The organism is Georgenia sp. TF02-10 (assembly GCF_022759505.1).
GTDB lineage: Bacteria > Actinomycetota > Actinomycetes > Actinomycetales > Actinomycetaceae > TF02-10.
In genome coordinates, this window is record NZ_CP094289.1 from 2,569,841 (window position 1) to 2,795,217 (window position 225,377).

Genomic DNA, 225,377 nt, shown 5'->3' on the forward strand with positions numbered 1-225,377 from the left:
CATCGTGAGGTCGAACTCGGCGAGGACGTGCCGGACGACGTCGCGGGCACCGGTCCAGCCGCGCAGGGCGAGCCCGTACGCGTAGGGCCGGCCCAGCCCGACCGCGCGGGCGCCCAGCGCCAGCGCCTTGAGCACGTCCGCGCCGCCACGGATGCCGCCCTCGAAGAGCACCGGGACCTCCGGCGCGGCGGCGGCGACGTCGGGCAGGGCGTCCAGCGCGGCGAGCTCGCCGTCGATCTGCCGGCCGCCGTGGTTGGACACGACGATCCCGTCGATGCCGAGGTCCTGGGCGCGGCGGGCGTCGTCGGGATGCATGACGCCCTTGAGGATGACCGGCATCGTGGTCAGCTCGCGGAGCGTGGCGAGGTCCGCCCAGGCGAGGGTGGGGCGGGCGAAGACGTCGAGGAAGGTCTGCACGGCGGCGCGGGGCCGCGGCGAGCGGAGGTTGTCCAGGGTTCGGCCGGGGTAGGCGCGCGCCATGCTCAGCAGGGTCGCGAGCGCCCCGGGACCGGGCCGGACGGCGGGGCCGCCCGGCGTCCCGGCCCGGAGGCGGTCGCGGACGAGCTGGCCGAAGACCGGGTCGGAGGTGTACTGGGCCATGCCGAGCCCGTGGGCGAAGGGCAGGAAGCCGAGGTCGAGGTCGCGCGGCCGCCAGCCCAGCAGGTGGGTGTCCAGGGTGACGGCGATGGCCGAGTAGCCCGCCGCCTCGGCGCGCCGGACCAGGGACGCGACCAGGTCGTCGTTGCTGCTCCAATACAGCTGGTACCAGCGCGGGTGGTCCCCCATCGTCGCGGCGATCTCCTCCATCGTGCGCGAGGCCTGGGTGGAGACCATCATCGGCACGCCGGTGGCCTGCGCCGCCCGGGCGACGCCGACGTCGGCCTCGCGGTGGGCCAGCTCCAGCACTCCCAGGGGCGCAAGGTAGAGCGGGGCGTTCATGGCGGCGCCGAAGAGGCTGGTGCTGGTATCCCGGGCGCCGACGTCGACCAGCCGCCGGGGCACGATCTTCACCCGGTCCAGGGCCTGCCGGTTGGCGCGGGCGGTGGACTCCATGCCGGCCGAGCCGGCCATGTAGGAGTAGGCGCGGGGGCTGAGCCGACGGCGGGCGGCGGCCGCCAGGCGGTCCGGGGCAACCGGCACGGCCGGCCGGCGTCCCATCGCCCCGTTGAGGTAGATGAGGGACTGCACCCAGCGCCCCACCCCGCTGGCCGGCTGGGCTAGCGGGTCCGTGGCGGTCTGCCCGCGGAGGTTCTCAGCCCCGGCGGGGGCCGTGTCCCCGGTGCCCACGGAGGCCTGGCCCTGGGCCGGCCGCCCGGTGCTCGACGTCGTCATCGCGCTGCTCCCCTTGCTCGACGGCGGTCCCGTACCGCCGCGGGCCGGCCGACCGCCGCGCGCCCGCGCCGCCAGAACTGCCGCCGACCCTACCGGCGGCCCGTGCGGCCGCACCCGCGCGTCGGGGCACCGGGCTCGGCAGGCGCGCCCACCTCGCCCGACCTAGGGTGAAGGAAACGCCACCACGTCGCCCCGGACCGGGGCCGGAAGGAGCACAACCATGCCCGAACCCATCGTGGAGACCAGCCTCCAGGAGGCCCTCGTCGACCTGCTCGACCTCTCCCTCCAGGGCAAGCAGGCCCACTGGAACATCCACGGACCGTTCTTCCGTTCGCTGCACCTCCAGCTCGACGACATCGTCTCCCTCGTGCGGTCGGCCTCCGACGACGTCGCCGAGCGGCTGGTGGCCGTGGGCGGCACCCCGGACGGCCGGGCCAGCACGGTCTCGGACACCTCCGGCATCGGGCAGATCGACGGCGGCCGGCTGCCCACCGACAAGGTGATCCGGATGTTCGAGGAGAAGCTCCAGGGCGCGGCCGACCGCATCAAGGGCCACCTCGACGAGCTGGACGAGGTCGATCACCAGAGCACCGACCTGCTGACCTCCATCGCGACCGGCCTGGAGAAGCAGGCCTGGATGCTGCGCGCCAGCGCCGAGGACGCCTGAGCATCCCCGCCACCCGCTGTCCTCGCAATCAGGGCCCCCGGCCACCGGCCGGGGGCCCTGGCCCGGTGTGGCCGCCGGCGCCGGGAGGTCCGGTGCCGAGACCACCTCGACCTCGCCACCTCGCCATGGCCGGCATCCTCGGCTGAAGCCGGTCAGCGACGCCAGAGACGGGATGCCGCCGCTCCCGACGGAACGCCACCGGTGCCGCGGCCGTGAACTGGCGCATGGGGCTGCAGGCGGAACCCGCACTCGCCGGAGCGCTCCATAGAGGATCCTTTAGCTATAGCGGCCATAAGACAAGAACTGATTCCTGACCCGCACCCGCCGAGACCTGCGAACGACTACGGCACACCGCCCGTGCGCTGACATCTGGGAAATGTTTGCGGGTGTGTCGCGGCGCGCCTCCCCAGGATTGGACGTCTGATTACTACTATTGGTGCATGACGTTGATCGAGCTGGACGGTACCGAGTGGTCCATCCTGATGAAGTACAAGGAGCAAGCGCCGTACAAGCTGATGCGGCTCAAGGCAGAAGCGCTGATGCTGCTGCACGAGAACGTCGACATCGGCACGGTCGCCAGGTTTGTCGACCGCAGGCCTTCGACGGTACGGGCCTGGGTGAGGGACTGGCAGAAGATGCGTCTGGCGTCGGTGCACACCGGTCACGCCGAGAACCTGAACGCCTCCAAGCTCACCGCCGACCAGCGCGCCCAGGTAGCCCAGATCCTGGCCTCCCCACCCTCGGAGCAGGGACTGCCCGCGCAGTTCTGGGACGTACCGAACCTGGCGTCCTGGCTGCACAACCACTTCGAGGTGGTCTACGAGTCCGACAGCTCCTACCACTTCCTCCTGCACATGGCCGGGATGACCTTCCACAAGCCCGAAGCGGTGGACAAGCGACGCGGCGACGAGGCCACCATCGCCAAGCGGATGGCCGAGATCCACCAGGAGATCGCCCCGCACCTGGCCGACCCGGACACCATCGTGGTGGCCGCGGACGAGGTCCGCATCGAGCACGAGGCCATCCTGCGCCGGGCCTGGCAGATGGCCGGAACCACCACCCGCATCGAGGTCGACCGCCAGCGCCAGGCCCAGAGCTACATCGGGTTCCTCCACCAGGACGACGGGAAGGTGGACCTGCGGCGCCTGGACTGGCAGAACAGCGACACCATCATCGAGGCCCTCACCGCGTTCACGGCCGCCCACCCGAAGAAGAAGATCGTGATCGTGTGGGACAACGCCGCCTGGCACCGCTCCAAAGCCCTGCGGGCCCACCTCGGACCAGGCAATCTCCTCGAACGCATCCACCTGATCCACATGCCGCCCTACGCACCCGACCACAACCCGATCGAGCACGTCTGGGGCGAAGCAAAAACCAGCATAAGCAACATCCAGCGCGCCACCTTCGACCAGACCAGGACCGCGTTCGAAGGCTTCATCCGCGGCAACAAGTTCCCCTACCGCCTGGAGTGAGCTTTTGATCTATCCGGGCTATATAGACTACAAATCCGTGGAACCGAACGGAGAACGATGAACGCCCTACAGCGCCCCGCCCTGATCGCCATCGACGTACAGAGCGGCTTCGACGACCGCGCCTACTGGGGACCGCGGGACAACCCAGCCTGCGAGGACAACATCGCCGCGCTGCTCGCACTCTGGCGCGACCGTTCCTGGCCGGTCGTGTTCGTGCGCCACGACTCCATAAACCCGCAATCAACGCTCGCGGTGGGAACGCCCGGCAATGACTTCAAGGACGTCATCACCGGCGATCCTGACCTGCTTGTCAGCAAGACCGTCAACTCGAGCTTCCACGGGACGCCGGACCTACACGCCTGGCTCCAGGAGGAAGGTCTTGAGCATGTCGTCATCTGCGGGATCACGACCAACCACTGCTGCGAGACCACCGCCCGAGTCGCTGGGAATCTCGGCTACGACACCTACTTTGTCATCGACGCCACGCACACCTTCGACCGCCAGGCGCTCGACGGGTCCATCATCCCAGCCGCGATGATTTCCGATATGACAGCTGCGAACCTTCACGGAGAGTTCGCCACTGTGACCACCACGGAAGCCCTGAGCGAAGCCCACCAGGGATAAGAGATCGACGAGCCGCGACACGCCTACGGCCGGCCGTGTGCCGCCACGTCGATGCGCACCATGGTGCTGGCAACCCAGCGAAGAGAAGCCGTGGAGTCGCGAGAGCACTGGTGTCAGTCGATCAGCGAGCTCGAGCTTGGGACGATGGACGGACGGGCCGGCCGAGGTGGACGTGAAACCACGGTGGCGGCGGACGCCGGCGAGTCCCGGCGGGATAGGGCCGGAACCAACCGCTTGCCGCCCTGCTCGGGGCGCGGCGGGCGACGAAGGTCGGCCCGATGGACGGCCCCGCGGATCACCAGGCCGGAGGGTCCGTGCTCACGTCCTCGCCCCTGAGCGCCTCAGCGTCCGCGCGGAACCGGGCCAACCAGCGTTCGTGATCCAGCAGCCGTAGCGCGCGGCGCAGCGTGTCCGAGGTGCTCTCGCCGGACAGCGCGGCCTCGCGCAGGATGCGTTCGTCGTCCGGCGTCGGGCGGAAACCTATCGAGGCAGGCATGCCACCCATCTTGCCGCGCGTCGACAAGTGTTGAACAGGCAACCTGCCCAGTACAACCGGCAAGGTCTCGACTGGGCCTGGCGGCAGGCCCGCATCAAGGTGGCCCCACGGCGCGCTGCCTGACCGCAGCGCCGCTCGGCCCGCCGATCTGGAACTGGTGCCAGGATGGCGCGATGAGCACCGTGTTCACCCAGATCATCGAGGGCGCGATCCCCGGCCGGTTCGTGTGGGCGGACGAGACGTGCGTCGTCTTCGGCACCATCGCGCCGATCACCGACGGGCACATGCTGGTCGTGCCCCGGGCCGAGATCCCCGAGTACACCGCCGCCGACGACGCCACGATCGCCCACCTCGCCGTCGTCGCCAAGACGGTGGGCCAGGCCCAGCAGGCGGCCTACGACGCGCCGCGCGCCGCCGTCCTCGTCGCCGGCTTCGAAATCGCGCACCTGCACCTGCACGTGCTGCCGGCGTGGGACGAGGCGTCCCTGCGGTTCGACAAAGTCCGGCAGGACGTGCCGGGCGCCGAGCTCGACGCCGCCGCCGAGACGGTCCGCCAGGCGCTGCGCGACGCCGGTCACGGCGAGCACGTCCCGCTCCGGCTCGGCTCCCCCGCGCTGGGCTGAGCCCGACCAGCACGGTCGGGCAGCGGGGCGGGTCAGGCCGGCAGAACCAGCTCAGGCCGGCAGGACCAGGTCAGGCCGGCAGGACCGGGTCAGGACACCAGGACCGGGTCAGGACAGCAGGAGCAGCCACTGGTCCCAGAAGACCAGGGCGACGGCGAGCAGCACCACGGCGTACCAGACCGCCACGATGACCCACCGGTCGGCCACCAGGGCCCGGCGCAGCCAGTCGGGGGCCGGGACGTGGCCGGCCTGGACGGCACGGGCCCAGACGTGGACGACCACCGGGATCGTCACCACCCACACCACCAGGCAGTAGGGGCACAGCCCCCGGATGGTGAAGAACGCGTGGTACTGGAAGAACAGCAGCGCCACGACGGCGAGCGAGACCCCCGCCACCAGGGCCCGCCAGAACCAGCGCGCTACCCGCGCCCCGGCCAGCAGCATCATCCCGACCGTCAGCAGCGCGGCGAAGGCGGCCGTCCCGACGACGGCGTTCGGGATCCCCAGCGCGTGCGCCTGCCAGGTCGTGATGAACGTCCCGCAGCCGACGAGCGGGTTGATGTCGCACGCGAGGACGGCGTCCGGGTCGGCGGCGACGGCCAGCTCGGACAGGACGAGCTCGACGGCGGCCAGCAGCCCCAGCGCGCCGGCGACGGTGAGCAGCCAGGCCAGCTCGCGCGGCGCGCCCCCCGCGCGCTGGTGCGCGCTCGGGCGGGTGCGGTCGAGCGCGGCGAGCTCGCGCTCCAGGTCGAGGTCCTCGTCGTCGACGTCGACGTCCCGCGCGCCGTCATTGACGTCTGGAGAGGCGTCAACGCCTGAACGGGCGTCCTGGACGTCGCGCACGCCGCCGAGCCTCCGGCCATCCTCCGCGGCACCCGGAGCGCCCTCGGGACCGCCCGCCGGACCGCCGGCCCGCGGCGTCTCGGTGCTGCTCACATGACCTCCCAGGGCTCGTGGCGCACCATTATGACCAGGGGCGCCCGCAGCAGCGCCGCGCGGTCGTCCCCGCCGCGGGGCGGCGACACAGGCGGACGAGGTCGTGGCCGGCCGTCGGGCGGCAAACGCGGCCGGGCAGCGAGGCACCCTCCCCGGGCCAGACGTTCCGCTGGCGACCCTCGCCCGCCGGGCTGCGACCACCAGGAGCAGGAGGTCTGCCGCCGCTGCCGGCGAGCCCAGAGCGCCACCTCCGGCCAGCGAGCCGCGGCATCAGTCCCATCGGCGCACACCCGTCAACGTCCGTTGACAGCGCGGACGTGTCACCCTATGTTGACGCCTGGGAGGTGTGGATCACATGGAGGGGAAGACGATGAGTCAGCTGGTGGCAGCGGCGGACGACGAGGACCCGCTGCGGGCGCTGGCGGCGACGGCCCAGCTCCAGAGGGAGACGGCCCGGGTGGAGGCGGTGGCGGTGCGCCGGGCGCGTGCCCGGGGGGCGTCCTGGGCGCAGATCGCCACGGCGCTCGGGGTGAGCCGGCAGGCCGTCCACCGCAAGTACGGCGGGTCGAGGTTCACCCGTGGCTGACGGTCGCGGGGCACCCGCCGCTGACGGTCACGGGGCACCCGCGGCTGACGGGCGAGAGCCACCGGTGCCCGGGACGGCGCGGCCCGGCCACGAGGCTGCTCCCGCAGCGGCACCGCCACCGGCGCAGGCGCATGCACCAGAACCCGCACCGGAACCCCCGCCGGCGCCGCTGCGCGGCCTGCTGGTGTACCTGTCGGAGCACCGCAGGGTGCTGGCCGTCGTGCTGGCCCTGTCGGTCCTGGGGGCGGGCCTGGCCCTGGCCCAGCCGCTGATGGTCAACCGGGTCATCGAGTCGGTCGGGACCGGTGAGCCGCTGGGACGCGTGGTCGGCCTCCTGGTCGCGCTCGTCCTGGCCGCCGAGGTCGTCAGCGCGGCCCAGCAGTTCCTGCTCGAGCGCACCGCCGAGGGGGTCGTCCTGTCCGCGCGCACCGGGCTCCTCACCCACCTGCTGCGGCTCCCGGTGCGGGTCTACGACCACCGCCGGGCCGGCGACCTCGTCTCCCGGGTCGTGTCGGACACCACCATGGTCCGCGCCGCGCTGACCGGCGGCCTGGTCGACGCCCTCGGCAGCAGCCTGGTCTTCGCCGGCTCGCTCGTCGCGATGCTGCTGCTCGACCCGGTGCTGCTGGCGCTGACGCTCGGCGTCGTGGCGGTGGCCGCGCTGAGCGTCGTGCTGGCCTCCGCCCGGATCCAGTCCCTGACCCAGGAGGCCCAGGGCGCCGTCGGCCGCCTCGGCGCGGGGCTCGACCGGGCCGTCTCCGCCATCCGCACCATCCGGGCCAGCGGGGCCACCGAGCGCGAGACCGCCCGGCTGGCGGAGGAGGCCGAGGCCGCGTACGGCTACGGCGTCCGCCTGGCGCGCGTCGGCGCGGTGCTGTGGCCCGTCAGCGGGCTCGCCATCCAGGGGTCCTTCCTGGCCGTGCTCGGCGTCGGCGGCTACCGCGTGGCGGCCGGCGTCACCACGGTCGCCGACCTGGTGACCTTCGTGCTCTTCCTGTTCATGATGGTCATGCCGCTGGGCCAGCTCTTCGCCGCGGTCGTCAGCGTGCGGACCGCGCTGGGCGCCGTCGCCCGGATCCGCGAGATCCTCGACCTGCCGCTCGAGGACAGCGAGGACCTCCCGGCCGACGGCGGCCGGACCGTACCGATGTCCCGTGAGGGAGGCCCGCGGCCGGCCGACGGCGACGGTGCCGTCCCGGCGCCGCGGACCGGTGACGCCGTCGAGAACGGGCACACGTGCCGAGCCGTGCCGGAGCACCCGCCGGCCGGCCCGAGTGGGACGGAGCTCGTGCTCGAGCACGTGTCCTTCGCCTACCGGCCCGGGCACCCCGTGCTGACCGACGTCAGCCTCGCCGTGCCCCGCGGGTCCACCACCGCGATCGTCGGGCCCTCCGGGGGTGGCAAGTCGACGCTGCTTGCCCTCGTCGAGCGCTTCTACGACCCGGACCGCGGGGTCGTCCGGCTGGACGGCGCCGACCTGCGCAGCATCCCCCGCCCGGTGCTGCGCGGCCGGGTCGGCTACGTCGAGCAGGACGCGCCGGTGCTGGCCGGCACCATCCGCGAGAACCTCGTCCTCGCCGCCCCCGACGCCGACGACGTCCGCTGCCGGGAGGTGCTCGCCGCGGTCAACCTCCTGGAGCGGGTCACCGACCACCCGGACGGCCTGGACGCCACGGTGGGCGATGACGGCGCGGGGCTGTCCGGCGGCGAGCGCCAGCGCCTGGCGATCGCTCGCGCCCTGCTCGCCGAAACCCCGCTGCTGCTGCTCGACGAGCCCACCGCCAGCCTGGACTCCCGCAACGAGCAGGCCCTGCACGACGCCATCCGCTCGGCCGCCGTCGGCCGCACGGTGCTGATCGTCGCCCACCGCCTGGCCACCGTGGCCGGGGCCGACCAGATCGCGGTCCTGGACCGCGGCCGGCTGACGGGCACCGGGACGCACGAGGAGCTGCTGGGCACGAGCGACCTCTACCGGGAGCTCGCCCGCCACCAGCTGCTGGTCTAGCTAGGGGTGGTCCCGGGGGTGGTCCCAACCGGGGTCTGGCCGCGTCGAGCACGGTGGGGCCAAGGGCCTGGCCGGGCCGGAGGTCGGCCGGCCCGCGCAGTCTCAGGCGCCCTGCGCCTGCTCCTTGGCCCACTCCGCGACCCGGCGGGCGCTCTCCTCCTCGGAGAGGTCCTCCACCCGGGTCATGACCGACCAGCGCACGCCGAACGGGTCCCGGATGCTGGCGAACCGGTCCCCGGAGACGAACGTGCTCAGCGGCTCGCGGACGGTGGCGCCGGCCGCCTCCGCCCGGGCGACGACCGCGTCGGCGTCGCTGCAGTACAGGCCCAGGGAGTAGCAATCGTCCTCCCCGGCGGGCGGCGGCACGAGGTTGTAGTCCGGCGACGGCTCGCCGAGCTGGAGCTGGCCGTCGCCGAAGTCCAGGACGGCGTGGACGACGACGCCGCCCATCTCGGTGACGTCGACGACGCGGGCGCCGAAGACCTCGCGGTAGAACGCGATCGCCTCGTGCGCCCGCGGCACGGCGATGAACGGTGCCAGACTCGTGACGCCGTGCGGGACGCCGTGCGTGGTGTGCTGGCCGTGGGCGGCTCGGATCAGGTTCGTGGTGTGCTCGCTCATGACTTGGACGCTAGGGGCGGGCCAGGCCCGGCGGCTTGGAGATTCGCGACAGCACCCGGGCGGTGCGGACGTCGCCGCGGGACCTGCAGGTTTCGCGACAGGTCACCAGGGGAGGACAGGGAGGGCGGCGGCGTGACCGACTCGCGTGGCGAGCTCTACCCCGCCGGCGCGCCCACCGTGCACCGGCTGCCGGCACCGGCGTCCGTCGCCGCGCTGGTGCGGTGGTTCTGGATCCCGGAGTGGGACGTCCCCGCCGGCCGGGTCTCCCGCCAGGAGCTCATCGCCTACCCGGCCTGCAACCTCGTCGTCGAGCCCGAGGTGGTCGGCCTCGCCGGCCCGACCACCCGACGGTCCTTCCGCGACCTGACCGGACGGGGGTGGGCCGTCGGCGCCCTGCTCCGACCGGCGGCGGTCCCCCACCTGGTCGCGGACCCGGCGGCGCTCCGCGACCGCTACGAGCCCGTGCATCTGCCAGGGCTGCACGCCGGCGTCGTGGCGGCGATGGCCGGCGACGGCGGGGGCGGCGTGCGCCGGGAGAGCGAGGGCGACGTCCGGCGGGCCCGTGCCGTCGCGGCGTTCGCGGCCTGGCTGGCCGTGCACCTGCCGGCGCCCGGGGAGGAGGCCCTGATCGCGAACGCGATGGCCGACCTGATCGACGGTGACCCGACGGTGCGGCTGGTGACCGACGTCGCCGCGGGCCTGGGGACGTCGCCGCGGACGCTGCAGCGCCTCGCCCGGCGGTACGTCGGGCTGCCGCCGGCCGCGATGATCCGGCGGCGCCGGCTGCAGGAGGCCGCCCAGCGGCTGCGCACCGACCCCGAGACGGACATCGCGGCGGTGGCCGCCGACCTCGGGTACGCCGACCACGCCCACCTCGCCGGCGACTTCCGGACCGTGCTCGGGCTCACGCCGAGCGCCTACCGCGGCGCCGCCGCCGGTCTACAGCGTCCGTCGCCCGACAGGGACCTGCCCGCCCCGGCCGGAGGGTAGGCACCGGCCACGAGTAGGCATCGACCACGGCTAGGCACCGGCCACGACGGCCGGCACCCCGATGAACCGACGGCCCGCCCCGCCCGCCAAGGCCAGCTGACACCCCTACGCACCGGGCTCCCCCGTCCCGGCACCCCCCGGCGCCGGCTCGTCTGCAGCGGCCGCGTCGCCGTCGGCGGCCGGCGCGGGGAACGGCGTCCACGCGCCGACGTTGACGCCGGCGCCGGTGTCGACGACGACCCACCGGTAGTCCAGCGCGGCCCCTGAGCCCGGGTCCAGCCGCACCACCGTGACCTCCGCCGGCGCGCTGAGCGGGCCGAGCGTCGCACCGCCCCCGGCCGCGCCGCCGGAGGAGGTGCTCACGTAGAGCACGCCGGCGCCGCTCGGCTCGGGCCCCACCGTGCGGTGCCAGTGCCCGGAGATCTGCAGCGGCGCGCACCCCCGCTCCAGGGTGGCGGTCCCCGCGCGCGGGTTGTGCACGAGCAGCAGGTCCACCGGGTCGCCGTCGTCCGCCGCGGTGCAAGCGGTGCCCGCCAGCCGCTCGCCCATCTCGCTGACCGTCTCTGTCCGCTCCTGCCGGGTGCCGGCCCCGACGGCGGTGAGGGTGGGGTCGGTGTCGCCGAGCACGCGCACGCCGGCGACGTCGACCGGCTCCCCCGCCAGCACCGTCCACCCGGCGCGGCGCTCCTGGTCCGCGGTGGTGACCGAGTCGTGGTTGCCGGTGGAGACCACCACGGGCAGGTCCGCCGGCAGCGCCCCGGCGAAGGCGTCCACGCAGTAGGACTCCGCCGACGTCCCGCTCATGACGGTGTCGCCGCCGTCGAGGACCGCGTCCGCGCCGGTCTGCTCCACGACGGCGGCGATCACCGAGGCCATGCCGATGTTGCAGTGCAGGTCCGAGACGACCACGAGGGTGACCGGGTCCGTCACGACGCCCGGACTGGCGTCCTCCGCGGTCACGGCACCCGGGGTCGCACCCTCCCCCGCACCGTCGGCATCCTCCGCCGCACCGTCGGCGCCCGGATCGGCGCCCTCCGCCGCACCGTCGGCGCCCGGGCCGTCGTCCGCCGCACCGCCGTCCGCGGCCGCCGCGGCGCGCGCGTCGTCGTCCGGACCGGCGGCGCCGTCGCCCGGGGTGACGGCGGGCGGGTCGTCCAGGGTGTCATCCGCGGCGAAGCCGGCGGCCACCCCGTCGGCGGCCGCGGCGTAGAAGTCCTCGTTCTGCTGGTAGGCATCCTTGACCACCTGGCCGTAGGTGGCGACGACGTCGGCCAGCCGGCCGGTGATCCGCGCCCCCTCCAGCGGGGTGCCGTCCAGCACCGCCGGGCTGTACCCGCTGGCCCGCGGCTGCTCCAGCGCCGGGACCACGGCCGCGGCGCCGGCGGCGAGCACCACCGCGGAGCCCAGGGCGGCGACGCCGGGCCGGCGCAGGGCCCCCTTGAGCTCCTCCCGCAGCCGCCCACGGGAGGCCAGCCGCCCGGTGGCCAGCAGCACGAGCATCACCGACCAGGCGACGGCGGTGCGGCCGAGGGCGTCGCTGACCAGGCCGTGGGCGGCGTCGGCCACGGCCGCCTGGGGCTGGCCGAAGAGCTGGCCGTAGGCGTCGAGGTCGGCGAGCAGGCCGGGCAGCGGGCTGTCGCTCGCGGCGAGGTCGCTGGGGATCTCGTGGACCACGACGGCGACCCCGAGCGGCCCGGGCAGCGGGGAGTCCAGCATGACCGCCCCGAGCGGGCCGACGTCGAGGGTGACCTGCCGGTCGAGGGTCACGGCGTAGCTGGCGGTGTGCGGGCCGAGCGAGGACTGGGTGGTCGCCGTGGAGATCCCGAAGCCGGTGGCGGCGAGACCGGTGACGAGCACCGCGACGCCGGTGCGCAGGACGCGCCGGGTGGTCGGCGTCTGGCGGTGCCACCACCGCCAGCGCCGTCGCGGGGCGGCCGCCGGGTCCATGGCTCCCATCCTTCCCCAGGCCGGCACGTGCCGGCCGGCACGTGCCGGCCGGCCAGGGCCCGGCCTGTGGGACCGGGCCCGTAGCGCCGCGCGCCGGTCGCCCGAGCGTGAGAGGTTTGGCGTACCGGCCGGGGCGGGTCCGCCGCGCCGGCCAGGCAGCGCACCGGTGGCCCCGAGCACCAGGAGGACAGCGCATGGGCAAGGACGTCGCGGCACGGCGGTACACCCGCGCCGACCACACCCACTACCGGGCAGCCGTCCAGCGGTGCCTGGACGCGCTGGAACGGATGCTCGACTCCGGCGCGTTCGTGGAGGACGAGTGGCGCACGGGCCTGGAGATCGAGCTCAACCTCGTGCAGGAGGACCTTTCCCCGGCGATGAGCAACGCCGAGGTGCTCGCGCACATCGACGACCTGCGCTACCAGACCGAGATCGGCCGCTTCAACATCGAGCTCAACGTCGAGCCGCGCCGGATCGACGGTCAGTCCCTGATCCAGCTCGAGTCGGTGCTGCGCCGCAACCTCAACCAGGCCCGGGACCGGGCGGGCGACCTGGGCGCCGGGATCGTCGCCGTCGGCATCCTGCCCACGCTGCCCCGCCCCGAGCCGGGCGAGTCCTGGTTCTCCGACAACCCCCGGTACCACCTGCTCGACGAGGCGATCCTCGCCGCCCGGCGGGAGGACGTCACGCTGGACATCCCCGGCCCCGAGCGGCTGCAGATGACGACGAACACGATCGCCGTCGAGGCCGCCTGCACCTCGGTCCAGCTGCACCTGCAGGTCCGGCCCGGCAGCTTCGCCCGGTACTGGAACGCGGCGCAGGTCCTCGCCGGGCCCCAGCTCGCCCTCGGGGCCAACTCCCCGTACCTCTTCGGGCACCGGCTGATGGCCGAGACCCGCACCGAGCTGTTCCTCCAGGCGACCGACTTCCGGCCGCCGGAGCTGCGCAACCAGGGCGTGCGCCCGCTCGTGCCGTTCGGGGACCGGTGGATCAACTCCATCTTCGACCTCTTCGAGGAGAACGTCCGGTACTACCCCGCGCTGCTGCCCGAGGTCAGCGACGAGGACCCGCTCGCCGTGCTCGACGCCGGCGGCACGCCGTCGCTGGCCGAGCTGCGCCTGCACAACGGGACCATCTACCGATGGAACCGGCCGGTCTACGACGTCACCGACGGCCAGCCGCACCTGCGGGTGGAGAACCGGGTGCTGCCGTCGGGCCCCACCGTGGTGGACGTGGTGGCCAACGCCGCATTCTTCTACGGCGCCGCGGTGGAGATGGTGGTGGACGAGCGGCCGCTGTGGTCCCGGATGAGCTTCGAGGCGGCGCGAGAGAACTTCCACGCCGGCGCCCGCAACGGCGCCGAGGCGCGGCTGTACTGGCCCGGCGAGGGGCACATCGACTGGGACGAGCTCGTGCTGCGCACGCTGCTGCCGATGGCTCAGCGCGGCCTGGAGCGCCTGGGCGTGGCCAGCGAGGCCCAGGACCGGTACCTCGGGGTGGTGGAGTCCCGCGCCAAGCTGCGCCGGAACGGGGCCAGCTGGCAGGTCGCCGCGACGGAGGCGTTCGAGGCGCGCGGGATGGACCGCCCGGCGGCGCTGCGGGCGATGCTGCGGGAGTACATCGGGCACATGCACGCCAACGAGCCGGTGCACACCTGGCCGGTCCCCTGACGGGACCGGCACCGGCCCGGCTCACGAGACCGACGGCGCCGCGGCTCGCGCGACGGGTTGCCCATGTGCTCGGCAGGCCTTGGCCGCGGACGCATCCTGTTGACGCCTTCTCGCCTTCTCGCCTCGGCGCCCCCCGATCCTTCCTGGGACGGATCGTTCTGAGCAGTCATCGTGCCCGGACCTCACGAGGGCAAGCAGCCCCGTCGTTGCCGTCGACGGCGCCCGGCGCCGCACCTGGAGCAAGCCACCGCCAACCAGCGGTACAAGCACGACAGCCTGCAGGACTTGAGGGCCGGAGGCCTGCCTCGGCGGCGCCACCTGATCGCCCGGCATCCCTCATGGCTCAGTCAGTAGGCGCGTGCCTCGCGCCGCTCGCGGATGCTCTGGAGCCGGGAACCCGACTGGCGCCTGGTCATCGCGCTCAGCGCGCGCGGTGCGAGGATCGCGCCGACGATCGCCCAGAGAGTCGGCACAACGATCGCCAGCACGAGCTCCCACGTCTCGACAGTTTCGGCGCCGGGAAGGAGCACTTGACGCGAGATGAGCCCGACGCCGTAGACGGGAAAGCACCGCGCGATGACCGCGAGCCAGTCCGGCATGGACGAGAGCGGCGTGAACACCCCAGAGATGAGCAGCAGGCCGTATGCCACGAGGGAGACGGGCAGCACGGCCACGGGCGACTTCACGATGCTGCCCGCCACGGCCCCGAGAGGGATCGCGAAGGCGACCGTTAGCACCGCCACGCCTAGGAGGCCCATCCAGGAGCCGGGGTCTGCAGGGAAGATGGGCGCGACCAGGAAGTGGGTCGGCAGGAAGATGAGGATGAGGGTCACCAGACTCCACACGAGCAGGCTGGCGATCTTGCCGACGAGGTGCCCGCTCAGCCCATACGGGAGGAGGCGGACCCGCAGCATCGTGCCATCGTCCTGCTCCGCCACGAGCTCGCCCACGATGCCCACGAAGGCGTTGACGAACAGCAGGGCGACGGCGGCCCCGGTGATCATGCGGCGCACCGCCTCGGCCCCGATGCCCGCGTCGAAGTCGACGAACGTAAAGACGATCGTGAGGATGATGGCCGGGATGAACGTAGCGATCGCCCCCCACTGTCCGTAGCGGTTGCGAAGCTCGATGCCTGCCTGGAGAAGGCCGAAGCGCACGACTCCTGAGATGCGCCAGCCCGGCCGGGTGTCGGTTGCGGTCGTCCCGGTCGTCATCGTGCCTCCTTGCCCTGGTCATGTGTCTCGACGCTCGTCACAATGCTGAGGTAGGCGTCCTCCAGCGTGCCGCGGCGCACCTCGATGTCGCGGACCGCGGGATCGTTCGAGAGCCGCTGCACGAGTCCCCGCGAGTCTTCGACCTCGCGGCTGTGCGGGCCGTCCGTGTCGGTCCACTGCACCGTGGCTTTGACCGCTGCCTGGCGTCGCAGAGCGTCGGGATTTCCGTCAGCGACGATGTTCCCCTGGTCGAGGATGAGGATCCTCTTGCACATCTTCTGCGCCTCGTCGAGGTCGTGCGTCGCCCAGACGAACGTCGTCGAATCGGAGATGCTGGCCATGAGCGCATGGAAGTCGCGGCGCGCCTCCGGATCGAACCCGGTCGTCGGCTCGTCGAGGAACAGCAGCTGAGGGCGACTGATCAGCGCGGCAGCGACGTCCACGCGCCGGCGCTGCCCGCCGGAAAGCGTGCGGAGTCGCTGATGTTGCAGGTGCATGAGACCGACCGTCTCGAGAAGGTCGTCGAGACTCCACAATGCCTGTACACCCGCCGCGCTGTGTGCGGCCCGTGCATATGTGAGGAGGTCGCGTACCCGCCAGGTGCCGTGATCACGCCATGACTGCAGCACGACCCCGACGCGGGACTTCCACGCCTCCGTCGCGTGCGCCGGGTCGGCGTCGAGCACCTCAACACGGCCGGACGAGGGCTTGCGCAGACCCTCCAGGATCTCGATGAAGGTGCTCTTCCCCGCCCCGTTGGGCCCGAGCACGGAGACCGACTCACCGATCGGGATCTCCAGGGACACGTGGTCGAGCACGCGGCGTTGGCCGTACTGCATGACGAGGTCTTCGACCGCGATCGCGGAGCTTCCGACGTGCTGTTCCTGCTCGTTCAGCGTGTGCTCTCGGCGAGAGGTCATGCTCGTCATGCTCGCACGTCGTTGCCCTTGTCGATCGCCATGTGGCGGGATCTGATCGCGCTCCGGATGAGCCACGCCATGGGGGTGCTCTGGATCTGGGGCAGTTTCTGGATGCCTGCCGTCTCGACTTCTGGATGCTTGTCGTCTCGACGAAGTCGCACATGTGCAGGAGGAACCGCAGCGCCAGCGGCGTTCACCACGACTTCGCTCGGCTCGGCCCCGTCGGCCCACCGCGTACGGCGCCTGCGTACCGTGCACGGCCCGTAAAACCGCTCGGTTTGTACTGGGCGATCGCTCCAGCAATCGAAGGGTTCAGCGCGGCCCGCCACGGATCGCTCATCATCCATCCGCCGATCCTGTCAGCCGAGCACCGCCGCGCTCACCCGCCCTGCAGGCCCCCGAGCCAGGCGGCCACCCCGATGAGGAAGCCGTTCAGGCCCACCCCGAGGGCGACGAGGCCGGGCCAGACCGGCCGGCGTCGCTGGGCGATCGCGACGATGCCCAGCACAACCGCGGCCAGCCCGACGACCAGGCAGACGAAAAGGTTGACCGAGGTCTGCACGTCACCGCTCACCACGTCGCTGGCGACGACGTTGAAGTTGTAGATCGCCTCCCACACGGTGAGCGCGACGGCGAGCAGCAGCCCGGTCCAGCCGACCGGGTTCTGCAGCCGCCCCTCCGCCCGGCCCGCGTGGCCGGCGTCACCGCGGCCGGGCGCCAGGTCGGGCTGGTCGTCGGTCCGACGTCGCATGCCTGCTCCTTAGCCTCGGGTCCAAGCCTGCCAGGGCAGGAGCACGGGCGCGCGACGACGGGGCGCCCCGGCCCGGCTACCGAACCCGGACCGCCCCGGGCTACTGGTAGCTGACGAAGTTCGGCGTGGGCTGGACCTGCATGGTCTGCGCCGGGTTCAGCATCGGCACGTCCTCGTCGTAGAAGTTCTTCCACCCCCACCACTGCACGGACGGGGCGCTGGCCCGCAGCGTCGCCCAGGTGCTCTGCTTCGCGCCCTGGCCACCCTGCCCGTCGGCGTGGATGAGGACGGCGAGCTCGGAGCGGGACTGGTCCACGCCGTCGACGCCGGGGATCATCCGGACCTGGAACTGGTGCAGGACGAGGACCTTCTGCGGCAGCCGGTTCTCCCGGGTGAGGTCGGCCAGCCAGGTGACCACCTGGTTGACCTCGGCGACGTCGACCTGCCCGATCTGGCGCAGGTGCACCTGGTCCGGGCGCAGCCGCCACTCCGGGTCCAGCGCCAGCCCGACGTTGGGCAGGCGGAGCAGCTCCTCGTAGGCCTTGGCCTGGGTGAGGAAGTCGGTGCGTCCGGGCTGCAGGTCGAGCACGACGTACATCCCGTGCTGGTGCGCCAGGTCCACCAGGGGCCGCAGCTCCTCCACCGGCCGCTCGGAGGAGTAGTTGCCGTCGTCGCCGGCGCTCGCGCTGGCCACACTGGCGATGATCTCCAGGGCCGGCACCACTGTGGTGTCGGTCAGCCCCTCGTACCGGGCGGCGTGCTCCCGGGCCCGCTCGATGGTCGCCGGGGCGTCCTGCTCGCCGAGCACCCCCAGGGCCGGGGTGGTGGGGTTGCCGTACAGCGCCACGTAGGTCTTGCCAGGCAGCGCGAGCTGTCCGCCGCCGGGCAGCTCGACGCCGGTCGCGGCGGTCTCGGTGCGCCAGGCCAGGGTGTCAGCGTCGCCGAAGGCCGCCCCGAGGCCGACGACGACGCCGGGCGCCTGGTCCGCCGTCTCCTGCACCGTGGCGGACGTCGCCCGGGGGTCCCCGCCCGGGACCACCTGGACCGTGGCCCCCGCGGTCCGGGCGTTGGCGACGGCGGCCGCCTGGGCAGGCTCGCCGGTGGTCATGACGTGGACGCCGTCGACCGGCTCGGGGCGGTCGGTCGCCGGCAGGTCGGTGGCAACTTCGGGCTCGTCGGTCGTCCCGGCGGCGGACGTGCCGGCCCCGGCGGTAGCGGCGGCCGTCGCGTTGGCCCCGGCCGCCACCGCGTCGGTCTCGGCGGTAGCCGCGTCGGCCTCGCCGGTCGCGCTCCCCTCCGGGTCCGCCGGGACGAGCACCTCCGGCTGCGCGACGTCCAGGCCGGCGACGGCGGCGACCTCCTGGCCGGCCGGCACCGGCTCGGCGGCCGGCTGGGTGCCCAGGAGCTCGGCGAGGTCGCCGGGGTCGGCCGGCGCGGCCAGAACGGTGACGTCCTCCCCCACCGCCGGCGGCTGGACCTCCCCGACGGTAAGCACCGTCTCGGCGCCGAGCCGGTCCAGCTCCTCGACCAGCCCGCCGTCGTCGGGCAGCACCGGCGCCCCGAGCGCCACACCGGCCGAGGCGGCGGTCAGCTCGGCGCCGGCGCCGGCGAGGACCACCAGCGGGGCGGCGTCGAAGAACGTGCGGGCGGTGCCGAGCGCCAGGCCGGCGGCGCTGTCGTCGGCGAGCACGGCCGTCTCGGCCGGGGCGCGGACCTCGGCCGTGAGTGCTGCCGAGCCCTCCTGCTGCCCCTCCTGCTGGCTGGTGGTGCAGCCGACGAGGACCAGGCAGGCGGCGAGGACGGACGGGACGAGGGCGGCGCGGCGCACGGGCACTCCAGGGATCGGGGGCGGGCCAGCCCCCGAGGTTACGTCGTGCAGGAGGCAGGCGCCGCGCGTTACGGTCGCTGGGACCGGCGTGGCGCGCCGCAGGGACCGGCGGGGCGCCGTCGTTGGGACCGGCCCGGCCGCGTCAGGGAACTGGGACGGGCCCGGGCGCGGGCGTCCGGGAGCGGCAGGCACAGGGAGGAGCAGCATGGCGGACTACGGGCACCCGATCCGCGGCGGCGTCTTCCTCACCCCCGCCGCGGCCGACCCGCAGGGCGTGGTGGCGCTGGCCCGGCTGGCCGAGGACGTCGGCCTGGACCTCGTCGCGCTCCAGGACCATCCCTACCAGCCGGCGTTCCTCGACACCTGGACGCTGCTGTCCTACCTGGGCGCCGTCACCGACCGGATCAGCCTGGCGCCGGACGTGGCCAACCTGCCCCTGCGCCCGCCGGCGGTGCTGGCCCGGGCGGCCGCGAGCCTGGACCTGCTCACCGGCGGCCGGCTGGCGCTCGGCCTGGGCGCCGGTGCGTTCTGGGACGCGGTGGCGGCCATGGGCGGCCCGCGGCGGACGCCGGGCGAGGCCGTCGCCGCGCTCGAGGACGCGATCGACGTCGTCCGCGAGCTCTGGGACCCCACCCGCCGGCACGTCCGGGCCGGCGGCACGCACTACCGCGTCGACGGCGCCAAGCCCGGCCCCGCGCCGGCGCACGAGGTGCCGATCTGGGTGGGCGCTGTCCGGCCGCGGATGCTCCGCCTGGTCGGCCGCCGCGCCGACGGGTGGGTGCCGAGCGCGTCCTACTTGCCCCCGGAGCGGCTAGACGCCGCCAACGCCGTCATCGACGACGCCGCCCGGTCCGCCGGCCGGGACCCGGCAGAGGTGGTCCGGCTGTACAACGTCGGCGGCTCCTTCGCCGCCGGCTCGGGCTTCCTCACCGGCGACGCCGACACCTGGGCCGAGCAGCTCGCGAACCTCGCGCTGGGGACGGGGATGAGCATGTTCATCCTGGCCACCGACGATGCCGAGACGATCCGCCGGTGGGCCGGGGAGGTGGTGCCGGCGGTGCAGGAACGGGTGGCCACCGGCCGGGGTGCCCGGTGAGCGGGATGACCCGTGCGCAGGTGGAGCACGATGAGCGGGGTCGCACGACGAGCGGGGACAGCACGGTGAGCAAGGACAGCACGTTGGGCCCGGACAACACGGGGATCCCGGAGGCAGCGCCGGTCGGGACGGGGGCACCGGTCGGGACGGGGGCGCCGGGCGACGCAGCGCCCGCAGCCGGTGGGGCGGAACCCGCGCGCCGGGCCCAGCGGCCAGATGCCGACCAGGACCTTGCCGGGCTCCTGCCGGCCGGCGCCCTCGGTGCCCGGGCGACGATCCTGCAGGTCTCCAGCGCCTTCTGCGCCCCGTGTCGGGCTGCCCGCACTGTCGCCGCGCGGGTGGCGGAGACGACCCCGGGCGTGGTGCATGTGGAGGTGGACGTCGCCGGCCACGAGGAGCTGGCCGGGCAGCTGGCGGTCACCAGCACCCCGGTCGTCCTCGTCCTGGACAGCGCCGGGCGCCCGCGGGCCCGGCTGGACGGCGTGCCGCGCCTGGCCTGGCTGCGCGGTGTGATCGCCGACCTCTAGCCGCCGCCCGGCCGCCGTCGCCGTCGCCGTCGCCGTCGCCGAGGACCCGCCGGTGCGGCCAGGAGATCCGGGCTAGTGTGGTCCCGATCACGATCGACGTGCCGAGAGCCGGCAGATAGCTGGTGGATCAGGTTCGACGGGCCAGGACGTGGGAGGGAGAAGGATGGCTCCCCGTGCAGAACACGCATCGCGAGCGAAGCTGCTCAACGCCCTCGTGGTCATCCTCGGCGTCGTGACGATCGGTGTGGGCCTGTACTTCGCCGCGATCGACCGGCTGCTGCTGACCACGGCCGTCTGCCTCGCCGCCCTGATCCCAGGGAGCGTGCTGGCGTATGCCGCGTCTCGGGCGAGGTCCGACCCACCGGTGCCCCTCACGGCCGAGCGGCAACGTCGGGTCGCGTCCGTCATGCTCGCGGCGGGAGCGGTCACGCTCCTCGTCGGCGGCGTGCTCGCCGTCGTGATGCCTGGGGGCCTCTCGACGCTCCTGGTGACGACTGGGCCGGGGATGGTGCTGGCCGGCATCGCCCTCCGCACCGAATCCAGGAGCACCCGCTAGCCCGGACCTCGGGGGCCACGCGCCCGGCTCGGCGCCCCGGCCGCCGTCGCCGCCGCTAACGGGCGCCGGAGACCTCGCTCGCGGCCAGCTCGGCGACGAGCTGCGTCACCAGGTCCGCCGTCTCCTCCCAGCCGGTCACGGCCCGCGTCGGCACGCCGAGGCGGACCACCGGATAGTCGTTGCCGGCCGGGTCCAGCCGGTCGCCGACGAAGAGCATGTCGGTCAGCGCGATGCCGGTCTGCTCGCTCAGCCGCGCCATGCCGTAGGCCTTGTCCACGCCCTTCCGGGTGATGTCCACCGAGGTGGACCCGCCGGAGCGGACCTCCAGCCCGGGCAGGAGGCGCGCGACGGCGTCGCGCAGGGCTGTCTTCTTGGCGCCGGTGGGGTCCCAGGCCTTCTTCGCGTCGAGCGGGGCCTGCTGGCCCAGGGCGGAGAAGGTGATCTGCGAGCCGCGGTCCTCGAGGATGTCGCCCCACGGCTGCTCGGTCCACAGGCCCAGGCGCCGGGCCTCGCCCTCGACGGAGGCCAGGGCCGCGGCGCGCTCCTCGGCGGTGAGGTCGTGGGCGTACACCTGCCGCCACCCGTCGCCGTCGTGGCGGAGGTAGCGGGTGCCGCAGGTCGGCATCAGGTGCAGCCGGCCGAGCTGCTCCGGGGTGGCGGGGAGGTGGGCGAGGACCTGGTCGCGGAACTGGCCGAAGTGGCCGCCGGAGATGATGCACACCGGCAGGTGGTCGAGCAGGGCGACGAGCGCGCCGGCCATCGGCGCCGGCATGGGCGACTTGGACGGTGCGAGGGTGTCGTCGAGGTCGAAGGCGATCAGCGCAGGGGCGGGCACGGTGCTCCTCGGTCGGGGTCCGCCCGATTATGCCCGGTGGCCGACGGCGTCCGGTCGCCGGCCGCGGCGCGCGGCGCGGTTGCTCGTCCCGGTGCTCACTCGGGTGCCCGCCGCCCGGCCGGGCCCGGTGCCCGCCGCCCGCCCGGCACAATGGGCCGCATGACGACCACACCGACCCTGCCCCTCAACGACGGCAGCCGGCTGCCCGCCGTCGGCCTGGGCACCTACCCGATGACCGACGACGAGGCCGCCACGGCCGTGGCCGGCGCCCTGCGGATGGGCTACCGGCTGGTAGACACGGCCGCGAAGTACGGCAACGAGGTCGGCGTCGGCCGGGGTATCGCCGCTTCCGGGGTGCCCCGGGCGGAGGTGCTGGTGACGAGCAAGGTCCGCGGCGCGGACCAGGGCTACGAGGAGACGCTGCGGGCCTGCGAGCAGACCCGCCGCGACCTCGGCCTGGAGTACCTGGACCTGTACCTCATCCACTGGCCGCTGCCCCGGGTGGACAAGTACGTCGACACCTGGCGGGCGCTCGTGCAGCTGCGGGCCGACGGGCTGGTGCGCTCGATCGGGGTCTCGAACTTCACCGCCGCCCAGCTCGACCGGCTCGTCGCCGAGACCGGGGTGACGCCGTCGGTCAACCAGGTCGAGCTGCACCCCGGCCTGCCCCAGGCCGAGCTGCTCGCCGCCCACGCCGAGCGGGGCATCCTCACCCAGGCCTGGAGCCCGCTCGGCCGGCGCCGGCTGCTGGACCACCCGGCGATCGTCGAGGCGGCCGGGAACCACGGCGTCTCCCCCGGCCAGGTGGTCCTGTCCTGGCACCACCAGCGCGGGGTGCTGCCGATCCCGAAGTCCGCCGACCCCGCCCGGCAGCGGGAGAACCTGGACATCTTCCGCTTCGCCCTGCACGAGCCGGAGATGGAGCGCATCACCGCCATCGCCGGCCCCCGGTACGGCGGGGACCCGGACGAGCACGAGGAGTTCTGAGCAGCCCAGGGAGCCAGCCGTCCGGGCACGGGCGTCAGCGGCCCGGGCGGGGTCAGCGGCCCAGGTACGCCCGGACCACGGCGGCGGGGATGCGGCCGCGGTCGGCGACGGCGATGCCCCGGGCCCGCGCCCAGGCCCGGACCTCCGCCGGGCTCGGCGGGGCCGGCTCGGGCGCGGCGCCGCCCTGCGGGAGGAGCAGGTCCGCGCCGGCGGCGGTGAGCGCGTGCGCGGCGAGCTCGGCGCGGGCCGCGCCGAGGAAGCGGTAGGTCCACTCCTCAGCCAGCGGGCGGGTCTCGGCGAACATCACCGGCACCGCCGGGAACCGGGCCTGCGCCTCGGCGAGGGCCTCGGCGACCACCCCGCCGGAGACGTGCTCGAGCCGGAAGATGCGGCTGTAGCGCTCCTCGACGACGACGGCGGCCCGGGGCAGCGCGGCCAGCTCGGCGAGGGCGTACGTCAGCCGTCCGGTGGTGAGGGACGCCGCGAGGTCCCCCAGGGACTTGCGCTCGACGGCGGCGACCACCTCGCCGTCGACCTCGACCGCATAGTCCCCGGCCGGCAGCCGGCGCCGCACGGTGGTGGCCTGCTGGTGGCTGAACCGGTAGGGGTACTTCTCCCGGATGTCGACCACGATCTCCAGGACCTGCCCGGTGGCGCGCCGGGTGGGCAGCGCGACCTTCGGCCGGGCCTGCTTGGTGGTGGTCGGGGACTGCCAGAAGATCATCTCCCGCCCCCGGGCGCGGGTCAGCACGATCTGCGAGCGGTTCTCCCGCCCCCGGTCCAGGACCAGGTCGATCGCGGGGCCGCGGCGGGAGCAGGAGCGGACCGGGACCCGCTCGAGGACCGTGGCGTCGGGCGGCCAGCCCTCGGTGCGGTGGCAGTACACCTTCGAGGTGCGCGGCCACGTCTCGCGGGCCTTGAGCACCAGGCCGTCGCGGCCGAGGGGCACCCACAGCAGGTAGGGCAGGGTCGAGCCGGGCTCCGGGTTGCGGGCGATGACGAAGTCCGCGTGCACGGCACCTCCTCGGCGTCAGGGCCAGTATGCCGGGGCCGGCAGGCCAGGGTATGCGTGGCACGGCAGCGTCTAGGCTCAGTCTGCGGATCGGAGGCCCGAGCATGAGCGATTACGTCGATTGGCCGGACGAACATGACGGGTCGGTCGGGCTCGCCGTGCTTCTGCCCGGGAGGAACTACCCCACGACGATGCCGCTCCTCACCTTCGCGGGCCTCGCGGCCGTCCAACACGGGTGGCGAGTTCGCGCCGTGTCGTGGAGCGCGCCCGACCTCGACACCGATGCCACGATCGAGTGGGTCGGGACGCAGTTGGCCGAAGTGGTCGGCGACTTCGACGGGCGCGTCCTTGTGGTCGGGAAGTCACTTGGCAGCTGCGCCGCTGCGCGTGCTGCTCGGCATGGGTACGACGGGATCTGGTTGACGCCTCTGCTGCACCTGCCCGAGGTCGTCCAGGCGATGTCCGGGCATCCCGGCCGACAGTTGCTCGTCGGTGGCACCGAGGACCCGGCATGGAGCATTGAGGCCGCCCGGAAGATCGGTGGAGAGATCGCCCAGATCGAAGGCGCTGACCACGGGATGTTCAGCGATGACGCGGTGCGAACTGCCGAGATGCACGTCGAAGTCGTCCGTGCGATCGACCAGTGGTTGCGCCTCACGCCGTGAGGAGCCAGTCTCGACCTCACGCCGTGAGGAGCCAGTCTCGATAGGTCTGGGCGAGATCGTCGTTTCGACGGTTACCGCGCTCGGGTTCGCTGATCGTGGTCGACCAGACACCGAGAGTGTTCGCAGCCGACGTCAGCGTGATGTTCTTTGCCCGCCGGAGCGGGCGCAGGTCGTCGACACCCGGAATCGACCGTCACCGTGATCGTGGTCGAGGTCGTCGATCATCACCGCCGCTGACAGCGGCGAGCGAGACCGGAAGGAGGAGGCCATGTCTGCGACCCCCGACTACATCGTCACCACGGGCGACTTCATCACTGAGTGGATGGAGCACCAGGGCGTCAACGCGGCAGAGCTCGCTCGCCGGCTCGGCGTGTCGCGCAAGCACTTGAGCGAGCTCCTGAGCGGCAAGGCTCCGCTCTCCCATCCGCTCGCCCTCGCCCTGGAGCGGGTGACCGGGGTGCCCGCTCGCATCTGGAACCAGTACGAGAGCGGCTACCGCGGCGATCTCGCCCGCCGCCAGGAGAACACGGACCCCGACGCCCAGTAGGAGCGGGTGCTTGCCGGCGAGCTCGGGATCGCAGCGAGCATCGGGCTCGGCCGCGCCCAGCGGGAAACCGGTGACTACGCCTGGGGGCAGGGTCTCAGGCGCACCGTCGAGCTCCAGGTGACGGCACCGGGGAGCAGGTGAGCGATGGCCGAGCGGGCGAGGCGGGTCTGGCTGCAGCGTCGACGTCGAGAATCGCCTTCCGGTGCACGGGTCGCCGGCGTCGGAGACCCGCTCAGCCGGTCCGCCGGGCCGGGCCGCGGTAGTGCTCGGCCAGCCGGGCGAAGCCCTCGTCCAGGCTCATTGCCGGCTCCCAGGACAGCGCGGCGCGGGTGCGGCGCAGGTCGAACCAGTGCGCCGTGCTGAGCTGCTCGGCGAGGAACCGGGTCATCGGCGGCTCGTCCTCCCCCGGCCGCACGGCCCAGGCCCGCTCCACCACGGCGCCGGCCGCCCGGGCCGCCCACCCGGGCACCGCCCAGCGCGGCGGCGGCACCCCGGCCGCCCGGCACATCCCGGCGATGAGCTCGGCCACCGGCCGCGGCTCGCCGTTGGTGACGACGAACGCCTCCCCGTGCACCCGCTCGGCCCGGTCCAGCGCGGCGAGCAGCGCGCTGACCGCGTTGTCCAGGTAGGTGGTGTCGATGAGCGCGGCGCCGCGGTCCAGCACCGGCAGCCGGCCGGCCGCCGCCCGGTCCACCACCCGCTGGACGAGCTGGGTGTCCCCCGGGCCCCAGACGATGTGCGGCCGGACCGCGACGACCGCGAAGCCCGGCGCGTCGGCGGCCAGCGCGCGCAGCTCGGCGGCGGCCTTGGTCCGGGCGTAGGTGCCGCGGGCCAGGTCCGGCCGGGCCGGGGCGGCGCCCGCGCCGACGATGGACCGGCCGGTGTGGGCCACCGACGGGGAGGAGACGAAGACGAACCTGGTGGCCCCGGCGGCCCGGGCGGCGCTCAGCAGTTGCTCGGTGCCGCCGACGTTGACGGCGGCGAACTCGGCCTCCGGCCCGGCGAAGGAGACCTTGGCGGCCAGGTGCACGACGGCGTCCTGCCCGGTGACGGCCGCGCGGACGGTCGCCGGGTCGGTCACCGAGCCGCGCACCTCCCGGGCGCCGGGCAGCCCCGCCGGGCGCCGCTGCAGGGTGGTGACCTGCGCGCCGCGGGCGAGCAGCGCCGTCGCGACGGCCCGGCCGAGCATCCCGGACGCGCCGGTGACCAGCACCCTCACGGCCGCTCCCGCCTCGCCGCCGCCCGCCTCGCCGCCGCCCGGCCGCCGGTCACGGCCCGCCCGCCGGTCACGGCCCGCCCGCCCGTCACGGCCGGCCCGCCCGGGCGCCGGCGAGGGCGCGGCCGGCCCAGGCGGCCAGCCGGGCCCGCTCGACCTTGGCGTTGTGCCGCACGTCGGTGGGCACCCGCGGCACCCGGAGCACCGCGGCGACCGGCACGGGGCTGGCCGCGCGGACCCGCCGGGCGAGCCCGGCCGGGGCGAGGGACCACGGCCGGCGGGCGCCGTCGTGCACGGCCGGGTCGGTCTCGAGGACGACGACGACCTGCTGCGCGCCGCCCGGGCCGACCCCGACCGCTGCCGCCCGGGCGACGCCCGGGATGCCGAGGACCGCGTCCTCCACGGCCACCGGGGTGACCACGCCGTCGGCGGTGCTGATGACGTGCCCGAGGCGACCCTCGATCCACAGCCGGCCGCGGGCGTCGAGGTGGCCGACGTCGCCGGTGCGGTGCCAGCCGGGCCAGGTGGCGGAGTGGTCCTGGGTGGCCCAGAGCCGGTCGTAGCGATCCTTCAGGTGCGGGGCGGTGACGAGCACCTCCCCGGTCACGCCGGGCGCCGCGGTGGGCTCGCCGGTGGCGCGGCCGGCGTCGTCGAGCGGCACGACCAGCACCCGGGCGCCGGGCACCGGGGTGCCCACGCAGGTGCCGCCGCCGGCCCCGGGGACCGCCGCGGTGGCCGCCTCCGCGGCGGCGGCGCGGATCTGGTCCAGGGAGACGTCGGTGACCGGGAGGACCTCGGTCATCCCGTACGGGGTGCGCAGGTCCGCGCCGGGCAGGACCTGGCCGGCGGCGGCGAGCCGGGCGGCGGCGATCGGGGCGCCGGCGGAGAGGACCAGGCGGGGCCCGGCCAGGGCCTGGCGCTGGTCGGGGGTGAGGTCGGCGGCGGTGGCGACGACGTTGGCCAGCGCCGACGGCGAGGCGAAGACCGCGTAGGCGTCGACGGCGGCGACGGCGTCGGCGAGGGCGGCGGCGGTGAGCTCGGCCGGGGCGGTGACGTCCATGTCCGGGGTGGCGGAGGCGGCCCCGGTGGCGGTGCCGAGCAGGGCGAACGGGGCGAACGCCGCGACGAAGGGGCGCTCCGGGGACAGCCCGTAGGTGGCGGCGACGACGTCCCGCATGCCGGCGAGGCGGCGGTGGGTGTACACGACGCCCTTGGCCGGGCCGGTGGAGCCGGAGGTGTACAGGATGGCGGCGTCCGCGTCGGGCGCGGGCTCGGGCGGCAGGGCGCGGCCGGCGGCGGCGAGGCGGGCGCCGGCGGCGGTGAGGTCGACCAGGGTGGCCGTGGCGCCGAGGGCCCGCCGGCGGGCGGGCCCGGCCGGCCCGGCGAGGATGCGGCGGCCGGGCCAGCGCAGCAGCCGGGCGCCGGTGACGGCGCGGGTGATGCCGACGAGGTGGTCGGGGTCGGCGGCGCGGACGGCGCGGGTCAGGCCCGCGGGGCCGAGGCCGGCGTCGGCCAGGACCACGACGGCGCCCAGGCGCAGGCAGGCGAACAGGGCGACGGTCAGGTCCACCCCGGGCGGGACCAGCAGGCTGACCCGCTGGCCCGGGCGGACCCCGGCGTCGGCGAGCCCGAGGGCGAGGTGGTGGACCCGGCGGGCGAGCTCGGCCCAGGTGACGGCGCTGCCGCCGGCGCCGAGGGCGACGACGGCCGGGGACGGGGAGCCGGCCTGCTCCGCCAGCGCCGTCCACAGCGGGCGGTAGGCGGCGGCCGGGTCGGGCGAGGCGGTGGCCAGGTCGGGCGAAACGGTGGCCGGGTCGGGCGAGAGGGTGTTCAGGGCGGGGGAATCGGCGGTCGGATCGGGCGGTGCGGCAGCGGCGGCCGGCGCGGGTGTGGCGGGCGAGCCGCCGGCGGCACCGGCGGCAGCTTCCGCACCGGCGGGCGCCCCCGCCCGGTCACCGACCCCGCGGCGCTCCAGCCACCGCACCACGGTGCCGGCGACGTCCGCGTCCTCCACCACCAGGTGCCCGGCCCCCTCGAACCGGTGCACGTCGGCGCGCGGCAGGCGGGCGCGCAGGTCGCGCAGGTAGCGCTCGTAGAAGACCGGGTCCCGCGGCCCCCACAGCAGCAGGGCGGGCAGGTCCAGGCGGGCGACGCCGTCGGCGATCCGGGTCAGCTCGGCGTGGCTGGGGTGGCCCGGGCCGACCGGGATGTCCTCGACGAACGTGCCGATGCTCCGGCGGTCGCGGGCGGTGGCGTAGGGCGCGCGGTAGGCGGACCGGACCGCTGCCGGCAGGGCGGGCCGGGCCAGCGCCAGGGTGGTGTCGAGGAACGCCGGGGTGCCGGTGGTGGCCGCGGTTCGCAGGCCGCGGCGGCGGGCCAGGCGCAGCAGGACCGGGACGTTCTCGCCGTCGGCGTGGTGCAGGGCGGTGTTGGTCAGCACCAGCCCGGCCCGCTCGCGCGGGTGGTCCACCGTCCAGCCGGCGGCGACGACGCCGCCCCAGTCGTGCCCGACGGCGACCACCGGCCGGGCGTCCCAGCCGGCGCCGGACAGGCCGAGGGCGTCGGTGAGGTCGCCGAGGTCGCGCACCCGCTCCGCGAGCCGGCGCGGGCCGGCGGTGCGCTCGGAGAAGCCCATCCCCAGCTGGTCGACGGCGACCACGCGCCACCCGGCGTCGGCCCCCGCCGCCAGCAGGGAGCGCCACAGGTAGGACCAGGTGGGGTTGCCGTGGACGCACAGCAGCGTGCCGCGGTGCTCGCCGGCGGGCAGGCTGGCGGCGTTGTCCAGGTAGTGCCAGGTGTGCCCGGCCGCGGTGATCCGGTGCGGCCATGCGGGGTCGACGCCGGGCCAGGGCTCGGCCGGCGGGCCGGCCGGGGCCGGGCCGGATGGGTCGGCGGCGGGTGCGGCGTCGCCTACGGAGGGGACGGCGGCGGGCCGGGCTGCCGCTCGGGAGGAGTCCACGGCGGGCGCGGCTGCGGGCCGGGACGAGTCCGCGGCGGGCCGGGCCGCCGTCGTCACCAGGCCAGCTCCAGCATCGTGGTGTTCAGGCCCGAGCCCACGCCCAGGCACATCACCCGGTCTCCCGGCGCCAGCGTCTCGGCCTGCTCGGACAGGGTCATTGCGATGGCGGCGGGCCCCACGTTGCCCCACCGGTCGAAGGTGACCGGGACGCTGGCCGGGTCCAGGTCGACCGCGTCGACGATGGCCTTGGTGTAGGGGGTGGAGATCTGGTGGGTGACGTACCTGGCCAGCCGGCGCCACCGCCACCCGTGGGCCTCGGCCTCGTGCCAGGCGTCGGTCACCAGCCGGAGCCCGGCGGCGAGCAGGTTCTTGGTGTCGGTGGTCATCTTCCCGAAGGACCCCACGCACAGCGCGTGGTGCTCGGTGCCGGCCCGGGAGACCCCGCCCAGGATGCGGTGGCCGTCGGGCCGCTCGCTGGCCCGGCCCAGGACGGCCGCCGCGGCGCCGTCGCCGAGGGTGAGGGAGGCGAACTGGTCGGTGTAGTCCTGCCGGGTGACGCCGCCGGCCCCGAGCCGGGCCAGGGTCTCCTCCTGGGTGGGGCGTACGTCCTCGGCGTCGACGACGACGGCGTAGTCGACCTGGCCGGCGTCGATCATCGCCGAGGCCATCTGCATGCCGTTGACGAACCCGAGGCAGGCGTTGGTGATGTCGAAGTTGAGGGCCGAGGAGGGCAGGCCCATCTTGTGGTGCACCCGGACGGCGACCGAGGGCTCGAGGTGGGCGCGGGAGACCGAGGTGTTGATGAGCAGGCCCACCTGGTCCGGCCGCACGCCGGCCGCGGCGAGGGCCTTGGCGCCGGCCTCGGCGGCCATGTCCTCGAACGCGGTGCCCGGCGCCCACCAGCGCCGCTCGATGACGCCGGAGACCCGCTCGAGCAGGTTCGCCGGCAGGCGCAGCGCCTCGCGGGTGGGGGCGAGGCGGTCCTCGAACTCGGTGGAGGGCACGATCACCGGTGCCTCGATGTGGGACAGCCCCACGACGGCGCTGTCTCGGTACCTGACGGTGGCGTTCCCTGGCTGCACGGGCCCCAGGCTACGGACCGGTAACCCGGGACGCATTCCGTTCACCCGGAGCGGATTCCGGGAACTCCGGCCGGCGTCGTCAACGTCACAGGGCGCCGAGGCGGGCCGCGGCTGCCGCCGCCGTCGTCACCGGTCTGGTCGCCCGGGCGGCGCCGGCCCGGCTCAGTCTCCGGGCGCGATCCCCGCGGCGCCGGTTCAGTGGCCAGGGCGCGCGGTCCGGGGCGGCCCGCTCAGACTCAGGGCGCGCCGTTCCCCCGGCGCGGGGACGGCGCGCCGCCGCGGTCGGCGTCGGGCACGTCCTCCACCGGGTGGCGGACGAGGAAGGTGATCGCCACCACCAGGCCGCCCCAGACGACGACGATGGCGATGATCATCATGAGGATCGCGACGGGTGTCATCGGGTGGCCTCCCGGTTCGTCGACCCGCCCAGCCGGGCGGCGTCGGCCGCGAAGCCGGGGAGCGGGTCAGGGGTGAAGTCGTCCACCGGGCGGCGCCAGCGGACCACGGTGTAGACGACGGCGGCCACGACCATGAGGGCCAGCACCCCCCAGCCGACGGTGTTCACGAAGCTCCACGGGTAGCCGCCGTACGGTTCCTGGAACAGGCTGACGATGGTCGTGATGAGCATGTAGACCAGCGCGATCGGGACCACCACGCCCACCAGCACGCGCCACCACGTCCCCACCCGGGCCGTCGAGATGGCGTTGAGGTGCGCCTGCAGCTCGGGGAGCTTGCGCACCCCGAGCCCGGCGACCACGCACATGAGGATGGCCGAGGCCACCACGCCGACCTCGTTGGTGTACTTGTCCACCGTGTCGAGCATCGCCAGGGAGGAGGTGGTGGAGTACAGCGCCAGGGAGACGACCGCGCACACGCCGCCGATGGCCAGCGAGACCTGCACCCGGGTCAGGCCGAACTTCTCCTGGAACGCCGCCGAGACCACCTGCATGATCGAGATGAGCGAGGTGAAGCCGGCCAGGGTGAGGGAGAGGAAGAACAGCACCCCGAACAGCGGCCCGCCCGGCATCATCGAGATGACCTGGGGGAAGGTGATGAAGGACAGCGAGACGCCGGTCAGCCCCTCGAGCTCGCCGACCCCGATGCCCTGCTGGGCCGCCATGAACCCGAGCGTCGCGAACACGCCGATGCCGGCCAGGATCTCGAAGGAGGAGTTCGCGAAGGCGGCCACGTAGGCGACCGGGGTGAGGTTGGAGCGGCGCCGGAGGTAGCTGGAGTAGGTGAGCATGATGCCGAAGGCGATGGACAGCGAGAAGAAGATCTGGCTGTACGCCGCGATCCACACCCCCGGGTCGCCCAGCGCCGCCCAGTTGGGGGTGAAGAAGGCGTTGAGCCCCTCCAGGGCGCCGTCGAGGAGGACGGCCCGGACCACCAGGATCAGGAACAGCACGACCAGCAGCGGCAGGAACACCTTGTTGGCGCGCTCGATGCCGCGCGCGACGCCGAGCGCCAGGATGACCAGCGTGACCACCCAGACGGCCAGCAGCGGCCAGAAGATGCCGCCGACGACGTCGGTGCTGACGGTCGCGCCGGCGTCCTGGAGGAAGTCGCCGATGAAGAACCCGGCCGGGTCGTCCCCCCAGGCAAGGGAGACGGAGAAGAAGGCGTACCGGATCGCCCAGACGATGATGACCGTGTAGTAGGTGGCGATGACGAAGGCGATCGCGACCTGGAACCAGCCGAGCGGCTCGAACCGCCTGCCCAGCCGGTGGAACACGGTCGGCGCGGAGCCGCGGAACCGGTGCCCGAGGGAGTAGTCCAGCAGCAGGATCGGCACCCCGGCGGTCAGCAGCGCCACGAGGTAGGGGATGAGGAAGGCGCCGCCGCCGTTCTCGTAGGCGACGCCGGGGAAGCGCCAGATGTTGCCCAGCCCGATCGCCGAGCCGATCGCGGAGAGCAGGAAGCCGAGCTGGCCGGACCACTGCTCGCGCTCGACGGTCGGCGGTGAGGTCGTCGCCATGAGGTGTCCTTCCGGAACTTTTCCGACGGCGGTGCGTTCTTGAACGACTGTGCGTTGAAGCGACACGGTAGCGCTTCCGCGGCGCGGCGGCCGTCGATTCGCCCGGGATGTCCTCGGCGCGGCGGCTGCCGATCCTCCTGGATGTCCTCGCCGCGGCGGCCGCCGACCGCCCCGGGAGGTCCTCAGCGGGGCGGCGCGCCGCCCGCCGGCGCGGCGACCAGGCCCAGCAGGTCGTGGGCGAGGCGGCGCCAGCGCGGCCGGAACGCGTAGACCCCGGCCAGCCGCAGGCGGGTCGCGGCGGCGTAGGCCGGCACCCGGTCCCAGAGCCGCGGGTCGGCCGGCAGGACGGCCCGGAGCGCGGCCCGCGCGGCCGCCGCCCGCGCGGGGCTCAGCAGGCCCTGGCGACGGCGCAGGTCGAGGTGGACGAGCAGGTTCGCCACGTCCAGGGCCCGCTCGCCGACGGCGAGGGTGTCGACGTCGATCATCCCGACCGTGCCGTCCGGGCGCAGGAGCAGCTGCTTGTCGTGCAGGTCCCGGTGCAGGACGCCGAGCAGCGGGCGGTCCGGGACTGCCCGCAGGGCCGCGGCGACGGCGTCGCGGGCGGTGGCCACCCGGCCGGGGTCGAGCAGCCCGTGGTGCACGGCGGGGCCGAGCCAGGCGGTGACGGCCGTCAGCTCCTCCTCGACGTCGTGCCGGGCGAGGTCGGGGTCGGGGTCGGCGGCGTGCAGGGCGGTGACCAGGTGGCCGGCCGCCGCCCAGCCGGCGCGGAGCTCGGCCAGCGGGCGGGCCGGGTCCGCGCCGACGGCGAGCAGGGTGCTGCCGCCCACGTCGGACCACCGCAGCACCCCGCGGGCGGCGCCGCGGTGGTCGAGCAGCTCGGGCACGGCGTCACCGAGGACGGCCCGGACGTAGCCGGCACGCCGCGCCATCGCCGGGCCCCGCGACGGCCGGACCACCTTGACGAACTCGGTGCCCGGGCCGGTGCCGGTGCCCGGGCCGGTGACGCGGACGACGGCGCGGCGACCGGGCCGGTGCGCCACGAGCCGGGCGCCCGGCAGCGCCAGCACCGCCGCAAGGGCGGGCAGCCGGGCGTCGGCGCCGGCGGGCTGGAGGAGCACCCTGCCGAGCGGTCGGGCCGGGGTCGGGGCCGCGGCCGCCGCGCGGTCCAGCGCCGCCGGGTCGGCGAACCACTGGCCGGCGACCGGCGGGCGGGCGTCGACGCCCGCGTCGGCGTCGGCGCCGGCCGGGGCGAGCTCGACCAGCGCGTGGTCGCTCCCGCGGGGCCAGGTCCGGACCAGCGTGTACCGGTGCTCGCCGTCGACGATCTCGTCGGGCAGCCGGCCGGGTGCCGGCGCCACATGGTCGATGGGTGCGGTCGCCGCGCGGTCGACGGGTACCGCCGCCGCAGGCTCCCCGGGTGCCGCCGGCGCGGGGGCGGCGGGCGGCGCCGGTTCCGCACCCCCAGCGACGCCTGGTCCTGGTCCCGCACCCCGCGTGACGCCCGCCGCCGGTCCCGCACCCCGGGCGCCGCCGAGCCGGGCCGGGCGAGGGCCGCCCGCGGTAGGCCGGGCGGCAGCGGTGACGGCGAGACGGTGCGCGGCGCCGACGAGCTCGCTGACCCGGTCCGACCAGCCCCGCTCGTGCCGGCGGAACGGCTCGGTGGCGCGCTGGAGCAGGGCCGCGGCGGTGCGGGCCGCGAGGGCCCGGTGGTCGACACGGCCGCCGGCCGCGCGGTAGCCGTCCAGCAGCGGGCCGAGCACCTCGGCGGGGTCGGCCGCGGCGGGCGCCCGGCCGGCGACGACCTCCGCCGCCGACCAGGACGCGAGGTCGGTCAGCGGGTCGGCCACCCCGCCCCGGTCCAGGTCCACCAGGGTCAGCGGGGCCTGCCCCGCCCCCGCGCGGGCCGCGCCCCCCGCCGCCCCGACCACCTCGGCGTCGGTCGGCCGAACGCCGGTGACGGACCCGGCGCCGGGGCCCGCCGGCCCGCCGTCGAGTAGGTCCGGCCGCACGATGAGCAGGTCCGGCCGCACGATCACCTGGTCCGCCGAGAGGTCGCCGTGGACCAGCGCGACGGCCGCCCGCCCGGTGAGCACCTGGCGGGCGGCCGCCGCGGCGCACCGCGCCCGCTCGCCGGCCGCCGGAACGATCGCCCGCACCGCGACCACGGCGGACGCCAGCGCCGCCGTCGGGTCGGCGGGCGCGCTGCCGGCCGGGGCGCCGGGCGGCACCGGCGCGGCGTGCAGGGCCGCGAGGATTCCCCCGACCGTTCCCCACAGCCCGGCCTCCCCCAGCAGGTCCAGCGGCGTGCCGGGCACGAACGCGGTCCGCACCACGCCCCGGCCGGAGACCCGGCCCAGGTCGGCGGTGGGCAGCCCGGCGCCGGCCAGCAGCCGGTGGGCGGCCACGTGCGCGGCCGCGGCGGCCGGCCGGTGGACCTTGACCAGCACGCGCCCGCCGTCGCCGTCGGCGACGGCGACCCAGCGCCGGCCGGGCTTGTAGACCAGCGGCACCAACGCTCCGGCGCCGGCCAGGACGGCCCGCACCCCGGGCAGGTGCCGGTCCGCGGTGGCCTCCCCCAGGGCGAGGCCGGCGGCGCGGTCGACGGCGGTGCCGCGGCCGACGTCGTCCCGCTCCCCGGCCCGGACGACCTTGGCGATCTTCTCGACGGCCACCGGCCGGTACGCGACCGCGAACGCCTGACGCGAGCGGCCGCCGTCGTCGGTGATGCGCAGGCCGGCGACCAGCGAGGTGCCGGGCTTGTACCGCAGGTAGGTGACCTCGGCGCTCCCGCCGCTCCCCCACGGACCGCCGAGCCGGGCGAGCAGCGCGGCCGGGTCGAGCACGGTGGCCAGGCCGGGCAGCGCGGGGTCGGCGGCGGCGAGCCGGTTGTCATCGGGCCGCACGGCGGTCCTCCTTCTCCTCGGGGTGCACCACGGCGAGGTGCCGCTCGGTCTTGGGGGCCAGGGCGCGCAGCCGCGAGCCTGGGGCGGCCAGCAGGTCGGCCGGGGTGCCGTGCTCGACCACCTGCCCCCGATCGAGCACCACCACCTCGTCGCAGCCCAGCACGTCGGCCAGGACATGGCTGACCAGGAACGTGGTGCGCCCCGCGGTGAGCCGGTCGACGGCCTCGAGCACGGCGGCCGAGCTCGCCGGGTCCAGCCCGGTGGTGGCCTCGTCGAGGATGATGACCGAGGCGTCGCGGAGCATCGCCCGGGCGATCGCCAGACGCTGGCGCTGCCCGCCGGAGAGGGTGTCCCCACGCTCCCCCACCACGGTGTCGTACCCCTGCGGGAGCCGCTGGACGAACTCATGCGCGTTGGCCGACCGCGCCGCCTCCTCGACCTCGGCGTCGGTGGCGTCGGCCCGGCCCATCCGGATGTTCTCCCGCACGGTGCCCGCGAAGAGGACGGACTCCTGCAGCACGACGGCGAGGTGGGCGCGGAGGGAGTCCACGGTGATGTCGCGCAGGTCGTGCCCGTCGACCCGGACGGTGCCGGCGACCGGGTCCTGCAGGCGCACCAGCAGGGCCGCGAGCGTCGACTTGCCCGAGCCGGACGGGCCGACGAGCCCGACCCGGGCGCCGGGCCGCACCCGCAGCGTCACGTCCTGCAGCGCCGTCGTGCCGTCGCCGTAGGAGGCGGTGACGTGGTCGAGCCGGACCTCCCCGACCAGCCGCCGGAGCGGGCGGGCGCCGGGGGCGTCGGTGACCTCCGGGCGGGTCGCCACCACAGCCACGATCCGCTCCCCGGAGGCGCCGGCCTTGGCGATCCGGCCGGTGTACTTGGCCAGGTCGCGCATCGGCTTGAAGGCGCCCTTGAGGTACTGCACGAAGACGACGAGCTCGCCCGGGGTGAGCCGCCCGGCCAGCACGGACCAGCCGCCGACCGCGAGCACCACGCCGGTGGCGACCCCGACCAGCAGGTCCGTGCGGCGCTCGAGCCCGGCGGAGAGCCGGGTGGCCCGCACGCCGTCGCGGAGCTCCTGGCTGCTCGAGACGGCGAACCGGGCCTCGAGCTGGCGCTCGAGGGAGTACGCCTGGACCACCCGCACCGCGCCGAAGGACTCCCCGGCCGCGCCGGCGAGGTCGCCCTCGCGGCGGCGCTGCTGCCGGGCGGCGCCGGTGATCCGCCGGGCGGACCGGGTGGACTGCAGCGCGAAGACCGGCAGGGCGGCCAGCACGACCAGCGCCAGGCGCCAGTCCAGGACCACCATCACCACCAGCATCGCCGCCAGCGTGACGACGTTGCCGAGCAGCGGCATCGCGGCGGTGACGGCGACGTCCCGGAGCTTGCCGACGTCGGACACCAACCGGGTGATCAGGTCCCCGGTCCGCGTCGCGGAGTGGAACCGCAGCGACAGGCGCAGCGCGTGCGCGTAGACGTCCGCCCGGACGGCGGTGGTCGCCCGGGTGCCCGCGAGCGCGAAGGCCACGGTGGTCAGGTAGGCGGCGAGGGCCCGCAGGCCGGCCACGACGACGACGGCGACGCCGCAGCCGACGAGCAGCCCGAGCACCCCCGGCCGGCCGGCCGCGCCCGGGGCGACGACGGCGTCGATGACCAGCTTCAGCGGCCACGGCTCGAGGAGGCGGAAGAGCACCTCGGCGAACAGCGCGACGAACCCGCCGGCGACCAGCCGGCGGTGCGGGCGCAGGTAGGGCCGCAGGTAGGCCAGGGTCCGGCGCAGCGCCGGGGCCGCGGAGCGCAGGTCGGCGGGTGCGCTCATCTAGCCCACCTCCCCGGCGGTCTGGTAGGCCGACGACGCCGCGCCGTCGGGCGCCGTGGCGTCGGCCACGGCACACTCGGGCGCCCCGCCGGCCACCGCGCCGTCGGCGCTGCCGAGCCGCAGGCCGGCCGCGGCGAGGCTGCGGTCGACGACCTGGGTCCAGGTGCGGGTGGCGACCACCGACGCTCGCCCGGCGCGGCCCAGGCGTCGGCCCAACACCGGGTCGTCGGCGAGCCGGCGCAGCGCGGCGGCGAGCGCGCCCGGGTCGGAGCCGGGGACCAGCAGGCCGGTGGTGCCGTCGTCGAGGACCGCGGGCAGCTGGCCGACCGCGGATGCGACGACGGGCAGCCCGGCGGCCAGGTACTCGTAGACCTTCAGCGGGGAGAAGTAGCCCGCGCCGTCGCCGGCGGGGTACGGCGCGGCGGCGACGTCCATCCGGTGCAGCCAGCCGGGGACCTCGGCCGGGCGCACGGCCCCGGTGAAGGTGACCGCGTCGGCGATGCCGGCGGCGCCGGCCCGGCGGCGCAGGTCGGCCGCCTCGGGCCCGTCCCCGACGAGGAGCAGCCGCGCGTCCGGCACCGTGCGGCGCAGGAGCGCGACGGCGTCGAGCAGGGTGGCGGTGCCGTGCCAGGGCTTCAGGGTGCCGACGAAGCCCACGGTGAACGGCCGCCCGGCCGCGGCGGCCGCGGCGGCCGCGGGCGCGGGGCGGATCCGGTCGACGTCGACGCCGTTCGGCTCCACCACCACCCGGGTCGTGTGCCGGGGGCCGAGGTGGCCGCGGACCCAGGCGGCGACCGGCTCGGAGACGCACACCACGGCCGTGGCGGCGCGGGCGGCGTCCCGGACGACGGCGTCGGCCTCGGCGGCGTGGACCAGGCCACGGTGGCGGGCCTGCTCGGCGGGCAGCGGGGCGTTGACCTCCAGCACCGCCGGGATCCGGCGGGTCGCGGCGTACCGGGTGCCGGCCCGGCTCCAGAGCGAGTACCGCTCGTAGACGGCGTCGAACCCGGCCCGGCCGCCGGCGGCGGTCAGGGCGTCGTGCAGGTGGTCGTCCGCGGCGAGCAGGGCGGCCTCGCGGGCGGCGACGTCGGTGCCGCCGTCGTCGCGGACGCCGGCGCCGTCGGCGCGGGCCGTGGGGCGGGCGAGCTCGTGCACCCGCAGGCGCCGCCCGGCGGCCGCGGGCGGTGCGCCGCCGGTCCGGCGGCAGAACAGGTCCACCGTGTGGCCGGCGGCGAGGAGGACCCGGACCACCTCCTGGACGTGCACCGAGGCGCCCTTGGTGCCGAAGACGGGGATACCCGGGTCGGCGCAGACGTAGGCGATCCTCACCGGGGCACCTCCACCAGGGCCGGCGCGGGCCGCGCTGGGGAGGGCTGCGCAGGAGCGGGTGCGGGCCGAACGGGCGCGGGCGGCGCGACGGACGCGGGCGCGGGCGGAAAGGCCGCCGGCGGGGCGGGCAGCGCGGCGTCGAGCCGGGCCGCCTGCCGGGCCGAGCCGAACTCCGCCTCAACCAGCGCGCGGGCGGCGCCGGCGAGCCGGGCCCGCAGCCCGGCGTCGTCGAGCAGCCGGCCGAGCGCGGCGGCGAGCGCCTGGGCGTCGCGCTGCGGGACGACCAGGCCGGTGCGCTCGGGCCGCACCGCCTCGGTGATGCCGGTGACGTCCGTGGCGACGCACGGGGTGCCGAGCGCCATCGCCTCGAGCAGCACGGTGGGCAGCCCGTCGGCGTTGCCGTCCGCGCCGACGACGCAGGGCGCGGCGAGGACGTCGGCGCCGCGCACCGCGGCCCGGACCCGGTCCTGCGGCAGCGGGCCGGTCAGCTCCACCACGCCGTCGAGCGACCGGTCCCGGACCTGGGCGCGCAGGTCCGCCTCGCGGTCCCCGCCGCCGACGATGCGGCACCGCACCGGGCGGCCGGAGCGGCGCAGGAGCGCGACGGCGTCGACCAGAACGTCGAAGCCCTTCTTCTCCACCAGCCGGCCGACGGCGACCACGGTCGGCACGGGGCCGGCCGGGCGGTCCGCGGGGGCGGTGCAGCCGAAGGCGGCGAGGTCGAGGCCGTTGTAGATCCGGTGCACCGGCGTGCGGGCCACCGCGGCCGGGAAGGCGGCGGCCAGGTGCCGGGCGTTGTAGTCCGAGACGGTGACGACGTGGTGGGCGTCGGTGATCTTCCGGGCCAGGTCGGCGGGGTCGACGCTCTCGTGGAAGATGTCCTTGGCGTGCGCGGTAAAGGAGTACGTCACCCCGGTGAGCAGCGCCGCGAGCCGCGCCACGGTGGTGGCCAGCGAGGCGAAGTGCGCGTGCAGGTGCGTGATGCCCCGCTGCTGGACCTCGGCGGCGACGTCGAGCGCCTGGGCCGCGTCGGGGGCCTCCGCGCTCAGCAGCTCGGGCAGGACCTCGGGCAGCCGCGGCAGGACCGCGCCGGCGGACGCCAGGCTCGCCCACAGGTCCTCGGCCTTGCGGGCCCGCGGCACGTAGGTCACCGGCGCCTGCACCCGGGCCAGGGTGTCGTGGAACCGCGGATCCACTGGCGGGCGCAGGGCGAAGATCTCGATGTCCGCGCCCCGGGCCTCCCGGGCGATGATCTCGGAGACCACGAAGGTCTCGGAGAACCGCGGGTACATCTTCAGCACGTACCCGATCCGCTCGGGGCGGCGGCCGTCCGGCCCGGCAGCTCCCGCCGGCACGGTGGCACGGTCCGGCCTGGTGGCACCGGCCGGCGGCCAGCCGGCGTCCTCCGGCCCGGCAGGGGGCGTGGCAGCGATGAGGTCAGGCGACATCGGCGTTCTCCTCCAGCCCGACGAGGGCGGTCAGCAGCCTGGGCAGCCGGGCCAGGCCGTCCAGGTCGACGTCGGCGGCGGGCCGCGGGCGGGGCCCGGCCGCCACGGCGGCGGCCCAGGTGCCGAGCCGGGCCGGGGTGAGCCGGTCCGGGGTGAGGTGGTCGAGCAGGTCGGCCCGGGCGAGGGCCCGGGCGCGGACGAGCTGCTCGGCGCGGGGCGCCACCCGCGGCACCACCAGCAGCGGCGTCCCGGCGGCCAGCGCCTCGCAGACGGTGTTGTACCCGCCCATCGCGACGACGGCGGCCGCGCGGGCGAGCAGGTCCGGGGCGTCGTCGACATAGTCGTGCACCTGCACGTCGCCGCGGCGCGTCGCGGCCTCGGCGCACCGGCGGTGCTGCTCGGCGGGCATCTGGGGGCCGGTGACCAGCACCCCGGTGTGCCCCGGGGGCAGCGGCGCGCGGACGAAGGCCTCGGCGAGCGCGCCGCCGTCGGACCCACCGCCGACCATCGCGAGGACGAACGGCCCGGGCACGGCGGTGCGGCGCCGCCCCGCGCCGTCCGTCCGGCCCCGGGCGAGGTAGCCGGTGTGCACCGTCCGTCCGCGCACCGCCGCCGGCAGGCCGAGGTCCGCGACGACGTCGTGGACCCCGGCGTCGCCGTAGACCCAGACCGCGTCGTACCAGCGGAGCACGGCGGCGGTGGCCCCCTCGTGCGCCCACTCCCGGCGGGCGGCACTCGGGTCGTCCAGCACGTCGCGCAGGCCGAGCACGACCTTGGTGCCGGTGGCGGCGAGGGCGCGCAGGGCCGGCTCGAGCTCGCCGCGGAAGCCGCGCGGGTGCTTGTCGACGACGAGGACGTCCGGCCGGAAGGAGGTGACGGCGGCGGCGAGGACCGAGCGGCGCATCGCGAGCACGTGCTCCTGGCCCACCGAGAGGTGCCGGGCGCCGTAGCCGCCGTCGGCGTCCTTGGCCAGGGCGGGCAGGGAGACCAGGTCGCAGCGCTCCGGCCGGTGGGCGGTGACGACCTCGGGGGCGCCGGTGAGCAGGAGGACGTCCGGCGTCGGGTCCAGCGCGGCGAGGGACCGGGCGATGGCCAGGTTGCGGCGCACGTGCCCCAGCCCCTGGGCGTCGTGGGAGTACAGGGCGACCCGCAACGGGCGGCGGCCGGCGCCGTCGTCGACGGTGGCGCGCCGCGGCTCCCCGGTCCCGGTCGTGGGCCGGCGCAGCGGCTCCCCGGTGGTGGTCGTGGGCCGGCGCCGGGACCCTGCCGTGGTGGTCGTGGGCCGGTGCCGCGACCCTGCCGCTCCCAGCACCGGCGGGGCGGACCCGGTCGCGTACCCGCCTGCCGCGTTCCTGAGCATCATGGTGACCCCTCGTTCGGCATCTCTCGGTGCGGACCACCGTGGCGCGCGCAGGTGATCGTCAGGTGATGGGCAGATGAGAACGTCCTCATGAAGTCAGGAGGGCCCGCCCTGCCCCCCGGACGACGCGCATGCGCCACCTCCTGGTGAGGTGTTGCATCGCCCCCTTGAGCTCGCCCGACGGCAAGCCGCCATAACGAGCACAGACTTGGCGAGGGCGGCGCCGACGCTCGGCGCTCGGCGCTGCGCAGCAGGTCGCCGCGCTCCCGCTCGGTGACGACCCGCGCGGTGCCCGCCCGACGGCGAGCGGGCACGTGGACCGGCCGTGGCAGCCGGCGGCGGCGCGTGTGGGAGCATGGCCGGCGCCGCCCGGACCACGAGGAGACGCACATGGCCACCCCGCACATCTCCGCCGAGAAGGGCGACTTCGCCCCGGCCGTCCTCATGCCGGGCGACCCCCGGCGGGCCGAGCGGATCGCCGCCCAGCTCATGCCGGACGCCCGGAAGGTCTCCGACGTGCGCGGGATCGGCGCCTACACCGGCACGGTGGACGGCAAGCCGCTGTCCGTGATGGCCTCCGGGATGGGCATGCCGTCGCTGGGCATCTACGCCAACGAGCTCTTCCGCTTCTACGACGTCCAGCGGATCATCCGGGTCGGCACCGCGGGCGGCCTCTCCCCCAAGGTCAAGGTCGGGGACGTCGTCGTCGCCCTCGGCGCCCACACCGACTCGGCGATGAACACCGCCCGGATCCCGGGCATCCACTTCTCTGCCGTCGCCTCCTACCCGCTGGTGGCCGCCGCGGTCGCCGCCGCCGGCGGGGCCAGCGACGTCCACGTCGCCCCGGTCGTCTCCCGGGACCACTTCTACGGGAACCCGCCGGAGCAGGTCCAGGCGCTGGCCGACTACGGGACCCTGTGCGTGGAGATGGAGGCGGCGGGCCTGTACGGGGTCGCGGCGGAGCTGGACCGGCAGGCGCTGGCCGTCCTGACCATCTCCGACCACCTGCTCGACGGCGGGGCGGACATGACCGCCGAGGAGCGGGAGCAGAACTTCAGCCGGGCCCTGGGCCTCGCCGTCGCCGCCGCCCACTGCTGACGCCGCCGCACCCGTTGCATCCCCCGGGTCTGCGTCGCACACTGGGTGCCTAGGGCCCCAGGCGTGACGGAGGTCACCATGCGCACCGACGAGTTCGACATGCTGCCGATGCTCTCCCGTGGCAAGCACCGCAACCCCCGCAAGGGCGCGTGCTTCATGGAGCTGGCCTCCTTCCTGGCCGGGGAGCGCTGGAGCGACCGGCCGCGCTGCACCCACCCGCTGCTCGCGCACCTGGCGCGGCTGGTGAACGACTGCAGCTCCGACGAGGCCCGGCCGCGCCTGGCGCCGCTGATCCCCTCGGTCATCGGTCTCACCAGCGACGACCCGCGGTGGAACCACGAGATCGCCTACCTGGCCGCCCGGCGGGCGCTGCCGGTCGTGGCCGAGGAGACCCAGCGGGCGCTGTGCGTCGGGCTGCTCAGCCTGGACCGCATGCTCGCCCGGGGTGACGGGCGCACCGAGGACCAGCACCGGCCGGAGACGGCCGCCGCCCTGGCCGAGGTCCCGCTGGCCGCCGCCTGGGCCCGGGACTTCATCGCCCACGGCATCATCGGGCCGGCCCGCTACCACCCCGGCCCGGTCATCCTGGACTTCGCCGTCCCCGGGATCGCCGCCGCGTGCGTCCCCGACGCCGACGATCGGCTGCGCGACCTGCTCACCACGGCCATCGCCACCTGCGAGCAGCTCCGCGGCCGCGCCGAGCGCCGCGACCTGCGGCCGGAGGAGTGGCGCAGCGTCGTCGCCCCGGCGGTGGTGGGCTGACCGCAGCCCCTCGGTTGACCCCGCCGGCCCGATCATCGTCGCCGCACGCGCGGACCCGCACCGACCAGCCCGCGAACCCGGCATCTCGGGCACATCGATCGGCGGAAACAACGTTCGCGCCGCCCCCTGCGCCAGTACGCTCCCGGTATCGGGGAATCCGCGTCGCAGAGGGAGCGGGACATGTCCCAGGAGAGCAACGCCGGTCCCGGCACGATGGACCGCAGCAGCACCGACCACACCACGACGGCGGGACCGCTCGCCGTCGGCGCACCGAGCACCACCACCGAACGCGGGTCCGCTGGCGGGCCCCACGGGCAGATCACCACGGACGGGCCGGTCCTGGCCCAGCCGACCCGCCGCGGCCCGGGCCGGCCCCGGCACGCCGACACCGAGGAGCGGGCCTACCGCGCCGTCCTCGAGCTCTTCGGCCGCAAGGGCTGGTCGGGGCTGAGCCTCGACGGCGTCGCCACCCACGCAGGCATCGGGAAGTCCTCGATCTACCTGCGGTGGAAGGACAAGCGGGACCTGCTCCTGGACGCCGTGCGCGACCTGGACCGCCGCCACCGCTTCCCGGAGCCCGGGCCGGAGGGGATCCGGGAGTACCTGATCGCGCACGCCCGCGCCCGGGCCGACATCTACCTCAGCGAGTACGGCCCGGCGATGGTGCACCTCTTCTCCGGTGCGCTGGTCAACCCGGAGGCGTTCGCGGAGATCCGGCAGGAGGAGATCGCCAAGGGCATGGCGGGCCTGTCGCACCGGATCGAGCGCGCCATCGCCGACGGCGAGCTGCCGCCGGAGACCTCGGCCTGGCACCTCCTCGACGCCATCGAGGGTGCGGTGTTCGTGCACATCTTCGTCAGCTCGGCCGGCGAGCGGGAGGAGGCCGCGGAGGGGATCGAGGACTACGTCACCGAGCTCGTCGACATCCAGCTCCGGGGGATCCGCGGCGGGGAGTGAGCACGTCGGCCGACCGCCCCCGGGCGGATCGACGACGCTCAGGCACTACGGGCGACGCTCAGGCGCTGCGGACGAGGGCGGGTCCGCCGGTGCCGAGCAGGGTCTCCTCGACCCGGTCCATGGCCTCGCGGAGGAGGTGGCCGTCCGCCTCCGCCAGGGTGTCGACGACGGCGTCGAGCAGCCGGAGCTGCAGCGCCTCGGCCTGGCGGAGCACCACCTCGCCGGCAGCGGTCACGTGCACCAGCGCGGGGTCGGCGTTCGCCGGCGCCCGGACGTCCCGGTGCCGGGCCAGCAGGCCGCGCTCGACGAGGCTGTCCACGGTGACGACGGCGGCGGCGTCGAGCTGACCGGTGCGCCGGGCGATGCTGCGGGGGTGGTCGCACCCGCCGGCGACCGCGGTCAGGGTCTGGATCTCGCCGGACCGGAGGCCGAGGAGCTCCTCGGTGGTCGGCAGCAGGTCCGCACGCGCGCCGGTGAGGGCGAGCATGCGCTCGGCCAGGTCCAGGCTCTCGTGGACCTCGGCGCTGGGGATCGATCGACGGATGGCCAACCGCAGCCGGGCCACGCCCTCGGTCGACTGCTGCTCGGACGCGGACGGGCCGGGGGTTGCCACGTCGGTGGCCGGCTCGGCGGGCGGTGTGTCGGGCGCTGGGTTCTCCTGCTCGGTCACGCCCTGTCCAACGGAGACCTCGTCATGACCGTTCCATGGACCTACCGAGACCGACGAGCGCGGCGACCGTGCCGCCGGAGCCAGCGGCGTCACCGACGCGGCTGGCCGGCCGCTCCTGCGGCCGTCCCGTCGGGGAGATCGACGTCGCTCGTGCGGCAGGAGATTGGCCCGGTCAGCCGCCGGGACCGGCCGTCTCGGCGCTGCCGGCGGCCTCGGCCAGGGCCCGCAGCTTCTCGGTCTGCACCGACCCCGCCGGCGCGAGGGCCACGCGGGCCCGGGTGAGGGCCCGCGGGGTGCTGCCGGTCCCGGCGCCGAGCAGCGCCGCCTCGCCCAGCACCGCGCCCGGCCCGAGCTGGGCGGTGGCGCCACCCTCGCGCTCGACGGCGAGGACGCCGTCGAGCACGACGCACAACCCGGCGCCGTCCACCGCCTCCCCGGCCGGGACCTCGCGCACCACCGGCTCGGCACCGCCCAGCACGCCGTCGGCCAGCTGCTGCGCCACGGCGCGCGCCACCGCGTCGGCGAGGTCGGCGGAGTCGACCCGGCCCCAGGGCGTGCGCTGGGCGAAGACCTCGGCCAGCCAGGTGGCGGAGCCGACGTCGGCGGGCGTGCTGCGCAGCACGACGTCGCCGCCCGGGCCGTAGACCCAGTGCCGCGGGAACGCGCTGGCGGAGGGCATCGTCACCTCGGGCGGGCCGTCCGGCCGCAGGGTCAGCGCGAGGGTGCTCCAGACGATCGGCGCCTCCCAGGTGCGCCCGCCGCGCGCGGTGGTGCGGGCGATCGGCACCCCGGTGCGCCCGCCGGCCGTCTGGGTGAGGTAGACGCTGCCGTGCTCGACGACCGCGTCCTCGCGCAGGATCGGCAGGGCGTAGCCGCCGAAGGAGGCGTCGACCGCGGGCAGGCGGACGGTGGAGGGGCCGGCCACCACGCCGGCGGCCGGGTCCAGCCCCCAGGCGCGCGGCGTGCCGTCGTCGTCGAACTCCGCCCACCCGGACAGCACGTTGGCGAAGCGGAACCGCTCGTCGAGGCGCAGGTCGTCCAGGGCGTCCGGGCCCCCGGCCAGTCCCGGCAGGGGCGGGCGGTCGTAGTGGGCCAGGCCGCCGTCGAAACCGCCGCGCAACCACTCGGCGACCGAGGCGGCCGGCACCCAGGACACGCAGACCGCGCTCGCTGCTACGCGCATCGTCACCTCACCCCTTCTCTGCGCTCATCCAACACGAGAGCCCCGACGGCGGCGAGAGCGGCACCGCCGGGCGGGTGCCGACGGCGGCGAGGGGGCACCGCCGGGCGGGCGCCGACGACGGCGAGGGGGCACCGCCGGGCGCCGACGCGGCGGCCTCCGGACGGCCTCCGGCCGCCCCGCCGACACACCGACATGCAGACATCTCGAAGTCGAGACACCTCGTCGGGCTGCTGCTAGGTTGGCGCGGTCTCAAGGGTGAGTCACCTCACACGATCGGAGTGTGTATGTCCCACGACCCCGAGGCGCACCTGCCTCCCCGCCATGACCCGTTGCCCGCGATCAGCGACGAGGACGGCCCCGGACCGAGCGCCGAGGAGTTCGCCCGGGTGCAGCAGTCCGCCGAGTTCCAGCAGCTGCGGTCCCGGTTCCGCCGGTTCGCCTTCCCGATGACGGTGGCGTTCCTGGTCTGGTACTTCGCCTACGTGCTGCTCTCCACCTTTGCCGAGGACCTCATGTCCGTCCCCGTCATCGGCTACCTCAACGTCGGGCTGCTGCTGGGGCTGGGCCAGTTCGTCACGACCTTCCTCATCACCTGGCTCTACGTGCGCCACGCCAACCGCAACCTTGACCCCGTCGCCGGCCGCCTGCGGGCGGAGCTGGAAGGAGAGGCCTGATGGACGTCGGCAACCCCTGGCTCAACCTGGCGATCTTTCTCGCCTTCGTCGTCGTCACCCTGGTCATCGTGGTCCGGGTCTCCCGGACGACGACGTCGGTCGGGGACTTCTACCACGGCGGCCGCGCCTTCAGCGGCCGGCAGAACGGCATCGCCATCTCCGGGGACTACCTCTCCGCCGCCTCCTTCCTCGGCATCGTCGGGGCGGTGGCGCTCTACGGCTACGACGGCCTGCTGTACTCCATCGGCTTCCTCGTCGCCTGGCTCGTCGCGCTCCTGCTGGTGGCCGAGCCGCTGCGGAACACCGCCAAGTACACGATGGCCGACGTGCTCAGCTTCCGGATGCGGCAGCGCCCTGTGCGCACCGCCGCGGCCACCTCCACCCTCGCGGTGACCTTCTTCTACCTGCTGGCGCAGATGGCCGGCGCCGGCGCGCTGGTGGCGCTCCTGCTCGGGATCGACAGCCGGGCCGGCCAGGGCGCGGTCATCGCCGTCGTCGGGGCGCTGATGATCGTCTACGTGCTGGTCGGTGGCATGAAGGGCACCACCTGGGTGCAGATCATCAAGGCGGTGCTGCTCATCGTCGGCGCCGGCGCGATGTTCGTCTGGGTGCTCGGCCTCAACGGGATGAACCTCTCCCGAGTGGTCGGGGACGCCGTCGCGGTCCACCCGGAGGGCCTGCGGGTGGCCGAGCCGATGCTCCAGTACGGCGGGAGCACCGCGTCCAAGCTCGGGTTCGTGTCCCTGGCCGTCGCCCTGGTGTTCGGCGCGGCGGGCCTGCCGCACGTGCTCATGCGGTTCTACACGGTGCCCACCGCCAAGGAGGCGCGCCGCTCGGTGACCTGGGCGATCGGGCTCATCGGCGCGTTCTACCTCTTCACCTTCGTCCTCGGCTTCGGCGCGGCGTACCTGGTGGGCGCGGACGTCATCATGGACTCCCCCGGCGGGGCGAACTCCGCGGCCCCGGCGCTGGCCTACGCCCTCGGCGGCACGCTGCTCCTGGGGTTCATCAGCGCCGTCGCGTTCGCGACCATCCTCGCCGTCGTCGCCGGCCTGACGATCACCGCCTCGGCCTCCTTCGCGCACGACATCTACAACGGCGTGATCAAGGGCGGCCAGGCGGACCCGCACGAGGAGGTCAAGGTGGCCCGCCGCACGGCGGTGGTCATCGGGGCCGTCTCGATCGTCGGCGGGGTGCTCGCGAACGGGCAGAACGTCGCGTTCCTGGTCTCGCTCGCGTTCGCGATCGCCGCCAGCGCGAACCTGCCCTCGATCCTGTACTCCCTGTACTGGAAGCGGTTCAACACCCGCGGGTCGGTGTGGAGCATCTACGGCGGGTTGATCTCCGCCGTCGTCCTCATCGTCTTCTCCCCGGTGGTCACCGGCTCGGAGACGGCGATGTTCCCCTCGGTGGACATCGCCTGGTTCCCGCTGTCCAACCCCGCGCTGGTCTCGGTCCCGCTCGGGTTCTTCCTCGGCTGGCTCGGCTCGGTCACCTCCAACGAGCACGACGAGCTCAAGCAGGCCGAGATGGAGGTCCGGTCGATGACCGGGGCCGGGGCGGAGAAGGCGGTGATCCACTAGCTAGGCGTCCGCCGCGTGCGGCAGGTCGGTTTGCCGCACGCGGCACGCCCTGGCCGACGGCGGCCCCTGCCTCTCCCGGCCAACGGCGGCCCGTGCCCCGCCTTGCCTGGCCGACGGCGGCCCCTGCCCTGCCGGCCGACGGCGGCCCCGCCCGGCTTGCCCGCCTGCCCTAGCCTCGCCGACGGCGGCCGCGCGTGCCAGGGTTAGCTGCGACCGGCGTTCAGAACTAGTCCGCCCCACGGGGCGAGATCGGGGTCGACGACGACAATCCCCTCGTCCACCGCCTCGCCCCGGACCGGGCGGCACCTGATGCGCAACAGCGCCTTCCGCCGGCTCTGGCTGACCAGCGGCGCGAGCGCCGTCGCGCTGTCGGCGTACCTGCTGTTCGAGCAGTGGTACGTGGTGCGCGAGCTCGGCGAGCCGTCGGCGCTCGGCGCGGTCATGGCGGCCACCGTGGCGTCGCGGCTGCTGCTGATGTCGGTCGGCGGCGTGCTCGTCGACCGGTTCCGGGCGGCCCGGGTCGCCGCGTGGTCGGCCACCTCTCGGCTCGCCCTGGTGCTCGTGATGGTGGGGTTCCTGCAGGCCGGCTGGCTGACGGTCACCACGGTGCTGGTTTTCGGCGTCCTGTACGGCGCGTGCGACGCGTTCTTCTCCCCCGCGGTGACCTCGCTTGCGCCCCGGCTGGTCCCCGGTCAGCAGCTCCGGGCGGCGAACGCCGCCCTGCACAGCACCAACCAGGGCGGCATGATCGCCGGGCCGCTGCTCGGCGCCGCGGTCCTGGCCCTCTCCTTCACCGCCGCCCTGGTGGCGGTCGCGGCCCTGCTGGTGGTCGCGGCCGCCTCGGTGGCGTGGCTGCAGGAGCCGCAGCACACCCGGCGGGCTCCGGGGACCCGGCTGCTCGACGAGGCGCTAACCGGCCTGCGGCACCTGCGCACCGTGCGCGGCGCGTGGCAGAACCTCCTCATCATCGTGGCGGTCAACCTGGTCTTCATGGGACCGCTGCTGATGGGCATCCCCCTGCTCGTGGCCGCGGACCCCGCCGCCACCCCGGCCGACCTCGGGGTCCTCCAGGGCGCGTACGCCGCCGGCATGATCGCCGGCGCGGGCGTCGCGGCGCTCGCCGGCGACCGGCTCTGGCTGGTCCGGGCGCTGCTGCCCTTCCTGGGGGCCTGCCTGGTCGGCGTCGGCCTGCTGCCGCACCTGTGGCAGGTCGGCCTGATGGCGGCGATGGGGATCGCCAGCTCGGTCATCAACGTCCTGATCATCACCCACATCCAGCGGGCGACCGACCCGGAGATCATCGGCCGGGTGATGGCCTTCGTGACGATCGCCTCCAGCGGCACCCTGCCGGTCTCCTACGCGGTGCTCGGCGCCCTGGTCGGCGCCGGGCTGCCCGTCGCCGCGGTGATCGTCGGGGCCGGCGCGCTGGTGCTCCTCCTGGGCGCCGGGTTCGCCGTCGGGGCCGGCCTCGCCGGCCGCCGCACGCCGTCGCCGGCCACGACCCGCTGACGGTCCCGCACCCACGGCACGTGCTGGCCACGCGCCTGGTTGCCGCGCCTGCCGCCGGGGGATCGCCGAGTGGTGTTGGGTGGGCTGCTGGACCTGAAGGAGGCGGAGATGGCAGGCGTCGGCGGCACGGACCTCGACCGGGCGACCACGGCGATCGAGCGGGCGCTGCGCGACCGGCGCCTCACCGACCTCGCCGGTCTGCTCGCCCCGCTCCGGTCCCCGGACGTCGTCGCCGTGCTGGAGCAGCTCTCCGGCCACGACCGCGCGGTGGTCTACCGGTTGCTGCCGAAGGACGTGGCGCTGGCGGTCTTCGAGGCGCTCGACCCGAGCCTGCAGGGCGACCTGGTGCTCGGCCTCCAGGCCGAGGAGGTCGCCCGCGTCTTCGCCGGCCTCGAGCCGGACGACCGCGTCAGCCTGCTGGACGAGGTGCCGGCGGGGGTGGCGACCCGGCTGCTGCACGGCCTGACGCCCGGGGAGCGCGAGCGCACCGCGGTGGTCCTCGGGTACCCCGGGGGGTCGATCGGGCGCCGGATGAGCCCCGGGGTCGTCACCGTCCACCCGGACGCCTCCGTGGCGGCCGCGCTCGACCGGGTCAAGTCCCGGCTGGACGACGCCGAGACCGTCTACACGGTCGCCGTCGTCGACGACGAGCGCCGCCTCGTGGGGGTGGTGAGCCTGCGCGACCTGATCCGCGCCGAGCGCGGCGCGGCGGTCGGCGCCGTCATGCGCGAGCCCTTCGCCGTGCTGGCGAGCTCGGACGCCGAGGCCGCGGCCCGGCGCTGCGCCGACCTGAAGCTCCTCGCCCTGCTGGTGGTCGACGAGGAGCAGCGGCTGGTCGGCATCCTCACCGTCGACGACGCCCTACGGATCCTGGAGGAGGCGGACAGCGAGGACCAGGCGCGCATCGGCGGCGCCGAACCGCTGCGCCGCCCCTACCTGTCGACGCCGGTCCGCGCCCTCGTGCGGTCCCGGGTGGTGTGGCTGCTCGTCCTGGCCGTCGGCGCGACCCTGACCGTCCGCGTGCTCGAGGTCTTCGAGGCGACCATCGCGCAGATGGTGGTCCTGTCCGTGTTCATCCCGCTGCTGATCGGTACCGGCGGGAACACCGGGAACCAGGCGGCGACGACCATCACCCGGGCGCTCGCGCTCGGCGACGTCGCGCTGCGGGACATCGGCAAGGTCCTGGCCCGCGAGGCGTGCACCGGGCTGAGCCTCGGTCTCGTCCTCGGCGCCGCCGGCTTCGGGCTGGCCACGCTGGTCTACGGCCCGTCCGTCGGCGCGGTGATCGGCCTGACGCTGGTCGCCGTCTGCACCGTGGCCGCCACGGTGGGCGGGGCGATGCCGATCGTGGCCAAGCGGCTCGGCGCCGACCCGGCGGTCTTCTCCAACCCGTTCATCTCCACGTTCGTCGACGCGGCGGGGCTCATCCTCTACTTCCTCATCGCCCGGGCCCTGCTGGGCCTGTAGCGGACCGCGCGGCAGCAGGCGGGCGCCGTCGGCCGGCGAACCGCTCGAGCCCCAGGGTCCGGCGTCAGAACAGGGCGACCTTCGGGGTCTTCGGGAAGATCTCGTCCAGGGCTGCCTCCTCGGCCGGGCCCGGCCGCCAGCCGGCGGCGGCGGCGTTCTGCCGGACCTGCTCGGGCCTGGTCGCCCCGGCGATGACGGAGGCGACGGCGGGGCGGCTGGCGAGCCAGGAGAAGGCCACCTCCACCTCGGTCAGGCCGCGCTCCCGGGCGAAGGCGGTGAATGCGGCGAGCTGGTCGAAGTCGGCCTCCTCCAGCAGGTATTGACGGGTCCGGGTGAGCCGGCTGCCCGGCGGGGCCGACCGGTGCCCGTACTTGCCGGTGAGCAGCCCGTTGGCGAGCGGGAAGTACGGCAGCACGCCGAGCCCGTAGGCCTCCGCGGCCGGGACGACCTCGAGCTCGGCGCGCCGGTCGAGCAGGTTGTAGTGGTTCTGCGCGGAGACGAACCGGGTGTACCCGCCCGCGCGGGCGACGTGCTCGGCGTCGGCGATCTGCCACCCGGCCAGGTTGGAGTGCCCCACGTAGCGCACCTTGCCGGCCCGGACCAGGTCGTCCAGCGCGGCGAGGGTCTCCTCCACCGGGGTCAGCGGGTCGGGGCTGTGGTACTGGTACAGGTCGATCCAGTCGGTGCCGAGCCGCCGCAAGGACGCCTCGACGGCGGTGACGATGTACCGGCGGGACCCGCGGGCGCCGAAGTCGGGCCCGTTCGCGCCGCGCATGTCCATCCCGAACTTGGTGGCGACGACGACGTCGCCGCGACGCCGGCCCAGCGCCCGGCCGAGCAGCTCCTCGCTCCGCCCGGGGGTGGCGCCGTAGGTGTCGGAGGTGTCGAACAGGGTGATACCGGCGTCGAGCGCGGCGTGCACGACGGCGGCCGCGCCGTCCGCCGACTCGGTGGCGGTGCCGGGCCGGCCGAGGTTGTTGCACCCCAGGCCGACCACGGAGACGGTGAGGCCGGACCGGCCCAGGCGCACGAGATCCACCGCTCGACCCTACGGGCGGGACGGGCCCCGGGCGCACCGGCTCGCTGGGCGAGACGCCGGGTGCCCGGCGGCCGGGGGCGGGTCAGGGCCGCAGGCCCCACCGGGCGAGCTCGAGCTCGGCCAGCCGCCGGCGCACCGCGGCGTCGCCCGCGCGCCAGGCCGCCACCGGGTCCGGTCCGACGGCGGCCAGCCGGGCGGGCGGCTGCCCGACGAGGGCCCGCAGGGCGAGGAGGTCGAGACCGGCCGGGTCGCTCGCGAGGCGCCGGACCTCGCCCGCGCGGCGGGCGAACCGCAGGCGCCGCACGAGCCACGGCAGGAGGACGATGAGTGCGGGCAGGAGCGCCACGAGCACGCCGACGACGGTCGCGAGCATCTCCACGAGCCCGGCGGCGTCCAGGCCGGCCTCGCGCAGCCGCTCCCCGGCGGCCGCGACCTCGATCAGCGGCCGCCCGAGCCCGTCTCCGACGATAGGTACGTCCGACGCCGTGCTGCCCGCATCGGTCATGGAGTCCTCGATCTGCCCGCCGACACGCGCCACCCGGCGCAGCGGGGCGGCGAGGGCCGCGACCGCGCCGTGGACGGCCGCGCCCGCCCCGGCGCACAGGACCAGCCAGCCGAGGACGAGCAGGTCGCCGGCCACCTGACGAGCGCGCCGGGCCGGGTGGTCCGCGTAGAGCCGCATGCACCGGTTCTACCGCAGACAGCCGGCGGCACGCCCCAGCGGGGGTCAAGCCACCCCCCGACGGACGGGCAGGAGCTGCCGGACGGCCGCCGTCGCATCACCCACGACGGTGACGTCGCCCGACGCTGCCCCGGCCGTCGTCGGCGGTGGCCGCCCGGCGGGACGTCCAGGGCGCTGCCCCACCGGCCGCCGTCGGCCGCGGACCGGTGCCCGGGCGTCAGCGGAGGGTCAGCCGGACGACGGCGCGGGCGGGCGTCGGCCGGGCGACCTCGGTGAAGCCCTGGGCGAGGAACGTCGACAGGGCGCCGTGGAACAGCTCCGCCGAGGACGGGCGGGCGACCGTCGTGTCCACCGGGTAGCCCTCGAGGACCGCCGCACCGTGGACCCGGGCGTGCTCGACGGCGGCCCGCAGCAGGGCCCTGCCCACCCCCGCGCGGCGGTGCCCGACGCGCACGACGAAGCAGGTCACCGCCCACACCCCCGCCCGGTCGTCCCCCGGCTCGTGCCGCCCAGCCCCGGCCGTGCGGCTGGTCCGCAGCCGCGGGTAGGCCGACCACGGGGCGACGGCGCACCACCCCACCGGCTCGTCGTCGACCGTGGCGACGACGCCCGGGGACGGCCCGGGCGCGGCGAGGTCGGCGGCGGTGCGCGCGCGGCGCTCGGCCGGGGTGGTCTGCCGGTACTCGGCGGCCGGGCAGCGGAACCACTGGCACCAGCAGCGGGCGGGGTCGCCGCGCGTGGCGAATACGGTGTCGAGCTGCTCGATGCGTACGTTGGCGGTGGTCTGGGGCGGCGTCGCCATGGCGCGACGCTACGCCAGACCGTGCCGCGCCACCGTCCGGTGGTGGCCCCGCTCGGCGGTGGCTACCGTTCCCGAACGGAACCGGTGAACGACGGCACCGGGCGGAGGGAGCAGCGATGGACCTGGGTCTGGCGGGTCGCACCGCCCTCGTCACCGGCGCCGACTCCGGCATCGGCCTCGCCTGCGCCCGCGAGCTGCTCGCCGAGGGGGCTCAGGTCGTCCTCGCCGACCAGTACCCCGACCGGCTCGCGACGGCGGCCGCCGACCTCGGGCGGCCCGACCGGGTGCACCAGGTCGCCGTCGACGTCGCCAGCCCGGAGTCGGTGGCCGGGCTCGCCGCGGAGGTCCGCGAGCAGGTGGGCGACGTCGACATCCTGGTCAACGCCGCCGGCATCCACGGCCCGGACGGCCCCTTCCACGAGCTCGACGAGGAGGGCTGGCGGCACACGCTCGACGTCAACCTCCTCGGCGCGGTGTGGGTCACCCGCGCGTTCGTCGCCGGGATGGCCGAGCGCGGCTGGGGCCGGGTCGTCTTCATCTCCTCCGAGGACGCGGTCCAGCCCTACGACAACGAGCTGCCGTACGCCGTCGCGAAGGGCGGCCTGAACGTGCTCGCCAAGGGGATGTCCCGGACGTACGGCAAGTCCGGCGTCCTGATCAACGCCGTCTCGCCGGCGTTCATCGACACGCCGATGACCGACGCGATGATGGGGCAGCGGGCTGAGCAGCTGGGCGTGAGCCTGGACGAGGCGATCTCGACGTTCCTCGACGAACAGCGCCCGGCGATGCAGAGCGAGCGGCGCGGCCGCCCGGAGGAGGTGGCCGCGGTCGTCACGTTCCTGTGCTCGGCGCGGGCGTCGTTCGTCACCGGCTCGAACTACCGGGTCGACGCCGGGTCGGTCTGGACGGTCTGACGCTCGTCACCGGTGCCGGCTCCGGCATCCGGCCTCGCCTGGGCCTGGCTTGGGTGTCATGGCTCAGGGTGAATCAGGCCCTGGCTACAAGCCCGGCAGTTCCGCCGGTGCGAGCGTGATTCCGGCCGCTTGGACCCCAGACCGTAGGCGCCGGTCCCAGGCAGCAAACAGGATCTCGTCAACGCCGACGGCGAGCGCACTGGAAAGGTGGACAGCATCGGCACCGCGCAATGCATACGGCCCGGCCAGCCGGCCCGCTTGAGCGGTGATCGCTTCGGTGAGTTCCACCTGCCGTGTCGCCGCCCAGTATCCCTCCCATGCCGCTTCGGCCTGCCGTTGCGCCTCTGCATCGAGTCGGTGATCACGACCGGCCGCGGCCAGAGCGGCACGCACCTCCGGATAGGCCAGCCGGCTGGAGATCGCAGCGTCACATCCATTCCACAACGCCGCCGCGATGTCGCTGCCATCCTCCTCGACCACCAGCTTGACGAAAGCGCTGCTGTCGAAGTAGACGATCGCCACGGGACGACGTCACCGACGCTGCTCAGAGACCAGGTCAGATACCGGCCGGCTGGCATGCACTCGCGAGGCGCTGCTCGCGGTCGGTCGCGCAGCCCGCGGCCGGCTCAGCACCCCTTGCCGGGTCAGCTGCTCCAGCAGCGATGCCGTATCCACCGGAACCAGCCGGGCCACGGGCGTGCCCCGATCGGTCACCACGACCTCCTCACCCCCGCGGACCCGCTCGATCCAGTCCGACAGCTCCGCGCGCAAACTACTCACCGCAACGTCCATGCTCGAAGCGTACAACAGCGCGGACCGCGATCGTACACATCTCGATGGGGATCGCCGCGGCTGCCCACCGGCACACGCTCGACGTCAACCTCCTCTGCGCCGTGCGGGTCACCCGCACTTCGTCGCCGGGATGGCCCAGCGCTGTCCGTGCCCGGTCGGGCCGGGGCAGCCACCAGCAGTCAGCGGCGGGCGAGGTAGGTCAGCTGGGCGCGGACCGACGACGCGGCCGCCGTCCGCAGCTCGGGCTCGATGTCGCCGTAGACCGCGTCGAGGACGTCGTCCACGCCCTGCGCGCCGGCCGCCAGGGCGGCGCTGACCTGGGCGAGGCGGCGCTGCCGGTGCTCGCGCAGCGCCGTCAGGGCCGCGCCGGCGTCGGTGATCTGGGGGCCGTGCCCGGGGGCTATCCGGTCGAGGTCTCCGGTCGCCTGCCGGGACAGGAGCCGGTTCAGGCTGGTGAGGTAGTCGCCCAGGTCGCCGTCCGGGGCGATGACGGTCGGGCCCCGGCCGAGCACGGTGTCCCCGGTCAGCAGCACCCGGTCCGCCGGTACCAGCAGGCACACCGAGTCGGCCGTGTGGCCCGGGGTGGCCATCACCTCCACCCGCGGCCCGCCGACGCCCGGCACCGTCCCCTCCCCCAGCGGCGTCGCGCCGCCGCCGAGCACGGGGGCCGACGTGGCGGCGACGAGCGCGCCGACGGCGCCGGTGTGGTCGGGGTGGTGGTGGGTCAGCAAGATGCCGGTGACCCGGCCGCCGTCGGCGGTGGCGGCCGCGAGCACCGCGCGGACGTGCCCGGCGTCGTCGGGGCCCGGGTCCACCACCAGCACTTCGGTGCTGGCGGGGTCGCGGAGCAGGTAGGTGTTGGTGCCCTCCAGCGTCATCGGGCCCGGGTTCGGCGCCCGGACGACGGCGACGCGCTCGCTGACCGGTCGGGCTCCTGCAGCCATCCCACGAGGCTAGTGCGGTTCGCCGTCGAGGGGCGCGGCGCCGTCGGGAGGCGGAGGGCGCCGGGGAGGGGCCGGCCGAGCGACGTCCGGGATCCCCGCCGGGCCCGCTGGACGCCGCCAACCGAGCCGGCCGGACGCCGTCGCCAAGAACTGCCGGACGCCGTCGCCAAGAACTGCCGGACGCCGTCGCCCGTTCGGCTCGCCACGCACCCGACCGTGGCGCACACTTCCGTCATGGGACGGTCACCGTGGACCAAGGCGCTCCTGCCGCTGGGCGCCCTCGCCGGCGTCGCCGCGCACGACCTGCTGCAGCGCCGCCACACGCTCCAGCGCAACTTCCCCGTCGTCGCCCACGCGCGCTACGCGATCGAGACGATCGGGCCCGAGCTGCGCCAGTACGTCGTCGCCGGCAACGACGAGGAGCGGCCCTTCACCCGCGACCAGCGCCGCTGGGTCTACGCCTCGGCCAAGGGCGAGAACAACTACTTCGGCTTCGGCACCGACAACGACGTCGAGCACACCGACGGCTACCCCATCATCAAGCACCGCACCTTCAGCTCGGTCGTGCCCACCTCCCACCCGAAGGCCGGTGAGGAGGTGTCGGTGCCGTGCGCGAAGGTCCTCGGCGCCGCCCGGGGCCGCGCCAAGGCGTTCCGGCCGGCGTCGCTGGTGAACGTCTCGGCCATGAGCTTCGGGTCGCTGTCCGGGCAGGCGGTCCAGGCCCTCAACGAGGGCGCCGCGATGACCCACGCCCTGCAGAACACCGGCGAGGGCGGCCTGTCCCCCCATCACCGCCACGGCGGGGACCTCATCTTCCAGATCGGCACCGCCTACTTCGGCTGCCGGGACCTCGACGGCGCCTTCGACCTGGCCCGCCTGCAGGACCTGGTGGCCTCCGCGCCGGTCCGGGCGCTGGAGATCAAGCTCAGCCAGGGCGCCAAGCCCGGCCTCGGCGGGGTGCTGCCGGCCGCCAAGGTGTCGGCCGAGATCGCCGAGATCCGCGGGGTGCGGGAGGGCGAGGACTGCATCAGCCCCTCCCGGCACGCGGAGTTCTCCGACGTGGACTCCATGCTCGACTGGGTCGAGCTCCTTGCCGACACCACCGGCCTGCCGGTGGGCATCAAGTCCGCCGTCGGGGACCTGCAGTTCTGGGAGGACCTCGCCGCCGCGATGGCCGACGGCGACCGCGGCGTCGACTTCATCACCATCGACGGCGGGGAGGGCGGGACCGGCGCCGCGCCGCTGACCTTCTCCGACTCCGTCGCCCTGCCCTCCCGGGTCGGGTTCGCCCGGGTGTACCGGATCTTCGCCGCGGCCGGCCTGACCGACCGGATCGTCTTCATGGGCGGCGGCAAGCTGGGGCTGGCCGACAACGCCGTCGTCGCCCTCGCCCTGGGCTGCGACCTGATCAGCGTCGCCCGGGAGGCGATGCTCGCCATCGGCTGCATCCAGGCGCAGAAGTGCCACACCGACCGGTGCCCGGTGGGGGTGGCCACCCAGAACCCCTGGCTCGCGCACGGCCTGGACCCCACCGTGAAGTCGCAGCGGTTCGCCGGCTACGTCCGCACCCTGCGCCGGGACCTGCTCAAGGTCGCCGAGTCCTGCGGGGTCGCGCACCCGGGGCTCATCGACGCCGACGACGTCGAGCTCATGCACGGCAACCAGCGCGGGGTGCCGCTGCGCGAGGTCGCCGGGTACGAGCCGGGCTGGGGCCAGCCCTCCGCCACCCAGCAGGCCGAGATCACCGACATCATGCTGGGCCGGGCCCCGCAGGGCAGCGCCGCGCCGGAGTCGGCCACCACCCAGGGCTGACGCCTGGGGCCGCCTCGACCGGCCCGGTCCACCCGCTACGACCGCGCGGGTCTGCCCCGCTACGAGCGCGCTGGTCTACCCCGCAGCCACCGGTCTGATCAAACCCTTCGTCCCGGGCCGCCCCGGTAGACTCGCCACCGTCCCACCGCAGGGGAAGCCGGTCAGAAGCCGGCGCTGACCCGCAACCGTAGGCCTCGGGAACTCTCCCGACGGCGAGCCGGACCACCTGCCGGGACGTCAGGCTCCACATCCGTCGAGGTCTGCGGACGAGCCGGGGACGTGCGGTGCCCGCGCACCGACGGAGCCGGACCACGCGACCGGCTCCGGGAGGTACCGATGCCCCGCACCCGCCCCGCCCTGGCCGCGCTCGGCGCCGGCCTGCTCCTCGCCGCCGCGCCGGCGGCCACCGCCTGGGCGGCACCTCCCGCCGTGGCCACCACTGCCGCGGCACCCAACGTTGCAGCCGCCACGGGCACGGCACCCGCCACCACCGCCGCGCCCGTCGCAGCCGCCAACGCCACCGCCGCCGGGCCGTGCGCCGCGGACGAGGGCGTCACGATCGTCGTCGACCTCACCGACCTGGGCGGGGAGGTGCAGGTGGGCTGCGCCGCCGGCGACCCGGCCACCGGGCGGGAGGCGCTGGAGGCGGCCGGCTTCACCCCCACCGACTCGGCCTCGGGCATGATCTGCGCCATCGACGCCCAGCCCGACCCCTGCCCGGCGGAGTTCGACGGGAACTACTGGTCCTACTGGCAGGCCGGCCCCGGCCAGGACTGGGAGGCGGCCGCCGTCGGCGCCGACACCGCCGACCCCGCCCCCGGGGACGTGGAGGGGTGGCGGTACAACGACGGATCCACCGGTCCCGGCGTGGCCCCCGCCGAGCTCGCCGCCGGGGTGGCCACGGCGGCGTCGACGGACGGCACCGGCGCCGGGGACGCCGAGTCCGCGGCCGCCGCGGACGCCACCGCTGACGCCGACGACGACGCCGCCCGGACCGAGGGGAGCAGCGCCGGCCTGGCCGTCAGCCCGGGGGTCGTGGTGGCCGCGGTCGTGGTGGTGGCCGCCGTCGTCGCCGCGGTGCTCCTCCGCCGCCGGCGCGCCTGACGTGGCCGCTCCCGCCGTCCCCGCCCGGCCCGCCACCGCACCCGCGACGGCGGCGGAGGCCGCGCTGCACCCGCTGGCGTGGTGGGCGTGGGCGTCGGGCGTCGCGGTCGGGGTGACCCGCACCGGGAACCCGGTGATCCTGGGCCTGCTGCTGACGGCGGTCGTCGCCGTCGTCCTGACCCGGCGGGGCGACTCCCCGTGGGGCCGGGCGTTCCGGCTCTACCTGCTGCTCGGCGTGGCGATCGTGGTGTTCCGGATGGTCTTCTACGTGCTGGTCGGGCTGAAGACCGGCGGACCGGTGCTGCTCGACCTGCCCCGCGTCGCCCTGCCGGACTGGGCCGCGGGCATCACCCTGCTCGGCCCGGTGCACACCGCGGGCCTGGTGACCGCGGCGGCCGGCGGTCTGCAGCTGGCCGTGCTGGTGGTCTGCTTCGGCGCGGCGAACGCCCTGGCCAACCCCAAGCGGGCGCTGCGGCACCTGCCCGCCGCCCTGCACCCGGCGGGCACCGCCGTCGTCATCGCCGTCACGGTGAACCCGCAGCTCGTCTCCGCCGTTGCGCGGGTCCGCCGGGCCCAGCGGCTGCGCGGGCTGGACCGGGCGCGGCCCCGGGAGGTCCTCGCCCGGGCGGTGCCAGTGCTGCAGGACGCCATGGACCAGGCCCTGGCCCTGGCTGCCTCGATGGATTCCCGCGGCTACGGCCGCCGCCCGGCTGGGGACCGGGCCGGTGCCGGCGGGGTGGGGTGGGCGCTGCTGGTCGCGCTCCTTGCCGCGGTCCTCGGGGTCTACGGCCTGCTTGACGGCGCCGCGCCGGCCTGGCTCGGGGCGGGGCTGCTGGCGGCGGGGGCGGTGGTCGCCGTGGCGGCCTCCGTCGTGGCCGGGCGGCGGGTGCACCGGACCCGGTACCGGCCGGAGCCGTGGGGCGCGGCGGCGACGGCGGTCGCGGCCTGCGGGGTGGTGCCTGCGGTCCTCCTCCTCGCCGTGGTGGACCCGGCCGCGCTCGCCCTGCCGGTGAACACCCTGACCTGGCCGCCGGTGCCGCCGACGGCCGTGCTGGCGGCGCTCGTCGCGGCGCTGCCGGTGCTCGGCGCGCTGGTGCCGGCGCGCGGGGCCGCGGCGCAGGACTGGAACGCCGCTCCTGCGGCCAGTGACGCTGCACCGCCGGCCCGGAACCCCACGCCGTCGGCCCGCGAGACCAGAGCGCCCGCCATGCCGGACCGGGGCGCGCGATGATCAGCTTCACCGACCTCTCCGTCACCTACGACGGTGCCCCGGCACCGGCCCTGGCCGGCGTGCACGCGACGATCGAGGAGGGCGAGCTGTGCCTGGTCGTCGGGCCGACCGGGGCGGGGAAGTCCACCCTCCTCGGCGCCGCCTGCGCCCGGGTGCCGCATTTCACCGGCGGGCTCGTGCAGGGCGAGGTCCGGGTCGCCGGCCGGGACACCCGCACCCACCTGCCGCGGGACCTGTCGGACGTCGTCGGCGTCGTCGGGCAGGACCCGCTGGCGTCCTTCGTCACCGACACCGTGGAGGAGGAGCTCGCGTTCGGGCTCGAGCAGCAGGGCCTGCCCCCGGCCACCATGCGCAAGCGGGTCGAGGAGGTGCTGGACCTCCTGGGGCTGGCCCCGCTGCGCGGCCGGCCGCTGACCACCCTCTCCGGCGGCGAGCAGCAGCGGGTGGCCATCGGCGCCGTGCTCACCGCCCAGCCCCGGGTGCTCGTGCTCGACGAGCCCACCTCGGCCCTGGACCCCACCGCCGCCGAGGAGGTCCTGGCCGCCCTCGCCCGCCTCGTCCACGACGTCGGGGTGACCGTGCTGCTCGCCGAGCACCGGCTCGAGCGGGTCGTGCAGTTCGCCGACACCGTCCTGGCCCTGGACGACGGCGGCCGCGCCGTCCACGGCGACCCCGCCCGGGTGCTCGCCGCGGCCCCGGTCGCCCCGCCGGTCGTCGAGCTCGGCCGGCTCGCCGGGTGGGACCCGCTGCCGCTCTCGGTCCGCGACGCCCGCCGCCGCGCTGCGCCCCTGCGGGCACGGCTGACGGACGGGGCTCGCCTCTCGCCCGCTGCGCGGCGGCCGGCGGGTCCTGCCCACCCGGCCGCAGACGCGCTCGCTGACGGCCCTACCCCCGCGGACCCCCCGGTGCTCGCCGCCCGCGACCTCGTGGTGCAGCACGGGCCGGTGACCGCGCTGCGCCGGGTGAACCTGACCGTGCGGGCCGGGGAGGTGGTGGCCGTCATGGGCCGCAACGGGGCCGGGAAGTCCTCGCTGGTCTGGGCGCTGCAGGGCCAGGCCCGCGCGAGCGGCACCGTGCGCGTGCGGCCGGTGCCCGAGCCCGCTCGGGAGGCCGGCCCGACCCGGCCGGCGCCGGACCCCGGCAAGGGAGGGCCGGGACCCGACCCCGGCAAGGAAGGGCCGGGGCCCGACCTCGGCGCCGACCCGGCCCGGCTGCGCCCGTCCGCCGCCCGGCACCTGGTCACCCTCGTCCCGCAGACGCCGTCGGACCTGCTCTTCCGGGAGACGGTGGCCGCCGAGTGCGCCGCCGGGGACACCGACGCCGCCGCCCCGGCGGGGACCACCCACGCCCTGCTCGAGACGATCGCACCGGGGGTGCCGGACGAGGCGCACCCGCGCGACCTCTCCGAGGGTCAGCGCCTCGCCCTCGCCCTGGCGGTCCAGCTCGCCGCCGCCCCCGCCGTCGTGCTCCTGGACGAGCCGACCCGCGGCCTGGACTACGCGGCCAAGGACCGCCTCACCGCCGTGCTGACCGGCATCGCCGACGCCGGCCGCGCGGTGCTGGTGACCAGCCACGACGTGGAGTTCCTGGCCGGGTGCGCGGACCGGGTGGTGCTGCTGGCCGACGGTGAGGTGGTCGCCGACGGGGCGGCCGACGAGGTGCTCCTGGCCTCCCCCGCCTTCGCTCCCCAGGTGGCGAAGATCCTCGCCCCGGTGCCGCTGCTCACCGTGGCCCAGGTCCGCGCGGCCCTCGGGGCGGAGCCGTGAGCCCGCTCCGCCGAGGACCAGCCGGGGACCGGGGCGCGGCAGGCGACCACGGGCTCGCAGACGACCGCGGCCCAGCCGGCGCTCGGGCCCTGCCGCTCACCCGGCGCACTGCCGTCGCCCTCACCCTGGTCACCGCGGTTGGGCTGATGGCGTTCCTCTGGCCCCTGCTCGCCGAGTCCGGCGCCACGCTCACCGACGGCACCACCGCCCCGCTCGTCCTCGGCGTCGTGGTCCTGGCGGTCCTGGCCGTGCTGTTCGTCGGCCTCGCCGACGGTGGCATCGACGTCAAGGCCATCGCCGTCCTCGGCCTGCTGGCCGCGCTGGGCGCCGTGCTGCGCCCGCTCGCCGCCGGCACCGCGGGGGTGGAGACGGTATTCGTGACGATCATCCTGGGTGGGCGGGTGCTCGGGCCGGGCTTCGGGTTCGTGCTGGGCTCGACGACGATCTTCGCCTCCGCGCTCCTCACCGGCGGGGTCGGGCCGTGGCTGCCGTTCCAGATGCTCGGCGCATCCTGGGTGGGGCTCGGTGCCGGGCTGCTGCCCGGCCGGGCCCGCGGCGGCCGTGAACTGGCGGTGCTGGCGGCCTACGGCGCTGTGGCCTCGCTGGGGTACGGGCTGCTGATGAACCTGTCCTTCTGGCCCTTCCAGCTGGGCGGGGCCACCGCCCTGTCCTACGTCCCCGGCGCCGGGGTGGGTGAGAACCTGCACCGGTTCGTCCTCTACAGCGTGACGACCTCCCTCGGCTGGGACTTGGGCCGCGCGATCACCACCGCGGTGGGCGTCCTCGTGCTCGGCCGCCCCGTCCTGGCCACGCTGCGCCGGGCGGCGCGCCGCGCCCGGTTCGGCCCGCCGGCCGGTCCGGCCGAACCGGCTCGTCCCGCCGGGCCGTCCCGCCGGCCCGCCGCAGCGCCGGCCGTGCAGGAAGTAACACAATCTCCGCCGGAGCGAGGGCGGCGGCCCGACCTTTCCGCATGATCGCGTAGCCGCCGGAGGCTCGCGGAGGCAGATTGTGTTACTTCTCGCACGCCCCGGACGGGCGGACGCCCGACGTAGGCCGAGGCTCTCGGCCCGGGTCCCGGGCCCGGGACCCCGGGCCCGTGAGGCGGGCAGGCGGCACCGAGCCCGCGCCGCTACTCCGCCAGGAACACGTACCTGGCCACCAGCAGCGCGGCGACGACGTAGAGGATCGGGTGCACCTGGCGGCCGCGGCCGGTGAAGAGCTTGATGGCGCAGTAGGTGATGACGCCGAAGCTCACCCCGTTGGCGATGGAGAAGGTCAGCGGCATGGACAGGATCGTCAGGAATGCCGGCACCCCCTCGGAGATCTCGTCCCAGGCGATGTGCCGGATGCCCTCCATCATCATCGCGCCGACCAGGATGAGCGCCGGCGCGGTGGCCGCGCCCGGGACCGCGCCGGCGACCGGCCAGAGGAACATCGACGCCGCGAACAGCACCCCGGTGGTCGTGGACGTCAGCCCGGTGCGGCCGCCGTCCTCGATCCCGGCAGCGCTCTCCACGTACGCCGTCGTCGTCGAGGTGCCCATGAACGCGCCGAACATCGCGGCCAGGCCGTCCATGGAGAAGGTGGTCTTGGCGCGCGGCATGTCCCCGCGCTCGTCCAGGTACCCCGCGCGCTGGGCCAGCCCGGTCAGCGTGCCGGTGGCGTCGAAGAAGTCGACGAAGAAGAAGGTGAACACCACGCTGAGCAGGCCCAGCCCGAGCGCCCCGCCGACGTCCATCTGGCCGACCAGGTCCGCCGGCCAGATCGGGGCGGCGACCACCCCATTGGTGAACCCGGGGAAGGCCTGCAGCGCGCCGTCGGCGCCGCCGGGGTAGACCGGCACCCGGGTGAGGATGGCGATCAGGGAGGTGGCCAGGATGCCCCACAGGATGGCGCCCTTGACCCGCAGCTGGAGCAGCACGGCGGACAGCAGCAGGCCGACGACGGCGAGCCACCCGGTCGGCTCGGTCAGGGAGCCCAGGCCGACCAGGGTCGCCTCGTTGGTCACCACCAGGCCGGCGTTGCGCAGCCCGAGGAAGGCGAGGAAGGCGCCGATGCCGGCGGTGATGGCGAGCTTGAGGCTCATCGGGATGGCCATCACGATCGCCCGCCGGGCGCCGATCACGCTGAGCACCACGAACAGCAGGCCGGAGATGAACACCGCGCCGAGCGCCGTCTGCCACGGCACCCCCATGCCGGCGACGACGGTGTAGGAGAAGAACGCGTTCAGGCCCATCCCGGGGGCCTGCGCGAAGGGGTAGCGGGCGATCAGGCCCATGGCGAGGGAGCCGAAGCAGGCCGCGATCGCCGTCGTCATGAGGAGCTGGACGAAGGCGTTGGGGATGTCGATGGCGGTGGCGAGCACCTGGGGGTTGACGAAGAGGATGTAGCTCATCGTCAGGAACGTGGTGAAGCCGGCCCGCAGCTCGCGGGGCACCGTCGAGCCGGCGGCGGTGATGCCGAAGAACCGGTCGAGCGGGCCCGCGGCGGTGCGCCGCCGGGCGGGCGTGGTGCCGGTGTCGGTGCGCGTGCTCATCATGCCTCCAGGGGCGTCAGGGACGGGTCGGCGGGCTCGGGCTCCGGCGCGGGGGCCGGTCCGCGGACCTGCCGGCCGGCCACCCAGACGCGGTCGACGTCGGCGGGGGTGCCCAGGGTGAAGATCTTGGCGACGACGTCGGCCGCGTCCTTGGGGTGGCGCAGCGCGACCTCCAGCGTGCTGCCGGCGGTGGGCCGCAGCCACAGCGCGTCGAAGTCCTTGCCCACGCTCAGGTCCCCGACAGTGTCGGCCAGGTCGAGGGCGAGCGCGCCGGACCGGGTGGCCAGGTGCAGCAGGTCCGCCGGGGCGAGCGGGACGCCCGCCGGGCCGAGGAGGCGCTGGACGAAGTAGGCCTGCAGGCCGTCCTTGAGCAGGGAGAACCCGGTCCCGGCGCCGACGTCGGAGCCCAGCGCGACGTGCACGCCGGCGTCCAGGTGCGCCCGGAGCGGGAACAGGCCGCTGCCCAGGGAGCAGTTGGAGGAGGGGCAGTGCGCCACGCCCGCCCCGGACCCGGCCAGCACCGCCAGCTCGGCCGGGGTGGGGTGGACGTTGTGGGCGAAGACCGACCGGTCGGTGACCAGGCCGTGCCGGGCGTAGGTGTCGAGGTAGTCGCGGGCGTCCGGGAAGAGGCGGCGGACCTCGGCGACCTCGGCGGTGTTCTCGTTGAGGTGGGTGGTGAAGAGCACGCCGTCGTTGGCCAGCAGGGCGGCGCACGCCTCCAGCATCGCCTCGGTGGTGGACAGCGAGAACCGGGGGGTGACGGCGTAGCGGAGCCGGCCCCGGCCGTGCCAACGGTCGACCAGGTCCTGCCCGGCAGCGTGGGCGGCGTCGGGCGAGCGGAGCAGGTCCGGGCGCAGGCCGCGGTCGCTGACCACCAGGCCCGTGGTGAGCCGCAGGCCAACCGCCTCGGCCTCGCCGAGGAGGACGTCCACCGCCTCGGGGAAGTGCGAGCCGAAGACGAGCGCGGTCGTCGTCCCGGCGCGGACCAGGCCGGTGAGGAAGTCCCGGGCCACGCCACGGGCGTAGCCGGCGTCGGCCAGCCGCGCCTCCTCGGGCAGGGCGCACTCGCGCAGCCAGTCCAGCAGCGGCAGGCCGAGCCCGCCGATGACCCGGACCTGCGGGTAGTGCACGTGCGTGTCGACCAGGCCGGGCAGGACGACGCCGCCGCGCAGGTCCACCACGTCCACGCCGGGGTGGGCTGCGCGAAGGTCGGCGAACGGGCCGCGGGCGGTGATCACGCCGTCGGTGACGAGCAGGCCGCAGTCCTCCTCGGCGCGCAGCCCGGCCGGGTCGAGGAGCCGGCCCGGGGTGTCCAGGACGGTGCCTCGGTAGAGCGTCATGCCGGTGCCCCGGTCCGGGCGCGCGGGCACGCGGCGGGGTGAGGGGCGGCTGGGGCGTGATCGGCCCGAGGCGCGGCGTCGGCGCGCGGTGCGCCGCCGGCGTCCACCGGTGCCGCGCGGTAGTCGTCTGGCGGTGCGGCGTCGGCTTCCGCCGGTGCCGTGCGGTGGTCCGGCGGTGCCGGGTCGGCGGCGGCCCCCGGTGCGCCGTCGGCAGCCGGGCCGGAAGGGGCGTCCTGGAGGGTCTGGAGCAGGGCGGCGGCGACGCTGACGGCGATGGCGGCCGGGGCCTTGCCGGCCAGGCCGGGCAGCCCGATCGGGCAGGTGATGCGGGCGACGGCGGCCGGCGGGTGCCCGGCCTCGGCCAGCCGCTTGCGGAACCTGGCCCACTTGGCGCTGGAGCCGATGAGGCCGATGCTGCCCAGGTCCGCCCGGTGCAGCGCGGCGTCGCAGAGCACGAGGTCCTCGGCGTGGTCGTGCGTCATGATCACGACGTGGCTGCCCGGCGGCAGGTCGCGCAGCACCACCTCGGGGGCCGGGGCGTGGTGGAGGCGGACGTCGGCCGGGCCCTCGTCCAGGGCGGCGTCGCCGGCGCCGGCCAGCTGGTCGGCGCGGGAGTCGACCAGGTGCACCGCCAGCGGCAGCCGGGCCAGGATCCGGGCCAGCTCCAGGCCGACGTGCCCGGCGCCGAAGACGGCGACGCTCGCCCGGGCGGGCAGCGGCTCGAGCAGCACGCTGACCTCCCCGCCGCAGCACTGCCGCCCGTGCCGGGTGGTGACGTGCTCGTTGAGGGACATCTCCAGCGTCTCCGGCGCGCGGGCGCCGGTGGCGAGCAGCTGCCGCGCACGGTCCACCACCGTTGCCTCCAGGTTGCCGCCGCCGACGCTGTCCCAGGTGCGCGTCGCGTCGACGACCATCTTGGCACCGGCCTCCCGCGGCGCATGGCCGCGCACGCCGGTGACCGTGACGAGGACGCCGGCCCGGCCCTCGGCCCGCAGGTGCGCGGCGGCGCGCAGCCAGTCCACGTCAGCCCCGCGCGGTGGTGCGGGCCGGGGCGGTGCGGGCGGCCGCGGCGCCGCTGCCGACGGCGCCCGCGTCGGTCGTGCCCGCGCCGGTGTCGGTGGCCGCCCGGTCGCCGTCGTGGACGGGACCCGGGCGCCGGCGTGTCGGCCCGGCCGTCGAACGTCCGTTCCCGTAGGCTCATCCACAGGCGACGACGGCGCCGGGGTGTCCACCGCCCTCGGCGACCACGCCGTCGCCGTCGCCGGCCGCCCCGCCGTCCCGGGCGCCGTCGGCCGCCTGCCGGGCCGCGGTCAGCGCCCAGAACACCACCTCGGGGGTGGCCGGGCTGCCGAGCTCGACCACCCGGCCGGCCGGCCCGAATGCGGCGACCGCGGCGCGCAGCGCCTCCCGGACGCTGAAGGCAAGCATGAGCGGCGGCTCGCCGACCGCCTTGGAGCCGTAGACGACGCCGGACTCGGTGGCCCGCTCGAAGAGGTGGACGTGGAACTCCTCGGGCATCTCCGAGAAGCTCGGCAGCTTGTACGTGCTCGCCGCCTGGGTGGCGAGGCGGCCGCGGGCCGGGCCGTCGGCGAGGTCCCAGCGCAGCTCCTCCAGGGTCAGCCACCCGGTGCCCTGGACGAACCCGCCCTCGATCTGGCCCAGGTCGACCAGCGGGGAGAGGCTGTCCCCGACGTCGTGCACGATGTCGGTGCGCAGCAGCCGGTAGGCGCCGGTGAAGGCGTCCACCTCCACCTCCGAGGCGGCCGCGCCGTAGGCGAAGTACTTGAACGGCTCGCCCTGCATCCGGGCCGAGTCCCAGTGCAGGCCCTCGGTGCGGTAGTACCCGGCGGCGAAGAGCGGGACCCGCTGGGCGTAGGCGTCGCCCACCACGTCGGCGAAGGCCAGGTCCCGGTCCTCGAAGCCGATGCCGGTCACCCGGCCATCGACGAAGCGGACGTCGTCGGGGTGGATGCCCAGCCGGCGGGCGGCGACCTCGGCAAGCCGGTCCCGGACCTGCTCGCAGGCGTCCTTCACCGCCCCGCCGTTGAGGTCCGCGCCGGAGCTGGCGGCGGTGGCGGAGGTGTTCGGCACCTTGTCGGTGCGGGTCGGGGCCAGGCGGATCGCCGCGAGCGGCACGCCCAGCGCGGTGGCGGCCACCTGCCGCATCTTGGTGTGCAGGCCCTGGCCCATCTCGGTGCCGCCGTGGTTGATCAGCACCGAGCCGTCCTTGTACACGTGCACCAGCGCGCCGGCCTGGTTGAAGGCGGTGAGGTTGAAGGAGATCCCGAACTTCACCGGGGTCATCGCCAGCCCCCGCCGCAGGTGCGGGTGGGCGGCGTTGAACGCTTCGATCTCCCGCCGGCGCCGGGCGACGTCGGCCCGCTCGGCGAGCAGGTCCCAGATCGCGTGCAGCCGCTCGGCGTGCCGGACCGGCTGGCCGTACGGGGTGGCCTGGCCGGGGGCGTAGAAGTTGCGCCGGCGCAGCTCGGCGGGGTCCAGGCCGAGCAGCGGGGCGCACCGGCCGAGGATGTCCTCGATGACGAGCATGCCCTGCGGGCCGCCGAAGCCGCGGAAGGCGGTCTGGGAGGTCTTGTTGGTCCGGGCGATCCGGCCGTGGACCTCGACGTCGGGGACGAAGTAGGCGTTGTCGACGTGGCACAGGGCGCGGGTGAGGACGGGCTCGGACAGGTCCAGGCTCCACCCGCCGTCGGAGGTCAGGGTGGCCCGCAGCGCCAGCAGGTGCCCGGCGTCGTCGAAGCCGACCTCCCAGGTGGCGTGGAAGGGGTGCCGCTTGCCGGTCATGGTGATGTCCTGGGTCCGGTTGAGCCGGACCCGGACCGGGCGGCCGGTGCGGACCGCGCCGAGTGCGGCGACGGCGGCCAGGCCGTGCGGCTGCATCTCCTTGCCGCCGAACCCCCCGCCCATCCGCAGGCACTGCACGGTCACCTCGTGGCTGTGCAGGCCGAGGACGTGGGCGACGATCTCCTGGGTCTCGGTGGGGTGCTGGGTGGAGGACTGGACGAACACCTGCCCGGCCTCGTCCACCTGGGCCAGCGCGGCGTGGGTCTCCAGGTAGAAGTGCTCCTGCCCGCCGAGCTCGAGCTCGCCGGTGAACCGGTGGGCGGCGCGGGCCAGGGCCCCGGCGGCGTCGCCGCGGCCGACCGTGGGCCGGTAGTCCTGGAAGCTCTCCGCGGCGATGGCCTCGGCCAGGGTGAGCAGGGCGGGCAGCGGGGCGTACTCCACCTCCACCGCGGCGGCGCCCAGCCGGGCGGCCTCGAGGGACTCCGCCAGCACCCAGCACACCGCGTGGCCGTGGTAGGCGACCTCGGTGGGGAAGAGCGGCTCGTCGCCCTTGGTGCCGGCGTCGTTGACGCCGGGGACCTCGGCGGCGGTGAGCACGTCCACCACCCCGGGCACGGCGCGGGCCGGGTCGGTGCGCAGGGCGGTGACCCGGGCGTGGGCGTGCGGGGCCTGCACCGGCCAGGCGTGCAGCACCCCGGGGGCCCGGCCGATGAGGTCGTCGGTGTACAGGGCGGTGCCGGTGACGTGCAGGGCGGCGCTCTCGTGGGCCACCGCCTGCCCGACCACCGGGCTGACGGGCCGCTCGGCCAGGGATCTCATCGGGTCACCTCCAGGGCCGGGGCGGGCTGGGTCTGGGCGTAGAAGCGGAGCAGGGACTGCCCGAGCATGGCGCTGCGGTAGCGGGCGCTGGCGCGGTGGTCGTCCAGCGGGGTGCCCTCCCCGGCGAGGACGTCGGCGACGGCGGCCGCGGTCTCGGCGTCCCAGCGCCGGCCGGTCAGGGCGTCCTCGGTGGCGCGGGCCCGGAGCGGGGTGGCGGCCACCCCGCCCAGCCCGATCCGGACCCTGCCGACGGTGCCGCCGTCGAGCTCCATGGCGATGGCGACGGCGACCGAGGAGATGTCGTCGAAGCGGCGCTTGGCGATCTTGTAGAACGCGGCGGCCGGGGCGAGCGGGCGCGGGACGCCGACCGCGCGGATAAGCTCCCCGGGCCGACGGACGGTGCGGCGGTAGCCGGTGAAGTACTCGGCCAGCGGCACCTCCCGCTCGCCGTCCGCGCCGGCCAGCACGAGCGTCGCGTCCAGGGCGAGCAGGGCCGGGGCGGCGTCGCCGATCGGGGAGGCGGTGCCGAGGTTGCCGCCGAGGGTGGCGGCGTTGCGGATGAGGCGGGAGGCGAACTGGGGGAAGAGCTGGTCCAGCAGCGGGACCCGGCCGGCCAGGCCGCGCTCGACCTCGGAGAGGGTCAGCGCGGCGCCGATCTCGATGCGGTCCGGGCCGACGTCGAGGGTGCGCAGCTCCTCGAGCCGGTCGACGGCGAGCACCAGCGGGGGGCGGGCGTGGCGGATGTTGACCTCCACGCCCAGATCGGTGGCGCCGGCGAGGAGCTGGGCGTCTGGGCGGTCGGCGAGCAGGTCGAGCAGCTCGGCCAGGGTGGCCGGGCGGCGGAACTCGGCGGCCTCGGTGACCAGGTGGGTGGGCCGGGCCGGCGGCGCCGGCCGCTCCTGGCGGCGGGCGAGCGGGTCCGCCGGGCTGGGCGCGCCCAGGGCGTAGGCGGCGTCGCGGATGGGCCGGTAGCCGGTGCACCGGCACAGGTTGCCGCTGAGGGCGTGCAGGTCGAAGCCGTTGGGCCCGTGCTCGTGGTCGGCGGCGTGCTCCTCCCCGGCGACGGCGGTGCCGGTCTCCGAGTGGTCCGGCTGGATGTCGTCGGGGGCGGCGCCGTCGCGGGCGGTGCCGTCGGGCTGGGCATCGGCAGGCCGGGAGCCATCGTTGGCGGCCGCCGGCCCGGTGCGGCCGGGCCGGTAGTACTCCGCTGCCATCGAGCAGATGAAGCCGGGCGTGCAGTAGCCGCACTGGGAGCCGCCGCGGTCGGCCATCTCGCGCTGGACCGGGTGGAGGTCCTCCACCGCGCACGCCCCGGGCGCGGTGCCGAGGCCCTCGGCGGTGCGGATCTCCTGGCCGTCGAAGGCGAGCACCGGCGGCAGGCAGGCGTTCACCGCCGTCCACCTGGTGCGCTCCGGCCCGTCCGGCCGGGCGACGAGGACCGCGCAGGCCCCGCACTCCCCCTCGGCGCAGCCTTCCTTCGCACCGGTCAGGCCCTGGGCGCGCAACCAGTCCAGCAACCGGGTGTGCGGCGCTGCCGCGGCCGCGCGCACCTGGTCGTTGACCCTCACCTCGATGCGGTCCATGACACGCTCCCAGCGAGCCGTCCGGGCCGCGGCGCCCCACCCTCGGAGCGCTGACCACGGGCATGGTTGCGGGTGATCGCCCGGCCGCAGGTTATCCATGCGAACAACGACCGAGTGGGTAGGACGATAGTCCCGGCCGACCCCGGTGGCAAGAGGTTTTTGAAACTCTCATTCCGCATCGCGGAGTCGGGCTGGGCCAGTGGCCGATGTCTGTGGCCGTCCCGTGCCGGGAGGCCGGGGAAACCCGTTGACCAGGGGGTGCCGCGGGCGGACGCTTGCTGCCCATGACGCAGGCGGGAGGGGCGTGATCGTGGAGACCGACCTCGCAGCGCAGGGCCGGCGCGCCTACCGGGCGGTGGAGACCGGCGACCTCGGCGACGTCGCCGAGTACATCGCCCCCGCCTGGGTGAACCGGGAGGCAGCGGCCGAGCCGCCGACGGCGCGCGGCCGGGGGCCGGCGGCGTTTGCCGCGACCGTGCGGTGGCTGCAGACCGGCCTGTCTGACATCAGCATCCACGAGCGGGAGGTTGTGGTCGCCGGGTCCACGGTGGTCTCGGCCGCGACCCTGAGCGCCCGGCACACCGGCCCGATCGTGCTGCAGGCCGGCGACAAGATCCGGGTCGCGCCGCCGACCGGCCGCCGGTTCGCCGTCGAGCACGTGCACTGGACGGAGTTCGACGCCGAGGGACGAGCGGTGCGCCACTTCGCCCGCCGGGACGACCTCGGCCAGGTCACCCAGCTCGGCCTGCTGCCGCCGACGCCCGGGCAGCTCCTGCGCACGGTGCGCTGGGCGCTCACCGGGCGGTCGGCGGCGGCCCGGCGCGTCTTTCTCACCACTCCCGGCACCCTGCCGGTCGGCACCGGCGCCGCGGCGGGCCACCCACGCAGCACCTGACCCAGGCCCCTCACGCGGCTCGTCGTGCATCGTCACCCGGGAGAGCTCGTAGGTGTCGCCCCGCCCGACCAGGGCTGCCCGCTACCCTCCTGACCCCCCGTCTACGCGAGCAGACCAGCTGAGGCACGCGGTCCCGTTTCGCGAGCATCTTGACATGAGGCACCACGGACGGGGCGCTTGTACTTCTCGCGGGGCGGGTCAGCAGGTTTAGGGACCGACTCGGGCCGGATTTTCGGTGGGGTGGTTGCAGCCCTCTGGCTACCTGGCCACCTGGGCAGGGTCGTCGCGAAGCCGTGTGGCTTCGGTTCTACCTGTCGTGCTTCGCTCTACGCCGGCTCTGGGCAAGCCGCGCCACCTCGGCCTCTGCCTCGGCGAGGTCCGCTCGGGCCTCCTCGGCGCGGGCGGCTGCCCGGTCTCGGAGCTCCTCGGCGCCCGCCAGCTCGTCCCGCAGACGGTCCAGGTCGTGCTCGCGGGCGGCCACCTGGGCTCGCAGCTCGTCGAGCTCGGCGCGCAGCTGCAGGGCGCGGGCCTGCAGCGCCTGCAGGTGGTCGCCCGCCTCGGTCCGGCGCTTGTCCGCCTTCTCGGCGTAGGCCCGGCTCTCCGCCACCTCCTGCTCGGCTGCGGCGAGCGCGGCCCGGGCGGCCTCCTCCGCCCGGCGTCGCTCCTGCGCCGCCCGGGAGCCGCGGAGGGAGACCGGCGGCGGCACCGGCTCCTGCTCGATCACCGCCGGGACGGCGACGGCGCCGGTGAGGTCGACGCTCGTGCCGCGCACCGTCAGCCCGGTGACGAGCAGCCCGCTGCGCACGGCCTGCGCGGCGGCGGCGTCGGTCATCGCCGCGTGCAGCGTCTGCTCCACCTGCTCCACCGCCGGTTCCGAGAGCCGCTGGCCCAGCTCGGCGGCCAGGGCCTTGCCCTGCCGGGCGACGGCGGCGGTGAGCTGGCGCCTCTGCCGGGACAGGTCGCGGAGCTGGGCGGCGTCGAGATCCTCCTGGGCGCTGCGGAGCTGGGCGCCGAGGTCCAGCACCTCGCGCACCTGGTCACCGCGGTGCCGGACCATCATGTTCACCGTCCAGGCCGCCACGGAGGGCTTGGCCAGCCGCGCCACCGCCCGGGCGAGGTCGGGATCCTCCCGCTTCAGGGCGCGGGCCCGGGCGTTGCGGGCCGCGGTGAACTCCCCCGGCGGCAGGCCGTAGAGCTCCTCGGCCACCTCCGTCAGGTCCGCCACTGGTGCCTCATCCCGCTCTCCGGCCGGCTGCCCCGACGCTCATCGGCCCCGTCCCTCCGTCGCTTGCCCCGGTTTCTACCCCGCGCGCCGTTCCGGTCTTCGGCGAGTTTCGCCAGGCTAACCGGCCTTCCGGGGCTACGCGGGCTGACATTCTTCCCTACTGCAGGTCGACGAGGAAGCTGGTCTTCCGCCGCGACGTGCACGGGCGAACGGCACCGTGCGGATGCGGGTCAGGCGACCTGCCGGGACAGGAACTCGTTGAGCCGAGCGGAGAACTCCTGCGGAAGCTGTGTGTTCCACTCGTGGCCAGCGCCGGGGACGACCTGGAGCTCGGCGCCAGGGATCGCGGAGGCGAGCTGACGCGCGGCTGGCAGGTTGGGGCGGTCCTTGCTTCCGCACAGGACGAGCGTCGGGACGGCGATCCGGGGCAGCTCGGGCCGGAAGTCCGTTGCGCCGAGCACTCCCAGTACGTCGAGCAGAGTTTGCCGGCTCATACCCGGTGGGGCGACGAATCGCTCCGGGAGGATCCGCATGATCACGTTCTGGATGCCCATGAGCAGGCGGTTCGGATGCGCCTGTCCGGCGGAGAGCGTGAGCGAGGCTGTGCGCTCCGGGTAGTCGAGTGCGAACCGGGTGGCGACCATCGCCCCGAGTGACAGACCGCACAGATGCGCCGCTGCAATGCCGCGACGGTCGAGCTCATCCCCCAGCGAACGGGCGGCCTGGACCAAGGAGAACGGCACGTCGTCTGCGTCATGCAGACCGGAAATCGGCGGAGCGATGCCCTCCATGCCGGGAGGCAGGGCTTGCAGCTGCGCACCCCAGGAATCGGGACCGACGCCGAGGCCGTGCAGGAACACCACGATCCTTGCCGTCGTCTCGCTCACAGCTCCGATAGTAGGGACATGGCAGCGAGCTGAGCGGCAAGAACGCGTTCCTGATCAGTCAGGAGCATCCCGTGATCGACATCGACCCAGCTCGTCTGGGCTTTCCGCGCGTCCGCGCGTCCGCGCGAACGGGCCCAACCGGCACCTGCCCTGGGTGGCAAGGTCGGTGCCCTTGGGTCCGGGGGGCGGTGATCATCTGCACGGCGGTGACGCCCATCAACTCACCGGACGGGTTCCTGCGTCCGCGTCGAGGAGCCCGGCGAGCGCCCGGAGCCGGGCCTCGCAGCCGGTGACGATGTCGGCCACGATCTGCGCGGCCGGCCGGATCTCGGTGAAGGTGCCCACGACCTGGCCGACGAAGAATGACTCCAGCTCGCGGGCCCGTTCGTCCCCGCGCTCGGCGGCGGCGTCGATCCGCTCCCACGCCTCACGCACCAGCACGGACTGCCACGGCATCGGCAGGGGGCGGGGCGCGCCGGGCCGGTCCCACTCCGCCAGCCAGGCCGAGCGCAGCTGCCGGGCCGGCTTGCCGGTGCGGGTGGTGGAGATGGTGGTGTCGGTGCTGCGCGCGGCCAGCAGCTTGGCCTTGATGACGTCGCTGACCGGGTCCTCGTGGCTGGCCAACCACACCGACCCGGCCCAGCCGCCGGACGCGCCGAGGGCCAGGGCCGCGGCGAGCTGGCGGCCGGTGGCGATCCCGCCGGCCGCGAGCACCGGGACGTCGCCGGCGACGTCGACCACCTCCGGGGTGAGCACCATGGTGGCGACCGAGCCCGTGTGCCCGCCGCCCTCGGTGCCCTGGGCGACTAGCAGGTCGGCGCCGGCGGCGAGGTGCCGGCGGGCGTGCTCCGCGGTGCCGACCAGCCCGGCGACGGCGACGCCGGCCGCCCGGGCCCGGGTCACCAGCTGCGGCGGCGCCGTGCCCAGGGCGTTCGCCACGAGCGCGGGCCGGTGCGCGAAGGTGACGTCGAGCAGCCCGGCCACGGTCTCCGGCGCAGTGTGCGTCTGCAGGCTCAGGTCGATCCGGCCGGTACGGTCCAGCTCGCCGGTAAGCGGCGGGATGCCGTACCGATCCAGCAGCTCGGCGACGAAGGCGCGGTGCTCGTCCGGAACGCCGGCCGCCGTCGCCCCGGACCCGGATGCCGGTGGCCCCGTCCCGCCCGGCCCGTCCGTGGCGGCCGGCGGGCCGGCGGGGACCAGCAGGTCCACCCCGTAGGGCAGCCCGGCCAGCTGGTCCTCGATCCAGGTCAGCCGGGCGTCGAGCTGGTCCGGCGTGTACATGGTGGCGCCCAGGACGCCGAGCCCGCCGGCCCGGGAGACCTCGACCACCACCTCCGGTGAGCGGCTGAAGCCCGCGAGGGGATGCCGCGCGCCGACCATCTCGGTGAATGCCGTCCTCATGCCGCCTCCACGGTGAACAGCGCCTGACCGACCTCGACCTGGTCCCCCACGGCGACGTCCACCGTCACCGTGCCCGCGCGCGGCGCGGTCAGGGGCATCTCCATCTTCATCGCCTCGAGCACGCCGAGGACCTGCCCGGGCCGCACGGACTCCCCGGCCCGCACGCTCACCCCGCGGACCACCCCGGGCATCGGGGCCCGGACCGGTCCGTCCGGCGGGGCCGCGGCGGCCGCGGCGAGGGGGTCGGGCCGGGTCCAGGTCCGCGCCTCGCCCTCGTGGACCACGGTCACCCCTGCCGCGTCCACCTCTGCGGTGCAGAGGTGGGTGACGCCGTCGATCTCCAGGTGCAGCCACCCGGCCGGAGCAGAAAGCGGACGGACCCGCCGACGGCGGCCGGCGCGCTCGCCGTGCCCGCTCCCCCCGTCGGCGCGCTCCCCGTTCGTGCTCGCCCCAGGCCCGCTCGCCCCGGCGGCGTGCGCCCCGTCGGCAGGCTCCCCACCGCTGCGCTTCCCGTCGGGGCGCTCCCCGTCGCCGGTCGCCCCGCCGTCGGTCTCCATCACCAGCCCACCGGCCCGGTCCACCACGAGCTCGTACCGGCCGCCGTCGCCGTCGACCAGCGCGACCACCCGGGGCGCCGCCGGCCCGCCCAGCCGCCACCCGTCCCCGACGCCGAACGGGTGGCCCGGCCGGTCCCCCGGCCCTGGGCCGGCCAGCACCCAGGCGGCCACGCACCGGGCGACGTCGCCGCCGCCCGGCGGGAAGGGGTCGGGGTGCCGGCCGAGCCAGCCGGTGTCGATCTCGGCGTCGGCGAAGGCGGCCGAGGCCAGCAGGCGGCGCAGGAAGCCGGTGTTGGTGGTCAGCCCGACGACGGCGGTCGCGTCCAGGGCGGCCAGGAGCCGGCGGCGGGCGGCCTCGCGGGTGGGGCCGTGGGCGATGAGCTTGCCGAGCAGCGGGTCGTACCAGGGCCCCACCTCCTGGCCGTCCTCGAGCGCCGCCTCGACGCGGACGCCCTCGGGCCAGCGCACGGTCCGGGCCGTGCCGGCCTGCGGCAGGTGCTGGCGGTCCTCGGCGTAGACCCGCACCTCGATCGCGTGCCCGGTGGTCGTCACGTCATCCTGGGTCAGCGGCAGCGGCGCGCCCTGGGCGACGGCGAGCTGGAGGGCGACCAGGTCCAGCCCGGTCACCGCCTCGGTGACCGGGTGCTCGACCTGCAGCCGGGTGTTCATCTCCAGGAAGTAGGCCTCCTCGCCGGCGACGAGGAACTCCACGGTGCCCAGGCCGACGTAGCCGACGGCGCGGGCGAGCCGCACGGCGGCGTCGGTCAGCCGGGCCCGCAGCGCCGGCGAGATCGTCGGCGCGGGGGCCTCCTCGACGACCTTCTGGTACCGGCGCTGGACCGAGCAGTCCCGCTCGCCCAGGTGCAGGACGTGGCCGTGGGCGTCCGCCAGCACCTGGACCTCCACGTGCCGGCCGCGCGGGACGTACCGCTCGATGAGCACCCGGTCGTCGCCGAACGCGGCGGCGGCCTCCCGCCGGGCGGCCGCGAGCGCGGCGGGCAGGTCGGCCGCGGCGGTGACGACGCGCATCCCCTTCCCCCCGCCCCCGGCGGTGGCCTTGACGAGCAGCGGCAGGCCCACCTCAGCCGCGGCGCGGCGGGCGAGATCGGCGTCCTCGGCGTCCCCGCCGTCGCCGACGGCCGGCAGCACCGGCACCCCGGCCGCCCGGGCCACCTCCCGGGCCAGGTCCTTCCGGCCCATCCGGGCCACGACCTCGGCCGGCGGCCCGATCCAGACCAGGCCGGCCTCGGTGCACGCCCGGGCGAAGCCGGCGTCCTCGGCGAGGAACCCGTAGCCGGGGTGGACAGCGTCCGCGCCGGTGGCCCGGGCGGCGGCGAGCAGCGCCGGGACGGACAGGTAGGACTCGGCGGCCGGGGCCGGGCCGAGGCGGGCGGCGGCGTCGGCGGCCCGGACGTGCGGGGCGTGCGCGTCGGCGTCGGAGTACACCGCCACGGTCCGCAGGCCGGCGGCGCGCGCGGCGCGGATCACCCGCAGCGCGATCTCGCCGCGGTTGGCGACCAGGACGGTGGCGAACACGGTCACATCCGGAAGACGCCGTAGCCCGGCTCGGGCAGCGGGGCGTGCGCGGCGGCGGCCAGGCCCAGGCCGAGGACCCGGCGGGTGTCGGCCGGGTCGATCACGCCGTCGTCCCACAGCCGGGCGGTGGAGTAGTACGGCGAGCCCTGCCGCTCGTACTGCTCCCGGACCGGGGCGGTGAGGGCCTCCTCCTCGGCCGGGCCCCAGGCCTCGCCGCGGGCCCGGGCGCCCTCCGCGCGCACGGTGGCCAGGACCGCCGCGGCCTGCTCCCCGCCCATGACCGAGATGCGGGCGTTCGGCCACATCCACAGCTGGCGCGGGTCGAAGGCCCGCCCGCCCATCCCGTAGTTCCCGGCGCCGAAGGAGCCGCCGATGATCACGGTGAACTTCGGGACCACCGAGCAGGCGACGGCGGTGACGAGCTTGGCGCCGTCCTTGGCGATGCCGGCGTGCTCGTAGGCCTTGCCGACCATGAAGCCGCTGATGTTCTGCAGGAAGACCAGCGGCACCCCGCGCTGGTTGCACAGCTGGACGAAGTGCGCGCCCTTGAGCGCGGACTCCCCGAACAGGATCCCGTTGTTCGCGACGATCCCGACCGGGTAGCCCCAGATGCGGGCGAACCCGCACACCAGGGTCTCGGCGTAGCGGGCCTTGAACTCGTGCAGCCGGGAGCCGTCGACCACCCGGCGGATGACCTCCCGCACGTCGTAGGGGGTGCGCACGTCCGGCGGGACGACGTCGGCCAGCCCGGCCGGGTCCTCGGCGGGCTCCTCGGGCGCCTCCTGGTGCAGGGTGGCCGGGCGGGGCCGCTCGAGCGTGGCGACGGCGCCGCGCAGGACCGCCAGCGCCTCGCCGTCGTCCGCCGCGAGGTGGTCCACCACGCCGGAGGTGTGGGCGTGCACGTCCCCGCCGCCGAGCTCCTCGGCGGTGACCACCTCCCCGGTCGCGGCCCGGACCAGCGGCGGCCCGCCGAGGAAGATGGTGCCCTGCCCGCGGACGATGACGGTCTCGTCGGACATCGCCGGCACGTACGCCCCGCCGGCGGTGCACGAGCCGAGGACCGCGGCGAGCTGGGGGATCCCGCGGGCGGACAGGTGGGCCTGGTGGTAGAAGATCCGCCCGAAGTGGTCCCGGTCGGGGAAGACCTCGTCCTGCAGCGGCAGGTACGCCCCGCCGGAGTCGACCAGGTACAGGCAGGGCAGGTGGTTGGCCGCGGCCACCTCCTGGGCGCGCAGGTGCTTCTTGACGGTCATCGGGTAGTACGTGCCGCCCTTGACCGTGGCGTCGTTGGCGACGACGACGCACGGCCGGCCGGCGACCAGCCCGATCCCGGTGACCAGCCCGGCGGACGGCACCTCGCCGTCGTACATGTCCCAGGCGGCGAGCGCACCGAGCTCGAGGAAGGGGGAGCCGGGGTCGAGCAGGCGGTCGACCCGCTCGCGCACGAGCAGCTTGCCGCGGGCGACGTGCCGGGCCCGGGCCGCCGGCGGGCCGCCCTGGCGCACCAGGGCCAGCCGCTCGTGCAGCTCGGCGACGAGCTCGGCCAGGCTCGTGGTCCGCGACGCCGTCGTCGCCATGCCCACCTCCACGGGGACGGCCCCGCCGGGCGGGGACGCTGACGCCGCCGACGTTAGCAACCATTAACGTCCCCGTCTAGGATGCGGACATGCGCCAGCCGACCGTCCCGCCGCCGGCCGCAGAGACCGCGACCGTGGAGAGCGCGACCGTGGCGCCGGCCCCGGTCCTCGAGCCCGGCCCGGGCCGGCCGCGGCGGGACCAGATCCTCGACGCCGCGGCCGAGCTGTTCGCCCGCAGGGGCTTCCACGGGGTGCCGATCACCGAGCTCGGCGCGGCGGTGGGCATCTCCGGGCCGGGGCTCTACCGGCACTTCGCCAGCAAGGAGGCGGTGCTCGCCGAGATGCTCGTCGGGATCAGCGAGCGGCTGCTCGGCGGCGCCCGGGAGCGGCTCGCCGTCGCCGGCGACCCGGCGGACCGGCTGCGGGCGCTGGTCGACTGGCACGTGGAGTTCGCCCTGGACCACCCCACGCTGATCACCATCCAGTCCCGGGACCTGGACGCCCTGGCGGCGCCGGAGCGGCGCCGGGTGCGCCGGCTCCAGCGCGACTACGTGGAGATCTGGGTCGGCGCGGTCACCGCCGCCCGGCCGGGCACGGCGGAGACCACCGCCCGGTCGGCCGCGCACGCCGTCCTCGGCCTGATCAACTCCACCCCGCACAGCGCCGGCCCGTCCCGCCGGGCCACCGGCGAGCTGCTGCGCCAGATGGCCCTGGCCGCGCTGCTCGCCCCGCCGACGCTCGGGGGGACCTGACCCCGGCGTAGCCCGCACCCCGCGGGCACCGCCCTGCAGGACCCGGGCCGCCGGGGCCCGCGGGGCACGAGAGGAAGGAGAGCACCGTGGCTCATCCCGGTACCGGAGGCGGCACCGCCCGCGGTGACGCGCGCCCAGCAGCCGGCGATGCCCGGCCGTCCACCGGCGACGGTGCCCGCCCGGCCGCCGCGCCGACCGTCCCGCCGGCCGCGCCGGCCGGCCGCCCGCCGCTGCGCATCGCCAACGTCTCCGGGTTCTTCGGCGACCGGCTCAGCGCCGCCCGGGAGATGGTCGACGGCGGCGCCGTCGACGTCCTCACCGGGGACTGGCTCGCCGAGCTCACCATGGGGGTGCTCGCCCGCCAGCGCGCCCGGGACGAGGCCGCCGGCTACGCCGCCACCTTTGTCACCCAGCTCGCGGACGTGCTCGGCGACTGCCTGCGCCGCGGGATCCGGGTCGTCGCCAACGCCGGCGGCCTGAACCCCCACGGCTGCGCCGCGGCCGTGCGGCAGGTGGCGGAGCAGCAGGGGCTCACTGTGCGGGTCGCCGTCGTCGACGGCGACGACGTCACCGACGCCTTCGCCCGCGCCCGGGCCGCCGGCTGGGCCGCCCCGCACCTGGACTCCGGGGAGCCGTTCGCGGTGCTGGCCGCCGAGCCGGAGGTGGTCAACGCCTACCTGGGGTGCTGGGGCATCGTCGAGGCGCTCGCCGCCGGCGCCGACGTCGTGGTGACCGGCCGGGTGACCGACGCCGCCGTCGTGCTCGGCCCGGCGGCCTGGCACCACGGCTGGTCCGCCGCGGACCTGGACGCGCTGGCCGGCGGGGTCGTCGCCGGGCACGTCATCGAGTGCGGCGCCCAGGCCACCGGCGGCAACTTCGCCTTCTTCACCGAGGTCCCGGGCGCCGAGCGGGTGGGGTTCCCGCTGGCCGAGGTGTACGCGGACGGCTCGGCAGTCATCACCAAGCACCCCGGCACCGGGGGGATGGTGACGCCGGAGACGGTGGGCGCCCAGCTGCTGTACGAGGTGGACGGGCCGCGCTACCTCACCCCCGACGTGGTGGCCCACCTGGACACCGTCCGGGTGGAGGCGGCCGGCCCGGACCGGGTCCGGCTGAGCGGGGCGCGGGGCGAGCCGGCCCCGGCCACCGTCAAGGTGGGGGCGATCGTGCCGGCCGGGTGGCGCAACGCGGTGACGTTCGTGCTCACCGGCGGCGCGGTCGAGGCCAAGGCGGCCGCGGCGCAGGCCGCGCTGTGGGCGGTGGTGCCCGGCGGCCGGGAGGCCTTCGAGGAGGTGGCCGTCACGCTGCTGCGCGCCGACCGGCCCGACCCGGCCCGGATGAGCGAGGCCGTCGCGCTGCTCACGGTCACCGTCCGCGACCGGGACCGGGCGGCGGTGGCCGGCTTCGCCCGATCCGCGGTGGAGACGTGGCTGGCCGGCTACCCCGGCCTGTACTTCACCGGCCCGCCTGGGCCGGGCAGCGGCGCCACGATCTTCTGGCCCACCCTCATGCCCACCGCGGAGGTGCCCCAGCGGGTGAGCCTGAACGGGCGGCAGTGGTCGGTGCCCGCTCCGACGGTCGGTGACGGCGACGGCGGCAGTGTCGGCGACGGCGACGGCGGCCGGGGCTCACCCAGCCCGGGCTCGCCGGGCGGTCGTGCCGTCGATGGCAGCGCTGCTCCGGAGCCCCCGGCCGGGCCGGCCGGGCTGCCCGAGCTCGCCGAGCCGCCCGCGCTGACCGAACCCGCCGGACGGGCCGAGCCGGACCGCCCCCCCGCACCGGCCGGCGCCGCCACCCGCCGGGTCCCGCTCGGCACGGTCCTCGGCGCACGCTCGGGCGACAAGGGCGGCAACGCGACCCTCGGGGTGTGGGCCCGTAACGAGCGCACGCACGCCTGGCTGCGCACGTTTTGGACCGAGGACCGGGTACGCGCGCTGGTCCCCGAGGCGGCGGACCTGGAGCTGCGGCTGTGGGAGCTGCCCAACCTGCGGGCGGTCGGGGTGACCATCGTGGGGCTCCTCGGCCGCGGCGTCGGGACCAATCTGGGCCTGGACTCCCAGGCCAAGGGGCTCGGCGAGTACCTGCGCGCCAAGCACGCCGACGTCCCGGTCGACCTGCTGCCCGACGCTCCGGCCGACGCCGGCGCCACCGACCGCACCGACGCTTCCCTGCCCGGGCGGGGCGGCGCCGTCGACGGACCTGCCGTCGGCCCCGACCACCGGGCCGGGGCTGCGGCCCGCGACCGTGCCGGAGGCAACCATGCCGACGCCTGACGTCCGCCTGGCCGTCGCCGGTGGGGTCGCCACGCTCACCCTGGACTCCGCCCACAACCGCAACGCCCTGTCCCGGGCGCTGCGGCAGCGGCTCGCGGAGCAGCTCGCGCGGGCGCTGGCCGACGACGCCGTGCGGGTCCTCGTCCTCACCCACGCAGGCCCGGTGTTCTGCGCGGGCGCGGACCTGCGCGAGCCCGACGCCGCCCCCGCCCCCGGCGCCGAGCTCGAGGACCTGCTGCACACCCTGTGGTCGGTGCCCAAGCCGGTCGTGGCCCGCCTGGCCGGCACGGCCCGCGGCGGGGGCACCGGGCTGGTGGCGGCGGCCGACGTCGCGGTCGCCGCCGACACCGTCACCTTCGCCTTCCCCGAGGTGCGCCTGGGCGTGGTGCCGGCGCTGATCTCCGCCCCGCTGCGGCGCCGGGTCGCCCCGCGGGCGCTGCAGGAGCTCTTCCTCACCGGGGAGGTGTTCGATGCGCCGCGGGCGGCGGAGATCGGCCTGCTCACCGCCGTCGTCCCCGCCGAGGACCTGGACGCCGCGGTTGACCGGTACGTGCAGATGCTGCTGCGCGGCGCGCCCGCCGCCCTGGCGGCCACGAAGGAACTGCTCGCCGCTCCTCCGCCCGGCGGCCTGGCGCCTGAGCTCGCCGCCCTGGCCCGGCTCTCGGCCCGGCACTTCGCCTCGCCCGAGGCAGCGGAGGGCAGGCGGGCCTTCGCCGAGAAGCGCGCGCCGGCCTGGGCGGTCGATGGTCCGCCCACCGCCGGACCCGCCGCTCCCCCGCAGCCGCCCGAGCGGTGACAGCGGGGGGACGCCTGCCACAATCGGCAGGTGCTCCTCGCCCAGGTCGTCCAGACCTCCGCCGCGGTCGCGGCCACCCGCTCGCGCCTGGCCAAGCGGGACCTGCTCGCCGCCACGCTGCGCGCGGCCGGGCCGGAGGAGGTCGCCGTCGTCGCGGAGTTCCTCGCCGGCCGCCCCCGGCAGCGCCGCACCGGCGTGGGCTGGCGGTCCCTCACCGACCTGCCGACCCCGGCCCGGGCGGAGACCCTGACCCCGCTGGGCGTCGACGCCGAGCTGGCGCGGATCGGCGCGCTCACCGGTCCCGGCTCCCAGGCCACCCGCGCGACGGCGGTCCGGGCCCTGTTCGCGACGGCCACCGCCCCCGAGCAGCAGTTCCTCGCCGGGCTCCTGCTCGGGGAGCTGCGCCAGGGCGCGCTGGACTCCCTGCTCCTCGACGCCATCGCCGCCGCGGCCGAGGTCCCGCTCGCGGCCGTGCGCCGGGCGGCGATGTTCAGCGCGCTGTCCGGCCCGATCGCGCAGGCGGCGCTGACCGGCGGCGCCCAGGCGCTGACCGGGTTCCACCTCGTGGTCGGCCGGCCGGTGCGCCCGATGCTCGCCTCCGCCGCGCCGGACGTTGACGCGGCGCTGGCCAAGATCACGGGTGCGGCGGGGGCCACGGCGGTGGCCGACGGCGGTCTGGCCGACGGCGGTCCGATGGCCGACGGCGGGACGGCCAACGGCGGTCCGGCCGACGGCGGTCCGGTGGCCGATGGCGCTCCGCCCGCGGACGACGGCGGGCACGACCGACCAGCCGCGGCAGCGGTCGCCGTGGACGGGAAGATCGACGGCATCCGCATCCAGGTGCACCGCGCCGGGGAGCAGGTCACGGTCTTCACCCGCTCGCTCGACGACGTCACCGACCGGCTGCCCGAGGTCGTCGACACTGTCCGCGACCTCGCCGTGAACGCCGTCGTCCTGGACGGGGAGGCCATTGCCCTGGACGCCGAGGGCCGGCCGCGGGCCTTCCAGGAGACCGGGTCGCGCACGATGACCCGGGACGCCGCCACTGCTGGTGCCGAGGTGCCGCTGACCGCCTACTTCTTCGACCTGCTGCACCTGGACGGGCGGGACCTGCTCGATGCCCCCGCCAGCGAGCGGTTCGCCGCGCTGGCCGACGTCGTCCCGCCGTCGGCCCGGGTGCCACGCCGAGTGACCGCGGACCCGGCCCAGGTGCAGGACTTCTTCGCCGAGATGCTCGGCCGGGGCCACGAGGGGGTGGTGGTCAAGGACCTCACCGCGCCCTACGCCGCGGGGCGGCGGGGCGCGGCGTGGGTAAAGGTCAAGCCGCGACACACCCTGGACCTGGTGGTGCTCGCCGTGGAGTGGGGCAGCGGGCGGCGGCGCGGGCTGCTGTCCAACATCCACCTCGGGGCCCGGGACGGCGAGGGGTTCGTCATGCTCGGCAAGACGTTCAAGGGCATGACCGACGAGATGCTCGCCTGGCAGACCGAGCGTTTCCTCGCGCTGGAGACCGGCCGGGAGGGCCACGTCGTGCACGTGCGGCCGGAGCAGGTGGTCGAGGTCGCCTTCGACGGGGTGCAGCGGTCGAGTCGCTACCCGGGCGGCGTGGCACTGCGCTTCGCAAGAGTGCTCCGCTACCGACACGACAAGTCCCCAACAGAAGCAGACACCTTATCAATCATTCGGGCCTACCTTCCCACTACCAGCACAGACAACTTTAACGGGAGTAACAGTGCGCCTTAAGGCAATGCACCTCAAGGGATTTAAACGTTTCACGGACCTGTCAATCGAAGATGTTCCAGAGTCGGCGAAGCTAATCTTGCTCGCCGGACCGAACGGCTCAGGCAAGTCCTCAGTCTTTGACGGCTTGAAAACCTGGCACTGGGCAAATGGCGGCGGTGGCTACTGGTGGGAGGAAACATACGGAGCCAAGGTTGGCTCGGACCCAATCTACTGGGATGAACGAGTTCAGGTCATCTTCCACGACCCAGTACCAGATAGCGAGATCGCCCGGAAGAAGCTTGTATATGTAAGAAGTGCCTTTCGAAACGAAGCCGACTTCGAACTAAGCGGAATTTCCCGAATGGCGTCGCCACTGGAGCGGCCCGGAGTGGGAAGACTAATCGACACTGACGCAAGTGTGTCTGAAAACTACCAACGTCTGATCCTGCAAACGCTCGATGGCGTTTACAGAGATGAGCTGCCGGAAGATATGACGCGCGTCCAACTCCGCGATCGAATCATTGGTAGGGTACGGGACGCCTTAGCACAAGTTTTCCGTGACTTGCAGCTTGACGGAGTCGGAGGCGTCACGGTCGGGGAAGACTCACTGGGGACATTCTACTTCTCTAAGGGCTCGTCGAAGCGTTTTCTATACAAGAACCTGTCAGCAGGCGAAAAGGCATGCTTCGATCTCATACTGGATGCGGTCATCAAGGCAGAGTACTTCAATGATTCGATTTGGTGCATTGACGAGCCTGAGACTCATTTAAACACAAGGATCCAGAGCGCTTTGCTAGAGACCCTGGTCTCTTTGGTTCCAGACAACTCCCAGTTACTCCTCGCGAGCCATAGCATCGGATTCATGCGGAAGGCTTGGGAGATGGCGAAGAAGTCGCCCGGTCAAGTCGTTTTTCTCGACATGGAGGGCATCGACTTCGACAAATCTGCATCTATCCGCCCAGTACGGCCGTCACGCGACTTTTGGGCAAAGACCTTGGAGGTCGCCCTCGGGGACTTGGCTAATCTGGTGGCGCCCGAGCGTATAGTCCTTTGCGAGGGAAGGCCACCAAGGGAGGCTGACAACGGCAACTCTGAGTTCGATGCGAAGTGCTACAGGAGAATCTTCGCCAGCGAATACCCAGAGACAGATTTTCTCTCAGTGGGTAGCAGCAGGGACGTGACCCACGATCGGCTAGACGCTGGGAAGACTATTCAGACGATCGCCACCGGTACAATTCTTATTCGCGTCATTGATCGTGATTTACGCAATGCAGATGAAGTCGCAGCACAGAGAGCGCGCGGAGTAAGAGTTCTCAACCGTCGCAACATAGAGGCCTACCTGCTGGATGACGAGGTTCTCGCGGCACTCTGCCGGGAAGTCGAGCAGATAGATAGGGCGCCAGAGCTGGTCCGCCTGCGGGACGCCTTGATGCAAGCGTCCGTCCAACGCGGGAATGATCCAGACGATTTCAAAAAGGTTGCTGAGGAGTTCTACCGTGGAGCACGTAAGGAGTTGATGCTCTCAAGCTCAGGTAGTTCTTGGGCAGCCTTCGCAAGCGCAACCCTCGCGCCGTTGATTAAACCTGGGATGGTGGTTTACGAGGATCTGAAGGAGAGTATCTTTGGAGGTTGACACGGTGGTGTTCTAGAACTACCCGGTCCATCACTGTTCCTATCGAATCGGTTCTTTTTCGAATTCTCGGATTCGAGCAGCACGTTCAACGGCTGAGACGAGATGCTCGCCTGGCAGACCGAGCGGTTCCTCGCGCTGGAGACCGGCCGGGAGGGTCACGTCGTGCACGTGCGGCCGGAGCAGGTGGTCGAGGTCGCCTTCGACGGGGTGCAGCGCTCGCCGCGCTACCCCGCCGGGATGGCGCTGCGGTTCGCCCGGGTGCTGCGGTACCGGTCGGACAAGACCGCTGACGAGGCGGACACGGTGGCGACCGTCCGGGCGCTGATGGGGGCTGAGAGACGGCCCCGCCGTCGCGCCGGGCCGCGGTCACGCCAGGCGGCCGTGCCCGGACGGCGGTCAAGCCTGGCGGTCGGCCGCCTGGGCGCGGAGCCGTGCCTCCTCGGCACGGACCTTGGCCTGGGTGGCGCGCTCGGCCTCCAGCCAGGCCGGCATCTCGGCCAGCAGCGCCCTGATCTGCTCGGTGGTCAGCGGCTCGGTAACGCCGGCCCGCGCCAGGCCGGAGGCGGACACGCCCAGGCGGCGGGCGACCTCGCCCCGCGGGTGCGGGCCGTGGCGGCGCAGCTCCGCGAGCCAGGCGGGCGGGTGGGCCTGCAGCTCGTCCAGCTCCTCCCGGCTGACCGGACCGGCCCGGAACTCCGCCGGGGTCGCGGACAGCAGCACGCCGAGCTTCTTCGCGGCGGTCTGCGGCTTCATGGTCTGGGACATGCGTGCGGCCATCGGACCAGCGTAGGGCGCGGCCGGGGCGAGGAGCTGCCGTAGCCTCGGCCGGGTGGGCGACGGTGAGGGACGGACACCGGGGGCGGAGCCGTTCCGGATCCGGTTCGTCCCCGGCGTCACGCCGGACAGGTGGCTGCGCACCTGGGCCCGGCGCATGCCCGGCAGCCCGCTGGAGGCCGCGCCGGTGACGACCGCCGAGCAGGTCGCGGTGCTGCGCTCCGGCGAGGCGTCGATGTCCCTGGTCCGCCTGCCGGTGGACCGGGCCGGCCTGCACGTCATCCCCCTCTACCGCGAGGTGCCGGTGGTGGTGGCCGCCAAGGAGCACCCGGTCGCTGCCTTCGAGGAGGTCGACGTCGCCGACCTGGCCGAGGAGCACCTGCTGCAGGACCCGGCCGACGTGCCGGAGTGGCGGGCGGTGGCCCGCGAGGTCCGCGACGGCGGCCGGGCGCCGGTGGCGCCGATGAGCGTGCCGGCGGCGGTCGAGGTGGCCGCGTCCGGCGCGGGGATCCTCATCCTGCCGATGTCGCTGGCCCGGCTGCACCACCGCCGGGACGTCGTCCACCGGCCGGTGACCGGCGTCGCCCCGTCCGAGGTGGGCCTGGCCTGGCTGGCCGGCAACGAGGACCCGCGGGTGGAGACGTTCGTCGGCATCGTCCGCGGGCGGACCGAGCGCAGCTCGCGGGGCAACCAGCCGCCGTCGCCCGCCGCCACCGGGACGACGGCGGGTCGGGAGCAGGCCGCGACGGCGGGTCGGGAGCAGGCCGGCCGGGCGCCCGCCCGGAGGGCACGGCCGGGACGAGCAGGTCGGCCGGGCGGGCGGGGCGGGCACGGACGAAGGCGCCCCCGCTGAGCCGGCGACGGCTGCCCCGAACGGCCGGTCGTCGGGGTCGCCGGCGCCCGGGTCACGGCCGAGATCCTCGGTGGCCCCGAACGTGGTCCGGGTGTGCGTCGGGGTCTACGGCGTCGCCGGTCTCGGTGCGGCCGCCCCCTACGTTGATGCGGATGCGCACGCGGACGCGGGGAGGTTGGTGACACGAGCATGGTGGGGTGGTTGGGTTCGCCGGACGGGATGAGAGCACACCCGCGGGTGTCACCCTGGCGGACGCTGCTCCGACGTTCGGTGCAGATGGCCCACCCGGGCCGTCGGCCCGACCCGACCGCAGAGGGAGTCCGACATGAAGTACGTCATCCTGATCCACTCCAACCCCCAGCCGTGGGGCCATCCCACCGGTGACTTCGTCACCGAGAACCGGGCCCTGCCCGCCGAGCAGCGGGAGGCGATGAACACCGCGTTCGAGGCCCTGCTCACCGAGCTGCAGGAGAAGGGCGAGCTCGTCGGCGACGAGGCGCTCGGCGACCCGGCCTCGTCGGTGCTGTACCGCTGGCACGACGGCGCGCCGCTGCCCTCCGACGGCCCGTACTCCGAGGCGAAGGAACACCTCGCGGGCTTCTTCCTCATCGACGTGGAGAACGTCGAGCGCGCCGAGGAGATCGCCGCGCAGTTCGCCGGCCCCGGCGAGACGATCGAGCTCCGCCCCACCATGTGGCCCGGTGGCGAGGAGGCGTGAGCGCGGCACCGGCCGGCCGCTGAGCCTCGCCATGCACCCCAACGACGTCGAGGACGTGTGGCGGCACGAGTCGCCGCACGTCCTCGCGGCGCTGCTGCGCCGGCACGGCGACCTCGCCGACTGCGAGGACGCCGCGCAGGAGGCGGCCGAGGCCGCGGCACGGCAGTGGCCGCGGGACGGCGTGCCGGACAACCCACGGGGCTGGCTGGTGCGCGTCGCCTCCCGGCGGCTGATCGACCGGGTCCGCGCCGACCTGGCGCGCGCCGCCCGGGAGGAGGCCGTCGGGCGGCGCGAGGCGGCCGCGGACCTCGTCCCGGCAGCGGATGCCGGCGTGGACGCGGATGCGGACCGCGACGACTCCCTGCTCCTGCTGCTGCTCTGCTGCCACCCGAGCCTGAGCCGCCCGTCCCAGGTCGCGCTCACGCTGCGGTCGGTGGCCGGCCTGACCGCCGCGCAGGTCGCGGCCGCCTACCTGGTGCCGGAGCCGACGATGAAGCAGCGGCTCGTCCGGGCCCGTGCCACTCTGCGGGAGGCCGGCGCCCGCTTCGAGCTGCCCGGGCCCGAGGCCCTGCCGGCACGGGTCGCGGCCGTGCTCGACGTCTGCCACCTCATGTTCACCGAGGGCTACACCCGCAGCGGCGGGACCGAGCTGGTCGACACCGCGCTCGCAGAGGAGGCGATCCGGCTCACCCGGATGCTGCGGACCGCCCTCCCGGACCACGACGAGGTGACCGGTGCCCTGGCGCTCATGCTGCTCACGTCGGCGCGGACCGCCGCACGTGCCGACGCCCACGGTGACCTCGTGCCGCTGGCCGAGCAGGACCGCTCGCGCTGGGACGGCGCCCGCATCCGCGAGGGCACGGGCCTGCTCGAGGACGTGCTGCCGCGCGGCCACGTGGGTCGCTACCAGCTCCAGGCGGCGATCGCCGCGGTGCACGCCGAGGCACCCACCTGGGCGGAGACGGACTGGCTGCAGATCACCCTGCTCTACGCGATGCTGGCCGAGGTGGCACCAGGGCCGGCCGTCACGCTGAACCGGGCGGTCGCCGTCGCCATGACCCTCGGCCCCACCGCCGGGCTCGACCTGATCGCCCCGCTCCTGGCCGACCCGGCGATGGCCCGCCACCACCGCACCCACGCCGTGCACGCGCACCTGCTCGAGATGACCGGCGAGGCGACGGCGGCCGCGGAGGCGTACGCCCGCGCCGCCAGCCTCACCGCGAGCCTCCCGGAGCAGCGGTACCTGCTCGCGCGCCGACGCGCCCTGACGGGCGGCGAGAGCCCGGACGCAGGCTAAGCAACAGCACGGACGCGGGCTCGGCGGGGGCGCGGCCGCCGGCCCGGCGCCGTGCTTCGACGGCTCCCCGCCGCGGGCGGTCCGGCGCGCGCACGGCGCGCCGGACCGTCACCGCCGGACCGTCACCGCCGGACCGTCACTGCCGGACCGTCACCACCGGACCGTCACCGCAGGTGCATCATCACCACCACGGGAACCAGGGGAACAGCCGCCGGAACAGGTCCCCGAGCCAGCGGAAGAACTCGTCGATCGGCGACGGCGGCTCCTCCGGCGGCTCCTCGTCCCCGGCCACTGTCACCGGCAGGGTCACCGTGGTGCCGGTGGTCTCGTCGGTGACGACGAGGTCGACCGTCCCCTCCAGGCCCTCCGGGACCGTCACCCGCACCTGGGCCCGGCCCACCTCGTCGGTGGTGTCGACGATGGTCAGGTCCACCGGGGCGGTGCCCACGGCCGTGCCGCCGAGGGTGATGGTCACCGTCTCCGGCTTCGGCTCGGTGGTGGAGAACGCCAGCGAGGACAGGTCCACGGCGATCTCCTCGCCCGCCGCGTACTCCGCGGCGGGGTCGGAGACCCAGTTCACCCCGACGGCCCGCTGCCGGTAGTCCGGGCTGAGGGACCCGAACTCGTCGAGGTAGTCGACCATGGCGGCCAGGTCGGACTGGCCGGTGTCGGCGGTGCCGGTGCCCTCCGCCAGGGTGGTGAAGTTGTCACCGCCCCCGGCGAGGAAGGAGTTGGCGACCACCGTGTAGGTGGCGGCCGGGTCGAGCGGCTCCCCGTCCAGGGTCACGCTGAGGATCCGCTCGCCCACCGGGGCGTCCGGGTCGTAGGTGTAGGACAGCCCCGCGGAGACCCCGAGCTTGAGGAAGGGCCGGGAGGCGCCGGCCGGCTGCCACTGCTCCTCCAGCACCTGCTCGACCTGCGCCCCGGTCAGGTTGGTGGTCACCAGGGTGTTCGCGAACGGCTGGACCACCGCCGCCTCGCGGTAGGTCACCACGCCGTCGCCCTCGCCGGCGGACTCGGCGTAGGTCAGGTCGGCCCGCAGCCCGCCGGGGTTCATCACCGCGAGGTCGGCCTCGGCGTTGGTGCGCTGCGCCGCCCAGAGGTGGACGTCGGCCACCGCGTTGCCGAGGGTGGACTCCCCGCCGCGGTTCTCCGAGCCGTTGGACTGCCGGGCCCGGTTGAGGTCGGCGGTGATCTCCCCGAGCGGGACGGCGCCGAGGACCTCCGCCTGGGCGACGGCCTCGTCGACGATCGCCTGAACCTCCGGGTCGCCCGGGCAGAAGGTCTGCCGGGGGACGGGCGGGGTCGCGCCGGGGTTGCCCGGCTCGGGCACCAGGTCCACGTTCTCCGCGGTGGAGGCGGTGACCTCGCCGGTGGCGCGGTCGACGGTGAGGGTCAGGTGCCCCAGCTGCTCGCCGTACTGCCCGGTCTGGGTCACCCACCGGCCGTCGACGTCGTGCACGTAGGCCTGGTGGGTGTGGCCGGAGATGATCGCGTCGATGCTCTCGTGCGCGCCGGCGACCAGGTCGCCGAACGGGGTGCCGTCGGCCGAGGCGAGGTCGGGGGTGGGGGCGCCGTCGTGCACCAGCACGACGACGACGTCGGCCTCGTCGTTGGCCTCGTCCCCGTCGGAGAGCTGGGCGGCGTAGGCGTTGACCGCCTCGCCCATGTCGGTGAAGGTCAGGCCCTCGATCCCGGCCGGGGAGACCAGGGTGGGCATCTCCTCGGTGATCGCCCCGACGAACCCGACCCGCAGCCCGCCGACCTCCTCGATGTGGTACGGGTCGTAGACCGGGGCGCCGGCGTCGTCGACGATGTTCGCCGCGATGTAGGGGAAGTCCGCGGCGCCGAGCACCCGGTTCTCCACGTCGGCCCGGCCGCGGTCGAACTCGTGGTTGCCGAACGCCGAGACGTCCAGCCCGATCGCGTTGAGCACGTCCAGGGTCGGCTGGTCCTGCTGGACGAAGGACGTGAAGGTCGAGGCGCCGATGTTGTCCCCGGCGGAGACGAACAGGGTGTTGGGGTTCTCGGCGCGGAAGTGGTCGACGGCGCAGGCCAGGACGGCCCCGCCGGCGGACTGCCCGTCCGCCTCGATCCGGCCGTGGAAGTCGTTGATCGACAGCAGCGAGATGTCCACCGTCGGCGCGGCCGCGGGGACGTCGAGGGCGACCAGGATCGGGTTGTGGTCCGAGGAGCGGAACGGGCTGCCCGGGGTGACGTGCTCGCTGGCGAAGTAGTTGTACCGGGAGTACTCGGCCAGCACCGACTCCTCGGCGTTGATGCCCCAGACGTCGACGTCGGCGACGTCCTCGGCGGCGCCGCCGCTGACGAACACGTGGTCCAGCGAGCCGACCTTGCCGTCGTAGACGTAGGTCGCCTCCTGCCGGCCGGCGTTGACGTTGGTGTAGCCGGCGGCCTCGAGCACGTCCAGCGGGGACTCCTCGGTGTAGGAGTTGAAGTCCCCGAGGAGCAGGACGTCCTCGGTGTCGGCGTCGTCGGCCACCTCCTCGGCGAACGCGACCAGCGCGGCGGCCTGGGCCTCCCGCTCGGCGTTGAAGCAGCCCTCGACGGGCTCCGGGTCGCAGTCCCCGCCCTTGGACTTGAAGTGGTTGGCCACGGCCAGGAAGGTGTAGCCGCTGCCGACGGCGGTGAAGGCCTGGGCGAGCGGCTCCCGGGCGTCGGCGAAGGCCGGGTCGCCGGTGAGCACCACGGACTCCCCGGCCAGGGCGACGGCGGCCGGCCGGTAGATGAAGGCCGTGCGGATGACGTCCTGCTCGGCCAGGTCGGGCAGCGTGGCCGGGGACGGGGCGTAGGCCCAGGTGCCGGGGCCGGCGGCGGCGTTGAGCGCCTCGACCAGCGCGGCCAGCGCGGCGTCGCGGTCCTTGCCGAACTTGGCCGAGTTCTCGATCTCCTCCAGGGAGACGACGTCGGCGCCCAGGGCGTTGATCGCCGCGACGATCTTGTCCTGCTGGCGCTGGAGGTTGGCGGCGTCCCAGGCCCCGCGGGCGTCGCAGCCGCCGGCGACGGAGATGGGGTTGCCGGCGCGGTCGGTGTAGGGCTCGCAGCCCGGCAGGTCCGCGCCGAGGGTGGTGAAGTAGTTGAGCACGTTGAAGGTGGCGACCGTGAGGTCCCCGCCGGTCAGGTCCGGGGCCTGGTTGGCCTCGCGGGTGTTCCCGCCGTCGAAGGTCACCAGGTCCGCGGCGTTGCCGGTGACCGGGGCGGTGGGCTGGAAGTTCCACTGGAAGCGGTAGTCCAGGACGACCGGCGCGTGGAAGGTCAGCTCCACCCCGGTGCGGACGTTGGGCTCGCCGGTGAGGTAGGGCACCTGGGCGCTGCTGGCGGTCCGGGCGGACTGGCCGTCGTCGAGGGTGATGGCGCGGGCGGCGTTGTCCGCGGCGACCTGGTCGAACTCCGGCGTGCCGGGGGCGGCGACGTCGCTCTCCTGGAGCAGCGGCCGGCCGACCCCGCCGGGGTAGGCGCCGTCCTGCTCGGCGGCGTAGGCCAGGGTCACCGAGCCGAAGGCGCTGGTGCCGAACCCGCCCAGGGCGTAGGTGTCGGAGACGACGTAGCCGGGCTCGGGCAGGACGAGCATGCCCTCGAAGGCCTCGCGGCGGTCCTCGGTGCGGGGCAGCGCGAACGGCACCGGCTTGACCGCCTCGGCGGGCTCGTCGAGGGTGACGGCGCCGCCGGCCCCGACGGTGATCTCGGTGAGCCCGTTGAACTCGGTGACCTGGCCGGTGACCTGGACCAGGTCGCCGGGCTCGACGGCGCCGACGGTGGCGGCGGAGAAGACGAAGACGGCGTCCGAGGCGGTGCGCCCGGCCAGGTCGGTGTCGCCGCCGGTGCCGGGGGTCTGCAGGTAGTAGCCGTCGAGGCCGCCGGTGGGGTAGGCGGCGGTGACGACGCCGGTGGTGGTGACCGTCTGCCCGACCAGCGGGCTGGCGTCCCCGGTGCCCTGGATCTCGGCGATGGTGTGGGTGTCCTCGCCGGGCTCGCCCGGCTCCCCCGGGCCGGGGCCGGGGGCGGTGTTGCGGGTGCCGAAGCTGGCGGCGGCCGGCCCGGTCCAGGTGCCCTCGACCCGCTGGAGGGACTGCCGGGCGGGTGTGCTGCTCGCCTCGGCGACGCCGATGTCGGTGCTGGTCAGCCCGTCGGCCGGGCCGCCGACGGCGGTGAAGGTGCCCTCGTAGGAGAGGAGCTCGACGACGGCGCCGGTGGCGTCGACGAGCGCGAGGCCGTCCGGGGCGCCGTTCTGGATGCCGTCGCGGGGGTAGTCCTGGACGAGGACGCCGGCCTCGGGCACGATGCCGGTCAGCGTCTTGGTGTCGTAGGCGGCGCCGGTGCTGCCGTTGTAGAGCACGAGCTGCCAGCCGGTCAGGTCGGTGCCCGCCGGGGCCTCGACCTCGACCGCCTCGCCGGTGTCGGCGCCGGCGTTGTCGTAGTGCAGCTCGCTGACGAAGACGTCGCCGTCCGGGACGAGCCGGGCGGCGGCGTCGGCGGGATCCGCGGCTGCGGCGCCGGGGTCGGTGCTGGCCGTGGCAGTGGGAGCCGCGGCGGTGGAGGGCTCGGCCGGCGCACCGGCGGCTGGGTCGGTCGTGGCGGGCGCAGCGGCGGCCGCGGCCGGGTCCTCGACGTCGGCGAACGCCGGCGCGGTGACCCCGACGCCGGCGAGCGCCACGGTGGTGAGCGCGGCGAGGGAACGCCAGACGGGCAGGCTTCCCCGGCTCCGGATGAGTGACATGAGACTCCTTGGCCCGTTCCAGCATGTGGTCGCAGCTGCACCGTACTGGTGAGCACCCAGATGCGGTAGGGGTCGACGAGACTGACCTACGTCGCTCGCGAGACGGTCGCGTGCCTCAGGTGCGTTCTGCTCGCGAACCGTGGCCGCGGTGGTGGGCTGGCCGGGGTCGGTGGGTCGTCGGTGGGTTCCCCGCCCAGCACCAGGGGATGGCCCCCGCCCCGAGAGATCCTTGCCCCGTTCCTGGCCGTGACCCGGGCCGCCCGCTACCGGCGGCAAGAGTGGCCACCCGGCCATCCCGGACCCTGCGCAGCGAGCCGCCCAACCGGTTCACGAACGCGGCCGGGACCCCGCCCCGAGTTCTTCCGGGTCGACCTGGTCTCCGCCCTAACGCCTCGGAGGTGCGGCTCCGGTGCGGGCTCTGGGCTCGTCGCCGGCCACCGTGGCGAGCGCCGCGATGACGAGCACGACGCCCGGCGCAAGGAAGTAGAAGCCGGTGCCCAGCCCTGTCACCAGTCCCCAGGCGATGACGACGATGGCAGCGAGATAGGTCGCGGCGGCCGCTCGGTGGTGGCGGAGGGTGAGCACCAGGACGGGAGCTGCCGCCAGGATCGGAATCCCGGCGAGGACGAGCGTGAACGCCCCGCCGTCCTCCCCGGAGATGACGCCGACGACGACCGCAACGACGATGGTGGCGGCCGCGGCCACGACGCGGAGTCCCGCGATGGGGCTTCTCGCGACCCGTTGCATCGTGCCCAGCCTCTCTGCCGATGAGCACCCGGGGGTCTGGCCGGCGGCCTCAGGCCGGGGTGGGCGCGCGCCGGGCGGACACCCGGCGCTCGACCAGGTGCGCCGCGGCGCCGACGGCCATGAGCAGCAGGCCGAAGAGCCAGACCCGGGCTGACTGCTGGCTGAGCAGCACCACGCAGGAGACCAGCGCCAGGACCGGCAGGGCGGTGGGCGCGGTGAAGTGCGGCGTGCTGACCCGGTCCCGGCGCAGGACGAGGACGGCGGCGTTGGTGGAGAGGAAGACGAACAGCAGCAGGAGCACCACCGTCTCGGCGAGCATCGCGAGGTCACCGACGAGGGCGAGGGCCACGGCGAGCGCCGTCGTCGTGACGATCGCCGCCCACGGCGTCCGCCGGCCGGGCAGGACGGCGGTGAGCGGCCGCGGGAGGAGCCCCTCCTCCGCCATCCCGTAGGCGAGCCGGCTGGACATGATCATGGTGAGCAGGGCCCCGTTGGCCACCGCCACCAGGGCCACCGCCGCGAACAGCGTCGACGGCACGGCCACGCCCGAGACGCGGACGACGTCGAGCAACGGGCTGGTCGAGCCGGCCAGGTCCCCCGGGGCGATGACGACGGCGGCTGCCACGGCGACGAGCAGGTAGATCAGCCCGGTGACGGCCAGCGCCCCGAAGAGGGCGCGGGGGTAGACCCGGCGGACGTCACGGACCTCCTCGGCGACGTTGGCGGAGGTCTCGAAGCCGACGAAGGAGTAGAACGCCACGATCGCCCCGCCGAGCACCGCGGCGGCCGGCCCGGTCTGCGGGGGCAGCTCGAGCAGGTGGCCGGGGTCGGCCCGGCCGGCGCCCGCCGCGATCCCGGCGACCACGACGACGAGGACCAGGCCGGAGACCTCGATGACCGTCATGACGACGTTGGCGCCCACCGACTCCTTGATGCCGCGGGCGTTGAGCGCGGCGAGCAGGAGCAGGAAGACCGGCGCCGCAACCGCCGTCGGGACGTCGAGGAAGACGCTCAGGTAGTCCCCGGCGAAGGCCACCGCGAGGCCGGCCGCGCTGGTGATGCCGGCGGCCAGCATGGCGAAGCCGACGAGGAAGGACAGCCACGGTCGGCCGAACGCCCGTTGCGCGAAGACGGCCGCGCCGCCGGCGCGCGGGTACTTCGTCACCAGCTCGGCGTAGCTGGCCGCGGTGAGCATCGCCATGGCGAGGGCGAGGAGCAGCGGCGCCCACATCGCCCCGCCGGCCTCCGCGGAGAGCACCCCGGCGAGGGCGTAGACCCCGGCGCCGAGCGTGTCGCCCAGGATGAAGAGGAACAGCAGGGGGCCGGTGATCCCGCGCCGCAGCCGGGTCTCGTTCTCGTCGCTCACCTCGTGAGGGTGCTGCCCCGGGTCGTCGGCGGCAACCGGGGGCGGTGGGTGCGGCGCCTGGCCCGGTCCGCCGGTACGGCAGACCCGGCCGCAGCCCGGCCATCGACAAGGCGCTCGGCTGCCAACGCTGGGCCGGAGCCGCCGCCAGCAACGGTGCGGTAGACCATCGCCATGGACATCGAGGACGTTCGCCGGCGCCTGGACGACTTCACCGCCGAGCGGGACTGGGCGAAGTTCCACACGCCTCGCAACCTCGCGCTGGCGCTCGTCGGCGAGGTCGGCGAGCTGGCCGAGCTGCTGCAGTGGCGCACCGACGCGGAGGTGCTCGAGTACGCCCGGACCCCGCACGGGGCGGAGGCGCTCGCCGACGAGCTCGCCGACATCCTGACCTACCTCGTCGAGCTGGCCGACGCCGTCGGGGTCGACCTCGGCGCTGCCGTGCACGCCAAGATCGACAAGAACGCCGCCAAGTACCCGGTGCACCTGGCCAGCGGCTCGAACGCGAAGTACACCGAGCTTCGCCGCGACGACGGCGGCGAGCCCGGCGACGACGACGGCTGAGCCGGCGGGCCGAGACCCTGACGGCGGCGTGAGGCGGCCGGCGGCGCGCCGCGTCTACCCGCCGGCCATCCGCGCCTCGAGCCGGTCCCGCACCGCCGGCCACTCCTCGGCGACCACGGAGAAGAGCACGGTGTCCCGGACGGTGCCGTCCGCGCGCCGCTGGTAGCGGCGCAACGTGCCCTCGTACCGCGCGCCCAGCCGGGCGATCGCCTGCTGGGAGCGGGTGTTGCGGACGTCGGTCTTGAGCTGGACCCGACCCGCCCCGAGGACCTCGAAGGCGTAGCCGAGCAGCAGGTGCTTCGCGTCGGGGTTGACGAGGCTGCCCCACACCGCGGGCGCGTAGGCGGTGCTGCCGATCTCGAGGCGGGCGTCGCGGACCGACACGTCGCGGTAGCTCGTCATGCCCACGACGGCGCCCGCGGCCTGGCCGCGGTAGGGCCTCCGCAGCCGCACCACCCAAGGAAAGACCCCGGCGTCGACTTGGCGCTTCTGCGCCTGGACGAACGCGGCGGCGTCGGCGGGGCGGCCGGTCATGTGCTGCCAGACGGCCTCCTCGTCCAGCGCCCGGAACACCGCCGGCCCGAGGGCTTCCGGCTCGAGGGGCACCAGCTCCACGACCCGTCCGGCGAGCCGGGCGTCCGGGGGCGGCGGCCAGGACATCGCCGGCCAGGGCCGGTCAGCGGGACGGGCGTCGGCGACGGGGACGAAGGGCGGTTCTTGGCTGGGCACGGCCACGACCGGCATGGTGGCACGGGCGCCGTCCCGCCGGTCCACCACCACCGACCACCGGGACCCGGGCCACCCACCCCCGACCGCGCAGCGTCACCCCACCACACTCGGCACCAGGCTGATCACGATGGCGAGCAGCCCGCCGGCGAAGAGGAACGACAGCAGGGTGTGCCCGAGCACCACCCGCCGGATCCCGCTGTCCTGCAGGTTCACGTCCGGCATGGCGGAGGTGACGCCGACCGTGAAGGCGACGTAGGCGAAGTCGGAGTAGCGCGGCGGCTCGTCCTGGTTGAAGTCGAGCCCGCCCTCGGGCTTGTCGTCGTAGTACATGTGCGCGTAGTGCAGTGCGAACACCGTGTTGACCAGCACCCAAGACAGGACGACCGAGGCGACGCCCAGGCCGATCGTCAGGCGTCTGGTCCCGGTGTCGGCGCTGCTGGAGCCGAGCAGCGCGTAGGTGGCCGCCGCGAACCCCGTCGCGGCCGCGACGACCATCACCGCAGCGACTGCGTTGCGCGAGGGATCCTCGCGCCGGGCCAGGGCCCGGGTGCCGGCCGCGTCGCGGGGCCAGCTGACCGACCACACCAGGGTGATGTACGTGGCCGCCGTCGCGTCCCAGGCCAGCAGGAGCCACAGCGGCGGCTCCACCAGCCGGACGGCGAGCGCGCCCACGGCCACGCCCACGACGACGGAGAGGAGCACCTGGCCGCCGGAGGACAGCGGCCAGCGCGGTCGCCTAGTCATCCGCGGCCCGCCCGGTCCGTGTGCCGGCTCCGTCCCGACGGCGCCCGGTCCCCCGTACCGGGCCCGTCCCGACGGCGCCCGGTCCCGGTGCCGGGCCCGTCCCGGCGGCGGCCGGCCTGGCCGGCCGGCCCCGTGCGCAGCTTCTCAACGAGCGCCCGACGGTGCCCGGCCGGGTCAGTCCTTCGGCGCCGCGGCGCGCAGCTTCTCGAGGAGGGGACCCGCCGCCTCGTCGAGGAACTGCTGCTGCCGCTGGTCACCGATCTGGACGAGCGCGATGTCGGTGAACCCGGCCTCCCAGTACGGGGCCACCTTCTGCACGACGGCGTCGAGGTCGGGTCCGCAGGGGATCGACGCCTGGATGTCCTCGGGCTTGACGAAGGAGGTCGCCCGGGTGAACGACTCCGTGCTCGGCAGGTTGGAGTTGACCGGCCAGCCGAGCCCGAACCAGCGGAACTGCTCGTGCGCCCGCTGCACCGCCGCGTCGGGGTCGGGGTCCCAGGAGATCGGGAACTGCCCGATCTTGCGCGAGGCCGGCAGGGCGGTCTCGTTGCGCACCGCGTCCCACTGCTGGACGAGGTTGCCCTTGGGCTCGGTGGCGATCAGGTGGTCCGCGATCGGGGCGAAGTTCTCGACGGCGCGGCGGCCGGAGACGGCGACGCCGACCTCCACCGGGGTGCCGGGGACGTCCCAGATCCGGGCGGAGTCCACCCGGAAGTGGTCGCCCTGGTAGCTCAGGAACTCGCCGGTGAACAGCTGGGTGATGATCTCGACGGCCTCGACGAGCATCTCGTGGCGCTCGTCCACGGCCGGCCAGCGCTCGCCGACCACGTGCTCGTTGAGGTTCTCCCCGGCGCCCAGCCCGAGGGTGAACCGGCCGTCGGACAGCAGCGCCATCGTGGCGGCCTTCTGCGCGACTACCACCGGGTGGTAGCGCATCGTCGGGCAGGTCACGTAGGTCATGAGCTCCAGGCGCTCGGTCGCGTGCGCGACCGCGCCGAGGACGCTCCAGGCGTAGGGTGCGTGCCCCTGGGCGTCCAGCCAGGGGAAGACGTGGTCGCTGGAGACCGCGAAGTCGAAGCCGAGCCCCTCCGCCGCCACGGCGTAGTCCACGAGGGCCTTGGGCCCGGACTGCTCGGTCATCAAGGTGTACCCGAATCTGGTCATGGCCCGAGTGTGACGCACACCACTACCACCTGCACATCGGGGGCAGCTCGGTGCCGCCGTCGCCGGCATGGCCGACGGCGGCTGGTGCGGCCGCGCCGATCGGGCCCTGGCGTCGTGCTGACCGGAGCCGGTCGCCGTCGTCGGCAGCGGCACCGGCTGGGCCCTGGCCTTGCGTCGACCGGAGCCGGCCGATGCCGGCGGCATCGGCACCGGCTGGGCCCCTGGCGTTGCGCGATCGGGTCCGCTCTGTCACCGTCGGTCCAGGTCGTCGCTCCGAGGGAGGAGGTGGCCGCGCATGGCCAGCACGACCGTCGAGACGGACCAGCCCACGCTGCGGCGGGTGATCGGGCCCAAGCTCCTCCTGCTCTTCATCGTCGGCGACATCCTCGGCACCGGCGTCTACGCGCTCACCGGCCAGGTGGCCGGCGAGGTCGGCGGCGCCGCCTGGGCGCCGATCCTGCTGGCGTTCGCCGTCGCGACGGTCACCGCCTTCTCCTACCTCGAGCTCGTCACGAAGTACCCGCAGGCGGCCGGCGCCGCGCTGTACACGCACAAGGCGTTCGGCATCCACTTCCTGACGTTCCTGGTCACCTTCGCGGTCCTCAGCTCGGGCATCACCTCGGCGTCGACCGCGGCGAAGTTCCTCGCCGAGAACTTCATCGTCGGGTTCGACCTCGACTGGGGGCAGGGCGGGGTCACGGTGGTGGCCGTGTCGTTCATGGCGCTGCTCGCCGTCGTCAACCTGCGCGGGGTGAAGGAGGGCCTGGCGTTCAACGTGGTGCTCACCCTCGTCGAGCTCACCGGCCTGCTGATCGTCATCGTCATCGGCTTCTTCGCGATGGCGCAGGGGAACGTCGACCTCGGCCGGACCACCGTCTTCGCGACGGCGGAGGACAAGAGCGTCTTCCTCGCACTCACCGCAGCCACCTCGCTGGCGTTCTTCTCGATGGTGGGCTTCGAGGACTCGGTGAACATGGCCGAGGAGACCAAGGACCCGCTGCGGACGTTCCCCCGGGTGATGCTCACCGGGCTGGGCATCACGGTGACGATCTACGTCCTGGTCTCCGTGGCCGCCGTCGCCGTGGTGCCGGTGGGCACGCTGGCGGAGAGCACGACGCCGCTGCTCGAGGTCGTCCGGGCCGGTGCGCCCAACCTGCCGGTGGACGTGATCTACCCGTTCCTGTCGATGTTCGCCGTGGCCAACACCGCGCTGATCAACATGCTGATGGCGAGCCGGCTGCTCTACGGGATGGCCCGCCAGGACGTGCTCCCCCGCGTCCTGGGCAAGGTCCTCCCCCGGCGCCGCACCCCGTGGAGCTCGGTGGTGTTCACCACCCTGATCGCCGCCGGCCTGATCATCACCGTCACCAACGTCATGGGCCCGGAGACGGTCGCCGCCCTCGGCGGCACGACGGCGCTGCTGCTGCTCGGGGTGTTCACCATCGTCAACGTCGCCGTGCTGGTGCTGCGCCGCACCCCGGTGGACCGCGAGCACTTCCGCTCCCCCGGCCCGCTGCCCTACGTCGGCGCCCTGACCTGCGCCTTCCTCGTCGGTCCGTGGGCGCAGGATCCGGTGGAGTACCGCATCGCGGGGGTCATGCTGGGCCTGGGCGTCGTGCTCTGGTTCCTCACCTTCCTGTGGAACCGGGCGGTCCGGGCGAAGACCACCCGGTTCGAGGACCCCGCCGCGCTGGACGGCTGAGGAGGAGCACCCGTGAGCGTCGTGATCGCGCACGCGCCCACCCCGGAGGGGGCGGCGGCCCTGGAGCACGGGATCGAGGAGGCCCGCCGGCACGGGTGGCCGGTCGCCGTCGTCAGCCGCGGCCCGCACCGGCACCAGGATCCCGACGACGCCGCCGACGCGGGCGGCGGCGGCGACCTCGCCGCCGTCGAGCGGCGGCTGGCCGAGTCGGGGGTCGAGCACTCGGTGCAGCGGCTCACCGGGGACTACGACTTCGCCGAGCGGGTGCTCGACGCCGCGGCCACCCACGCCGCGACCCTGATCGTCATCGGGATCCGGCGCCGCACGCCGATCGGCAAGCTGCTCCTGGCGAGCTCGGCGCAGCGGATCCTGCTCGAGGCCCGGTGCCCGGTCACCGCCGTGAAGGCACAGAACCCCGCCGGCTGACGAGCCCACCGGCTGAGGAGCGGGGCGGCCGGCCGTCAGATCCGCTGCCGCCGTCGGAAACGACCAGCGCCGGGTCAGCCGGGCAGGTGGGTCCGACGCGGCATCCGGTGACCGCGGCGCGGGTGGTGGATCCCGGCGAGCTGGACGAGGCGCTGGACCCGGTACCGGTGCGGGCGGAACGGCTCGAGCAGCTCGGCCAGGCCGGCGTCGTCCAGCCGCCGCCCGGTCAGCGCCCAGCCGATGTCCTTGGGGATGTTGTAGTCGCCGAAGCTGACCGCGTCGGCGTCGCCGTGCGCCCGGGCGCGGACCTCGGCGCTGGTCCACGGCCCGATCCCGGGGACGGTCCGCAGCGCCCGGTCCGCCTGGCCCGGCCGGGCCAGCGTGCGCTCGAGCGAGGGGGCGAGCCGGGCCGCCGCGACCACGGTTCGGGCCCGGGCCGGGTCCACCGGCAGGCGCAGCCACTCCCAGGAGGGGATCCGGGCCAGGGTGGCCGGGGCGGGCTGGACCCACAGGCCGCGGTCGGCGCCGGGACCGGGGGCGCGCTCGCCGAAGCGGTGCACCAGGCGCCGGAAGCCGGCGAAGGCCTCGGCGCCGGTGACCTTCTGCTCGATGACCGCCGGGACCAGGGACTCCAGCACCAGGCCGGTGCGGGGCTGGCGCCAGTGCGGGAACCGCCGGTGGAGCTCGGCGACGACGGGGTGCCGGTCGGCCGGGAATCCGTCCGGGTCGTCCGCCGCGCCCAGCATGGCCGGCACCGCGTCGAGGACCCACTGCGCCCCCGCGCCCCAGGCGGCGGCGTCGACCTCGCCGTCGTGCGGCCGGACGGACAGCCGCAGGGTCGCGGTCCCGGCCGGGGTCCGCACGCCGCGCCAGTGGGTGCCGTCGGGGTCGCGGCGGAACGTCGGGTCCGCCGGGCCGTGCCGCAGGACGGCGAGCACCTGCCCGACCGGGCACGGCCACCCCGGACGCCAGGTCCGTTCCGCCGCAGGCGGCCAGCCGGTCCGGCCCGCTGCCGGCGGCCAGCCGGTCCGGTCCGCGCCGGCGGGCGGGGCGGCGGGGAGGACCTCAGTCATCGGCCAGCTCGGAACATGCCTTAGCGACGGCGGGGGCGGCGGTCATGGGGACCATGATCCGCCCCGCCCTGGCCCGGTCGGGACACGACGCGCGGGCACCGGTGGGCTCGCCACCGTGACCGCGGCCCACGCAGGCTGCGCACCACGGGCGGTTCGACCCCGCGGGGCGTTCAGGCGTGCCGACAGGAACCGCGCCCGAGTGGTACGCCTGGTGGTCTCGCATCGAAGGGGATGGTGTGGCGTGGCAGATCTCGCCCGAACGGTGACCGAGGATCGCCCAGGAGCCCGCGAGGGTGAGGGGGAGGGCGCGCTTCTGAAAGCGCTGCGCATCCTCGAGGCCGTGGCGGACAGCAACGGTGCAAGCGCCAAGGAGATCGCCGCGACCACGCACATGCCGTTGCCCACCGTGTACCGGCTGGTACGCCTCCTGGTCGACGAGGACTACCTCGTCCACCTCCGCAGCGAGCATCGCTTCGAGCTGGGGTTCAAGGTCCATCACCTCGCGACGTCGCTCCACCGGCAGCTGGGTGTCCCGCGGGCGGTACGCGCCGCGGTGGCCAGGCTCCACATCGATCTGAATGTGGCCGCCTACTGGACGGTGTATCGGGGTTCGGACGTCGTGGTCGCCTACATAGCCGACTCTCCCCAGGCGCCGCGGATCCGCCTGCTCGACTTCGGGCTGCACGAGGGCGCCCACGGCACCGCGTTCGGCAAGATCATGCTTGCGGGCATGACGCCAGAGCAGCGACGCGAGTACCTGGACGCCCATGGCATGCCGGCGATGACGCCGACGACGATCACCTCCAGCGAGGAGCTCGAGGAACACCTGGAGAAGGTGTCCCGGACGGGGATCGCCTGGGAGTACGAGGAGTTCCAGCCCGACCTCGTCTGTGCCGCGGTGGGTGCCCGCGACTCGGCCGGCCGGATAGTGGGGTCCGTGGCCATCTCGGGCGGGACCGAGCTCGCCCGCCGCCAACCCGAGGTTGACCGGGCGCTGCGCGCGGCCGCCAACAGGATGAGCCGGTACCTCAGCGGACGAGGCTCGTCCTAGAGGTACCGGCTCAGGGTCGGGACGCTCTGGCGGTCAGATCACTGCTGGTACCAGGGTGTGATCACGGCTCGGGCGAGCGTGTGTCCAGACATGTTGAACCCGAGGAAGGCGGGTGTTGCGTCCTTGTCCAGGCCCAGGGACTCGACGTCGAGGGCGTGGACCGCGATGTAGTAGTTGTGCTTCCCGGACCCGGCCGGCGGGGCGGCACCGATGTAGCGGGCGAGGCTGGCGTCGTTCTTGAGCTGCCACGCCCCGTCGGCGAGCGAGCCCTTCTCATCACCGGCGCCCGCGGGGAGCTCGGTGACGGAGGCGGGAATATCGGCAACGGCCCAGTGCCAGAAGCCGCTGCCGGTGGGCGCAGTGGGGTCGTAGACGGTGACCGCGAAGCTCTTGGTCTCTGCTGGGAAGCCGCGCCAGGACAGGTGCGGCGAGATGTCCTGGCCGCCTGCGCCGAGGATGCCGCTGACCTGCGGGATGTCGAACTTCCCCCCGTCACGGACGTCGTTGCTCGTGACCTCGAAGGTCGGCACCTGGGCGATGAGGTCGTACGGGTTAGCCATGTGGGTCTCCTCTTCCAAAGGGGTGTGGCTCACAGGTCGCCAGCCTTGAGCTGGCCGACGATGTGCTCCGCCTGCCGGGTGGCAAGCGCGACGATGGTCAAGGTGGGGTTGGCGGAGGCGCCGGTCGTGAAGACGGAGCCGTCGCTGATGAACAGGTTCGGCACGTCGTGCGACCGGCCGAAGCCGTCGACGACCCCGTCCGCCGGGTTGGCGCTCATCCGCGCGGTCCCCATGTTGTGCGTGCTGGGGTAGGGCGGTGTCCTCCACACGTTGACGGCCCCGACGGCGCGGTAGAGCTCTTCCGCGTGCTGGTAGCCGTGCTCGCGCATGGCGACGTCGTTGGGGTGGTCGTCGTAGTGGACGTTGGGGACTGGAAGCCCGTGCTGGTCGGTCACCGTCGAGTTGAGGGTGACGCGGTTGGACTCCTGCGGCATGTCCTCCCCGACGATCCACATGCCGGCGGTCCGCTCGATCGCGTCCAGCCGGCCGGCGAACTCCGGCCCCCACGTGCCGGGATCGGCGAAGCTCGCCATGAAGGCCGGGCCCAGGGAGAGGGTCTCCATGTAGTACCCGCCGGCGAAGCCGCGGTCGGGGTCGTGCCGGGACTCGTCTGCGATGAGGCCCGCCATCGTCTCCCCGCGCCACATCCGGACGGGCTGGTCGAACTCGGCGTAGACGGAACCGGTGGTGTGCCGCATGTAGTTCTTGCCGACCATGCCGGAGGAGTTCGCGAGCCCGTCGGGGAACACGGGGCTGGCGGACATCAGCAGCAGCCGCGGGGTCTCGATGGCATTGCCCGCGAGGCAGACCAGACGAGCTGCCTGGCGGTGCAGGTTGCCGTCCTTGTCGATGTAGAGCACCGCGTCGACACGGCCCTTGTCGTCATGGGTGATCTGCACGGCCTGCGACTCCGGACGCAGGTCCAGCAGGCCGGTCTTCAGCGCCTTGGGCACCTCGCTCACGAGCGTGCTCCACTTCGCCTTGCTCTTGTCGCCCTGGAAGTTGAAGCCGTCTTGGACGGACGCAGGGCGCCCGTCATACGGTTCGGCGTTCGTGGCGTAGGGACCGGTGGCGCAGAACTTGTAGCCGACCTTCTCCGCACCGGCGGCGAGCACCTTGTAGTTGTTGTTGGCGGGCAGGGGCGGCCTGCCGTGTCGATGGGTGCTGCCCATCTTGATCTCGGCGGCGTCGTAGTACGGCAGCAGGTCTTGGAGGCTCACCGGCCAGTCGAGCAGCGAGGCGCCGTCGAGGCGGCCGTACATGCTGCGTGTCTTGAACTCGTGCGCGTAGAACCGGGGTGTTGCCCCCGACCAGTGGGTCGTCGAGCCGCCGACGGCCTTCACGATCCAGGCCGGCAGGTTGGGGAAGTCCCGGGCGATGCGCCACGAGCCGGTGGTGGTGCGCGGGTCCAGCCAGGCCATCTGGTTGAACGCTTCCCACTCGTTGTTGACGTAGTCCTCGTTCCTCAGGAACGGTCCCGCCTCGAGCAGCACGACCGGTATGTCCGCCTTGGTGAGCTCGTAGGCGACCGTGCCGCCGCCTGCCCCGGAGCCGATGATGACGACGGCCGCCTCGTCCTTGTCGATGGCCTTCACTTGCGCACCTCTCCGATCTCGGCCTCCGTGGGCCCAGGCTGAGTGACGGTGTCCGGTCCGCGCCGGGCCGCGCGTACCGCGGGGGCGAAGCGGCCGGGTGTGTACGGCACGAACTCCTCCGGGCCGTCGTACTCCTCGATGCGCGGGTCGGGCAGCCAGTCAAGGTCGTTGAACCCGCGGTTGATGTAGCCGCCCTTGTCGAAGGACGGCCCCTCGTATCCCAGGCAGTCCCACACCTCGGGGTCGTCGTAGAAGTTGAGGACTGTCGTGCGCCGGACGAAGCCGAAGAAGGTCGAGTCCTCGACCTTCCGCAAGACCTCGAGGGCCTCGCCGTCGGGAAGGGCGGTGAAGTCTCCGCCGGAGAGGACGTTGAGCGCGTTCAGGCCCTGCGTCAGGGCTACCCGCCACCATGTCGACTCGGCGGCTTCGTCGAGGATCTTCTCGGCGGTGCGTTCGTAGGGTCCGTCGGGGATCTTGCCGTGGGGGAAGGCCACGCGGATGACCCGGACGAGGACGCGCTTCGCGTCCTCCGTCATCTGTGTGGCGTTCAGCTGGCGGTACTTGGCGGGGAGGGCTGGGTTGGTCACAAGTTCCTCCTGATCTTCGTTGACCGGGACCGGTTCTGAGGGGATTCAGGGAACGAGGATGCCGCGGCCGACGAGCCGGCCCTGGTCAAGGTCGTTGATGGCGTCGGCGTAGGCATCGAGGGGGTACACGGTGGTGTGCAACGAGATCTTCTCCTCGGCGGTGAGCGTCATGAGCTCGACAAGGTCCCGGTAGGTGCCGACGAGGTTGCCGATGACGTTGATCTCGCGGGAGATGATGTCGATCGTCTGCAGATCGAGGGACCCGCCGTAACCGATGACGTAGTAGTCCCCGCGGTTGCGCACGAGCCGCGGGCCGAGGCGCTCCATGCCCTGCTCGGCGACGAAGTCGAGAACGACGTGGGCGCCACCGCCGGTGATGTCGAGGACCTGCTGCAGCACCTTGTCGTCGTCGCCCGCGACGACGGTCTGGTTGGCGCCCAGCTCCTTGGCTAGCTGGAGGGCCTGCTCGGAGCGATCCACAACGGTGATGTGGGCCGTGGTCAGCGCAACCAGCGACTGGATGCCGATGTGCCCGAGCCCGCCAGAGCCGATCACGACGACATGCGTGCCGGGCGTCAGCCGCGGCACGGCCTTGCGGACCGCGTGGTAGGCCGTGAGCCCAGCGTCGGCCAGCGCCGCGATGTCCTTCGGGTGCAGGCTCGGGTCAAGCTTGACGACGGCGCGGGCGTTGGTCAGGAGGTACTCGGCCATGCCGCCGTCGACGTTGAGCCCCGGGAAGGTGGCATTCTCGCAGTGGGAGTCTTTCCCTTCCCGGCACGCGGCGCACAGCCCGCACGTGACCAAGGGGTGCATGATCACGGTGTCCCCGGGCTGGACGTTGGTCACGGCACTTCCCACCTCACGCACCCAGCCGGCGTTCTCGTGGCCGAGGATGTAGGGCAGCTTCGGGTGCTGGATGGGTTCCCACTGGCCCTCGATGATGTGCAGGTCGGTGCGGCACAGACCCGCCGCTCCGACTTCGACCAGCACGTCCCAGGGCCCTGCGGCCTTCGGTTCGGGAACGTCGTCGAGCTTCGGCGTCTCGTGATAGGCGTGGAGCCGGACAGCCTTCACAGTTCGATCCACCTTTCGTCAACACTGACTTCCATGCAGCACGAAGAGTCTCGGCCGTAGCGGACCTGCCTATCCAGATTCGTTATCAGCCACTGAGAAGGGCCTGCTCGAGCCCGACGGCCGAGCGCTTCTGTTCAGAGAAGGCGGATCGCAGCTGCGCGGCCGCTCGGCGGCGCGGTTGATGCCCTGGAGGGGGCGCCGCGTCTCGATCTCGAGGGAGCGGCGGCCGGGCTCGAGGGCAAGGGCAAGCCGGTAGAGCTGCGGACTGTCGACCGCTGGGGCCGCAGCCACGCCTCGGCGACCTCCCCCGCCCACTGGATCCGGGCTGGGGATGCTCCAGCTGGGGTCTCGGTCTCGACTAGGTCGTGGACGCGGACGACCACCCAGGACCGAGCAGCGAGGCGGCAATGCGCTCGGCAGAGGTGTAGGACTGGCACTCCCCGCGGTCGAACGCCACCAGGGCGTACAGGCCATCCCGCGCGGCTCTACCTTGAGCATCACTTCGCCGCGCTTGTGCAAGACGTCATCGCCGTCCCGCGCGCTGGGTCACTGGCGCGGGACGACAGTCCAGACGAGGCCCCTCAGTCCGCTGCCTCGGCCTGCGGACCCGCGTCCCGGCTGGTCTTGCGGAGGAGCTGCACGGCGGCGACGGCGGCGCCGCCGATCGCGCCAATCACCGCACCCCACACGAACCCCTTCCCGAAGCCATGGCTGGTGTCGACATGCACCTCCAGCGGCACCAGCCCGTGCCCGGTGGCGAGGGTGTACGCGGCAGCGCCCAGGACCAGCAGGAAGCCACCGACCACGGCGGCGACGTGCGGCACCCGGGACCGGACGTCGACCCGGGTGAAGAGCTCCTCGATGTCCACGTCGTGGCGCCGGGCGTACCAGATGGCCGCCCAGTTCGGCAGGGACATCGTCAGGAGGAGCACCACCGCGAGCAGCACCTGCCCGAGGATGGCGGAGACCAGGGCGACCACGAGGGAGAGATAGATGCCGACGGTGATCCCGTAGGCTCTCGCCTCCATCGACACCGCCCGCTCGCGCTCGTCGCCGTAGGCGGGGCTGTCCAGGTCCATGATCCGGCTGGCGGCCTTCTCCAGCCTGCTGTCCTTGCGGGTCATCGTCTCGCCTCTCGTCCGTCCTCGATGAACAGGTCCTCGACCGTCGCGCCGAGCGCGCGGGCGATCCGCAGCGCCAGGTACACCGAGGGGGCGTAGCTGCCCTGCTCGACGGCGATGATCGTCTGCCGGCTCACCCTCACCTGGGCGGCGAGCTCGGCCTGGGTGAGACGGCGCTCCGTGCGGCGCACTCGCACGGGGTTGGTCGCACCTGTCGCGTCGCTCGACTGCCGGGGAACCATGCGCCGATGTTAGCCATCCTTGACATCTAGGGTCAAGAGTTCTTGACACGAGCCGGAGACCGGGCGCCGCTCCAACGGCTTGGCGGCGGCTGTCAGCTCGCCTCGACCAGAGCGGCGACGTCGTCGTGCACGGTTACCTCGACCTCCCGGACGCCGTCGCGGACCGGCCGTCCCTCCAGCGGATCCGCCAGCCGGACCGTCGTCAGCATGGGGACCTCGACCGCCGGGCAGGCGTAGCCACCCCAGCGCGTGGCGTGCCGGAGCACGGTGCGGCCGGTCAGGACGACGGCGTCGTCGGACTCGTCGACGGTGACGCCGTCCGGGTCCCCGCATCCCGGAGTGCCACCGACGTACTGGACCACCAGCTCTCGCTCCCCCGCGCGGGCCACGGCCTTGACCGGGGCCTCCTCGAGCCGGTCGAACCCGACGAGGAGCGCGTAGAGGCCGACGACGACACCGAACAGCACCAGCGCGCCGACCAGCGTCAGCGCCATCGCCCGCACGCGGTCCCGGGCCTCGGCCGGCAGCTCGCCCATACGCCATCCTCACCAGATCGGCGGCGTCACGCCAGCATCGCTGGCGGCTCGCCGGCCAGATCGTCCCGCCCGGGTCTCGCGTCTCGTCACGGCCGAGTGTCGCGTCCGGACATCGTGCCCTTGAGCCCCCGGGCCGTCCGGCGCTTCGGCGGAGCTGGCCCTGTGCCGCTGGGCGGACCGAGGTAGGCGGCACCGTCCTGCTCTTCGGCCTCGGGGCGCAGGACGTGCAGCAGGAGGTGCTGCTCCCCTCGCGGGCCATCTCGAGGCCGATCCGTTGCCGGCGTTCACCGAGATCAGACGATCAGAAGGGAGGCTGGTCGTCCTGGGTACTGCGCCGGGGGTCGTCGTTGGGGTTGAGGGGCTGGTAGGTGGTGGCGCCGTCGGGGTGGCGGCGGTAGGTCAGGCCGGTCAGGCGGGAGGTCCAGTCGTAGGTGCCGGGGCCGTGGGGCTGGACGATGAAGTCGCCGCAGGTCTTGAGCTGGTGGTCGACCTTGCACTTGGCCGACAGGGTGTCGAAGGAGGTGGTGCCGCCGGCGGCCCAGGGCAGGTCGTGGTCGAGCTCGCAGCGGGTGGCGGGGGTGGCGCAGCCGCCGCGTACGCAGGTGCCGTCGCGGGTGCGGACGAGGTCGGCGAGGTCGGCGGGGGGCCGGTAGCGGGTGCGGCCGAGGTCCAGGACGGTGCCGGAGAGGGGGTCGGTGACCAGGCGGCGCCAGGTCCCGCCGGCGGCCAGGGCGCGGGCGGTGCCGGCGTCGACGGGTCCGTAGCCGTGCAGCAGGCCGGGCTCGTGCCCGCCGAGCAGGGTGGTCAGCGGGACGGTGACGTCGACCCGCACCGGCGTCACCGGCATCGCCGGCAACGGCGCCACCGGCCGCTCACCCTCGGCAATCCCCGGCGGCGGTACCGGCTCTGCCGGCGGGGCAGGGGTGTCGGGCGGTCCGCTGCCGGACGGACCGGCGTCACCCCCGCCAGGGCCTGGTTCTGCTCCGGTCGGTCCGGAGAGGTCAGGGCTGGTCTCACCGGCGCTGGCGCCCGCCACGGCGTGCCCCCCGGTCGTGGTGGGCGGGTCGCTCGTGGTCCGGTCAGGCGTGCCGGGGCCGGGCGCAGGCCCGCCGGCGCCCTCGGCGCTGCCGCTGCTGGGGGTGGTGGTGGCGATCTGGCCGGTGATCAAGGCGTTGACGCCGACGGCGGTGAGGGTGTCTGCGCGGAGCTGGTCCATCGTCCGGCTGTCCCCGGCGGCCTTGGCCGCCCGGGCCGCGCCGTCCAGGGCCAGGTCCACCGCGATCGCGTCCCCCGCCGGGAGCACCGCGTAGATCGAGGCCATCCCGTCGGCCATCGCCTTGGGGTGGCACACCCGCCGACCCGCCCTCGCCACCTTCGCCCGCCGCTCCGCATCGACCGGGTCCACGGTGATCAGCGCCCGGGCCAGGTCCCCCTTGAGCTGGGTCGGGGTCCGCCCCAGCGCCCCCGGCAGCACGATGTCTTCCACGTCGTGCGCGACCGGGTGCGGGCTGTCGGCCAGGGTGGTGGCGATCAGCTCGGCCTTGGCCGGGTCCAGCGCCCCGCCCTCCAGGGCCAGCCCGGTCCCGGTCAGCATCCCGTTCAGCAGCACCCCGGTGCGCACCAGCCTCGTCGCCGCCTGCCGGGTGATCCCCAGCCGCATCCCGACCTCGGTGGCCACCGGCACGTACCCGCCGGCCCAGTGCCCGCCCGGCGCCATCCCGGGGGACTCCCGGGAGGCCAGCGCGGCCAGCTCGGCCAGGGCCTCCCCCCGGCGGGCGTAGGCCCAGGACAGCACCCGCGACCAGTTCCAGGCCATCTCCACCAGGTCCGCGGCTCCCTGCCCGGCCGGGTCCACCCCCTCCAGCACACCGGCCAGGTCCAACCCCGCCAGACCCTGTGCCCGGGCCAGTCGGGCGGCGTCGGTGTCCGTGCCGGTCAGGGTGCCGGTGTCGGTCTCCGCGCCGGCGTCTCCGGTGGTGGCGGCGACGCCGGTTCCGGCCGTCGTACCGGAGACGTCGGCGTCCGTGCTGGCAGCAGCGCCGACGACGTCGGTTCCGGCTTCCTCCTCCTCCAGGTCCGCCTTGTCCGCCGGCAGCGCGGCACGATCGGCGCCCGCCGGTGCGTGCCCCGGCACCTTCTGGTCCGAGAGGGCCACCAGGTCCACCCCGGCCGGTGCCCGTCGCTCCCGGGCGGCCTGGTGCAGCAGCATCAGCAGCACCGACTCCACCCGGCTCGGCCGCTCGAGCGCGCGCCGGTCCGGCCCGGTGCCCGGACCGGGCCCAGCGCCGTCGGCACTCCCGCCGGCACCGGCCTCGCGCTCCTCCTCGAACATGTGTATGACGGTACCCGCACCCACCGACATCGACCCGAGCCTCACCCACAGCGGTGGGCAGAAGGAGTTTGTCACCCGGGGGTTGACACACGATCGGGACGGGCGGGAGGGTTCCGGCCATGGCAGTGCAACCCGGGGTTGACACCCGGGAGTGGGAGGCGATCCTCGCGCACCGTCCGGCCGACCAGCGCCGGACGGTCCGCGACCGCTTCCTCGACAGCGGCGTCCCGGTCGGCCTGGTCCAGGAGGTCCTGGCCGACGGCGGCGACGCCCTCTACGCCGCGGCAGCGACCGGCCGGGCAGACTGGGCCACGGCGTTCGGTGGTCCGCTGGCCGCCGCCCTGCTGGCCGCCGAGGTCAGCGCCCTGGCCGCGCACCTGAACTCCCGTGCCTCGGCGGTGCGGGCGGCGGCGACCAACGCCCTCCTCGAGGACCTCAGCGCGGTCGCTGTCGCCGCCCACCTGGGGGTCTCCCGCCAGAAGGTCTACGACCTCACCCGGGGCAGCCTGAGCGGCCCCTACATCGACGTAGTGCCCTGGAGGCAACCATGAACCCGCAGATCCCCGAGATCGTCGACCTGCCCGACCCGGCGGTCCGACCCCTCGTCCACCCGCTCGACGTGCCCCCGGCGCGTCGCCTCTTCCGGGCCGCCACCGTGGTCGGCGCGCTGACCGGGCCGTACGCCGGCCTCGGCCTGGCCGCCCTGGTGTGGTTCGCATCCGCGAGCTGGCTGCCGCCGCTGGTCGCCGGCGCAGCGCTGGTCGGCCTCGGCGCGCTGGCCCGGCGGTACCTGACCGCGCAGGCGTGGGGCTTCATCCCGCGCCGGCGGCAGGACCGCGGCCGGCCCCTGCCGTTGACCTGGCAGCTGGGCCAGGCGCTCGCCGTCGCCGTGGTGTAGTGCGCGGTGGTGGTCCTGCTGGCCGCCCGCCTCGCCCGGCCCGACGTCCCGGCCGAGGTGGCCGAGGTGACCTTCGGCATGGGCGTTGCCGCCGGGCTGCTCATCGCGGCCGACCTGCTGCGCCGGCTCGTCCGTGACCGGGTGGGCCAGGCCGCCGTCGTCGCCGGGGTCGGGATCCTCGCCGTGCTCGCGGCGACGGCGGCCGCCAACGCCGTGCTGTTCGGGTCCGCCACCGCCGCGCCCACGGTCCCGGCGCTGTGGGGGGCGGCCGCGATGCTCGCCGCCGGCGCGGCGGTGGCCGTGTGGCGCCGCCGGACCGTGCCGCGCTGACGGCGCTGGTCGGTCGCCCCGGGTCAGCCCAGTGACGGTGACGACGAGAAGCCGCCGGACCGCGCCGCGCTGACGGCGGCCGGCGACCGGCGGGATCAGGCCCGGCGCAGCAGCCAGGCCACCTCCCGGGCCAGCAGCTCCCGGCGGGTCGGGCTGTCGTAGGAGCGCACGTCGTGGCCGAGCCCGTCGTAGAGGACCCGCCCCAGGCCGGGCCGGTCCGCGCCGGCGGGCGACGCTGCCCACACGACCGGGTGCGACACGCCGTCGTGCTCCGTGGTCAGCAGCACCTCGCTGGTGGGGGCGACGACCAGCCGGCAGTACCGCTCGTCATACGTCTCCACCGGCGGCAGGCCGCGGGTCACCGGGTGGTCGCGGCCGGTGGGCCGGAAGATGGCCGGGCCGATCGGCGGGTGCATCGAGGTCCCGGGCACCCAGCGGCCACCGAGGAGCTCGGGCCAGCCCGGGTGGTCGGCGAAGGTGTTCGCCGCGGCGTGGATGCCCAGCAGCGCCGTGCCGCCGGCGACGAGCGCGGCGAGCTGGTCGTGGAAGGGAACCCAGGCGTCGTCGTCGCCGTCGAAGCCGGGGTCGGTGCGGCCTCGGCCGGCGAGGACCACCACCAGGTCCCAGGGGTGGTCCTCGCCGGGGGGCGTCTCGGCGGTCCGCTCGGTGGGCCGGTCCCCCACGCCGACCCGCTCGGTGGGCCGGTCCCCCACGCCGACCCGCTCGGTGGGCCGGTCCCCCACGCCGACCCGCTCGCCGTCGGCGGCCCCCTCGGTGGGCTGGTCCGCACGGCTCGCGGCGGGCTGGTCCTCCCCGCCGGGCCGTGCCCCGGCGAGGGCGTCGGGGAAGAGGCTGCGGAGCTCCGGCTGCACGCCCTGGCCGGCGAGCACGGCGGCGACGCGCTGGGCGGTGGCGGCGTAGTCGTGCCAGGGGTCCTCGTACCGGCCCCGGCCGAGAAGGAGCAGGGCGCGGCGGGTCATCCGGCCACCGCCGGCTCGGCGCCGGCCGGGAGCACCGGGCGCAGCGCGGCCCGGGAGTTGGCCCAGACGACGTAGAGCAGCGGGGCCGCGGCCAGGCCGATGCCGATGGCCGGGCGGGTCAGGACCACGGCGGCGAGCAGGCCCAGCACCACCAGGGAGACCAGGGTGAGGTGCCCGCGCCGCACCGTCAGGTACACCGCCGCCCGGAGCAGGTCCGGCAGCCGGGCGGCGGGCGCCTCGGCCAGGGCGACGAGCGTGAGCACGCCGGTGGCCAGTGCGAGCAGCCCGAGGACCAGGAACAGCGGGACGAGCACCGGGCCGGCCGCCGTCGGCCCCACCATCATCGCGTCGGTCCACAGCACGCCGAGGGCGACGGCGACGACGGCGCCGACCGCCACCGCGCGCGGCAGCGTGCGGACCCAGGCTCGGGCGAAGGTGCGCACCGCCGTGGTGGTGCCCTCCTCCGTCAGCTCCCGGAAGACGGCGGCCGCCGCGCACAGGGCCGGGGCCACGCAGACCCCCAGCGCCAGGAACAGCGGCCAGGACGCCGCCGGCTCGGTGACCACCGCCAGCGGCAGGAGGAGCGGCGCGCAGGCCACCGCCAGCAGCACGTTCGTCACCAGGGCGGCGTACACCGCCGAGAAGACCAGGGACCAGCCCTCGAAGGAGACCCGGGACATGTCAGCCCTTCAAACCGCTCGTGGCGATGCCCTGGATGAAGTACCGCTGGCCGAGCAGGAAGATCACCAGGATGGGCAGCACCGAGATCACCGAGCCGGTCATGATCATGGCGTGCTCGGCGTCGTACTAAGGAGAACGTAAGTAAGTCGACTCCGGTCCGTTATGCGGTGATGTAGCGGAGATCTGGATCGGCGAAGAACCCGCGTACCAGGTGCGGTAGTTTCTGGAGGCGGTGGAGCGCGGCGATGACGTTGCTCTTGAACTCCTCGGCGGTGCGTGGGGCGGTGCGCCCGACGCGGTCGTGCTTGACGTTCTTCCAGACCCACTCGTCGGGGTTGAGCTGTGGTGAGTAGGCGGGCAGGATGAACACCTTCAGCCGGCCGTCGGTGGAGGCGATGAACTCCTTGACCTTCTTGGCCTTGTGGGTGGAGTGACCGTCGACGACCAGGTACACCCCGCCGCCGCCGTCGCGGCCGGTGTCGGCGAGCAGCTTCTTGCAGAAGCTGATGAACTGGTCGGCGGTGAAGGAGCCGGTGTAGGTGGCGAACCGCAGCTTTCCGGCGGGGGTGAGCGCGGAGATCATGTTCAGGGAGTGCCGGGCCCCGGTGGCCTTGACCACCGGGGTGCGCCCGACCGGGGCCCAGGTGGTCCCGGCGTGGTAGTCCGAGCGGATGCCGGCCTCGTCCGCGAAGTACACCGTCGCGCCCTCGGCCTTGGCCGCCGCCCGGATCGCGGGGAACTCCTCCGCCTTCCACCGCTCCACCGCCTCGGGGTCGGCCTGCCAGGCCCGCCACAGCGGGCGCTGGGGCGACAGGCCGAGCTTCCTGAGCAACCGGCCCACGGACACCTCCGACAGGTGCACCCCGAACTCGCGCCGGATCACCTCACGCACCATCGCCCGGGTCCACAGCTCGAAGTCGAACTGGAGCTGGCGCGGGTTGGTCCCGACGATCAGTGTGTAAAGCCGGCGCAGCTGGCTTCCGTCCAGCTTTGGTGGCCGACCCGGGACCGGTTTGGCCTTCAACGCATCCCGGCCACCCTCACGCGCTCTGGCCAACCACCCGTACACCGTTTTCGCGTGCATCCCCAGCATCTTCGCGACATCTTCCGGGTGGGCCCCGGCCTCTACCGCGTCCACCGCGCGGAACCGCATCTGCTCCAAGGTGGCGTGGTCCAGCTTCCGGCCGTCGTTGTCGCGCATAGAACCATTATGGCAGAAAAGGCCGCCGGAGTCGACCTACTTACGACCGCCTTAGTACTGGCCGACGAAGGAGCGCAGCCCGAGCTGCACCGTCCAGAGCTTGTTGTCGGTGAGGTAGATGAACGGCCCCATGTAGTCGTTCCACGTGTTGACGAAGGTCAGCAGGCTCAGGCTCGCGATGGCGGGCACCGAGAGCGGGAGCATGATGCGCCGGTAGATCGCCCACTCGCTGAGCCCGTCGATCCGCGCGGCCTCGACGATCTCGTCCGGGACCGACTGGTAGTACTGGCGCATGAGGAACACCCCGAAGGCGCTGAACGCCTGCAGCAGGATGAGCGCCAGGTGGGTGTTCGTCAGGCCCGCCTTCCGCATCATGATGTATTGCGGGATCATGTAGGCCTGCCACGGCACGGCGATGGTGGCGATGTAGGCCAGGAACAGGGCGTCCCGGCCCGGGAACCGGACCTTGGTGAACCCGTAGGCCGCGAAGCTTCCTGTCAGCACCTGCAGGAACGTGATCGTCACGGCCAGGAACGCGGAGTTGCGCAGGTAGGTCAGCAGCGGGATCCGGGACCAGATCTCCGTGTAGTTCGACAGCTTCAGCTCTTCCGGGATCCACTTGATCGGCACCGTGAAGACCTGGTTGTTGTTCTTCAGCGAGGAGGAGATCATCCAGGCGAAGGGGATCATGACCGCCAGCGCGACGACGACCAGGAGCAGGTAGCCGACGATCCTGCCGAGGCCGCCGGCCCGGCGGGACGGCCCGCGCGGCGGGCCGGCCTTCTGGAGCTGGGCGGGGGCGGTGCCCGGAGGGGCTCCGGTGAGCGTGGCCATCATGCCTCCAGCTTCTGGTTGCGGCGGTACTGCAGGATGCTCACGCCCAGGACCAGGACGAACAGCACGAGCGAGATCGCCGAGGAGTAGCCGAACCGGCCGTTGACGATGCCCTCCCGGTAGATCAGCTGGGAGAGCACGAGGGTGCTCCGGCCGGGTCCGCCGTCGGTCATGACGACGATGAGGTCGAACACCTTGAAGCTGCCGATGGTGAGCATCATCAGCACGAAGAACGTCGTCGGCCGCAGGGACGGCAGGGTGACGTTGCGGAACCGCTGCCAGGCGTTCGCGCCGTCCATCTTCGCGGCCTCGTAGAGCTCGGGCGGGACCGTCTGCAGCCCGGCGAGGAAGAGGATCATGTAGTAGCCCATGTCCCGCCACACGCTGGTGATGATGACGGCGGGCATCGCCCACTGCGGGCTCGAGGTCCAGCCGGGCGGGTTGTCGATGCCGAGGCCGGTGAGGAGCTGGTTGACCGGGCCCTGGGAGGGGTTGAACAGCATGTTCCACACGACCGCCACGGCGACGATCGAGGTGATGTAGGGGAAGAACGCGGCGGTGCGGAAGAAGTTCACGCCGCGCAGCTTGCGGTTGAGCAGCAGGGCCAGGCCGAGGGAGACGGCGAGCGTGATCGGGATGTGCCCGGCGGCGTAGTACAGCGTGTTCAGCAGCGCGGTCCGGAAGTTGTTGTCGGTGAGGAGCCGCTCGAAGTTGTCCAGCCCGAGGAACTCCGGGGTGCTGTAGGAGTCCCACTCGGTGAACGCGATGCCGAACGTCGCCACGACCGGGACGAGGGTGAGCAGCGCGAACCCGAGAAAGTTCGGCAGCAGGAAGGACCAGCCGATGAGGGTGTTGCGGCGCACCTGGCGCTTGTTGGAGTAGGTACCGGCGGGTTTCTTGGAGCGCGTACCGGCGGGTGTGGCGGTAGCGGTGGCCATCTTTTCCTCCTCGGCGGAGCCGGCGCGAGGCAGCGGTGCGGGGACGGGTAGCGGTGCACGGGAAGTGTGCACCGGGAGCGGGGCACGGGAAGTGTGCACCGGGAGCGGTGGCGGCAGGCGGCGCGCCGTTGGTGGAGCGGGCGGAGCGGCACCCCGGGCGGGCCCCGGGTCGGCCGACGGGGACGAGAGGCCGAGGGCCGGGGCGGCGGGTCGGGGCGCCGACGGCGCCCCGACCCACGGGTCACCTGGAGAGGACCTCGTCCTGGACCCGCCGGTTCATCTCGGCGATGCCCTCCTCCAGCGGCACCGAGCCGGTCATGATCAGCTCGTGCTCCTCCATGAGGATCTGGTCGATGTCGGAGGTGTGCTCGCTGACCGGCATCTCGAGCGCGACCTCGCCGGGCTCGAACGCGGCCTTGGAGGTCTCGTCCTGGGGCATGCCGTCCAGGGCGAAGAACGCCTCGGTGATCTCCTCAGACTGCAGCGCGGGCGTGGCTCCGACGGACGCCACCGCCTTCGCGCCCTCGGGCCCGGCCGCCCACTCGACGAAGTCGGCGGCGGCGTCGGCGCTGCGGGCGTTCTTGTTGACCGCGAACGCCGTCGGCGAGCCGAACGTCACGTCCTCCCCGGCGCTCGCCTGCGGCAGCTTGGCGATGCCCCAGTCGACGTCGGACTCCCCCGCGGCCTTGCTCTGCAGCAGCGCCCCGATGAACCAGGACCCCATCGGGAGCATGGCCGCCTGCTCGGTGGTGAACATCGTGCGGTAGGTGACCTGCTGGGAGTTCGCGGTGGCGAAGTCCAGCGTCGCGCCGGCGTCCTGCACGTCGAGCGCCCACTCGTAGTACGGCTCGAAGAACTCGTACTCCCCGCTCAGCTGGTCCCCGCCGGTCTGCGCGGCCGCGGTGGCGTGCACCAGCGAGCGCCAGATCTGGTGGTAGGTGCCGTAGACCTTCTCCCCCTCTGCGGGCGTGATCCCCGCGGCCGCGGCCTCCTCGGTGATCTGCTTCGCCAGGTCGGCGTACTCCTCCCAGGTGAGCTCGGCCGGCACCTCGAGCCCGAGCTCCTCGAAGAGGCCCTTGTTGTAGTACAGGGCCCAGAAGTCCTGCCGGTACGGCAGCGCGAAGTACTTCCCGTCCTGGTCGAAGGCGTCCAGGCCCTCGAGGCCCTCGGGGGCCGACTCGGCCAGCTCGGTGATGTCCTGGAGCTGGCCCCGGCTGGCGTACCGGGCGTAGTCGACGACGTTCTTCATCGTCAGCACGTCGGTCGTGTCCCCGCCGGCGAGCATCGCGGTGACCTTCTCGGGGTAGTCGTCCGCGAGGATGTCGACCGGCTGGATGTCGATGTCCGGGTTCGCCTCCTCGTAGGCGTCGAACTCCGCGTTGAACTCCGGCGTGCCCTCGATGTTCCAGACGGAGACGGTCAGCGCCGTCCGGCCGTCGGCCGCCGTCGCGCTCTCCCCCTCTCCGCCGCTGCACCCGGCGATGAGCAGGGCACCCGTCGCGGTGACGGCGAGCCCCTTGATCGTCCTGCGCCTCATTGCGTCTCCTCTCGGCCGGTGGGGCCGACGGCGGCCCCACCTGTCTCGGTCGGCCCGGTGGGCCGGGGTCGGGGCAGCCGCACATGGGTGCGGGTGCCGTCGTCCCACGTCACGGTGACGTGGTCCTGGTCGTGGTCCCGGTCGACGCGCGCCGCCGGGGGGTTGTCGGTCACCGGGCCGGGGGCGCCGAGCGCCACGGCGACGGCGGTCCATCCGGTCGCCACCGGCCCGGTGAGGATCGGCACCCGGGCGTGCCGGCCCAGCGGGGAGGCGTCCTCGGCGTCGACGACGGCGGCCGTCCAGCTCCCGTGCAGGCCCACCAGCCGGGAGCGCAGCCGCGGCGTGCGGACGTCCGCGCCGGCGGGGGGCACCGTCGTCCCGGGCGGGGCGCCGTCGGCGGCCGTCGTCCCGGTCCGCGCGGCGGCCAGCGTCCCGGCCGGCGTGTCCGCGGCAGCCGTCGTCGTCCCGGCCGGCGCGTCGTCGTCGGCCAGCGGCCACCCGCCGACCTGCACCGAGCGCGCCGCCCCGGCGGCGTCCTCGACCCGGACGAGCCGGACCTCCCACGCGCCGCGGACCACCGAGACCACGGTGAGCGTCCCGGCCGGCTCGGCGGTCCCGGGCAGGCCCGAGCCGTGCCGGGCGCCGTCGGCGCGCACGTCCAGCCAGTGCGCGGCGGCCCGGGACGCGGCGACGGCGGCCGCGCCGTCAGCGGTGAGGCCGACCTCGAGAGTCTCGAACCCGGTGCGGTGCGAGCGCCGGCCGCCGTCGTCCGCCAGCACCACCGACTGGTCCACCGGGTGGGTCCAGGCGGCCTCGTCCAGGAGCGGGGCGGCGGCGGTGGAGTAGCCGAGCCGGGCGTACAGCGGGGAGTCCCCGGTGGCCGCCCCGGCCGTGGCGTGGTCGGTGCCGTGGTTGACCACCCGGACCACGCCGTCGGCCGTGGTGCCCGCGACGAGCCATCCGGGGGCGGCGACGGCGGCCAGCACGTCGGCCCGCTCCACCGGGAGCGGCTCCTCGGTGGCGGTCCACACCGGGTGGTCGGCGGGCAGCGCCAGGCCGAGGAAGCCCTTGCTGGCCCAGTACGGCGAGCCGGGCCCGGAGTAGCTCTGGGCGAGCCGGCGCCACTCCTGGTGCCAGCCCAGGGTCAGCAGCCCGCGGCGGTCCGGGGCCCCGTGCCGGGCGAAGTGGTCCACCATCCCGGAGGCGGCGCGGCGCAGCAGCCCGGGCGGCAGGGAGGGGACCTCGGCGAGGGCGCCGACCCAGAACGGGGCCGCGGCCGCGAACCGGTAGATGAGCGAGCGGCCCTGCACGAGCGGGGAGCCGTCCGCCCCGACGAGCGCGACCGCGTCGCGCAAGAACCGGTCCAGCCGGGCGCGGTCGGTCTCCGCGCGCGGGGCGGCGAGGTCCGCGGCTCCGGCCATCCGCGCCCACAGCGTGGGGTAGACGTGCAGGGCCCAGCCGGCGTAGTGGTCGAAGGCGCGCTCGGCGCCGTCGGCCAGCCAGCCGCCGGGGCGGGCGAAGCTGTCGTGGGTGGCGAGGTCGGCCTGCATCTCGGCGAGCGAGTGCGGCCCGCCGACCGAGCGCAGGAAGGTCTGGACCACCAGGCGGAACCAGACCCAGTTGGTCTGCGGGTAGGTCTCGTCCCCGACGGCGGGCGCGAGGTAGTCCACCACCCGCTCCTGGACCGCGGGGTCGAGCCGGTCCCACAGCCACGGCCGGGTCAGGTCCAGGACCAGGGCGATCGAGGCGGCCTCGACCTTGGCCTGGCCGTGCTCGTCCAGCCGCACCCAGCGGTGCGCGGAGGTGGGGTCGGTGCCGGCCGCGATGCCCGCGGCGTACCACTCGGCGAGCCCGTCGGGGTCCTGCCCCCGCTCGCCGGCGAGGCGGAACCCGGCGAGCAGGAACGTGCGGGCGAAGCCCTCCAGCCCGTCGACGGCGGTGCCGTACCCGCCGGGAGCGCCGGGCAGGGTGATCAGGGAGTGCGCCGGGGAGGCGTACGGGCGCACGGCGGCCAGCAGGGCGTCGGCGTGGGCGGCCCAGCGGTCGCGGTCCCAGCCGGTGATCGGCGAGACGGCGCGGGCGGCATCGAGGGTGGGCTCGGCGTCGTCGGCGGTGGCGGGCCGGGCGGCGTCGGCGCGGGCGGCGGCGGCGCCGACGGCGGGGGCCGGGTGGGTGGTCATGCGCTCACCGCCGACGAGCCCGCCGTGACCGGCGTGGCCAGGGCCTCCCCGCCGAGGAGGCGGGCCAGCTCGTCGATCGCGTGGTTGCTCAGCCGGCGCGTCTCGGCGCCGAGGGAGCCGGCCACGTGCGGGGTGACCATGACGTTCGGCATCTCCAGGAGCGGGGAGCCCGGGGGCAGGGGCTCGGGGTCGGTCACGTCGAGGATGGCGTCCAGGCGGCCGGCGGCGCAGGCCGCGGCGAGGGCGTCGTGGTCGACGAGCGCCCCGCGGGCGGTGTTGATGAGGGTTGCCCCGGCGGGCAGGAGCGCGAGCTCGCGGGCGCCGATTATCCGGTACGTCGAGGGCAGGGCGGGGGCGTGCAGGGTGAGGATCTCCGCGGCCCGGAGCAGGTCGTCGAGCTCGACGAGCGTCCCGCCGGCGGCGGCGACGTCGGCGGGGTCCGCGTAGGGGTCGCTGACCAGGACCCGGCCGGTCCGCAGCACCCGGAGCAGGTCGACCACCCGCCGGCCGCTGCGGGAGAAGCCGACGACGCCGATGGTGCGCCCGACGTTGGACAGGTCGCGGCGGCGGTGGACGTCGGCCCAGCCGTTGCGCTCGGTGCGGGCGCGGGCGGCCAGGAACGGCGCCTTCTTCCCGGCCATGATGATCGCCGCGAGGGTGAACTCGGCCACCGGCACCGCGTTCTCCTCGGCGGCGGAGCTGACCAGGACGCCGCGCTGGTGGACGGCGTCGGTGACGATGCCGCGGACGCTCCCGGCGGCGTGCAGCACGGCGCGGAGGCGGGGGGCGGCGTCGAGCCGATCGGCGGTGAGGGTCGGGGCGCCCCAGGAGGTGAGCAGCACCTCGGCCTCCGCCAGGCGGGCCCGGGCGCCGGGGCTGTCCAGCTCGGCGACGGCGACCGGGTCGCCGAGGTCCGCGAGGGTCCCCAGGCGGTCCAGCTCGGCGGCGCCGAACTGCAGCGAGAAGGTCGCCGGGTCCATGGCCAGGAGCACATGGGGGCGAGGATGAGCTGTCACGGGTGGCCCTTCACCGTCGAAGTTCGTTGGCGGCCGTCGGCGGCCGGGTGGTCGAAGTGCGATCAGGTCCGATCGGTACTGCGTCGGTCGGAACCATAACCCGGTGATGCCTGCCACTGTCAAGCGCTTTCCCGATCGGTTACGATCAGACATGATCAGGGGCGGACTGGTTGGCAGTTGCCCGGACCCGGGACGTCAGTACCGCCCGTCCCGCCAGCGAACCAGACCCGCGGAGCAGCCGGACCGAAGACTGCCCCAGGCCCACCGCTACCCGCCCCGCCCGAACGACCGGCCCACCACTCGCCCCACGCCGAAGAGGAGCAGCGCATGCACCGACGCACGGCCGAGGCGGGTGCCCGCCGTCCCGCTGCGCGGGGCCCGCTGCTCAGCGCCTGGGGGCCGCGAGCCAGCGCCGCGGCGCTGCGCACCTCCCTCCTCCCGCCGGGCGCGGCCCTGCCGGTCCCGGCCGCCACCGACCGCGCCTGCTGGGACGTGGCCGCCACGGGCACCGGCCGGGCCGGTCCCCGCCGCTCCGTCACGGGCCCAGCCACGACCCGCCCGGCCGCCCGGGCCGACGCGCCCACCGCCCGGGCCGACCCGCCCACCGCCCGGGCCGTCCTCGCCCGGGCCGACCACGACGTCGGCCGGCCCTGGCCGCAGCCGACCGCCAGCCGCTACGCCCGCTACCATCGCGACGGCGACCGGGACGGCTACGAGCAGCTCGTCTTCGCCCGCCAGCACCGGCTCAGCCGCGCCGTCGTCGCGGCCGCCGTGGACCCGAGCCCGGCGCGGCTGGACGAGGTGGCCGACGGCGTCTGGGCCCTGTGCGAGCAGAGCTCGTGGTGCTGGCCCGCCCACGACGACACCCGGGCCGTGCACGGCGCCGTGCTGCCCACCGTCACCGACCCCTACCTCGACCTGGGCGCCGGGGAGGTCGTCGGCCAGCTCGCCTGGACCGACCACCTGCTCGGCGCCTTCCTGGACGAGCGCTATCCGGGGCTGCGGGACCGGGTCCGGCACGAGGCCCGGGTGCGCGTCCTGGACCCCTTCGTCCGGCGCCGGGACTGGCACTGGCTCGGGCTCGACGGGGACGTGCACAACTGGAACCCGTGGATCCACGGCAACCTCCTCCTCGCCGCGCTGGCCCTGGAGCCGGACCGGGCCGCCCGGGCCGACGTCGTCGCGCTCGTGATCGAGGGCCTGGACCGCTACGTCGCGTCCCTGCCCGCCGACGGGGCGGTCGACGAGGGCTACGCCTACTGGTGGAACGGGGCGTGCCGGACCCTGGAGGCGGCCGAGCTGCTGCAGCACGCCACCGGCGGGGCACTGGACGCCACCGGGGTGCCGGCGCTGCGCGCGACCGTCGCGTTCCCGCACCGCATGCACCTGGGCGCCGGGGCGGCCGGGGACTGGTACCTCAACCTGGGCGACGGGCCGGCCCGGCCCGGCCGGGCCCAGCCGTGGGACGTGCTGCACCGCTGGGCCCGGGACGTGGGCGACGACGACGCCCGCCGGCACGCCGCGTCCTACCGCACGCCCGGGGCCCCGGTGGGCCGGGAGGACGCCGGGCTCGGCCGGCTGGTGCGGGCGATGACCGACCGGGCCTGGGCGGCCGCCACACCCGCCCCGGCGCCGCTGGTGCGGGACGTGTGGCTGCCCTCCACCCAGGTGCTCCTCGCCCGCCGGGCCCGCGGCGACGCCTCGGTGACCCTGGCCGTCAAGGGCGGCCACAACGGCGAGCACCACAACCACAACGACGTCGGCTCGGTGGTCGTCGCGGTCGACGGCGTGCCCGTCCTGGTCGACCCCGGCCGGCCGACCTACACGGCACGGACGTTCGGCCCGGACCGGTACGACCTGTGGCCGATGCAGAGCGACTGGCACAACGTCCCCCGGCTGCCCGGCACCGGGCAGGCCGCCGGGGCCCGGTTCGCCGCCCGCGACGTCACCGCCACGGTCGACGACGGCGCCGCCGGGCTCCGGCTCGACCTGGCCGGCGCGTACCCGGGGTACGAGGACGGCCGGTGGGTCCGCACCGCGACGCTGGACCGCGCGACCGGAGCCGTCGAGGTCCGCGACGAGTGGACGCTGCCGGCGCGGCCGGGGCCGGGCGCCGACGACGGCCGAACGGTGCCCGACCACGGCGAGGTGGCGCCCGACCACGGCGGGGCGGCGCCCGACCACGGCGGGGCGGCGCCCGACCACGGCGGGGCGGCGCTCGATGACGGCGGGCCGGCGCCCGACGCCGGCCAGCCGGTGCTCGACGACGGCGTGGCGGTGCGGTGGGTGCTCGCCGGGACGGTGATCCCCGCCGACGCGGGCCCCGGGACGCCGCCCCGGCTCGAGGTCCGTCCCCTGGACGGGGCCCGCGCTACCATCCTGACCTGGGAGGACGACCGCGTGGTCCCGACCCTGGAGACGAGAGCGCTGGAGGACCCGATGCTCTCGGCGGTGTGGGGCCCGACCCTGACCCGCCTGACGCTGCGCCCGACGACGGACGCCGGGCGAGCCGGGTCCCTCGTCCTGCGCGTGGAGGTGCGCCGATGATCACTGCCGAGCAGCGCCGGCAGCTGCCCGCGTCCCGCCGCGCCCTCCTCCTCGAGGCGCTGCACCGCGACGGCGCGGTCGCCGTCGCCGACCTCGTCGACGAGCTCGGCGTCAGCGCCGTGACCGTCCGCCGCGACATCGCCCAGCTGGTCCGGGAAGGGCGCGTCCGCCGCGTGCACGGCGGTGCCACGCTGCCCTGGGACGGTCCGCGGCTCCGCGCCGGTCAGCCCCGCGCCGACGGCGACCGTGCCAGCGACGGCAGCGGCCCCAGCAACGGCCACGCCACCGTCGCAAGCCCCGCCAGCACCGACGGCCACGCTCCCGCCCCCGACCGGGCCGCCGTCGGCCGCCCGGGCGGGACCGACCCGGACGGGACCCCGGCCACCGGCCACCTCGCCATGCTCGTGCCGTCGCTGGACTACTACTGGCCCAGCGTGGCCCGCGGCGCGGAGGAGGAGGCACGCCGCCACGGCCTGCGGGTCCTCCTGCGCGGGTCCTCCTACGACAGCCCGGACGAACGGCCCCTGCTCGCCCGGCTCGCCGAGACCGACGGCGTCCGCGGCCTGCTCCTCGCGCCCAACATGGCCGGCCCGCACGCACCGGACCTGGTCGAGTGGGTCGCCCGGTGCGGGCTGCCGGTGGTCCTGGTCGAGCGCGCCGCCACGCACGGGCCCCACCACCAGGCCCTGGAGTCGGCGGTCTCCGACCACGCGCTGGGCGCGGAGATGGCCGTGCGCCACCTCGCCGACCTGGGGCACCGCCGGATCGGCCTGGTCACCAGCCACCAGAGCCCGACCGCCCGGCACGTGCGGACCGGGTGGGACCGGGCCCGCGCTGACCTCGACCTGGCCGCCGAGGAGACCGTGGAGGTGCGGCTGCCGGAGCGCCGCTCGGCCGGCTTCGAGGCGGCGGTGGCGGAGGTCCTGGCCGGGTGCCGCGCGACGTCCACCACCGCGCTGCTCGTCCACTCCGACCCCGAGGCGATGGCGGTCGTGCAGCACGCCGCGGACCGCGGGTGGTCGGTGCCCGGGGACCTGTCGGTCGTGGCCTACGACGACGAGGTGGCCGGCCTGGCGAGCCCGGCGCTCACCGCGGTGCGCCCGCCCCGGCGGGCCGTGGGCCGGGCGGCGGTCCAGCTGCTCGCCGCCCGGCTGGCCGAGCCGGACCGGCCGGTGCACCGCGTCCTGGTCAGCCCCGAGCTGGTCCTGCGCGAGTCGAGCGGGCCGCCGTCGTCCGGCGGCGACGCCGCGGCCACCGGGCGGTACCGGTGAGCGGTCCGCCCGACGGCGTCCGGGCACGCCGCCGCGCCGCGCCGGCCGCCGGCGCGGTCACCCTCGCCGACGTCGCCCGCGCGGCCGGGGTGTCCGTGGCCACCGCGTCCCGGGCGATCAACGGCAGCGTCAACCGGGCGGTGGGCGCCGAGCTGCGCGCGCGCGTGCTGGCCACGGCCGACCGGCTGGGCTACTCCCCCAACGCCCACGCCCAGGCGATGGCCCGGGGGCGCACGGCGGCGCTCGGGCTGGTCGTGCACGACATCGCCGACCCGTACTTCTCCGCCATCGCCGCCGGGGTCACCGAGGCGGCGGACGAGGCCGGACTGCTGGTCACCCTGGCCAACACCAATCACGACGCCGACCGCGAGCTCGAGCTCGTCCGCACCCTGCAGAACCAGCGCGTCCGCGCGATGGTCCTGGTCGGCTCCCGCTCGGACGACGGCGCGGCGACCCTGCGGCTGCGGCGCGCCCTGGACGCCTACCAGGCCCGCGGCGGCACGGTGGCCCTGGTGAGCCAGCCGGTCCTCGGTGCCAGCACCGTCCGGATCGACAACGCCGGCGGCAGCGCCGAGCTGGCCCGCGCCCTGCACGGGCGCGGCTACCGCCGGTTCGCGGTCCTGACCGGGCCGCCGGAGAACCTCACCGCCCGGGACCGGGCCGCCGGCTTCGCCGCCGGCCTGGCCGAGCTGGGCGTGACCGTCCCGGCCGCCGCGCAGGTCCCCGGACCGCTGACCCGGGACGGCGGCCACGCCGCCATGGGCGAGCTGCTCGGCAGGCGCACCGGCGCCGAGGTCGTCTTCGCCGTCACCGACGTGATGGCGCTGGGCGCGATGACGGCCGCCCGGGAGGCGGGCGTGGCGGTGCCGACCGAGACCGCCTTCGCCGGGTTCGACGACATCCCCACCCTGCAGGACGTCACCCCGGCGCTGACCACCGTGCGGATCCCGATGCCGGAGATCGGCCGGCAGGTCACCCGGCTGGCGCTGGCGGACCCGGCCGAGGGGCCGCACGAGGTGGTGGTGGCCGGGGAGGTCGTGCTGCGGGCCTCCACGCCCGGTCCGGCCTGACGGCGCGGCCGGCTGACGGCTCGCAGCCGGTTGACGGCTCGCGGCCGGCTGACGGCTGCCGACCGGCCCGACGGCGTTACCCCGCGGGGCGGGCCTGGACCTGACCGCTGGTCAGGTTCCACCGGTCGACAACCGGCACTCAGTAACCAGCAGTCAGTCGGCGCCCTCCTGGGCGCCCAGCAGGTCCCGCACGCGGTTCGCCACGTGGGTGAACGTCGGGTCCTGCATCGTCTCGGCGTAGTCCCGCTCGCGGGGCAGCGGCACGTCCTCGATCTCGAGGATCCGTCCGGGCCGGGGGCTCATCACGACGACACGGTTCGCGAGGTAGACCGCCTCGGCGACCGAGTGCGTGACCAGCAGGACGGTAGTGCCGGTCCGCCGCCAGATCGCGTGGAGCTCGCGGTTCATCCGCTCGCGGGTGAGGGCGTCCAGGGCACCGAACGGCTCGTCCATGAGCAGGATGGCGGGCTCGTGGAGCAGGGCCCGGCACAGGGCGACCCGCTGCTGCATGCCGCCGGAGAGCTCGTGCGGCAGGGCCGACTCGAACCCGGACAGCCCGGTCATCTCGATCAGCTCCGCGCACCGCTGCCGCGCCGCGGCCCGGGGCAGCCCGCGCATCTCGGCCTGGAGCATGATGTTCGCCCGCACGCTCCGCCACTCCAGCAGCGCGGGGCGCTGGAAGACGTAGCCGATGTCGTGCCGGGGCCCGGTGACGGGCTCCCCGTAGATCTCCACCAAGCCGGCCGAGTGCGGGATCAGCCCGGAGACCACCTTCAGCAGGGTGGATTTGCCGCACCCGGAGGGCCCGACGATGGTGACGAACTCTCCCGTCGCGACGTCCAGGTCGACGCCCTCGAGGGCCGTGACCCGGCGTCGCTGGGACGAGAAGGTGACTGCGGCGCCCCGGATGGCGACGGCCTTGTCGCCGCGGGCCGCCGGGCCGGTGTCCGGGCGGGTGGTCGTTGTGGTCATCGCGCTGGCCCCTCTCCGGTCAGCCCGCCGGGCTGAACGAGTCGTCGTAGTAGGTCTCCAGGTCCCCGCCGGGCTCGATGAGCCCCGCCTCGGCCAGCACGGCGAGGGTGTCGGCCCAGTCCTCGGGGTCGTTGACGCCCGGGGCGGCGTCCGCGGTGCGCTCCGTGGTCAGGAGGTCGATGGTCTGGGTCCACTGGTCCAGGAGCACGTCCTGCTCGGGCATCTGCGGGTCCTTGCCCTCCATCGCGGCCACCGCGTCCTCGGGGTTCTCCCGCGCGGCCTCGTGCGCCTCGGAGGTGGCGGCGACCATGCGCTCGACCAGGTCCGGGTCGTCCTCGATGGTCGAGGTGCTCACGACCAGGCCGTTGCTGAAGAAGCTCAGGCCCACGTCGGAGTACCGCAGGTAGGTCATCTCCTTGCCGCTCTTGGCCGCGATGGTCGGGCCCTGGTCGTGGGCGAAGCCGATGAGGCCGTCGACCTGGCCGGAGAGCAGAGCGGAGATCTTCCCGGCCGGGTCCAGGTTCTGCTGGTTGACGTCCCCCTCGGCGAGCCCGGCCGCCTCGAGGTACATCGGGAAGGTCGTCGTCGGCGCGTCGCCCGCCGAGACGGCGATCGTCTTGCCCTTGAGGTCGGCCGGCTCCTCGATGCCGGCGTCGGCGAAGACCTGCACGGCCGACGGCGTGGTCTGGAGGAAGACGCCGACGCTCTTCACCTCCACGCCGTTGTCGATGTTGCCGAGGACAGCGGGGGTGTCCGCCCAGCCGAAGTCGACCTCGCCGGCCCCGGCCGCCTGGGCGGTCTTCGTCGAGCCCTGGCCGGCCTCGATCTCGAGGTTGATCCCGTGCTCCTCGAAGATGCCCTCCTCGACGCCGTAGTAGAACGGTGCGTGCTCGCCGTAGGGGTACCAGTTGAGCATCAGGGTCACGTCGGTCGCGTCACCGGACGTACCGGATCCGCCCGCGGCGTCGGCGTCGGCATCGGTGCCGCCGCCGCACGCGGCGAGCGCCAGAATTGTCAGGGCGAGCGCGGCGCTGCCCGTGGTCTTGCGGATGGGACGAGTCATGGTTCGGGCTCCAGGGGTCGTGGGAGGGCTGCTTGTCTGTGGGCGCGGGCGCACGGCTGTGCGTCCGCGCGTCGGCTCACGCCGGTACGTCTGCGCGAGGAGTCACGCCGGTGCCGGCGGGAGGACTCATGCCTGGCCGATGACGGCGGCACCGGCCGCGCCGCGCCGGGAGGCGTGCCAGGGGATCAGGAGGTGCTCGGCGAGCTGGATCACGGCGAAGAGCAGGATGCCCAGGACCGACATGATGACCAGGGCGGCGAAGAGCATCGCCGTGTCCATGGTGCCGTTGGCCTGGAGGATCACGTACCCCAGGCCCTCGTTCCCGCCGACGAACTCGCCGACCACGGCACCGGTGACGGCCAGGGTCGCGGCGACCTTGAGCCCGGAGAGCAGCTGCGGGAGGGAGGCCGGGAACTGGATCTTCCGGAACGTGTTGAACCGGCTCGCGCCCATCGTCTTGGCCAGGTCGAGGGTCTCCGGGTCCACCGACCGCAACCCGGCGAGCCCGGACACGACGATGGGGAAGAACGCCATGAGCACGGCGATCGTCACCTTGGGGGCGACACCGAAGCCCAGCCACACCACGAACAGCGGCGCGACGGCGATCTTGGGGATCACCTGGGCGACCAGGATGATCGGGTACGCGGTCAGCTCGAGGTTCTTGGAGTAGACCATGAGGATGGCGACGAGCTCCCCGACGACGAAGGCGATGAGGAAGCCGAGGACCGTCTCGTAGGTGGTCACCCAGGTGTGGTCCATCAGGTACGCCCAGTGCTCCGCGCCGGTGCTCCAGGTATCCCCCGGGGAGGGCAGCACGTACGGCTTCACCCAGCCCTGGGCGGTGACGAGCCACCACAGCGCGAGCGCAAGGACGAGGAAGGTGAGGGAGCGCCAGCTCCCCGCCCAGATCTGCCGGGCCCTGGCCCGCCCCGTCCGGGGCGACGCCGGTCGGTCCGGTCCCGGCGGGGGTGCCGCGGGGGAGGCTTCGACTGGTTGCAGCTGGGTCACAACGATCTCCGCGTCATCGAGGAAGTGGGATACCGCTTTCCCACTCGACGCTATGACACTCGCCACAGTGAGTCAAGAGGCCAGGGCCATCCGGCCGGGAGTCCGGCGTAGGACGCCCGGCGCGTCGGCGTCAGGTCCGCCGCTCCCCCGGCATGACGCCTCCGCTGCCCTGCTCTCCGCCGGAACCAGCCTTCTCCGTCTACGTCGAGACCCAGCGAGGCGACGGCGAGCGAGCGAACCGAGCTCGACGGCTGGCCCCCGCGGGCCGCTCCGGCGACCGGCCCTGACCGGCGCCACCCGCCGCGTGGGGTTGACGGCAGGCCTGTCCTCGCCCTAGCGTGGAAAGCGCATTCCCGACCACGCCCGCCTCACTCGACGGAGAGAACCCATGACCGCCACCCTGCGCATCGCCATGAACGGCGTCACCGGCCGGATGGGCTACCGCCAGCACCTGGTCCGCTCCATCCTGGCCATCCGGGACGCCGGCGGCGTCGAGCTCACGGACGGCAGCCGCGTCCAGGTCGAGCCGGTCCTGGTCGGCCGCAACGCCGACAAGCTCGCCGAGCTCGCCGCGCGGCACGACGTCGCCGAGTGGAGCACCGACCTCGAGGCCACCCTCGCCGACCCCACCGTCGACATCTACTTCGACGCCCAGGTCACGTCCCGCCGGGCGGCCGCGCTGACCGCGGCGATGCGCGCCGGCAAGCACGTCTTCACCGAGAAGCCGACCGCCGAGACCCTGCCCGAGGCGGTCGAGCTCGCCCGCCTCGCCCAGCAGACCGGGGTGACCGCCGGCGTCGTGCACGACAAGCTCTACCTGCCCGGCCTGGTCAAGCTCCGCCGCCTGGTCGAGGAGGGCTTCTTCGGCCGGATCCTGTCCCTGCGCGGGGAGTTCGGCTACTGGGTCTTCGAGGGCGACAGCCAGCCGGCCCAGCGCCCGTCGTGGAACTACCGCGCCGAGGACGGCGGCGGGATCACCACCGACATGTTCTGCCACTGGAACTACGTCCTGGAGGGCATCCTCGGCACCGTGGAGTCGGTGACCGCCAAGGCCGTCACGCACATCCCCACCCGCTGGGACGAGCGCGGCAACCCCTACACCGCCACCGCCGACGACGCGGCGTACGGCATCTTCGAGGTCACCACCCCGGGCGGGGACCCGGTGATCGCGCAGATCAACTCCTCCTGGGCGGTGCGCGTCTTCCGCGACGAGCTCGTCGAGTTCCAGGTCGACGGCACGCACGGCTCCGCCGTCGCCGGGCTGCGCCGGTGCGTGGCCCAGCAGCGCGCGCACACCCCGATGCCGGTGTGGAACCCGGACCTGCCGGTCACCGAGCCGTTCCGCGAGCAGTGGCTGGAGGTCCCGGCGAACGCCGACCTGGACAACGGCTTCAAGCTCCAGTGGGAGGAGTTCCTGCGCGACGTCCTGGCCGGCCGACCGCACCGCTACGGGCTGCTGTCCGCCGCCCGCGGCGTCCAGCTCGCCGAGCTCGGCCTGCGCTCCTCCGCCGAGGGCCGGCGGGTCGAGGTCCCGCCGGTCACCCTGGACGAGGTCCCGCCGGTCTCGGTGGACGACGGCGCCCGGCCGGCTGCCGACGGCGCGGGGCAGGCTGCCGACGGCGGTGGCCCGCCCACCGACGGCGACTCGCGCGTCGTGCCCGCCCAGGTGTCGGCCGCGGCCGCGGGCGACGGCGCCACGGGGGTCGCCCGATGAGCACCCAGCCGCTGACCGCCCCGAGCGTCCTCCTCCCCGGGCCCGACGGCGCCCGGGCGCCCTACCGCCTCGGCGAGCCCGGGCCGTGGACCCGGCCGGCCCGGCCGCTGACCGCGCGGGTGGCCTACGCCGCTGCCCACGTGGTGCCGGCGGTCGGCGCCGACAACACCCCCGGCCGGCCCGCCGAGCTGGACTGGGACGCCACCCTCGCCTTCCGCCACCACCTGTGGTCCTACGGCCTCGGCGTGGCCGAGGCCATGGACACCGCCCAGCGCGGCATGGGCCTGGACTGGCCCGCCGCTGCCGAGCTCATCCGTCGCTCGGCCGCCGAGGCCCGGTCCGTCGGCGCCGCCATCGCCTGCGGGGCCGGCACCGACCAGCTCGACCTGGCCGACCTCGGCGCCGCCGCCGCCGGTGCCCCGGCCCGCGCCGTCGAGAACGGGCCGGGCACGGACATGCGCTCGCGCCGGACCACGACGCCCGCCGCCCTGGCCCGGGTCACCGACGCCTACCGCGAGCAGCTGGCCACCGTCACCGGTGCCGGGGCCAAGCCGATCCTGATGGCCTCCCGGGCCCTGGCCGCCGTCGCCCGCGACGCGGAGGACTACCTGACCGTCTACTCGGCGCTGCTGGCCGAGTCCACCGAGCCGGTGATCCTGCACTGGCTGGGCGAGGCCTTCGACCCGGCCCTGGCCGGGTACTGGGGCGCGCGCGACCCGTACGCCGCGGGCGAGACCGTGCTCGGGCTCATCGCCGCCCACCCCGGCAGGGTCGACGGGATCAAGGTCTCCCTCCTCGACGCCGAGCTGGAGGTGTGGCTGCGCGAGCGGCTGCCCGCCGGGGTGCGGATGTACACCGGGGACGACTACAACTACCCGGACCTCGTCGTCGGCGACGACCGCGGCCACTCCGACGCCCTGCTCGGGGTGTTCGCCGCCATCGCCCCGGCCGCCGCCACCGCGCTGCAGGAGCTCGAGCCCGGCGGCGACCGGGCCCGCGCCCACGAGATCCTCGCCGCCACCCAGGACCTGGGCCGGCACATCTTCGCCGCGCCCACCTACTACTACAAGGCCGGCGTCGCGTTCCTGGCCTGGCTGAACGGGCACCAGCCCGGCTTCCAGATGGTCGGCGGCCTGCACGCCGGCCGGTCGGTGCCGCACCTCGTCGAGCTCTTCCGGCTCGCCGACCGTGCCGGGCTCCTGCTCGCCCCCGACCTCGCCGCGCGACGGATGTCCCGGTTCCTCGCCGTTGCCGGCGTGGCCGAGGAGGGTTGGCGATGAGCAGCCGCCGAACCGGCGCCCCCGCGGGACCGGGCGCCGGCGCCGCGGGCCCAGGTACCAGCACCGCCACAGGCCCGGCTACCACCACCAGCGCCCCTGCGGGGCCGGTCATCACCACCACGGGCCCGGCCAGCGCCACTGGCACACCCGACCTGTCCCGCCTCTCCCTCAACACCGCCACCACCAAGGCCTGGACCCTCGAGCAGGCGGTCGAGGGCGCGGCCCGCGCCGGGCTGCCCGCGCTCGGGCTCTGGCGCGACCGCGTGGCCGAGGCCGGCCTCGAGCGGGCCGCGCGCCTGGTGTCCGAGGCCGGGCTGCGGGTGTCCTCGCTGTGCCGCGGCGGGTTCCTGACCGCTGCCGACGACGCCGGGCGCCGGGCCGCCGTCGCCGACAACCGCGCCGCGATCGTCGAGGCCGCCACGCTGGGCACCAGCGAGCTGGTCATGGTGGTCGGCGGGCTGCCCGCCGCGCCGGGGCCGGGGCTGCCAGCCGACCCGGGCGGCGACAAGGACATCCGGGGCGCGCGCGCCCGGGTCGCGGACCGGATCGGCGAGCTCGTGCCGTTCGCCGCCGAGCACGGCGTCCGGCTCGTGCTCGAGCCGCTGCACCCGATCTTCGCCGCCGACCGCGCGGTGCTGTCCACCCTGGGCCAGTGCCTGGACCTCGCCGAGCCGTTCCCGGCCGAGGCCGTGGGCGTCGTCGTGGACACCTACCACGTGTGGTGGGACCCGGACCTGGCCGCGCAGGTGGCGCGGGCCGGCGCGACGGGACGCCTGGCCGCGTACCAGGTGTGCGACTGGATCCTCCCCCTCGCGGCGGACCCCCTGCTCTCCCGCGGGTACATGGGCGACGGCTACGTGGACTTCCCCACCATCACCCGCTGGGTCGCCGACACCGGCTACCGCGGCGACGTCGAGGTCGAGATCTTCAACCAGGACGTCTGGGACACCCCCGGCGCTGACGTCCTCGCCACCGTCGCCGAGCGGTACGCCGCGCTGGTCCAGCCGTACCTGTAGCCGGCGGGCAGCACGACGCCGCGGACATGCTCCCGACGGCGCTCGGGACCGCCGGACGTAGACCTCACCGCACCCGCCGGCCACTGCGGTCACCGGCGCCTACTGGGCACCGGCCTCCCCCGCGCCCACTGGGAACAGCGCGCGCCCCGCGCTCTCGGTCCAGCGCTCGCCCGGCCCGCTCGGTACAGCGCGCACCGGGCCGAGCGGCGACGCCACCGCAGCTGCGGCACACATCCTGTGTAGTCGTTGAAGCGCTTTCCCGTCGACGGGAAAGCGCTTCAACGACTACACAGGATGACGCAGGCCTCCGGGCACGGCGCCCTCGCGCCGAGGATGCCGGCACCGCCCGCGCTCGGTGTCCGTCCGGCCGTCGGAGGACCGGGCACATCCGCAGCTGGGCCATCGAGCCACACCGGGCCACGGGCATGGGCACCGGCATCGGCATCGGCATCGGCATCGGCATCGGCATCGGCATCGAGGCCATCCGACCGTCGAGTCACCAGGCCCTCTTGTCCGGTGGGCCCAGGCGCTCGGCATGTCGCTGCTCGATGTGATGCAGGTCACTTGAGCCAACCCGACCCACCTTTGCGTCAACGCGGTTGACGCTCCTACCGTCCACATCAATCGTTTGACGCCAAGGGTGGACGCTGAGGAGCCGTCGATGCTGACGATGAAGGACATCGCCGAGGAGCTGGGAGTCTCCGTCTCCACGGTCTCGCTCGTCCTCAACGACCGGGACCGCGGGCGGGTCCGCCAGGACATCGCCGACCGGGTGCGGGCCCGGGCGGAGGAGCTCGGCTACGTCCCCAACCTCCTCGCCCGGGGGCTCAAGACCCGCCGCTCCCGCACCATCGGCCTGGTCGCCGACAAGGTCGCGACCGTGCCCTTCGCCGGCCAGATGCTGGCCGGCGCCCAGAGCGCCGCCTGGGAGGAGGGGTACCTCCTCATGGTCATCGACACCGGCGGCAACCGCGAGCTCGACGGGCCCGCCACCCGCGCGCTCCTCCAGCGCGACGTCGAGGCGCTCGTCATCGCGGCCGACTACCACCGCGAGGTCAGCGTCCCGCCCCACCCGCGCAGCGTGCCGGCGGTCGTCCTGGACGGCCGGCCTGCCGACGGCGACCCGGCCGACGCCGTCGTCCCGGACGACGAGGGCGGGGCCCGCGCGGCGACCGAGCACCTGATCGCCGCCGGCCACCGCCGCATCGGGCTGGTCAACATCGCCGGCGGCACGTTCGTCGCCTCGGAGCTGCGCCGGCGCGGCTACCAGGACGCCCACACCCGGGCCGGCCTGCCGCTGGACCCGTCGCTGGAGTGGAGCGTGCCCGACCCCTCCACACCCACGTCCTTCGGGCTCGCCCGCACCGTCCTGCAGGGCCCGGACCGCCCCACCGCCGTCTTCTGCTTCTCGGACCAGATCGCCCTGGCGTTCGCGCAGGTCGCCGCCACCCTCGGCATCCGGGTCCCGGAAGACCTGTCCCTCGTCGGGTTCGACAACCAGCACTTCGTCGCCGACGCCATGCTCCCCGGGCTGACCACCGTCCAGCTGCCGCACTTCGCGATGGGCGAGTGGGCCGCGCGCCGGGCGATCGCCCGCCTCCACGGCGCGGCGGACGAGTCGGGCGTCCTGGAGCGGATCCCGTGCGCCGTGGTGGAGCGCGCGTCGGTCAGCCCGCCTCCCAGTCCGTAGTTCCTCGCGCCCGTCAGTAGTCCCCGGCCGCGAGCCCGTCGTCTCCCCCGACCACGTGCCCGTCCACCAGCCACCAGCCGTCGTCCCCGCCGACCGCACGCCCGTCCCCGGGCCCCAAGCCCGTCGGTCCCCGAAGCACCCGCCCGCTCGTCACCCAGCCACGAGCCGTCCGTCCCTCACAAGGAGGTTGCGCATGTCAGCACGCCGCCCGCTGGTGGCCCTGTCCGCGGCAGCGGTGGTGAGCTCCCTGGGCCTCACCGCCTGCGCCGGCTCGTCGGCCGGCGACAACACCGGCGACACCTTCACCGTCCTGCAGTACGAGAACCCCGAGTCGGCCCAGGCCCAGGGCTGGCAGCGCGCGGTGGAGATCTTCGAGGAGGAGCACCCAGGCGTCACCGTCGACTTCCAGACGACCAGCTTCGACGCCCTGCGCCAGAACGCGAAGATCCTGCTCGCCGGCGACGAGGTCCCCGACGTCATCGAGTTCAACAAGGGCAACGCCGACGGCGGCCAGCTCGCCGCCCAGGGCCTGCTCGAGCCGCTCACCGCGGAGGTCGAGGAGCGGGGCTGGGACGAGAAGGTCAGCGGCACGATGTCCTCCTTCGCCCGGTACGACGAGCTCGGCAACGCGGGCAGCGGGGAGTGGTACGGCGTCCCGAACATCGGCGAGTACGTGATGCTCTACTACAACAAGGAGATCTTCGACCAGGTCGGTATCACCGAGCTCCCGACGACGCTCGAGGAGTTCGAGGACGTCATGGACCGCCTCCTCGCGGCCGGCCACACCCCGATCTCGAGCTCGGCGTCCTCCAGCCAGGGCTTCAACCAGATGTGGATCTGGTACTCCCTGGTGTCCGCCATCGCCGAGCGCGAGCAGATCGACGACTTCATGTTCCTGCGCGGGGACCCGGACCTCACCAAGGACCCGTGGCGCTCGGCGACCGAGCGGTTCCAGGAGTGGATCGAGAAGGGGTACGTCGGTGAGGACCTGGCCGGCCTGACCTTCGAGCAGGCCACGGTGAACTTCCTGCAGGGCGACGCCGCGATGGTGATGTGGAACAACGGCGAGTTCCGGCGGATCACCAACGACGCCCAGTTCGACTGGGGCTACTTCACGATGCCCGGCGCGGACCTGACCCTCGGCTCCTCCGGGCACCTGTGGGGCGTGCCGACCAAGGCCGACAACAAGGAGCTCGCGTACGACTGGATCGAGACCACGCTCAGCCCCGAGGTGCAGAACCTGATCGGCAGCCAGGGCGGGCTCCCGCTCGCCGGCGACACCGCAACGATCGAGGACGAGCAGATCCGGGCGTTCACCGAGCGGTTCGACGAGCTCGTCGCGGCCGACGCGATGGCGTTCTACCCGGACTACCCGGTACCCGGCTTCCTGGACTTCATCCAGAGCCACATGCAGGCCCTGTCGAACGGCAACGAGGACGCCGAGGACTTCCTGACCGCCATGCAGGACTTCTACGACGAGGGCAAGTCCTTCCAGGTCGAGCAGTGAGGAGCGCGCCCGCCCCAGCCCCGGGGCGGGCGGCCTCACGGAGGAATGAGATGACAGCAACCATGACGCCGGCGACGGACGCCGCGACGCACCGCCGCCGCGACCCCGGCCGCCCCGCACGCAACGCCGCCCGGCGCGGCTACTGGTGGTACCTGGCCCCGATCGCCGTCGGCTTCTTGGCCGTCGTGGCGGTGCCGTTCGTCGCCAACGTGGTGATCAGCCTGACCTCCTGGCGCGGCGGCCTGTCCGAGATGCGCTGGAACGGCCTGGGCAACTACGCCCGGCTGCTCGGCGACGGCACGTTCTGGACCTCGCTCGGCAACTCGGTCTACATGATCGTCGCGATCGTCGTCGTCCCGACGCTGCTGGGCATCCTCATCGCGGCCGTGCTGTTCGACTACCTCGGCAAGCGGTTCGGCCCGCGCACCGCCGCGGTGCTCCGCGCGACGTTCTACCTGCCGCAGGTCGTGCCGATCGCCGTCGCCGGGTTCATCTGGGCGTGGGTGCTGGACTCCCAGGACGGGCTGCTCACCCGCATCCTCGGCGGGCTCGGGATGTCCGCCACGCCGGACTGGCTGGGCGACCCGGACGTCGCCCTGTACTCGGTGATGCTCATGCTCGTCTGGCTGCAGATCGGCTACCCCGTGGTCATCTTCATGGCCGCGCTGCAGCGGATCGACCCCGAGCTGTACGAGGCCGCCGAGCTCGACGGCGCGGGCTGGTTCCGCCGCTTCCGGGCGATCACGGTCCCGCAGATCCGCCCGGAGGTGTTCGTCGTCGCCCTCACCGCCACCGTCTCGGCGCTGAAGGTCTTCGCGCCGATCCTCATCCTCACCGGCGGCGGGCCGGAGGGGTCGACGGTCGTGCCGTCCTACTACGCCTACCGCAACTTCTTCGAGCTGTCCCGGGTGGGCTACGGCTCCGCGATCGCGACCGTGATGTCGCTGGTGATCTTCGCGGCGGCCACCGTCCTGCTCGTCTGGCAGCGCCGCGCCGACCGTCCGGAGGGCAACCGATGACAACGCCCACCCTGACCACCGGGCCCACCGGGCCCACCGGGCCCACCGACCCCGCCGGTGCCGCCGCCCCGGCCCGGCCGCCCGCCCGCCGGCCCCGCCGCGGACCCATGCGCTGGGTCGTGCTGGTCGCCGTCGGCCTGGCCGCGGCGGTGACCGCCGCGCCCTTCCTGCTCCTGCTGCTCAACGCGTTCAAGACGAGCGCCGACTACAGCACCAACGGGCCGCTGGCCTGGCCAACGTCGTTCAGCCTCGACGCGTTCACGAGCTACCTCGAGCGGGTGGACTTCCCCGTCGCGCTGCTGAACTCGATCGTCATCAGCGTCCTGGTGTCGTTCCTCGGGGTGGCGATCGGGCTGCTCGCGGCGTACGCCATCGGCGTCGGCCGGGTGCGCGGCAGCACCGGGATCGTCGCGGTCCTCCTGGTGGCGACGATGCTCCCGCACGAGGCGCTCATCTACCCGCTGTTCTACGGCGCCCAGGCGACCGGCACGCTCAACACGATCTGGTCGGTGGTCATCGTCTTCACCGTGCTGCAGGCCGCCTACGCCACCTACCTGCTCTCCAGCGTGATGGCCACGGTCCCCAAGGAGCTGCTCGAGGCGGCCGCGCTCGACGGCGCCGGCCGCTGGCAGGTGCTGTGGCGCGTCGTCGCCCCGGTCCTGCGGCCGACCATGGCGGTGCTCGTGGTGTTCTTCTTCATCTGGACGTGGAACGAGTTCTACATCCCGCTCGTGCTCCTCGCCGATCCCGCCTCGCAGACCGTCCCGATCGCGCTGTCCACCCTGCGCGGCCAGCACTCGATCGACATCACCGTCCTCAACGCCGGCTCGCTGCTCTCGCTCGTGCCGACCGTGCTGTTCTTCCTCTTCTTCCAGCGCACCCTCAGCCGCGGCGTGACCGCCGGCGCGATCAAGTGACCCGCGGCCACTCGGCTCGCGATCACCTCACCAACGAAAGGCACCACCTCATGGCAGACCTGTGGAACCGAGCGACCACCCGCGGCGTGCAGAGCCGGTCCATCAACGCGGAGAACCCGACCGGTGCCCCGGGCCGGGCGGGGTCGGCCGCCTCCCCGCTCGGCCCGGCCCGCAAGGGCTCGGCGTTCGTGCCGCTCGGCGCCGGCGAGACGCTGACCCTCGCCGACATCGAGGGCCCGGGCGTGATCCGGCACCTGTGGATCACCGTGCCGGACCGGACGGAGGCGGGCCCGTTCGTCCTGCGCGACCTCGTGCTGCGGGCCTACTGGGACGGGGCCGAGGCCCCCGCCGTCGAGGTGCCGCTCGGGGACTTCTTCTGCAACGGCTTCGCCGAGCGGGCGTTGGTGACCTCCGCGCTGGTCGTCGTCGCCCCCACCGGCGGCATGAACGCCTACTTCGCCATGCCCTTCCGCGAGCGCGCCCGGCTCACCCTGGAGAGCCAGCACCCCGGCCCCCTCCCGCACGTCTTCTACCAGGTCGACTACACGGTCGGGGACGACGTCGGCCCGGACGCGGGCTACTTCCACGCCCAGTGGCGCCGCTCCAACGGCACGACGGCGCTCGGCGAGGACCACGTCATCCTCGACGGCGTCCGGGGCCGGGGGACGTACCTGGGCACCTTCGTCGCGCTCGCCTCGCTGCACCGCTACTGGTGGGGCGAGGGGGAGGTGAAGTTCTTCGTGGACGACGACGACGCCCTGCCGACGCTGTGCTCCACCGGGCTGGAGGACTACGCCGGCGGCGCGTGGGCGTTCCAGGACGCGCTGCGGGCCGAGCCCGCGCCGCAGGTGCTGACCTTCAGCGCGCCGTACTGCGGCTACCCGCAGTACCAGCGCCGGGACACGACCCGGGCGAGCGGGTTCGTCCCCGACGCCCCGCCCATGCACGGCCTGTACCGGTGGCACGTGCCGGACCCGGTCTACTTCGACGAGCGCCTGCGGGTCACCGTGCAGCAGATCGGCGCGTGGGACCACGGGCTGTTCGAGCGCTCCGACGACGTCTCCACGGTGGCGTACTGGTACCAGGAGGGACCGGCCGCGCCGTTCCCCGAGCTGCCGCCGGCGGCGCAGCGCGCCCCGCGCTGACAGCGCCCCGCATGGTCGAGCCGGCCGGGCCGCGCCGCACGGTCGGGCCGGCCGGGCCGCGCCGCACGGTCGGGCCGGCCGGGCCGCGCCGCACGGTCGGGCCGGCCGGGCCGCGCCGCACATCGGGCCGGCCGCCCGCGCCGCACGTCGGGCCGCCTGGCGGGGCCCCGGCCGCGGCCGGGCCCCCGCCGGCCGTTGACCGGGCCCGCCTGCCCGCTCCCCGCCGTCGTGGACTGCCTGCGCCGCCCGCAGTGGTGCGGAGCCGACCTGCCCCGCGGGTCTCGTGCGGGGCGGCCCGGTACGCCACACTGGTGCCTTCTCGTCCGCGCGCAAGGAGGCAGCACGATGGTCACCCGACTCAACCCCTACCTCGCCTTCCGCGACAACGCCCGGCAGGCGATGGAGTTCTACCGGTCCGTCTTCGGCGGCGACCTGGACATCAGCACCTTCGGGGAGGCCCAGGCCAGCGAGGACCCGGCCGAGCAGGACAAGATCATGCACGCCCAGGCTCGACGCCCCGAACGGGATGACCCTGATGGCCTCGGACACCCCGAACAGCATGGACCTCACGCCCGGGAACACCTACTCCATCTCCTCTCGGGCGAGGACGAGGCGGAGCCTCCGGGGGTACTGGGACAAGCTCGCCGACGGCGGCACTGTCGTCCTGCCGCTGGAGAAGGCCCCGTGGGGCGACACCTTCGGCATGTGCACCGACCGGTTCGGCGTGAGCCTGGATGGTCAACATCGCCGGCCAGCCGGGGTAGCCGCCGCAGTGCCCGCGAGCAGGCTTCCGCCGGGACGACGGCGGACGCGCCACGGAGCACCCGTACGCCACTAACCCAGGCGCGGTCAACGGCCGCCTCCTGGCGACACCGTGCGCCATCCCCAGGGCAGCGGTGCCGCGCTCCCGTTGTGCACAGTCGCGCCGCAAGCGGCAGGGCTCGGGGACGATGGCGCGGTGGTACCAAGTTCCCCGGGCTGGCTACAGCGCTGGCGATGCTCGCCCCGGGAGTGACGGCTGTCATCGCTGGCGTTGCCGTGCTGGTCGCGTGGTGGACGCTCGCCCAGCGACGGCAGGCTGATGCGCGCGCCCACTGGTGGGACCGCACCCAGTGGGCGATCGACCAGGCGCTCGACCCTCGAGAGGAGGTCTACCGGGTTGGGCTTGCGGTCATGGAGGTCCGGGCACGGCGCCGGTTGATGCGGGCCGAGGAGTACCAGGCGGTGGCAGCGGTGTGGGAGCAGGCTCGTCGGCACAGGCGGCGTCAGCGCCAGTCCTGATCTGCGGGACGAGGTGGCATACGATGTCGACCGGGACGGAGGTGAGCAACGATGACAGCGCCAGCCCCCGACGACGATGCCCTCCGCGGCACGGTGGCCGACCGGATCCGGGCGTCCGACTCCAAGATCATCAAGGTCACCCCACGAGAGGTCGCCGCCGCGAAGGTGCGGGTGACCGCGGACCGGACGATGGGCTACCCGACGCCGGAGTGGATCGTCCGACTCGCCAACGCCGAGTAGGTCCCCAACGTCAGGCAGACGCTGGGCGTGACCGGCCCCGGACACGTGGCGGAGCCTGGCTGGTGCCCTGCGGTGCCCAGTCTTCGACAGGCTGACCGGGGCCGTAGGTATGGGGCGAGTCAAACGCCCGCCCCATACCTACGGAGTTCATCGAGCAATTCTCGGAACACCTTACGGCCCTCGTCGGTGGCTTGGACGACCGTTTGAGAGTATCGCCCGTTGCGTTCTTTTCGCACGCGCACCCACCCCGCGTCGTCCAGATTCCCCACAGTCCGGGAGATCTCGGGAACGGTCAGGTCCGTGTATTGCTGGATCGAGGGATAGTCGGACTCCTCGACTTGATACAGGAATCCGAGAACCTTGAACCTAGGCGGCGAGAACAAGCCCGCATCACTTCGTTGCTCACCGCGGTCTCCGAAACATCAGCAGGACCAGCACGCCGAACAGGACCACCGGGCCGACCGGAATTGCGTAGACGACAGCATCGGGCTGAGGAGAGTGCCGGTAGAGATTCCAGGCGGTAACGAACGTCACCACAGAAACAGCAACGGCCACGTGTCGCGTATACTAAGGAGAACGTAAGTAAGTCGACTCCGGTCCGTTATGCGGTGATGTAGCGGAGATCTGGATCGGCGAAGAACCCGCGTACCAGGTGCGGTAGTTTCTGGAGGCGGTGGAGCGCGGCGATGACGTTGCTCTTGAACTCCTCGGCGGTGCGTGGGGCGGTGCGCCGACGCGGTCGTGCTTGACGTTCTTCCAGACCCACTCGTCGGGGTTGAGCCTGTGGTGAGTAGGCGGGCAGGATGAACACCTTCAGCCGGCCGTCGGTGGAGGCGATGAACTCCTTGACCTTCTTGGCCTTGTGGGTGGAGTGACCGTCGACGACCAGGTACACCCCGCCGCCGCCGTCGCGGCCGGTGTCGGCGAGCGCTTCTTGCAGAAGGCGATGAACTGGTCGGCGGTGAAGGAGCCGGTGTAGGTGGCGAACCGCGCCTTTCCGGCGGGGGTGAGCGCGGAGATCATGTTCAGGGAGTGCCGGGCCCCGGTGGCCTTGACCACCGGGGTGCGCCCGACCGGGGCCCAGGTGGTCCCGGCGTGGTAGTCCGAGCGGATGCCGGCCTCGTCCGCGAAGTACACCGTCGCGCCCTCGGCCTTGGCCGCCGCCCGGATCGCGGGGAACTCCTCCGCCTTCCACCGCTCCACCGCCTCGGGGTCGGCCTGCCAGGCCCGCCACAGCGGGCGCTGGGGCGACAGGCCGAGCCTTCCTGAGCAACCGGCCCACGGACACCTCCGACAGGTGCACCCCGAACTCGCGCCGGATCACCTCACGCACCATCGCCCGGGTCCACAGGCTCGAAGCCGAACTGGGCTGGCGCGGGTTGGTCCCGACGATCAGTGTGTAAAGCCGGCGCAGGCGGCTTCCGTCCGGCCTTTGGTGGCCGACCCGGGACCGGTTTGGCCTTCAACGCATCCCGGCCACCCTCACGCGCTCTGGCCAACCACCCGTACACCGTTTTCGCGTGCATCCCCAGCATCTTCGCGACATCTTCCGGGTGGGCCCCGGCCTCTACCGCGTCCACCGCGCGGAACCGCATCTGCTCCAAGGTGGCGTGGTCCGCCTTCCGGCCGTCGTTGTCGCGCATAGAACCATTATGGCAGAAAAGGCCGCCGGAGTCGACCTACTTACGACCGCCTTAGTACGGAGCGATCCGCGGCTCGTTGCGGCGCCCCAGACGAGAGGCATAGAATCCAACGACGCCCAGCGCCGCGAACCCTGACAGCAGCAGGCCTCCGGCGTTGCCGATCCCTGCGCCAATGCCGCCAATGTACGCGGTCATCGGCACACCGATCAGCATCGTGATATCCCACGCCGTCAGCCGACGCTTCGGAGCCTTCGGCAACTCAGCGCGCCAGCTCATGTCCGTGCCCATGCTCACACCTCCGAAACCAATCCGATCGTAGGCAACTACTTGCACACTCGCAACCCTACTCCGGCTGAGTGGTGCACACCGGAGCCGGCGCGGCCGTCGGGAGCTGCATCGTGGCGACGGCGAGGGAGCCATCCGCGTAGGTCGAGAGAGTCCGTCGCTCACCCGCGATCGTCGACTCGGCAGTGCTGACCGGCTCTTCGACCGATGGCCACGGGTGCCTGCGCTGCCGCACCGCTCGTTGTTGCCCCAGCCGACATCAAGGGGCCAGTCGTGGAAGATGCCCCGGTCACGGACCCCGCCTACGCGGGCGCAGCGCTGATCCTGGTCGCGACCGTACTGGTCGCCCTCGGACTCAGCCTGATCGCCCGTCGGCCCCGGATCAGCCCTCCGAAGCAGCGCAGGTGACTGCCGACCGGACGATGGGCTACCCGAGCCGGAGCGGGTCGTCGGCTCGGCGACGCCACGTAGGTGCTGGGCGTGCTCGCAGCGGACAGATGCTGGGCGCCCGCCGGGAACCACCGCCGGCCCCCTTGCCACCGGCCCCGCCGGTTGAGACGGTAGGTGCCGAGCCCGGACCCGGGCTCCCGGACGAGGGGTGCCGTACCCGGAGCGCGACAAGACGGCCCGGTGGAGGCTGTCATGTCCTGGCTCGTGCTCGTGCTCTCCGGCGTCCTCGAGGCGGTCTGGGCGACCGCGCTGAGCAGGTCCGAGGGTTTCACCCGGCTCGGCCCCTCGGTGCTGTTCCTCGTGGCGCTGGCGCTGTCCATGTCCGGCCTGGCCTTCGCCATGCGCGAGCTGCCGGTCGGCACGTCCTACGCCGTATGGGTCGGGATCGGCGCCGTGCTCACCATGACCTACGCGATGGTCACCGGTGCGGAGTCCCTCTCGGCGCTGAAGCTGATCTGCGTCGCCGCGATCGTGGGTGGCGTCGTCGGCCTGAAGGTCCTGCCCTGACCGGGCACCGCCCGGCCGGCTGACGACGGCGGTCGGCCCGTCCCGCTGACGGTTCATGCCGACTTCGCCACTCCTCGCCGAGTTCGCCGGTTCATGCCGAGTTCGCTAGCTCAACCTGTCGAACTCAGCACGTACCAGCGAACTCAAGCAACCGGGGTGCACCGAACTCGCCGGTTCATGCCGACTTCGCCGGTTCGAGCGTCGGCGGCGAGGTGCAGGGCGGCCGAGCGTCGTCGGCGAGGTGCAAGGAGGATGAGCGCGCCCGACGGCGACGGACAGCTGGCACCGACGGTGGCGCGCGCCGTCCCCACGCCGTGCTGGGGATGCGGCGGCGGCCGGGACCGGCGAGGCTGGAGGCCCAACGCCCGCGGGGCGAGGAGGGTGCGCCCCCGGAGAGGAAGGAGCACCACGATGCCCAAGACGAACAAGGACGGGTCGCCGAAGCAGAGCGAGCTGCCGAGCACCCTGAAGAGGTCCGACCCCAAGGCGCAGCGGACCTTCGCCAAGACCCACGACTCCGCCGAGGAGACCTACGGCGAGGGCGAGCGGGCCAACCGCACCGCGTACGCCGCGCTGAAGCACTCCTACGAGAAGGTCGGCGACCACTGGGAGGCCAAGGACGAGAAGGGCCCGTCGGACACCAAGGCCGAGGGTGGTCGGGGCTCGCGGGGCGAGACCGCCGGCGGGGTGGACGCCAACGCCTCCAAGGAGCACCTCTACGACCTCGCCAAGCGGCTGGACGTCCCGGGCCGGTCCTCGATGAGCAAGGACGAGCTGGTCGAGGCGATCCAGAAGGCCAACGACAAGGAGACGCGGCAGTCCCGGTAGGCCGTACCCCTTGGCAGGACGCCCCCGCCCGGTAGGCCGTACCCCTGGCAGGACGCCCTCGCCCGGTAGGCCGTCGCATCCGCAGGCGGCACCCGCGCGGCAGGCCATCCCGGCCACCGCCGCGGTGCTGGACCGGTGCCGCGCTCCTGCGCGGCCGCCGTCGTAAACGTGGCCCGGAAAGCCTCCGTCAGCTGCCCGGGCCGGCCCCGCCCTCGTGCTCCCGCTGCGCCCGCAGCATGTCCGCGGCCGCGCCGCCGTCGGGCTCCTGCCCGATCCCCCGCAGCATCTGCTCGACCTTCTCCCCCGGCTGGCGCGGCGCGAGCAGCGGCACGTCCCGGTCGACGACCGCCTCGACGACGACCGGCCGGTCCGCCGCGAGCGCCCGGCGCCAGGCGTCGGCCACCTCGCCCGGCTCCTGGACCCGGATGCCGGTGAGGCCGAGCAGCTCGGCGTAGCCGGCGTACGGGAACCGCGGCACCACCTGCGAGGCCGGGAAGCGCGGGTCGCCCTCCATCTCGCGCTGCTCCCAGGACACCTCGGCGAGGTCGCCGTTGTTCAGCACGAGCACGACGAACCGGGGGTCCGCCCAGTCCCGCCAGCGGGCCGCGACGGTGATGAGCTCGGACAGGCCGTTCATCTGCATCGCGCCGTCCCCGGCCAGCGCCACGACGGGCCGGTCCGGGTGCAGCAGCTTGGCGGCGATCCCGTACGGCATGGCCGAGCCCATCGACGCCAGGGTGCTGGACAGGTGGGCGGGCACCCCGGCCGGCAGCCGCAGGAAGCGCGCGTACCAGTACGTCACCGACCCGACGTCGACGGCGACCTGCGCGTCCGCGGGCAGGTGGGCGGAGAGCTCGTGCACGACGGCCTGGGGGTTCAGCGGGTCGGCCGGCTCGCGCACCCGCTGCTCCGCCACCTCGTGCCAGGTGGCCACGGCGCGCTCGACGTCGGCGCGCCAGCCCCGCCGCTCGGGCAGCCGGGGCAGCAGGGCGGCGAGGGTGTCCGCGGCGTCGCCGACCAGGGCGGCCTCCACCGGGTACTTGGTGCCGATGTTCCGCCCGGTGATGTCGACCTGCACCGCGCGGGCCTGCCCGGGGGCCGGGTAGAACTCGGTCCACGGGTCGTTGCTGCCGACGATCAGCAGGGTGTCGCAGCCGGACATCAGGTCGGCCGAGGCGGTCGTGCCGAGGTGGCCCATGACCCCGCAGTGGTACGGCAGCGACTCGTCGAGCACCGGCTTGCCGAGCAGCGAGGTGGTCACCCCGGCGCCCAGCCGCTCGGCCACGGCCCGGACCTCCGCCGCCGCCCCGGCCGCGCCCTGGCCGACGAGGACGGCGACCCGCTCGCCGGCGCCGAGGATCTCCGCCGCCCGGTCCAGGTCCTCCTCCCGCGGGGTGACGTGCGGCCGGGCGAGCGCCGTCGACGTCGGGACGACGCCGTGGGTGTGCTCCTGCTCGGCGAGCTCGGCCTTCTGCACGTCGTGCGGGACGATCACGCAGGTGGGCGTGGAGGTGGCGAGCGCGGTCCGGACGGCGTTGTCGACGACGAGCGGGAGCTGCTCGGGCGACATGACGGTCTGCACGTACTGCCCGCAGACGTCCTTGAGCAGGCTGTGCAGGTCCACCTCCTGCAGGTAGCCGCTGCCCAGCGCCGTGCTGACCACCTGCCCGACGATCGCCACGACGGGCTTGCGGTCGAGCTTGGCGTCGTACAGGCCGTTGAGCAGGTGGATGGCGCCGGGTCCCTGGGTGGCCAGGCAGACGCCGACGCCGCCGCTGTACTTGGCGTGCCCGGTGGCCATGAACGCCGCCATCTCCTCGTGCCGGGCGGTGACCAGCCCAACGCGGTCCTGGCGGCGCAGCGCGGCGAGCAGGGGGTCGATCCCGTCGCCGGCGAAGCCGAAGACGCGGTCGACGCCCCAGTCGGCCAGGCGCTGGACGATGCCGTCGGCGGCGGTTGCCATGGCGCTCCTCCTTCACCCGGGCGCCGGGCCCGGTCGGACCCCCATCGTCCAGCCCGGTGCGCGTGCCCGCATCCGCGCGGCCACCTGGCCCGCATCTGGGCAGCGGCGCCGCGCTCGTCCGCCCACGTGTCGCACCCCACCCGCCGCCGGCCCCAACGGCCCACCCCCGGGAGGAGGGCCGGGGTGTTTGATATCCGAGGCTTGACCGAGGGCCAGGCCACGGCAGGCCCCGGCACGGCGGACACGCCACGTCACGGCACGGCAGGGCACGGCGCGCAACGCCACGTCACCGGCCGCCGTCGGGCCGGCCCGTCCCGGACACGAGCAGGACCAGGAGCGAGGACCGATGACCACCAGGACCGAGGAAGATCTGCTCGGCACCAAGGAGGTGCCGGCGGACGCCTACTACGGGATCCACACCCAGCGGGCCGTCGAGAACTTCCGGATCAGCTCGTCCACGATCAGCGACATCCCGGCGTTCGTCCGCGCGATGGTCCAGGTGAAGAAGGCGTCGGCGCTCGCCAACCGTGAGCTCCGCACCATCCCTCCGCGGATCGCCGACGCGATCGTCGCCGGCTGCGACGAGGTCCTCGTCCGCGGCCGGTGCATGGACCAGTTCCCCGTGGACGTCTTCCAGGGCGGGGCCGGGACGTCGGTCAACATGAACACCAACGAGGTCATCGCCAACCTGGCGCTCGAGCACCTCGGGCTGCCCAAGGGCCGCTACGACGTCGTCAACCCCAACGACCACGTCAACAAGAGCCAGTCGACCAACGACGCCTACCCCACCGGGTTCCGGCTCGCGGTCCACACCGTCGTCCAGGACCTGCGGGGCGAGCTCGAGCGGCTCGCCGCCGCCTTCGCCGCCAAGGGCGAGGAGTTCGCCGACGTGCTCACCATGGGCCGCACCCAGCTGCAGGACGCGGTGCCGATGACGCTCGGCCAGGAGTTCACCGCCTTCGCCGTCCTCGTCCGCGAGGAGGTTCGCCACCTCGGCGTCCTCGCCGGGCTGCTGCTGGAGGTCAACCTCGGCGCGACGGCGATCGGCACCGGCCTGAACACCCCGCCGGGCTACGCCGCGCTCGCCGTCGAGAAGCTCGCCGAGGTCTCCGGGCTGCCGGTCGTGCTCGCGGAGAACCTGGTCGAGGCGACCTCCGACGCCGGCGCCTACGTCTCCATGCACGCCGGGCTGAAGCGGGTGGCGGTGAAGCTGGGGAAGATCTGCAACGACCTGCGGCTGCTGTCCTCCGGCCCGCGCGCCGGGCTGAACGAGATCAACCTGCCCGAGCTGCAGGCCGGGTCCTCGATCATGCCGGCGAAGGTCAACCCGGTCATGCCCGAGGTCGTGAACCAGGTGTGCTTCACCGTCATGGGCAACGACGTGACGGTGACCGCGGCGGCCGAGGCCGGCCAGCTCCAGCTCAACGTCATGGAGCCGGTCATCGCCCAGGTGATGTTCGAGTCGGTCAGTCTGCTGCACAACGCCGCGGCCGGGCTGCGCGAGCGGTGCGTCGACGGCATCACGGCCAACCCCGAGGTGTGCCGGAGCTACGTCATGCGCTCGATCGGGATCGTCACCTACCTCAACGAGGTCATCGGGCACCACAACGGCGACCTCGTGGGCAAGGAGGCTGCCCGGTCCGGGCGCTCGGTCCGGGAGGTCGTGCTCGAGATGGGGCTGCTGGACGAGGCGCAGCTCGACGAGCTGCTCTCCCCGGAGAACCTCATGCGGCCCAGGTACCACGGGGAGATCTTCCCGGCCGAGGACCCCGACAGCCTGCCCCGCGGCGACGACGCCGCCCCGGAGACGGCGGCCGCCGTCGCGCAGGAGCCCGGGAGCCCCGCCCAGGAGACCCCGCGATGATCGTCGTCGAGTTCCTCGTCGTCCTCGGGGCGATCTTCCTCGGGGCCCGCCTGGGCGGCATCGCCATCGGGTTCGCCGGTGGCCTCGGCGTCCTCGTCCTCGCCCTGCTCGGGGTGACGCCCGGGGAGATGCCGTTCGACGTCATCTCGATCATCATGAGCGTCATCGCCGCCATCGCGGCGATGCAGGTCGCCGGCGGCATGGACTACCTGGTCAACCTCGCCGAACGGATCCTGCGGAGCCGGCCGCGGTACCTGACCTTCCTCGCGCCCGTCGTCACCTACGCCATGACGGTCATGGCGGGGACCGGGCACACGGCGTTCTCCACCATGCCGGTCATCACCGAGGTGGCGAAGGAGAGCAACCTGCGGCCCGCCCGGCCGCTCTCGATCGCCGTCGTCGCGTCCCAGATGGCGATCACTGCCTCGCCCATCTCGGCCGCCGTCGTCTTCTTCGCCAGCCTGCTGGAGGAGCAGGCCGGCGTGACGTACATCGACCTCCTCGCGGTCGCGATCCCGTCCACGTTTCTCGCCACGATGGCGACCGCCGCGATCATGACCGCCATCGACCGGGTGCGCGGCACGACGGCGCTCGACACCCACCCGGAGTACCGCCGTCGGCTCGCCGCCGGACAAGTCGCCCTCCGCGGCCCGCAGCAGCGCGAGCTCCGCCCCGGCGCCCGGCTCTCGGTGCTCGTCTTCGTCGTCGGCCTCGTCCTCGTCATGGGCTACGCGACGGCGATCAGCGAGAACGTCGGCCTGATCACCGACCCGGTGCTCGGCCGGGACCAGGCGATCATCGCGATCATGCTCGGCATCGCCGCCGTCATCGTCCTGCTGTGCCGGGTCCCGACGGCGGACGTGCTGGCCGCGTCGACCTTCAAGTCCGGGATGAGCGCGGCCATCTGCGTGCTCGGCGTCGCGTGGCTGGGGACGACCTTCGTCGCCGCGCACGAAGAGCTGATCATGGCGACCGCCGGCGACCTCCTCGCGCGCTCCCCGTGGACGCTCGCGATCATCCTGTTCTTCGCCGCGGCGCTGCTCTACAGCCAGGCCGCGACGACCCGGGCGCTGATGCCGACGGCGCTCGCCATCGGCGTCGCGCCGGCGGCGGCGGTCGCGGCGTTCCCCGCCGTGTCCGCGCTGTTCGTCCTGCCCACCTACCCGACGCTGCTGGCAGCGGTCGAGATCGACGACACCGGCACCACCCAGATCGGCAAGGCCGTCTTCAACCACCCGTTCCTGGTGCCCGGGGCGATCAACATCGCGATCGCCGTGCTGCTCGGGTTCGGTTTCGCCGCGCTCCGCGGGATCTGACGGCCGCCGGCGACGGCGAGCGGCCGGCTACCGACGCCGGGCGGCGCGGAACGCCCGCCAGGCCCCGGTGGACCACAGCGCCCAGGCCACCAGCGCCGGCTGGAAGAGCAGCCGGACCGCGCGGGCCCGGTCGGAGTTCAGGCCGAACGCGTCGCTGCGGGTGAGGTACTGGGAGATGTTGCCGGGGAAGATCGCGACGAAGAACGCCGCGGCCAGCCAGCCCACCGGGACCCGCCGCTTCCGGGCGGTGACGAGCGCCCCGCCGAGGGCGAGCTCGGCGACGCCGGAGGCGAGCACGACCACGTCGTCGTCGACCGGCAGCGACTTGGGTACCTGCGCGAGGAACTCCTCCCGCGCGAACGTCAGGTGCGAGGTGCCCGTGAACAGCAGGGTCGCCCCGAGGGCGACCTGGCCGAGCGTGCGCGGGGTGGACGTGGTGGCTGACCGGCTCATGGCCTGAGCCTGGCAGCCGGCGCCGCCGGCCGCGAGCCGGGGCGGCGCCGGCTCTAGGCCTCCGTCGGGCCGAGGTCGGGCGCCGCGACGAACCGGGCGTGCGGCCCGGCCGCGCCGTGCAGCTCGAGCAGCACCAGCTCGTTGCCCGCCGCGCGGACCAGCGGGCCGGGCACGTAGAGCGTGCCGGTGGGGCCCTCGCTCGAGTACCGGCCCAGCAGCTCGCCGTTGACCCAGACCAGGCCGCGGGTCCAGCCGTCCAGGCGCAGGAAGTGGTCCACGCCCCCGACCGAGCCGAACGTGCCGCGGTGGAACGACGGCCCGGCCAGGGGGGCCGCCAGGTCCGGCTCGCCGGCGAGGGGGGCGCTCCCGGCCGGTTCGCCGTCGTCCACCGGCACCCACACCTCCGCGGCCAGGTGCTCGGGTGCGCCGTCGAGGTCCAGGGGCACCGCCTCCCAGCCGGTGAGCTCGCGCACGGCCGTGCGCACCGGCCCGACGATCCCCTTCGGCTCGCCGATCCGGGCGCCGTAGTTCACCCGGCCGCGGTCCTCCACCAGCAGGGTCAGCGTGCCGGACCGGCGCGGCAGCGGCAGCGACCAGGTGCGGGTGGTGCGGTCGAGCACGCCGACCGGGTCGCCGTCGAGAGCGACGAGCGCACGGTCGCGCACCTCCGCCACCACGAGGACAGCGTCCTCGCCGGTGACCCGGGTGCGGTACAGGGCGAAGCCCGACCATTGCCGCAGGTCGTCCATGGTCGGCGGCTGCTCGGCGGTCCGGGCGGCGCCCGGACGGGCGAGGACGCCCACGACGTCGGCGAGCGGGACCCGACGGTCGAGCACCACGTCGAGCGCCGGGGCCGGGGCCGGCTCGGCCGGCACCTCCTCGGGCACCGGGGCGTGCTTGGCGATCACCGCGCGCAGGGCGTGGAACTTCGCCGTGGGCGCGCCGTGCTCGGACAGCGGGGCGTCGTAGTCGTAGGAGGTGGTGATGGGCAGGTAGGTGCCCTTGTCGTTGGCCCCGTTGGTCAGCCCCAGGTTGGTGCCGCCGTGGAACATGTAGAGGTTGACCGACCCGCCGGCGCCGAGCAGGTCGTCGAGGTCCCGCGCGGTGGCCTCCGGGGCGGTGACGTGGTGCTCCCGGCCCCAGGAGTCGAACCAGCCGTCCCAGAACTCCGTGCACATCAGCGGCCCGGTGGGCTGGTGCCGGCGCAGCACGGCGAGCCGCTCCCGGGAGCGTGAGCCGAAGTTCGCCGTCTTGTGCAGCTCGGGCAGGCCGCCGCGGGAGAGGTGCTCGTCGTCGGCCTGGTCGCAGGTGAACAGCGGCACGTCGATGCCCTGCTCCCGGGTCAGGTCCACCAGGGCACGCAGGTAGCGGACGCGCTCGTCGTCGGGCACGCCGGGATAGGCGCCGTACTCGTTCTCCACCTGCACCATGAGCACCGGTCCGCCGCGGGTCACCTGCCGCTCGGCCACCACGGGCAGCAGGTGCGCGAAGTAGGTGGCGATGGCCTCCAGGAACCGCGGGTCGTGCCGGCGCACGCCGCTCCCGACGCCGGCCAGCCACGCCGGCAGCCCGCCGCCGTCCCACTCGGCGCAGATGTACGGCCCCGGCCGGACGATGGCGTGCAGCCCCTCTGCGGCGACCAGGTCGAGGAAGCGGCCCAGGTCGCGCCGGCCGGTCAGGTCGAACTCGTCGGGCTCGGGCGCGTGGAAGTTCCACGCCACGTAGGTCTCGATCGTGTTCAGGCCCATCAGCCGGGCCTTGCGGATCCGGTCGGCCCACTGGTCGGGGTGCACCCGGAAGTAGTGCAGCGCCCCGCTGATCACCTGGAAGGGGCGGCCGTCGAGCAGGTAGTCCCGCTCGCCGATCTCGAACGTGGGCATGGCAGCGCGGGGCCTTTCGGTAGGTGTGGACGACGGCGGGACGCCCGGTGGGCGACGGCGGGCGACGGCGGGGTGCCGGGCTGGCGACGTCGGGCGGCGACGGACGGCGGGGCGGCAGTTCGCCGCCCCGCCGCCGTCGTGCCGTCACTCCGTGACGGTGAAACCCTGGCCGTTGCCGTACGTGGCGGACTGCTCCTGCCACGCCGCCAGGCCCTCGGTGAGCGTGGTGTCGGAGACGTACGCCTGGCCGACCGTGTCGTTGAAGACCGAGTTCGCGTAGACCTGGAACGGCAGGTACTGCCAGCCCTCCACGACGTTCGCGGCGGAGTCGGCGAGCACCTCGTTGATCTTCTGGCCGCCGAAGTACTCCGACTCCGTGCCGCGGAACTCCTCCGACTCGAGGTCGGCAGTGGTGGCCGGGAAGGCGCCGCCGTCGATGCGGGTCTGCACGCCGTCGCCGTTCGTGGCGTAGTCGACGAACGCGTAGGCGAGCTCGGCGTTCTCGCTCGCCGCGGGCACGGTCAGCGAGGAGCCGCCGTTCTCGGCCGAGGTGTGCTGCCCGGCCTCCCACTGCGGCATCTCGGCCACCCGCCACTTGCCCGCACCCTGCGGGACGCCGGACTCGAGGTTGGCCGGCATCCAGGCGCCGATGGTCAACGACGCGATCGTGCCGTTGCCCAGGCCCTGGTACCACTCGTCGCTCCAGGACCCGACCGGGGCGAGGAGGTCCTCGTCGATGAGCTGCTGCCAGACCTCGGTGAACGTCGCGGTGCCCTCGTCGCCGGCGAAGTCGATCGTCACGTCCGTGCCGTCCACCTGGTAGGGCTGGCCGCCGGCCTGCCAGATCATGCTGGTGGTGAAGCCGGCGTCGCCGATGTCGTTGGCGATGTAGGCGTTCGGGTCCTGCTGGTGGATGGTCCGCGCGGCCTCGAGGTACTCCTCCCACGTCGTCGGCACCTCGACGCCGAACTTGGCGAAGACCTCCTCGTTGTAGAAGAGGGCCATGGGTCCAGAGTCCATCGGCAGGCCGTAGACGCCGTCGCCGCTGTGCACCGCGTTCCACGGACCGGTGCTGAACGTACCCTCCAGCTCGTCGGCGCCGAGCGGGCCGAGGTCGGTCAGCGCCTCGGAGATGGCGAACTGCGGCACCGCGTAGTACTCGATCTGGGCGACGTCGGGGACGCCGTCGCCGGCGGCGATCGCGTTCTGCAGCGCGGTGTACTGGTCGTTGGCGGTACCGACGTTCTCCAGGTTCACCGTGACGTTCGGGTACTCGTCCTCGAAGTCCGCCACGACCTGCTCGAGCGTGGGCTCCCACGCCCAGACGGTGATCTCACCGCCCTCCTCGAGGACGTCGCCGGTGTCGACGGGTGCGGCGGCGCCGCCGCTGCCCGAGCCGCCGCCGTCGCCGCCGCCGCAGGCGGCGAGGCCGAGGGCGAGCACCCCGGCGAGGGCGGTGCCACGTACTAGGTGGCGGGGTCGTGCATTCATGGAAGTCCTCACTTCATCGCTGGCGTGCCGCACGGACGCGTGCGGAGGGTCAGGGGTCACACGGACGGTCTGGGGTCACACGGAGGGTCGAAGGTCGTCATACGAAAGGGCCGAAGGTCGTCATGCGGAGGGGTTGAAGGTCGTCATACGGAAGGATCGAAGGTCGTCATGCGAAGGTCCCAGGGCGTCATTCCTTGACGCTCCCGGCGGCCAGGCCGGACTGCCAGTAGCGCTGCAGCAGCAAAAAGGCGGCGACCAGCGGCAGGATCGTCAGCAGGGAGCCGGTGATGACGAGGTTGAAGATCGCCTCGCCGCCGGCCGTGGCGGCCTGCGCGTTCCAGGCGTTGAGCCCGACCGTCAGCGGGTACCACGAGGAGTCGCGCAGCATGATCAGCGGCAGGAAGTAGTTGTTCCAGGTGGCGACCATCGTGAACAGCAGCACGGTGACGATCCCCGGGGCGAGCAGCGGCAGGCTCACCTGGAAGAACGTGCGGAACTCGCCCGCGCCGTCGATCCGGGCGGCCTCGAGCAGCTCGCCGGGGACGGCCTCGGCGGCGAACGTCCACATGAGGTAGAGCCCGAACGGCGAGATCAACGACGGGATGATCACGGCCCACGGCGTGTTGGTCAGCCCCATCTCGCTGAACATGAGGAACGTCGGCACGGCGAGCGCCGTGCCCGGCACCGCCACCGCGCCGATGACGATGGCGAACACGGCGCGCTTGCCGGGGAAGTCGAACTTGGCGAGGGCGTAGCCGCCCAGGACGGCGAGGAACGTGGCGCCGCCGGCGCCGGCCACCACGTACAGCACCGTGTTGAGGAACCAGCGCACGAAGACGCCGTCGTCGTAGGTCAGCGTGGTAGTGATGTTCTCCCACAGGGAGAAGTCCTCGCCGAACCAGAGCCCGAACGAGGAGAACAGGTCCTCCTGCGTCTTGGTCGCGTTGATCAGCAACCAGGCCAGCGGCACCAGCGAGTAGAGGAGGACGATCGCCGTGAGCGCGGTGAGCAGCGGGCTGCGTCGCGGCCGGGCCACGGAGTGGCGGCGCGGCGTGCGCAGCCGCGGGGCGGTCCGCGCGGCCGAGGTGGTGAGCGTCGTGGTGGTCATGTCACGGCTCCTTGCGCATGCCGCGCAGCTGCACCACGTAGGCGATCACCATGGTGATCAGGCCCATGATGATGGCCACGGTCGCGGAGTAGTTGTACTGCTGGCCGGAGAACGACAGCGAGTAGGCGTACAGGTTGGGCGTGAACGACGTCGTGATGGCGTTCGGGGCGAGCGACTGCAGGATGCTGGGCTCGTTGAAGAGCTGGAAGCTGCCGATGATCGAGAAGATCGTGGCGATGACGAGGGCACCGCGGATGGCCGGCAGCTTGATGGCCGTGATGACCCGCCACTGACCGGCGCCGTCGATCTCCGCGGCCTCGTACAGCGAGTGCGGCACGACGCGCAGCGCGGAGTAGAAGATCAGCATGTTGTAGCCGACGAACTCCCAGGTGACGATGTTGCCGATCGCCGCCAGGACGAGGTCCGGGGACAGGGGGTTCGGCAGGCTGACGCCCAGGGCGTCGTTGATGTTCCCGACCAGGCCGAACCGCGTGCCATACATGAATCCCCACATGAGGGCGGCCACCACGGCCGGCACCGCGTAGGGCATGAAGATCGAGATGCGGAAGAAGCTCTTGCCGTACAGGCGGCCGCTGTCCAGGGCGAGCGCCACCAGCAGCGCGATGCCGAGCATGATCGGCACCTGCACCACGAGGAAGAGCGAGACCCGGCCGAGGCCCTCCCAGAACTGCGGGTCCTGCAGCGCCTGGGCGTAGTTGTCCAGGCCCACGAAGGTGGTGCCGCCGACCAGCTGCGAGCGGAACACCGACAGGTACAGCGAGTACAGGATCGGGGCCAGGAACACCAGCGCGAACACCAGCATGAACGGGCCGACGAACATCCACCCGGTCCAGCGTCGGCGGCTGCGGCGCCGCCGGGTGGCGGTGGGTGTCGAGGAGGCCGGAGCGGCTGCGGCCACGGTGGGCGGCGAGGATGCCGGAGCGTCTGCGGTCACGGGATGAGGTCCTCAGGTCGAGGGTGTTAACGTCAACATCGTAGCGAGGTGGCTAGGGTGCTCCGCAAGCCGGCGGGGTGTCAAGGCGGACCCGGGAGCTACGTGGCCCCTCGAGATGGAGGTGTTGATGGCAAGGCGCAGCGATGCCCGGCAGCGGTCGGGTCCCTCGATGGCCGACGTCGCGGCGCTGGCCGGGGTGTCCGCGCAGACCGTCTCGCGGGTCTCGATGGGGCTGGACAACGTGGCCCCCCCGACGCGGGAGAAGGTGCTCGCCGCGATGGGACAGCTCGGGTACGCGCCGAACGGTGCGGCCCGCGCCCTGCGGTACGGGAGCTTCGGGACGATCGGCATGATCGCCCACCGGCTGGCCCGGACCGGCGAGTCGCGCACGGTCGAGGCGGTGGTCGAGGCGGCGCGCGCCCGGGGCTACACGGTCACGCTCGTCGACCTGGAGAGCCCCTCCCCGGGCGACGTCTCGGCCGCCGTCGCCCGGCTCTCCCACCAGGCGATCGACGGCCTGGTCATCGTGCGCGCCGAGATCGCCACGCCCGAGACGCTCGCGCTCCCCCGGCGGCTCCCCGTCGTGGTGTCCGACTCCCGCTTCGTCGGCCACCACCCCGCCGTCGGCGCCGACCAGACCGGCGGCGTCCGCCTCGCGGTCCAGCACCTGCTCGACCTCGGCCACCGCACCGTCCACCACCTCGCCGGCCCGGCGGACTCCGGGCCCGCGCAGCTGCGGGTCGAGGCGTGGCGGGCGACGCTCGCCGAGGCGGGCCGGCCGGTCCCCGCCGTCGCGGAAGGGGACTGGACCGCCGCCGCCGGGTACCAGATCGGGCACCGCCTGGCCGCCGACCCCGACGTCACCGCGGTCCTCTGCGCCAACGACGAGACCGCCACCGGCGTCCTGCACGCCTTCCACGAGGCCGGCCGGCGGGTGCCCGACGACGTCTCGGTCGTTGGGTTCGACGGCATCCTGCTCGCCGAGCACCTGCTGCCACCGCTGACCACCGTCGCGCAGGACTTCGACGAGATCGGCCGGCGGCTCGTCGACCTCCTCCTGCGTCAGGTCCGCGACGGCGAGGACCTGACCGGGGCGCACGAGGAGGTGCCCACCCGCCTGGTGGTGCGGGCGAGCACGGCCCCGCCGCGCTAGCGCCCCATCACCACCGCGACGCCGTAGGGCTCGAGCATGCCCGCCCCCTCGAACGCCGCGCCGGTCAGCAGGTCCTGGCCCGAGAGCTCCAGGCGGACGGCCTGGCTCTGGCCGGTGGTGTTCACCAGGAACGTGAGCGCCGTGCCGTCCTCCCGGACCCGGCGGGAGAGCTCGACGCCGGCCGGCAGGTCGTGGCCCACCACGCCGGTCCCGTCCAGCAGGGCGTCGACGGTGAGCCGGGTACCGACCTCGTCGGGGAAGGACGCCGAGTAGAGCACGCCGCCGCCGCTCCCGGACGGCCGGAAGGTCAGCGCGGGCGAGCCGGCGTAGTACTCGCCGGCGTACCGCGCGAGGACCTGCGTCCCGTCGTCGGCGCGGACGACGTCGCACAGGACGGTGCCGTGCGCGCCGTCGTCGCCCGCCGACGCCGCGTCGCCGAAGGCCAGGGGGACGGTTCGCGACGGCGGGAGCGCGTCGGTCTCCTCGACCCAGACGCCCGCAAGGTCGCGCAGCGGCACCGGCGCCTGGCCGAGGTGCAGCCGGTCGTGCTCATCGACGAGGCCGGTCATCGGGGTCAGCAGCAGGCGGCCGCCGTCGGCGACGTACCGGCGCAGGCCCTCGGCCAACCCCTCCGGCAGCATGTACAGGCACGGGGCGACGACCGCGGCGTAGCCGTCGAACGGCCCGGTGGCCGGCACGACGTCCACCGGGACGTTGCGCCGGTGGAGCTCGGCATACCAGCGCTCGACCTCCCGCACGTACTCCAGGGACCGGCTCGGCCCCGCCGAGTACCCGATCGCCCACCGGGAGGGCCAGTCGAAGACGACGGCCACGGACCCGTGCTCGACGCGGCTGCCCACGACCTGCGGCGAGACCCGCGCGAGCTCGGCCCCGAGCTCGGCGACCTCCCGGAAGGTCCGGGTGCTGCCCGTGCCGTCCGTGCCGATGACCGCGCCGTGGAACTTCTCGCACCCGGCACGGGACTGCCGGAGCTGGAAGAACTGCACGGTGTCGGCGCCCCGGGCGACCGCCTGCCACGACTGCTGACGCATCTGGCCGGGGCGCTTCAGCGAGTTGTAGGGCTGCCAGTTCTGCCGGGACGGGGTCTGCTCCATCAGCATGAACGGCCGCTGGCGGCCGACGGCGCGCATGAGGTCGTGCCGCAGGGCGATCTGGGCCGGCGTCGTGTCGTGGGCGGGATAGCTGTCCCAGGACACCACGTCCAGGTCGTCGGACCAGGCGAAGTAGTCGTAGTCCGGGAAGGTGCCCATCATGTTCGTCGTGACGGCGCGCGCGGTGTCGAACCGCCGGATCGCGGCCTTCTCCTCGCGGAAGGAGTCCAGCACGCTGCTGCCGTAGAACCGCTGGTAGTCGAGCGCGGAGCCGGGCAGCACCGCCTTGCCGCCCGCCATCGCGTCACCGAGCTCGTTCGGCGGGAAGATCTCCTCGAAGGAGTGGTAGGTGTGGCTCCAGAAGGCCGAGTTCCAGGCGTCGTTGACCGCCTCCACGGTGCCGTAGCGCGTGCGCAGCCAGTCCCGGAAGGCCTGGGCGCACAGGTCGCACCAGCAGAACCCGCCGTACTCGTTCGACACGTGCCAGGCCACCAGGCTCGGGACCTCGGCGTAGCGCTCCGCCAGGCGCTCGGCCAGCGCCACGGAGTAGCGGCGGTACGTCGGGGAGCTGATGCAGGCGTTGTGCCGCGCGCCGTGCCGCATCCGCCGGCCCTGGGCGTCGACCCGGTTGACGTCGGGGTGCTTCAGAGACATCCACGGCGGCAGCGCTGCCGTCGAGGTGGCCAGGACGATCGACATCCCGGCGTCGGCCACGGTCTGCACGATCCGGTCCAGCCGGGCGAAGTCGTACACGTCGTCGGCGGGCTGCAGGGTGGCCCAGGAGAAGACGTTCAGGGTGACCGTGTTGATCTCCGCCTGCCGGAGGAGCTCCATGTCCTCGGCCCAGACCTCCTCGGGCCACTGCTCCGGGTTGTAGTCGCCCCCGTAGAGGATCCGCCCCGTACCGAAACCGTTCGCCGTCGTCACTGCGCCTCGCTCCATCTCGTGTGGTTGCTCATCTCGGGTGGCTGCTCGTCGCCACGCCCGTCCGTCCGGCCCGCTGGCCGCCCGCCGACCCTATGGTGCTTTCGTCTCGGCCCGGGGCCGGGCCTGCGTCGTGGACGCCCCGGCCCGGGGCCCGGCCAGCATCGTGGACGCGCATGCCCGCGGGCACGGTCCACGTCGTGGACCCCCGTGCCCGGCCTGGGTGGCGTTCTCACTCGATCGGCTGGCGGCCGAGGTCGGTGGGGGCACGCCCGCCCGAGATCCACCCGGCGGCGCAGGCGAGCAGCGGGACGCCGAGGATGACGAGGCTGAGGGGCAGGACCGGGACGGCGGCGAGCCCCCTGGGGTCGACGTAGCCGGTGGCCAGCACGAGGTAGGCGCCGAGCGCTCCGACGAGCGCGCCGAGACCGGCGAGACCGCCGGCGGTGGACGCGGTGAGGGCCCGTCGCACGGTGCTGGTGGCGCCGGTGGCGGTGAGGATGCGGGTGTCGCGCGCCGCCTCGACGCGCATGAGCCCGACGATCATCGACAGGACGGCGAGCGCCACCGCGACGCCGACGGTGGTGGCGCCCCAGCGGAGCGCGACCAGGCTGGAGCGCTCCTCGCGGTCCTCGACGAGCAGACCGTTGTCGGCGGCCACCTCGCGGATCGCGGCGACCTGGGCGTCGGTCACCGCGGCGGGCGCGACGAGGAGCCATCCGACAGTCCTGGTCGTCCATCCTCGGCGGTCGAGCTCCTCGGCGCCGACGAGGGTGCCGGGCAGGGAGCCGTAGGTCGGGTCGAGCGTGACCGCGTCGTCGAGCGGAGCGGGCGGCCCGCCGAGGTTGGCGAGCCAGAGCTGGTGGGTGTCCGTAACGATGTCGGTGGGGCCGGTCGGGGCGGTCGTGGCCACCCCGTCGAGGCGGTCGAGGCCGTAGAGGTCGAGCAGCTCGGGGGTCGCCCGGTAGACGAGGGCGACGTCGAGGTAGCCGAGGTCGGTCCGGCGCGCGACCGTCACGGCCGTCGGGCCGATCGGGTCGTCCTGCGCCCGGGGGTCGACGGCGACGTCGAGGTCGACGACCACCCAGCCCTGCTCGGCGGCCCGGGCGGCGAGCGCCTCCCGTGCCCGGTCCAGGTCGGCGGTGGAGAGGTCGGGGAGGTAGGGGGCGAAGCCGTCGTCGTCCGGGTCGACGGTGTAGAAGGGCGACTCGCCCTCGGGCTGCGCCGGGTCCCGGGTCCACACCAGCAGCCGGTCCTCGGGCAGGTTCCCGGGCGGGGCGGTGGCGTCCGCGGCGCTGGCGCCGACGAGCACCGCGACGGGGATGCCGAGCGCGAGGCTCACCGCGGCGAGCGCCAGCGCGGACCGGGCGCGGTGCCGGGACAGGTCGCGCCAGGCGAGCCGGACGGCGACGGGCAGCCCGCGCGCCGCCAGGCCGAGGGCCTCGACCGCGACCGGGGCCAGCGAGAGCACGCCGGCGACGGCGGCGACGGTGCCGACGGCGACGATCACGACGTTGTCCCCGGGCACGAGGAGCAGCGCGAGCCCGACCGCTGCCAGGGCGGCGCCGACGGCGGCCGAGCGGCGCGCCGGCCGGGGGGCGCCCGGGCGGCCGGAGAGCGCGTCGGTGGTGGGCGCCATCGACACCGCGCGGGCCGGCCACCACGCCGCCGCCGTCGTCATCACCAGCGCGGCGGCGACGGTTGCGGCGGCGAGCGGCCACGGCACGTTCCACCTGTCGATCCGGTACCCGACCGCGGGCTCCATCACCGGCGCGGCGAGGAACCAGCCCCCGAGGCCGAGGACGGCGCCGAGCGTCGCGGCGACGACGCCGACGAGCGCGCCGTTGGCGATCACGACGAGGCGCAGGTGCCGTTGGGTCGCGCCGACGGCGCTGAGCATCCCCAGCTGGCGCAACCGGCGCTGGGCGACCGCGACGAACCCCGCGGAGGCGACCAGCGAGACGAGCACCAGCACGATGCCGCCGACGCCCACCACCGCCGCGGCCGTCTCCACGCGCCCGGCGTCGCCGCGGCTGGTCAGGTCCGCGCTCGGGAACCGCGCGCCGCCGAACTCCCGGATCGCCCGCACCTCGTCGAACGCGCCGGTCCCGCCGATCAGCAACGTCAGCGTCTCGGCGCGGGTGGTCTCCGCGGCGGAGACCAGGGCGAACTCCTCGTCGAGATCGCTGGGGTTCTCCACGATCCCGACGACCGTGCGCGGGCGGCCGTCGAGGTCGACCCGGTCGCCGATCCCGGCCTGGAGCGTCCCGGCGACGCCGTCGGTCACCGCGACCTCACCGGCCGCCGTCGGGTAGCGGCCCTCGAGCCGGGCCAGCATCGGACCGGAGAACGGCCCGCGCGGGTCCTGCGCCCGGTACACGACCGACTCGACCGATCCGGGCACCGGCGCGCGCCACTCGCCGATCACGTCCACGCCACCGAAGCGCTCCCCCGCCGCCTCGACGTCGTCGCGGAGGGCGGCGAGCCGGGCGTCCTCGATGGTGTACCGGTGGTTGGCCGAGCCGAACACGGCGTCCTCGGGCACGCCGACGGTGTTGTAGGCGGCGGTGGAGAACCCGGTTGCGGCCGCCACCGAGACGGTCAGCAGGCTCAGCACGAGCAGCTGCTGGCGCCACTCCCGCCGGAACGAGCGCCGTGCCCAGCGCAGCACCGCCCGCCGTGCGGCCGTCCCGCCGTTGGCCCCGGGCATGGTCAGCCCGGTCCGGCGCCGAGCAGCGACTCCGGCGACGCCGGGCCGGGCGTGCGGTCCACCATCCGGCCGTCGCGCATGAACACCACCCGGTGCGCCCACGAGGCCAGCTGCGCGTCGTGCGTGACGACCACCCCGGCGACGCCCTCCCGGCACGCCTGGCGCAGCATCCGCATCACCGCCTCGCCGTTCGTGGAGTCCAGCGCCCCGGTCGGCTCGTCGGCCAGCAGCAGCCGGCGCTGCCCCACCACGGCCCGGGCGATCGCGACGCGTTGCGCCTCACCGCCCGAGAGCTGGTCGGGGAAGTGCCCGGCCCGGTCGCCGAGCCCCAGCCGGTCCAGGGCGTCGCGGGCCGCCCGGCGGGCCGTCCGCACCCGCGTCCCGTCGAGCTCCAGCGGGAGCGCCACGTTCTCCAGCGCGGTCAGGCCGGCGAGCAGGTTGAACGACTGGAACACGTAGCCGATCGACCGGCGCCGCAGCTGCGCCCGCTCGTCCTGCGACATCGACGCCGTCGCGATCCCGCCGATCTGCACCACGCCCGACGTCGGCTCCTCCAGGGTGCCGGCGATGGTCAGCAGCGTGCTCTTGCCCGACCCGCTCGGGCCCATCACCGCCACCAGCTCGCCCGCGGTGACCGACAGGTCGGCGTCGACCAGCCCACGCACCAACGTGGCGCCCTCGCCGTAGGTCTTGCACACCCCGTGCATCTCCAGCACCGCGGTCACCGCCCCACCCCCTGACGTCGACGGCGCCGCGCCGGGACCGGGGCGGGCGTCGCCGGGAACGCCAGCGGGCCGACACCGCGCAGCCGGGCCTCGGCGCCGTCCAGCCAACGGATCACCGCGTCGAGGCGGAAGAGCTCCGCGTCCACCACCAGCAACAGGCTGACATCGCTCGGATCGGCGTCGGCCTTGACCGCGGTGAAGTGCTGCATCATCACCACCAGCCGGCGACGGTGCGCCTGGATCAGCTCCGTCACGTCGACGCCCGGCACCCGCAGGGCGACCAGCACCTTGATCACCAGCTCGTCCCGCGGCGGCACGCCGGTGTCTGGCGGCGGCCCGAGCCACGTCGTCAGCTCCTGGCGGCCCGCCGCGGTCAGGCGGTAGGTCTTCTTCGGGCCCTCGCCGGGGTCGCCGGTGGACTCCACCAGCCCGTCGCGCTCCAGCCGCTGCAGCGTCATGTACACCTGCCCGACGTTCAGCGGCCAGACCTCGCCCGTGCCGGCCTCGAACTCCTGGCGCAGCTGCAGCCCGTACTTCGGCCCCTCGCTCAGCAGCGCCAGCAGCCCATGCCGCACGCTCACTCGTCCACCTTGACCATACCGGGGACTATAACGAGTAGAGTGGCGGTCGACAAGGGGCTCCTGCAGGGTCAATGCAGCTCGGCGGCTGAGCCCTCAGCCTCGGGTCGGCGTGGCTCGGGTGGGGCACGGGCCGCCCGCACGAGCACCGTCCGCCCAGCCGCTCTGACAAGTCCCCGCCACGGGGAGTCCACCTGGTCCACCCACGAGACGATCTCGCTGTCTCATTGGCAGACAGTCGGCGCCATCCGTCATCCGCATCGGAGGGCAGGCGCGCTACCCCTCATCACCTTCAGCGCCCTCGCCGTGGAAAGAGGGGAGGTAAGAGATGCCGACGAGCATCCCTTCCGGACTCAGCAGACGAGCAGTTGTTTGGCCCCAGGGCTCTTGGTGCGCCTCGGTCAGAATCTCCTGCCCCTTGGCGCGTAGCTCCTCGACCGCGCCTGCGACAGCCTCGGGAGAAGACACCTCGAGCTCGATCCAGGCTTGCGGGATGGGCCGGTCCTCGGGCCACCGATCAGTGCCAAAAGTCGCCTGGGCGGCCTGGCTCAGGGGCCAGAGGGCGAAGGCCTTCACACCGTCAAGACCGGACGCATGATGGTAGCCGGGAGCGATCTCCTCGAACGGGACGCCGATCCTCCGCGCCCAGAAGTCAAGCGTGACGGTCGGCTCGGCGCTGATGGGCCCGAATCCCGCTACGAAGGCAATCTCCATCTCGCTACCGTAACGTCACCATCGGTTCCACCGTGGACGGCGTGACGCCGAGCAGGCCGGCGTAGGGCGCAGCGGCGCCAAGGGCAGCTGGCCGGGCGGGACCACCGCGACGGGGTGCAGCGGAAGGCGTTGGCCGCCGCGGCGGCGCCTGCGGAGGCGTCGGGCGCCGGGCGTCGCTGACCCAGAAGTTCGCCGAACTGGTCAGGCACGTTGCACCGACGCTGCGCTGCGGGGCGGGCGGACACGATGGCCCCGGTGCCCGGTCGGGCGAAGACGCCGGCTCACTACGGGACGGGCCTGCGCACGCTGGCCGGACTTCCGCAGGTGGTGAGCACACAAACTCGGGGTTTTCGGCGTGGCGGTGCGGGAAAGTCGCGTTCGGGCGCCGGTGGGGCGTGTTACTACGTGCTCGGCTGCCCGGGGGGGCGGGTGGCCGGTGGTCTAGCGGGCGTTGGTGGTGGGGGTGGTGAAGCCGCAGAACCGGCGTGGTTGGGTCAGTCGGCGGTTTCAGGTTCAGGCCGAGAGCCTTGAAGATGATCTTCTGGCCGGGGGTGAGGGGGGTGCGCTCGGAGACCTTGCCCTGGGGGCCAGGGGTGACCAGGTGGAGGCGGTCGAGCTCGTCGCCAGGACAGGAACGGCATTGATCAGGAACGAGGCCACCGCGACGCCGGTCCCCATTGGGCAGGCGTCCCTACCTGTCCGCCGTTCTCCTCGCCCGCCCGGTCCTCAACGCCAGCGCAGGGTGCGGGAGAACAGGATGCTGGCGTCGGCCAGGACGACGCTGACCGTCAATCGACCAGACCGATCTGGTTGGAGAACTCCGCCAGCACCTCGGCGGCCTGCTCACGACCCGCCTGCCGGGCCCGCTGAAAGTCGAGAATCGCCTGCGCCGGGACAGGGTGATGATTGCCGACCTTCACATGCTCGAGCTCCCCGGACGCGATCAGCTTCATCAACGTCGGCCGCGACACCCCCAGCATGCTGGCAGCCTTCGCGGTGGTGAACTCCTCCTTGACCGGCACCACCACCGCACCGCTGGCGCGTTCCGCGTCCAGCAGCGCGAGCACCTTCTCGGCGATCCTGCGCGGCAGGTTCAACGACACCTCGACACGCTCCCGCCCGCCGGCGAGTGCGGCACGCAGGGCCTGAACATCATCCGCAGGGATCTGCGACATCACCCACCACCCCGCTCTCGGAACTGCAAGCAAGTGAAGCAAGTATGAACTCGTAGGGTGGTGTTCCAGACGGGTGATGACGCGAGAGACCGCCAGACGAAGCTCACGGCCCGCGTGTCTCACGCCCGCCGGTGAGCCCGCGTGCTGGCTACGCGGGGGGATCAGCCCTGTCGGCCCAGTACAGGGGCATGCGTCGCGCGTGGGCGATCGCGACGACCGTGAGGACGTCGTCGGTAATGTAGTAGACCACGCGGAAGTGCGATCGGGGCATCTTCGCGTGCCGGAACACCCGGTGGGATTGGGGGACGGGGACCACGGCTGCGGACTCGGGCCATCGCAGGCAGCGGTCGATCACCTGGTTGTAGAGAGCGCGGAAGCGTGCGCCTCGGTCTTGTCCGCCCTGGTCGTACCACTCGACCGCCTCACCCAGCTCGCGCAGGGCGTCGGGGTGGATGACGACGCGCAGCCTCACGCGCCTCTCGCCGCGCGGCGCGCATCGAGGTACGCATCTGCTTCCTCGCGCGTGAGCCCCGTGACCTCTCCGCTTTCGAGTTCCTCGGCGCGTCGAGCCGCGACAGCGGCCCAGGCGGCGTCGACCTCGGCCTGGTCGGGTGCGTCGGCGTCGTAGAGCACGTCGGCGACCCGCGACCGCTCCTCGGGCGTGAGCGCCATCGCGGCTCGGATCACGTCGGCTACCGTCATGAGCCGACTCTACCTCCGACCCCTGCTCCGACCCGGGAACCTCAGACGGTCTTGCCGTCGACCTTGGCGGTCCACTGCCAGTAGGGCCCGTGGAGCTGTGGCGGGTCGGCGGGGCAGCGGCAGCGGCAGCGGCAGCGGCAGCGGCAGCGGCAGCCCAGGGTGGCGCACCTGGTGTAGCGGCGGGTGATGCTGCCCGCGCTGATCAGCCCGAGGTCGGCGATGCGGGCGGCGAGCTCGCGGTAGCGGTCTTCGCAGGCGGCCAGCTCCTGGGCGATTGATGTCCATCCTGCTTCCTCCGGCGTTTCGGACGAGCCGACCTCACCGCCGGACACGGTGCCCTGCGCTACACCGGCCTCATCGCCATCTCGGCACGCACCGAAGACCAGCTCGAAGAGGACGCCGCCGCGATCGAACAGGTCGCCGTTCATGCGTCCTGCGCGACCCAGCGACTCGTCGGCCAGCAGGCCCAGGCCTTGCGGTCGCGGCCCTGCCGCTGTGCCAGGTGGGGTGAACGATGAGCATGTGGACAGATACACCCCCACAACTGTCCACGACCGGCTATGCTGGGGTGACATGAGCGACACCATCACGGTGAACCCCTCGCACCTCACCGACGATGACTGGGCGCGCATGCGCGCGTTCCTGGACGCTGCGCGCGCCAAGGGCGAGGTCGTCGACCTGTCCGCCCGTGTCGAGCTGCTCACTCCGGCCGAGGTCGCCAAGCGGCTCGGGATGTCGCGCTCCACCGTGCGCCGTCGGATTCTCGACGGCGACCTCAAGGCGATCAAGGTCGGCACGCACCACCGCATTCCCCTCGCCGAGCACGAACGCTTCAGCGGCGAGCTGATGCTCCGCATGGCCAAGGCATCCGCGGCCGACATTGAGGCCGAGCTGTTCGGTGAGTGACTCGCCCCTCCTCTTCCTCGACGCCAACACGCTCGCCTCACCCGTCACCCGCACCCTGATCATCGCGGGCGCGAAAGCCGACGGGCTGAGGTGGACGTGGTCGGCCTACGTGGAGGCCGAAGCCGACGATCACTCGCGCGGCCAGTCGATGCCCCCGTCGAGAGTTCGCACGACGACCCTTCAGACCGAACTCTCACCGACCGCGCCCACCACGGCTGGCCTGAGCACCGACATGAAGGACCGCCAGGTGATCGCCGACGCCATCGAAGCCGGAGCGCGGTACCTGATCACGACCGACGTGGATGACTTCGCCGTCGACGACCTGGCCGCCCACGAGATGAGCGCCGTCAACCCGGACTACTTCATGGCGCTCCGCTTCACCGAGAACGCCTACCGCGAGGGCCTCGGACTCCTCGCCGCCGTCCAGAGCAACCCGGCACGCGCCGAGGCCGAACTCCACCGGGTTCTCGGCCGTCGACACCCCGCCTGACCGCGCGATTCGCAGACGCCTATGACTCCACCCCGGTCAAAGCCGACCCGGACCAGCCGAGCGTGATCTTCCGCGGCATTGCCTGCATCCGTTGCGATAAGCACCTCGACGACGAGGAGCAGCGCGTCGGGCTGTGTGCCGAACACCTGCCGACGGCCTGAACGTCGATGGGCCGTGCGAGGATGGCGGACTTGAGAACACGGACGCGAGAGGGGCTCATACCATAGCCCCGGTTCTATTTAGACCGTCCCCGACGTTCCCGCCGCCTTCTCGATCTTCCCGAAGCACGTCGCCCTTCCCGCCAGGAGAATACTGCGAGCGCTCCTACAACGTGATCGGGCTTCCCACGACCGTCGGATGGCATTTCGCCGCCATGGAACTGCCCGACGCGTTGTCCGCCGAAATTATCGCCTTCCTCGGCACGGTGACCAGAGCCCCTCATAAACTCCGGACTGTTGGTCGTGGCCAGCGCAAGCGATAGAGTCAAGCGGCTCCACGAGTGCCTGCTGATGGTGCACACATCATCACCGACGACGACGAGCAGGTCAGGTTCGTCCGAGGGCAGAGCCCGCAACCAGCGTCAGCACATCTCAACAACGAAGCGGCAAGCGAACCGACCCCGAACACAAAACCTGCCCCGCCATCAGACGGGGCAGGCTTCAATATCTCAGCTTGCGTGGAGCTAGAGGGATTCGAACCCTCGACCTCTTCCATGCCATGGAAGCGCGCTACCAACTGCGCCATAGCCCCGGGCGGCTCTTGCGAGCCTGGACCAGTGTAGGGCATCGCGACGGGGCAGCACCAACCCGCCGGCCGCGGCCGGCTCGTGAGCCTGGCCACCTGGTCCGCGGCCGGCGGCCGGCGGCCCCGGCGGGCGACCGGCGCGGGCGCATGGTCGCCGTCGGCCAACCGCTGCCGTGCGCCGGGCGCCGCTAGCTGCTGTACTGGCCGGAGCGGGAAGGAGCGGTCATGTGCCGGTGGATGACGTACTCCGGGACGCCGGTCCTGGCCGAGGAGCTGCTCTTCCGACCCGTCCACTCCCTCATCGACCAGAGCCTGCACTCCCGGCTCGGGGCGACGACGACCAGCGGGGACGGGTTCGGCATCGGCTGGTACGGCGAGGGGCCGGTGCCGGCGCTGTTCAAGAGCATCGAGCCGGCCTGGAACGACGAGAACCTGCGCGAGGTGACGAGCCAGATCCGCACCTCGCTGCTTTTCGCGCACGTCCGGGCCTCGACCGGCACCCCAGTGCAGCGGTCCAACTGCCACCCCTTCCGGCACGGCAGGTGGCTGTGGATGCACAACGGCGGCATCACCGGGTTCCACGACGTCAAGCGGGACCTCGTCACCGCCGTCGACCCGGAGCTGTTCCCCGACATCGAAGGGTCCACCGACTCCGAGGTGCTGTTCTTCCTGGCGCTGACGTTCGGCCTGGCCGAGGACCCGCCGGCCGCCGTCGAGCGGGCGGTCGGCCTGGTGGAGGAGGTGTGCGACCGGCACGGCATCCGACACCCGGTGCAGATGACGGTGGCGACCTCGGACGGCACAGCGGTGTGGGCGTTCCGGTACTCCAGCGTGGGCCGGTCCCGGTCGCTGTACTACTCCACCGACGTCGCGACCCTGAAGCACACCCACCCCGAGCTACCCCTGCTGAGCATGCTCGGGGACACCAGCCGGATGATCGTCTCCGAGCCGCTCCGGGACCTGCCCGGCGCCTGGCAGGAGGTGCCGGAGTCGCGGTGGGGCGTCGTGCGGGCCGACGGCGAGGCGGAGATGCACCGGTTCCGCCCGGCGCGCGCCGGACGCTCGTAGCTTCGCCGGTCAGTCCAGGCCGAGGTTGTAGGCCGAGAGCCGCCAGGCCGGTTCCCGGCCGGGGTTGGGGTACATGATCGTCCAGGCGCAGTTCTCCAGCCCGGTCAGGCCGAACCAGTCCATCGGGTCCAGGCCCAGCAGCACGGTCTGCCCGAGCGTGATGGCCGCGCCGTGGGCGACGACGACCAGGACGTCGTCGTCGGTCAGGTCCGCCGCGGCCTCCTCGACCGCCGCGGCGACCCGCCGGCCGCACTCGGAGCGGGTCTCGGCCCCCACCCCCTCCGGCTCGTGGCCCTGGCGCCAGGCGGCGTAGGCGGCCGGCCAGGCCTCGGCGATCTCGCTGCGCGTCATGCCCTCCCAGGCACCGAACCGGCGCTCGCGCAGCCGCGGGTCGGGGACCGGGACGATGCCGGTGAGGTCGCCGAGGGCCTGCGCGGTGTCGGCGGCCCGGACGAGGTCGGAGGTGATGATCCGGGTGGGCAGCAGGGCGGCCAGGGCGGTCGCGGCGCCGGCCGCCTGGCGCCGGCCGGTCTCGTTCAGCGCGATGTCGGACTGCCCCTGCAGCCGCATGCTCCGGTTGAAGTCCGTCTGACCGTGGCGCCACAGGACGAGGGTGCCGGCGGTCATGCCGACTCGGTCTCGTCCTGGCTGGCGGCGTGCACCTCGGCCGGCAGCGGCAGGACCGGGCAGTCCTTCCACAGCCGTTCCAGGGCGTAGTACTCGCGGTCCTCCTCCTGCTGGACGTGCACGACGACGTCGCCGTAGTCCAGCAGCACCCACCGGGCCTCGCTCACGCCCTCCTTGCGGGTGGCCGCCGCGCCCTCCTTGTGCATCGCCTCGTCGATCGCGTCGACGATGGCGCGCACCTGGCGGTCGTTCGCTCCCGAGACGACGACGAAGACGTCGGTGAGGACGAGCCGTTCGCTGACGTCGAGGGCGATGATCTCCTTGGCCTTCTTCTCGGCGGCGGCGCGGGCGGCGACGACGGCGAGTCGGCGGGAACGGTCGTCAGCGGGCACAGGTCTCCTCGGTCGGTCGGGCTGGGGCGATCCTACGTGCTGGACGCTGCCGCCACCGTGCCGGCCGGCCGGACCGGGACCGGCTGGCCCAGGCATCGCCGTCGGGCCGGCGGCGCCGGCCGGCCGGAGCTGCTATCCGACGACGCCGGCCGGCTGGCCCGAGCTGCTGCTCACGTCGACAGCGAGGCTTCCGCCGGGGACGTCGACGGCGGGAGCGCCGCCTGCACCGGCGGCGCCGTCCCCGGCGAAGGCGAGCCGGCCGATGAGCAGCCCGATGATGACCGCGGCCAGGATGAGCAGCACGGTCCGGACCACGGTGGCTGCCGGGTTGGTGGTCGGGTCGGCGGTGGTCCGGGCGCGCCGGCGGCTGCCCTCCCGCGCGTCCGCCATGGGCCCGGCCGGCTCCGCAGACGATTTCGGGACCCGGTCGGCCGGCTCCGCCGGCTCCGGCCCCGGCGAGCCCGCCCCGCGCGGGGACGCCTCCCCCGCCGGCTCGTCCGGGGAGGCGCCGGAGGCCGACCTGGCGCTCCGCTGCGGGGCCTGCCGGAGCTGGCCAGCGGCCGGGGCTGCGGGCCGGGCAGCGGCGTCGTGCGGCACGGTGGGCATGGCCACGGCGGACTCCCAGGCCGCCGGGTCCGTCGTCGGCCCCGGCTCCTGCGCCGGGGGCCGGCCCGGCGCCGCCGGGGCCGACGGCACCACGGGCTGGATCCCGGTCAGGGTTCCGGTGGCGTCGAGCGTGCGGATGCCCTGGGCGGTGCGCGGCGCCCGCACCACGGGCCGGCGGCCGGTGGCCGTCCGCTCGGCAGGGTGGTCGTCGTGCTCCGCCTCCGGGTCGACGTCGTGGGCGCGCTCGCGCAGCGAGCGACGGGTGACCGGGCCGTCCGGCGTGGCGGTCGACGGCGACGCGCCTGCGGGCGCGGGGCGCGTCGGTGGGGTGGGGTTCCCTGCTTCTGCCTCGCCGGCTGTGCCCCTGCTCCCGGCTCCGTCCGCCTTGCCGGCGCCGTCCCCAGCCCTGGCTGCCTCCGCCCCGCCCGCCCCGGCGGCGCCGTCGGCGGGCTCCACCGGCCGCCCCGCCTCGTCGACGACCCGCAGCTCGCCGGTGGCGATGGCCTGCAGGCGCGCCTCTTCCTCGAGCTCCCTCCACCGCAGCTCCTTGCGGGTCAGCGGCCGCTGCTGCCCGGCCCGCTCTGCCGCCAGGCGCGCGGCGCGCTCGGCCTCCCGACGTCGGCGGCGCTCCCCGAGAGCGCCGGTAGCCGTCGGCTCCCCCGGCCGGTGCTGCTCGGTCACGTCCCGGCCCCCACGGCGCGGGCGCCGTCGGTCTCCGTCGCGTGCGCCGGCCGTCCGTCCCGACCCCGGCCGCCGTCGTCGTCGACGGGCGGGCGGTATAGGCCGTGCTTGTGGATGTACTGGACCACCCCGTCCGGCACCAGGTACCAGACCGACTTCCCGGCCCCCACCCGGGCCCGGCAGTCGGTGGAGGAGATCGCCATGGCGGGCACCTCCATGAGGGAGACGCCGGTGGACGGCAGCCCGGTGCCGTCGAGCAGGTGCCCCGGCCGGGTGACGCCGACGAAGTGGGCGAGGGACCACAGCTCGTCGGCGTCCTTCCAGGTGAGGATCTGGGGCAGGACGTCGGCGCCGGTGATGAAGAACAGCTCCGCGTCCGGCATGGTGGCCTTCAGGTCGCGGAGCGTGTCGATGGTGTAGGTGGTCCCGGGCCGGTCGATGTCGGCGCGGGAGACGGTGAACCGCGGGTTCGAGGCGGTGGCGACGACGGCCATCAGGTAGCGGTGCTCCGCGGCGGTGACCTCCCGGTCCCGCTTGAACGGCTGCACCCCGGTGGGGACGAAGATCACCTGGTCCAGGTGGAAGGTGTCCGCCACCTCGCTCGCGGCGACCAGGTGACCGTGGTGGATCGGGTCGAACGTGCCGCCCATCACCCCGACCCGGCGCCGGCGCTGCTCCCCCCACACCATCGGTTGGGACCTCAGCGGTGCCGGGTCCGCACGTTGCGGAAGGCGTACGTGACCATCAGGAGCACGACGAAGATGGCCAGGGTCAGCGCCCCGGCCACGTAGGGGTTGATGGCGGCGGTCTCCGCGGCGTGCTCCGCCTCCTCGGCGAAGGTCACGAGCGAGCTGGTCATGGTCCCTGTCCTCACCTGTCCGACGGCGGCATGCGGTTCCCTAGTCTGGCACGAGCCGGGCGACGGCGAGGCCGCCGCCGAGAGTTGGGTCACTCGCCGAGACGCGTCGTCCGGGTGCTGGCCACGACGCCCCCGGCCTGCCAAGGTTCCTGCTTATGAGCGAGCAGCAGCGCCCCAGCGGCGCCGGGACCACCCTCGACGCCGGCGAACGCCGGCTGGTGGAGACCACCGGGATCGAGGTCGTCGCCGAGGGCGAGCGCACGAGCAAGGCCTCGGACCTGTTCTGGCCGTGGTTCGCGGCCAACGTCTCCGTCTTCGGGGTCAGCTGGGGTGCCTTCGTCCTGGACTTCGGGATCTCCTTCTGGCAGGCCGTGGCGGTCAGCGTCGTCGGCATCGTGCTGTCCTTCCTCGCCTGCGGCATCGTCGCGCTCGCCGGCAAGCGGGGCTCCGCGCCGACGATGATCCTCAGCCGGGCCGCCTTCGGCGTGCGCGGGCAGAAGGTGCCCGGCGTCGTCTCCTGGATCCTGTCCATCGGCTGGGAGACGGTCCTGGCGATCCTCGCCACCCTGGCCACCGCCACCATCCTGAACCAGCTGGGCTGGGGCGGGGGCACCACCACGAAGGTGGTCGCCGCCGTCGTCGTCGCCGGCCTCATCGTGGTCGCGTCGGTGCTCGGCTACCACGTCATCATCCGGCTCCAGTCCGCGCTCACCTGGGTCACCGGCGCGCTGTCGGTCGTCTACATCCTGCTCACCCTCGACGAGATCGACCTCGGCGCCGTCCAGGCGCTGCCCGCCGGGCCGCTCACCGCCGTCGTCGGCGCCCTGGTCATGGTGATCACCGGGTTCGGGCTGGGCTGGATCAACATCGCCTCGGACTGGTCCCGGTACCTGCCGCGGACGACGCCGGGCGGCCGGGTGGTCTTCTGGAACACCTTCGGCGGCTCGGTCGCCCCGGTGCTGCTGGTGGTCTTCGGCCTGCTGCTGGCCGGCTCCTCCCCGGACCTGAAGGACGCGATCGCGGCCGACCCGATCGGGGCGCTGGCCGCCGCGCTGCCCACCTGGTTCCTGCTGCCCTTCCTGCTGGTCGCGGTGCTGGGGCTGGTCAGCGGGGCGGTGCTGGGCATCTACTCCTCCGGGCTGACCCTGCTGTCCCTCGGCGTGCGGATCCCCCGGCCGGCGGCGGCGTTCCTCGACGGCATGCTCCTGACGCTGGGGACCTTCTACGTCGTCTTCCTCGCCGACGCCCGGTTCCTCGAGCAGTTCCAGGGATTCCTCACCACGCTCGGCGTCCCGATCGCCGCCTGGGGCGGGATCATGATGGCCGACATCGCCCTGCGCCGCCGCGACTACGACGAGCGGGCCCTGTTCGACCGCCGCGGCCGGTACGGCGACGTCGCCTGGGGGCCGGTGCTGCTCATGGTCCTCTGCTCGGTGATCGGCTGGGGGCTGGTCACCAACAGCGTCGGGTGGCTGCAGTGGCAGGGCTACCTGCTCGGGCTCGGGCTGGGCGGCAAGGAGGGCGCGTGGGCCTACGCCGGGCTCGGCGTCGTCGTCTCCCTGGTGCTGGGCTTCGTGGGGTACTACCTCGGTCGGCGCCAGGTGGTGGCCCGGCAGGAGGGGGCGCGGTGAGCGCCGGGGCGTCGGGCGGTGCTCCGGCGGCCGTGCCCGGCCCGGCGGCTGCCGGCTCCCCCGCGGCGACCGGCACGGAGCCCTGGCTGGTCGTCGTCGATCCGCAGCGGATCTTCGCCGAGCCGTCCAGCCCGTGGGCCTCGCCGATGTTCGACGGGATCGTCGGCTCGGTCCGTCGGCTGGCCGAGCGGTTCGCCGGCCGGGTGGTGGTGACCCGGTTCGTCGCGCCGCCGCAGCCGCGCGGGTCCTGGGTGCCCTACTACCGGGAGTGGCCCTTCGCCCAGGTGCCCGCGGACGACCCGCTCTACGCCGTCGTCGACCCGCTGGCCGACCTCGGCGCGCCGGTGGTCACGGCGACGACGTTCGGGAAGTGGCCGGCGCTGGCGGAGGTGACCGGGCCGGAGCCGCACCTGGTGCTCACCGGCGTGGCCACCGACTGCTGCGTGCTCGCCACCGCCCTGCCGGCCGCCGACGCCGGGGCGACCCTGCGGGTGGTCGCCGACGCCTGCGCCGGTTCCGCCCCGGAGAACCACGCCCGGGCACTCGCCGTGATGGCGCTGTTCGCCCCGCAGATCACGCTCACCACGTCCGTGGAGCTGCTGGGCTGACGGCGGGCCGGGCTCGTGCCTCGGGGGCTCAGCCGCCCAGGACGGCCCACCCGTGGCCGGGCACCCGCACGCCGTCGGCCAGCACCTCCGCCGACCCGGCCAGGACCCTGCCCGCACCCGCCGCCGGCACCTGGGCGGCGTCGTCGGCGAGGTTCAGGACGACCACGACCCGCTCCGCGCCCGCGGACTGCTCGTAGGCCAGCAGCTCGTTGGCCAGGTGGAGCACCCGGAGCCGGGAGCGGTGCAGCCACGGGTGCCGCCGGCGCAGCCCGATCAGCTCCTGGTGCAGGTGGTAGGTCGCCCACCCCTCGGCCGGGAGGTCCGCTGGCGCGGCCGGGTAGGCGGGGCGGATGGCGTCGTCACCGCCGAGACGCTCCTCCTTCAGCCCGGTCATGGCCTGCTCGTCGCCGTAGTACACCGCCGGCGTCCCGGCCACGGTGAGCAGCACGACGAGGGCGTGCGGCAGGTGCCGCCGGTCGGTCAGGCGGGTGGCGATGCGAGTGACGTCGTGGTTGCCGACGAAGGTCTGCGGCGCGAAGGCCTCAACCATGGCGTCGTGGCGGCCCAGGGCGTGCGCGAGCTCGTAGAGGTTGTGGTCGTTCAGGGCCGACCAGATCGCCTTCCACAGCTCGTACTGGGTCACCGAGTCCATCCCGGAATCGGCGACGACGGCGGCGTAGTCGCCGTGGATCACCTCCCCGACGACGTACACCTCCGGGTGCCGCGCCCGGACCTCCGGCAGCACCTGGGCCCAGAACGCCGGCGGCACGGCGTAGGCCGCGTCGAGCCGCCAGCCGTCGGCGCCGGCGTCGAGCCAGTGGTTCATCACCTCGGTGACGAGCGCGACGACGGCCGGGGCGTCGTGGTTCAGCGCGACCAGCCCGGCGTGGCCCTCGAAGGTCCGGTACTCGGGCTCGGCGGGGGCGCCGGGCGCGGGGTTCACCGCGCCACCCGCCGGCCAGGACAGGTGGAACAGCTCGGCCTCCGGCGCGGCCGGGCCGCCGGTGACGGCCGCCCGGAACAAGGGGTGGTCCCGGCCGACGTGGTTGAACACCCCGTCGAGGACGACCTTCAGTCCTCGGGCGTGGGCGGCGGCGACGAGGGTTTCGAAGTCCGACCGGTCCCCCAGCCGGGGGTCGACGGTGAGATGGTCGATGGTGTCGTAGCCGTGGGACCGGGCGGTGAAGACCGGCCCGAGGAGGAGGCCGGAGACACCGAGGTCGACGGCGTAGTCCAGCCAGTCGACCAGCCGGCCGAGCCGGTGCTGGACCGGCGCGCCGTCGTCGAGGACCGGTTCCGCGCCGACGAAGCCGAGCGGGTAGACGTGCCAGAAGATCGCGTGCTCGTGCCAGGTCACCGGGTCATCCTGCCTGGTGGGGCGGGCAGGGGCGCGAGGGCGCGCGGGGCATGGCCTACTGCTCGCGAGGACCAGGGCCGGCGCCAGTCCCCCGACGTCAGCGCCGCGTGCCGCAGCACGGGATCACGGAGTGTGTGCGTCTCGGCCGGCTGCGAGACCGGCAGCCGGCAGTGTTCGTGAACGACCACAAAGTGCCCTGACGGGGCTCCCCGAGCCGATGCTGACCTGGGCGTTTACCGCCGGAGCGACGGTGCGGAGCGGCCTTTGCGGTCGTTCACGAGCATCCTGCGGGGCGAGCCCTCCTCCGAAGCCGCGGGACGGCCGGGCGCGGGGTCACGGCCAGCGAACCGGCCCGGCGAGAGTCGCGCCCGGCGAAACGGCCCGGCGGGGGGCACGCCGGCGAACGGCCCGGCGAGGGTCACGGCCGACGCGGAGCTGTCGGCGAGACTCACGGCCGGCGCCAGTCCCCCGACGTCAGCGCCGCACCCGCCATCGGCCCCATCTGGAGCATGCCGCCGTCGACCACCCAGGACGCGCCGTTGACGTACCCGGCGTCCGGCCCGCACAGGAACGCCACCACGGCGGCGACCTCCCGGGCGTCCCCCGGCCGGGCGACGGGGATGCCTGCCCGTTCCTTCCCGACCAGGGCCGACTCGTCCTCCTGCCCGGTCATCGGGGTCGCGATCTCGCCCGGCGCGACCGTGTTGGCGGTGATGCCGTACTCGGCCAGCTCCAGCGCCGCCGTCTTCACCAGCAGCCCCAGCCCGCCCTTGGCGGCGTCGTAGGGAGCCGAGCCGACCTTTGGGGCGTGCTCGTGGACGGAGGTGATGGCCACGATCCGGCCGCCGTCGCCGGCCTGGACCATGTGCCGGGCCGCGGCCTGCAGGCAGCAGAACGCGCCGTCGAGGTCGACCGCGACGACCTCGCGCCAGCGCTCGTAGCTCAGGTCCAGCAGGAGCTCGGCGGTGCCGGTGCCGGAGCACATGACGAGGGTGTCCACCCCGCCCATCGTGGCCGCGAGCTCGTCGACGACGGCGGTGCCGGAGGTGGGGTCGGTGAGGTCGAGGTGGCGGACGTGCGCCTCGGCGCCGGCGTGCTGGACCTCTTCGGCGGTGCGGGCGGCACCGTCGGCGTCGGTGTGCCAGGTGATGCCGACCTGCCGGCCGTGCTCCGCGAGCGCGACCGCGGTGGCCTTGCCGATCCCGGAGTCGCCGCCGGTGACGATGATCCGGCGCGGCGTGAACGCGGCGGGGGGCTCGGTCGGGGACGGCTCGGCAGACATGGGTCCTCCTCTGGGCGTAGCTGCCCGGGGTGGTCGGGGTACCTGTCCTTGTGTAGGCCTCCGGCCGGGGGCCGGCAACCGCGAGCGCCAGGCCCGCGAGCCCTCGTCACCGCCCCGCGGGGCAGCTCGATACCAGACCGCAGGGTGACGACAGGCACCGCGCCGGTGGGGTGAGCCGGGTGCCTTCTGCTCGTGCCTCCGCCTCGGAGCTGTGCGGTCGGCCGTGGTCTGTGCCGACGGGCACCGGTCCCGGGGGACACTGGGCCGGTGGGAAGGCCGCTGCCGGGTCGGGGCTACTGGCGCGAGGACGGCGAGGTGCTGCCCGCACGCACGGCCTGGGAGGAGTGGGCCCTCCGGGCGCGCGAGGTGCTCGCCCGGCTGGCCGCCCGGGAGGGGGCCGTCATCACCTACGGCGAGCTGGGCCGCGCGGTTCAGTCCGGCACGGGCGTGCACACCAACGTGCCGCTGCCGCACTGGATCGGCCAGGTGCTCCGCCGGGTGGCGGCCGAGGCCGGCCGAGCGGGCGAGCCGCCGTGGACGGCCCTGGTCGTGCATGCCGCGGACGGGACCGTGGGCCGGGAGTGCCTCGGTCTCCTCGGGCCCGGCGAGGGTCCCCTCCCCGACGAGGAGCGCGAGACCCGGGCCGAGATCGCGCGGCGGGCCTGCTACCGGCACGCCAGCGCGACTGGCGCCCGTCCTCCGCGCTGACGACCCGTGCGGACCAGGCCGTCGCCCCGCCGTCGGACCGTCGCCCCGACGGTCAGGGCGCCTTCAGCGGGTCGTGCCCGCGGGACATGAGCCAGTGCCGCCAGCTGGCGTCCTCGTCGTGCCGTTCGACGGTGCCGGAGCGGATCTCCTCCACCACGCGGCGCATGGTGTCCACGTCGTCAGGGGTCAGGTCCGTCCGGCGCTTGCCCAGGATCTCCACGATCTGCCGCGAGACGTCGTCGCCGGCCTGGTCTGGGTAGCTCTCGGAGCCCTCACCGGCGTCCGCCGCCGCCAGGAAGTCCTGCAGCTCGCGCGAGCTCATGTTCACCACGACATGGAACTCGTCCCACAGGTCGTCGTCGATCACGTCCGAAGCCATCGTTCCTCCTCGTTCAGGTCCCTCGACGGTATGAGCCCGGCGGTCCTCGTGCACGCGGTGCCGGGGCAGCGGCCCGCCCTGGCCGGGAAGCGACCGGCGCGCACGCATGTCAACCTTGGCCGGTGACGGACGGCAGTACTGAGTCGGTGACGGACGGCGGGAGAGGGACCGGGAACGCGGGCGGGACCGGGAACGCGGGCGGGACCGCGAGCGCTGGCGGGACCGCGAGCGCCGGCGGGCCGGGGACCGGGAACGCGCGCGAGACCGCGAGCGCCGGCGGGCCGGGGACCGGGAACGCGCGCGGGACCGCGAGCGCCGCGCGGGCGCGGGCGGCCGCCCGTGCCCGCGGGACGCGCGCGGCCGCCCGCGCCCGCGAGCCTGCCGGCCGGCGCCCGCGCCACGGGTGGCTCCGCCGCACCTGGGCCCGCCACCCGCGGGTGTCCCTGGCGGTGCGGGCCGGCGTCGCCGCTGCGCTGTCGTGGCTCATCGCACCGCTGCTGCCCGCCCCCGCCAGCGACTACCCCTACTACGCCCCGCTCGGCGCGGTCATCGCGACCACCTTCTCCCTGGCCGGGTCGGTGCGGGAGTCCCTCCAGGCCGTCCTGGCCATCGCCATCGGCGGCACCATCGCCCTCGGCGCCGACCTGCTCAGCGAGGACTCCGGGCCGCTCATGGTCGCCGTCGTCATCACCCTCGGCGTGGTCGCGGCTGGCTGGCGCCCGCTCGGCGACCAGGGCAGCTGGGTCCCCATGGCCGCGCTGTTCACGCTGATCATCGGCCAGGGCGAGGCGTTCTTCGTCGGCACCTACGCCGGGCTGGTGCTGCTCGGCGCGCTGGTCGGGCTCGGCGTCAACCTGGTCTTCCCGCCGCTGCCGCTCGCCCCGGTGCAGGAGGCGACGAGGGAGATGCGCCAGGTGCTCGTCGTCCAGCTGCGGGACACGGCCGACCTGCTCGCCCGCGGCGAGCCGCCCGAGCCGGCGGACTGGGCCGGCCGCCGTCGCGACGTCGAGCCCGCCCGGTGGCGGATGCGCGACGCCGCCCGGCAGGCGGACGAGGCGCGCCGGGGCAACGTCCGGGCCCGGCGGTACGCCGGGGCGGTGGCGGGGGAGCTGCGGCAGGGGGAGGCGCTGGACCGGCTGACCACCCAGGTCAGCGAGCTCACCGACCTGCTCAGCGAGGAGGAGCGCGCGGGGCTGGAGCAGGTCGCGCTCGGTCCGGCGCTGCGCCCCGCGGCCGCCGAGGCGCTGCGCCGCCTCGCCGACGCCCTGGACAGCGTGCGCGACGGCCGCGCCGACGCCGAGGCGCACGCGGCGGCCGAGGCGGCCCGGCTCGCCTTCGTGGAGCAGATCGACCGGCACCGGACGACCTCGCCCGGCGGTGGGGTGCTGGCGGCCGGGACGCTGGCGATGGTGATCCAGCGGTGCCTGGAGTCGGTCCCGCCGCAGCCGGACCGGCAGGCCTGACCCCGCGCCCGATCCGCGCGCGCGGCGCCGGCCGCGCCCAGATGCGGCCGTCCCGGGCGCCGTCGCGACTCGGCAGCGACCGGCGCGGCCGCCCGCCGCCGTCGCGACTCCCGCAGTCCCGACGTCGACCGCCGACCCGACCCCTACTCCCGGATGTGCCCGTCCCCCTCCACGATCCAGGTGGTCGTGGTGAGCTCGGCCAGGCCCATCGGTCCGCGGGCGTGGAGCTTCTGGGTCGAGATGCCGATCTCCGCGCCCAGGCCGAGCTGGCCGCCGTCGGTGAAGCGGGAGGAGGCGTTGACGATGAGCGCGGCGGAGTCGAGCTCGGTGGTGAACCGGCGCACGGCGGTGGTGTCCCGGGTGCAGATGACCTCGGTGTGGCCGGAGGAGTAGCGGCGGATGTGCTCCAGCGCCTCGTCGAGGGAGTCCACCACCCGCACCGCCAGGTCGAGGGAGAGGTACTCGGTCGCCCAGTCCGCCTCGGTGGCCGGCGCGAACGCCAGCCCGGCCGGGGCGGCGGCCGCGACGGCGTCGTCGCCGTGGACGGTGACGCCCCGCTCCCCCAGCGCCGGCAGGACGGTGGGCAGGAAGGCCGGCGCGACGTCGCGGTGGACGAGCAGGGTCTCGGCGGCGTTGCACACGCCGGTGCGCTGGGTCTTGGAATTGAGCACGATCGGCAGGGCCTGGGCGAGGTCGGCGGCGGCGTCGACGTAGACGTGGCAGTTGCCCACCCCGGTCTCGATGACCGGGACGACCGACTCCCGCACCACGGTCTGGATCAGGTCCGCCCCGCCGCGCGGGACGAGGACGTCGATGAGGCCGCGGGCCCGCATCATCTCCACCGCGCCGGCCCGGCCGTAGGCGTCCACGGACTGGATGAGCTCGGCGGGGAGCCCGCGGGCCGCCAGGGCCTCGCCGAGGACGGCGACGATCACCTCGTTCGAGCCGGCCGCGGCCGTCCCGCCGCGCAGGACGACGGCGTTGCCGGACTTCAGGGCCAGCCCGGCGGCGTCGACGGTCACGTTGGGCCGGGCCTCGTAGATCATCCCGACGACGCCCATCGGCACCCGCACCTGGCGCAGCCGCAGGCCGTTGGGCAGGGTGGAGCCGCGCACCACCTCCCCCACCGGGTCCGGCAGGGCGGCCAGCTCGCGCAGCGCGTCGGCGATCGCGGCGACCCGGGCGTCGTCCAGCGCGAGCCGGTCCAGCAGGGAGTCCTTCATCCCGCGCTCGCGGCCGCGCTCGAGGTCGACGGCGTTTGCCGCCGTGATCCGCCCCGTGTTGGCGACGAGGGCGTCCGCCATGGCGTGCAGCGCGGCGTCCTTGGTCGCGCGGGTCGCGGTGGCCAGGGACCGGGCGGCCGTCTTGGCGGCGCGGGCGATGGCGACGACGGCGGCCCGGACGTCCGTCCCGTCGCCCGCCGCGGCGGTGCCGGCCGCGGCGCCGTCGCCCGGTTCGGCGAGGGTGTTCGCCGGGTCGGCGCAGGTGGCGGGCTCCGCGGCGGGACGGTCAGCGGCGGTCGTCTCGGTCATGGTGCCCAAGGGTAGGCGGGTGGCCGCCGGCGCGGGAGAGCTGGTCTCAGCGGCCGGGCCGGTGGGGAGCCCCCGCTCGGCGGGCGCCGGGTGCAGCCCGGCTTGCCGGGCGCCGACCCGCACGCGTGGAATGCCCACGCGCCCCATGCGTTGAAAGGGGTATCCGACCACGAAGGAGCAGCATGGCTACGAAGAACGTCACCACCGAGGAGTTCGCCCAGACGGTCAGCGGCGAGGGCATCACCCTGGTCGACTTCTGGGCGTCCTGGTGCGGCCCCTGCCGCCAGTTCGCGCCCATCTACGAGAAGGCCTCCGAGCAGCACACGGACATCACCTTCGCCAAGGTCGACACCGAGGCCGAGCAGGAGCTGTCCGCCCAGCTGCAGATCACGGCCATCCCGACACTGATGGCGTTCCGCGACGGCGTCCTGGTCTTCTCCCAGCCCGGCGCGCTGCCGGCGCCCTCGCTCGAGCAGCTCATCGACGGGGTGCGCGGGCTCGACATGGACGAGGTCCGCAAGGAGATCGCCGCCCAGCAGAACGCCCCGGACGAGGCGCACCAGCACTGACAGCGGGTCCGCCAGCCCGACCGGCTGTCTGACCGACCAGACGACCGGGTCTGCGTCCCTTCGGACGCGGGCCCGGTCGTCTGTCGTCTGTGACCGGGGCGGCGGTACCTGTCGTCTCTGACGGCCTCGGCGGAACCGCCCGAACCTTGGACCGCCGTGATGTGCCGTGAGCGGCCTGCCGCTCTCCGTGCGCAAGCGCGCGACCGTCCGCGGATGCCGGCGGCGTCACGCCACCGGGCGCCGTCGCTCGGTCCAGGACAGGAGGCCGCCCGGGCGGCGCTCGGCCTGGGCGGCCTCCGGCAGCCAGGCGGTGCGGGCGGTCAGGCGCCAGCCGCCGCCCGGCGGCGGTGCTCGCTGACCTTGTGCCGGTTGAGGCAGCCGGTCGAGCAGTACTTCTTCCGGCCGGCGGGCGAGGCGTCCGCGAAGGCGTCGGCGCACCGGATCCCGTTGCACAGCCCGAGCCGCTCGGCGCCCCGGACGTGCACCCAGTCCAGCAGGGTGATGGCCAGCGCGGCACGCAGCGCCGCCTGGTCGTCGGCGACCTCCCAGACCACCGCGCCGTCCGCGCCGAGCCGAGGCGTGGGCGCGGCGGGCGCGAGCAGCGCGTTGACGGCCGGGGCGACGTCCTCGCCGGCATCCGCCCGGGCGAACACCTCGTAGGCCTCGTCGGCCAGGACGTGCAGGTCCTCCACGCCGGCACCGGGCACCTCCGCCGCCACCTCCCCGACCACCTCGGGCAGGGGCCGGTAGCCACGCCCCTCGTCGCCGGCAGCCGACCGGGCGCGGCGGCTGTAGTGGTTGATCAGGTCGAGCGCCTGCTCGACCAACAGGTGCGGCGCTGTCGTCATCTCCCCACTGTAACCCTTATTCGCTTGCCATGCGGTTACAGCCCCTGTAACCTCCATGAGTACTTCAACAGGTTACGCAGGACGGGCGGCGGGCGATGGCCCCGCTTCTCGACGACGAGAAGGAGAAGGACCGTGGACCACAACTGGGGATACGGCGCGACGATGCTCGCGTCCCTGCGTCACGCCGAGCTGATCGCCCAGGCCGAGCACTACCGCCGGCTGCACGAGCTCGAGCCGGTGCCGCGCCCGCGCCGGTGGCACCCCTGGCGCAGGCTCCGCCGCTCGGTGGCCGCCGCGTTGCGCCCGCGCCCGGCGAGCGCCGCAGCGTCCTGCCCGGATTCGGCGGTGGCCCCGGGCCGGCTCGCGTAGCAGGGGGCGCCGGCCGGGCCGCCGGGCCGCGAACTGGCGGGCCGCCGGGCCGCCGGGCCGCCAGGCCGCGGCGGGTCACCGAGGTACGGTCGGCGGCGCCGACTAGCGGAGCGGGTCGGCCTGCGGCCCGTCCAGCCAGGTGGTGACGAACCTGTCGCTGGCGTGGATGTTCGTCGACTCGAACCGACCGGGACCGACGACGGCGAAGCGGTGCGGCGTGTAGGCCGGCACCACGATGACCTGGCCGGCCACGCCGAGGAGCTCCTCCTCCCCGACCGTGAACCGGGCCTGGCCGGCGTGGATGACGAACGTCTCGGCGTAGGGGTGCTCGTGGAGGAACGGGCCCGCGCCGTCCCGGTCCGTGCTCACGAAGATGACCGACACGCCGGCGCCGCTGACCCGACCCTCGAGCTGGGTCACGGGCCCCGGCATGGCGTCGGTGCCACGGGCACGGTCGACGACCAGCATTGGCCCCACCTCCATCCGCCACCATCACACCATCGCGGGCCCGGGCTGCCTACCCCCGCTGCGACCATCCGTCGCTGGGCCCGCTCGTCGCTGGAACGTTGAAGGGGGCAGGCTGAGGCGTTGGACGTGGTGCCGGTTCACCGGTAGCCGCCCGGCGGCCCGCGCAGGGAGTCGGACGCAAATTGCCCGACGATCCCAAGCACGATCAGCCCGACGGCGGGCCACAGCAGGAGCGGGCCGAGTGCCCCGCGCAGGTCCCACCCGAGCGCAGTGCTCACCAGGGTGATGACGACCCACGCGAGGGCCGCGATCGTGCCGGTGACCAGGATCGGCCCCGCGCGCTTCTTCCCGGGGTTCGGGACCAGCGCGTCGGCATACTCCTCGGGCGTGCCGAGGTCCTGCTCGAGGGCGTCGTCGTCCAGCTGCAGGCTCTCGGTCTCGCGGAGGACGTCCGCGAGGAGCTCCTCGCTGGCCCCGCGGGCGCGGAGTGCCGTCATGAGCCGTCGTGCGTAGGGGGTCACCTCATCGCCTCTCATCGTCCGCGTGCTGCAAGGACTCCAGGGCCCGGGTCGTCTCGACCCAGGCGCGCCGGGCGTTCTGGAGCTCAGCCCGCCCGAGCGCGGTCAGGCTGAAGACCTTGCGCGCCGGTCCAGGTGCGGAGGTGTCCCAGGCATGGGAGATCACGCCGTGGTCTTCCAGTCGCCGGAGCAGGGGGTACAGGGTGCCGCCCTGGATCCGGGGGAAGCCGTGGGAACGCAGGAGCGAGCCGAGCTGGTACCCGTGCCGGCCCTGGCTGGCCAGCGCCGCAAGGACCGCGTAGGACAGCGCCCCGCGGGTCACCTCCGCCCGCCAGTCAATACCGTCCATACCTAGATAGTAGGACTACCTACCTTGCCCAGCCACCGCCTCGCCGACCGGCCGGCCTAGGCCGATGGTCCGGCTCCGGTACCGCCGGTACCTCCTAGTTTGTGAGGTGTCCGACCCCCGAACGAGATGAGCCACCATGAGCACCCACGTGATCACCGGCGCCGCGTCAGGCATCGGCCTTGTCACCGCCGACATCCTCACCCGGGGCGGTCATCGCGTGCTCGGCGTGGACCGCGCCGGGGCGGACATCGACGCCGACCTGTCCACCGCCGCCGGCCGGGACCGGATGATCGCGGAGGTCACCGCCCGTACCGACGGCCGCATCGACGGGATCATCGCCTGCGCCGGGCTCTCCACACCCACCGTCGACACCGTCCGGGTGAACTACTTCGGCGCGGTCGCGACGCTCGAGGGCCTGCGGCCGCTGCTCGCCGGCTCCCCCGCCCCGCGCGCCGTCGCCGTCGCGTCGATGGCATCCCTCTACCCGCCCGACGAGAACCTCCTCGCCCTGCTGCTCGACGGGACCGAGGACGACGCTGTCGCCCGCGCGGCCGAGCTCGCCGCCGACGAGCGGGCCAGCCAGATCTACGGCACCACCAAGCGCGCGCTGGTGCTGTGGCTGCGCCGCCACGCCGCCGCGCCGGAGTGGGCCGGGGCCGGGATCCCGCTGAACGCCGTCGCCCCCGGGGTCATCGAGACCCCCATGGTCACCGACCTGATCGCCTCCGCCGAGGCGCGGAAGGCGCTGCTCGAGCAGGTGCCCATGCCCCTCAACGGCATCGCGCCGCCCGAGGCGGTCGGCAACCTGCTGGCCTGGCTCACCGGGCCGGAGAACACCCACCTGTGCGGGCAGGTCGTCTTCGTCGACGGCGGCTCGGACGCCGTCCTGCGCGGGGCGAGCACCTGGTGAGCAGCTGGCGTGACGAGCTCGAGCACCTGACGTGAAGAGTCCAAGCAACGGAGCAAGAAGACCAAGGAGCACCTCATGAACGAGAACTGGGACGAGACCTACGACGTGGTCGTCGTCGGTGGCGGGACGGGCCTGATCGCGGCCCTCACCGCGGCCGAGGCGGGGCTGCGCGCGATCGTCGTCGAGAAGACCGACCACCTCGGCGGGTCCACCTCCCTGTCCGGCGGCGGGATGTGGATCCCGGGCAACGCCGTCCTGCGGGAGCAGGGCGTGGCCGACACCCGGGCCCGCGCCGGGGAGTACCTGGACAACCTGGTCGCGGACACCGCGCCGCGCGCCCGCCGGGTGAGCTTCCTCGACCACGGCCCGGCCGCCGTCGACGTGCTGCGCCGGTGCACCCCGCTGCGGTTCACCCACATGCGCGAGTACGCCGACTACTTCACGGAGGTCGACGGCGGGTCGGCGTTCGGCCGCGCCATCGAGCCGGCACCGTTCGACGTGGCGAGCCTGGGCGAGCGGGAGGACCTCGTGCGCGGCGGGGCGTTGGCGGCGCCGGTGCCCATGCCGGTGACCTCGCAGGACTACAAGTGGATGAACCTGATGACCCGGGTGCCGCAGAAGGCGGTCCCGCGGGTCGCCGGCCGCGTCGCGCAGGGCATCGGCGGCAAGGCGCTGCTCCGGCGGAACTACGCCGCGGGGGGGAAGGCGCTGGCCGCCGGGATGATCGCCGGTGCCATCAACGCCGGCGTCCCGCTCTGGGTGCGCAGCCCGCTGCAGGAGCTCGTGGTCGACGGCGGCCGGGTGGTCGGCGTCGTCGTCGAGCACGAGGGCCGCGCGGTGCGGATCGCCGCCACCCGCGGCGTCATCCTCTCCGCCGGCGGGTTCGACCACAACCTCGCCATGCGCCGCCGGTACCAGTCGCCGGTGCTCGAGGAGGGCTGGAGCTTCGGCAGCCCGGGCAACACCGGCGACGTCATCGAGCTCGCCGAGCGCGCCGGGGCGAGGCTGACCCTGATGGACCAGACCTGGTGGTTCCCGGCCATCCCGCCGGCCGAGCCGGGCGGGGCGCCGGGCGCGCTCCTCGCCGAACGGTCCCTGCCGGGCTCGATGATCGTGGACGGCACCGGGCACCGGTTCTTCAACGAGTCGGTGGACTACATGACCGCCGGGCAGATCATGCTCGGCCTGGACGACGGCGAGGCGCCGCACCTGCCCGCGTGGCTGGTCTTCGATCAGCAGTACCGCAACAGCTACGTCTTCGGCGGCGGGCTCATGCCCGGTCAGCCGCTGCCCAAGGGGTGGTACCGGTCGGGGCTGGCGCACAAGGCCCGCTCGATCGAGGAGCTCGCCGGCCAGCTCGGCATCCCGGGCCTCGTCGACGGCGCGCGGCGGTTCAACCTGCTGGCCGCGCAGGGCCACGACGACGACTTCCACCGCGGCCTGAGCTACTACGACCGCTACTACGGCGACCCCACCAACACGCCCAACCCCAACCTGCGGCCGCTGACCAAGGGCCCGTTCTACGCGGTCCAGGTGGTCCCCGGGGACCTGGGCACCTGCGGCGGGCTGCTCGCCGACGAGTACGCCCGGGTGCTGCACGAGGACGGCTCGGTGATCGAGGGCCTGTACGCCACCGGCAACACCGCCGGCAACGCGTTCGGGCGCTACTACCCCGGGCCCGGGGCGACCATCGGCCAGGGCATCACCTTCGGCTACATCGCCGCGATGCACGCCGCGGGTCGGCTCGGGGCCGCCACCCCGGACCTGCAGCTGGCCAGCCGCTGAGCTGAGCCGGGGCTGAACCGGCCCGGGGCCGGGTGGGGAGGACCCGCCCGGCCCCTGGCCGGTCGTGCGCGCTTCTCGGCAGTCGTCCGGCCATGCCGGACGCCGACCGGCCGAGCCGGGCGCCGTGTGGCCGGGCCAGCGTCGTACGCCGGGCCAGCGCCGTTCGGCCGGACCGACCATCATCCGGGCTGCCGGCATCGCGTGAGGTGCCGCGCCCAGGGCCGGTCCGGCGCGGACCGCGCATCTCTTACTAAGGCGGTCGTAAGTAGGTCGACTCCGGCGGCCTTTTCTGCCATAATGGTTCTATGCGCGACAACGACGGCCGGAAGCTGGACCACGCCACCTTGGAGCAGATGCGGTTCCGCGCGGTGGACGCGGTAGAGGCCGGGGCCCACCCGGAAGATGTCGCGAAGATGCTGGGGATGCACGCGAAAACGGTGTACGGGTGGTTGGCCAGAGCGCGTGAGGGTGGCCGGGATGCGTTGAAGGCCAAACCGGTCCCGGGTCGGCCACCAAAGCTGGACGGAAGCCAGCTGCGCCGGCTTTACACACTGATCGTCGGGACCAACCCGCGCCAGCTCCAGTTCGACTTCGAGCTGTGGACCCGGGCGATGGTGCGTGAGGTGATCCGGCGCGAGTTCGGGGTGCACCTGTCGGAGGTGTCCGTGGGCCGGTTGCTCAGGAAGCTCGGCCTGTCGCCCCAGCGCCCGCTGTGGCGGGCCTGGCAGGCCGACCCCGAGGCGGTGGAGCGGTGGAAGGCGGAGGAGTTCCCCGCGATCCGGGCGGCGGCCAAGGCCGAGGGCGCGACGGTGTACTTCGCGGACGAGGCCGGCATCCGCTCGGACTACCACGCCGGGACCACCTGGGCCCCGGTCGGGCGCACCCCGGTGGTCAAGGCCACCGGGGCCCGGCACTCCCTGAACATGATCTCCGCGCTCACCCCCGCCGGAAAGCTGCGGTTCGCCACCTACACCGGCTCCTTCACCGCCGACCAGTTCATCAGCTTCTGCAAGAAGCTGCTCGCCGACACCGGCCGCGACGGCGGCGGCGGGGTGTACCTGGTCGTCGACGGTCACTCCACCCACAAGGCCAAGAAGGTCAAGGAGTTCATCGCCTCCACCGACGGCCGGCTGAAGGTGTTCATCCTGCCCGCCTACTCACCACAGCTCAACCCCGACGAGTGGGTCTGGAAGAACGTCAAGCACGACCGCGTCGGGCGCACCGCCCCACGCACCGCCGAGGAGTTCAAGAGCAACGTCATCGCCGCGCTCCACCGCCTCCAGAAACTACCGCACCTGGTACGCGGGTTCTTCGCCGATCCAGATCTCCGCTACATCACCGCATAACGGACCGGAGTCGACTTACTTACGTTCTCCTTAGTAGTCGTCGTGGCGTGCTCCAGGTGGCTCCAAGGCGCCACAACGACTACGGAGATGCGGGCGGCCCGGCATGGACCGGGGGAATTCTCGTACCCGGCCCACCGCCGCGCCACTTCGACCAAAATCCACTCCGGAGTGGAAAATGTACGCTATACGGCTGAGATCCACTCCGGAGTGGATTTTCGTCACGGATCGGCTCCCGGGTGCCGGTCACGCCCTGCGGACCGCGTGGAATCAGGGCCGGCCTCGCTTTCACCTCGGTGTCCGGGCATTGGGGCCAGATGGAGCATGAAACTCCCGGACCGATGCCAGCGGGGGAAGCTGTGATTCCTCTCGGATGTGCTCGTTGGCGGTAATCATGCACCGGTGGTAAGCATGCTGGGCGGTAGGCATGCACGCCGCTCGTCGGGTTCCTCGTAAGCCCTGCACGCACGCGTCTTGCCGGGAGACCTGCACTGGCGCCGATATTCAACTCATGCAGCGCACCGAGTCGCCGGCCCGCGCACCCGGTCACCGGGCGGCGGGCAGCACCTCCAGGTGCACCTCCGCCGGGGACTTGTCCGGCCGCCAGCCGCGCCACCGCGGGTGGCGCAGCCGCCCGTCCCCGGTCCACTCCGCAGCCTCGACCTCGGCCACCCGCTCGGGGGCAACCCACCGCGCGTCGCGGGCGTCGAGGGCCGGGACGTCCGGCACCGGGGCGCTCCGGCGCTCCGCCTCGGCGAGCCTGGCGGCCCACTCCCGGGCCTCCCGCAGGGTGAACCCGGTGCCGACCTTGCCCGCGTAGCGCAGGTCGCCGTCGTCGTCGGGCACGGCCAGCAGCAAGGAGCCGACGGCGCCCGCGCGGCTGCCCTGGCCGGGCTTCCACCCGATGACCACCACCTCCTGGGCGAAGGCGTGCTTGATCTTGATCCAGGACCGCGAGCGGCGGCCGGGGGTGTACCGGGAGTCACGACGCTTGGCCAGGACGCCCTCCAGGCCCCACTCCCGGGATGCGCGGATGGCGGCGTCGACGTCACCGGCGAAGGCGTCGGGGACCTCCACCCGGGCCTGGGCGGCGGGGTCGACCAGCCGGCGCAGGACCGCGCGGCGCTCGTCGTAGGTGTCCCGCAGGTAGGACGTGCCGTCGGCGGACAGGACGTCGAAGAGCATCAGGTGGACCGGCGCGGCGGCCCGGGCGCGCTCGATGTCCCGCGGCCGGACGAGGTTGAAGCGCTGCTGCAGGCGGGCAAAGCTCGGCCGGCCGCGGGCGTCGAGGGCGACGATCTCCCCGTCGAGCACGGCGCGCTCGGCACCGGTCAGGCAGGTCCAGACGTCGTGCAGCTCGGGGTACAGGGCGGTGACGTCGTTGCCGTTGCGGCTGAGGAGGCGGACGTCGTGACCGTCGATGTCGACGATGGCGCGCACGCCGTCCCACTTCATCTCCAGCGCCCACGCGGCGTCGGGGTCGAGGTCGGCGGTGCTGCCGAGGGTGGCCATCATCGGTGCCGGGGGCAGGGGGCGGCCGTCGTGGTGCGCGGGCCCGGGGCGCGCGACGTCGTGGCGACCGTCGTCGTGGGGCGCGGGCGCGTGGTGCGCGCGGTCCCGACGCGCGGGCTCGTGGTGTTGGCCGTCCTGGCGCGCGGGCTCACGGCGTGTGCCGCCGCCCGCGGGCTCGTGGTGGGTGCGGCCGCCGCGCGCGGGCTCGTGGCCGTCGTGGTCCCCGCGGTCGTCGCGGTCGCCGTCGTGGTCAACGGTTTCGTCGCCGGACGCGCGGGCTGACGTGGCGCGGCGCTGGCAGGCCGCGCCGCCGGGACCCGCGCTCCCACCGTCGCCCCCGACCCCCGCCCTCGTGCCGCGACGCACCCGCCGGGCGCCGTCGTCGTCGGCCATCCGGTGGATCAGCCAGTTCCGCGGCTCCTGGCCGCCGCGGCCGCCGGTGTGGATCAGCGCGAACCGGGCCGTCCGGCCCGGCCCCTCGGCCAGCCCGCCGTCCGGGCGGCCGGTGAGCACGACGATGACCTCCTTGCCCTCGTGCCACTTGCGCAGCTCGTAGGTGCCCGCGTCCCAGATCCGGACCGTGCCGCCGCCGTACTCCCCCGCCGGGATCTCCCCCTCGAACGAGCCGTACTCCAGCGGGTGGTCCTCGGTCTGCACGGCCAGGTGGTTCTCCCGGGGGTCGGTGGGCACGCCCTTGGGCAGCGCCCAGCTGACCAGGACGCCGTCGTGCTCGAGGCGGAAGTCCAGGTGCCAGCGGCGGGCGTGGTGCTCCTGGATCACGAACGTCGGCCGGCGGGCAGCGGCCGGCCCGGCGGCAGCGGCCGGCCCGGGGGGGGCGGCTCGGTCGCCGGTGTCATCGGCCTCGTCGGCCTCGCCGGCCTCCCCGCGCCCGCCGGCACCGCGCCCGGCCGCGCCCCGCCCGACGGCGCCCGGCACCGGTTCCGGGGTGCGGGCGGGGTCCCGCATGGAGCGGTAGGTCGCGAGCCGGTCCTGGACGGGCGTGACGAAGCCGGGGTCGCCGTCGTCCCGCTCGAGCAGCACCGTCAGCGGGTCCCCCACGGTCTGCACCCGCGCCAGCACCTCGTCGAGCTCGAGGTGCCGCAGGCCCGGCTCGGCCAGCTCGGCCCAGGTGCGCGGCACGGCGACGGTGGGCCGCTCCCGGCCGCGCAGGCTGTACGGCGCCACGGTGGTCTTGTTCGCGTTGTTCTGCGACCAGTCCACCAGCACCTTGCCGGTCCGCCGGGCCTTCTTCATGTCCGAGACGACCAGGTCCGGGTGGTCCGCCTCCAGCACCCGGGCCAGCTCGTGCGCCATGTCGCTGACCTGGTCGGAGGTGCTGGCGCCGTCCAGGGCGGCGTACAGGTGGATGCCCTTGGAGCCGCTGGTCACCGGCACCGGGTCCAGGCCCATGCCGGTGAGGATCTCCCGGGCCCAGCCGGCGACCTGGGCGCAGGCGGCCAGGTCCGCGCCGGGGCCGGGGTCGAGGTCGAGGACCAGGCGGTCGGGGTGCTGCGCGGCGCCGTCGGAGCCGAACCGCCACTGTGGGACGTGGACCTCCAGCGCCGCGACCTGGGCGAGCCAGACCAGCGTGGCCGCGTCGTTGACCAGCGGGTACGTCTTCGGCCCGCCGGAGTGCTCGATGTCCGCGCGGACCACCCACTCCGGCGCCGAGCTCTCCAGGTTTTTGATGAAGAAGACCTGACCGGGCTCCGCCGCCGTGCCCACCCCGTCCGGCCACCGCTTCCGGGTCGCCGGCCGGCCGGCGCAGTACGGCAGCATGGTGGGGGCGATCTCGGCGTAGTACCGGACGACGTCGGCCTTGGTGGTGCCGGTGACGGGGTAGAGCACCTTGTCGAGGTTGGTCAGCCGCAGGCGGCGACCGTCGACGGCGACGGTCTCGGTGGTGCTGGGGCTCGCCATGGGCCTCATGGTCGCCGGGGCGGTCGCGGCGCGCATCCGCGCGGGCCGGGCGCGGGGCCGGTGCCCCGCCGCCCGGGACGACGGCGTGCGCCGCCGCGGCCCGGGACGACGGCGTGCGCCACCGCGGCCCGGGACGACGGCGTGCGCCACCGCGGCCCGGGACGACGGCGTGCGCCACCGCGGCGCACGGCCCCCTCGCCGCTGCGGGACGGTGCGCCCCCGGCGCGCATCACCGCGGGCCGAGGTCGCGGATCCACGGGCCGGCGTGTGACATCCCCGTGACCGGACTGTTGCAGTTTCGCAACGTCCAGCAGGCCCGGCCCGGGGCGAGACGGAGTGTGCTAGAAACGCACCTCAACGGGACCTCCGTCCTGCTCCTTGCCGTGACGACTGGTACGGCTCGACCGAGTCAAGGAAGTGACCATGCCCAACCCCCGACACCCGCGCCGGCTCCTCGGCCTCGTCGGCACCTCCGCCGCCCTCGCCCTCGTGCTCGCGGCCTGCGCCGACACCAGCGACCCCGGGACCGACGGCACCGGCGGGACCGACGGCGGCGACGGGGGCGGTGGCGGCGGCGTCACCGTCGGCACCACCGACGTCATCACCTCCCTGGACCCGGCCGGGAGCTACGACAACGGCTCCTTCGCCGTACAGAACCAGGTGTTCCCGTTCCTGATGAACAGCCCCTACGGCAGCCCCGAGGTCGAGCCGGACATCGCCGAGTCCGCCGAGTTCACCGCGCCCACCGAGTACACCGTCACCCTCAAGGAGGGCCTGACGTTCGCCAACGGGAACGAGCTGACCTCCTCGGACGTGAAGTTCACCTTCGACCGGCAGGTGGCCATCGCCGACCCCAGCGGGCCGTCCTCGCTGCTGTACAACCTGGACTCCGTCGAGACGCCCGACGAGCGCACCGTCGTCTTCCACCTCAAGAGCGAGAACGACCAGACCTTCCCGCAGATCCTCTCCTCCCCCGTTGCCCCGATCGTGGACGAGGACGTCTTCTCCGCCACCGAGGTCACGCCGTCGGACGAGATCGTCGAGGGCAACGCCTTCGCCGGGCAGTTCGCGATCACCGACTACACCGAGAACGAGCTGATCCGCTACCAGGCGTTCGAGGACTACGACGGGCTGCTGCCGCCGGCGGAGACCGAGACGGTCACGGCCCGCTACTTCACCGACGAGACCTCCCTCAAGCTCGCCGTCCAGCAGGGCGACGTCGACGTCGCCTTCCGCTCCCTCAGCCCCACCGACCTGGCGGACCTGAGCGAGGACGAGAACGTCACCGTCCACGACGGGCCGGGCGGGGAGATCCGCTACATCGTCTTCAACTTCAACACCCAGCCGTACGGCGCGGAGACCGCCGAGGCCGACCCGGCCAAGGCGCTGGCCGTGCGGCAGGCCGCGGCGCACCTGCTGGACCGGGACGCCCTGGCCGAGGAGATCTACCACGGCAGCTACACCCCGCTGTACTCCTACGTCCCGGAGGGCCTGACCGGCGCCGTCGAGCCGCTCAAGGAGCTCTACGGCGACGGCGACGGCGGCCCCGACCCGGACAAGGCGGAGCAGGTCCTCACCGAGGCGGGCGTGACCACCCCGGTCGCCCTGAACCTGCAGTACAGCCCCGACCACTACGGCGCCTCCTCCGACGAGGAGTACGCCATGATCGAGAGCCAGCTCGAGGCCACCGGGCTGTTCGACGTCACGCTGCAGTCCACCCTCTGGGACACCTACTCCACCGAGCGGGTCGAGGACGTCTACCCGGCCTACCAGCTGGGCTGGTTCCCGGACTACTCCGACGCCGACACCTACCTGTCCCCGTTCTTCCTGCCGGAGAACTTCCTCGGCAACCACTTCGAGGACCCGGAGGTGACGGCGGCCGTCCAGGGCCAGGCCAGCGAGGCCGACCCGGACCAGCGGATCGCGCTCATCGAGGAGGCCCAGCGCCTGGTCGCCGAGCAGCTCTCCACCCTGCCCTACCTCCAGGGCGCCCAGGTGGCGGTGGCCGGCACGGACGTCACCGGGGTCACCCTGGACGCCTCGTTCAAGTTCCGCTACGCCCCGCTGGGCCGCTGACCGGCGGCCGGGCCGGCGCCCGGACGCTGACCCCCGGCCCGGCGGCGGCCGGGCCGGGGGCCGGCGGCCGGCGCCCGGCCAGCAGCACCCGGGCGGCTGACGTGGCCGCCGGCGCCGGACCGGCACCGGTGGCCACGGGATTGGGAGCCTCGTGACCATCCTCGACGAGCGCACCGTCGGCACGACGGCGGCCGGCCCGACCCCCGCCGGCAAGACCGGCGGCGGGGGCGGTTCCGGGCTGGGCCGCTACATCCTGGTCCGGTTCCTGCTCATCATCCCCACCGTGTTCATCCTCGTGACGCTGGTGTTCTTCCTCATGCGGGTGGTGGGCGACCCGATCACCGCCTCGGTGGGCGGGCGGCTGACCGAGGCCCAGCTGGCCGAGCGGCTGCACGAGGCCGGCTACGACCGGCCGATCCTGGTCCAGTACGTGGAGTACCTCGGGCAGACCTTCACCGGGAACTTCGGCCGCACGATCACCGACAACCGGGAGATCAGCGACATCCTGGTCACCTACGGCACCGCGACGCTGGAGCTGGTGCTCTTCTCGCTCGTCGTCGCCCTGGTGGTGGGCATCCCGCTGGGCATGCTGGCCGCCTACCGGCGGGACCAGTGGCCCGACGCCGTCCTGCGGGTCTTCGCCATCCTGTGCTACGCCACGCCGGTGTTCTTCGCCGGCCTGCTGCTGAAGCTGGTCTTCTCCGTCTGGCTCGGGCTGTTCCCGCTGGGCGGGCGCGCGGAGGCCGAGACCGAGCTCATCCTCGGCCGGATCGCCGGCTCGACCGGCATCAACATCGTCGACGCCCTGCGCACCGGCCGGTGGGACCTCATCTCCGACGTGCTGTCCCACGCGGTGCTGCCCGCGACCGCCCTCGGGCTGCTCACCGCCGGGGTGTTCCTGCGCCTGGTGCGCACCAACGTCATCGGCACCCTCGGCGCGGACTACGTCGACGCCGCCCGCTCCCGCGGGGTCAGCGAGGTCCGGCTGGTCCGCAAGCACGCCTACAAGCCGGCGCTGATCCCGATCATCACCGTGATGGGCATGCAGATCGCCATGATGCTCGGCGGGGCGATCCTGACCGAGACCACCTTCGAGTGGCGCGGGCTCGGCTTCCAGCTGGCCCAGTACCTCGGTGCCCGGGACTTCGTCGCGGTCCAGGGGATCGTCGCGCTGCTCGCCGTCATCGTCGCGGTCACCAACTTCATCGTCGACGTGATCGCCGCGCTCATCGACCCCCGGGTGAGGTACTGATGGCCGCCCCCACCGACGCCCCCACCGACACCGACGCCCCGGCCCCGGCCGCCGTCGCCGCACCCGAGCCGCGGTGGAAGAAGCTGCCGCTGGTCTGGCAGCTGCGCCGCTCGGTCGGGCTGCAGCGCGGGATGCTGGTGGCCGGGCTGGTGCTCTGCGCGTTCTTCGTGCTGCTCGCGCTGCTCGCCCCGGTGCTCGCGCCGTACGGGGACAACCAGCTCTCCGACGACGCCGGCCCCTTCCCGCGCCAGGCCGCCCCCTCCGCCGAGCACCCGTGGGGGACCACGGTGGGCGGGTACGACGTGCTGTCCCGGGTGATCTGGGGCTCGCAGACGGCGATCGTCACGGTCGTCATCGCGGTGCTGGCCTCGATCTTCCTGGGCATCGCCCTCGGCCTGGTCTCTGGCTACCTCGGCGGCTGGGTCGACCGGGTGCTGGTCACCGTCGCCGACGCGGTGTACGCCTTCCCCACGCTGCTGCTGGCGATCGTCGTCTCGATCATCATCTCCGGCGGCCAGTCCAGCTTCTGGGGCGGGATCCTCGCCGCGGCGATCTCCATCACCGTGGTCTTCGTGCCGCAGTACTTCCGGGTGGTGCGCGCGGAGACGGTGCGGCTCAAGGCCGAGCCGTTCGTGGAGTCCGCCCGGGTGATCGGCACCCCGACGCCGCGGATCCTCACCCGGCACGTGCTGCGCAACGCCACCCGGTCCCTGCCGCTGATCGTCACCCTGAACTCCTCCGAGGCGATCCTGACCCTGGCGGCGCTCGGCTTCCTCGGCTTCGGCATCAACCCCACGGCGGCCGCGGAGTGGGGCTACGACCTCAACCGGGCGCTGGCCGACGTCGCCAGCGGCATCTGGTGGACCGGGGTCTTCCCCGGCACCGCGATCGTGCTGCTCGTCATGGGCGTGACCCTGGTCGGGGAGTCCCTGAACGACTTGTCCGACCCGCGGCTGCGGATCCGCCGCCGCCCGGTGCGGCGGGTGCGGCCCGAGCTCGCCCCGTCGGCCGCCGGTGCCGCCGCGGTGGGCGGCAACGGCGGGGCCCGGGTCGCCGGGGCCGCTCCGGAGGCGTCCGGCCCGCTGACCGCGCAGGCCGAGACCGGGGCCACGGCGCAGGGCGGGTCCGGGGTCGCCGGGCAGGCCGAGACCGGGGTCAGCGCCCAGGACGACGCCGGGGCCACCGTGCAGGACGGCGCCGGGGCCACCGTGCAGGACTACGCCGGGCTGACCAGGCAGGGCGACGGCGGGCCGACCGCGCAGACCGGCTCCGGGCCGGCCACGTCGGCCGACCCCGGCCCGGACGAGGACGGAGCGAAGCGATGAGTCCCGCCGTCGAGATCGAGGACCTGCACGTCACCTTCGCGACCGATGCCGAGCCGGTCCACGCCGTCGACGGCGTGTCGCTGACCGTCGCCGCCGGCGAGGTGCTCGCCATCGTCGGGGAGTCCGGCTCCGGCAAGACCGTGACCGCCAAGACGATCCTGGGCCTGCTGCCCGACAACGCCGACGTCGAGGGCGCCGTCGTGCTCAGCGGGCAGGACGTGGTCCGGCTGAGCCGGGACCAGCTGCGGCAGGTCCGCGGCCGGGAGGTCGCCATGGTCTTCCAGGAGCCGTCGACCGCGCTGAACCCGGTGTACACCGTCGGCTGGCAGATCGCCGAGGGGCTGCGCGCCCACGGGGAGGTCTCCAAGCGGGAGGCGCGCGCCCGGGCCGTGGAGATCCTGCGCACGGTCGGCATCCCGGACCCGGAGCGCCGGGTGGACCACTACCCCCACCAGTTCTCCGGGGGTCAGAAGCAGCGGATCGTCATCGCCATGGCGCTCGTCCTGGGGCCCACGGTGATCGTCGCCGACGAGCCGACCACGGCGCTGGACGTCACCGTCCAGGCCGAGATCCTGGACCTGCTGCGCCGGGTCCGCGACGAGTTCGGCTCCGCCATCGTGCTGATCACGCACAACATGGGCGTCGTGGCCGACCTCGCCGACCGGGTGGTGGTGATGTACCGCGGGGAGATCGTTGAGTCCGCCGGCGTGCGCGAGCTCTTCGCCGCCCCGCAGCACGAGTACACCCGCGCGCTGCTCGCCGCGGTGCCACGGCTGCAGTCAGGGGCGGTGGCCGGGGACCGGGCCGCACCCGGGCAGCCGGGCGCAGCCGGGCACGCCGCCGCAGCCGGGCACGCCGCCGCAGCCGGGCGACACGCCGCTGATAGGGAACCGGCGACGGACGGAGCGGTACGCACGGGACCGGCACAGCCGGAGCCGATGCCGCGCGCCGAGCGGGCCCGGTCGGCGCGGGTCGCCACGGCGGAGGCTGAGCAGGCGGCGCCGGGTGCGCCGGTCGTGCGGTCCCGCGAGCTCGAGATCGTCTATCCCGGGCGGCTGGGCCAGCCCGGCTTCCGTGCGGTGGACAGGGTCTCGTTCGACATCGCTCCGGGCGAGGTGCTCGGGCTCGTCGGGGAGTCGGGCTCGGGCAAGACGACGATCGGGCGTGCCATCGCCGGCCTCACCCGGGCCACCGGTGGGTCGCTGGAGGTGCTCGGGCACGAGATGGTCGGCTTCCGGGAGCGCCGGTTCCGTCCGCTGCGGGCCCGGATCGGGTTCGTCTTCCAGGACCCGGCCACGAGTTTCAACCCGCTGCTCACCGTCGGGGAGGCGATCGCCGAGCCGCTGGTGGTCCACGGCCGGGCCCGCGACGCGGAAGCCGCCCGGCCCCGTGTGCACGAGCTGCTCGACGCGGTCCACCTGCCGACGACCTACGCCGGCCGCTTCCCGCACGAGCTCTCCGGCGGGCAGCGCCAGCGCGCGAGCCTGGCCCGGGCGCTGGCGCTGGACCCCGTGCTGCTCATCGCCGACGAACCCACCTCCGCGCTCGACGTGTCGGTGCAGGCCCGGGTCCTGGAGGTTTTCACCGAGCTGCAGCAGCGGCTCGGCTTCAGCACGTTGTTCATCAGCCACGACCTGGCGGTGGTCGGCATGCTGGCCCGCCGCATCGCGGTGCTCTACCGCGGGCAGCTCGTCGAGGAGGGCAGCGCCGCGCAGGTCTTGGGTGCCCCCCAGCACCCGTACACCCAGCGGCTCATCGCTTCCGTGCCGGTGCCGGACCCCGTAGAGCAGGAGCGGCGCCGGGCCGAGCTGGCGCGGCTGGCGGCCTCATAGTGGGCCGGGGCCGGCCGAGGGTGACAGCGCGGCTCTGGCTGAGCAACCGGTGCTGCCCGGCGGTCGGGGCCGGCCCTGGAGGCTGGCCGGGCCGCGTGGCTCGGCTGCGCTCGGTCTGCTGGGCCGACCGTGCGACTCAGAAGGGCGGGTCGCCGTAGCCGTCGTCGCCGTGCGTGCCGGTGGTGCCGATGAGACCCGGGCGTCCGCGTCCTCGCCAGGTGTTCAGCGGGGTGACGGTGCCGTCGAGGTTGCGGCGGTAGGCGTGGCCGGTGGGGGTGAGCCACTCGAAGACCCCGGGGGTGGGCTGGGTGGTCTTGAACGTCCCGGCGGACTTCAGGGCGTGGTCGGTGGTGCACTGGGCGCCGAGGCTGTCGGCGGCGGTCCGCCCGCCCTGCGAAAACGGGACCGTTTGGTCGATCTGGCAGCGCTCGGCCGGGGTGGTGCAGCCGGGGCGGACGCAGGTGCGGTCGCGGGTGCGGACGTGCTCGGCGAGGTCGGCGGGGGGCCGGTAGCGGGTGCGGCCGACGTCCAGGACGGTGCCGGAGAGGGGGTCGGTGACCAGGCGGCGCCAGGTCCCGCCGGCGGCCAGCGCGCGGGCCACGTCCGGGCTGAGCGGGCCGTACCCGGCGAGCTCGGCCACCTCCCCCGGCTCGGGATCCAGGTCCAGGTCCCGCCCAGCCACGGCGGCGGGCGCACCACTGCCGGTGACGGGGCCGTTACCCGTCGCGGCCACGGCCACCCGGTCGTCGTCAGCCGCAGCGCCGGCAGCGTCGGCGGTGGCGCCGGTGTCGTCGTCCTCGCCGGCGGTGGTGCCGACGCTCCCGGCGGTGACGCTGGCGCTGTCGTCACCGTCCCCGTTCGTGCCCGGGGGCGTCTCGTCGTCCGGGGGGAGGGCGACGGACAGGGGGATGGTCACGCGGATCTGGGTGCGGTTGCTGCCGGGGTCGCCCAGCGGCATGCCCGAGCGCCAGGACAGCAGCAGGTGCAGGTCGGGGATCTCCCCGGTGCCCGGGCACTCCACCCAGTCACCCGTCCCGGGACGGAGCCTTCCCGGCGGTGCGCCCGGCGGCGGTGCCGGATCTGCGGCACCCGGAGGCGGATCAGGGCGCGACAGACCAGGATCAGGCGCTGAACCCGGCAGACCAGACTCCGGCGGCGCGCCCGAGGGACCAGGATCGGCCGGTGTCCCCGACGGACCAGGATCAGGCGGTGTGGCGGGCGGGCCAGGGTCGGGCGTTCCCCCTGCTGCACGTGCAGGGTCCTCATCCACAGCAGCGGGTTCGGCTGCCGGGCCGGCCGTGTCCTCGCGGTCGTCGGCCACGTCGGCGTCATTGCCGGGGCCGTCACCTGGGTTGGGTTGTGGTGGTTGGGTGCCGGGTGGGGGGCCGGCCCAGCCGGTGGTCAGGGCGCCGTGGGCGAGGACGGCCAGGGCGTCGGCGCGGAGCTGGTCCCGGGTCCGCTCGTCCCCGTGCGCGCGGGCGGTGGTGGTCATGGCCTCCAGGGCGAGGTCGACCCGGACGGCGTCCTCGGCCGGGAGCACCGCGTACAGCGAGGCCATCCCGTCCGCCAGCGGCGCCGGGTGGGTGACTTTCCGGCCGGTGCGGGCCCGGTGGTGGCGCTCGGTGGCGGCGGCGGGGTCGACCTTGACCAGGGCCGCGGCCAGGTCCTTGACGAGCTGGGCATGCGTCCTGGTGGGGGCGGTGGGCAGCACCTCGGCCTCGGCCAGCACCGCCACGGGCAGGGCGTGCTCGGCCAGGGTGGTGATGATCGTGGACGCCTTGCGGTAGTCGATCACCCCGGACCGCAGCGCCGCGGCGGTGTCGGTGAACGCCCCCCGCATCCCCCGCCCGGTGCGGATCAGCCGGTTCGCCTCCGTCACGGACATGCCCAGGCGCATGGCGACCTCCTGGGCGGAGCCGTCCAGCACCGCCCCGCCCGCACCCTTCACCGCCCGGGCGTCGTAGATGTCCCGGCACCGGGTGGCGACCACGTCGGCGAGCTCGGCGGACTTCGCGGCGGCCCAGGCCTCCACCCGGCGTATCGCGGCGAGGGCCTCCACCGCGGCGAACCCATCCAGGTCCTGAAGGTTCACCCCGGCCAGCAGGGCGGCGAGCTCGGGCCCGGCCGGGCACCTCGCCAGAGAGTCCGTATCGACACCCACCGTGGTGAGCAGGCAGCCGTCCCCGGCCGCCCCGGCCGCCTCCCACGGGCTGTACGGCGCCTCGGTCACCGGCGCCGGGCCGGTCTCGTCGGGGACGACCACGTCGGTCTCGCCGCGGGCCACCGCCAGGAACAGCTCGACCCCCGCCGCCACCTGCTCACCCGAGAGCGTCACGGTCCAGTCCTCCTCGGCCGGAGGCACGGTGCCGGCGGCCATCGCGGCCGCGGCGGCGAAGAACCCCTGAACCTGCGCGGTGACCTCCTCCCCGCGGGCCAACGTCGCCGCCTCCGCCGCCCGTCCCAGCCGGGCCGCGGTCTCCTCCACCTCACCCGGCGCCACCGCGACGTCCCCGGTGATCTCCGAGGTCCGGGCCACCCCCGCCGCCACCGCCGCCTCGGCGAGGACCTGGTAGGCCACCAGCCACACCCGCACCCGCACCCGGGCGTCAGGGTCGTCTCCGGCCGGGCCGCCGCCGTCGTCGAGGGCGTCCTCGTCCCACAGCTCCCCCGCGGCCGCCGCCCGGACCGCTGCGACCCGGTCCTGGGCGGCCATCACCGCCGCGAAGTGACGCATGTGCCGGCACGGAGAGTTCGACTCCGCATCCTCCGCGCAGCAGAACCCCCGCGCCTGGGCCGCCTCGTCCGCCGGAGACCACACCAACCACCCCTCCGGACCCGGACCGTCCCACCCCCACTTGCCGGACGGACCGGCAGCACCGGGACGACCAGCAGCAGCACCAGCCGCCGGCCGCTTCTCCCGCTCGCCATCGAACATGTGTCCATGATGGGACCGGCCACCGACATCGCGCCCGGGCTTGTCCCCAGCCTCCGGGACCGGGCCGCCCCCACAAGCGTCGGAGGGGCCGGCAGCATCACCGACCGAGCCGGCAGCACCGGCTCCCGGCTCGTCCCGCTCGTCCTCGAACATGTGTTTCATGGTAGAGGAGCCCACCGACACCGGCCCTGCCCGGTGACCACCCGGTGGAATCTCTGGCAGAACCGCGACGCTGTGGACTGGTAGCACTGCCGGAACGAGGTCGCAGGAGAGCCTGGTCCCGGAGGTCAGCGGAGCAGGAGCCGTGGGCAGCGAGCCACAGCGGTCAGCCGGGCGCAGGCTGGGAGTCGATTTGCCCGCGCCGACACTCGCCCAAGTCAGCGCCTCAGCGCGCCTGTGACCACTCCATCGCCGCCGGGTTCCCCCCGATCCGCTCCGCGGAGTCCAGCGCGGTGATCGCCGACATCTCGGCCTCGGTGAGCTCGAAGCCGAAGAGGTCGAGGTTAGCGGTGAGCCGCTCCCGATGGGTGGACTTGGGGATGACGATGGTGCCGTTCTGCAGCTGCCAGCGCAGCACCACCTGCGCCGGGGTCACGGCGTGGGCTCCGGCCGCGCGGCTGACGGCGTCGGCGTTGAGGTCCTTGCCCTGGCCCAGCGGGGAGTAGGCCTCCACGGCGATGCCTGCCGACTTGGTCGCCTCGACCGTGGCCGGCTGCTGGAAGGTGGGGTGCAGCTCGATCTGGTTGACGGCCGGGACGACGTCGGTGTCGGCAAGCAGCCGGTTGAGGTGCTCGGGCAGGAAGTTGGAGACGCCGATGGCGCGGACCGCACCCTCGGCCTGCAGCTCCTGGAACACCTCCCACGTCTCGACGTAGAGGTCCTTGCCCGGCATCGGCCAGTGGATGAGGTACAGGTCCAGCACCTCAAGCCCGAGCTGCTCCCGGGAGCGCTCGAAGGCCGTCCGGGCCTTGTCCCGGCCCTGGTCGGCGTTGCGCAGCTTGGTCGTCACGAACAGCTCTTCGCGCGGCAGGCCGCTGGCGCGGATGGCTGCGCCGACACCGGCCTCGTTGTAGTACGCGGCGGCCGTGTCGATGTGGCGGTAGCCGCACTCGAGGCCGGCCTCGACCACCTGCTGGGTCTGGTCCTCCGGGACCTGGAAGACGCCGAGCCCCACCTGGGGGATCTCGACACCGTTGTTGAGGGCGACGACGGGCACTGTGCTCGAACTGGTCATGCCCCAGTTCTACCGCGGCCCCGCGCACCGCGCGATCGCGGTCCGACCACCCACCCGGGCAGGACAGTTGTCGACGCTGCGGAAGAGCGGTGTCTGCCCCCGGTGGTGTACGAGGCGCCTCGGGGTCAGTGCCGTGGCAGGTACGGCCGGTTGCTGCCGACGGTGGCGATCCGCTCCTCGGCCAGGTGCCCGGCGGCGCGGTCCGGCGTGATGCCCTGCTCCTCGGCCCGGCTCAGCACGGCCAGGGTGGCCGCGAAGAGGCCCTCGACCCGGTGCCGGGCCCGGTCGAGGTCGAAGCCCTCCAGCTCGTCGTAGACCTGGATGACCCCGCCGGAGTTCACCAGGTAGTCGGGGGCGTAGACGATGCCCCGCTCGACCATCCGCTCACCGATCCCGCCCTCGCCGTCGTCCGCGAGCTGGTTGTTCGCCGACCCGCACACCACGCGGGCGGCGAGGGCCTCGACGGTCGCCCGGTCGAGCGCGCCGCCGAGGGCGCACGGGGCGTAGACGTCGATCGGGGAGCGGACGAGGGTGTCGGTGTCGGGGACCACCTCGACCTCGGGATGGGCGTCCCGGACGGCGGCGACGGCCCGCTCGTTGACGTCGGTGACGACGACCTGGGCGCCGTCGGCCAGCAGGTGGCCGGCGAGCTGGCGGCCCACCTTCCCCACGCCGGCGATGCCCACGGTGCGCCCGCGGAGGGACGCCTGCCCCCACACGTGCTCGGCGCACGCGCGCATCGCCGTGTGCACGCCGACGGCCGTCAGGACCGAGGAGTCACCCGAGCCGCCGTGCTCGGCGCTGCGGCCGACAACGTGGGAGGTCTCGCGGTGGATGACGTCCATGTCGGGCACGTAGGTGCCGACGTCGCAGGCGGTGACGTAGCGGCCGCCGAGGGACTCCACGAACCGGCCGTAGGCGCGCAGCAGCGCCTCGGACTTGTCCCGGTCCGGGTCGCCGATGATGACGGCCTTGCCGCCGCCGAGGTCCAGCCCGGCGAGCGCGTTCTTGTAGGTCATCCCGCGGGAGAGGCGCAGGACGTCGGCGAGGGCGTCCTCCTCGGTCGGGTACGGGAAGAACCGGGTGCCGCCGAGGGCCGGGCCCAGGGCCGTGCTGTGGATGGCGATGATCGCCCGCAGCCCGGTGACCTGGTCGTTGCAGTAGACCACCTGCTCGTGGCCGTGGGCGGGGTCGAACGGGCCGGGGGCGCGGAAGGCGGTGGCCGGCCGGGTCGTGGCGCGAGGTTCCGACACGAGCGTCATGAGGACTCCTTCGTCATCTCGTGGATGGCGCGGCGCCCGACCGGGGTGTGGTGGCGGGGCGCCGTCTCGCGCCCAGGGTAGGCCACCGCGCCCGCCGGCGCGGGGAGGTCTGGGCGGGAGGTGTGGGCGGTACGTCCGGTTCCGGCAAGGCGCTGCCCGCCCGGCCGGTCGACGTCGCCCTCCGGCGCGGCGGTGCGGGGGTAGGGCCGGCACGGACGACGGCAGCCGACACGCGACGGCGACCCGGCGGTGGCACGATGCCCCTGACCGACGGGGGCAGGCTCCGTCGCCAGCGGCGGCGGCACGAGTGGAGGCGCAGCATGTTCAGCCACGCCATCGCCAGCTTCTCGGTGGACGATGTCGACCGGGCCCGGCAGTTCTACACCGACGTGCTCGGCCTGGCCGCCACCCCCGGGGAGATGGGCACGCTGACGCTGCGCCTGCCCGGCGGCGCCGAGGTGCTCGTCTACCCCAAGGGCGAGGCGCACACGCCGGCCTCGTTCACGGTGCTCAACCTGCTCGTCGCGGACATCGACGACGCCGTCGCCGAGCTCACCCGCCGCGGGGTGCGGTTCGAGCGCTACGACGGGATCGAGGCCGACGACGCCGGCATCGCCCGCGACCCCGGGCGCGGGCCCGCGATCGCCTGGTTCACCGACCCGGCCGGCAACGTCTTCGCGGTCATGCAGGCCGACGACGACGCTCCCCCGGACCCGATAGGCGGCGCCTGAGCCGCTGCTCGGCACCGCGAGCCGGGCCGCTGCCCGGCAACGCGACAGCCGCGCTGCCGTCACCACCCCGAGCACCGGCGGCGCCGTCGGCCACGTCCCCCCCGGCCGGACGAGAGCGGCAGCCTGACTGCACGAAAGCGGCAGTTTGACTGGACGACGGCGCCCGAAGGCCGCTTGACTGGGCGACGATGCCAGAAGGCGGAAGGAGCCGGCCGTGCGCGCGATCTGGAAGGGTGCCATCACCTTCGGGCTGGTCAACGTCCCGGTGAAGCTCTACAGCGCCACCGAGAGCCACGACATCCCGCTGCACCAGGTGCACGACGCCGACGGCGGCCGGATCCGCTACCAGCGCCGCTGCGAGAAGTGCGGCGAGGTGGTCCCCTACGAGCACATCGACAAGGCCTACGACGACGGCGAGCGCACCGTCGTGCTCACCGGGGAGGACCTGGAGTCCCTGCCGGTCGAGCGCTCCCGGGAGATCGACGTCCAGGAGTTCGTGCCGACCGAGCAGGTGGACCCGATCATGATGCAGAACGCGTACTACCTGGCGCCGGACTCCAAGTCGATGAAGTCCTACGCCCTGCTGCGCCGGACCCTGGAGGAGACCGACCGGACCGCCATCGTCACCTTCACCCTCCGGCAGAAGACCCGGCTCGGCGCCCTGCGGGTGCGCGACGACGTCCTCGTCCTCCAGGGGTTGCTGTGGGAGGACGAGGTCCGCCAGGCCGACTTCCCGGGCATCGACGAGGAGGTCGACCTCTCGGCGAAGGAGCTGCAGATGTCGGCCGCCCTGGTGTCCAGCTTCGAGGCCGACTTCGACCCGGCCGCGTTCCACGACGAGTACCAGGAGCAGCTCCAGCAGCTCATCACCGCCAAGCTCGAGCAGGGCGAGGCGCTGGACACCGAGGAGACCTTCGGCGCCCCCGAGGAAGAGGAGGGCGGGGAGGTCCTGGACCTCATGGAGGCGCTGCGCCGGTCCGTCGCCGCCTCCCGGAAGAAGGCGGGGACGGGCGCGGAGGAGCCCGCGGACGAGGAGACCGCCGAGGAAGCCGCGGAGGACGAGCCCGCTCCCCGACGACGGTCCGCGGCCGCCCGGCGCAAGGCGGCGGACGACGGCGACGGCGACGGCGAGGCTCCGGCACCGCGGAAGGCGGCCGCCAAGAAGCCCGCGGCCAAGGAGCCGGCCGCCGAGAAGGAGAGCGCCGAGAAGCCCGCGGCGAAGAAGCCGGCCGCCAAGAAGCCGGCCGCCAGGAAGCCGGCGGCGAAGAAGACCGCGGCGGCCGAGCGCAAGCCGGCGGCGCGGCGGACGGCCGAGGAGCGGGAGACCGCGGCGGCCGGGTCCCGCCCGGCCGCCGGCCGCCGGGCCAAGAAGGCCGACAGCACCCAGAAAAAGACCGCCTGACCACACCTCGGGGCGGTACCGGCACCACCTCGGGGCGGTCCGGCACCGACCAGCCGGGCCCGCGCACCGGCGGTCAGGCCACCGGCCACCAGACCGGGTCGCCGGGCCACCGTCCACCAGACCCGGCTGCAAGGCGACAGCCGGGTCTGGTGGCCGCCCGCCGTCTGTCCGCCGGCCAGCAGCCGGGCCGGCAGGCCGTCGTCGTCAGGCCACCGGCGTGGCCGCGAGGACGCGGTCCCGAGTACCCGCCGTCGTCCGGACCGCCCGCACGGCAGCCGGGGTCGCCCGCCCCGCGCCACCGGTGGCGCCCGCGGCGCCCGCGGCGGCCGCGCGCCGCACGGTCGGGCGGTCCGCCACCGCCTGCTCCGCCACCAGCCCGCGCGCCCGGAGCTCGGGCAGCAGCCCGCGCAGCAGCGCCAGGACGTCCGCCGGCAGGGACCCGGGCAGCACGACGAAGCCGTCCGCCGCGCCGGCGGTGAGCCAGGTCTGCACGGTGTCCGCCGCGTCCTGCACGGTGCCGACGGCGCTGAGCGCACCGGCCCACGGGGCGTCGTCGCCGGCGATGTCCGCCACCAGCCCGGCGCGCTCCCGCGCCGCCGCGCGGTCGGTGGAGATGACGGTGTGGAGGTCGACGAGCACGCGGACCTCGGGCCGTCCGGCGGTGCGGGCCGCGGCGCGGACGGCGTAGCGCAGCTCGCGGGCCCACTCCAGGTCGTGCTCGCGGATGCGCACGACGTCGCCGAACTCACCGGCCAGCTCCACCTCCTCTGCGGTGGAGACGGGCAGCACCACCCGCGGCGCGGGCGCCCGGCCGCCGGTGCGCCGGTCCCGGGCGCTGGTCACCGCGCGCAGGGCGGCGGCGAGGGCGTCGCGCCCGGCGCCGGGCGCGCCGAGCTGCACCCCGGCCCAGGAGCCGTTGTGCGGGACCTGGGCAAGCTCGTCGGCGACGGCGGTCAGGTCGCCGCGGCGCAGCGGCACGGCGGGGACGATCCCGGCGGTGCCGGCGTGCGGGCCGATCCGCCGGGCGGCGAGGACCGGGTCCCGCCAGCCCTCGGGGCGCACGGCGTGGTCGCTGCGCAGGCGGAACCGGTCGCCGAGGGCGACGAAGTCGACGCCGGCGTCGTGGGCGGCGCGGGTGTAGGAGGCCAGCCGGGCCAGGTCCGCCTTCTCGACGGGCAGGTCGCCCGAGGGGTCGTGGGTCCGGGCGCCGAGACCGGTGAGGTCGAGGGCCACGGTGGCGTGCGGGGTGCTGGAGGGACGGGTGGGGAGCAGGGAGACAGTCACGGGTACGTCCAAGGGGGCACGGGCGCCGTCGGACGCACAAGGTCCCGGGCGGCGCGGCAGGAAGGTGTCCTGACCGACGGGTCCACCACCGGGCGTGCCACGCGCCCGGGTGCGGGGTGGGTCAGGGGTGATGCCGGACGCCGGACGGCGCGGGCATCGCGAGGGTCCTCAGGCGGACATTCGCTGACACATGGGCATGCGCATGCACAGGGAGCGGCGAGGCGAGCGGAGATTCTGCCTGGAGCTCGTGTGCGTGGTCATGCGTGTCGGTTCCTTCGTGCTCGTGCACCTGGTGCGCTGCGTTGCCCCACGGGCAGCGGGGCCAGGTCCTCACCCGGGGCACCCCACGCGCATGCGGGGTTGCCGACCAGCGAGCCGGGGCTTGACGCTGGTGCTCTTGACCTGCGGGCGACGTTAGGGCCCGGCAGCAGCAGGTGTCAAAGGTGTGGACCTCCGTGTCTCAGGGCGCGGACAGAGCGGACGCGGCCACAGGCTGCGGACGCAGCGCCTGTGGCCACCACGCTGGCGGTGCTGCGTCTCAGCCATGCCGGTCCTTGTGGTTGTCGACGGCGGCTCACCCCACCGGCGCCGCCGAGCCGGCGGCCTCCAGCACCGGCACCGCCGCCAGGAGCTCGCGGGTGTACGGGTGCTGCGGGGCGGCGAACAGGTCCTCGACGTCGCCGGACTCGACGACCGCGCCGTCCTTCATCACGAGTACCCGGTCGCAGACGTGCTGCACGACGCCGAGGTCGTGGGAGATGAGCACCAGGGCGACGCCGAGCTGGCGCCGCAGGTCAGCCAGCAGGTCGAGCACCTGCGCCTGCACCGACACATCGAGGGCGGACACCGGCTCGTCGCAGACGAGGACCTCGGGGCGGGTGGCCAGCGCCCGGGTGATCGCGATGCGCTGGCGCTGGCCGCCGGAGAGCTCCAGCGGCCGCCGGGCGAGGACGTCCCGGGTCAGTCCCACCTGGTCGAGCAGCGCGACCGCCTCACCCGGCCGCCGTCGGCCCGGCACACCGCCGACCTCCAGCGCCTCGACCAGGGTCCGCTGCACCGTCCAGCGCGGGTCGAACGAGCTCAGCGGGTCCTGGTAGATGGCCTGGATCCGCCGCCGCTGCGGCCGCCGCCGGGACTCCGCCAGCGGGTTCCAGGGGGCGCCGTCGAGCTCGACCGAGCCCGCGTCCGGGGCCGTGACGCCCAGGAGCATCCGCGCGACCGTGCTCTTGCCCGACCCGGACTCCCCCACGACGCCGAGCGCCGACCCGGGCTCGACCGTGAGGCCGACGTTCCGGACCGCGGAGAACCACGAGCCGTCCGGGCGCCGGTACCGCTTGTGCAGCCCCCGGGCCCGCAGCAGGGCCCCGCCCCCGCGCGGCACGGCCGGCTTCCACCCCTCGTGGAAGACCGCCGGCGGGAGCGGCGAGAGCCGCGTGCCCCTTGACCTGCCGGTGGGGATGGCCCGGAGCAGCAGCTTGGTGTAGTCGTCCTGCGGGTCGGTGAGCATCTGCTCGCTCGCTCCGGTCTCGACGACGACCCCGTCGTGCATCACGCTGATGCGGTCGGCCAGGCGGCCGACCACCGCCAGGTCGTGGCTGATCAGCACGAGCCCGGTGCCCGCGGCCTTCAGGGTCTCGAGCAGGCGCAGGATCTGCGCCTGGACGGTGACGTCCAGCGCGGTGGTCGGCTCGTCGGCGATCAGCATCGGGGGCCTGCCGGCGAGCGCCGAGGCGATCAGCGCGCGCTGGCGCAGCCCGCCGGAGAGCTGGTGCGGGTACTGCCGGGCGACGACGTCCGGCCGGGGCACCCCGACGGTGCGCAGCAGGTCGCGGACGTAGTCCTCGACGTCGCGCCGCTCGACCGTCTGGTGCACCAGGGCCGCCTCGGCGATCTCGGCACCGACGGTGCGCAGCGGGTCGAGGGAGACGAGGGCGTCCTGCAGCACGAGCCCGACCTGCCGGCCGCGCACGCCCTGCCACTGCTTGTCGGTGTACCCGCTGGCGTCAGCGCCGGCGAGCGCGAAGCGGTCGGTCGTGACGGTCGAGGTCCCGCCGGTCAGGCCGACCAGGGACCGGGCGGTCACGCTCTTGCCGGACCCGGACTCGCCCACGATCGCCAGGCACTCCCCCGCGGCGAGCCGCAGCGAGACGCCGCGGACCACCTCCCGCTGCTCGCCGTTCGCCGCGAACCGCACCCGCAGGCCGTCGAGCTCCAGCAGCCGCTCGCTCATGCGTCTCTCCCCTCGAACCGGGCCTGCAGCCGCCGGCCGATCAGCGTCACGGAGACCACCGTCAGGGTGATCGCCAGGCCGGGGAACAGGCCGATCCACCACGCGGTGGAGAGGTAGTCCCGGCCCGCGTTCAGCAGGGCGCCCCACTCGGGCGTCGGCTGCTCCGGGCCGAGCCCGAGGAAGCTCAGCGCCGACCCGGCGAGGACGGCGGTGCCGACGCCGATGGTGGCGAGGACGAGCAGCGGGCCGAGCACGTTCGGCACGATGTGCCGCCGGACGAGGGTGAGCGGCCTCAGGCCCAGGGCCGACGCCGCCTCCACGTAGCCCGACCGGCGCACCACCAGCGCCTCCGACCGCACCAGCCGGGCGTAGGACGGCACGCTGGCGATCCCGATCGCGAACAGGGCGTTCACCGCCCCGGGACCGATGACCGCGATGACGACGAGGGCCAGCAGGAGCTCGGGGAAGGCCAGCGCGACGTCGACCAGGCGCATCGCGACGGCGTCCACGACGCGGCCGCCGAGGGCCGAGACGAGCCCGATGAGGGTCCCGAGCACGATCGCGATGGCGGTGGCGCCGAGCCCGATGAGGAGGGAGTACCGCGCCCCGTAGACGATGCGCGAGTAGACGTCCCGGCCCAGCTGGTCGGTGCCGAGCCAGTGCTCGGCGCTCGGGCCCTGCATCGCGTTGGCGAGGTCGTTCTGCTCCTGGGGGATGCTGGTGAACAGCTGCGGGACGAGCGCGGCGAGCACCACCAGGACGAACACGACCGAGGCGAGGGCGAGTCCCGGCGTGGCCAGGGGCGCGGTGCGTGCGCGCCGGGTCCGGGTGGGCCGGTTGCGGGCGGGCCGGTCGGTGCCCGCGGGCCGGTCGCTCCGCGCGACGGCGGTCAGGGTCGTCATCGCGCCGCCGCCTGCAGCTCGGGTCGCAGGTCGGGGACGGGCGCGCGCTCCGACCGGGGCACCCGCGCGCGGCCCCGGGCGACGACGAGCCGGATGCGCCCGAACGCGGAGAGGTCCTCGAGCGGGTTCCCGTCGGTGACGATGAGGTCCGCCTCGAACCCGGGGTGCAGCCGGCCGACGCGGTCGGCGATCCCGAACGCCTGCGCGGGGGTCAGGGTCAGCACGCGCAGCAGCTCGGCCGGGGTGAACCCCGCCTGCGCCCAGAGCGGGAAGGTGCGCGCGTACTCGCCGAACCCGGTGCCGGTCGCGCCGGCGTCTGTCGAGCCGACCAGGGTCACCCCGCTCGCGCGGTACCACGCGAGGGTCTCGACGATCCGCGGCGCGTGGCTGTCGTACGGCGGGCGGGTCACCGCCGCGCCCACCGTCGGGGAGATGACCGTCCCGTTCGCCTTCATCTGCGCGATGACCTCGGGCCGCCGGTCGACGCTGCCGTCCCGGGTGGCCCAGCCGCAGTGCTCGACGGAGTCGATGCCGGCCGCCACGGCGCGCGCGACCGCCTCGGCGTTGTGCGCGTGGGCGGCGGTGGGCCGGCCGAACCGGTGGGCCTCCTCCACGATGGCGCGCAGCTCCTCCACGGTGAACTGCGGCTGCCAGGGCGGCGGGGAGGAGGGGGTCATGTTGCCCCCGGAGGCCATCACCTTGATGACGTCGGCCCCCTCGCGGACGTTCCGCCGCACCACGCGGCGGAGGTCGTCGATGCCGTCGGCCTCGCCGCCGAAGAACCAGCAGTGGCCGCCGGTGACGGTCACCGGGGCGTTGGCCGCGAGGATCCGCGGCCCTTCCAGCTTCCCGACGGCGATCGCGTCGCGGAGGCTGGCGGCGAGCCCGTTCCGGTCCCCCAGGTCGCGGACGGTGGTCACGCCCGCGTCGAGCAGGAGCTGGGCGTGCCCGGCCATGTCGAGCAGGAGGTCCGCGTCGTCCATCGCCGTCATGGCGGCCACGGTGCCGGGGGTGCCGTCGAAGGCGAGGTGGACGTGGGCGTCCATCAGGCCCGGCAGGATGGTGCCGCCGGGGTGGGCGCGGACGACGGCCGTGCTGCCGGCGCGGGCCGCGACCTCGTCCGCGGGTCCGGCGGCGAGGATCACCTCGTCCTCGACGAGGACGGCACCGGGCGAGATGGGCTGCTCGTCCGCGCTGCGGACGAGATGGTCGGCGGTGATGAGGGTGTGCATGGGGGTTCCTTAGGAGACCCGCAGGCGCGGGTCGATGACGAGGTAGAGCAGGTCGACGATCAGGTTGATGACGACGAAGGCGAACGCGGAGATGAGCACCACGCCCATCACCACGGGGATGTCCTTGCTGGTGATGGCGGTGAGCGCGACGCGCCCGAGCCCGGGCCGGCCGAACACGGTCTCGGCGACGACGGCCCCGCTGAGCAGGCTGCCGACGACGAAGCCGGTCAGCGTGACGGCCGGGATCGCCCCGTGCCGCAGGGCGTGACGGCGCAGGATGCTCGCCTCGGCCAGCCCGCGCGCGCGGGCGCTCACCGTGAAGGGTTCCCGCAGCGCCCCCTCCATGCCGCCGCGGAGCACCTGGGTGAGGATCGCGGCGACCGGCAGGGCCATGGTGATGGCGGGCAGCACCAGTGCGGTCCAGTCGCGGGCCCCGGAGACCGGGAACAGGTCGAGCTGGAACGAGAAGACGGTCAGCAGCAGGATGCCGATCCAGAAGCCCGGGGACGAGACGATGATGAGCTCGACGGCGAGGGAGACCGACCTCAGCCGCGTGCGGCGGCCGGCGGTCAGCAGGGCGGTAGCCACGGCGAGGACGATGCCGAGCGCCGCCGCGACGCCGGCCAGCTGGAGCGTCGGCGCCAGCTGGCTGGCCAGCACGTCGGCGACGGGTCGGCCGAGCTGGTAGGAGGTGCCGAGGTCGCCGTCGAGCAGCCGCCCGAGGTAGGTGAGGTACTGGACGAGGACCGGCTGGTCGAGGCCCAGCTCGACGCGGATCTGCTCGCGCACCGCGGGGCTCGCGGTGCTGGCCGCGCCGAGGACGGTGTCGACCGGGTCCCCGGGGGTGAGCCGGAGCGTGAGGAAGGCGAGGGTGGCCGCTCCCCACATCACGAGGACGATCGACGCCAGGCGGGGCAGGACGAACCGGACGTACCTGGGCATGGGGCTCCTCCTACTGACCGTTGGTCCAGCTGTCGTAGAACAGCGGCCACCCGCTCGGGTCCCGCCGCAGGCCCTGGACGTACGTCTGGGTGGCGACGAGGGAGGACGGCACGTAGACCGGGATGGTCACCGCGTCCTCGACCACCCGCTCCTGCACCTGGCCGTACAGGTCGGCGCGCACCGCCTCGTCGGTCGTGCTGAGCGCCTCCTCGAGGAGGGCGTCGATCTCCGGGTCGGACAGCGCCGCGGCGTTCTGGATCGGGATGTTGTCGGAGTGGAAGTGCAGCCGCAGGATGTCGCCCTCCGGCCGCACGAAGCTCCAGTCCGCGACGTCGTAGTCCACGGCCATCAACCGGCTGACGTACGTGCCGGGGTCGACCGACTGGATGTCCAGGGCGATGCCGACCTCGGCGAGCGCGTCCTGCAGGCTCTGGGCGAGGAGGTCCCGCTGCTCGCGCTGGTTCTGGGCGACCGGCCAGGCGAGCACGAGCTCCTCGCCGTCGCGGGTGCGGGTCCCGTCGCTGTTCCGCTCGCTCCAGCCGGCCTCGTCGAGCAGCTCGTTGGCGGCGTCGACGTCGTGCTCCACGCTGTCCTCCACCGCCGGGTCGTACACCCCGGGGGTCGCCGCGCTGAGCGGGCCCCAGGCGCGCTGGTACTGGTCGAAGTAGACGGTGGAGACGATCTGGTCGAGGTCCACGGCCCGCTGGACGGCCTGCCGCACCCTGACGTCGTCGAGCGGGGGCCGGCTGGTGTTGAGGAACAGGGAGTACGGCATGCCGGGCGCGTCGGCGCGGGTGAGCTCGAGGTTGTCGTCGCCCTCCACCTGCTCCACGTTGGCCGGCGGGATGGCTCCCGCGGCATCGACCTGCCCGCTCGTCAGGGCGCCCAGCCGCGCGCTGTTCTCCGGGATGAACCGGAAGACGAGCTCGTCGAGGTAAGCGGCGCCGTCGTGCTCCGCGTTCTCCGGAGCCCAGGCGTAGTCCGGGTTCTTGGCGTAGCGCACCTCCTGCCCCTTGGCATACCGCTCGAGGGTGAACGGGCCGGTGCCGACCGCCGCCTCGGCGGTGTCGAGGGTGTCCGGCGCGGCGAGGGCGGCCGGTGAGTAGAAGCCGAGGTAGGCGGTGCTGGCGGCCTGGAGGAAGGCGGCGAACGGCGCGGAGAAGTTCACGCGCACGGTGTACTCGTCCACCACCTCCGTGCTCTCGTACGGCCCGAGCAGCCCGGCGGCGTACTGGGAGGCGGTGTCGGGGTCGACGATGTGGTCGAAGTTGGCCTTGACCGCCTCCGCGTCGAACTTCTCCCCGTCGTGGAAGGTGACGTCCTCGCGCAGCGCAAACTCGTAGGAGGTGCTGTCCGCGCTGACCTCCCAGGAGGTCGCGAGCCACGGCACGAAGGTGCCGTCGGGCTGCTGCGCGACGAGGGAGTCGAACACGTTCCGCTGCAGGAACGCGACCACGTCCGCACCGCTGCTGTGGATGTCCCAGGCCTGCGGCTCGACGTCGGCGGCGTACGTCAGCACGCCGCCGTCGACGGGCTCCCCGACGTCCGCCGCGGCCTCGCCCCCGCCGGCGCCCCCGCAGGCGGTGAGGGTCAGTGCGGCGGCCGCCAGGGCCGCCACCGCCGGCAGGAACCGGCGCCGCCGTCGTGGTGGGTTGGTCATGGTGCTCCTTCGTGGGTTCGTGGTGCGTCGGGGGGTGCTCGTGGTACCTCGCCGGGTGCTCATCGCGCCGCCTCGGGCTCGCCGAGGGAGAGCATGAGCCGGTTGGCCCAGGCGAAGAACGCCGAGCTGTGCACGAGGTCGGCGATCTCCAGGTCGTCCAGCCCCTGGCCGCGCAGGTCGGCGACGTGCCCGGGGCCGAACCCGGCAGGGGTGCCGGCGAGCGCCACGGCGGTCGCGACGACGGCGTTCCACCGCTCCCCCAGGTCCGCCGTCACGCCGTCGTCGAGCAGGCGCTGGACGTCCTCGCCCCGCCGGGCGTGGTGGCTGGCGAACCGGGCGTGCACCGAGGCGCAGTAGACGCAGCCGTTGAGCCGGCTGGTGGCGGTCGCGGCGAGCTCACGCTCGGCACGGGGCAGGCCACCGGCCGTGTTGTAGAAGATGTCCTTGTCCGTCTCGGTCCGGGCCTGCAGCACCTCCGGGTCGCGGACGAGCAGGGCGAAGTACGGGCTGTCGGCCCGGCCGCGGTCCACCAGGCCGGCCCAGTGCCGCTCGGTGAGCTCGGCCACCGGCAGCGGATCGAGCCAGGGCACCCAGCCGAGGGTGTCCTGGGTGAAGCGGTCGGGCCGGTCGAGGTCGTCGTACGTCCGCACGTCGGGGACGGGCGGCGCCGGGTCGGCCGCGTCGGTGCGGTCGCCGACGGCGGCCGTGGTGCTCGGGCCGGCGGCGGCGCCCCGGCCGGTGCTCGGGTCGACGGCGGCCCGGTCGGTGCTCGGGCCGGCGGCGGCCCGGTCGGTGCTCGGGTCACCGACGACCGTGTACGTGCTCGGCTCGACGGTGCCCGCGACGGGGCCGCCGGACGATTCCTCCGCCCCGGCGAGCACCCGCAGCCCGTGGACCACCCGGACCTGGAACGTCAGGAAGGCGACGAGCTGGGAGAGGGTGACGACCCCGGTGGTGGACCACCCGGCGGCCAGCAGGCGGGCCAGGTCGGCCGGGCCGGACTCCCGCGGCCGGAGGACGAGCAGGTGCGCATGCTCCAGCGCGGCGGCCAGCCGCTCCCCGAGGACAGCCCGGGCCTCCGGACCGACCCGGTGCACCGGGCCGGGGGCGGACTCCGCCGCGAGCCCGGGCTCCCGGTAGACCCCGTAGGGCCCGCGGGCCGCGCCGCGGCCAGCCTCGGCGCGCACGGCCGGGCCGAGCACGGCGCCCGGGTCGTGCGGGCCGAGCCGGGCGGCGTAGTAGACGGCCAGGTCTGCCGCGCCGTGCAGGCCGGCGACGAACGTCGCCACGGCGTACCGCTCGGCCGCCGTGACCTCGCCCGGCTCGGCGGGCTCGAACAGGGCCTGGTAGCTGCGCTGGGCGTTCTCCCGGGCCGTGCGGCGTGCGCGCCGGACGGTGTCGAGCCGGTCACCGGGGGTGGTGCCGAGCAGGTGGTCGATGACGTCGACGCCGAGGTCGGTGTCGAGGTCGGTGTCGGTGCCGGTACTGGTAGTCATGGTTCTCCTCCTGGCGGGCTCAGGCCCGGGCCAGCGCGGCGGCCGGGCTCGTCCGGTCCAGGGACCACCCGAGCGCGGGGGCCACCTCGGTGGCGAGGAGCTCGAGGGACCGCAGGACGTCGGCGTGGGGCGGGTCGATGGAGTGGACCTGGAAGGTGATGTCGGTCGCCCGGTCCAGGACGGAGTCGGCCTGCAGGGAGGCGATCACCTCCGCCGGCGTGCCGACGTAGGAGTCGGTGCCCCGGATCAGGGAGTCGACGTCGTCGTCGGGCAGGTGGTGGCCCTGCCGCCGGAACGCGGCAGCCGCCCGCCGCAGGCCCGTCTCGGCGAACCGCCGGACCCGGTCCCGGTCCTCGCCGACGACCAGCGTGCGCGAGGCGAGGATGCGGGGTGCCGCGCCGGCGGGCAGGGCCGAGAGGTAGGCGTCGACGACCGGGTCCTGGACCTCGCCAAGGGTGGCGTCGGGGCGGTCGGCCGGTCGCGGCTGGGTCCGGGAGAGCATGAGCCCGTCCCCGCGCGCCCCGGCCCGGGCGGCGCCGTCGGCGGAGAACGTGGCCTGCCAGAGCCGGCCGAGCAGCTGGGGCGCGGCGGGGTACAGGCGGTTGCCCGGGCCGAGCTCCTCCCCCGACCAGGCCGCTACCAGCGTGGCGAGGCGCTCGGCGAAGACGGTGCGCCGGTCGGCGGGGTCCAGGCCGAAGCCGGCGAAGGACGACGGCGTTCCGCCGCTGCCCACCCCCACCTCGAGCCGGCCGCCGGTCAGGACGTCCAGCACCGCGGTGTCCTCGGCCACCCGGACGGCGTCCTCCAGCGGCAGGGTGATGATGCCGGTGCCGAGCCGGATCCGGCTGGTGCGGGCGGCGACGTGGCTGAGGAAGACGAGCGGGGCGGGCAGGCCGCCCTCGTCGCGGTGGAAGTGGTGCTGGGCGACCCAGGCCGAGTGCAGGCCGAGGTCCTCGGCGAGCCGGATCTGCTCGACGGCGCCTGCGTACCGGACGGCGGGGCTGGCGTCGTCCAGGATGCGGGTGAAGAAACCGATGCGGGGGCTCATGGTGCGGTGCTCCTTCTGGTGCGGGGGGTCGGTGGTCCCTGGGGTGCGGCGGGGCGGGTGGCGCGGGGGTAGGCGGTCAAGCAGCCGGGCGGGGCAGCGGGGCGCGGCGGTCAGCCGGCCCCGCCGGGTGCCTCGGGCCGCCGGTGCCCGGGCACGGCGTCGACGAGGGCGGCGGTGTAGGCCTCGCGCGGGTGGTCCAGGACCGTGGCGGTGGGCCCGTGCTCGACCGCCCGGCCGTGGTGCATGACGGTGAGGGTGTCGGCGATCTGCCGGACGACGGCCAGGTCGTGGGAGATGAACAGGTAGGTCAGGCCCAGGTCGTCCTGGAGCTGCTCGAGCAGCCGGAGGATCTGGGCCTGGACGGTGACGTCGAGGGCGGAGACGGCCTCGTCGAGGACGACGACCCGGGGGGCGATGACGAGCGCCCGGGCGATGGCCACCCGCTGGCGCTGGCCGCCGGAGAGCTCGGTGGGGCGGCGGCGGGCGGCGGAGGCGGGCAGCGCGACCCGGTCGAGCACCTCGGCGACGGCCCGTGCCCGCTCGGCTCGGTCCCCGAGCCGGAAGTTGCGCAGCGGCTCGGCCACGATCGCCCCGACGCTCTGGCGGGGGTCGAGGGAGGAGAACGGGTTCTGGTAGACGAGCTGGACGGTGCGGCGCAGGTCCCGCAGCGCCCGCCCGCGCTGGCCGGCGACGGCGCGGCCGTGCAGGTGCACCGTGCCGGCGGTCGGGGCCAGCAGCCCGACGACGGCCCGGGCCGTCGTCGTCTTGCCCGATCCCGACTCCCCCACCAGCGCGTGGGTGGTGCCGGGCGCGACCGTGAAGGACACGCCGTCCACCGCGCGGAACGGCGGGCGCCGGTGGCCGCGCGGGAACTCCTGCACGAGGTCGCGCACCTGGATGGCGGCGGTGGTGGCCGCCTCCGCCGGCTCGGTGCCGGCGCGTGCAGCGACATCGGCGCGGGCGGACGGGGCGGTGCCGGCGCGGGCGCCGTCGGCCTGGGCAAGGGCGGGCGCTCCCCCGGCCGTACGGCGGGGTGAGCGGGTGCCGTCGGCCCCCGCCCCTGCACGGCCCGGTGAGCCCGCGCCGTCGCCGCCCGCCCGCCGGCCGACGGCGGCGAACGCCGGGGCGTCGGCGAGGAGCTGGCGGGTGTAGTCGGTGGCCGGGCGGGCCAGGAGCTCGGCCGTGGCGCCGTGCTCCACCACCCGCCCGTCCTTCATCACGGCGATCCGGTCGGCGCGGTCGGCGGCGACGGCCAGGTCGTGGGTGATGAGCAGGACCGCGGTGCCGAGCTCGGTGCGGAGCCGGTCGAGCAGGTCCAGGATGTGCTGCTGGACGGTGACGTCCAGCGCCGAGGTGGGCTCGTCCGCGACGAGCACCGCCGGCTCCAGCGCGATCGCCGAGGCGATCAGCACCCGCTGCTTCATCCCGCCGGAGAGCTCGTGCGGGTACTGCCGGGCGCGAGCCGCCGGGTCGGGGATGCCGACCCGGTCCAGCAGCTCCACGACCCGGTCCGCGACCTGCGCGCGGTTGCCCCGCCGGTGGATCTGCAGCACCTCGGCGAGGTTGGCGCCGACCGTCTTGACCGGGTTGAGCGAGCTGTGCGGGTCCTGCGGCACCAGGCCGATCTGGGCGCCGCGCACCGCCTGCAGGCGCCGCGGCGACCAGCCGCTGATGTCCGTGCCGGCCACCCGGACGGCGCCGGCGTCCACCCGGCCGTTGGCCGGCAGCAGGCCGATCACAGCCTGGGCGGTCGTCGTCTTGCCCGAGCCGGACTCCCCCACCAGGGCCAGGGTCTGCCCGGGGTGGACGGCGAGGGAGACGTCGTGCACGACGCGGACGGCGCGGTCCCGGGTCCGGTAGGACACCGCCAGCCCGTCGACGGCGAGCGCGGCGGGGCCTGCGCCGGCGCGACCGGGGTCGGCGGGACCGGCGCCGGCGGGACCGGGGTCGGCGCCGGCGGGACCGGGGTCGGGGGTGGCGGCGGCGAGAGCGCCGGCGGCGGGGTCGACGGTGAGGGCACCAGGGGCGAGCGGCACGTCAGTTCCTCCTCAGGGTGAGGCTGATCCGGTGGGCGGCGAGCACGACGGCGATGAGCACGAGCCCGGGGAGCGTGGTGAGCCACCAGGAGGTGGCGATGTAGTTGCGGCCCTCGGCAATGAGCAGGCCCCACTCGGGGGTGGGCGGCGGGGCGCCGTAGCCGAGGAAGCCCAGGGTCGCGATGGCGAGGATGGCGGTGCCGAGCTGCAGCACCGCGAGGGCGGCGACGGCGCCCACGGCACCCGGCAGCACGTGCCGCCGCAGCACCCCCAGGTAGCTGCCGCCGCTGCCGAAGGCCGCCTCGACGTAGTCGGTGCGCCGCAGCCGGACCACCTCCGCCCGGGTGAGCCGGGCGAACGCGGCCACCGACCCCACCCCGACGGCGATGGCCACGTTGGTGGTGCCGAAGCCGAGCAGGATGATGACGCTGAGCGAGAGCAGCAGCGCCGGGACGGCGAGGAGGACGTCCACCACGCGCATGAGGACGTCGTCGACGAGGCGGCCGGCCGACCCGGCCAGCACGCCGAGCGCGGTGCCGACCACCAGGCCGACGGCGACGGCGATCACGGCGCTGGTCAGGGAGTGCACCGCGCCGTGGATCACCCGGGCGAGCAGGTCCCGACCCAGGGCGTCGGTCCCGAACGGGTGGGCGGCGCTCGGCGGCTGGAGCTTCTCGGCCGGAACCCCGACGAGCGGGTCGTGCGCGGTGAACAGGCCCGGGACCAGGGCCCAGGCGGCGACGACGGCCAGCACGAGGACGGCCAGGCCGACCGTCGGGTCGGCCCGGCGCAGCCGGGCCACGGCCCGGGCGGCGCCGGAACGGGCACCGGCTCCGGCCCCGGCCCCCGGCACGGCGGGCCGGCCGGACGCCGTCGTGGTCTGCTGGGCGGTCATGCGGTGAGCCTCACCTTCGCGCGGGGGTCGAGGACGGGGTAGAGCAGGTCGACGGCCAGGTTGACCAGGGTGAAGACCGCGGCGGCGAGCACGACGACGGCCTGCAGGACGGGGACGTCCTGGTTGGCCACGGCCTGCTCGGCGACCCGGCCGATGCCGGCCCGGCCGAAGACCGTCTCCGTCACCACCGCCCCGCCGATCAGCTCGCCGAGGAGCACGCCGGCGATGGCGACGGTGGGCGGCAGGGCGTTGCGGGCGACCGTGCGGGTCAGCAGCCAACGGCGGGAGGCGCCCTTCGCCGTCGTCACCGCGACGAACGGCTGGGCGCTGACGGTGTCGATGCTGCGCAGCAGGACCTGCGCCAGCGGCGCCGCGATCGGCACGGCCAGGGTCAGCACCGGCAGCACCAGGGACTCCACCGGGCCGGCGCCGATGGTGCGGACCAGCCCGAGGCGGAAGCTGAGCACCTGCACCAGCACGATGCCCAGCCAGAACACCGGGACCGCGGCGAGCAGGGACGGCAGCGAGGCGGCGGCGGTGCGCAGCCAGCGCAGCGGCGCCAGGGTGGCGGCGGCGGCGATGCCCAGGGCGAGCAGGACGGCGGTGACGAAGCCCGCCACGGCGAGCGTCGCCGTCGCCGGCAGGGCCTCGCCGAGCAGCTGGCCGACGGGCGTGCCGTACTGCACCGAGTAGCCCAGGTCCCCGCCGAGGAAGCCGGTGAGGGTGTGCAGGTACTGGGTCAGCGGGCTGGCGTCGGCGCCGTAGGCGGTGCGGACCGCCGCCAGCTGCTCGGCGGACAGGCCGAGCTCGGGGTTGTCGAACTTGATCAGGATCGCGTCCCCGGGCAGCGCCTGCAGGAGGACGAAGCTGGCGGTGAACGCGGCGAGCAGGACGACCGCGGCCTGCCCGGTGCGGGCGAGCACGTAGCGCACGGCCTCCCCCTCAGCGCCCGGTGGCGACGTCGTAGAAGGTGGGCCGGCCCACGGCCTCGAAGGCCAGGCCGGTGACGTCCGGCGCGGCGCCGTAGACCTGCGGCTCCTCGAAGAGCGGGATGTAGTAGGCCTGCTCGGCGAGGTAGTCCTGGACGTCGGCGGAGCGCTGCAGCCGGGCCTGCGGGTCCGGCTCGGCGGCCACCGCCTCGAGCAGGCCGTCGAGGGTGGCGTCGTCGGAGAGCAGGACGTCGCGGTTGTCGGTGTGGAACTGGCTCTTGATGACGTCCAGGTCCGCCCGGCCGACCATCGAGTGGTACAGCGGGGTCTTGAGCGGGTCGAGGGTGTCGGTGGCGTAGCTGCCCGCGTCGGGGGACTTCACGTTCAGCTCCACGCCGATCTCGGCCAGCTGCTGGCCGACCAGCTCCAGCGTCGGCTTGGACAGGGGCTGGGCGGCCGAGGCGTAGACGTCCAGGGACAGCCGCTGACCGTCCTTGACCCGGATGCCGTCCGGGCCGGGGGTCCAGCCGGCCTCGGTCAGCAGCGCCGCCGCGCGGTCCGGGTCGTGGGCGAGGGCTTCGGAGGTGTCGTGGTAGCCGGGCGCGGCCGCGCTGAGCACGGAGGTGGCCGCGGGGTAGTTGTCGGTGAAGACGGTCTCCACCACCTGCCGGTTGTCCACCCCGTGCACCAGTGCCTGGCGCACCCGGAGGTCGGCCAGGAGCGGGTTGGTGAACCGCAGCGCGAGGCCGTTGTTGACCCCGCGGGTCTGCGGGGCGAAGAGCTGGAAGCCGGCCTGGGTCACCTGCTCCTCGTCCGGGGCCTGGACGTAGCGGACGACGTCGGCCTGCCCGGACAGCAGCGACCCGAGCCGGACGCTGTCCTCGGGGGTGACGACGATGGTGACGGTGTCCAGGTGGGCCCGGCCCTGGTGCTCCGACGACGGCGGCGCCCAGTCGTAGTCCTCCCGCGCGGTCAGCGTGATCTCGGTGCCGACCTGCTCGTCGGTGATCACGAACGGGCCGGAGCCGACGATCTCGGTGGCGCTGCCCGCGCCGAGGTCCTCCAGCGGGCGGTCCAGCGTCTCCGGGGAGAGGAGCCCGGAGGTGATGGTGGAGGTGGCCTGCAGGAAGCCGGGCGCCGGGGCGGAGAACCGGAAGGTCACCGTGTCCTCGTCGACCACCTCGCTGCCGGCGTAGTTGTTGACCGCCTCGGACACGGTCAGCCCGCGCTCGTCGTCGCCCAGCCCGAAGGTGTCGAAGTTGCGGGCCACCGCCGCGGCGTCCAGCGGGGTGCCGTCGGAGAAGGTGACGCCGTCGCGGAGGTTGAAGGTGTACTCGGTGGCGTCGGCGTTCACCTGCCAGTCGGTGGCGATCCACGGCTCGATCTCCAGGGTCTCCGGGTCCTGGTAGGTGAGCCGGTCGGTGACGTTGTTGACCAGCGCGCCGTTGGGGTAGAAGCCGGACTGGGGCGGGTAGAGCGTCGTGTGCGGCTGGTACTCCAGGTAGGTCAGGTTGCCGCCCTGCCCGTCCGGCTGGCCGCCGGAGGCCGCGGCGTCCCGCCCGCCGGCGCAGCCGGCCAGGAGGGCGGTGGCGCCGAGGACGGCGACGGCGGCCGTGGTGCGGGCAGGGGTGCGGGCGGGGGTGCGGGCGGCCCGGGTGCGGCCGCCCTGCCTGTCGGTGGCCGCTGGGCTGCCGTCGGCCGGGAGCGGGTGGCCGGGCGTGCGGGTCATGGTTCTCCTCGATGACGTGCGGGGCGGGGATGGGGCGGGCGGGCATGCGGAGGCCGAGGGCGTGGATGGCCGTGCGCGCTTGGTATGGGTGCAGCTCGGTGCCGTGGCGGAGGACGACCACCGGGACGGAAGGAAGCGAACCGAGAGCTCAGGAGTGCGCGGAGAAGGTGCCTGGTGCCGTGCGGGCGGCGGCCGTCGCGGGATCGGCCCGGTGTGGTGAAACCGCTCGCCGTCGGCGAGCCGGGTCCGGCCCGCTCAGGCTCCCTGGCCGCGGTCCAGTCCTCGTGGCAGGCCTCGGACAGATCGCCCTGGCCACGCCCCGGTCATGGTTTGCGACGGCGCTCGACGGCCGGGCGACGACCGGGAACGGCTCGGCGGCGCCCAGGGCCAGTGGCGATCCTCGGCCCGGGTCACTGGGGCCGCTGGCTCATCAGCCTCCGGCGACCAGCGCCACCGGTCCTCGGCCCGCGGCGCGCTCCGAGAAGAACCTCAGGCGGTGGCGGCTGCGCCCGGCATGCACATGTGCATGCGGCGGCAACAGGGACGACAGCGGCAGGCACGGCCAGCGTTGGCGTGGAGGGCACGAGCCGTGGCGGCTGTGGTTCCCTTCATCGTTCCTCCGTCTCCTGGTCGCCGGCGGTGACGCCGGCTGGCTGGCCGCTGTCGGCCGGCACGAGCAGGACGCTCCCACGCCTGCCCCGCCAGGCGGCACGACCGGCCCGGTGCGTCCCAGGCGCTGAGACAGAGGTTCCAGCAGTACGCCGGCGTCTCGCCGGCCGGACGGGCCGCCGTCGGGACAGAGCGGGTGGCCTACCCGGGCTACCGTCCGCGGGACCAGGCTGACGGCCGGACTTGCCGGACTGACCCCCGCGCCGCCGCGTCACCCGCCGTCGGCCGGAATTACGGCCAGCGTGGCGAAGTTATGTGCTGCAGGCGGCGTTACCGTAGTTGCGCCGACGACCGCGCGGCGGCGGGTCGGCATGCCAACCCGCCCAGCCAGCTAGCCCCCACCCCCAGGCCCGACCCTGGGGAAGCGTAGAGAGGACCTCCATGGTGCACGAGCCGGTTCACCGCCTGCCGCTGCCCGCACCGGCAGCGGTGGAGTTGAGCGCCAGCGAGTTCAAGCAGGTCTTCCGCCGGCACCCGGCGGGCGTCGCCGTGGTCACCCTGGCCGGCCCCGACGGGCCGGTCGGCTTCACCGCGACCTCCGTCATCTCCGTCTCCGCCGCCCCGCCGGTCCTCGCCTTCTCGGTGGCGGCCGGGTCCTCCGCGCTCCCGGCCCTCGAGCGGGCCGACAGCGTCGTCGTGAACTTCCTGGGTGCGGACGCCAAGGAGACCTCGACCAAGTTCGCCGCTCGCGGGGTCGACCGGTTCGCCGGCGTGGAGTGGTGTCCGCTCACCACCGGCGAGCCGGTGCTGCGCGACGCGCTGTCCTGGGTGCACGGGCACATCGAGGAGCGGCTGGGCGTCGGCGACAGCGTGCTCGTCACCGTTCGGGCGGACCGCGCGGACACCAGCCGCGAGGGCTGGCCGCTGGTCTACGTCGACCGCACCTACCACAACATCGGGGAGCACACCCGCCTCCCCTGAGTCCCGAGCTGGGTGCGCGGGGCCCGCGGCTGCGGGCGCGCGCCCTGCGGCGGCTCCAGGCGCGCGCCCTCAGGCCGGCACGTGGCACCGGAGGTCGAGGTTCCCACGCTCAGGCGCCCAGCACGGCGGTGAGCGCGAGCCGGACCAGGGTCGTGGTGACGGTGGTCCACAGCACGATCGCCACGGCCTGCCACAGCAGGACCCAGCCGCGCGGGGTGCCGGAGGCGACGAGCATCGCCGAGGTGA

At 74.4% G+C, this 225,377-nt stretch carries 195 protein-coding genes, 1 tRNA gene, 5 pseudogenes and 3 riboswitches (2 of these 204 running past the window's edge); of the genes and pseudogenes, 83 read left to right on the plus strand and 118 right to left on the minus strand.

The genetic code is table 11. From position 1 onward, the window contains the following. Nucleotides 1-1,332, minus strand: the 5' portion of a protein-coding gene (locus MF406_RS11610) for an alpha-hydroxy-acid oxidizing protein (protein WP_371744475.1). It extends 63 nt beyond the left edge of the window; only the first 1,332 of its 1,395 coding nucleotides appear in the window; it begins with the start codon at nucleotides 1,330-1,332; its stop codon lies beyond the left edge, outside the window. Between the two features lie 220 nt (nucleotides 1,333-1,552). Here MF406_RS11610 and MF406_RS11615 point away from each other — a divergent pair, with 220 nt between their 5' ends. The 3 genes from MF406_RS11615 to MF406_RS11625 all read left to right on the plus strand — a co-directional run bounded on the left by MF406_RS11615 (nucleotide 1,553) and on the right by MF406_RS11625 (nucleotide 4,095). Then, a complete protein-coding gene (locus tag MF406_RS11615; RefSeq protein ID WP_242893653.1) occupies nucleotides 1,553-1,999 on the plus strand; it encodes a Dps family protein in 447 nt (148 codons plus the stop codon). Between the two features lie 440 nt (nucleotides 2,000-2,439). Beyond that, complete coding sequence (locus tag MF406_RS11620) at nucleotides 2,440-3,471, plus strand: IS630 family transposase (RefSeq protein WP_242892207.1); 1,032 nt, start codon at nucleotides 2,440-2,442, stop codon at nucleotides 3,469-3,471. Nucleotides 3,472-3,528: 57 nt separating this feature from the next. Then, entirely contained in the window at nucleotides 3,529-4,095 is a 567-nt protein-coding gene (locus tag MF406_RS11625) for a cysteine hydrolase family protein (RefSeq protein WP_242893656.1), read from the plus strand. Nucleotides 4,096-4,390: 295 nt separating this feature from the next. Here the strand turns inward: MF406_RS11625 and MF406_RS11630 are convergent, their stop codons facing one another. Continuing rightward, nucleotides 4,391-4,591, minus strand: coding sequence for a hypothetical protein (locus MF406_RS11630; RefSeq protein ID WP_242893659.1), 201 nt, complete (start codon nucleotides 4,589-4,591; stop codon nucleotides 4,391-4,393). Nucleotides 4,592-4,764: 173 nt separating this feature from the next. Here MF406_RS11630 and MF406_RS11635 point away from each other — a divergent pair, with 173 nt between their 5' ends. Further along, nucleotides 4,765-5,214: an HIT family protein gene (locus MF406_RS11635; RefSeq protein ID WP_242893662.1), complete on the plus strand. Its 450-nt coding sequence runs from the start codon at nucleotides 4,765-4,767 to the stop codon at nucleotides 5,212-5,214. Between the two features lie 108 nt (nucleotides 5,215-5,322). Here MF406_RS11635 and MF406_RS11640 read toward each other — a convergent pair whose 3' ends face one another. Continuing rightward, nucleotides 5,323-6,057, minus strand: a complete 735-nt coding sequence (locus tag MF406_RS11640) for a vitamin K epoxide reductase family protein (RefSeq protein WP_242893663.1) — start codon at nucleotides 6,055-6,057, stop codon at nucleotides 5,323-5,325. Nucleotides 6,058-6,520: 463 nt separating this feature from the next. Here MF406_RS11640 and MF406_RS11645 point away from each other — a divergent pair, with 463 nt between their 5' ends. Continuing rightward, nucleotides 6,521-6,736 (plus strand): helix-turn-helix domain-containing protein, encoded by a 216-nt coding sequence (locus MF406_RS11645; protein ID WP_242893666.1) that lies wholly within the window; start codon nucleotides 6,521-6,523, stop codon nucleotides 6,734-6,736. A 64-nt stretch (nucleotides 6,737-6,800) separates the two neighbouring features. Next, nucleotides 6,801-8,741: an ABC transporter ATP-binding protein gene (locus MF406_RS11650; RefSeq protein WP_371744476.1), complete on the plus strand. Its 1,941-nt coding sequence runs from the start codon at nucleotides 6,801-6,803 to the stop codon at nucleotides 8,739-8,741. Between the two features lie 102 nt (nucleotides 8,742-8,843). Here MF406_RS11650 and MF406_RS11655 read toward each other — a convergent pair whose 3' ends face one another. Then, entirely contained in the window at nucleotides 8,844-9,362 is a 519-nt protein-coding gene (locus MF406_RS11655; protein ID WP_242893670.1) for a glyoxalase/bleomycin resistance/extradiol dioxygenase family protein, read from the minus strand. Nucleotides 9,363-9,494: 132 nt separating this feature from the next. On the opposite strand from MF406_RS11655, the gene MF406_RS11660 reads away from it, so the two are divergent. Then, entirely contained in the window at nucleotides 9,495-10,352 is an 858-nt protein-coding gene (locus MF406_RS11660) for a helix-turn-helix domain-containing protein (protein WP_242893672.1), read from the plus strand. Nucleotides 10,353-10,457: 105 nt separating this feature from the next. On the opposite strand, the gene MF406_RS11665 is transcribed toward MF406_RS11660, so the two are convergent. Further along, the gene (locus MF406_RS11665; RefSeq protein ID WP_242893675.1) at nucleotides 10,458-12,299 is read right to left on the minus strand and encodes a metallophosphoesterase; all 1,842 of its coding nucleotides are present in this window, start codon (nucleotides 12,297-12,299) and stop codon (nucleotides 10,458-10,460) included. A 194-nt stretch (nucleotides 12,300-12,493) separates the two neighbouring features. Here MF406_RS11665 and MF406_RS11670 point away from each other — a divergent pair, with 194 nt between their 5' ends. Continuing rightward, nucleotides 12,494-13,969, plus strand: coding sequence for a glutamate-cysteine ligase family protein (locus tag MF406_RS11670; RefSeq protein WP_242893690.1), 1,476 nt, complete (start codon nucleotides 12,494-12,496; stop codon nucleotides 13,967-13,969). Between the two features lie 347 nt (nucleotides 13,970-14,316). On the opposite strand, the gene MF406_RS11675 is transcribed toward MF406_RS11670, so the two are convergent. The 4 genes from MF406_RS11675 to MF406_RS11690 all read right to left on the minus strand — a co-directional run bounded on the left by MF406_RS11675 (nucleotide 14,317) and on the right by MF406_RS11690 (nucleotide 18,682). Further along, nucleotides 14,317-15,183 carry an ABC transporter permease gene (locus MF406_RS11675; protein ID WP_242893693.1) on the minus strand — a complete coding sequence of 289 codons (867 nt, stop codon included), beginning with the start codon at nucleotides 15,181-15,183 and terminating at the stop codon, nucleotides 14,317-14,319. Next, nucleotides 15,180-16,112: an ABC transporter ATP-binding protein gene (locus MF406_RS11680; RefSeq protein WP_242893695.1), complete on the minus strand. Its 933-nt coding sequence runs from the start codon at nucleotides 16,110-16,112 to the stop codon at nucleotides 15,180-15,182. Before MF406_RS11680 ends, MF406_RS11675 begins: the two co-directional genes overlap by 4 nt. Before the next feature lie 370 nt (nucleotides 16,113-16,482). After that, nucleotides 16,483-16,854, minus strand: coding sequence for a hypothetical protein (locus MF406_RS11685; protein ID WP_242893698.1), 372 nt, complete (start codon nucleotides 16,852-16,854; stop codon nucleotides 16,483-16,485). Between the two features lie 100 nt (nucleotides 16,855-16,954). After that, nucleotides 16,955-18,682 carry a hypothetical protein gene (locus tag MF406_RS11690; RefSeq protein WP_242893700.1) on the minus strand — a complete coding sequence of 576 codons (1,728 nt, stop codon included), beginning with the start codon at nucleotides 18,680-18,682 and terminating at the stop codon, nucleotides 16,955-16,957. Between the two features lie 205 nt (nucleotides 18,683-18,887). Between MF406_RS11690 and MF406_RS11695 the strand changes: the two genes are divergently transcribed. The 3 genes from MF406_RS11695 (at nucleotide 18,888) to MF406_RS11705 (ending at nucleotide 20,861) form a co-directional block, all read left to right on the plus strand. Then, nucleotides 18,888-19,778: an LLM class flavin-dependent oxidoreductase gene (locus MF406_RS11695; RefSeq protein ID WP_242893703.1), complete on the plus strand. Its 891-nt coding sequence runs from the start codon at nucleotides 18,888-18,890 to the stop codon at nucleotides 19,776-19,778. A 5-nt stretch (nucleotides 19,779-19,783) separates the two neighbouring features. Next, nucleotides 19,784-20,305, plus strand: a complete 522-nt coding sequence (locus MF406_RS11700; protein ID WP_242893706.1) for a thioredoxin family protein — start codon at nucleotides 19,784-19,786, stop codon at nucleotides 20,303-20,305. Between the two features lie 163 nt (nucleotides 20,306-20,468). Beyond that, a complete protein-coding gene (locus tag MF406_RS11705) occupies nucleotides 20,469-20,861 on the plus strand; it encodes a hypothetical protein (RefSeq protein WP_242893709.1) in 393 nt (130 codons plus the stop codon). A gap of 55 nt (nucleotides 20,862-20,916) precedes the next feature. Here MF406_RS11705 and MF406_RS11710 read toward each other — a convergent pair whose 3' ends face one another. Continuing rightward, nucleotides 20,917-21,696 carry an HAD-IIB family hydrolase gene (locus MF406_RS11710; protein WP_242893712.1) on the minus strand — a complete coding sequence of 260 codons (780 nt, stop codon included), beginning with the start codon at nucleotides 21,694-21,696 and terminating at the stop codon, nucleotides 20,917-20,919. 159 nt (nucleotides 21,697-21,855) lie between these two features. Here MF406_RS11710 and MF406_RS11715 point away from each other — a divergent pair, with 159 nt between their 5' ends. After that, on the plus strand, nucleotides 21,856-22,683 hold the full coding sequence (locus tag MF406_RS11715) for an aldo/keto reductase (RefSeq protein ID WP_242893715.1): 828 nt from the start codon (nucleotides 21,856-21,858) through the stop codon (nucleotides 22,681-22,683). Between the two features lie 52 nt (nucleotides 22,684-22,735). Here the strand turns inward: MF406_RS11715 and MF406_RS11720 are convergent, their stop codons facing one another. Continuing rightward, the gene (locus MF406_RS11720; protein WP_242893728.1) at nucleotides 22,736-23,698 is read right to left on the minus strand and encodes a histone-like nucleoid-structuring protein Lsr2; all 963 of its coding nucleotides are present in this window, start codon (nucleotides 23,696-23,698) and stop codon (nucleotides 22,736-22,738) included. Nucleotides 23,699-23,799: 101 nt separating this feature from the next. Between MF406_RS11720 and MF406_RS11725 the strand changes: the two genes are divergently transcribed. After that, nucleotides 23,800-24,360, plus strand: coding sequence for a hypothetical protein (locus tag MF406_RS11725; protein ID WP_242893729.1), 561 nt, complete (start codon nucleotides 23,800-23,802; stop codon nucleotides 24,358-24,360). Between the two features lie 268 nt (nucleotides 24,361-24,628). Beyond that, nucleotides 24,629-24,907 carry a helix-turn-helix domain-containing protein gene (locus tag MF406_RS11730; RefSeq protein ID WP_242893731.1) on the plus strand — a complete coding sequence of 93 codons (279 nt, stop codon included), beginning with the start codon at nucleotides 24,629-24,631 and terminating at the stop codon, nucleotides 24,905-24,907. A gap of 232 nt (nucleotides 24,908-25,139) precedes the next feature. Here the strand turns inward: MF406_RS11730 and MF406_RS11735 are convergent, their stop codons facing one another. From MF406_RS11735 to MF406_RS11785, 10 genes are all read right to left on the minus strand, one after another. Next, entirely contained in the window at nucleotides 25,140-26,126 is a 987-nt protein-coding gene (locus MF406_RS11735; RefSeq protein ID WP_242893733.1) for an NAD(P)-dependent oxidoreductase, read from the minus strand. A gap of 85 nt (nucleotides 26,127-26,211) precedes the next feature. Then, entirely contained in the window at nucleotides 26,212-29,139 is a 2,928-nt protein-coding gene (locus tag MF406_RS18895) for an alpha/beta fold hydrolase (protein ID WP_305852954.1), read from the minus strand. Beyond that, entirely contained in the window at nucleotides 29,136-30,164 is a 1,029-nt protein-coding gene (locus MF406_RS11750; RefSeq protein ID WP_242893734.1) for a 3-oxoacyl-ACP synthase III, read from the minus strand. Before MF406_RS11750 ends, MF406_RS18895 begins: the two co-directional genes overlap by 4 nt. A gap of 236 nt (nucleotides 30,165-30,400) precedes the next feature. Next, on the minus strand, nucleotides 30,401-30,562 hold the full coding sequence (locus MF406_RS11755) for a methionine/alanine import family NSS transporter small subunit (RefSeq protein WP_242893736.1): 162 nt from the start codon (nucleotides 30,560-30,562) through the stop codon (nucleotides 30,401-30,403). Continuing rightward, nucleotides 30,559-32,142, minus strand: a complete 1,584-nt coding sequence (locus MF406_RS11760; RefSeq protein WP_242893738.1) for a sodium-dependent transporter — start codon at nucleotides 32,140-32,142, stop codon at nucleotides 30,559-30,561. The genes MF406_RS11755 and MF406_RS11760 overlap by 4 nt, the downstream gene beginning before the upstream one ends. A 182-nt stretch (nucleotides 32,143-32,324) precedes the next feature. After that, nucleotides 32,325-35,045 (minus strand): aminoglycoside phosphotransferase family protein, encoded by a 2,721-nt coding sequence (locus MF406_RS11765; RefSeq protein WP_242893740.1) that lies wholly within the window; start codon nucleotides 35,043-35,045, stop codon nucleotides 32,325-32,327. Then, entirely contained in the window at nucleotides 35,032-36,864 is a 1,833-nt protein-coding gene (locus MF406_RS11770; RefSeq protein WP_242893742.1) for an ABC transporter ATP-binding protein, read from the minus strand. Before MF406_RS11770 ends, MF406_RS11765 begins: the two co-directional genes overlap by 14 nt. Then, nucleotides 36,865-38,193, minus strand: coding sequence for a glycosyltransferase family 4 protein (locus tag MF406_RS11775; RefSeq protein ID WP_242893752.1), 1,329 nt, complete (start codon nucleotides 38,191-38,193; stop codon nucleotides 36,865-36,867). Continuing rightward, on the minus strand, nucleotides 38,190-39,641 hold the full coding sequence (locus tag MF406_RS11780) for a glycosyltransferase (RefSeq protein WP_242893754.1): 1,452 nt from the start codon (nucleotides 39,639-39,641) through the stop codon (nucleotides 38,190-38,192). The genes MF406_RS11775 and MF406_RS11780 overlap by 4 nt, the downstream gene beginning before the upstream one ends. Further along, a complete protein-coding gene (locus MF406_RS11785) occupies nucleotides 39,631-41,004 on the minus strand; it encodes a glycosyltransferase family protein (protein WP_242893757.1) in 1,374 nt (457 codons plus the stop codon). The genes MF406_RS11780 and MF406_RS11785 overlap by 11 nt, the downstream gene beginning before the upstream one ends. Before the next feature lie 387 nt (nucleotides 41,005-41,391). Between MF406_RS11785 and deoD the strand changes: the two genes are divergently transcribed. The 3 genes from deoD (at nucleotide 41,392) to MF406_RS11800 (ending at nucleotide 43,818) form a co-directional block, all read left to right on the plus strand. Beyond that, entirely contained in the window at nucleotides 41,392-42,099 is a 708-nt protein-coding gene (gene deoD, locus MF406_RS11790; protein ID WP_242893759.1) for a purine-nucleoside phosphorylase, read from the plus strand. A gap of 78 nt (nucleotides 42,100-42,177) precedes the next feature. After that, the gene (locus MF406_RS11795; RefSeq protein ID WP_242893762.1) at nucleotides 42,178-42,861 is read left to right on the plus strand and encodes a hypothetical protein; all 684 of its coding nucleotides are present in this window, start codon (nucleotides 42,178-42,180) and stop codon (nucleotides 42,859-42,861) included. A gap of 180 nt (nucleotides 42,862-43,041) precedes the next feature. Further along, a complete protein-coding gene (locus tag MF406_RS11800) occupies nucleotides 43,042-43,818 on the plus strand; it encodes a TetR/AcrR family transcriptional regulator (RefSeq protein ID WP_242893765.1) in 777 nt (258 codons plus the stop codon). A 58-nt stretch (nucleotides 43,819-43,876) separates the two neighbouring features. Here MF406_RS11800 and MF406_RS11805 read toward each other — a convergent pair whose 3' ends face one another. Both MF406_RS11805 and MF406_RS11810 read right to left on the minus strand, forming a co-directional pair. After that, nucleotides 43,877-44,488 (minus strand): MarR family winged helix-turn-helix transcriptional regulator, encoded by a 612-nt coding sequence (locus MF406_RS11805; RefSeq protein WP_242893768.1) that lies wholly within the window; start codon nucleotides 44,486-44,488, stop codon nucleotides 43,877-43,879. Between the two features lie 172 nt (nucleotides 44,489-44,660). Continuing rightward, nucleotides 44,661-45,671, minus strand: coding sequence for a hypothetical protein (locus tag MF406_RS11810; RefSeq protein WP_242893771.1), 1,011 nt, complete (start codon nucleotides 45,669-45,671; stop codon nucleotides 44,661-44,663). A 284-nt stretch (nucleotides 45,672-45,955) separates the two neighbouring features. On the opposite strand from MF406_RS11810, the gene MF406_RS11815 reads away from it, so the two are divergent. The 4 genes from MF406_RS11815 (at nucleotide 45,956) to mgtE (ending at nucleotide 50,904) form a co-directional block, all read left to right on the plus strand. Further along, complete coding sequence (locus tag MF406_RS11815) at nucleotides 45,956-46,345, plus strand: DUF485 domain-containing protein (protein ID WP_242893774.1); 390 nt, start codon at nucleotides 45,956-45,958, stop codon at nucleotides 46,343-46,345. Beyond that, on the plus strand, nucleotides 46,345-47,928 hold the full coding sequence (locus tag MF406_RS11820; protein ID WP_242893776.1) for a cation acetate symporter: 1,584 nt from the start codon (nucleotides 46,345-46,347) through the stop codon (nucleotides 47,926-47,928). Before MF406_RS11815 ends, MF406_RS11820 begins: the two co-directional genes overlap by 1 nt. A 309-nt stretch (nucleotides 47,929-48,237) precedes the next feature. Further along, nucleotides 48,238-49,437, plus strand: a complete 1,200-nt coding sequence (locus MF406_RS11825) for an MFS transporter (protein WP_242893779.1) — start codon at nucleotides 48,238-48,240, stop codon at nucleotides 49,435-49,437. Between the two features lie 108 nt (nucleotides 49,438-49,545). Next, nucleotides 49,546-50,904 (plus strand): magnesium transporter, encoded by a 1,359-nt coding sequence (gene mgtE, locus MF406_RS11830; RefSeq protein WP_242893781.1) that lies wholly within the window; start codon nucleotides 49,546-49,548, stop codon nucleotides 50,902-50,904. A 64-nt stretch (nucleotides 50,905-50,968) separates the two neighbouring features. Here mgtE and MF406_RS11835 read toward each other — a convergent pair whose 3' ends face one another. The 3 genes from MF406_RS11835 to MF406_RS11845 all read right to left on the minus strand — a co-directional run bounded on the left by MF406_RS11835 (nucleotide 50,969) and on the right by MF406_RS11845 (nucleotide 53,427). After that, complete coding sequence (locus tag MF406_RS11835; protein WP_242893784.1) at nucleotides 50,969-51,943, minus strand: aldo/keto reductase; 975 nt, start codon at nucleotides 51,941-51,943, stop codon at nucleotides 50,969-50,971. Between the two features lie 82 nt (nucleotides 51,944-52,025). Continuing rightward, entirely contained in the window at nucleotides 52,026-52,625 is a 600-nt protein-coding gene (locus MF406_RS11840; protein ID WP_242893787.1) for a hypothetical protein, read from the minus strand. A gap of 217 nt (nucleotides 52,626-52,842) precedes the next feature. After that, nucleotides 52,843-53,427, minus strand: a complete 585-nt coding sequence (locus MF406_RS11845) for a GNAT family N-acetyltransferase (RefSeq protein ID WP_242893788.1) — start codon at nucleotides 53,425-53,427, stop codon at nucleotides 52,843-52,845. Nucleotides 53,428-53,543: 116 nt separating this feature from the next. Here MF406_RS11845 and MF406_RS11850 point away from each other — a divergent pair, with 116 nt between their 5' ends. Then, entirely contained in the window at nucleotides 53,544-54,341 is a 798-nt protein-coding gene (locus MF406_RS11850; RefSeq protein ID WP_242893791.1) for an SDR family NAD(P)-dependent oxidoreductase, read from the plus strand. An 84-nt stretch (nucleotides 54,342-54,425) separates the two neighbouring features. Here MF406_RS11850 and MF406_RS11855 read toward each other — a convergent pair whose 3' ends face one another. The 3 genes from MF406_RS11855 to MF406_RS11865 form a co-directional block, all read right to left on the minus strand. Continuing rightward, nucleotides 54,426-54,863 carry a type II toxin-antitoxin system VapC family toxin gene (locus tag MF406_RS11855; RefSeq protein ID WP_242893794.1) on the minus strand — a complete coding sequence of 146 codons (438 nt, stop codon included), beginning with the start codon at nucleotides 54,861-54,863 and terminating at the stop codon, nucleotides 54,426-54,428. A 9-nt stretch (nucleotides 54,864-54,872) separates the two neighbouring features. Then, nucleotides 54,873-55,133 (minus strand): type II toxin-antitoxin system Phd/YefM family antitoxin, encoded by a 261-nt coding sequence (locus tag MF406_RS11860; protein ID WP_242893796.1) that lies wholly within the window; start codon nucleotides 55,131-55,133, stop codon nucleotides 54,873-54,875. Between the two features lie 179 nt (nucleotides 55,134-55,312). Then, the gene (locus MF406_RS11865; protein ID WP_242893798.1) at nucleotides 55,313-56,077 is read right to left on the minus strand and encodes an MBL fold metallo-hydrolase; all 765 of its coding nucleotides are present in this window, start codon (nucleotides 56,075-56,077) and stop codon (nucleotides 55,313-55,315) included. A 234-nt stretch (nucleotides 56,078-56,311) separates the two neighbouring features. Between MF406_RS11865 and MF406_RS11870 the strand changes: the two genes are divergently transcribed. The 5 genes from MF406_RS11870 (at nucleotide 56,312) to MF406_RS11890 (ending at nucleotide 62,964) form a co-directional block, all read left to right on the plus strand. Then, entirely contained in the window at nucleotides 56,312-57,889 is a 1,578-nt protein-coding gene (locus MF406_RS11870; protein WP_242893800.1) for an FMN-binding glutamate synthase family protein, read from the plus strand. A 106-nt stretch (nucleotides 57,890-57,995) separates the two neighbouring features. Continuing rightward, a riboswitch (cobalamin riboswitch) is annotated at nucleotides 57,996-58,138 on the plus strand. Nucleotides 58,139-58,225: 87 nt separating this feature from the next. Then, a complete protein-coding gene (locus MF406_RS18730; protein WP_256463889.1) occupies nucleotides 58,226-58,993 on the plus strand; it encodes a hypothetical protein in 768 nt (255 codons plus the stop codon). Nucleotide 58,994: 1 nt separating this feature from the next. Continuing rightward, entirely contained in the window at nucleotides 58,995-60,224 is a 1,230-nt protein-coding gene (locus MF406_RS11880; protein WP_256463890.1) for an energy-coupling factor transporter transmembrane component T, read from the plus strand. Next, the gene (locus tag MF406_RS11885; RefSeq protein ID WP_242893803.1) at nucleotides 60,221-61,990 is read left to right on the plus strand and encodes an ABC transporter ATP-binding protein; all 1,770 of its coding nucleotides are present in this window, start codon (nucleotides 60,221-60,223) and stop codon (nucleotides 61,988-61,990) included. Before MF406_RS11880 ends, MF406_RS11885 begins: the two co-directional genes overlap by 4 nt. 146 nt (nucleotides 61,991-62,136) lie before the next feature. After that, nucleotides 62,137-62,964 (plus strand): ECF transporter S component, encoded by an 828-nt coding sequence (locus tag MF406_RS11890; RefSeq protein WP_242893806.1) that lies wholly within the window; start codon nucleotides 62,137-62,139, stop codon nucleotides 62,962-62,964. A gap of 155 nt (nucleotides 62,965-63,119) precedes the next feature. Here MF406_RS11890 and MF406_RS11895 read toward each other — a convergent pair whose 3' ends face one another. From MF406_RS11895 to MF406_RS11915, 5 genes are all read right to left on the minus strand, one after another. Beyond that, complete coding sequence (locus MF406_RS11895; protein WP_242893809.1) at nucleotides 63,120-64,526, minus strand: NCS2 family permease; 1,407 nt, start codon at nucleotides 64,524-64,526, stop codon at nucleotides 63,120-63,122. Then, nucleotides 64,526-65,866: a guanine deaminase gene (guaD, locus tag MF406_RS11900; protein ID WP_242893812.1), complete on the minus strand. Its 1,341-nt coding sequence runs from the start codon at nucleotides 65,864-65,866 to the stop codon at nucleotides 64,526-64,528. The genes MF406_RS11895 and guaD overlap by 1 nt, the downstream gene beginning before the upstream one ends. After that, the gene (xdhC, locus tag MF406_RS11905; protein WP_371744478.1) at nucleotides 65,863-66,888 is read right to left on the minus strand and encodes a xanthine dehydrogenase accessory protein XdhC; all 1,026 of its coding nucleotides are present in this window, start codon (nucleotides 66,886-66,888) and stop codon (nucleotides 65,863-65,865) included. The genes guaD and xdhC overlap by 4 nt, the downstream gene beginning before the upstream one ends. Before the next feature lie 175 nt (nucleotides 66,889-67,063). Then, nucleotides 67,064-69,487 (minus strand): xanthine dehydrogenase molybdopterin binding subunit, encoded by a 2,424-nt coding sequence (xdhB, locus tag MF406_RS11910; protein ID WP_242893814.1) that lies wholly within the window; start codon nucleotides 69,485-69,487, stop codon nucleotides 67,064-67,066. After that, a complete protein-coding gene (locus tag MF406_RS11915; RefSeq protein WP_242893817.1) occupies nucleotides 69,484-71,070 on the minus strand; it encodes a xanthine dehydrogenase small subunit in 1,587 nt (528 codons plus the stop codon). The genes xdhB and MF406_RS11915 overlap by 4 nt, the downstream gene beginning before the upstream one ends. A 310-nt stretch (nucleotides 71,071-71,380) precedes the next feature. Between MF406_RS11915 and MF406_RS11920 the strand changes: the two genes are divergently transcribed. Continuing rightward, entirely contained in the window at nucleotides 71,381-71,965 is a 585-nt protein-coding gene (locus tag MF406_RS11920) for an ester cyclase (protein WP_242893820.1), read from the plus strand. A gap of 307 nt (nucleotides 71,966-72,272) precedes the next feature. On the opposite strand, the gene MF406_RS11925 is transcribed toward MF406_RS11920, so the two are convergent. The 5 genes from MF406_RS11925 to MF406_RS11945 all read right to left on the minus strand — a co-directional run bounded on the left by MF406_RS11925 (nucleotide 72,273) and on the right by MF406_RS11945 (nucleotide 79,148). Continuing rightward, nucleotides 72,273-73,190 carry a hypothetical protein gene (locus tag MF406_RS11925; RefSeq protein ID WP_242893823.1) on the minus strand — a complete coding sequence of 306 codons (918 nt, stop codon included), beginning with the start codon at nucleotides 73,188-73,190 and terminating at the stop codon, nucleotides 72,273-72,275. Between the two features lie 230 nt (nucleotides 73,191-73,420). After that, nucleotides 73,421-74,077 (minus strand): alpha/beta fold hydrolase, encoded by a 657-nt coding sequence (locus MF406_RS11930; protein WP_242893826.1) that lies wholly within the window; start codon nucleotides 74,075-74,077, stop codon nucleotides 73,421-73,423. A gap of 216 nt (nucleotides 74,078-74,293) precedes the next feature. Then, complete coding sequence (locus MF406_RS11935) at nucleotides 74,294-75,478, minus strand: nitronate monooxygenase family protein (RefSeq protein ID WP_242893829.1); 1,185 nt, start codon at nucleotides 75,476-75,478, stop codon at nucleotides 74,294-74,296. Then, complete coding sequence (locus MF406_RS11940; RefSeq protein WP_371744479.1) at nucleotides 75,475-77,571, minus strand: biotin carboxylase N-terminal domain-containing protein; 2,097 nt, start codon at nucleotides 77,569-77,571, stop codon at nucleotides 75,475-75,477. The genes MF406_RS11935 and MF406_RS11940 overlap by 4 nt, the downstream gene beginning before the upstream one ends. Before the next feature lie 2 nt (nucleotides 77,572-77,573). Beyond that, on the minus strand, nucleotides 77,574-79,148 hold the full coding sequence (locus tag MF406_RS11945) for a carboxyl transferase domain-containing protein (RefSeq protein WP_242893835.1): 1,575 nt from the start codon (nucleotides 79,146-79,148) through the stop codon (nucleotides 77,574-77,576). Nucleotides 79,149-79,237: 89 nt separating this feature from the next. Between MF406_RS11945 and MF406_RS11950 the strand changes: the two genes are divergently transcribed. The 6 genes and pseudogenes from MF406_RS11950 to MF406_RS11975 all read left to right on the plus strand — a co-directional run. Beyond that, nucleotides 79,238-79,900, plus strand: coding sequence for a TetR/AcrR family transcriptional regulator (locus tag MF406_RS11950; RefSeq protein ID WP_242893837.1), 663 nt, complete (start codon nucleotides 79,238-79,240; stop codon nucleotides 79,898-79,900). Between the two features lie 86 nt (nucleotides 79,901-79,986). Continuing rightward, the gene (locus MF406_RS11955) at nucleotides 79,987-82,173 is read left to right on the plus strand and encodes an acyclic terpene utilization AtuA family protein (protein WP_242893839.1); all 2,187 of its coding nucleotides are present in this window, start codon (nucleotides 79,987-79,989) and stop codon (nucleotides 82,171-82,173) included. Beyond that, nucleotides 82,160-82,969, plus strand: a complete 810-nt coding sequence (locus MF406_RS11960; RefSeq protein ID WP_242893842.1) for an enoyl-CoA hydratase-related protein — start codon at nucleotides 82,160-82,162, stop codon at nucleotides 82,967-82,969. Before MF406_RS11955 ends, MF406_RS11960 begins: the two co-directional genes overlap by 14 nt. 30 nt (nucleotides 82,970-82,999) lie before the next feature. Then, nucleotides 83,000-84,712: an ATP-dependent DNA ligase gene (locus tag MF406_RS11965; RefSeq protein WP_242893845.1), complete on the plus strand. Its 1,713-nt coding sequence runs from the start codon at nucleotides 83,000-83,002 to the stop codon at nucleotides 84,710-84,712. Next, nucleotides 84,702-86,324 carry an AAA family ATPase gene (locus MF406_RS11970; protein WP_242893848.1) on the plus strand — a complete coding sequence of 541 codons (1,623 nt, stop codon included), beginning with the start codon at nucleotides 84,702-84,704 and terminating at the stop codon, nucleotides 86,322-86,324. The genes MF406_RS11965 and MF406_RS11970 overlap by 11 nt, the downstream gene beginning before the upstream one ends. Before the next feature lie 96 nt (nucleotides 86,325-86,420). Continuing rightward, nucleotides 86,421-86,654: pseudogene (locus MF406_RS11975) on the plus strand (ATP-dependent DNA ligase); the annotation flags it as partial. A 66-nt stretch (nucleotides 86,655-86,720) separates the two neighbouring features. Here MF406_RS11975 and MF406_RS11980 read toward each other — a convergent pair. Continuing rightward, nucleotides 86,721-87,101 carry a DUF5997 family protein gene (locus tag MF406_RS11980; protein ID WP_242893862.1) on the minus strand — a complete coding sequence of 127 codons (381 nt, stop codon included), beginning with the start codon at nucleotides 87,099-87,101 and terminating at the stop codon, nucleotides 86,721-86,723. Between the two features lie 52 nt (nucleotides 87,102-87,153). Between MF406_RS11980 and MF406_RS11985 the strand changes: the two genes are divergently transcribed. The 3 genes from MF406_RS11985 (at nucleotide 87,154) to MF406_RS11995 (ending at nucleotide 89,966) form a co-directional block, all read left to right on the plus strand. Next, on the plus strand, nucleotides 87,154-87,951 hold the full coding sequence (locus MF406_RS11985) for a LysR family substrate-binding domain-containing protein (protein WP_242893864.1): 798 nt from the start codon (nucleotides 87,154-87,156) through the stop codon (nucleotides 87,949-87,951). Between the two features lie 325 nt (nucleotides 87,952-88,276). Then, on the plus strand, nucleotides 88,277-88,669 hold the full coding sequence (locus MF406_RS11990; protein ID WP_242893867.1) for a YciI family protein: 393 nt from the start codon (nucleotides 88,277-88,279) through the stop codon (nucleotides 88,667-88,669). Beyond that, complete coding sequence (locus MF406_RS11995) at nucleotides 88,653-89,966, plus strand: RNA polymerase sigma factor (RefSeq protein WP_371744480.1); 1,314 nt, start codon at nucleotides 88,653-88,655, stop codon at nucleotides 89,964-89,966. Before MF406_RS11990 ends, MF406_RS11995 begins: the two co-directional genes overlap by 17 nt. 181 nt (nucleotides 89,967-90,147) lie before the next feature. Here MF406_RS11995 and MF406_RS12000 read toward each other — a convergent pair whose 3' ends face one another. From MF406_RS12000 to MF406_RS12010, 3 genes are all read right to left on the minus strand, one after another. Continuing rightward, the gene (locus MF406_RS12000) at nucleotides 90,148-94,704 is read right to left on the minus strand and encodes an ExeM/NucH family extracellular endonuclease (protein WP_242893870.1); all 4,557 of its coding nucleotides are present in this window, start codon (nucleotides 94,702-94,704) and stop codon (nucleotides 90,148-90,150) included. 384 nt (nucleotides 94,705-95,088) lie between these two features. Next, on the minus strand, nucleotides 95,089-95,409 hold the full coding sequence (locus MF406_RS12005; RefSeq protein WP_242893872.1) for a hypothetical protein: 321 nt from the start codon (nucleotides 95,407-95,409) through the stop codon (nucleotides 95,089-95,091). Nucleotides 95,410-95,500: 91 nt separating this feature from the next. Then, the gene (locus tag MF406_RS12010; RefSeq protein WP_242893874.1) at nucleotides 95,501-96,817 is read right to left on the minus strand and encodes an APC family permease; all 1,317 of its coding nucleotides are present in this window, start codon (nucleotides 96,815-96,817) and stop codon (nucleotides 95,501-95,503) included. A 171-nt stretch (nucleotides 96,818-96,988) separates the two neighbouring features. Here MF406_RS12010 and MF406_RS12015 point away from each other — a divergent pair, with 171 nt between their 5' ends. Then, entirely contained in the window at nucleotides 96,989-97,378 is a 390-nt protein-coding gene (locus MF406_RS12015) for a nucleotide pyrophosphohydrolase (protein WP_242893877.1), read from the plus strand. Nucleotides 97,379-97,432: 54 nt separating this feature from the next. Here MF406_RS12015 and MF406_RS12020 read toward each other — a convergent pair whose 3' ends face one another. The 3 genes from MF406_RS12020 to MF406_RS12030 all read right to left on the minus strand — a co-directional run bounded on the left by MF406_RS12020 (nucleotide 97,433) and on the right by MF406_RS12030 (nucleotide 100,015). After that, nucleotides 97,433-98,113, minus strand: coding sequence for a GNAT family N-acetyltransferase (locus tag MF406_RS12020; protein ID WP_242893880.1), 681 nt, complete (start codon nucleotides 98,111-98,113; stop codon nucleotides 97,433-97,435). Between the two features lie 87 nt (nucleotides 98,114-98,200). Next, nucleotides 98,201-98,851: a DUF1345 domain-containing protein gene (locus tag MF406_RS12025; protein ID WP_242893882.1), complete on the minus strand. Its 651-nt coding sequence runs from the start codon at nucleotides 98,849-98,851 to the stop codon at nucleotides 98,201-98,203. A 174-nt stretch (nucleotides 98,852-99,025) separates the two neighbouring features. Next, nucleotides 99,026-100,015, minus strand: a complete 990-nt coding sequence (locus tag MF406_RS12030) for a TIGR03557 family F420-dependent LLM class oxidoreductase (RefSeq protein WP_242893884.1) — start codon at nucleotides 100,013-100,015, stop codon at nucleotides 99,026-99,028. 295 nt (nucleotides 100,016-100,310) lie between these two features. Between MF406_RS12030 and MF406_RS12035 the strand changes: the two genes are divergently transcribed. Then, on the plus strand, nucleotides 100,311-101,717 hold the full coding sequence (locus tag MF406_RS12035) for an APC family permease (RefSeq protein WP_242893887.1): 1,407 nt from the start codon (nucleotides 100,311-100,313) through the stop codon (nucleotides 101,715-101,717). 12 nt (nucleotides 101,718-101,729) lie between these two features. Then, entirely contained in the window at nucleotides 101,730-102,143 is a 414-nt protein-coding gene (locus MF406_RS12040) for a universal stress protein (protein ID WP_242893890.1), read from the plus strand. A 74-nt stretch (nucleotides 102,144-102,217) separates the two neighbouring features. On the opposite strand, the gene MF406_RS12045 is transcribed toward MF406_RS12040, so the two are convergent. Next, complete coding sequence (locus MF406_RS12045) at nucleotides 102,218-103,216, minus strand: DNA-3-methyladenine glycosylase (protein WP_242893892.1); 999 nt, start codon at nucleotides 103,214-103,216, stop codon at nucleotides 102,218-102,220. A 241-nt stretch (nucleotides 103,217-103,457) separates the two neighbouring features. On the opposite strand from MF406_RS12045, the gene MF406_RS12050 reads away from it, so the two are divergent. Further along, entirely contained in the window at nucleotides 103,458-104,267 is an 810-nt protein-coding gene (locus tag MF406_RS12050; RefSeq protein WP_242893895.1) for an IclR family transcriptional regulator, read from the plus strand. A gap of 38 nt (nucleotides 104,268-104,305) precedes the next feature. Here MF406_RS12050 and MF406_RS12055 read toward each other — a convergent pair whose 3' ends face one another. From MF406_RS12055 to MF406_RS12090, 8 genes are all read right to left on the minus strand, one after another. Then, complete coding sequence (locus MF406_RS12055; protein ID WP_242893898.1) at nucleotides 104,306-104,827, minus strand: YbhB/YbcL family Raf kinase inhibitor-like protein; 522 nt, start codon at nucleotides 104,825-104,827, stop codon at nucleotides 104,306-104,308. 29 nt (nucleotides 104,828-104,856) lie between these two features. Continuing rightward, nucleotides 104,857-106,422, minus strand: coding sequence for a GMC family oxidoreductase (locus tag MF406_RS12060; RefSeq protein ID WP_242893901.1), 1,566 nt, complete (start codon nucleotides 106,420-106,422; stop codon nucleotides 104,857-104,859). Then, nucleotides 106,419-107,009: a gluconate 2-dehydrogenase subunit 3 family protein gene (locus tag MF406_RS12065; protein ID WP_242893903.1), complete on the minus strand. Its 591-nt coding sequence runs from the start codon at nucleotides 107,007-107,009 to the stop codon at nucleotides 106,419-106,421. The genes MF406_RS12060 and MF406_RS12065 overlap by 4 nt, the downstream gene beginning before the upstream one ends. Nucleotides 107,010-107,054: 45 nt before the next feature. Further along, entirely contained in the window at nucleotides 107,055-108,083 is a 1,029-nt protein-coding gene (locus tag MF406_RS12070) for an NAD(P)-dependent alcohol dehydrogenase (protein ID WP_242893906.1), read from the minus strand. Between the two features lie 581 nt (nucleotides 108,084-108,664). Next, the gene (locus tag MF406_RS12075; protein ID WP_242893909.1) at nucleotides 108,665-109,207 is read right to left on the minus strand and encodes a hypothetical protein; all 543 of its coding nucleotides are present in this window, start codon (nucleotides 109,205-109,207) and stop codon (nucleotides 108,665-108,667) included. Then, nucleotides 109,204-109,446, minus strand: a complete 243-nt coding sequence (locus tag MF406_RS12080) for a helix-turn-helix transcriptional regulator (protein WP_242893911.1) — start codon at nucleotides 109,444-109,446, stop codon at nucleotides 109,204-109,206. Before MF406_RS12080 ends, MF406_RS12075 begins: the two co-directional genes overlap by 4 nt. A 92-nt stretch (nucleotides 109,447-109,538) precedes the next feature. Then, entirely contained in the window at nucleotides 109,539-109,982 is a 444-nt protein-coding gene (locus MF406_RS12085; protein WP_242893913.1) for a hypothetical protein, read from the minus strand. A gap of 301 nt (nucleotides 109,983-110,283) precedes the next feature. Then, nucleotides 110,284-112,314 carry an HNH endonuclease signature motif containing protein gene (locus MF406_RS12090; RefSeq protein ID WP_242893916.1) on the minus strand — a complete coding sequence of 677 codons (2,031 nt, stop codon included), beginning with the start codon at nucleotides 112,312-112,314 and terminating at the stop codon, nucleotides 110,284-110,286. Between the two features lie 119 nt (nucleotides 112,315-112,433). On the opposite strand from MF406_RS12090, the gene MF406_RS12095 reads away from it, so the two are divergent. The 3 genes from MF406_RS12095 to MF406_RS12105 are packed head-to-tail and all read left to right on the plus strand — an operon-like array spanning nucleotide 112,434 to nucleotide 113,542. Beyond that, a complete protein-coding gene (locus MF406_RS12095; RefSeq protein ID WP_242893918.1) occupies nucleotides 112,434-112,865 on the plus strand; it encodes a hypothetical protein in 432 nt (143 codons plus the stop codon). After that, nucleotides 112,862-113,212, plus strand: coding sequence for a hypothetical protein (locus MF406_RS12100; protein WP_242893921.1), 351 nt, complete (start codon nucleotides 112,862-112,864; stop codon nucleotides 113,210-113,212). The genes MF406_RS12095 and MF406_RS12100 overlap by 4 nt, the downstream gene beginning before the upstream one ends. Nucleotides 113,213-113,218: 6 nt before the next feature. After that, the gene (locus MF406_RS12105) at nucleotides 113,219-113,542 is read left to right on the plus strand and encodes a hypothetical protein (protein ID WP_242893924.1); all 324 of its coding nucleotides are present in this window, start codon (nucleotides 113,219-113,221) and stop codon (nucleotides 113,540-113,542) included. Nucleotides 113,543-113,637: 95 nt separating this feature from the next. Here the strand turns inward: MF406_RS12105 and MF406_RS12110 are convergent, their stop codons facing one another. The 9 genes and pseudogenes from MF406_RS12110 to MF406_RS12150 form a co-directional block, all read right to left on the minus strand. Continuing rightward, complete coding sequence (locus MF406_RS12110) at nucleotides 113,638-114,522, minus strand: ThuA domain-containing protein (protein ID WP_242893927.1); 885 nt, start codon at nucleotides 114,520-114,522, stop codon at nucleotides 113,638-113,640. After that, complete coding sequence (locus MF406_RS12115; protein WP_242893930.1) at nucleotides 114,519-115,202, minus strand: ferredoxin-NADPH reductase; 684 nt, start codon at nucleotides 115,200-115,202, stop codon at nucleotides 114,519-114,521. Before MF406_RS12115 ends, MF406_RS12110 begins: the two co-directional genes overlap by 4 nt. 1 nt (nucleotide 115,203) lies before the next feature. Beyond that, a pseudogene (locus tag MF406_RS12120) lies at nucleotides 115,204-115,329 on the minus strand (carbohydrate ABC transporter permease); the annotation flags it as partial. Nucleotides 115,330-115,363: 34 nt separating this feature from the next. Further along, nucleotides 115,364-116,404, minus strand: a complete 1,041-nt coding sequence (locus tag MF406_RS12125; protein ID WP_242892089.1) for an IS630 family transposase — start codon at nucleotides 116,402-116,404, stop codon at nucleotides 115,364-115,366. Between the two features lie 51 nt (nucleotides 116,405-116,455). Beyond that, a complete protein-coding gene (locus MF406_RS12130) occupies nucleotides 116,456-117,241 on the minus strand; it encodes a carbohydrate ABC transporter permease (protein WP_242893933.1) in 786 nt (261 codons plus the stop codon). After that, nucleotides 117,238-118,176, minus strand: a complete 939-nt coding sequence (locus tag MF406_RS12135) for a carbohydrate ABC transporter permease (protein ID WP_242893946.1) — start codon at nucleotides 118,174-118,176, stop codon at nucleotides 117,238-117,240. Before MF406_RS12135 ends, MF406_RS12130 begins: the two co-directional genes overlap by 4 nt. A gap of 241 nt (nucleotides 118,177-118,417) precedes the next feature. Further along, entirely contained in the window at nucleotides 118,418-119,713 is a 1,296-nt protein-coding gene (locus tag MF406_RS12140) for an ABC transporter substrate-binding protein (protein ID WP_242893949.1), read from the minus strand. Continuing rightward, nucleotides 119,710-121,893: a DUF2264 domain-containing protein gene (locus tag MF406_RS12145; protein WP_242893952.1), complete on the minus strand. Its 2,184-nt coding sequence runs from the start codon at nucleotides 121,891-121,893 to the stop codon at nucleotides 119,710-119,712. Before MF406_RS12145 ends, MF406_RS12140 begins: the two co-directional genes overlap by 4 nt. Further along, complete coding sequence (locus MF406_RS12150) at nucleotides 121,890-122,873, minus strand: hydroxyacid dehydrogenase (protein WP_242893955.1); 984 nt, start codon at nucleotides 122,871-122,873, stop codon at nucleotides 121,890-121,892. The genes MF406_RS12145 and MF406_RS12150 overlap by 4 nt, the downstream gene beginning before the upstream one ends. A 363-nt stretch (nucleotides 122,874-123,236) precedes the next feature. On the opposite strand from MF406_RS12150, the gene MF406_RS12155 reads away from it, so the two are divergent. The 3 genes from MF406_RS12155 to MF406_RS12165 are packed head-to-tail and all read left to right on the plus strand — an operon-like array spanning nucleotide 123,237 to nucleotide 127,797. Beyond that, nucleotides 123,237-125,456: a heparinase II/III family protein gene (locus tag MF406_RS12155; protein WP_242893970.1), complete on the plus strand. Its 2,220-nt coding sequence runs from the start codon at nucleotides 123,237-123,239 to the stop codon at nucleotides 125,454-125,456. Further along, nucleotides 125,453-126,727, plus strand: coding sequence for a substrate-binding domain-containing protein (locus tag MF406_RS12160; protein ID WP_242893973.1), 1,275 nt, complete (start codon nucleotides 125,453-125,455; stop codon nucleotides 126,725-126,727). The genes MF406_RS12155 and MF406_RS12160 overlap by 4 nt, the downstream gene beginning before the upstream one ends. Then, nucleotides 126,724-127,797 (plus strand): LacI family DNA-binding transcriptional regulator, encoded by a 1,074-nt coding sequence (locus tag MF406_RS12165; RefSeq protein ID WP_242893976.1) that lies wholly within the window; start codon nucleotides 126,724-126,726, stop codon nucleotides 127,795-127,797. Before MF406_RS12160 ends, MF406_RS12165 begins: the two co-directional genes overlap by 4 nt. Nucleotides 127,798-127,950: 153 nt before the next feature. On the opposite strand, the gene MF406_RS12170 is transcribed toward MF406_RS12165, so the two are convergent. From MF406_RS12170 to MF406_RS12180, 3 genes are all read right to left on the minus strand, one after another. Next, nucleotides 127,951-128,769, minus strand: coding sequence for an ABC transporter ATP-binding protein (locus MF406_RS12170; protein ID WP_242893978.1), 819 nt, complete (start codon nucleotides 128,767-128,769; stop codon nucleotides 127,951-127,953). Nucleotides 128,770-128,788: 19 nt separating this feature from the next. Further along, nucleotides 128,789-129,832 (minus strand): ABC transporter substrate-binding protein, encoded by a 1,044-nt coding sequence (locus MF406_RS12175; protein ID WP_242893981.1) that lies wholly within the window; start codon nucleotides 129,830-129,832, stop codon nucleotides 128,789-128,791. Nucleotides 129,833-129,958: 126 nt separating this feature from the next. Continuing rightward, the gene (locus MF406_RS12180; protein ID WP_242893984.1) at nucleotides 129,959-130,840 is read right to left on the minus strand and encodes an ABC transporter permease; all 882 of its coding nucleotides are present in this window, start codon (nucleotides 130,838-130,840) and stop codon (nucleotides 129,959-129,961) included. 388 nt (nucleotides 130,841-131,228) lie between these two features. Here MF406_RS12180 and MF406_RS12185 point away from each other — a divergent pair, with 388 nt between their 5' ends. The 12 genes and pseudogenes from MF406_RS12185 (at nucleotide 131,229) to MF406_RS12235 (ending at nucleotide 142,649) form a co-directional block, all read left to right on the plus strand. After that, nucleotides 131,229-132,554, plus strand: a complete 1,326-nt coding sequence (locus MF406_RS12185) for a Gfo/Idh/MocA family protein (RefSeq protein ID WP_242893986.1) — start codon at nucleotides 131,229-131,231, stop codon at nucleotides 132,552-132,554. After that, nucleotides 132,551-133,834 carry a dihydrodipicolinate synthase family protein gene (locus MF406_RS12190; protein ID WP_242893989.1) on the plus strand — a complete coding sequence of 428 codons (1,284 nt, stop codon included), beginning with the start codon at nucleotides 132,551-132,553 and terminating at the stop codon, nucleotides 133,832-133,834. Before MF406_RS12185 ends, MF406_RS12190 begins: the two co-directional genes overlap by 4 nt. After that, nucleotides 133,831-134,850: a sugar phosphate isomerase/epimerase gene (locus MF406_RS12195; RefSeq protein WP_242893990.1), complete on the plus strand. Its 1,020-nt coding sequence runs from the start codon at nucleotides 133,831-133,833 to the stop codon at nucleotides 134,848-134,850. Before MF406_RS12190 ends, MF406_RS12195 begins: the two co-directional genes overlap by 4 nt. Before the next feature lie 425 nt (nucleotides 134,851-135,275). Next, nucleotides 135,276-135,404 (plus strand): hypothetical protein, encoded by a 129-nt coding sequence (locus MF406_RS18735; RefSeq protein ID WP_256463891.1) that lies wholly within the window; start codon nucleotides 135,276-135,278, stop codon nucleotides 135,402-135,404. Nucleotides 135,405-135,511: 107 nt separating this feature from the next. Continuing rightward, a complete protein-coding gene (locus tag MF406_RS12200; protein ID WP_242893993.1) occupies nucleotides 135,512-136,540 on the plus strand; it encodes a LacI family DNA-binding transcriptional regulator in 1,029 nt (342 codons plus the stop codon). 193 nt (nucleotides 136,541-136,733) lie between these two features. Continuing rightward, nucleotides 136,734-138,047, plus strand: a complete 1,314-nt coding sequence (locus MF406_RS12205; protein WP_242893995.1) for an ABC transporter substrate-binding protein — start codon at nucleotides 136,734-136,736, stop codon at nucleotides 138,045-138,047. 50 nt (nucleotides 138,048-138,097) lie between these two features. Continuing rightward, on the plus strand, nucleotides 138,098-139,066 hold the full coding sequence (locus tag MF406_RS12210) for a carbohydrate ABC transporter permease (protein ID WP_242894008.1): 969 nt from the start codon (nucleotides 138,098-138,100) through the stop codon (nucleotides 139,064-139,066). Beyond that, nucleotides 139,063-139,983 (plus strand): carbohydrate ABC transporter permease, encoded by a 921-nt coding sequence (locus tag MF406_RS12215; RefSeq protein WP_242894011.1) that lies wholly within the window; start codon nucleotides 139,063-139,065, stop codon nucleotides 139,981-139,983. Before MF406_RS12210 ends, MF406_RS12215 begins: the two co-directional genes overlap by 4 nt. Before the next feature lie 50 nt (nucleotides 139,984-140,033). Next, entirely contained in the window at nucleotides 140,034-141,128 is a 1,095-nt protein-coding gene (locus MF406_RS12220) for a glycoside hydrolase family 172 protein (RefSeq protein WP_242894025.1), read from the plus strand. A gap of 345 nt (nucleotides 141,129-141,473) precedes the next feature. Then, a pseudogene (locus MF406_RS12225) lies at nucleotides 141,474-141,892 on the plus strand (VOC family protein). Between the two features lie 232 nt (nucleotides 141,893-142,124). Next, a complete protein-coding gene (locus MF406_RS12230; RefSeq protein ID WP_242894028.1) occupies nucleotides 142,125-142,409 on the plus strand; it encodes a hypothetical protein in 285 nt (94 codons plus the stop codon). A 51-nt stretch (nucleotides 142,410-142,460) separates the two neighbouring features. After that, complete coding sequence (locus MF406_RS12235) at nucleotides 142,461-142,649, plus strand: hypothetical protein (protein WP_242894029.1); 189 nt, start codon at nucleotides 142,461-142,463, stop codon at nucleotides 142,647-142,649. Between the two features lie 119 nt (nucleotides 142,650-142,768). Here the strand turns inward: MF406_RS12235 and MF406_RS12240 are convergent, their stop codons facing one another. The 5 genes and pseudogenes from MF406_RS12240 to MF406_RS12260 all read right to left on the minus strand — a co-directional run bounded on the left by MF406_RS12240 (nucleotide 142,769) and on the right by MF406_RS12260 (nucleotide 144,580). After that, nucleotides 142,769-143,032 carry a transcriptional regulator gene (locus tag MF406_RS12240; protein ID WP_242894032.1) on the minus strand — a complete coding sequence of 88 codons (264 nt, stop codon included), beginning with the start codon at nucleotides 143,030-143,032 and terminating at the stop codon, nucleotides 142,769-142,771. Nucleotides 143,033-143,051: 19 nt separating this feature from the next. After that, nucleotides 143,052-143,204, minus strand: coding sequence for a hypothetical protein (locus tag MF406_RS12245; RefSeq protein WP_242894034.1), 153 nt, complete (start codon nucleotides 143,202-143,204; stop codon nucleotides 143,052-143,054). A gap of 46 nt (nucleotides 143,205-143,250) precedes the next feature. Next, nucleotides 143,251-143,903 (minus strand): annotated as a pseudogene (locus MF406_RS12250) (IS630 family transposase). Between the two features lie 71 nt (nucleotides 143,904-143,974). After that, the gene (locus MF406_RS12255) at nucleotides 143,975-144,292 is read right to left on the minus strand and encodes a helix-turn-helix domain-containing protein (RefSeq protein WP_242894037.1); all 318 of its coding nucleotides are present in this window, start codon (nucleotides 144,290-144,292) and stop codon (nucleotides 143,975-143,977) included. Nucleotides 144,293-144,343: 51 nt separating this feature from the next. Continuing rightward, on the minus strand, nucleotides 144,344-144,580 hold the full coding sequence (locus MF406_RS12260; RefSeq protein WP_242894039.1) for a hypothetical protein: 237 nt from the start codon (nucleotides 144,578-144,580) through the stop codon (nucleotides 144,344-144,346). A 563-nt stretch (nucleotides 144,581-145,143) separates the two neighbouring features. Continuing rightward, a riboswitch (guanidine-III (ykkC-III) riboswitch) is annotated at nucleotides 145,144-145,209 on the plus strand. 10 nt (nucleotides 145,210-145,219) lie between these two features. On the opposite strand from MF406_RS12260, the gene MF406_RS12265 reads away from it, so the two are divergent. Both MF406_RS12265 and MF406_RS12270 read left to right on the plus strand, forming a co-directional pair. Further along, nucleotides 145,220-145,534 (plus strand): multidrug efflux SMR transporter, encoded by a 315-nt coding sequence (locus MF406_RS12265; RefSeq protein ID WP_242894042.1) that lies wholly within the window; start codon nucleotides 145,220-145,222, stop codon nucleotides 145,532-145,534. A 411-nt stretch (nucleotides 145,535-145,945) separates the two neighbouring features. Continuing rightward, on the plus strand, nucleotides 145,946-146,362 hold the full coding sequence (locus tag MF406_RS12270; RefSeq protein ID WP_242894044.1) for a ChaB family protein: 417 nt from the start codon (nucleotides 145,946-145,948) through the stop codon (nucleotides 146,360-146,362). A 187-nt stretch (nucleotides 146,363-146,549) separates the two neighbouring features. On the opposite strand, the gene MF406_RS12275 is transcribed toward MF406_RS12270, so the two are convergent. Beyond that, on the minus strand, nucleotides 146,550-148,325 hold the full coding sequence (locus MF406_RS12275) for a thiamine pyrophosphate-requiring protein (protein WP_242894047.1): 1,776 nt from the start codon (nucleotides 148,323-148,325) through the stop codon (nucleotides 146,550-146,552). Nucleotides 148,326-148,671: 346 nt separating this feature from the next. On the opposite strand from MF406_RS12275, the gene aspA reads away from it, so the two are divergent. After that, nucleotides 148,672-150,189 (plus strand): aspartate ammonia-lyase, encoded by a 1,518-nt coding sequence (gene aspA / locus MF406_RS12280; protein ID WP_242894049.1) that lies wholly within the window; start codon nucleotides 148,672-148,674, stop codon nucleotides 150,187-150,189. Continuing rightward, nucleotides 150,186-151,505, plus strand: coding sequence for an anaerobic C4-dicarboxylate transporter (locus MF406_RS12285; RefSeq protein ID WP_242894052.1), 1,320 nt, complete (start codon nucleotides 150,186-150,188; stop codon nucleotides 151,503-151,505). Before aspA ends, MF406_RS12285 begins: the two co-directional genes overlap by 4 nt. Nucleotides 151,506-151,532: 27 nt before the next feature. Here the strand turns inward: MF406_RS12285 and MF406_RS12290 are convergent, their stop codons facing one another. From MF406_RS12290 to MF406_RS12310, 5 genes are all read right to left on the minus strand, one after another. After that, nucleotides 151,533-151,958: a hypothetical protein gene (locus MF406_RS12290; RefSeq protein ID WP_242894055.1), complete on the minus strand. Its 426-nt coding sequence runs from the start codon at nucleotides 151,956-151,958 to the stop codon at nucleotides 151,533-151,535. 53 nt (nucleotides 151,959-152,011) lie between these two features. Continuing rightward, nucleotides 152,012-153,838, minus strand: a complete 1,827-nt coding sequence (locus tag MF406_RS12295; protein ID WP_242894058.1) for a beta-galactosidase — start codon at nucleotides 153,836-153,838, stop codon at nucleotides 152,012-152,014. Between the two features lie 144 nt (nucleotides 153,839-153,982). Next, nucleotides 153,983-155,329: an ABC transporter substrate-binding protein gene (locus MF406_RS12300; protein WP_242894060.1), complete on the minus strand. Its 1,347-nt coding sequence runs from the start codon at nucleotides 155,327-155,329 to the stop codon at nucleotides 153,983-153,985. 187 nt (nucleotides 155,330-155,516) lie between these two features. Next, nucleotides 155,517-156,437, minus strand: a complete 921-nt coding sequence (locus MF406_RS12305; protein ID WP_242894063.1) for a carbohydrate ABC transporter permease — start codon at nucleotides 156,435-156,437, stop codon at nucleotides 155,517-155,519. 1 nt (nucleotide 156,438) lies between these two features. Further along, the gene (locus MF406_RS12310) at nucleotides 156,439-157,260 is read right to left on the minus strand and encodes a carbohydrate ABC transporter permease (RefSeq protein WP_371744662.1); all 822 of its coding nucleotides are present in this window, start codon (nucleotides 157,258-157,260) and stop codon (nucleotides 156,439-156,441) included. Between the two features lie 259 nt (nucleotides 157,261-157,519). Here MF406_RS12310 and MF406_RS12315 point away from each other — a divergent pair, with 259 nt between their 5' ends. Continuing rightward, complete coding sequence (locus MF406_RS12315) at nucleotides 157,520-158,545, plus strand: LacI family DNA-binding transcriptional regulator (protein WP_242894068.1); 1,026 nt, start codon at nucleotides 157,520-157,522, stop codon at nucleotides 158,543-158,545. On the opposite strand, the gene MF406_RS12320 is transcribed toward MF406_RS12315, so the two are convergent. The 9 genes from MF406_RS12320 to MF406_RS19120 all read right to left on the minus strand — a co-directional run bounded on the left by MF406_RS12320 (nucleotide 158,542) and on the right by MF406_RS19120 (nucleotide 167,613). Then, on the minus strand, nucleotides 158,542-160,584 hold the full coding sequence (locus MF406_RS12320) for a beta-galactosidase (protein ID WP_242894070.1): 2,043 nt from the start codon (nucleotides 160,582-160,584) through the stop codon (nucleotides 158,542-158,544). The genes MF406_RS12315 and MF406_RS12320 overlap by 4 nt on opposite strands. Before the next feature lie 229 nt (nucleotides 160,585-160,813). Continuing rightward, nucleotides 160,814-163,291: an ABC transporter permease gene (locus MF406_RS12325; RefSeq protein ID WP_242894073.1), complete on the minus strand. Its 2,478-nt coding sequence runs from the start codon at nucleotides 163,289-163,291 to the stop codon at nucleotides 160,814-160,816. A 2-nt stretch (nucleotides 163,292-163,293) separates the two neighbouring features. Continuing rightward, nucleotides 163,294-163,998: an ABC transporter ATP-binding protein gene (locus MF406_RS12330; protein WP_242897777.1), complete on the minus strand. Its 705-nt coding sequence runs from the start codon at nucleotides 163,996-163,998 to the stop codon at nucleotides 163,294-163,296. A 14-nt stretch (nucleotides 163,999-164,012) separates the two neighbouring features. Beyond that, nucleotides 164,013-164,597, minus strand: coding sequence for a PadR family transcriptional regulator (locus MF406_RS12335; RefSeq protein ID WP_242894075.1), 585 nt, complete (start codon nucleotides 164,595-164,597; stop codon nucleotides 164,013-164,015). 273 nt (nucleotides 164,598-164,870) lie between these two features. Further along, nucleotides 164,871-165,308, minus strand: a complete 438-nt coding sequence (locus MF406_RS12340; protein ID WP_242894077.1) for a glyoxalase — start codon at nucleotides 165,306-165,308, stop codon at nucleotides 164,871-164,873. Between the two features lie 788 nt (nucleotides 165,309-166,096). Further along, a complete protein-coding gene (locus tag MF406_RS12345) occupies nucleotides 166,097-166,483 on the minus strand; it encodes a helix-turn-helix domain-containing protein (RefSeq protein ID WP_242897778.1) in 387 nt (128 codons plus the stop codon). Nucleotides 166,484-166,631: 148 nt separating this feature from the next. Next, nucleotides 166,632-166,955: a type II toxin-antitoxin system RelE/ParE family toxin gene (locus tag MF406_RS12350; protein ID WP_242894080.1), complete on the minus strand. Its 324-nt coding sequence runs from the start codon at nucleotides 166,953-166,955 to the stop codon at nucleotides 166,632-166,634. Next, entirely contained in the window at nucleotides 166,952-167,185 is a 234-nt protein-coding gene (locus MF406_RS12355) for an addiction module protein (protein ID WP_242894083.1), read from the minus strand. The genes MF406_RS12350 and MF406_RS12355 overlap by 4 nt, the downstream gene beginning before the upstream one ends. A gap of 41 nt (nucleotides 167,186-167,226) precedes the next feature. Beyond that, nucleotides 167,227-167,613, minus strand: coding sequence for a DUF6788 family protein (locus MF406_RS19120; protein ID WP_371744484.1), 387 nt, complete (start codon nucleotides 167,611-167,613; stop codon nucleotides 167,227-167,229). A 145-nt stretch (nucleotides 167,614-167,758) separates the two neighbouring features. Between MF406_RS19120 and MF406_RS12365 the strand changes: the two genes are divergently transcribed. Together MF406_RS12365 and MF406_RS12370 are read left to right on the plus strand one after the other, a co-directional pair. After that, entirely contained in the window at nucleotides 167,759-168,091 is a 333-nt protein-coding gene (locus MF406_RS12365) for a helix-turn-helix domain-containing protein (protein ID WP_242894086.1), read from the plus strand. Further along, a complete protein-coding gene (locus MF406_RS12370) occupies nucleotides 168,084-168,581 on the plus strand; it encodes a hypothetical protein (protein WP_242894089.1) in 498 nt (165 codons plus the stop codon). Before MF406_RS12365 ends, MF406_RS12370 begins: the two co-directional genes overlap by 8 nt. 677 nt (nucleotides 168,582-169,258) lie before the next feature. Here the strand turns inward: MF406_RS12370 and MF406_RS12375 are convergent. Beyond that, nucleotides 169,259-169,331 (minus strand) — tRNA-Ala (locus MF406_RS12375). Between the two features lie 219 nt (nucleotides 169,332-169,550). On the opposite strand from MF406_RS12375, the gene MF406_RS12380 reads away from it, so the two are divergent. Beyond that, nucleotides 169,551-170,393, plus strand: coding sequence for a class II glutamine amidotransferase (locus MF406_RS12380; protein WP_242894090.1), 843 nt, complete (start codon nucleotides 169,551-169,553; stop codon nucleotides 170,391-170,393). A gap of 9 nt (nucleotides 170,394-170,402) precedes the next feature. Here the strand turns inward: MF406_RS12380 and MF406_RS12385 are convergent, their stop codons facing one another. The 5 genes from MF406_RS12385 to MF406_RS12405 all read right to left on the minus strand — a co-directional run bounded on the left by MF406_RS12385 (nucleotide 170,403) and on the right by MF406_RS12405 (nucleotide 173,558). Beyond that, nucleotides 170,403-171,020, minus strand: coding sequence for a histidine phosphatase family protein (locus MF406_RS12385; RefSeq protein ID WP_242894093.1), 618 nt, complete (start codon nucleotides 171,018-171,020; stop codon nucleotides 170,403-170,405). After that, nucleotides 171,017-171,412, minus strand: a complete 396-nt coding sequence (gene rsfS / locus MF406_RS12390) for a ribosome silencing factor (protein WP_242894106.1) — start codon at nucleotides 171,410-171,412, stop codon at nucleotides 171,017-171,019. The genes MF406_RS12385 and rsfS overlap by 4 nt, the downstream gene beginning before the upstream one ends. A gap of 132 nt (nucleotides 171,413-171,544) precedes the next feature. Then, a complete protein-coding gene (locus tag MF406_RS12395) occupies nucleotides 171,545-172,699 on the minus strand; it encodes a hypothetical protein (RefSeq protein ID WP_242894109.1) in 1,155 nt (384 codons plus the stop codon). Then, nucleotides 172,696-173,388, minus strand: coding sequence for a nicotinate-nucleotide adenylyltransferase (gene nadD / locus MF406_RS12400; protein ID WP_256463892.1), 693 nt, complete (start codon nucleotides 173,386-173,388; stop codon nucleotides 172,696-172,698). Before nadD ends, MF406_RS12395 begins: the two co-directional genes overlap by 4 nt. A gap of 11 nt (nucleotides 173,389-173,399) precedes the next feature. After that, nucleotides 173,400-173,558 (minus strand): hypothetical protein, encoded by a 159-nt coding sequence (locus tag MF406_RS12405; RefSeq protein WP_242894111.1) that lies wholly within the window; start codon nucleotides 173,556-173,558, stop codon nucleotides 173,400-173,402. A 155-nt stretch (nucleotides 173,559-173,713) separates the two neighbouring features. On the opposite strand from MF406_RS12405, the gene MF406_RS12410 reads away from it, so the two are divergent. Further along, a complete protein-coding gene (locus MF406_RS12410; protein WP_242894114.1) occupies nucleotides 173,714-175,189 on the plus strand; it encodes a cytosine permease in 1,476 nt (491 codons plus the stop codon). Between the two features lie 32 nt (nucleotides 175,190-175,221). Continuing rightward, on the plus strand, nucleotides 175,222-175,797 hold the full coding sequence (locus MF406_RS12415; protein ID WP_242897780.1) for a cysteine hydrolase family protein: 576 nt from the start codon (nucleotides 175,222-175,224) through the stop codon (nucleotides 175,795-175,797). Between the two features lie 28 nt (nucleotides 175,798-175,825). On the opposite strand, the gene MF406_RS12420 is transcribed toward MF406_RS12415, so the two are convergent. After that, on the minus strand, nucleotides 175,826-177,154 hold the full coding sequence (locus MF406_RS12420) for an alpha-amylase family glycosyl hydrolase (protein ID WP_242894117.1): 1,329 nt from the start codon (nucleotides 177,152-177,154) through the stop codon (nucleotides 175,826-175,828). A gap of 448 nt (nucleotides 177,155-177,602) precedes the next feature. Beyond that, nucleotides 177,603-178,436, minus strand: a complete 834-nt coding sequence (locus tag MF406_RS12425; RefSeq protein ID WP_242894120.1) for an SDR family oxidoreductase — start codon at nucleotides 178,434-178,436, stop codon at nucleotides 177,603-177,605. Between the two features lie 267 nt (nucleotides 178,437-178,703). On the opposite strand from MF406_RS12425, the gene MF406_RS12430 reads away from it, so the two are divergent. Then, nucleotides 178,704-179,144, plus strand: coding sequence for a hypothetical protein (locus MF406_RS12430; protein ID WP_242894123.1), 441 nt, complete (start codon nucleotides 178,704-178,706; stop codon nucleotides 179,142-179,144). 52 nt (nucleotides 179,145-179,196) lie between these two features. Here MF406_RS12430 and MF406_RS12435 read toward each other — a convergent pair whose 3' ends face one another. Next, on the minus strand, nucleotides 179,197-179,523 hold the full coding sequence (locus tag MF406_RS12435) for a DUF3140 domain-containing protein (protein ID WP_242894125.1): 327 nt from the start codon (nucleotides 179,521-179,523) through the stop codon (nucleotides 179,197-179,199). A gap of 437 nt (nucleotides 179,524-179,960) precedes the next feature. Here MF406_RS12435 and MF406_RS12440 point away from each other — a divergent pair, with 437 nt between their 5' ends. After that, nucleotides 179,961-180,986 carry a hypothetical protein gene (locus MF406_RS12440; RefSeq protein WP_242894127.1) on the plus strand — a complete coding sequence of 342 codons (1,026 nt, stop codon included), beginning with the start codon at nucleotides 179,961-179,963 and terminating at the stop codon, nucleotides 180,984-180,986. 143 nt (nucleotides 180,987-181,129) lie between these two features. Here the strand turns inward: MF406_RS12440 and MF406_RS12445 are convergent, their stop codons facing one another. After that, the gene (locus MF406_RS12445) at nucleotides 181,130-182,518 is read right to left on the minus strand and encodes a glutamate-5-semialdehyde dehydrogenase (protein WP_242894140.1); all 1,389 of its coding nucleotides are present in this window, start codon (nucleotides 182,516-182,518) and stop codon (nucleotides 181,130-181,132) included. A 182-nt stretch (nucleotides 182,519-182,700) separates the two neighbouring features. Between MF406_RS12445 and trxA the strand changes: the two genes are divergently transcribed. Beyond that, nucleotides 182,701-183,087: a thioredoxin gene (gene trxA, locus MF406_RS12450; RefSeq protein ID WP_242894143.1), complete on the plus strand. Its 387-nt coding sequence runs from the start codon at nucleotides 182,701-182,703 to the stop codon at nucleotides 183,085-183,087. A gap of 320 nt (nucleotides 183,088-183,407) precedes the next feature. Here trxA and MF406_RS12455 read toward each other — a convergent pair whose 3' ends face one another. After that, a complete protein-coding gene (locus MF406_RS12455; protein ID WP_242894146.1) occupies nucleotides 183,408-183,935 on the minus strand; it encodes a CGNR zinc finger domain-containing protein in 528 nt (175 codons plus the stop codon). Nucleotides 183,936-184,067: 132 nt separating this feature from the next. Here MF406_RS12455 and MF406_RS12460 point away from each other — a divergent pair, with 132 nt between their 5' ends. Then, nucleotides 184,068-184,304 carry a hypothetical protein gene (locus MF406_RS12460; protein WP_242894148.1) on the plus strand — a complete coding sequence of 79 codons (237 nt, stop codon included), beginning with the start codon at nucleotides 184,068-184,070 and terminating at the stop codon, nucleotides 184,302-184,304. Between the two features lie 102 nt (nucleotides 184,305-184,406). Here MF406_RS12460 and MF406_RS12465 read toward each other — a convergent pair whose 3' ends face one another. The 3 genes from MF406_RS12465 to MF406_RS12475 form a co-directional block, all read right to left on the minus strand. Further along, the gene (locus MF406_RS12465) at nucleotides 184,407-184,772 is read right to left on the minus strand and encodes a cupin domain-containing protein (RefSeq protein ID WP_242894151.1); all 366 of its coding nucleotides are present in this window, start codon (nucleotides 184,770-184,772) and stop codon (nucleotides 184,407-184,409) included. A 137-nt stretch (nucleotides 184,773-184,909) separates the two neighbouring features. Further along, on the minus strand, nucleotides 184,910-185,269 hold the full coding sequence (locus MF406_RS12470; protein ID WP_242894154.1) for a hypothetical protein: 360 nt from the start codon (nucleotides 185,267-185,269) through the stop codon (nucleotides 184,910-184,912). Nucleotides 185,270-185,294: 25 nt separating this feature from the next. After that, a complete protein-coding gene (locus MF406_RS12475; protein WP_242894156.1) occupies nucleotides 185,295-185,639 on the minus strand; it encodes a PadR family transcriptional regulator in 345 nt (114 codons plus the stop codon). Between the two features lie 136 nt (nucleotides 185,640-185,775). Here MF406_RS12475 and MF406_RS12480 point away from each other — a divergent pair, with 136 nt between their 5' ends. From MF406_RS12480 to MF406_RS12490, 3 genes are all read left to right on the plus strand, one after another. Next, entirely contained in the window at nucleotides 185,776-186,549 is a 774-nt protein-coding gene (locus tag MF406_RS12480; RefSeq protein WP_242894159.1) for an SDR family oxidoreductase, read from the plus strand. 75 nt (nucleotides 186,550-186,624) lie between these two features. After that, complete coding sequence (locus tag MF406_RS12485; RefSeq protein ID WP_242894162.1) at nucleotides 186,625-188,334, plus strand: FAD-dependent oxidoreductase; 1,710 nt, start codon at nucleotides 186,625-186,627, stop codon at nucleotides 188,332-188,334. 305 nt (nucleotides 188,335-188,639) lie between these two features. Then, complete coding sequence (locus MF406_RS12490) at nucleotides 188,640-189,680, plus strand: IS630 family transposase (RefSeq protein WP_242892089.1); 1,041 nt, start codon at nucleotides 188,640-188,642, stop codon at nucleotides 189,678-189,680. Nucleotides 189,681-190,223: 543 nt separating this feature from the next. Here MF406_RS12490 and MF406_RS12495 read toward each other — a convergent pair. Next, the gene (locus MF406_RS12495) at nucleotides 190,224-193,109 is read right to left on the minus strand and encodes an ATP-dependent DNA ligase (protein WP_242894178.1); all 2,886 of its coding nucleotides are present in this window, start codon (nucleotides 193,107-193,109) and stop codon (nucleotides 190,224-190,226) included. A gap of 423 nt (nucleotides 193,110-193,532) precedes the next feature. On the opposite strand from MF406_RS12495, the gene MF406_RS12500 reads away from it, so the two are divergent. From MF406_RS12500 to MF406_RS12515, 4 genes and pseudogenes are all read left to right on the plus strand, one after another. Beyond that, nucleotides 193,533-195,185 carry an ABC transporter substrate-binding protein gene (locus tag MF406_RS12500; RefSeq protein WP_242894180.1) on the plus strand — a complete coding sequence of 551 codons (1,653 nt, stop codon included), beginning with the start codon at nucleotides 193,533-193,535 and terminating at the stop codon, nucleotides 195,183-195,185. A 157-nt stretch (nucleotides 195,186-195,342) separates the two neighbouring features. Next, a complete protein-coding gene (locus tag MF406_RS12505; protein WP_371744663.1) occupies nucleotides 195,343-196,437 on the plus strand; it encodes an ABC transporter permease in 1,095 nt (364 codons plus the stop codon). After that, nucleotides 196,437-197,418 (plus strand): annotated as a pseudogene (locus MF406_RS12510) (ABC transporter permease); the annotation flags it as partial. The gene MF406_RS12505 and the pseudogene MF406_RS12510, both read left to right, overlap by 1 nt. A 340-nt stretch (nucleotides 197,419-197,758) precedes the next feature. Next, nucleotides 197,759-199,594, plus strand: a complete 1,836-nt coding sequence (locus MF406_RS12515; RefSeq protein ID WP_242894185.1) for an ABC transporter ATP-binding protein — start codon at nucleotides 197,759-197,761, stop codon at nucleotides 199,592-199,594. A 136-nt stretch (nucleotides 199,595-199,730) separates the two neighbouring features. On the opposite strand, the gene MF406_RS12520 is transcribed toward MF406_RS12515, so the two are convergent. The 3 genes from MF406_RS12520 to MF406_RS12530 form a co-directional block, all read right to left on the minus strand. Then, the gene (locus MF406_RS12520) at nucleotides 199,731-202,328 is read right to left on the minus strand and encodes a DUF222 domain-containing protein (RefSeq protein WP_242894188.1); all 2,598 of its coding nucleotides are present in this window, start codon (nucleotides 202,326-202,328) and stop codon (nucleotides 199,731-199,733) included. A 586-nt stretch (nucleotides 202,329-202,914) separates the two neighbouring features. Further along, nucleotides 202,915-203,763 carry an aldo/keto reductase gene (locus tag MF406_RS12525; protein WP_242894190.1) on the minus strand — a complete coding sequence of 283 codons (849 nt, stop codon included), beginning with the start codon at nucleotides 203,761-203,763 and terminating at the stop codon, nucleotides 202,915-202,917. A gap of 125 nt (nucleotides 203,764-203,888) precedes the next feature. Continuing rightward, on the minus strand, nucleotides 203,889-205,025 hold the full coding sequence (locus MF406_RS12530; RefSeq protein WP_242894192.1) for a Glu/Leu/Phe/Val dehydrogenase: 1,137 nt from the start codon (nucleotides 205,023-205,025) through the stop codon (nucleotides 203,889-203,891). 320 nt (nucleotides 205,026-205,345) lie between these two features. On the opposite strand from MF406_RS12530, the gene MF406_RS12535 reads away from it, so the two are divergent. After that, on the plus strand, nucleotides 205,346-205,756 hold the full coding sequence (locus MF406_RS12535; protein ID WP_242894206.1) for a VOC family protein: 411 nt from the start codon (nucleotides 205,346-205,348) through the stop codon (nucleotides 205,754-205,756). 214 nt (nucleotides 205,757-205,970) lie between these two features. Further along, nucleotides 205,971-207,158, plus strand: a complete 1,188-nt coding sequence (locus MF406_RS12540) for a Ku protein (RefSeq protein WP_242894209.1) — start codon at nucleotides 205,971-205,973, stop codon at nucleotides 207,156-207,158. Nucleotides 207,159-207,362: 204 nt separating this feature from the next. Here the strand turns inward: MF406_RS12540 and MF406_RS12545 are convergent, their stop codons facing one another. From MF406_RS12545 to MF406_RS12600, 12 genes are all read right to left on the minus strand, one after another. Continuing rightward, complete coding sequence (locus MF406_RS12545) at nucleotides 207,363-208,442, minus strand: hypothetical protein (protein ID WP_242894212.1); 1,080 nt, start codon at nucleotides 208,440-208,442, stop codon at nucleotides 207,363-207,365. Between the two features lie 294 nt (nucleotides 208,443-208,736). Next, a riboswitch (SAM riboswitch) is annotated at nucleotides 208,737-208,845 on the minus strand. Between the two features lie 171 nt (nucleotides 208,846-209,016). Continuing rightward, nucleotides 209,017-210,672 carry an ABC transporter ATP-binding protein gene (locus tag MF406_RS12550; protein ID WP_242894215.1) on the minus strand — a complete coding sequence of 552 codons (1,656 nt, stop codon included), beginning with the start codon at nucleotides 210,670-210,672 and terminating at the stop codon, nucleotides 209,017-209,019. After that, complete coding sequence (locus MF406_RS12555) at nucleotides 210,669-211,574, minus strand: ABC transporter permease (protein WP_242894217.1); 906 nt, start codon at nucleotides 211,572-211,574, stop codon at nucleotides 210,669-210,671. The genes MF406_RS12550 and MF406_RS12555 overlap by 4 nt, the downstream gene beginning before the upstream one ends. Continuing rightward, nucleotides 211,571-212,806 carry an amidohydrolase family protein gene (locus tag MF406_RS12560; RefSeq protein ID WP_242894220.1) on the minus strand — a complete coding sequence of 412 codons (1,236 nt, stop codon included), beginning with the start codon at nucleotides 212,804-212,806 and terminating at the stop codon, nucleotides 211,571-211,573. Before MF406_RS12560 ends, MF406_RS12555 begins: the two co-directional genes overlap by 4 nt. A gap of 9 nt (nucleotides 212,807-212,815) precedes the next feature. Further along, nucleotides 212,816-213,748, minus strand: coding sequence for an ABC transporter permease (locus tag MF406_RS12565; protein WP_242894222.1), 933 nt, complete (start codon nucleotides 213,746-213,748; stop codon nucleotides 212,816-212,818). 10 nt (nucleotides 213,749-213,758) lie between these two features. Continuing rightward, nucleotides 213,759-215,408, minus strand: a complete 1,650-nt coding sequence (locus MF406_RS12570) for an ABC transporter substrate-binding protein (RefSeq protein ID WP_242894224.1) — start codon at nucleotides 215,406-215,408, stop codon at nucleotides 213,759-213,761. Between the two features lie 59 nt (nucleotides 215,409-215,467). Next, on the minus strand, nucleotides 215,468-216,904 hold the full coding sequence (locus MF406_RS12575; protein WP_242894227.1) for an alkylhydroperoxidase domain protein: 1,437 nt from the start codon (nucleotides 216,902-216,904) through the stop codon (nucleotides 215,468-215,470). Nucleotides 216,905-216,923: 19 nt separating this feature from the next. Then, the gene (locus MF406_RS12580) at nucleotides 216,924-217,952 is read right to left on the minus strand and encodes a putative FMN-dependent luciferase-like monooxygenase (protein ID WP_242894229.1); all 1,029 of its coding nucleotides are present in this window, start codon (nucleotides 217,950-217,952) and stop codon (nucleotides 216,924-216,926) included. A gap of 110 nt (nucleotides 217,953-218,062) precedes the next feature. Beyond that, entirely contained in the window at nucleotides 218,063-219,988 is a 1,926-nt protein-coding gene (locus tag MF406_RS12585; protein WP_242894231.1) for an ABC transporter ATP-binding protein, read from the minus strand. Nucleotide 219,989: 1 nt separating this feature from the next. Then, on the minus strand, nucleotides 219,990-220,883 hold the full coding sequence (locus tag MF406_RS12590; protein WP_242894234.1) for an ABC transporter permease: 894 nt from the start codon (nucleotides 220,881-220,883) through the stop codon (nucleotides 219,990-219,992). Then, nucleotides 220,880-221,815 carry an ABC transporter permease gene (locus tag MF406_RS12595; protein WP_242894236.1) on the minus strand — a complete coding sequence of 312 codons (936 nt, stop codon included), beginning with the start codon at nucleotides 221,813-221,815 and terminating at the stop codon, nucleotides 220,880-220,882. Before MF406_RS12595 ends, MF406_RS12590 begins: the two co-directional genes overlap by 4 nt. Before the next feature lie 10 nt (nucleotides 221,816-221,825). Continuing rightward, nucleotides 221,826-223,541 (minus strand): TIGR04028 family ABC transporter substrate-binding protein, encoded by a 1,716-nt coding sequence (locus MF406_RS12600; protein WP_242894238.1) that lies wholly within the window; start codon nucleotides 223,539-223,541, stop codon nucleotides 221,826-221,828. A gap of 1,053 nt (nucleotides 223,542-224,594) precedes the next feature. Here MF406_RS12600 and MF406_RS12605 point away from each other — a divergent pair. Further along, a complete protein-coding gene (locus MF406_RS12605; RefSeq protein WP_242894241.1) occupies nucleotides 224,595-225,131 on the plus strand; it encodes a flavin reductase family protein in 537 nt (178 codons plus the stop codon). A gap of 109 nt (nucleotides 225,132-225,240) precedes the next feature. Here MF406_RS12605 and MF406_RS12610 read toward each other — a convergent pair whose 3' ends face one another. Further along, nucleotides 225,241-225,377: the final stretch of a small multidrug efflux protein gene (locus MF406_RS12610; RefSeq protein ID WP_242894244.1), read on the minus strand. Its footprint extends 433 nt past the window's final position; the window shows 137 of its 570 coding nt (coding positions 434-570); its start codon lies off the right edge, out of view — the gene reads right to left on this strand; the stop codon is at nucleotides 225,241-225,243.

What these genes read in the sequence shown, in the direction of transcription:
- MF406_RS11615 (WP_242893653.1), top strand. Translation starts at nt 1,553, where the DNA reads ATGCCCGAACCCATCGTGGAGACCAGCCTCCAGGAGGCCCTCGTCGAC.
- MF406_RS11620 (WP_242892207.1), top strand. Translation starts at nt 2,440, where the DNA reads ATGACGTTGATCGAGCTGGACGGTACCGAGTGGTCCATCCTGATGAAG.
- MF406_RS11625 (WP_242893656.1), top strand. Translation starts at nt 3,529, where the DNA reads ATGAACGCCCTACAGCGCCCCGCCCTGATCGCCATCGACGTACAGAGC.
- MF406_RS11630 (WP_242893659.1), bottom strand. Translation starts at nt 4,591, where the DNA reads ATGCCTGCCTCGATAGGTTTCCGCCCGACGCCGGACGACGAACGCATC.
- MF406_RS11635 (WP_242893662.1), top strand. Translation starts at nt 4,765, where the DNA reads ATGAGCACCGTGTTCACCCAGATCATCGAGGGCGCGATCCCCGGCCGG.
- MF406_RS11645 (WP_242893666.1), top strand. Translation starts at nt 6,521, where the DNA reads ATGAGTCAGCTGGTGGCAGCGGCGGACGACGAGGACCCGCTGCGGGCG.
- MF406_RS11655 (WP_242893670.1), bottom strand. Translation starts at nt 9,362, where the DNA reads ATGAGCGAGCACACCACGAACCTGATCCGAGCCGCCCACGGCCAGCAC.
- MF406_RS11665 (WP_242893675.1), bottom strand. Translation starts at nt 12,299, where the DNA reads ATGGACCCGGCGGCCGCCCCGCGACGGCGCTGGCGGTGGTGGCACCGC.
- MF406_RS11670 (WP_242893690.1), top strand. Translation starts at nt 12,494, where the DNA reads ATGGGCAAGGACGTCGCGGCACGGCGGTACACCCGCGCCGACCACACC.
- MF406_RS11675 (WP_242893693.1), bottom strand. Translation starts at nt 15,183, where the DNA reads ATGACGACCGGGACGACCGCAACCGACACCCGGCCGGGCTGGCGCATC.
- MF406_RS11680 (WP_242893695.1), bottom strand. Translation starts at nt 16,112, where the DNA reads ATGACGAGCATGACCTCTCGCCGAGAGCACACGCTGAACGAGCAGGAA.
- MF406_RS11685 (WP_242893698.1), bottom strand. Translation starts at nt 16,854, where the DNA reads ATGCGACGTCGGACCGACGACCAGCCCGACCTGGCGCCCGGCCGCGGT.
- MF406_RS11695 (WP_242893703.1), top strand. Translation starts at nt 18,888, where the DNA reads ATGGCGGACTACGGGCACCCGATCCGCGGCGGCGTCTTCCTCACCCCC.
- MF406_RS11700 (WP_242893706.1), top strand. Translation starts at nt 19,784, where the DNA reads ATGACCCGTGCGCAGGTGGAGCACGATGAGCGGGGTCGCACGACGAGC.
- MF406_RS11705 (WP_242893709.1), top strand. Translation starts at nt 20,469, where the DNA reads ATGGCTCCCCGTGCAGAACACGCATCGCGAGCGAAGCTGCTCAACGCC.
- MF406_RS11715 (WP_242893715.1), top strand. Translation starts at nt 21,856, where the DNA reads ATGACGACCACACCGACCCTGCCCCTCAACGACGGCAGCCGGCTGCCC.
- MF406_RS11725 (WP_242893729.1), top strand. Translation starts at nt 23,800, where the DNA reads ATGAGCGATTACGTCGATTGGCCGGACGAACATGACGGGTCGGTCGGG.
- MF406_RS11730 (WP_242893731.1), top strand. Translation starts at nt 24,629, where the DNA reads ATGTCTGCGACCCCCGACTACATCGTCACCACGGGCGACTTCATCACT.
- MF406_RS11755 (WP_242893736.1), bottom strand. Translation starts at nt 30,562, where the DNA reads ATGACACCCGTCGCGATCCTCATGATGATCATCGCCATCGTCGTCGTC.
- MF406_RS11760 (WP_242893738.1), bottom strand. Translation starts at nt 32,142, where the DNA reads ATGGCGACGACCTCACCGCCGACCGTCGAGCGCGAGCAGTGGTCCGGC.
- MF406_RS11770 (WP_242893742.1), bottom strand. Translation starts at nt 36,864, where the DNA reads ATGAGCGCACCCGCCGACCTGCGCTCCGCGGCCCCGGCGCTGCGCCGG.
- MF406_RS11780 (WP_242893754.1), bottom strand. Translation starts at nt 39,641, where the DNA reads ATGTCGCCTGACCTCATCGCTGCCACGCCCCCTGCCGGGCCGGAGGAC.
- MF406_RS11785 (WP_242893757.1), bottom strand. Translation starts at nt 41,004, where the DNA reads ATGATGCTCAGGAACGCGGCAGGCGGGTACGCGACCGGGTCCGCCCCG.
- deoD (WP_242893759.1), top strand. Translation starts at nt 41,392, where the DNA reads ATGGCCACCCCGCACATCTCCGCCGAGAAGGGCGACTTCGCCCCGGCC.
- MF406_RS11795 (WP_242893762.1), top strand. Translation starts at nt 42,178, where the DNA reads ATGCGCACCGACGAGTTCGACATGCTGCCGATGCTCTCCCGTGGCAAG.
- MF406_RS11800 (WP_242893765.1), top strand. Translation starts at nt 43,042, where the DNA reads ATGTCCCAGGAGAGCAACGCCGGTCCCGGCACGATGGACCGCAGCAGC.
- MF406_RS11810 (WP_242893771.1), bottom strand. Translation starts at nt 45,671, where the DNA reads ATGCGCGTAGCAGCGAGCGCGGTCTGCGTGTCCTGGGTGCCGGCCGCC.
- MF406_RS11815 (WP_242893774.1), top strand. Translation starts at nt 45,956, where the DNA reads ATGTCCCACGACCCCGAGGCGCACCTGCCTCCCCGCCATGACCCGTTG.
- MF406_RS11820 (WP_242893776.1), top strand. Translation starts at nt 46,345, where the DNA reads ATGGACGTCGGCAACCCCTGGCTCAACCTGGCGATCTTTCTCGCCTTC.
- MF406_RS11825 (WP_242893779.1), top strand. Translation starts at nt 48,238, where the DNA reads ATGCGCAACAGCGCCTTCCGCCGGCTCTGGCTGACCAGCGGCGCGAGC.
- mgtE (WP_242893781.1), top strand. Translation starts at nt 49,546, where the DNA reads ATGGCAGGCGTCGGCGGCACGGACCTCGACCGGGCGACCACGGCGATC.
- MF406_RS11840 (WP_242893787.1), bottom strand. Translation starts at nt 52,625, where the DNA reads ATGCGGCTCTACGCGGACCACCCGGCCCGGCGCGCTCGTCAGGTGGCC.
- MF406_RS11845 (WP_242893788.1), bottom strand. Translation starts at nt 53,427, where the DNA reads ATGGCGACGCCGCCCCAGACCACCGCCAACGTACGCATCGAGCAGCTC.
- MF406_RS11850 (WP_242893791.1), top strand. Translation starts at nt 53,544, where the DNA reads ATGGACCTGGGTCTGGCGGGTCGCACCGCCCTCGTCACCGGCGCCGAC.
- MF406_RS11860 (WP_242893796.1), bottom strand. Translation starts at nt 55,133, where the DNA reads ATGGACGTTGCGGTGAGTAGTTTGCGCGCGGAGCTGTCGGACTGGATC.
- MF406_RS11865 (WP_242893798.1), bottom strand. Translation starts at nt 56,077, where the DNA reads ATGGCTGCAGGAGCCCGACCGGTCAGCGAGCGCGTCGCCGTCGTCCGG.
- MF406_RS11870 (WP_242893800.1), top strand. Translation starts at nt 56,312, where the DNA reads ATGGGACGGTCACCGTGGACCAAGGCGCTCCTGCCGCTGGGCGCCCTC.
- MF406_RS18730 (WP_256463889.1), top strand. Translation starts at nt 58,226, where the DNA reads ATGCCCCGCACCCGCCCCGCCCTGGCCGCGCTCGGCGCCGGCCTGCTC.
- MF406_RS11885 (WP_242893803.1), top strand. Translation starts at nt 60,221, where the DNA reads ATGATCAGCTTCACCGACCTCTCCGTCACCTACGACGGTGCCCCGGCA.
- MF406_RS11890 (WP_242893806.1), top strand. Translation starts at nt 62,137, where the DNA reads ATGGCGTTCCTCTGGCCCCTGCTCGCCGAGTCCGGCGCCACGCTCACC.
- MF406_RS11895 (WP_242893809.1), bottom strand. Translation starts at nt 64,526, where the DNA reads ATGAGCACGCGCACCGACACCGGCACCACGCCCGCCCGGCGGCGCACC.
- guaD (WP_242893812.1), bottom strand. Translation starts at nt 65,866, where the DNA reads ATGACGCTCTACCGAGGCACCGTCCTGGACACCCCGGGCCGGCTCCTC.
- xdhB (WP_242893814.1), bottom strand. Translation starts at nt 69,487, where the DNA reads ATGAGATCCCTGGCCGAGCGGCCCGTCAGCCCGGTGGTCGGGCAGGCG.
- MF406_RS11915 (WP_242893817.1), bottom strand. Translation starts at nt 71,070, where the DNA reads ATGGACCGCATCGAGGTGAGGGTCAACGACCAGGTGCGCGCGGCCGCG.
- MF406_RS11935 (WP_242893829.1), bottom strand. Translation starts at nt 75,478, where the DNA reads ATGAGGACGGCATTCACCGAGATGGTCGGCGCGCGGCATCCCCTCGCG.
- MF406_RS11945 (WP_242893835.1), bottom strand. Translation starts at nt 79,148, where the DNA reads ATGGCGACGACGGCGTCGCGGACCACGAGCCTGGCCGAGCTCGTCGCC.
- MF406_RS11950 (WP_242893837.1), top strand. Translation starts at nt 79,238, where the DNA reads ATGCGCCAGCCGACCGTCCCGCCGCCGGCCGCAGAGACCGCGACCGTG.
- MF406_RS11960 (WP_242893842.1), top strand. Translation starts at nt 82,160, where the DNA reads ATGCCGACGCCTGACGTCCGCCTGGCCGTCGCCGGTGGGGTCGCCACG.
- MF406_RS11980 (WP_242893862.1), bottom strand. Translation starts at nt 87,101, where the DNA reads ATGGCCGCACGCATGTCCCAGACCATGAAGCCGCAGACCGCCGCGAAG.
- MF406_RS11990 (WP_242893867.1), top strand. Translation starts at nt 88,277, where the DNA reads ATGAAGTACGTCATCCTGATCCACTCCAACCCCCAGCCGTGGGGCCAT.
- MF406_RS12000 (WP_242893870.1), bottom strand. Translation starts at nt 94,704, where the DNA reads ATGTCACTCATCCGGAGCCGGGGAAGCCTGCCCGTCTGGCGTTCCCTC.
- MF406_RS12015 (WP_242893877.1), top strand. Translation starts at nt 96,989, where the DNA reads ATGGACATCGAGGACGTTCGCCGGCGCCTGGACGACTTCACCGCCGAG.
- MF406_RS12025 (WP_242893882.1), bottom strand. Translation starts at nt 98,851, where the DNA reads ATGACTAGGCGACCGCGCTGGCCGCTGTCCTCCGGCGGCCAGGTGCTC.
- MF406_RS12030 (WP_242893884.1), bottom strand. Translation starts at nt 100,015, where the DNA reads ATGACCAGATTCGGGTACACCTTGATGACCGAGCAGTCCGGGCCCAAG.
- MF406_RS12035 (WP_242893887.1), top strand. Translation starts at nt 100,311, where the DNA reads ATGGCCAGCACGACCGTCGAGACGGACCAGCCCACGCTGCGGCGGGTG.
- MF406_RS12045 (WP_242893892.1), bottom strand. Translation starts at nt 103,216, where the DNA reads ATGACTGAGGTCCTCCCCGCCGCCCCGCCCGCCGGCGCGGACCGGACC.
- MF406_RS12055 (WP_242893898.1), bottom strand. Translation starts at nt 104,827, where the DNA reads ATGGCTAACCCGTACGACCTCATCGCCCAGGTGCCGACCTTCGAGGTC.
- MF406_RS12075 (WP_242893909.1), bottom strand. Translation starts at nt 109,207, where the DNA reads ATGACCCGCAAGGACAGCAGGCTGGAGAAGGCCGCCAGCCGGATCATG.
- MF406_RS12080 (WP_242893911.1), bottom strand. Translation starts at nt 109,446, where the DNA reads ATGGTTCCCCGGCAGTCGAGCGACGCGACAGGTGCGACCAACCCCGTG.
- MF406_RS12085 (WP_242893913.1), bottom strand. Translation starts at nt 109,982, where the DNA reads ATGGGCGAGCTGCCGGCCGAGGCCCGGGACCGCGTGCGGGCGATGGCG.
- MF406_RS12090 (WP_242893916.1), bottom strand. Translation starts at nt 112,314, where the DNA reads ATGTTCGAGGAGGAGCGCGAGGCCGGTGCCGGCGGGAGTGCCGACGGC.
- MF406_RS12095 (WP_242893918.1), top strand. Translation starts at nt 112,434, where the DNA reads ATGGCAGTGCAACCCGGGGTTGACACCCGGGAGTGGGAGGCGATCCTC.
- MF406_RS12100 (WP_242893921.1), top strand. Translation starts at nt 112,862, where the DNA reads ATGAACCCGCAGATCCCCGAGATCGTCGACCTGCCCGACCCGGCGGTC.
- MF406_RS12110 (WP_242893927.1), bottom strand. Translation starts at nt 114,522, where the DNA reads ATGACCCGCCGCGCCCTGCTCCTTCTCGGCCGGGGCCGGTACGAGGAC.
- MF406_RS12115 (WP_242893930.1), bottom strand. Translation starts at nt 115,202, where the DNA reads ATGTCCCGGGTCTCCTTCGAGGGCTGGTCCCTGGTCTTCTCGGCGGTG.
- MF406_RS12125 (WP_242892089.1), bottom strand. Translation starts at nt 116,404, where the DNA reads ATGCGCGACAACGACGGCCGGAAGCTGGACCACGCCACCTTGGAGCAG.
- MF406_RS12130 (WP_242893933.1), bottom strand. Translation starts at nt 117,241, where the DNA reads ATGATGGCCACGCTCACCGGAGCCCCTCCGGGCACCGCCCCCGCCCAG.
- MF406_RS12135 (WP_242893946.1), bottom strand. Translation starts at nt 118,176, where the DNA reads ATGGCCACCGCTACCGCCACACCCGCCGGTACGCGCTCCAAGAAACCC.
- MF406_RS12140 (WP_242893949.1), bottom strand. Translation starts at nt 119,713, where the DNA reads ATGAGGCGCAGGACGATCAAGGGGCTCGCCGTCACCGCGACGGGTGCC.
- MF406_RS12145 (WP_242893952.1), bottom strand. Translation starts at nt 121,893, where the DNA reads ATGACCACCCACCCGGCCCCCGCCGTCGGCGCCGCCGCCGCCCGCGCC.
- MF406_RS12150 (WP_242893955.1), bottom strand. Translation starts at nt 122,873, where the DNA reads ATGGACCCGGCGACCTTCTCGCTGCAGTTCGGCGCCGCCGAGCTGGAC.
- MF406_RS12155 (WP_242893970.1), top strand. Translation starts at nt 123,237, where the DNA reads ATGCACCGACGCACGGCCGAGGCGGGTGCCCGCCGTCCCGCTGCGCGG.
- MF406_RS12160 (WP_242893973.1), top strand. Translation starts at nt 125,453, where the DNA reads ATGATCACTGCCGAGCAGCGCCGGCAGCTGCCCGCGTCCCGCCGCGCC.
- MF406_RS12170 (WP_242893978.1), bottom strand. Translation starts at nt 128,769, where the DNA reads ATGACCACAACGACCACCCGCCCGGACACCGGCCCGGCGGCCCGCGGC.
- MF406_RS12175 (WP_242893981.1), bottom strand. Translation starts at nt 129,832, where the DNA reads ATGACTCGTCCCATCCGCAAGACCACGGGCAGCGCCGCGCTCGCCCTG.
- MF406_RS12185 (WP_242893986.1), top strand. Translation starts at nt 131,229, where the DNA reads ATGACCGCCACCCTGCGCATCGCCATGAACGGCGTCACCGGCCGGATG.
- MF406_RS12190 (WP_242893989.1), top strand. Translation starts at nt 132,551, where the DNA reads ATGAGCACCCAGCCGCTGACCGCCCCGAGCGTCCTCCTCCCCGGGCCC.
- MF406_RS12195 (WP_242893990.1), top strand. Translation starts at nt 133,831, where the DNA reads ATGAGCAGCCGCCGAACCGGCGCCCCCGCGGGACCGGGCGCCGGCGCC.
- MF406_RS18735 (WP_256463891.1), top strand. Translation starts at nt 135,276, where the DNA reads ATGGGCACCGGCATCGGCATCGGCATCGGCATCGGCATCGGCATCGGC.
- MF406_RS12200 (WP_242893993.1), top strand. Translation starts at nt 135,512, where the DNA reads ATGCTGACGATGAAGGACATCGCCGAGGAGCTGGGAGTCTCCGTCTCC.
- MF406_RS12205 (WP_242893995.1), top strand. Translation starts at nt 136,734, where the DNA reads ATGTCAGCACGCCGCCCGCTGGTGGCCCTGTCCGCGGCAGCGGTGGTG.
- MF406_RS12210 (WP_242894008.1), top strand. Translation starts at nt 138,098, where the DNA reads ATGACAGCAACCATGACGCCGGCGACGGACGCCGCGACGCACCGCCGC.
- MF406_RS12215 (WP_242894011.1), top strand. Translation starts at nt 139,063, where the DNA reads ATGACAACGCCCACCCTGACCACCGGGCCCACCGGGCCCACCGGGCCC.
- MF406_RS12220 (WP_242894025.1), top strand. Translation starts at nt 140,034, where the DNA reads ATGGCAGACCTGTGGAACCGAGCGACCACCCGCGGCGTGCAGAGCCGG.
- MF406_RS12230 (WP_242894028.1), top strand. Translation starts at nt 142,125, where the DNA reads ATGCTCGCCCCGGGAGTGACGGCTGTCATCGCTGGCGTTGCCGTGCTG.
- MF406_RS12235 (WP_242894029.1), top strand. Translation starts at nt 142,461, where the DNA reads ATGACAGCGCCAGCCCCCGACGACGATGCCCTCCGCGGCACGGTGGCC.
- MF406_RS12255 (WP_242894037.1), bottom strand. Translation starts at nt 144,292, where the DNA reads ATGCGCGACAACGACGGCCGGAAGGCGGACCACGCCACCTTGGAGCAG.
- MF406_RS12260 (WP_242894039.1), bottom strand. Translation starts at nt 144,580, where the DNA reads ATGGGCACGGACATGAGCTGGCGCGCTGAGTTGCCGAAGGCTCCGAAG.
- MF406_RS12265 (WP_242894042.1), top strand. Translation starts at nt 145,220, where the DNA reads ATGTCCTGGCTCGTGCTCGTGCTCTCCGGCGTCCTCGAGGCGGTCTGG.
- MF406_RS12270 (WP_242894044.1), top strand. Translation starts at nt 145,946, where the DNA reads ATGCCCAAGACGAACAAGGACGGGTCGCCGAAGCAGAGCGAGCTGCCG.
- MF406_RS12275 (WP_242894047.1), bottom strand. Translation starts at nt 148,325, where the DNA reads ATGGCAACCGCCGCCGACGGCATCGTCCAGCGCCTGGCCGACTGGGGC.
- aspA (WP_242894049.1), top strand. Translation starts at nt 148,672, where the DNA reads ATGACCACCAGGACCGAGGAAGATCTGCTCGGCACCAAGGAGGTGCCG.
- MF406_RS12285 (WP_242894052.1), top strand. Translation starts at nt 150,186, where the DNA reads ATGATCGTCGTCGAGTTCCTCGTCGTCCTCGGGGCGATCTTCCTCGGG.
- MF406_RS12290 (WP_242894055.1), bottom strand. Translation starts at nt 151,958, where the DNA reads ATGAGCCGGTCAGCCACCACGTCCACCCCGCGCACGCTCGGCCAGGTC.
- MF406_RS12295 (WP_242894058.1), bottom strand. Translation starts at nt 153,838, where the DNA reads ATGCCCACGTTCGAGATCGGCGAGCGGGACTACCTGCTCGACGGCCGC.
- MF406_RS12300 (WP_242894060.1), bottom strand. Translation starts at nt 155,329, where the DNA reads ATGAATGCACGACCCCGCCACCTAGTACGTGGCACCGCCCTCGCCGGG.
- MF406_RS12305 (WP_242894063.1), bottom strand. Translation starts at nt 156,437, where the DNA reads ATGACCACCACGACGCTCACCACCTCGGCCGCGCGGACCGCCCCGCGG.
- MF406_RS12310 (WP_371744662.1), bottom strand. Translation starts at nt 157,260, where the DNA reads ATGCTGGTGTTCGCGCTGGTGTTCCTGGCCCCGATCCTGTACTCGCTG.
- MF406_RS12315 (WP_242894068.1), top strand. Translation starts at nt 157,520, where the DNA reads ATGGCAAGGCGCAGCGATGCCCGGCAGCGGTCGGGTCCCTCGATGGCC.
- MF406_RS12325 (WP_242894073.1), bottom strand. Translation starts at nt 163,291, where the DNA reads ATGCCCGGGGCCAACGGCGGGACGGCCGCACGGCGGGCGGTGCTGCGC.
- MF406_RS12330 (WP_242897777.1), bottom strand. Translation starts at nt 163,998, where the DNA reads ATGCACGGGGTGTGCAAGACCTACGGCGAGGGCGCCACGTTGGTGCGT.
- MF406_RS12340 (WP_242894077.1), bottom strand. Translation starts at nt 165,308, where the DNA reads ATGGAGATTGCCTTCGTAGCGGGATTCGGGCCCATCAGCGCCGAGCCG.
- MF406_RS12345 (WP_242897778.1), bottom strand. Translation starts at nt 166,483, where the DNA reads ATGTCGCAGATCCCTGCGGATGATGTTCAGGCCCTGCGTGCCGCACTC.
- MF406_RS12355 (WP_242894083.1), bottom strand. Translation starts at nt 167,185, where the DNA reads ATGACGGTAGCCGACGTGATCCGAGCCGCGATGGCGCTCACGCCCGAG.
- MF406_RS19120 (WP_371744484.1), bottom strand. Translation starts at nt 167,613, where the DNA reads ATGAACGGCGACCTGTTCGATCGCGGCGGCGTCCTCTTCGAGCTGGTC.
- MF406_RS12365 (WP_242894086.1), top strand. Translation starts at nt 167,759, where the DNA reads ATGAGCGACACCATCACGGTGAACCCCTCGCACCTCACCGACGATGAC.
- MF406_RS12380 (WP_242894090.1), top strand. Translation starts at nt 169,551, where the DNA reads ATGTGCCGGTGGATGACGTACTCCGGGACGCCGGTCCTGGCCGAGGAG.
- MF406_RS12385 (WP_242894093.1), bottom strand. Translation starts at nt 171,020, where the DNA reads ATGACCGCCGGCACCCTCGTCCTGTGGCGCCACGGTCAGACGGACTTC.
- nadD (WP_256463892.1), bottom strand. Translation starts at nt 173,388, where the DNA reads ATGGTGTGGGGGGAGCAGCGCCGGCGCCGGGTCGGGGTGATGGGCGGC.
- MF406_RS12405 (WP_242894111.1), bottom strand. Translation starts at nt 173,558, where the DNA reads ATGACCAGCTCGCTCGTGACCTTCGCCGAGGAGGCGGAGCACGCCGCG.
- MF406_RS12410 (WP_242894114.1), top strand. Translation starts at nt 173,714, where the DNA reads ATGAGCGAGCAGCAGCGCCCCAGCGGCGCCGGGACCACCCTCGACGCC.
- MF406_RS12425 (WP_242894120.1), bottom strand. Translation starts at nt 178,436, where the DNA reads ATGTCTGCCGAGCCGTCCCCGACCGAGCCCCCCGCCGCGTTCACGCCG.
- MF406_RS12435 (WP_242894125.1), bottom strand. Translation starts at nt 179,523, where the DNA reads ATGGCTTCGGACGTGATCGACGACGACCTGTGGGACGAGTTCCATGTC.
- MF406_RS12445 (WP_242894140.1), bottom strand. Translation starts at nt 182,518, where the DNA reads ATGACCGAGACGACCGCCGCTGACCGTCCCGCCGCGGAGCCCGCCACC.
- trxA (WP_242894143.1), top strand. Translation starts at nt 182,701, where the DNA reads ATGGCTACGAAGAACGTCACCACCGAGGAGTTCGCCCAGACGGTCAGC.
- MF406_RS12455 (WP_242894146.1), bottom strand. Translation starts at nt 183,935, where the DNA reads ATGACGACAGCGCCGCACCTGTTGGTCGAGCAGGCGCTCGACCTGATC.
- MF406_RS12465 (WP_242894151.1), bottom strand. Translation starts at nt 184,772, where the DNA reads ATGCTGGTCGTCGACCGTGCCCGTGGCACCGACGCCATGCCGGGGCCC.
- MF406_RS12470 (WP_242894154.1), bottom strand. Translation starts at nt 185,269, where the DNA reads ATGACGGCACTCCGCGCCCGCGGGGCCAGCGAGGAGCTCCTCGCGGAC.
- MF406_RS12475 (WP_242894156.1), bottom strand. Translation starts at nt 185,639, where the DNA reads ATGGACGGTATTGACTGGCGGGCGGAGGTGACCCGCGGGGCGCTGTCC.
- MF406_RS12480 (WP_242894159.1), top strand. Translation starts at nt 185,776, where the DNA reads ATGAGCACCCACGTGATCACCGGCGCCGCGTCAGGCATCGGCCTTGTC.
- MF406_RS12485 (WP_242894162.1), top strand. Translation starts at nt 186,625, where the DNA reads ATGAACGAGAACTGGGACGAGACCTACGACGTGGTCGTCGTCGGTGGC.
- MF406_RS12490 (WP_242892089.1), top strand. Translation starts at nt 188,640, where the DNA reads ATGCGCGACAACGACGGCCGGAAGCTGGACCACGCCACCTTGGAGCAG.
- MF406_RS12495 (WP_242894178.1), bottom strand. Translation starts at nt 193,109, where the DNA reads ATGGCGAGCCCCAGCACCACCGAGACCGTCGCCGTCGACGGTCGCCGC.
- MF406_RS12500 (WP_242894180.1), top strand. Translation starts at nt 193,533, where the DNA reads ATGCCCAACCCCCGACACCCGCGCCGGCTCCTCGGCCTCGTCGGCACC.
- MF406_RS12515 (WP_242894185.1), top strand. Translation starts at nt 197,759, where the DNA reads ATGAGTCCCGCCGTCGAGATCGAGGACCTGCACGTCACCTTCGCGACC.
- MF406_RS12520 (WP_242894188.1), bottom strand. Translation starts at nt 202,328, where the DNA reads ATGCGTCACTTCGCGGCGGTGATGGCCGCCCAGGACCGGGTCGCAGCG.
- MF406_RS12525 (WP_242894190.1), bottom strand. Translation starts at nt 203,763, where the DNA reads ATGACCAGTTCGAGCACAGTGCCCGTCGTCGCCCTCAACAACGGTGTC.
- MF406_RS12530 (WP_242894192.1), bottom strand. Translation starts at nt 205,025, where the DNA reads ATGACGCTCGTGTCGGAACCTCGCGCCACGACCCGGCCGGCCACCGCC.
- MF406_RS12535 (WP_242894206.1), top strand. Translation starts at nt 205,346, where the DNA reads ATGTTCAGCCACGCCATCGCCAGCTTCTCGGTGGACGATGTCGACCGG.
- MF406_RS12550 (WP_242894215.1), bottom strand. Translation starts at nt 210,672, where the DNA reads ATGAGCGAGCGGCTGCTGGAGCTCGACGGCCTGCGGGTGCGGTTCGCG.
- MF406_RS12555 (WP_242894217.1), bottom strand. Translation starts at nt 211,574, where the DNA reads ATGACGACCCTGACCGCCGTCGCGCGGAGCGACCGGCCCGCGGGCACC.
- MF406_RS12560 (WP_242894220.1), bottom strand. Translation starts at nt 212,806, where the DNA reads ATGCACACCCTCATCACCGCCGACCATCTCGTCCGCAGCGCGGACGAG.
- MF406_RS12565 (WP_242894222.1), bottom strand. Translation starts at nt 213,748, where the DNA reads ATGCCCAGGTACGTCCGGTTCGTCCTGCCCCGCCTGGCGTCGATCGTC.
- MF406_RS12570 (WP_242894224.1), bottom strand. Translation starts at nt 215,408, where the DNA reads ATGACCAACCCACCACGACGGCGGCGCCGGTTCCTGCCGGCGGTGGCG.
- MF406_RS12575 (WP_242894227.1), bottom strand. Translation starts at nt 216,904, where the DNA reads ATGACTACCAGTACCGGCACCGACACCGACCTCGACACCGACCTCGGC.
- MF406_RS12580 (WP_242894229.1), bottom strand. Translation starts at nt 217,952, where the DNA reads ATGAGCCCCCGCATCGGTTTCTTCACCCGCATCCTGGACGACGCCAGC.
- MF406_RS12590 (WP_242894234.1), bottom strand. Translation starts at nt 220,883, where the DNA reads ATGACCGCCCAGCAGACCACGACGGCGTCCGGCCGGCCCGCCGTGCCG.
- MF406_RS12600 (WP_242894238.1), bottom strand. Translation starts at nt 223,541, where the DNA reads ATGACCCGCACGCCCGGCCACCCGCTCCCGGCCGACGGCAGCCCAGCG.